This is a genomic window from Pseudarthrobacter sp. MDT3-1, from assembly GCF_054510755.1.
On sequence record NZ_JBTNDX010000004.1, the window covers coordinates 1 to 224,566 of the forward strand.

Here is a 224,566-nt window from a genome sequence, read left to right on the forward strand (position 1 = left end):
AAACTGGACTAGACATAATGATTAGATTCCTGGTTCTCGCCCCACGCGATCAAGCGGACTTGCTATGACCCAGTGGCACCGTTCCAGCCTGACACGTAGGGTGCCGCCGGCCACCGCAATGGCGGCCTTCACGCCAACCGCGCAACCGCTTCCCGCGGCTGCCTGACCAAAAAGAAACTACGCGACTGTCTCACATCCTTGACACACCTCACTGCGCAGCATCGGCCGAAGGTCTAAACCGTGCAGTACCACCTTGAGTATGCGATTGTTACAAATAGCAGCAATCGGGCCCAATCGTTGTTATGTTGTGTAGAACACCAATTTCATAGGGAACCGCTGACGAAGGACGAAATCGCGATGGAGCAGCTCGTAACCGAACGAAACTGGGCAGGCAACTACACTTACCGGGCTCCTGTGATCGTCCATCCGGGCAGCGTGGAGGAGCTGCAGGAGATCGTTGCCGGCGCCACCCGCGTCCGGGCGCTGGGCTCCCGCCATTCGTTCAATGACATTGCCGATTCCTCCGGCACGCTGGCCGTCCTTGACCGATTGGATTCTGGCATCCATGTCGACGCCCGGAGGATGACGGTGACAGTAAGTGGTGGCACGCGCTATGGCGCCCTCGCGGCCGAGCTACAGCGCCAGGGCTTCGCACTGCACAACCTGGCGTCCCTTCCGCACATCTCAGTAGCGGGAGCGGTAGCGACCGCAACCCACGGCTCCGGGGACGGTAACCGCAATCTGGCCGGCGCCGTGGCCAGTCTTGAGGTCGTCACCGCAGACGGAAGCATCCTCTCTGCCCGTCGCGGAGACGCATACTTTGACGGCATGGTGGTGGGTCTCGGCGCCCTGGGCATCGTCAGCCGATTGACCCTGGACATCGAACCCAGCTATCAGGTCCTCCAAATCGTTTACGAGAACCTCGACTGGAACCGTGTACTCGAGAACTTTGACGACGTCACGTCGTCTGCCTACAGCGTCAGCCTCTTCACTGACTGGAGCGGGCAGAGAATTGCCCAAGCCTGGCTCAAACGCAGGACCGGCGACCCCAGACAGGAGGTCCCGGAATCCGGATTCCACGGCGGAAGTCCGGCTGCCGAGAACCGGCACCCGTTACCGGGAATCCCGGGCAGCAGCTGCACCCAGCAGCTCGGCGTGCCCGGGCCCTGGTCCGACAGACTGGCTCACTTCCGCATGGAATTCAACCCAAGCAAGGGCGAGGAGCTCCAAACCGAGTACCTCATCCCCCGCGAGCACGCTGTGGACGCGCTTCGCACCGTGCGCAGGATCTCGGATCTCGTCACACCACTGCTGCTCATCGGCGAGATCCGCACCATCGCGCGAGACAACCTGTGGCTGAGCCCGAACTACGGCCGCGACGGCATCGGCCTGCACTTCACGTGGCGGCAGGACCAGCCGGCCGTCCACGCGATCCTGCCCCTCCTTGAAGCGGAGCTCGCACCGTTTGCCGCAAGGCCGCACTGGGGCAAGCTGTTCCACGGCGGTGTCTCAGCCATCGCGCCTCTTTATCCGCGCTTTGGTGACTTTATCGCCCTTGCCGACCGGCTGGACCCGGCCGGGAAGTTCCGCAACAGCTTCCTCAAGCACACAGTCTTTGGCAACTGATGGGTCACTACGATGCCCTCCCCCACTCCACGGTCCGTGCCGTCCGTCACAGAGCAGCTGCCGCCGTCCGCCGAGACGGATCCGTCTTGCCGGAACGACCTTGGCCTGATTACCCCCTTGTTCATCACCACCGGGTCCTGAGCCGCGCGCAGACCACCAAGAGGACGGCACTGAGCAGTTCAACAGTGGGCACCCTCCTCGGCCAGCTCGTTGCCGGGGACTTGTTTACGAGACAGCCTCTTCAGGCGAAGCGCAGGTGGGCAGGCCAAGCCCCGAGGTTCACCCGAGCCCGTCGACTGCGGCGATGGCCGTGTACCTGAAAATTCCTGCCTTCACAATCGGTCTCCTCGGCCTCGGCGGAAGCCGCCGGAAGGAAACCCGCTTTCCCAACGAACGCATCCCAACCGCAAGGGAATCTGTCAACACCGCAACGGCCGTCACAGAGGGTATGCGCTCGGAGCTGGACGCCTCTTACCGGATCGCGGGAATCGGAATGGCCGTGCCGGGCCTTGGTGAACTACACCGACGGGGGTAGCCCGGCACGCTCCCCACCTCGGTGGACACTGTGACCGCCCTTCGTTAGGGCGGCCCCACGTGTTCCCGCATTTTTCCTGCGGTCCCCATCACGACGAAGGCCCATGTAGAAACCTACGGGGCCCGGGGATCGACTCATCGAGGATCCTTGGGATTCACGGCAGCCGCTGCACCGGCGGGGCGCCTAGTGCGGAGCTGGGTCCCGGTGCACGAGCGTCCGAAGACCTACTACCTAGGACGGCGAATTCCGGGGGAACATGATCGAGCAGAACGGTTCAGCAGCAACCGCCCGGTTTGCGTGCAACACGTGGTAGCGCGCAGGGCGCTGTGGTAGTGGTCCTTTGAACTGCTGGTTTACAAATGTTCTGCATGGAGGGCAATATCTGCATTCAGTTGCAATTCCAGCCTCTCTGCGTGCTCGCTTTTGAGCTTGGACGAGCCTCCCGTACTTCAAAGCCACCAGATGGCGCCAGAGCGGGTCATTTTCAAGCGGCGGCGCTACGACCGAAAATATTTTCGAAGCCGATTATTCTTGATCACCAGTAAGGGCGGCGTTCGCGGCGGCAGCGCGGTACCGCGCGAGTACTTCGGGGGTGGGCGACGCGGTAACTTTCCGCGCAACCCCGGTGGCCCAATTGGGGAACTCTCCGGTTAGGAGCCCGGCGGCTTGCCGCGCGGCGCCATCCGCTACATATTCTCCCGGTTCAGGCACAATGACAGGAAGACCGAAGACTGCGGCAGTTATTGCTTGCAGGGCTTCAGAGCGTGCGCCTCCACCGACGAGGATGAGACGTTCGACGGTCACTCCCTGATCGGTGAGCGCAGCAAGTCCATCGGCAAGGGAGCATACGACCCCTTCGACAGCCGCGCGGGCGAGATGGCCCGGAGTGAAATTTGCCAGTGTCATTCCATGAAGGGAACCCGTTGCATCTGGCAGATTCGGTGTCCGTTCACCTTCGAAGTAAGGAATGAGGACCAGTCCGCCGGCCCCGGCGGGTACCGATAGGGCAAGCCGGGAAAGTTCAGCAACATCAAGGGAGAGCAAACGGGCTGTCGCATCAAGTACACGTGAAGCGTTCAGCGTGCAGACAAGTGGCAGAAAGTTTCCTGTTGCGTCGGCAAATCCTGCCACCTGTCCTGACTTATCGGTGACCGGTGTATCGGAGACAGCGAACACCGTACCGGATGTACCTACGGATACGACAACATCGCCCACGCCGGCGTTTACACCCAGGGCTGCGCCGGCGTTGTCGCCTGCACCGGCTCCAATCAGAGCACCTGAGGGTGTCTTTAGGTCTGATTGCAATGGACCGAGTACGAGAGGCAGCGCCGGTACGTGCCCGAGCGTGCGCTCCAGGACGTCCGTCAGATAACTCCCCATGGCAGGTGACCAGTATCCGGTGCCGGAGGCATCTGACCGGTCGGTTCGCAGTGCGGCCAGCCCCTCCGCGCCGCTTCCCGGCCCGTATCCCGCCAGCCGCCAACTCAGCCAGTCGTGCGGCAGGCAAACGGCAGCGGTACGTGCTGCGTTTTCCGGTTCGTTCTCCGCCAGCCAACGCAGCTTGGTCGCCGTGATCGAGGCCACCGGGACAGTCCCGGTGGCCTCGGCCCAGAATGCCGGCCCGCCTGTCTCCTCGATGAGTGCCTGCGCCGCAGGGGCCGATCGGGTGTCATTCCAGAGCAGTGCCGGTCGGACCACCGCACCATCGGCATCCAGGCAGACCATCCCGTGCTGCTGCCCGCTCACCGAAACGGCGGCCACATCATCCAGACCACCAGCTGCATTGATGGCCGACTGTAGCGCGGTCCACCAGAGCTCCGGGTCAATCTCCGTGCCCTCGGGGTGACGTGCCGAACCTTTACGGAGGAGAACACCGGTTTCGGCGTCCCGAATGACGATTTTGCAGGATTGGGTGGAGCTATCCACTCCGGCGACCAATGGCATGGCTGGGTTCTTTCAAAAGGGTTTGAATCAAAACGAATCGTGTGGTGCGCCGTCGGACCCGGACAAACCGGGTCCGACGGCGGGCATGGAGTGCTTTCGCCCTTAGCGGGCGTTGAGCAGGTGCTCGATGGCGAGCTGGTTGAGCCGGACGAACGCGAAGGAGCGCTTCCCTGCCTTGCTGGCGTCGAAGTCCTCGAACGAGGACTTGTCCGCGAGCAGGTCCGCCGTGGATTCACCCGCAGTGAGCGTGGGTTCGCCGAGTTCGAAGACTCCGGAGGTTTTCAGGGCTTCCTGCACTTCAGGGTCGGCGCGGAAGGCGAGGGCCCGTTCCTTGAGGAGGAGGTACATGGCCATGTTGGACTTCGCGGACTCCCAGACGCCGTCGTAACCGTCGGTGCGGGAGGGCTTGTAGTCGAAGTGGCGCGGGCCGTCGTAGCGAGGGCCGCCGTTGGGGAAGCCGTTCTCCAGAAGGTCCACGGTGAAGAAGGCGCTGGTGAGGTCGCCATGGCCGAAGACGAGGTCCTGGTCGTATTTGATGCCGCGCTGCCCGTTGAGGTCGATGTGGAAAAGCTTGCCCGCCCAGAGGGCCTGGGCGATGCCGTGGGTGAAGTTCAGGCCCGCCATCTGTTCGTGGCCGGTTTCGGGGTTCAGGCCCACGATGTCGCCGTGTTCGAGCTGGGCGATGAACGCCAGGGCGTGGCCGACAGTGGGCAGGAAAATGTCGCCGCGGGGTTCGTTGGGTTTGGGTTCGAGGGCGATGCGCAGGTTGTAGCCCTTGTCCTTGATGTAAGCGGCGGCGGTGTCCACGCCTTCCTTCATCCGGTCCAGCGCCGCAGACAGGTCCTTGGAACCGTCGTATTCGCTACCTTCACGCCCGCCCCACATCACAAAGGTTTCCGCGCCGAACTCGGCAGCGGAGTCGATGTTGCGCAGGACCTTGCTCAGCGCGAAGCGGCGGACGGAACGATCATTGGAGGTAAACCCGCCGTCCTTGAAGACCGGGTGGCTGAACAGGTTGGTGGTCACCATCGGGACCTTCAAGCCAGTCTCGGCAAGAGCTGACTTGAAGTTCTTCAGGATCAGCTCCCGTTCCGACGCCGTGGCATCGAAGGGAACCAGGTCATTGTCATGGAAGGTGACGCCGTAGGCGCCCAGTTCGCTAAGCCGGTGGACGGCCTCGACCGGGTCCAGTGCTGCACGCGTGGCAACGCCGAAGGGGTCGGCGCCGGTCCATCCGACTGTCCAGAGGCCGAACGTGAAACGGTCTTCGGGTGTGGGTTGTACTGTCATTTCTAGCACCTCTTTGGGATGGTGGGATTGATTGGGTTGGCTTGCTGAGCGTGGTCCAGCTATAGGACCGGTTCTCTCGCATGCCTGAGGTCCTGATATCGGAGCCCAGTCGTTTGGGACAGGCTCTTGGTCAGGGGTGCCCCGGAGATTCTTTGTGAATGCGTTCGAGGATTTTGACAACTTCCAGGGCCTCGTGCGGAGCAACGGGTGCGGCGCCTGTTCCACGAATGGCGGCGGCTACGCCCTCATAAAAGGCCGGGTAGCTGCCCCTTTCGGTAGGGACTTTGGAGGGTGGGGGGTAACCGGCGGCTGAGATCCCCAGCGTTCCCCAGGTCTCCTCGGGCATGATGCCGTATCGGTCGTCGTCCGGCAGAAGGCCGGAGGCCAAGGCTGGTTCCTGACCGTCCAGCCCGTATGAAACGTAAGCTCCCCCCGTACCCAGCACACGGAACCGCGGTCCGGGCTGGCCACCCAGTCTGCTCATCCACAATCGTGAGCACACCCCAGATTTGTGATGGAGTTCGATGTAGCTAGCGTCATCGTTGCCGCCACCGGCTCGGACTGTTCGCAGATCTGATCTCACATTCGATACCGGGCCGAAGAGGACAAGGGCCTGGTCAATCAGGTGGCTTCCCAGGTCAAAGGCCACTCCGCCACCAAGTGAGGGGGGTGTAACGTCCTGCCATTTGGTGTCCGCCTCGGGCGCCCAGTGCTCGAAACTGGATTCGAATTGGTAAATCTTTCCCAGCTCGCCGGCAGCGATGATCTTCTTAATGGTGAGAAAATCTCCGTCCCATCGTCTGTTTTGGAAAACGATCAGCGGTTTGTCGGCCTCTTCGGCTTTTTGGATCAGCCGCTCAGCGTCGGCCACGGACGCGGCAAAAGGCTTGTCAACAACGAGACCCACTCCCCTGTCCAAAAAGGCCATGCCTTGGGCGAGGTGCGTGGAGGGCGGGCCAGCTAGAACGACGAGATCAAGCCCAGGGGCGTGGTCCAGGAGTTCGTTGGAGTCGGCAACAATGGTGGCCTTTGGGTGGTCACGCTGTGCCTGCCTCCTGCGGCTCGAGTCATTTGTTGCAATGAAATCCAAGGAGAAAGAGGGGCTGGCTTCGATGAAAGGACAGTGGAATACTTTACCTGCAAGACCGTATCCGACGACTCCGACGCGGATAGGGCGGTCTGCCTCAGTTTCGGGTGTGATGGAAGTCATAATTGAAGAGTACGCTGTTATCCTGCATTTGTTCAAGCAAACTACATATTAAAATTTGATCGACGGACGCGATGGCCACTCAATGGACTCTGCGGTCCTTCACCCCTCACTCTTAGAAGGGACGGTGTCCAATTGAGGCTCTGCAGGAAACACGACGGTTGGAGATGCTGTGTCGACGAGTAGCTTCTCTTCGCCCAGGGATGCCGGACCACGGCCGCAGGCAATGGGAAATAACCTGGACAGTGTCCGTCAGCACAACCTGTCCACGATTCTTACGCTGGTACATCACGCAGGGAGCATCCCAAGGGCACAACTTACCCGGCGGACCGGGCTGAACCGGTCCACCATAGCGGCCCTGGTGGGCGAACTGGTTGATCTCCGCTTGGTCACAGAATCCTCGGGGGAGACAACCAGCCAGGTAGGACGGCCGAGCTCCGTTGTGCAAACCAACCCCGATACGGTCGCGATTGCGGTGAACCCCGAGGTAGACGCTGTAACCGTGGGGGTGGTCGGGCTGGGAGGGGTTGTCCAGAACCGCATCCGTTTTCCCACGGAGAAACCTCCGACGGTTCGCGAAGCTGTGAACATCACCTCGGCGATCATTGCGGGCATTCAGGGCGGCCTTCAGACTGAAACGCGCATTGTTGGAATTGGAATCGCCGTTCCCGGCTTGGTCTGCCAGAGCAACGGACTGGTCCGCCTGGCTCCGCATCTTGGGTGGAAAGACGAGCCGCTGACGGAAATGCTGGCGGACGCTACCGGATACCCCACTTCCGCCGGCAATGATGCAAGCCTTGGCGCCCGTGCAGAACGGACGTTTGGCGCCGGCCGTGGCATTGACGACATGATCTATCTCAACGGCGGAGCCAGCGGCGTCGGCGGAGGAGTCATCTCCAGCGGTGTCGCACTCGGCGGAACCAGTGGGTATGCCGGAGAGTTGGGCCACACTCGTGTACGTAGCGACGGCAGGGCCGACAGCGCCGGTGTCCGCGGCACATTCGAGTCAGAAGTGACAAGGTTGGCGTTGCTTGAGGTTCTGGGCCTGTCCTCCGCCGACACGGATGAACTCGAACAGGCACTGTTCGCCGCCAAGTCACTGGCGGTCCGTTCCGAAGTGAACCGACAGCTGGACTTTCTCGGCATCGCTCTTGGCGGCGCCATCAACATTCTTAATCCGCGACTGATTATTCTGGGAGGCTTCCTCGGATCCCTGTATGCGCTGGACCCCGAACGCCTTCACAAAGTGGTCGCGCATGAGGCCCTTCCAGTGTCATGGAACGACGTCACGATTTCCCGGCCAAAGCTGGGGGCCGACCTTCTCATGGTGGGGGCAGCGGAGCTAGCGTTCTCACCGCTTCTCGCCGATCCCGCTGGCTTATCAGCCCAGAAAGCAGGGAGGGTGCCCGACAAATCCTCCCAAGAGTCAGAGAGGACGGCCCTTAATGGCAGCCGATGAGTTTACTGTCAGCAACGGTCGCGGTCTGGTTATGACCGTCAGCAGCTTCGGTGCACGCCTCGTTGAGCTGCAGGTGCCGGACAGAAACGGCACACCTGACAATGTGGTCCTAGGCTTGGACACACTGGAGTCCTACAAACGCCACACTGATTTGTACCTTGGAGCCACCATCGGCCGGGTGGCTGGACGTATTGCGGGGGGACGTTTCGTTTCGGTCGATCTGGACGTCCAGCTCGACCGAAATGAGGGAAACAACCATCTTCACGGGGGCAGCTCCCGAAGTTTCGACCGTGTTGACTGGTCGGTGACCGAATCGGAACCTGACGGCGGCAAGGGCATCGTCTTCGAATATGTCAGTCCCCATCTGGAGGAGGGCTACCCTGGGAATTTGTACGCACGCGTCGAATACCTGCTCACAGACACGAATGAGATGTGGACGGTCTTCACGGCAGCGTGTGACCAATCCACGCCGGTCAACCTCACTAATCACAGCTACTGGAATCTCGCCGGTGGGAACGTCCCCGTAACAGACCACCACCTGATGATTGCAGCGCAGAACGTACTGCGGACGGGCCCGGACCTCATCCCCACGGGCGCCCTGCAGCCCGTGGCGGGTACGGCACTCGATTATCGCCTACGGCGCCCAATAGCAGACCTGCTCCCCGCCGAGGGCGGTGAGCCGTGGCCGGGACTGGACCATACCTACGTGCTGGATGCCCGCGACGGCAGCCATCAGCTCGCCGCCACCCTCTACGACCCGGCGAGCGGCCGCACCATGGAGCTGTTGACATCCGAGCCGTCACTGCAGGTCTACAGCGCTAACCGGCTGCCCAGAATAGCGGGGCGCAACGGTTCCATCTTTGGTGCGGGACACGCTCTTTGCCTTGAGCCCCAGCACATCCCTGATTCACCTGCCCTCCCAGGGTTTCCCTCGATTGTTCTGTCGGCAGGCCGCCAGTACCGCCACAGCAGCTGTTACCGATTCAGCGCCACATGATTGACCAATTCAAGCCGCTCCCGTAGTAGGCGAGTGCCGTTTGCGGCACCCGGGCACTGCGTTCACTGGCGTTGCGTTGGAGGAGGCGGTCACAGCTGCCACTAAAGGTCAGTGGTTCCTCTCAACTTATTGCCTTGGTTGCCGGTAATCGCCTCACTTATTCCAAAGCCACTCCCGTGATGCACTCCGAGTCGCCCCGGTACGAGAGGTCCTTGACCGGGCCGCCATACCTCTTTGCAGCCCGCCATTGGCTGGAAAGTGTGGGTTTTGAGGGCTACGTTCGCAAGCCGACAGAATCCGACATTAAAACCTGGCCGGCAATCATTGCTTTTGTTGTTAGACCCAACTATATTGGTTGGTAAGTGACTTGGGTCACCCTCGAGGGATCCTTATCCCACGCTATTTTCAACGATGAGAAGGAGCGCACGCGTGACTGAACGCCCAGCCCCTGATGCTGACGGTTTCCTGCTCAATGTCCAAGGAATCAGCAAGCACTATCAGGGTGTTACCGCCTTGGACGCCGTCGGACTCCAGGTCCGTCCCGCCGAGATACACGCATTGCTCGGTGGCAACGGCGCCGGCAAATCGACGCTTATCAACATTCTTTCGGGCCTCACCTCCCCTGACTCCGGAACGATCATGCTGTCGGGCAATCGGCTGGAGCTGCGCCGGCCCACCGATGCGCTGGGCAGCGGTATCAATACCATTCACCAGGAGCTCTCCCTGGTTCCTGCCCTGACGACGTTGGACAACATCTTTCTTGGCAGAGAAGTAAATGCACGGTTCCTTGGTTTAAACGTGAGGCTGGACCGCCGCCACATGGAAGATCGTGTGCGGTCCCTGGCCTCCGAGTTCGGGCTCACGGAGGAAGACCTGAAGCTGCCCGTCGGCGAATTCGGAGCCCTGAAGAAACGGGTCGTCGAAATCGTCAAGGCTCTGGCCTTTGACACCCGCCTCCTGATCCTCGATGAGCCAACATCGGGCCTTGAAGAAGAGGAGCGCCTGAATCTTTTCGAGCACATGCGCCGCCTGCGCGGCAAGGGAGTCTCCCTCATCTGGGTGACGCACCATCTTGAGGAACTCTTTGGGCTCGCTGACACTGCCACCGTCTTCAGGGACGGCCGCCTCGTCGGTACCGTTGAGGTTCCAGACACCTCCGTTGACGATCTGCTGGGCATGATGTTCGGCATAGCCGCAGGGGAATTCGGCTCCACGGCCACCGCAGCGGTCGTCACGGAGGCAGAAGAGTCCCGCGAAGAAGTCCTCCGTCTCACCGATGTCAACCGCAGCTACATCCTCCGTGACATTTCCCTTACCGTCCATAAGGGCGAAGTCCTGGGGATCGCAGGGCTCGCGGGGGCAGGCCGCACAGAACTCGCCCGCGCGATCATGGGCATCGACAAGATCAGCAGTGGGACTGTGCACCTGAAAGGCAAGGCGGTCAAGTTTTCCGATTCGAGCGCCGCCTATCAAAAGGGGCTGGCGATGCTGCCCGAGGACCGGAAGCAGTTGGGCATTCTGCCTGAACTGTCTGTCTCGGAAAACATCTCCATTTCCAGCCTTGATCGGGTCTCGTGGCTGGGTTTCGTTCTGAAAGGCCGCGACGAGGTGTCCCAGGCGGAAAGCTACCGGCAACGTCTTGGCATCAAGACCGCCGATGTGAGGGAAAAAATTCGGAATCTCAGCGGTGGAAACCAGCAAAAGGCCATTGTCGCCCGTTGCCTTAACACCAACCCCGATCTGCTGATTTTCGACGAACCTACCCAGGGCATCGATGTCTCCGCCAAAGTCGAGGTCCACAACCTGATCCGTGAATTCGTGGCGAACGGGGGCGCAGCCATCGTTATCGCTTCGGAGATCGGGGAGCTCGTCGAGCTGAGCCATCGGGTCATCATCATGAAAAAGGGGAGGCTCGTGGGCTCGGTCGACCATGTCCCCCATGCCCTGGTCTCGGGCCAGTTTGAAGCCGTCAAAAACCGTATCCTCGCAATGTCTGCAGGCAGGACCGAATCATGAACTTCCAACGGGCTGCGTCCCGCATCCTTTCTACCAGCGGCGTTCCCATCGTCATCGCGCTGGTCATCGTCATCATCGTCTTTCAGATCATGTCTCCAGTATTTTTGACCTCGGGAAGCGTCCGCGACTACATCAATAACGCTATCCCGATCCTCCTCCTCACCGTCGGAGTGGCAATCGTGATCGTCGGCGGCGGCATCGATCTCTCCGTCGGAACCGTCGCGGGACTCAGCGCCGGTACCACGATGTGGGCACTCGTCTCCGGCGCCCCAACATGGACGGCCGTGGCTGTAGGCGTTGCCACCGGGCTGGTCTTCGGCCTATTCAACGGGCTGATGATCACAGTATTTGGAATCAATGACTTTATCGTTACCCTCGCAACACTGAATATAGCCGGCGGCCTGCTCATTGTCCTGACGGAAAAGGTTCCACTCCAGGGCGTCAGCACCCCAGGCTTCTCGGACCTTGTATACGGAAACTTCCTTGGGGTTCCCACGGGATTCTGGATAGCAGCGATCATTTTTGTCCTCATGCAGTTCCTCCTCATCAGAACTGTCTTCGGACGCCGTATCTTTGCCATAGGCATCGCCCCCGGTGCGGCAAATGTCGCCGGCGTGAACGTGAACCGCGTCAGGCTCGGAACCTTCGTTATCTCGGGGCTGCTCGCCGGCGCAGCCGGTGTCCTGTTGGCATCACGCCTGGGGGCCGTCCAGGCCTTCCTTGGCAACGGCTACGAATTCGTTGCCATCGCCGGGGCAGTTCTGGGTGGCGTGAGCCTCGCCGGAGGCAGAGGCTCAGTCTGGGCGGCGGTCGCCGGCGGGCTCATGCTCGCCACTCTCCAGCAGGGACTGCGGCTTAACGGTGTGGACCCGGTGTACTTCAGCATCGTGACTGGACTCTGCATCGTTGCCGGAGTTGTCTTCGATCGAAGAATCCAGCAGTTGGTACTGGGCGGTATTAGGAAACGCAGCAAAAGTGGCCCTACACCTCCGGCGCCGGCAAAGCTCCAGGAAACACACTTGCTCGGCACAGGGAAGCAGGACTGAGAAATGGAAACGACTTCATTGAAGAAGAACCAGACTGTGGTCGACCGCGTCGTCACCCGTCTGCTTGTCGACCCGACGCTGGGGGTGCTGGCCCTGTTGGTGCTCATCTGTCTGCTGGCAGCGTTCACACTGCCGGTGTTTCTCAACGGCTCAAACCTCTACAACCTCGTCAATAACAGCCTCGTGGTCATGATCCTGGCCATGGGCATGACGGTCGTTCTGGTCTCCGGAGGCATCGATCTGTCGATAGGCACCACGATGGCACTCTGCGCTGGTGTCTCCGCGGCCGCCATGAACTTTGGACTGCCGCTGTTCGCAGCGCTCCTGGCCGCACTGGCCATGGGGGCTCTGGTCGGCCTGGGCAACGGCCTGCTGATCACCCGTCTCGGGCTGCCGGACTTCATCGCGACTCTTGCAATGCTTGGTTTCGCCAGTGGTGTCCTGTACATCTGGACCAAGGGTGTTCCGATCATCGGCTATATGGTTCCCGAGTTTTACATCATCGGCGGTCTAACCCCGTTGGCAGGGCCTCTTACACTGCCGATGGTCATCGCGCTCCTTGTCGCGCTGGTGCTCGGAGGAATCCTGGGTTTCACCCGCATGGGAACTCACTTCTTCGCCGTGGGAAGCAGCAAGACCGGCGCCATGCAGTCAGGCGTGCGCGTGGACAGGGTGCGCATGCAGGCATACATCTTCAGCGGTTTGGCCGCCGCTGTGGCGGGCATCATCATGGCAGGTCGCAACACCAACGTCCCGGCCGATCTCGGCAATGGTTATGAGATTCAGGCCATCGCCGCAGCCGTCATCGGTGGTGCCGCACTCTCAGGAGGACGGGGTCGCATTCTGGGAGCCATCCTCGGAGCAATTACGCTGGCCGCCGCCGTCAACCTGATTAACCTCGTCGGCGTCCCTTCGAGCTACCAAAAAATAGTCATCGGAGGCATCCTCGTCGCGGCAGTCCTCGCCAACCGCATCAGCGCGATCGTCAGTGGCAAGGTACGGCAAAGAAAAGCAATGGTCCTTGAAGGAATCCCCGCCTAGGAAATACCAGCATCACAACTCCTGCCAAGCGACCGTTTGGCATTTGAACGACACGAACACAAGTGAAGGAAGCATCAAAGATGAGCTCAAGCACTTTTCATTCGAAGACAGCGCGCCGCCGACCTGGCAAGGCCCGCCTCGCCTTCATCTCCACCGCCACTGCAGCTGCCCTGCTGCTTACAGGCTGCACCACCGTGAACGCGCCCGCCGGAGGCTCCAACGCCGCGGCTGGCGGCGGAGGAACCGACTACCTCCCCGACGAAGCGATCAAGAAGATTGTCAACGGACGCGAGATCAAAGTCGGTTTTGCACCCCCGATCCTCTCGGAGTTTTACACCCAGGTGGAAAAGGCCGCGCACAACAAGATGAAGGAATACGAGGACCGGTTCGGCGTCAAATGGAAGTGGGAACGCCAAGGAGCGCTTAACGATGCCCACTCCGGCACCGAGACACTCGGAATCGTCCAAGGCTATATTGCCCGGCAGTTCGACGCGGTCTTTGTTTGCTCCGCAGCTAATGCGGCAACGATGCAGACCCTTTACAAGCAGGGGTCCGAAAAAGGCATTGACTTCTACCAGTTCAACTCCACCGAAGAACTGGCCAACCCATCCCAGGCCGAAGACCCGACCGGAGGCCTGTCCACGGTATCAAATATCGGCTACGACGACCGCTGGCAGTCCGGATACCTGGCCGGCAAGTACATCGCCGAGCAACTCAAAGGCGAAGGTTCCATCATCCAAATCATGGGACCGTCCGGTTCGGACTGGACAAAGCTGCGCCAGCAGGGCTTCAAGAAGGCCATCGCCGAACACCCCGGCCTCAAGATCGTTGGTGAAGCCGACGGCGGATATGTTCGGGATAAGGGCCTCACAGCCGCCCAGGACCTGCTGACCAAGTTCCCGGACGTAAAGGCCATCTACGGCGAGAACGAGGATATGGCGCTGGGTGCTTCCCAGGCCATTGACGCCCGAGGCCTGAAGCACTGGGACGGCACCGGCGGCATCATCACCATCGGCGCCGACGGCCTGGTCTCCGGTATGGGCGCCATCAAAGCCGGCAAGCTCACCGCAACGGTGGACGTCAACAGCGCGGAGATGGGCAGCCGGATGATCGAAAGCCTCTTCGCCCATGAATTCCTGAACCAGGAAATCAACCAGTTCATCCGCATCCCCACCGGCGTGGTGGACAAGTCCAACGTGGACTGGCATGAGGGTGTTCTCAAGAACGTGCTCAGCGGCCCCGGCAAATACTGACCAACCAGATTCCCTGTCCGGCCCGCACCTCCGGGCCGGACCCGGAGTCGAAACCTCACCGTTTGCCCAAGGTATAGAAGAAAGGTTCGCGCGATGAAGCGAAAAATGGACCCGGTCGATGTCGTAATCGTAGGGCTGGGAGCCGGCGGTGGTCCGGCAGCGAAAGTACTCAGTGAAGCCGGATACAAAGTTGTCGGATTCGACAAGGGACCCTGGTTGCGGCCTGAAGAGCACTACTCCGGTGACGAACTAAAGTTCCAGAACCGCAGCTACCTGTGGCCGGATGTAAATCTCATGCCACGCACCGTGCGCAGTGACGCGAACTCCGAGGCCCGCATCTTCAACTTCTCCCCGGTCCCCTCGAACGTGGGTGGCGGAACCAGCCATATGGCGGGATGGATGCCCCGCCCGCGTGTGTCTGACTTCATCTTCCACTCCCTCCACGGAGATCTTGAGGGAGCAAGCCTCGCGGACTGGCCGTACCGCTACGAACATCTTGAGCCCTATCTGACGAAAGTCGAGTGGAGCTACGGTATCTCCGGTCTCGCGGGAGCTGACAAAGGTGAAGGCTTCCGCAGCAAGGCCTATCCCAGCGCCCCGCTGCCGCCCACCAGGTTCGGCAAGAAGTTCTATGAAGGCTCCAACAAGCTCGGCATCAACTCTTTCCCGCTGCCGATGTCGCATCTGACTGAAGGCAATGCCCTCGGACGCCCGGCGGTAAACCGAACCAGTTTCTGGAACCAGTACGGGGACCCGACCCAGACCCGCTCCAGTGTGGCCACCACCTACATTCCCGAAGCCTTGGCCACCGGTAACTTCGAAGTCAGGGCAGACAGCTTCGTTAGGGAGGTAAAGGTCGGTAAGGACGGTAAGGCTACCGGAGTCATCTACATTGACCCCAGCGGCGCTGAGATTGAACAGGATGCCCGAGTGGTGATTCTTGCCCTTGGCGCCATCGAATCCGCCCGCCTTATGCTCCTGTCTTCCTCCAACCATTTCCCCGACGGGCTGGCGAACGACTCAGGGCTGGTAGGTAAGAATGCCACCTTCCACGAGTACATCTTCGCCGTTGGACTTTTTGACAGGGACATGGAAGACCCCTTGAACGGGTGGACCGGGAACTACCAAAGCGGCGGATCCACACACTTCTACGAAACGGACGAGAGCCGCGGGCACATCGGTGGCGGGATCATCGCCACTACCCAGATCGGACAGGCCATCAACGCCATCATGCCCGGCCGCCCAGCCTGGGGCCAGGCGATGAAGGATGCTGACCGTGACTACTTCGACTATTCCATGAAAATCGGCTTCATCCTCCAAGACATGCCCCAGGAGACCAACAGGGTCGATCTGGATCCCACCGTCAAAGACGCCTGGGGGATGCCGGTCGCGCGCATCACCAACAAACCTCACGCGAACGACATAGCAATGAGCAAGTGGCAGATCGATCAGAACCAGGAGATCCTCCAGGCGGCCGGCGCGAAGAAGACCGTGCCCGTCTACCTCGGGGACGAATTCACCGGCAACGCCTGCCACCAGCAGGGCACCGTCCGGATGGGAACCGACCCTGCCAAATCGGTGCTGAACGAGTGGGGCCAAGCGCACTCCGTCGAGAACCTCTTCGTCCTCGATGGGGCAGGTTTTCCAACCGCGCTCGGTGTGAACCCGACGCTCACCATCATGGCCCATTCCTGGCGGTGCGCGGACTACATCGCCAACACCTACATGAAGGGCCGCTCCGAACGGCTGACCCTGTCCCCGATCAAGAAATCCTAGAAGGAGGAGAACAAATGGTGTCAAAAGCTGACTGGGAAATCGCTCCCATCCGCATCGATCCTGATACGACCGAAAAGCTATTCTTCACCGATCACGAGTGGGACACGATTGAAGCCGCAGCGGCAAGGATCATGCCCACTGACCAAGATCCAGGAGCACGCGAGGCGCGCGTCATCGTCTTCATCGACAGGTATCTATTTGGCATCGCTTACCTCTACGCTGCAGCGGACGGAAGCGGCTTCCTGCAACTGGCAGACAAAGACGCGCACGCGGCCCGGGCCAGGAATGCCAACATGCAGCGCCTGTACCGGGAAGGCATACACGAACTGGACAAGAAGGCGCGGGAACTTCGTGCCCCCTCCTTCAAGGAGGCATCCGAACAGACTCAGGACGAGGTTCTCGAACAAATCAGCGGGGTGCCAAAACCAATCCCGGTCTCGCTGACATCCCGGGAGGTGTACTACTCACGCCTTCAGGGAAACACTGACGAAGGCAAGAGTTTCTTCGACACCCTCTGCCTCCACGTCCGCCAGGGTTTCTACGGCGACCCCGTGTATGGGGGGAATAAGGACCAGATGGGCTGGAAAACAGTCGGTTTCGTCGGGCCTAAAAGCCTGAAGGACACCATGGACGGCACTTACAGTACCGCCGAGTTCTTCATCCAGGAGTACGACTGGGAAGACCTGGTCCCAGGCTTCAAACACAGCCAGGATCCCACCTCCAAACAGGAGCAGGACGGTCAGTGACCGTCCCGGACAACCAAGCAACCCCCGTCGCCGGCGCTGCACAGCCGACCATGGACCATCTGAAATAAATCGAGAGGAAAGACGACAATGACCGCCTTCGAAGACAAGCTCAACAAGTACGTTGACCGTTCCAACCGCTTCATCCCGGACACCATCGACCTCAGCAAGACCGTCGTGCACGCCCTGGACATCCAGAATCTCTGCCTTGACCCCAAGGGCGCCGACTACGTTGAAAGTGTTGGGGGCGCCCCCTCCGGCCAGGAATCCCTCGGACCTGCAAAGCGGATCGTGGAACTCGCCCGGGAAAAGGGCATTAAGGTGAACTGGTCGCTCTGGGGCATGAACCCTGACGGCGCGGACCTGGGTATCTGGGGGCTTAAGTACCCCTCCTGGAAGGAACCGGATTCCCCCTTCAACCACGGCACCTGGAACGGGGCGCTGGTAGACGGATTCGAACCCCAAAAGGGCGAACCCGTCTTCCAGAAGCACCGCAACAGCAGCTTTTACGGAACCGCCTTCAACGAGTACCTGATGCAGGACCACGCGGAATACCTGGTCATCATCGGGTCCTCAACGGCCAACTGCGTCCCCACCACCGCCCGCGACGGTTTCGACCGCGGCTACAAAGTCATTGTCGTTGCGGACGCCGGAACTGCGATCCCAGTCAACTCGCACGGCCGCAACCCGGAATTCGATCACGAAACACCCGAAGGCTACGGCCAGTACTGGGAATCCCTGCGCAACATCCAGGCACAGTACGCCGACGTGATGTCCAGCGACGAGTTCGCAGCCCTGGTTGAACGCTCCTCCGCCGCCCAGACAAAGTCCAACGAACAGCTCACCAGCGCAGCACGCTAAATCACCACCCCGGGGCCACCCGCGTCCTGACACTGGACGCGGGTGGCTCCATTAAAGCGCCGCCGCCATCCGGCTCAATCATTGTCTAACCAATAAATCCCTGGCTTTACGCCCACCGATAGGAAAACCATTGGGACCATTCCATGTCACAGAACAACGCAAGTTTGGGAGCTCCGGCTGGTCCACCTCCCTGGCCGGTTTCGGATCCGTGGCCCTCGGGAATATGGGAAAGGTGATGACCACGGAAACGGCACGCTCCCTGGTCCGGCACGCCTGGGATTCGGGAGTGCGCCTGTTCGACACCGCACCGATGTACGGTCACGGGCTCGCCGAATACCGGCTTGCCGACGACCTCATGGACCGGGACCGGAATGACTACACGCTGATTACCAAGGTCGGCCGCACCCTTCACCCCGCTCCCAAAGGGACCTTCGACACTGGACCCTGGCTGCAGACACCGTCGATGCGAATGGAATACGACTACTCCTATGACGGTGTCATGAGACAGGTCGAAGACAGCCTGCAGAGAATGGGCACAGACCGCTTCGACGTATTGCTCGTCCACGACACCGACCGGTGGACCCACGGAGACCAATACCTCCAACGGTTCCACGAAGCAGTGAACGGTGCATTCAAAGCACTCGAATCACTGCGCGAGCAGAAAGTCGCCTCCGCCATAGGAATCGGGGTCAACGAGACAGACGTCTGCATTGCAGCAGCCAACGCCGCGGACATCGACTGCATACTCATCGCCGGGACATATAACCTCCTGGATCAGCAGGCCAATACTGAACTCCTCCCCCTGTGCCGGGAACGAGGCATCGCAGTCATCAACGGCCGAATCTTCGGATCCGGCATCCTCGCCACAGGAACCCAACCCAACGCCCGCTTCAACTACGCTCCCGCCAGCGCTGACGTCATCGCCAAGGTACGGCCCATCGAAGACATATGCCACAGCTACAACGTTCCCCTTGGAGCCGTCGCCGCCCAATTCGCAGCAGCCCACCCGGCCATCACCAACATCTGCATGGGAGCAGGCAGCATCGAACAACAGAACCAAAACTATTCCTGGCTCGAGCAGGACATACCCCAAGAGCTCTGGAACCAGCTGGCGGCCGAAGGACTGCTGGACCCGAATGTCCCCACTCCTGCCTACACATAGAAAACCTTCCAGCACAAGGAAATCCACATGATTGAAGAAGCACAAAAAATCGCCGCGGCCGCTGAAACAGCAGCCAAAGAGGCCGGCCTGAGTATCGTCGTCAGCATCGTAGACACCCACGGAAACCAGGTCCTCCTGCACAGAATGGACGGAGCACCCCTGCACTCACTGGATATGGCATTCCGCAAAGCCTACACAGCAGCATCATTCGACGTTGCAACCGAGGAACTCACGGACCAGGTGCAGCCCGGCCAGCCGCTGTATGGACTCGCCGTCAACTCAGGAAGCAAACTCATTGCCTTCGGCGGTGGCGCACCTGTCAGCCTCGTAGAAGGCGAGAAAGTTGGGGTCGGGATTTCCGGCGGCTCCACTCAAGAGGACATCGACATCCTCAGGAAAGCACTCAACGCCACCACCCAGCCTTAGCCCAAAGAAGGGTGAACTTGCCGTGCTGCAGTCGTAAAGGTTCCCTCGAGACGATAGAGTCCCAGCTGCACTAGCCTTGAGAGGTGAACATCAATAGCGCGGCAGCCACGCTTCCTACGCGCGTCCTGGCAGAATCTCTAACGGCCTGGAAGCTCGCTTTTGACCGCCATACGCCTGCAGGCATGGTCGAACTCTTTTCACTCGATGCGCTCTTTCAAGGGCTCAGCCCAACTCTGCTCACCGGACGTAACGAGGTTTTCGACTACTACGATGCCCTGCCCCCCGGAATCACGGCCAGTTTCCAAGTAATCCAAGGCCGCCAACTAACCCCGCATCTCGTCTCCGGATTCGCCGCCGTCCACTTCACCTACCCAGCCGGAAGAACGGTGCCGGTGCAGCTATCCCTCGTGCTCCGCAGGGACGGTCAGACATGGTTCATTGTTCAGTACCACGCCTCAACGCTGTCCTCAGCGAAGCAGAGCGGGACAGTCACGCTAGCCAGCCATGATGAATTTATTTACTGATGGCAAAGACTGAAAGGGGCAGGCTTTTCGGAAACCACCCCCCGTTTTCCCCGACGCTCGACAGCTGGCGGCCCGGCCCAGAGTGAGGCAGGTCCCGGGATCCTGCTGAGCGGTTGCTGATCCATCTTCCAGCCATGGCCGCCAGTGACGCACGCCTTCAGCTTTTGCCCTCGGTCTCAGAGAGGTACACCCCAACCTGACGTCAGGCAGCTATTCAAACGCCGTCAGAATAGGGTCCAAAAAGCGTTCCCGCACGACCCCAGTGGACACTCTTGAATCCCAATCTGACACGGGGCGGCAGAAACGCCTGCCTATCTGGCTGGAACTTGCCCGTCTTAAGTTCGATGATCACGTAGCGAGTTAAGCGCATCTGAAAACGAACAGCAGGCCGACGCAGAAGCGGTCGGGATGCTCAATTGCACGATACCTAAACCTCCGCCACCGGAGCCGCGAACTGCGCCTCGTACAACCGGGCATAGGCCCCACCCGCGGCCAGTAGTGAAGCGTGCGTCCCCTGCTCCACGATTTGGCCGGCTTCCATCACCAGGATGAGGTCGGCGTCGCGGATCGTGGACAGGCGGTGCGCGATCACGAAGCTCGTCCGGTCCGACCGCAGGGCCTTCATCGCCTTTTGCACCAGCACTTCGGTGCGGGTGTCCACCGAGCTCGTCGCCTCATCCAGGATCAGCACCGAGGGCCGGGCCAGGAACGCCCGCGCAATCGTCAGCAACTGCTTCTCCCCCGCGGACACGTTGGAGCCCTCGTCCTCCAGCACGGTGTCGTACCCCTCCGGCAGCGAGTGCACGAACCGGTCCACGTACGTCGCCCGCGCGGCCTCCAGGATCTCGTCCTCCGTGGCAGTAGGCCGACCGTACGCGATATTGTCCCGGATGGTCCCACCGAACAGCCACGTATCCTGCAGCACCATGCCCAGCCGCGAGCGCAGCTCACGCCGCGGCACTGAGGTGACGTCCACGCCGTCGAGCGTTATCCGCCCCGCATCCAGCTCGTAGAACCGCATCATCAGGTTCACCAGCGTGGTCTTCCCCGCCCCGGTGGGTCCCACAATCGCCACCGTCTGCCCCGGCTCCGCCACCAAAGAAAGCGAGGAGATCAGCGGCTTGTCCGGCGAGTAGGAGAAGGACACGTCCTCGAACACCAGCCGCCCCCGCCCAAAAGCAGGAGCACCACCGGGAGGCTCAGCAGACTCCTCGTCCTCATCCAGCAACGAGAACACCCGCTCCGCCGACGCCACCCCGGACTGCAGCAGGTTGGCCATGGACCCCAGCTGCGCCAGCGGCATGGTGAACTGCCGCGAGTACTGGATGAACGCCTGCACGTCGCCCAGCTGCATGGCCCCGGACGCCACCTGCAGGCCGCCCACCACCGCGATCCCCACGTACACCAGGTTCCCGATGAACGTCATGGCCGGCATGATCAGCCCGGAAATGAACTGCGCGCCGAAGCTCGCGTCGTACAGCTCCACGTTCTTCTGCCGGAACCGCTCCTCCACCTCGCGCTGCCGGCCGAACACCTTCACCAGCGCATGCCCGGTGTACGTCTCCTCGATCTGCCCGTTCAGCTCCCCCGTGTGCTTCCACTGCGCCACAAACAGCTTCTGCGAGCGCTTGGCGATCAGCGCCGTGATCCCCAGCGTCAGCGGCACGGTCACCAGCGCGATCAGCGCCAGCGTGGGCGAGAGGATGAACATCATCACCAGCACGCCCACCACCGTCAGCACCGACGTGACCGCCTGGCTGATGGACTGCTGCAGGCTCTGGGAGATGTTGTCGACGTCGTTGGTCACCCGGCTCAGCAGCTCGCCGCGCTGGATCGAATCGAAATACCGCAGCGGCAGCCGGTGGATCTTCGCCTCGATCTCCTCGCGCAGCCCGAACACCGTCCGCTGCACCACCCCGTTCAGCACATACGCCTGCACCCACATAAACGCCGACGCCAGCACGTACAGCACCAGCGCCCACAACAGCACGCCGGACAGCGCCGCGAAGTCGATCCCCTGCCCCGGCGTCAGCGCCATGGGCGTCAGCATGTCCGCCCTCTGGTTCTCCCCCGCGGTCCGCAGCTGCGCAATCAGCTCCGCCTTGCTCACCCCGGCGGGCAGCTCCCGCGACACCACCCCGGCGAAAATCAGGTTGGTGCCCTCCCCCAGCAGCCGCGGCCCGATCACCGAGAGCGTCACGCTGGCCACCCCCATGATCAGCACCAGCAGCAGCCACGCCCGCTCCGGCCGCAGCGTGCCCACCAGCCGCCTGGCCGACGGCCCGAAGTTCATCGCCTTCTCCGCCGGGACGTTCATCCCCGCGAACGGCCCGCCGCGTCCCGGTCCGCCCGCCGGACGGGGAATACGTACGACGTCGGCAGTCCCGGTTTTCGAGGCCGCCGCGGTTCCGCCGGGGGCGGCTGTGTGGGTGGCGCCCGACGTCGGCCGGTTGTGCGTGCTCATACCGTCTCCTCCGCTGCCAGCTGGGAGGAGACAATCTCCCGGTACGTCTCGGACGTCTCCAGCAGCCCGCGGTGCGTTCCGCGCCCCACGATCCTGCCGTCGTCGAGCACTAGTATCTGGTCCGCGTCCACGATGCTGGAGACGCGCTGGGCGATGATCACCAGGGTGGCGCCGGCGGTGCTGCGTTTGAGGGCCTGGCGCAGCCGGGCGTCGGTGCCGGTGTCCAGGGAGGAGAAGGAGTCGTCGAAGATGTACAGCTCGGGCCTTTTCACCAGGGCCCGGGCGATGGCCAGCCGCTGCCGCTGCCCGCCGGAGACGTTGGTGCCGCCCTGGGAGATGGGCGCATCCAGCCCGCCCTCCATCTCCTCCACGAAATCCCGGGCCTGGGCAATCTCCAGGGCGGACCAGAGTTCGTCCTCGGTGGCGTCCGGTTTGCCGTACTGCAGGTTGCTGCGGACGGTGCCGGTGAACAGGTAGGGCCGCTGCGGGACCAGGCCGATGTGCCCCCAGAGCAGGTCCGGGTGCAGCTCGCGGACGTCCACGCCGTCCATCCGGACCGAGCCGGTGGTGGCGTCGAACAGCCGCGGCATGAGGTTCACCAGGGTGGTCTTGCCCGCGCCGGTGCTGCCGATGATCGCCGTCGTCTGCCCCGCTTTGGCGGTGAAGCTGAGCCCGGAGAGGACGGGCTGGTCGGCACCCGGGTAGGCGAATCCGACGTCGCGCATTTCCAGCTCCCCGCGGCGCCGCCCGCCGGACGGAACCGCGCTGCTCACGGGCTTCAGCGGCGGCCGCACACTGGATTCGGTCCCCAGCACCTCGCCGATCCGGTCCGCCGAGACGGCGGCGCGCGGGATCATCACGGCCATGAAGGTGGCCATCATGACGGACATCAGGATCTGCATCAGGTAGCTCAGGAAGGCGATGAGGGTGCCCACCTGCATGGAGCCGTCCTCGATCCGGAACGAGCCGAACCAGATCACGGCCACGCTGGAAACGTTCAGCACCAGCATCACCACGGGGAACGCGAGCGCCACCAGCCGGCCGGCACGTAGCGCGGTGTCCGTGACGTCCTCGTTGGCCTGGGCGAAGCGGGCGCTTTCGATGTCCTCGCGGACGAACGCGCGCACCACGCGGATGCCGGTGAGCTGCTCGCGGAGCACCCGGTTCACCGTGTCGATCCGCTTCTGCATCTTCCGGAACAGCGGCACCATCCGGGTGATGATCAGCCCTACGCCGATCATGAGCACGGGCACGGCGACGGCGATCAGCCAGGACAGCTGCACGTCCTGCCGGACGGCCATAATCACGCCGCCGACGGCGAGCATCGGCGCGGCAACCATCATGGTGGCGGCCATCAGCACCAGCTGCTGCACCTGCTGGACGTCGTTGGTGGACCGGGTGATCAGGCTGGGCGCGCCGAACTTCGTGACTTCCTGCTCGGAGAACTCCCCCACCCTCGTGAAGATGGTCCCGCGCAGATCCCGGCCCGCCCCCATGGCCGCCTTCGCCCCAAAGTACACGGCAATCACGGCGCACACGATCTGCAGCAGCGTGATCCCCAGCATCAGGCCACCCAGGCTCAGGATGACGCCGGTGTCCCCCTTGGCCACCCCCTCATCGATGATGTCCGCGTTCAGGGTGGGCAGGTACAGCGACGCGATGGACTGCGCCAGCTGGAAAACCACGACGGCGATCAGCAGCTGCCGGTGCGGCCGCAGGTATTCAACAAGCAGTTTCCAGAGCATGGGCGGCTCCAAAGGTTCTGTCCCGCTGGTGTTCGAGCTGGAGGTGGTGCGAAGGTCAGTTTACGTCCGGAGGCTGGGAACGATCCCTGCCTGTGGAGGAGAAGTTGGGCGGGTTTTTGTGGTGCTGCCCTGAGTACCTACGGTGCGGGAGAAGGGCAACAGCATCTGCAGAGGGGAGACTGCCAAGGGTTTCGGCCTTGTCTTGGGTCCGAAGATCGCGAGGACAATTGCGCCGTGCACGGCTCGTGGACTCGACGCCGCCAGCCACGTCAGTGTCAGCGGCCCCGGCCTTGATCATGGGTGAGGCCATGATGATGACGCTGAGGACCGGTCTTGCGTGGGTTTGTGGGGTGGTCCTGCCGGGTTTCGCCGGCGCATTACTGGATGCGGGTTCCGGACTGGTCATATCGGTACCAGCCATGCGCGGTTTTCCGGCCGTAATTCCCTTGTTCGTAAAGCTCCTTCAGGGCCGGGTGAGGCAGGTCTGCCGGGTCCTGCGTTTCCTCGAAGGTCGCTTGCCGGATCAGGTAGCTCACGTCCAGGCCCACCAGGTCCATCAGCTCAAACGGCCCCATGGGGTGGCCCAGCGCCGTCTTGGCCGCAGTGTCGATGTCGCTGACACTGGCGATGCCGTCCGCGTAAAGCCGGAGTGCCTCGTCCCGGATGGCGCCCATGAGCCTGTTGGCCACAAAACCCGGGATCTCGCGGTCGATAAGCACGGGCGACTTGCCCAATGAACGCGCCAGCTTCATGGTGGTGTCCACCGTGTCCGGAGATGTTTTGCCGTGGCGGACCACCTCAACACATTTCATGACCAGGGCGGGGTTGAAGAAATGCATATTGCAGACCTGTTCCGGCCGCCCTGTCTCCTCGGCCACTTTTGAGGAGCCCAGCGTGGAGGAATTCGTGGCCAGAATGGCGTGTGCCGGGGCTGCCCGTCCCAACGCCGCGAAGATGCTGCGCTTCACTTCGAGTTTCTCGGTGGCGGCCTCGATCACGAAGTCGACGTCCGCCGCGCCGGCCTCCAGGGACGTGGTGAAGGTGAGCCGCGCCAGGGCGGCCTCGGCGTCCTGTCGGCTCCTGCGCCCCTTGACCACGCTGCTGTCCATCCGGTCGGTGAGCTGGCTCCGGGCGGCGGCCAGCATGTCTGCCGCGACATCCTGAATGGTGACCTGGTATCCGGCCAGGGCGCACACCATGCCGATCTGTGAGCCCATGGCTCCGGCTCCGACCACCAAAATCTTGTTGATCTGCATAATTTCTCTTCTCCTAGTGCGCAAAGGGAATTTCCATGACGTTCCGGCGCTGAGAATTACTGCCCGGAAAACCGTCCCGGACAACGATGTTTCGGTTGGGGGACGGCGGACCGGCCTCAGGCCGGGTCCTGTCTGATGAGGTGACAGTCATGTACCGCCGAGGCCGGCCAACGACTCCGCGGCGGCCGCGCAATCCTCTGCTCAGCGGAAAGCGGGAATGCCGGTGATGTGGTTACCCAGGATGAGGGTGTGGACCTCGTCGGTGCCTTCGTAGGTCCGGACAGACTCCAGGTTGTTGGCGTGGCGCAGGGGCGAATGGTCCAGTGTGATGCCGTTGCCGCCGAGGATGGCGCGGGCGTCGCGGCAAATCTTGATGGCTTCCCGGACGTTGTTGAGTTTGCCGACGGAGATCTGTACGGGCGCAAGGGTGCCAGCATCCTTGAGCCGGCCGGTGTGGATCGCCAGCAGCGTGCCCTTCTGGATTTCCAGCAGCATGTTCACCAACTTTTGCTGCGTGATCTGGTAGGCGGCCAGCGGTTTGTCGAACTGCATCCGCTCCAGTGAGTAGTCCAGGGCCTGCTCGTAGCTGTCCCGGGCAGCACCCATGGCACCCCAGATGATGCCGTAGCGGGCTTCATTCAGGCAGGAGAACGGGCCGCGGAGGCCCTCGGCGCCTGGCAATCTGGCGGTGTCATCCACTGTGACGTTCTCGAGGGTGATGTCGCACTGGATCGATGCGCGCATGGAGAGCTTTGGCTCTATCGGTGTGGCGGTGAAACCGGGAGCGTCGGTGGGAACCAGGAATCCGCGGACGCCGTCCTCCGTGGCGGCCCAGATGACTGCGATCTGCGCGACGGAGGCCAAACCGATCCACCGTTTCGCGCCGCTAATAACCCACTGGTTGCCGTCGCGGCGGGCAAAGGTCTGCATGCTGGAAGGATCCGAGCCTGCCGTGGGCTCGGTGAGGCCAAAGCAGCCGATAATTTCACCCTTCGCCATGCCGGGCAAATACTGGTTCTTCTGATCCTCCGAACCCCATTTGTGGATAGCGCTCATCGCCAAGGAGCCCTGGACCGAGACGAACGTCCGCAGCCCGGAGTCTCCGGCTTCCAGTTCCATCGCCGCTAAACCGTATTCGACTGCGGACCGGCCCGGGCAGCCGTAACCCTTCAGATGCATTCCCAAGAGCCCGAGGGCACCCATCTCTCGCGAAATTTCCACAGGGAAGTGCGCAGCTTCGTACCAGTCCTTGATGTTCGGCTTGATGCGTTCGCGCACGAACCGGCGGACTGTGTCCCGTAGCTGCAGCTCGTCACTGCTGAGCAGCCCCCGCAGGTCCAGCACGTCCGAGCGGATCTCGTCGGCGGGGCCGGCAGCGGTGGAAATAGTCCGCAGTTCCGGTTCGGACAGGGTTTCTGGTGTGACGCTCATCTTTGATCCTCCGACAGTGACGGCCTGAAGGGCGTCGGTTTGCGTTCGCCCCGTTCACTCTGACAGCAATTTATGCTCGGAGCCAATACCAAATGACGGCGCTATTGATCCGTCTGGCGCATTAGTTTCTCATGCGAGTTCGGGCGTTGGCAGCGCTATTTCAGAGAGCCTCAGGACCTCACGGAGGGCGGGGCTGGTGTTGTCCTTGCGCCAAATTATCCGCAGCAAGACGGGGTCCACGGGGTCCTCCAGGGGCAGGAACAACACGCCCGGATAGTGAATATTCTCCGCAACGGAAGATACGGTCATCGCCACCCCGATTTCCGCAGCCACCAGTGAGACCAGCGTCAGTGAATCCGGGGCTACCTGCACAATCGATGGCAGGAATCCGGCATCGCTGGCGAGCTTGAGGAGGTGGTCGCGCAGGACGGCGCCGGGGTCCGCGGGCAGGGTCACGAATGGCTCACCATCCAAGTCAGCCATCCGCACGGACGCTCGCCCCGCCAGCGGGTGGCCGGCGTGCACGGCTATGACGAGTTTTTCATTGGCAATGACCCGCGAGCTGAGGGCGGCCGGTATGAAATTCCACCGTCCCAGACCGATTTCCATGGCACCGTTGGCGACTTTGTCCAGGGCCGGGATGGCGAAATTCGAGCTGTACAGCTCGAAGTCGATGCCCGGGTGTGTCTTGCGGACAAGCTTGGCCAGCTTGCCGACCATGACGTGCGACGACGCTCCGGCGAAAGCGACCCTCACGCGTCCGGTCTCGCCCTTGCCGGCATTGGTCACCATGGTCCTGGCTCGCCGGCAGGCATCGAGAATATCCGTCGCCGGCTGGATCAGGGCCTCGCCTGCCGGGGTCAGCCGCACAGAGCGTGTGCTGCGCTCAAAGAGGGCGGCGCCGAGCTCCCGTTCCAGATTCTGAACGGCACGGCTGACCGGAGGCTGGGCCATATGCATCTGCTGGGCGGCCCGCCCGAAATGCAGTTCCTGGGCAACGGCCAGGAACGCGCGGATCTGTTGAATCTCCATAGGGGCAAATTATGCGTCAGACAGATAGAAGCGTCAAACGCTAAGAGCGTTTCAGCATCAATGTTCTTCGCCGGGCCTGCGAAAGGATGGCTCGACAAGGATGTTTATTGCGCTTTGGGCATCAAACAGGGCCGGAATACGTATTGGACGCGACGTAATGGGTTTGGGACAGTGGGTGATGTGGAGCACAAACCGGAAGGCATGACATGAATCGAACTGACGCTGCATCAAGGCTGAACCAGGCTTTCGGCCGCTCCGGCAGCGGGCCGCTGAGCGGTCTGGTGGTTGCGGACTTCACCCGCGTCCTCGCCGGGCCCTATTGCACCATGTTGCTGGCGGACATGGGGGCTACGGTGATTAAAGTCGAGAGCCCGCACGGCGATGACACCCGCGGCTGGAAGCCGCCCGTCCGTGAAGACGAAGCCACGTTCTATCTGTCGGTCAACCGCAACAAGCATTCGATTGTGCTGGACCTCAAGGACGAGTCAGACCTTGAAGTCGCCCATGAACTGGCCGCCAAGGCAGATGTCCTCGTGGAGAACTTCAAGCCTGGTGGACTGGATCAGTTCAAGCTGGACTACGACTGCGTTTCCGCGGTGAACCCGGATGTCATCTACGCGTCCATTACCGGCTTCGGCACCGCCGGTGGCGCAGGCTTGCCGGGCTATGATCTGTTGGTCCAGGCGGTGTCCGGAATGATGAACCTCACCGGCGGGCAGGACACCGAGCCATACCGCGCCGGACTGGCCATATTCGACGTGATCACCGGCCTGCATGCCAGCATCGGCATCCTGGGGGCACTCCACCACAAGGACAATACCGGCCAAGGGCAGCGTGTTGAGCTGAACCTGCTCTCGTCGGCCCTGTCAGGAATGGTTAATCAGTCCGCGGCGTACGTCACCGGCGGGGTGGTACCCACCCGCATGGGCAACGAGCATCCAAGCCTGTACCCCTATGAGCCGATGCCTACGGGCGACGGAATGCTGATCGTGGTGGCCGGAAACAACGGCCAGTTCACCAAACTCTGCGATGCTCTGGGCATTCCCGAAATTGCCGCCGATCCGCGCTTCGGCAACCCGCAGGAGCGCAACGCCAACCGTGAGCAGTTGCGGCCCATTCTCCAAGACCGCCTGGCCGCGCGTTCCGCGGCGGAGTGGTTTGAACACCTCTCCGCATTAGGCCTGCCATGCGCTCCCATCCAGGACGTCAGGGGTGGCATTGAACTTGCCCGGAAGCTGGGGCTGGAACCGGTCGTCATGGCTGGAAACGGCGAACGCCGGATTCCCTCCGTGCGCCACCCGGTTGCCTTCTCCCAAACCCCGGTCAGTTATGAACTGGCTCCGCCGGAACTCAATGCCAGCTCCGACTTGGTCCGCACCTGGCTGGCCGCCAAGGAGGTGCGGCTCGTTGGCTGAGGAATTCCGCGCACAGGTGTTAGTCCGCTGGTCCGATCAGGACATCAACGGCCATGTGAACAATGCGCGCGTGGCAACGCTGCTGGAAGAGGCCCGGATTCAGTGGCGGCGCCACGCGGCCTCCGCGGCCGCTGCCGCGGAGACAGCCACGCTGGTGGCGTCCCTGACGCTGCACTACCGCCGGCCCATCGAGTTTGGCCAGGATGTCGACGTGCACATCTGGGTGGTCCGCATCGGGGCCAGGTCCTACACCATGGGCTACGCCGGATACCAGGAAGGGAATCTGGTCCTGGACGCCTCAACGGTCATGGTTTCGCTCGACGACGCGACCGGGAGGGCCCGCGCGCTGAACGCCGGGGAAAGAGACTACCTGGAGCGCTATCTACGCACCGAAGTGCCGGTCTGAGCGCCACCCAAACAACAACCGGACGAACACTACCGGCGAGCCCGGCTGTCCAGAAACAAAGGAAAAACTGTGGTTACAGAAGAGATCAACAGCGACTACTTCATGGTCGATGACTTCCTCTCCGAAGACGAACGGATCATCCGGAAGAAGGTCCGTAATTTTGTCGAAACCGACCTTCTGCCGGTCATCAATGACTATTGGGACCGGGCGGAGTTTCCGTTCGTCCTCGTCCCCAAGATCGCGGCACTCGGCATCGTCGGCACCACCATCGAAGGCTACGGCTGCCCCGGCATGAGCCGCCTCGCTGCCGGAATGGTGGCCATGGAGATGGCCCGGGGCGACGGCTCCATCAACACCTTCATCGGGGTCCAGTCCGGCCTGGCGATGGGCACCATCAATACGCTCGGCAGCGACGAGCAGAAGCAGCGGTGGCTTCCCGGGATGGCAAGGCTGGAAAAGATCGGGGCCTTTGGACTCACCGAGCCGGACCACGGCTCGGACTCCGTGAGGCTGGAAACGAGCGCGCGCCGGGACGGTGACCACTACATCCTGAATGGGCGCAAACGCTGGATCGGCAACGCGAGCTTCGCCGACGTCGTCGTGCTCTGGGCCCGGGATGAGGCGGACGGCAAGGTCAAGGCGTTCATTCTGGAAAAAAACAGCGACGGTACCTACCCGGCGGGCTACCAGGCCGAGGTGATCACCGGCAAGATCGGCAAAAGGGCGATCCTGCAGCCCGATATCACTATCGAAAACCTGCGGATTCCGGCGGAGAACAAGCTCGTCGAGGCGAACTCCTTCCGCGATGTCACCCGAGTGCTCACCGCGACCCGCGGCGGTGCTTCCTGGGAATCAGTGGGCCACGGGATCGCCGCTTACGAGGCCGCAGTGAAATACGCGAAGGAACGCGTGCAGTTCGGCAAGCCTATTGCCAGTTATCAGCTGGTGCAGAACAAGCTCGCCAACATGCTGGCCGAGTTGACCGCCATGCAGCTGATCTGCTTTCGGCTGGCCGCGCTCGCCGACCAGGGGAAGATGACCGGCCCGATGGCGTCCCTGGCCAAGATGCACACCGCTCAGAAGGCGCGCTGGATCTGCCAGGAAGCCCGCGACATCCTGGGCGGCAACGGGCTGCTGCTGGAGAACCATGTGGCGCGCCATATGACCGATATGGAAGTCGTCCACACCTACGAGGGAACGGACTCCATCCAGTCGCTGCTGATCGGCCGCGACATCACCGGGATCTCCGCATTCTCCGGATGACGCCGCACCCCTGTTGCAAAGACCAAGCCAATCGAAACGTAAAGCAAACCAAGAGGGAGAGCCAATGAACAGGCTGAAAAACAAGACTGCCATCGTCACCGGCGGCGCGCAGGGCATCGGCGCTGCCACGGCCCTCCGGCTGGCCGCGGAGGGCGCAACAGTTGCCATCCTGGACTTGAATGCCGAGAGGGCAGCGGCCACGGCCGCCGGGATCAGCTCAAACGCCGCCGTCGTGGCGGCCGGAGGTTCGGCAGTCAGCGCCGTCTGCGATGTCACCAGCGAGGAACAGGTTGCCGAGGTCTTTGAGCGGATCTTCACCGATCACGGATGCGTCGACATCCTGGTCAACAACGCAGGCATCACCCGGGACAACATGTTGTTCAAAATGGACCGTCCGGACTGGGATTCCGTCCTGGCCACGAACCTGACCAGCGCCTACCTCTGCGCCAAGGCCGCGCAGAAGTTCATGGTGCCGGCCCGGTACGGAAAGATTGTCAGCCTGAGCAGCCGCTCCGCGCTCGGCAACCGCGGGCAGGCTAACTATGCTGCCGCCAAAGCGGGGATCCAGGGACTCACCGCCACGCTGGCACTGGAACTGGGTCCGTTCAATATCAACGTCAACGCCGTGGCACCTGGTTACATCGCCACGGCCATGACTGCCGCGACTGCTGGACGGGTCGGCAGCACGCCGGAGGAGCACCAGAAATCCGTGGCCGAACGCACTCCGTTGGGTCGGGTCGGGGAGCCGGAGGAAGTGGCCGCCGCCATTGCGTTCTTCGCCAGCGATGATTCCTCATATGTCTCCGGGCAGACGCTCTATATCAATGGAGGAGCACGTTGATGGCTGAAGCATTCCTGGTGGGCGGGGTGCGCACCCCGGTCGGGCGCTACGGTGGCTCACTGTCCGGTGTCCGGCCGGATGACCTGGCGGCGCTCGTTCTCGGCGAAGCTGTCCGGCGGGCAGGAATCGAGGCTGCCGACGTCGATGAGGTCATCCTGGGCAACACCAACCAGGCGGGAGAGGACAACCGCAATGTGGCGCGGATGGCATCCCTGCTCGCAGGGTTCCCTGACAGTGTCCCGGGGATGACCGTGAACCGGCTCTGCGCCTCCGGACTCAGCGCCATCATCATCGCATCGCAGATGATCAAGTCAGGTGCGGCGGATATTGTGGTGGCCGGCGGAGTGGAATCCATGTCCCGGGCCCCCTGGGTGCTGGCGAAGCCCGAAAAGGCATTCGGACGCCCGGGCGAAATAGCCGATACCTCCATCGGTTCACGCTTCTTAAATCCGAAGTTCCATGAACGCCCCAAATCCACCTTTTCAATGCCCGAAACGGCAGAGGAGCTGGCGCGTGTGGATGGTATCTCCCGGGAGGATGCAGATGCTTTCGCGTTCCGTTCGCATCAACGGGCCCTGGCTGCTGTGGACGAAGGCCGCTTCCTGGCGGAGATCGTTCCGGTGGAGACCAAGAGGGGAGCCGTCAAGGAGGACGAGGGCCCCCGACGGGAAACGACCCTCGAAGCGCTGGCGGGTCTGCGCTCGGTGGTGCGCCCCGGCGGCGTCGTGACCGCCGGAAACTCCAGTTCGCTCAACGATGGTGCCTCCGCCGTCGTCGTTGCCAGCGGACGTGCCGTCGAGCGGCTGAACCTTCACGCGCGGGCACGAATCGTCGATGGCGCCTCCGCGGGTGTGCCGCCGGAGATCATGGGCATCGGCCCGGTGCCGGCCACGCTCAAGGTGCTCGGGCGGGCCGGCTGGTCACTCGATGACGTGGGTGCGATCGAGCTCAATGAGGCCTTCGCGGTGCAGGCATTGGCCTGCATGCGCAGGCTGGGAATGAACGAGGAGATCGTGAACCGGGACGGCGGCGCAATCGCGCTCGGCCACCCCCTTGGTTCCTCCGGTGCACGAATCGCCGTTACTCTGCTGGGCAGGATGGAGCGCGAAGGCGCGGCCAGGGGCCTGGCAACCATGTGCGTGGGGCTCGGGCAAGGTACCGCGATGTTGCTCGAAAGAGTTTGACGCGGATTTTTCGCTGAAATCGCGGAATAAAGCCGACGACGGGTGACTTTGCAGCGCCGGTTGTCGCCGCGACAATCCGCCTGGCGATTGATGCTCACAACACATCAATCGGCGTCCCATTTGGTATTGGATTCGAATGGGACACTCTGCGAGAGTGATCTAGCTAACACAGCAGCAACCAAAACAACGTGCAAAACCACCACCAACCCAAACGACGATGAGGTCCGTGTTGAAAAAGCGAAGCGAAATGCATTTGAAGGTCTCTGTGGGCCTCGTGGGGCTCTGCCTGGCTCTTGTGGGCTGCGGAGGCGGCGGGGCAGCCAGTGCCAAGGAGGGCGGAACGGACTACCCAAAAAAGCCCGTACGCTTCCTGGTCCCCTTCGCCGCCGGCGGCCCCTCGTCGTTGACGGCCCTGGCTTACGCGTCCTGCCTCGAAGGCAGCCTCGGCCAGCCTGTCCTGGTTGAGAACAAGCCTGGCGGCAGCGGCGCGGTAGCCATGCAGGAGTTGGCCAGCGCCAAGCCGGACGGCCACACGCTCGGGCTCGGCACCAACGGCCCGCTGGTTATGAACCCGATCGTCAATGAGTTGGGCTACAGCCTTGCTGACTTCACCTCGGTCGGAGTCATGGCCGAGATGCCCACGGTGCTCGTGGTCGGTGCTGATTCGCCGTATGCCAATGCGCAGGAATTTTTCGCGGCGGCCAAGGCCACTCCCGGAAAGTTCAGCGTCGCGGTTCCCGGGGCGACAACCTCCGCGGCGGTCGAGCTGAAGCGGCTGAAGGACGAATACGGCATCGAGGTCACGGCAGTTCCGACCGCCGGCAACGCGGAAATGACCACGAACCTGCTCGGCGGCCATGTCGACGCACTGTTCATTACGGACCATTCCGACGTTGCGGCGCGGATCGAGGACGGTTCCTTTAAGCCGCTTGCAATCAGCAGCCCGGAACGCGCCGCCTGGTACCCCCAGGTTCCGACGCTGGCCGAAGTTGGATTCAAGGAACTGGTCAACGCCGTTTCGGTGTTCGGCGTCATCGGTCCCAAGGGCATGCCGGCGGCCGTTCTCTCCAAGCTCGAGGCGGAGCTTGAAACGTGCGCCGCTGATCCGGCCATTGTCGAGCAGATCGGCGACCGGTTTGTACCCGACGAGTTCGACGGGTCGGAGGAGCTGCAGACTGCGTTCACCGCAATGCAGGACCTCTACAAACCGATCCTAGGGCAGTAGCAAATCAGCAATGGGCATGGATATGACGAAGCTCGCTCTTGGACCTGCGGAACTGGAGTATGACCGCCCGCCGGCAGGAAAGAATGACCGGCCAGGGCATCAGCAGCGCCGCCTTGTTCCGCTTGTCCTGGTCGCGGCCGGCGTCTCGGCCGTGATCGGTTCGTGGCGGCTCTCGCTGGGAGAACTGAACAGCCCCGGCCCCGGCCTGTGGCCGTTTATCGTTTCGATAGCGGTGACTATCACCGCGGCCATCCTCACACTCGTTCCGGACTCGGCGGTTCCCGAAACCTGGACCCGACGGACGGCGGGTATTGCAGGCGGTGTGGGCAGCCTGTGCGTGTTTGTAGTGCTTTTTGAGTCCATCGGCTTCCTGATTCCGGCATTTTTGATGCTAATGCTCTGGCTGCGGGCCTTCGGCCGTGAGCCGTGGCGCTGGACCATACCACTTGCCGTCGGAGGCGCCGTCGTGCTGCACGTTATCTTTGCGGGCCTGCTCGGTGTTCCGTTTCCGGACGACATCGTAGTCACCACCCTGCCCCGGACGATCGGATTCTGATATGGACGCCCTGAACAACCTGGGCCAGGGCTTCTCTGTAGCCTTCGACCCGATGAACCTGCTGTTCGTCTTCATCGGCGTGGTCATCGGAACCGCCATCGGCGTTTTGCCGGGGCTGGGTCCGACCGCCACCATCGCGCTCCTGCTGCCGATCACCTACACGATGGATCCGGCCGGGGCGGTGATCATGCTGGCCGGTATCTACTACGGCTCCATGTACGGCGGCACGATTACCTCGGTACTGCTGCGTCTTCCCGGCGAGGCCGCCTCGGTGGTTACCACCTTTGACGGTTATCAAATGACCAAGCAGGGCAGGGCCGGGACAGCGCTGGGCATTTCCGCGATCGGATCCTTCATCGGCGGTACGGTAGCCATTGTCGGCCTGACCTTCCTGGCCCCGCTGCTTTCCAAGGTAGCCGTCGCGGTCGGCCCGGCCGGCTACGTCGCCATCATGATTCTGGGACTCTTCCTGGTGACCTCCCTCGGCACCGGTTCAACGGTCAAGAGCCTGTTCATGGCAGGAGTCGGCCTCCTGCTCTCGACCGTGGGCCAGGACCCCGTTACCGGAACCGCACGCTTCACATTCGGCCAGACGTCGCTGCTGGGCGGGTTGGATTTCGTCGCTATCGCCATGGGACTTTTCGGCGTAGGAGAACTGCTCCACAGCCTCGAGCGGAGCGAAAAGGGCCAGGCCGTCACCACCAAAATCAAAAATATCTGGCCCTCCCGCAAAGACTTCAAGGATTCCTCCGGCGCCATAGCCCGTGGTTCCGTGCTGGGCTTCTTCATCGGCGTCCTGCCCGGCGGCGGCGGCGTCATCTCATCGCTCGCGTCCTATGCCATGGAGAAACGCCGCGCCAAGGATCCCAGCAGGTTCGGCAAGGGGGCCATCGAGGGTGTCGCCGGTCCCGAGACAGCGAATAACGCATCGTCGACCTCGGCATTCATTCCGCTGCTCGTTTTAGGCATCCCGTCCAACGTGGTGCTGGCCTTGATCTACGGAGCGCTCCTGCTGCACGGCATCACCCCGGGGCCGCAGCTGATCAATGACCATCCAAATGTCTTCTGGGGTGTCGTGGCGTCAATGTACATCGGCAATCTGATGCTGATCATCCTCAACATTCCCCTGGTCGGAGTCTTTATCCAGATGCTCCGTGTACGGGCGGGGATCCTTTCGACCTTCGCGCTGCTGGTGGTCATGGTCGGCGTCTTCTCCATCAACAACAACCCGTTCGACATGTGGGTGGTGTTGGTGTTCGGGGTTCTTGGCTGGGTCATGATCAAGGCACACTTTGACCCCGGCCCGCTGGTGCTGGCGTTCATCCTGGGTCCGATCCTGGAGAAATCCTTCCGCCAGACGATGCTGATCTCCGAAGGCAGCTTCGGCATTTTCGCCTCGGATCCGGTGTCCGCGGCGATCTTTATCCTGATCGGGCTGTTCATTTTGTACGGATTCATCACCCGCAGCCGGCGGCGGCAGGGCACGCGCCGCGCAGCCGCTGCAGGCCCGGAAGAGAGCAATACGCTCGTCCACGCTCCCGCCGCGCTATCAAATTCAATTCGACAGAAAGACAAGGGAGCACCTTGAAGAACGCATTACGCCTCCAAATAACCGCCGGGCTTGCCTTGGCATCCCTGGCCTTGGCATCATGCGGGGCGAACGGTTCCGGCACCGCCCGGAACGCCGGATCCGACTACCCTGCGAAGCCGGTCACCATCCTCATGCCCTATGCCGCCGGCGGACCTTCGGATCTTACCGCCCGTTCGGTTGCAGCCTGTTTGGGGGACAGCCTCGGGGAGGCCTTCGTCGTCGAAAACAAGCCCGGCGGCAGCGGCGCCGTGGCGATGCAGGAGCTGGCGAGCGCTAAACCCGACGGCCAGACCCTGGCGCTCGGTACTACCGGCACGCTCGTCATGGCCCCTCTGGTCAACTCGCTGAGCTACAGTCTTGCGGACGTTGAACCCATCGGTGTGATGGCCGATAATCCGACCCTGATCGTCGTCGGAACGGACTCCCCGTATAAGGACGCAGCAGAGCTCTTCGAAGCGGCCAGGGCGGATCCCGGAGCAATCACGATGGGGGTTCCGGGCGCTACGAGTCCAGCAGCCATCGAACTGCAGCGGCTGAAAAATGACTACGGCGTTGAGGTCACCGCCGTACCAGCCTCGGGCAACGCGGAAATGACCACCAATCTGTTGGGCGGGCATGTGGATGCGCTTTTCATCAATGACCATCCGGACGTCCAGGCACGGATCGCCGACGGGTCCTTCCTTCCGTTTGCCGCCACCACCCCTGAACGGCTTGGCTGGCTCCCCGACATACCGACGTTGGCCGAACTGGGGTTCCCGGACCTGGTGAATGCAACGTCGATTTACGGCTTGTTCGGTCCCAAGGGCCTCCCGGACGCCGTCGTTTCCACACTGGAACGCGAACTCGAAACGTGCCTCGGTGATCCGAAGGTCGTTGCGCAGATCGGAAAGAACTTTGTGCCGAAGAAATTTATTGGTGCCGACGAGCTGGGCGCCAACTTTGCGCAGATCAAGGCGCTTTATGAACCGATCCTTGGCCGGTGAACCGGCGACTGGGCCGCAGTAGCTTTCGGTCACGTTCAGGCCAACAAATCCGCAACAAATCAAATGGGAGATTTTCATGGTGAGGGAACTACATGGCCTATCTGACCTCGAGCCGCTCATCGGCGCAGAACTGGGTGTGAGCGGGTGGCACAGTGTCCAGCAGGACCGGATTCAAGGTTTTGCCGATGTGACCGGTGACCATCAGTGGATCCACGTCGATCCGGAGAGAGCGGCAACCGGGCCGTTTAGGCGTCCTGTCGCCCATGGCTATCTGACCCTGTCGATGATCCCGTTCTTTGCAAAAGAGGTTTACCAGGTAAACGGACTGAAGATGATCGTCAACTACGGGCTGAACAAGGTCCGTTTCCCCAGCCCTGTCCCGGTGGGTTCCCGGGTCCGCAGCCGCCTCACACTCGTCTCCGTGACGCCAGGCGCCCAAGGAAGCCAGGTGGTGATCCGTCACGAGATTGAGCTTGAGCACGGGATCAGACCAGCCTGTGTGGCCGAAACAGTTTCCTTGATGGTCGGCTGAGGGGGGACAGCATGGCGGTGGACAAGAGTGCAACCCTTAGCGAGGCCGTGGCGGAACACGTCCGGGACGGCCAGACCGTGGCAATCGAGGGATTCGGGCACCTGGTTCCGGTGGCGGCGGCCCACGAAATAATCCGGCAGGGGTTCCGTGACCTGACGCTGGCCAGGATGACCGGGGACGTGCTGATCGATCAACTCCTGGCGGCCGACTGCCTGAGGGGGGTCATCAGCTCCTTTGTAGGCAACAGTTCGGCGGGTTCACTCCACGAACTGCGGCGGCGGGTGGAGAACTCGGACCCGGCTCCGCTGGACCTTGAGGAATACAGCCATGGGGGCATGGTTTGCCGGTACCTTGCGGGCGCCTCGAAGCTTCCCTTTTATCCGATCAACTCCTACCGGGGGAGCGATCTGGTGGCGCTGAACGGGCGGATCCGATCCGTCACGGATCCATACGGCGGGGAGGAGATCCACGTGGTCCCGGCACTTAATCCCGACGTGACGATCATTCACGCGCAGCGGGCCGACACGGCGGGCAACATCCAGGCCTGGGGCATTCTCGGGGTGCAGGCCGAAGCTGCGTTCGCCGCCAGGAAGGTCATCGTTACCGTTGAGGAAATAGTCGACGACGCCGTCATCCGCTCGGATCCGAACCGCACCATCGTTCCATCCCACGCAGTCGACGCAGTGGTCCACTGTCCCCGTGGCGCGCATCCTCATTCGGTCCAGGGCTACTATGACCGCGACGACGGGTTCAGCCGCCGCTGGTCCGAGCTCGCCCGCGATCCGCAGCGGTTACGCGACTGGCTGCAGGAAAACATCCACGGCACCCGGGACCACGGGGAGTACATTGCCCGGCTCGGACCGGATTATTGGGATCGCTTGGAGGTCGAAGCGGCACTTTCCGTTCCGGTCAACTACGGAGGCCGTAAATGAACGTCACGAAATTACCGGATCCGCGGGAACAACCACCGGCCCGCTTCCCCGGCCGCCGGACGGAACCCTTGCCGCTGGAGGCGACCAGCAGCGAGCTGCTCACTACCCTGTCCGCCCGTGCCCTGGAAGGAAAGCATGTGGTGTTCGCCGGACACGGACTTCCCACCCTGGCAGTGTCCTTGGCGCAGCGGACCGTTTCTCCCGGCGTCGAAATAATCTATGAGTCAGGCGTTACCGGCGCGCAGCCGGCAGATCTGCCGCGGAGTATTTCGGATTCGGTCCTCGTCACCGGTGCGGCCGGGGTCCTGCCTATGGCGCAGCTGTTCAACTTCGTGCTGCAGGGACAGCGCGTGGACGTCGGATTCCTTGGTGCCGCCCAGGTGGACAAATTCGGCAGCCTGAACTCAAGCCTGATCGGTAAGGACTGGGACGCGCCGGTTACGAAACTACCCGGCTCCGGGGGCGCCATCGAAGCGATGGCCGGCGCCGGCAAGGTCTTCGTGGTGATGCGCCGGCACAATCCCCGATCCCTTGTGGAGGACCTCGACTTCTGCACCACGCCCGGACCTCGCCGGGCTGCGGCGGGACGCGGTGGTGTGATGCCCGCGGGCTTGGGCGTAACCACCGTCATTACGGATCTGGGCATCATGACGCGCCGGGGCATCGACGAAGAGCTTGTCCTTTCCGCTGTACATCCGGGTGTCGAGGTGGACGACGTCAGGGCAGCCACGGAGTGGGACCTGCAAGTCTCGGAGAACCTGGTCACCACCGTCCCGCCGACCGGCTGGGAGCTGGCCCTGCTGCGGGACGTGCTGGATCCGGAACGGGTATACCTGCGCTGAGCCTTGATTCGGTATACGCGACATTCCTGCACTGATATGGGCGGTGTCGCAGTTAACGCGGTGGGCAGGACGACATTGCGGGGCATGCGCCGCCCTGGACCTGCCACTGCCACTGCCACTGCCACTGCCATCACATTGCCGGCGCTGTTTTCCTGCTGCGGTCGATCCGGCCGAAGTTCCCGGTTGATGTGGGGCGTTGCCGGGGCAGGAAGCTTGCCAGTACCGCAGCAGTAAGGGCTGCTGCCGCGGCAATCCAGAAGACGTGTTCGAACGCTCGGAAGGATGGGTGCTCTGTTCCGTCAAGGGTCAGTGTGGTGGAGGCCAGAAGCACGGCTACCGCGGCGCTGCCGACTGTCGTTCCGATGATGCGCAGCACGGCATTGAGCCCGTTCGCAGCGGCGGTAACGGTCATGGGGACGGATCCCATGATCAGGGTCGGCATCGCGGCATAGGCGATCGCGTTGCCGGTGCCGATGACAGCGGCCCCCACCATCACCATCCAGAGCTCCTCGGTCAGGAAGAGACGGCCGGTGTATCCGGCGGCAGAGACTAGGGCGCCGATGATCAGGGCCGTCTTGGCGCCGTAGCGGCGGGTGCCCAGAGCGGACACCGGACTGATGATCATCATGGCCAGCCCGGTGGGAACCATGCAGAGGCCGGCGGCCATCACGCTCAGGCCGAACCCGTACCCGGCCGCCTCGGGCATTTGCAGCTGCTGAGTGGTGGAGAGCAGGTTGGAGTACATCGAGTAACCCACGAGCACCGCCACCATGTTGGTCAGGAGCACAGGCCTCCGGGCGGAGGTTCGCAGGTCGAGCATCGGCTGGCTGATTTTCAGTTCGACCGGGACCCATACTGCCAAGCCGACGACGGCGGTTGCGGCAGCTACCAGCGTTGGTGCACTGGTCCAGCCCCAGGTGCCGCCCTTAGTCAAGGCAAGGAGCGCCGCGGTCAGGGCGATCGAGAGCAGGATGGCGCCTCCGTAGTCGAACCTGCCCGGGGTGCGCACGCCGGATTTCGGCATCACCAACGGCGTCAACGCGATCAGGACGATGCCAGCTGCGGCGGCACTCCAGAAGATGGACTGCCAGCCGAGGAACTCATACAGCACACCGGCCAGCGGAAGGCCCAGAGCGCTCCCGAAACCCAGGGTGGCGCTGATCATCGCGACGGCCGGAGCGAGTCTTGTGCCGGGCAGCTCCTCCCGAAGGATGCTGATGCCCACGGGCACAAGCGCTGCTGCGGATCCCTGGAGCGCCCGGCCTGCGATCATGGCCGGAAAACCCAGATCCAGAGCCGCCAATGCCGAGCCGGCGGTCATCATGATCAGGCAGGCGAGCATGATCCGGCGCTTGCCCACCATGTCTGCCAAACGGCTCAGTACCGGGGTGGCCACCGCGCTGGCCAGCAGGGTGGCCGTGAGGACCCACGAGGCGTCCTCGACGGAGATTCCGAGCAGGCGCGGCAGCTCGGGAAGCAGGGGAACAACCGTGGCCTGCTGGAGGGTCACGGTTGTTCCGCACAGGCAGAGCACCGGCACAAGGAGCCTGCTGACAGCCCTGGGCTTGGATGCTCTGCCTTTCCCGCGAGGAGGCATTCCCGTGGCGATCAGGGTGCGGTGGGGCTGTGTTGCTTGTCGGCATGCTGGGCTGCCGGCGCCCCCTCACCCGTTCCCGGTGGCGCGGCAGGGAACGCTGCCGGCCCACCGCCGTCGGACGTGGCCCGCGGATCTTCCTCCTCCGCCACCGGCGCTTGGGGGGAAGCCTTGGCTCCGGCAAAGCGGTGCCGGAACCCGCTGATGGCTTTGATGACGATGCCGGCGAGGATCAGGCTGAAGATGATCGCCGCGGCCGGATCGGTCACGAAGATGTCCAGGCTGCCGCCGGAAATCAGCATGGACTGGCGGAAGGATTTCTCCAGGATCGGGCCCAGGACGAAGGCCAGCACCAGCGGGCCGGCGTCGAAGCCTGTCTTGGACATGATCCAGCCCAGGACGCCGAAGGCCAGCACAACCCACATGTCAAAGGACGTGTTGTTGATCGAGTAGACGCCGATCAGCACGATCAGCAGGGAAAAGGCGACCAGGATGCCTTGGCGCACGCGCAGCATCTGGATGAAGATGCCCACGAGCGGAATGTTGAGGATGAGCAGCATCAGGTTGCCGATGTACATCGACGCGATGACGCCCCAGAAGAGTCCGGAGTGATCGGTCATCAGCCGCGGTCCCGGCGTGATGCCGTGCATCAGCAGGGCGCCGAAGATCATTGCCAGCACCACGTTGGAGGGAATACCAAGGACCAGCAGGGGAATGAACGCGGTGGTCGAGGAGGCGTTGTTCGCCGTTTCCGGCCCGGCCACTCCTTCGATGGCGCCCTTGCCGAACCGGCTGGGATCCTTCGCCCGCCGCTTCTCCAGCGCGTAGGAGGCCAAGGATGAAATGACACCACCACCACCCGGAAGGATGCCGATGAAGAAACCGAGAACCGAGCCGCGGCCGATGGCACCGGCGGAGTCCTTCATGTCCTTCCGCGTGGGCCAGATGTTCTTGATCTTGGTCTTGATGATCTGGGCTTTTTCGGTCTGTTCCAGGGACCGCAGGAGTTCAGCGACGCCGAACAGGCCCATCGCCACGGCCACGAAGTCCAGGCCGCTCAGCAGCGGCGCCTGACCGAACGTGAAACGCGCCGACCCGTTGACGGGATCCTGCCCGACCGTGGACAGCAGCAGGCCGACGGCGGCCATGCACACGCTCTTGATGGCGGATCCGGTGCCCAGGGACGTGACCAGGAACAGGCCCATGACCATGAGGGCAACAAAGCCGGCCGGACCCATCGACAGGGCGATCTTGCCCAGCGCGGGGGCCAGGAACGTCAGGCCGATGACGGCCACGGTGCCGCCGATGAAAGAACCTATGGCGGAGATGCCGAGGGCGGCACCGGCACGGCCCTGTTTGGTCATCTGGTAGCCATCGAAGGTGGTCACCACCGAGGCTGCCTCGCCCGGCAGGCGCAGCAGTACGGAGGTGATGGTGCCCCCGTACATCGACCCGTAGTAGATGCCCGCCAGCATGATGATCGAAGCGGTCGGATCCATCGTGTAGGTGATGGGCAGCAGCAGGGCAATCGTCGCGGTGGGGCCCAGGCCGGGCAGGACACCGATGGCGGTCCCCACCACCACGCCAATCAGTACGAACAGCAGGTTCACCGGGTCTAAGGCGACCGAGAAGCCTTCACCGAGGTTGCTCAGGATATCCATGTCATTTTCCGTTTCTAGACGAAGGCGTCAAGCGCCAGGTCGGCGGGGAAGGGTACGCCGAGGAGCCGGTCGAAGATGACGTAAAGCACTGCCGGGCCGGCCACAGCGAAAACCGCCGTCCAGCGCCACGACTCCCGGCCGAAAACGCGCAGCCATAGAAGGAGCATCAACACGGCCGGGATGAAGAAGCCGATCAGTTCGAAGAGCACCACGAACGCGGCAAGGCTGGCGATGCCGGCCACTACCGACAGGCTCTTCCGGCCCCAAGCCTCCACCGGCTCATGTCCCGGCCATACGATCAGGGCCGTGGCGCTGAGGACGATGGCCAGCGAGATGACGAACGGCCAGAGGCCCGGTGCCGGATTGTGCAGGGTGCCCAGCTTCAACTGCCATGACCCGGACGCTGCCCCGAGGCCCAGTGCGAGCAGGACGAGCGGAGCGATTCTGCGCTGCCAGCGCAGGGAGCCGGAGTGGGGCCTTTCCGGCTCCCTGATCTCGGCGGCCGCTTCCACGGGAGAAGAAACCATGGGTTCACCCTTCTTCGTGCCGGTCGTCGTTGGCCGGCGGTTGAGTCGTTGTCTTGTTACTTCGCCAGGAGGGGTTCGTAACGGGTGCGCATGTCGGCAAAGACCTGCTGGGTCGCTTCCGCATTTGAGAAGCTGTTAGGCACGAACCGGTCCCCGATCTGCTTGATGACCTCGGCGTCTTTGCTGCAGGTTTCGACGCCGCTTTCGAGCTTGTCGGAAACCTGCTGCGGCAGGCCCTTGGGGGCGAAGAGACCGTAGACCGAAGTCGTCTTGACGTCGTAGCCGGCCTCCTGGGTCGTGGGAGCGTCGGGGAAGGCCTCCGAGCGCGCTTCACCGGCAGCAGCGAGCGGGACGAGGGCGCCGTCCTTCACCTGGGCCTCAACGTCGACGTAGTCGTTGACGAATCCGGCGTCGATGTGGCCGCCCAGCAGGTTGGTGATGAGTTCGGCGCTGCCGGAGGTGGGAACCAGGGCGAACTCGATGCCGCTCTCCTTCTGCACGCGCTTGAGTTCAGTGGCCAGCGAGCTGGTTGCCCCGGGGACACCGATGGAGATCTTCCCCGGGTTCGCCTTGGCGGCGTCAAACAACTCCTGCAGGGTCTTGTACGAAGAGTCCTTTGGCACAGCGAACAAGGTGGGGATCGCTGCCATGGTGCCCAGGGCCTGGAAATCGTCCTGGGAGTAGGCCAGGTCGTTGCTCATTGGGTTCAGGACCATAGGCCCGTTGGTGCTGAGGCCTACGGTGTAACCGTCGGGCTTGGCGCCGGCCAGCTTTTGCATGGCCACCGCACCTGCTCCGCTGTCAAGGTTCTCCACCACGAAAGTGCCGCCCATCAGCCTTCCAAGGCAGGCCCCGTAGGCACGCGCCGTCGTGTCGGATGGACCTCCCGCGGCATAGGGCATAACGAACGTAATGGACTTGGTCGGGTAGCCCTCGGTCGATGCTTTAGAAGCACCGGAGCAGGCTGTAACGGTAAGGGCAAGGCCGGCGACAGTGACGGCAGCGGAGAACACGCGAGTCTTGTTCAAGGTAACCTCTGATGATTTCGGGCTGAAGTTGAGAGTGCACTCCGCAAGGAGTGCCCTCTCAGTAAACAGGATTGTGACCCCGGGCACAACTGCCGCGGGTGATTTTAATCATTCGTTAAGAGATGCGGACTCAAGCAGGGCGACGCTCAGCGCCGCCCGGGGTTTCATGAAGGCGTCCCACAGCGGCCCGGTTGAGAGCCACCGCAGAGGATCCATCAGGGCCAGGCTGCGCGGGACGAATACCTTGCGCTGGCGCGCGGCCATCGCACCGACGAGCAGGCCGGCGCAGGCGTCTGTGCTGGACACCACGCTGAAGGGCCACGGAAGGGAGCGGCTCTCCCCGGCCCGGCTTCCCGCCCCGGAAATCATGCCGGTGCTCACCCATGCCGGATGCGCGACACCCACGTCAACGCCCTTGTGGGCCAGTTCCAGCCGCAGCGCCCCGCCAAAGGCCTCCACGCCCGCCTTGGAGGCGGCATACGCGTTGGCCCGCGGAACATTCTTCAACGCGGCGGCCGAACTCATGAGCAGGTAATAGCCCCGGTTTGCGGTGACCTCCTCCAGGGTAGCCTTGACGGTCCTGATTACCCCGCCAAGATTGACGTCGACGATCCGCAGCAAGTCCTCGGTGCTGGAAGCGGCCACGGTGGAGGCACTGCCGATGCCGGCGCAGGCAAAGACGATGTCCAGCCGGCCGAAGTGCTCCACTGTCCGTCGGGCTGCGCCCTGCAAGGACACGTGGTCCGTCACATCCGCTGCCGTGGCCAGGTGGCCGTCACCCAGCGTGGAGACAAGCTGGTCCAGGGCTGGCTGGTCGCGGTCAACGAGGGATACGTATGCTCCTGCCGCGGCCAGCCGGTGAGCCGTGGCCACCGCGATACCTCCGGCACCGCCGGTGATCAGTACTACCTTGCCCCGCAGCCTGTCCGGCGCCGGCGACCGGCCAACCCCTCTCCCATCCGCCTTCGGGGGATTCATGGATTGGAATCTCATCCCATGTACGACCCTCCGTTGACGTCAACCGTGACACCCGTGACGAAGCCGTTTTCGACGGCGGCCAGGTACTGTACGGCCTGGGCGACATCACTGGCGAGTCCCAGCCGGCCTACCGGGATGCGGCTGAGATAGTTCCGGTTGACTTCATCGGAGACGCCGGCCGCCATGCCGGCGTCGATCCGCCCCGGGGCGATGGCGTTGACGGTGATGCCGAACGGTGCCAGTTCCCGGGCGAAGGAGCGGGTCAAGCCGAGCAGGCCCGTTTTGGTCGCGGCATAGTGGACCCCGCCGAGCCTGCCGCCGTCCCGTCCTGCCAGGGATGACATATTGACGATCCTGCCGAAACCGGTGTTCTTCATGTGCGGCACCAGCGCCTGGATACCCAGGAACGGTCCCGTGAGGTTCACCGACAGAACGCTCGTCCACTCGTCCAGGGGGACTTCATCACCCGGGATTTTCTGCCCGTCCCGTTTCGGGGAGATGCCGGCATTGTTGACCAGTACCGTAGGGGTTTCCGGGGTGGCCTCCACCGCCTCGGCAATCCGCTTCCAGTCGCCGGGCTCGGTGACATCACAGTGCAGCGTCTGCAGGGATCCGCCCTGCGGATGCAGGTCCGCCTGGAGGCCGGCCAGTGCGGAGTTCGAGGCATCCACGGCGATCACCCGGTCCCCGCTGGCCAGGAATGACTCCACGATGCTGCGGCCGATGCCCCCGGCCGCGCCGGTGACGACGGCTGTTCGTTGGTGCTGCGGGTTGTTACTCATGCTTTCTCCGTTCCTCGTTGAACGGGAGGCGTGCCTCCTTTTAGGCACCCCCCCGGTGGGGCCGTTAGCGCACTCCGGCCAGGGCTTCTTCCGTGGCTTCGTCCAGGGATCCGGCCAGATAGGGTTCAGGGTCAAAGGGTGCGTTGACCTGGCGGAAGGTATAGGCCGGTTCCGGCCACAGGGTGGTCAGCCGCCCGTTGCGGTGGTCCACGTACCAGCTGCTGCAGCCGCCGTCGAGCCATACAGTGCCCTGCGCCAGCTGGTCCACACGATCCATGAAGGCATCCTCCGCTTCCCTGCTCACCTCCAGTGCCGGCACCGCGGCTTGGTCGCGGAAGGTCACCGCGGCCATGATGTAGTCGATTTGGGCCTCGGCGATGTAGACGGCGGAGTTGTGGCCCAGCCCCGTGTTGGGCCCGTTGATGATCCACAGGTTCGGGAAACCGTGCACGGCCGTGGTGGCGTAGGCCTGCATGCCGTTCGCCCAGCGTTCACTGAGCGGCTGGCCGTCGCGGCCAAAGATACGGTAGGCGATGGGCAGATCCGTCGCTTCAAAACCCGTGCAGGCGATGATGACGTCCAGTTCGTGGCTGCCCCCGTCTCCGCCGACTACACGGTTGCCCTCCACACGCGTGACGCCGCCGGTTTCCAGGCGGACGTGGTCCTGCGTGAACGTGGGATAGTAATCGCTGGACTTCAGCACCCGCTTGCAGCCGAACGTATAGTCCGGGGTCAGCTTCCGGCGGAGTTCCGGATCCTCAATCTGCCGGTGCAGATGGTCCAGGGCAACCTGGGCTGCGGCGGAGACCAGCGTCGGGGTGCCCCGGCGCTGGGCGTAGCGCTCCTCGTTGGACCAGAACATCTCCTCCCGCAGTTCCTGCATCACCTCGGGCATCTTGCGGAAAAGACCCTTTTCCTCCTCGGTGTAGGAACGGTCCGGACGCGGAGTCACGTACGGGGCGGAACGCTGGAACACGACGACCTCCCCGGCGATCTTTGCCACCTCGGGCAAAACCTGGATGGCCGTGGCTCCCGAGCCGACGATGCCCACCCGCTTGCCCGCCAGGTCAATCCCGTCATTCCACTGCGCCGAGTGGAACACTTCGCCGGAGAAGTCAGCCAGTCCCTCTATGTCTGGCATCTTCGGTTCGGATAAGTGCCCGACGGCGGTCACCAGGGTTTTGGCTGCAAACTCACCCTTGGGGGTGCTGACTTTCCACAGCGCTTCCGCCTCATCCCACCGGGCATCGGCCAGTTCGGCGCCGAAGACGATCCGTTCAAGGAGGTTCTCTTCCCGGGCGACGCTGCGCAGGTAGTTCAGGATTTCCTCCTGGGGGGCGAACATCCGGGACCACTCAGGGTTGGGTCGGAAGGAAAACGAGTACAGGAGCGACGGCACGTCGCAGGCCGCGCCGGGGTAGTGGTTGTCACGCCAGGTGCCTCCCACGTCCTCCGCCCGTTCAAGAATGATGAATGACCGTTCGCCCTCGCGGGCCAGCTTCGCACCCATGCCGAGGCCTCCGAAGCCGGTGCCCACGATGATGACATCGACCGGCGAACCGGGCGCGGGGTATCCCATAGGGGTACTTTCCACTGTTCCTCCAATGTGTGTGTTGTTGTGTGCTGGTCCCGACGGGCTAGACAAAGAGTGCTTCCCGGATCCCGCCCGCAGGAGCAGCGGCGGGGTCCGTCACGAATTCGTAAATGAGCTGGAACAGCTGGGCCGGTCGCTCCTGCGGGACGGCGTGACCACTGTCGATGACCGCGTAGCGGGCATTGGGAAGGCCTCCGAAGAGGAGCTGGGTCTGCCGGGCCGGCACCATCTGGTCGTGGGCGCCGGCGATGACCAGGGACGGAGCGGTAATCGCTGCAAGCCTGCCACTCAGATCGGCGACGGCGTTGAGCCGCATCTGTCCGGCGATCCCGTCCGGGAAGGTCCGGGCATCAACCAGGGCCCGGATATCGGCCTCGCCCCGGCCGGCCAGGAACGGGTGTCCATAGGCTGTCCAGGTGACGAATTCGCGCAGGAGATCCTGGTCCGACTCGAAAAGCTGCTTCCAGATCCGGTTGCGAAGCCGCTGCTGGGTGTCGGCCCTGACCCAGCCGGCCACCAGGGTCAGGCTTGACACGCTCTCGGGGCGGGAAGCGGCGAGGTCGGCCGCGACCAGGGCTCCCAGGGAGTAGCCGACGACATGTACCGGCTGTGCAGGAGCGCGCTGGTCAATGACAGCGGCGACCTGCGCCGACAATCCACCGAGGGTCAGTTCCCCGTCGGGGCTCTGCAGGTCAAGGGCCAGGACACGGTACCTGGCGGCGAGCATGGGAAAGAGGGTACGGAAATGAGTCTTGGCGCTTCCACCCGTTCCGTGGACCAGGACCACAGTGTCCCGCGAGTCCTCCGGCGCAAGCGTGTCGTGGAAAGGAACCGAGAGGCCCCCGACGTGGACGGCACCCTCGTTTGCATCTGGATGAATCTTCAATTCCAATCCCTTCGAATTTGACTGGCCGGTGCTGATAGCGATGAGGGGATCCGACCGGGTGCAGGAAACGCGCATCGCGCGATATTGAAAGTGCACTCCGTGCGGATTACACTCTCATAAAAGCATAAGAGTGATACGAAGCACAATCCCTGGAAGGGAAACAATGAAGATTACCGGCGCGGTCCTTGAGACCATCGGCTCCCCCCGTCCGTACGCCCAGTCCCGCCCGCTTTCCGTTGCGGAGCTTGACCTTGCCGGGCCAGGGCCCGAGGAAGTCCTGATCCGGATGGAGGCTGCGGGCATCTGCCACTCGGACCTCTCCGTCGTCAACGGCGACCGCCCCCGTCCCCTGCCCATGCTGCTCGGCCACGAGGCCGCCGGTACGGTCGTCAGTGTCGGCGCGGGTGTCGATGACCTCGAACCGGGCCAGCGCGTGGTCACGGTTTTCCTGCCGCGCTGCGAGGAGTGCCCCAACTGCCGCACCGGGGGCAAGCTGCCTTGCAGCGTCGGAACAGAATCCAACGGGGCCGGAACACTGCCCGGCGGATCCATCCGGCTCACGCGCGCCGGCCAGCCGGTCCGTCACCACGTCGGAGTCTCCGGCTTTGCAACCCATGCCGTGCTCAACCGTCGCTCGGTGGTTCCGGTCGGAAGCGACGTGCCGCCGGCGGTCGCTGCACTTCTTGGGTGCGCCGTGCTGACCGGCGGCGGGGCCGTCATCAACGCGGGAAACCCCCAGGAGGGGCAGAACATCATGATCGTCGGCCTTGGAGGCGTCGGCATGGCAGCGCTGCTGACCGCCGTCGCAGTCTCCTCAGCGTGGGCTGAACCCGCCCGGATCATCGGCATCGACGCGAACCCGGAGAAACTGATCACAGCGCGGGAACTGGGGGCAACAGAAACGTACTCGCCTGCCGAGGCCGCGGAACTGGGCATCCGGGCCCACCTCGTCATCGAGGCGGCCGGCCACCCCCGGGCCTTCGAAACCGCGGTACAAGCCACGGCGCCCGGCGGCACCACGGTGACGGTCGGACTGCCGGCTCCGGGAGCGCTGTCATCCATTGAACCGCTGGGGATTACGGCCGAGGCCCGCACCATCGTCGGTTCCTACCTGGGCTCCGCAGTGCCCGCCCGGGATATTCCGGTCTACGCGCAGATGTGGCGCGAAGGAAGGCTGCCCGTCGAAAAGCTGGCCTCGTCGGTGATCACCCTGGACAAGATCAATGAGGCGATGGATGAACTCGCCGATGGAAACGCCATCCGCCAGATCGTGATGTTCAATTGAGTGTTATCGGCACCAGAACTGCAACCCGGCGGCTGCGAACGGCCGTCCGGTACCTAACCGCTGATAGGGGCGTTAATAAAGGATGAAGACGATGACTTCGGAGGCCACCGCCTCTGGTGCTCCCGTCGGGCTGCGTGAGAAGGCCCGGATCGAGCGCTACCAGAACATCCGCGCCGCAGCAGAACAGCTCTTCAACGAGCGGGGCTACGAGCACACCACCACCAAGGAAGTGGCCGAGCTTGCCGGGGTCGGAGAGGCCACCCTCTTCCGCTACGTCAGTAACAAGCACGAGCTGCTGCTGCTGGTTATCGGCGAGCGCATGGATATGACGCTCCAGGCCATCGAGGACGCGGACAAGGAACTTGCCGCCAATACTTCCACCGCGCGGGACTATGTGGAGCGGCTCTACGCCATCTTCCGTGCACGCGCCCGGTTCTACGCAACCGACCCGGAGAACGTCACGAGCTACCTGCACCACGGCTTCAAGGCCGGAAGCCAGCTTGGGGCCCAAAGCATTTCTCAGGGCGACCGGGTTATCGTTCTGATCGCCGCCATCCTCGACAACGCGAGGGACGCAGGGTACCTGAGCGCCGACGTCGACTCCCTGGTCGTTGCGCAGAATTGCAACGGAACCTACATCCACGAAGTTCTGCGCACCCCGGCGCGCGGATTCCGCCCAGAGGATCTCTGGGAAAAACTCCGCGAGCGCCTTCGCGTTCAGATCGAGCCGCTTTTCCGGTTTTGAAAGATCCAGTGCTAATCAGCTGCATGCTAAATCAGGAGCCACGTGCACCTGAGCGCACACGCCCAACTGTTCGCAAAGACGAAGCCTCCAAGCCCGTTCCCGTGCGCAGCTGCTCCCACATGGAGCAATAGGCGCAGCAGATGGAACTTGGGGCAAGCCCTACCTCTGAACAGAGTTAGGCCGAAGTTACGCAGGTTGAGACCCGATCGTCGCCGACGAGGCAGGCTACTGGGACATCGGGGCGGGTCTTGTTGACGTGAGAGTCCGATTTCTCTTGTCTTCCACCCTCGGCTTGGGGATGGCTCTTCGACCACTGTCCAGTTGGGTACACCCAAAACTGGACGGCCACGTTTGCCGCCGTCTGCATCACCATCACGCCCCTGCTGCTGGTCTTCCTCGTGCTGAACAAAGCCATGATCCAAGGCCTGGAGAGCGGTGGGAGTAAGGGATGACAGCAGGAACAGCCGGATATACTCCTCAAGGAGGGCTCATGAATTCGCAGGAGAATAGTTCGGTCACACCGCTGGGTGCGGCTGCACCCCTCGGACGTCCCGGGCGGCCTCAACCCGTCACGCTCCGGCAGGTAGCCGAGGCCGCGGGCGTTTCGACTGCCACCGTCTCCCTGGTAGTGAACAAGAAAAAGACTGCCCGGATATCCGACGAAACCCGCCAGCGCGTGCGGGACACCATCCGGGACCTGGGCTATCGGCCGAATGCCATGGCGCAAACCCTGGTCAGCGGGAGTTCGCGGTTCATCGGGCTCGTAGCCGATGCCATTGCCACCACCCCTTTTGCCGGCCAGATCATCCACGGCGCCCAGGATGAAGCCTGGAAGCACGGCTACGCACTTCTCATCGCCAACACCGAAGGCAACCGCGAGCTGGAGACGGACGCGATTGCCATGATGCTCGAATACAAGGTGCGCGGAATCCTCTACTCCACCTGGTTCCACCGGCCCACGGACATCCCGGCCTCCCTGAAGGAGTCGGACTTCGTCCTCGTCAACTGCTTTTCCACGGAACCAGGCTCCCGGGCCGTGGTCCCGGATGAAATACAGGGCGGCCGTTCAGCCACGGAGATCCTGCTGAAACACGGTCACCGCCGGATCGCCTTCATCAACGCCACCATCCCTGCCCCGGCTAAGGACGGACGACTCCAGGGCTACAGGGAAGCGCTGGAAGCGGAAGGCATCCCGTTCGACGCGGGCCTGGTCTTGGAAGCCTACCCAGACCAGGAAGGCGGGTACGGAGCGACCGAGGAACTCCTCAAGCGCGAAGCCACTGCCGTGTTCTGCTACAACGACCGAATGGCGATGGGACTATACGACGGGCTACGCGAGCACGGGCTCTCCATCCCCGAGGACATAGCAGTGGTGGGATTCGATAACCAGGAAGTCATCGCCGCCCACGTCCGGCCCCCACTTTCCACCGTAGCCCTCCCCCACTACGAACTGGGCGCAGCCGGAGTGCGGATGCTCCTGGGCCTTGAAGAAGGACCGGCCGCTGACCCCACAAAAATCCACTGTCCCGCCGTGGAACGAAACTCGGTGCGGGCTCTGGCCCCCGCATAGCCGCACCCAGGAATTGGCCAGTGCCGCCGCCAGCGAGCGATGACGGCGACGAACCGTGCCTTCGCCCGTACAGCCATGTCGAGCCTGCCGGATTCCAGTGGTGGTTTCCGACAGGCTCGATCACCGCTACTGATCAGCGATGCAGGCGGTTGAGTATTACCGTCCGATGACGCCGGAGACCTCAAGAAGATCTCCGAGCGTGCCCATCACTCTGTCGGTGACCTCGCCGACCCCGCCAATCCCGTCAACCCTGGCGAGGATTCCGCGTCCCGCGTACTTGGCCACCACGGCCTCGGTCTGCCCGTGGTAGAGGTCCAGGCGGTGCCGGATGACGGCTTCCGTGTCGTCGCTCCGGCCCGTTTCCTTGGCACGGCCCAGCAGGCGCGTGACCAGCTCCTCGTCGTCAGCGGTCAGCTGCAGGACAACGTCGAGCTTCTGGTCACCGTTGGCCAGGATTGAGTCAAGATAGTCCACCTGTGCCGTGGTCCGGGGGTAGCCGTCCAGGAGGAAGCCGGCGTCCACGTCATCCTCGCTGAGGCGCGACCTGACCATTTCGTTGGTGACGCTGTCAGGAACGAAATCCCCGTTGTCCATGTACTTTTTCGCCTCCACGCCCAGCGGTGTCTCGCCCTTGACGTTGGCGCGGAAGATGTCGCCGGTGGAGATCGCCACAACGCCGAGGCGTTCGGAGATCTGTTCCGCCTGCGTTCCCTTGCCCGAACCGGGCGGGCCAATAATCAGCATTCTGGTCATTCAGATGTCCCTTCGTGGTGCCGCTTTTTTGTCGGTGGTGCCCTCAAGCAGGGTACGACGGCGGGAGGTCCCGCCGTCGTACCGGGCCTTTTGTGCTGCTACCGGTAGTTATGGTGCAGCGGGCGGTCAGGTGCGGGCGTGCCTGACAAGGGTGCTGCTTCTAGAAGAAGCCGAGCTTGTTCTCTGAGTGGCTTACCAGGAGGTTCTTGGTCTGCTGGTAGTGGTCCAGCATCATGGAGTGGTTTTCACGTCCGATGCCCGAGGACTTGTAGCCGCCGAACGCTGCCCCGGCAGGGTAGGCGTGGTAGTTGTTCACCCACACCCGGCCGGCCTGGATCTCGCGGCCGGCACGGTAGGCCACGTTGCCGTTGCGCGACCAGACGCCGGCGCCAAGGCCGTACAGGGTGTCGTTGGCGATGCTGACTGCGTCCTTGTAGTCGCCGAAGCGTGCAACGGAGACCACCGGGCCGAAAATCTCCTCCTGGAAGATCCGCATCCAGTTGTGCCCCTCAAAAATGGTCGGCTGGACATAGAAACCGCCGGCCAGGTCCCCGTCAAGCTCCGACTGCGCACCGCCGGCCAGGATTTTGGCGCCCTCTTCGAGTCCGATGTCGATGTAGGAGAGGATCTTCTCCATCTGGCCCACGGAGGCCTGGGCACCGATCTGGGTGTTGGTGTCCAGCGGGTTGCCCTGGATGATCTGTTCTGTCCTGGCCACGGCATCAGCCATGAAGGAATCGTAGATACCGTCCTGGACGAGGGCACGGGACGGGCTGCTGCAGACCTCGCCCTGGTTGAAGGCGTAAAGGGTGAAGCCCTCCAGTGCCTTGTCGTAGAACGCGTCGTTGGTGTCCGCGACGTCGTTGAAGAAGATGTTCGGGCTCTTGCCGCCGAGCTCCAGGGTGACCGGGATCAGGTTCTGGCTGGCGTACTGGCTGATCAGGCGCCCGGTGGAGGTCTCGCCGGTGAACGCGATCTTGCGGATCCGGGGGCTGGAGGCCAGCGGCTTTCCCACTTCCGCCCCGAAGCCGTTGACAATATTCAGCAGGCCCGCAGGCAGCAGGTCCGCGATGAGTTCCGCCAGGACCAGGATGGAGGCCGGGGTGTTGGACGCGGGCTTGAGCACCACCGCGTTGCCGGCCGCCAGGGCGGGAGCCATCTTCCAGACGGCCATCAGGATGGGGAAGTTCCACGGGATGATCTGGCCCACGACGCCGAGGGGTTCGTGGAAGTGGTACGCCGTGGTGTCGTCGTCGAGCTGGGACAGCCGGCCTTCCTGGGCGCGGATGGCGGAGGCGAAGTAGCGGAAGTGGTCCGCCGCGAGCGGGATGTCCGCATTCAAGGTTTCGCGGATGGGCTTGCCGTTGTCCCACGACTCGGCGACGGCGAGCATCTCAAGGTTCGCGTCGATCCGGTCGGCGATCTTGTTCAGCACGGCGGCGCGCTCGGTGGCCGAAGCCTTGCCCCACGCCGGTGCGGCCTTGTGCGCGGCATCGAGTGCGAGCTCAACGTCCGCGGCGGCGCCGCGGGCCACCTCGGTGAATTGCTTTCCGTTCACCGGGGAAACGTTCTCGATGTATCGGCCGGTCGTTGGAGCCACCCATTCTCCGCCGATCCAGTTCTCATAGCGGTCCTTGAACTGGACCTTGGATCCTGATTGGCCGGGCTGTACATAAACAGTCATGGTCACTCCTCTGGAAAACAGACGTCTTCGTCCTGGCCCCCATGCTAGAACTTCAAAGGTTGCGACCAGGCTGCGAAGGGTACTGCCAGCTACCGACCTCGGACCGGACGCGTCGTCCCCGTCACTTGACTCGGCGGCCGCGACAACCTTGGCCCGTTCCCTACGGAAAGGCCCGCCAGGGACCTCCGGCGCAGGGCGAGATATCAGGCGTTTCTGCGCTTTTCGCCCTTATGTACATTCCTGCGCATATCCGCGCGGACCTTGCACATTTCCTCTTCGAGGGCTGAGCGCCTTCTACTGGCCCGCCCGAAAACGTCCAGCAGGGGCAGCTCAAGGAACATGTCCGGCGTCGGGACGCCCACCAGCACCACGCGGCCGCGAGGTCGCTTGCATAGAGCGTGTTCATCAAACGCCTGATCACCGTCGCCACCTCCGGTGTCAGGGAGCCCCTGGGGATGAAAGCAGCAGTGCGCGGACTGACACCCGCCTTAGACTTCTCAAATATCAGGCCCACGGACAAGCGCGCGTGCGACGCAGGCTGACATGTCGGTCCTGCCACGCGTGCTGATGGCTGTTATGGCGTAACTTGGCGATGTGCAGCGAGGTCCTTACTCGGCGATGTCCTCCGCCCATAGTTCAGGGTGTTCGTCCTGGAAGGTGCGCATCATCTCGACGCATCGGGCATCATTCAACACCACCACTTCGACGCCGCGTGAGCGGAGAAGTTCGAATTCGCCGGGGAACGTCTCGGCCTCGCCCACCACCACGCGCGGAATCTTGAATTGGATGATAGTCCCGGCACACATGGCACACGGCGCCAGGGTGGTGTAGAGGGTTGTGTCCCGGTAGCTCTTCTGGCGTCCGGCAGCCCGCAGAGCAGACATCTCGCCGTGGGCGATTGGATCGCCATGCTGGACACGCTTGTTGTGGCCGCTGGCAATGACCACCCCGCCTCTGGCCAAGGCAGCACCGATCGGGATGCCGCCCTCTCGGAGGCTCTTTTGTGCAGCCTCGTAGGCAGCCTCGAAGACCGGGTCTGTGGTTCGTTCAGTTTCAGACATGGGTGCAGTCTAAATCGCGCGCGTCGAAGAATTGTTGCTGACCGCTGACATAGGCGGTCAGCGGGCAAACGTCCCGCGAAAGCATGCGGAATCGGATGGTTGACCACGTGGAGCGACGTGAGTACCCTGGGTCAACTATCCATCCTTGCCGTGGAGGCAGCCCAGGAAGGCATCGAGGCAACCGCCGACGACGTCACCTCCAAGCTCCGCAGCCTCCGTCCCGTTCGCAGCTAACCCACGGCCCCGAACTCTCCCTACTTCGCGTGCGGGCCGGCGTCGTACGGCTACAGCGTGTTCACCAGAATCGCAGTCAGTGGGGCCCGGATGAAGAAGATCCCGGCCAGGACGGCAAGGGCTGACGGTTAGTCGTTGCCCAGGTTTTCCCTGAGCAGGGCGCGGTGTTCGATGGCGGCTTCCCGGTGGAGCGCGCGGCCGGCGTCGGTGAGTTCCAGGAACAGCGAGCGCCGGTCATCTTCGCAGGACTGGCGGGAAATGAGTCCGGCTTTGTCGAGCCGGTCCACCACCTTGGACATGGCGCTCTGAGTCATGGGCGTGCGCTCACCGAGTTGCTTCATGCGGCATGCCGCATCGGTACTTTCGGCCACAAGGTCCAGGATTTCAAACTCCGTCAGGCCGATGCTGAACTTCGATTCCAGCGCACGGTCGATCGCGGCCGCGGTGCGGAAGTAGGTGCTCTGGATGCCGCGCCATTGATCAACCAGCTGGCGGTCCTGCGGTGTTGCCATGCAGCGATTCTAGTTCAAGACGAATTAAAAGTCCACGTCATAATATTCCTTGTCATTCAATGACGTGTCATATAAGTTGTAGCCATGACTTCAACTTCCACCCTTGAAAAATCAGCCGGAGGCCGGCTTACAGCTGTGCGCTGGACCCGCGCACAATGGATGCTCCTCCTGGTCCTGTGCACCGTCCTGGCACTCGACGCACTGGACGTATCAATGGTCGGCGTGGCCCTGCCCTCGATCGGCACCGAACTTCATCTCGGAACCGAATCCCTCCAGTGGATCGTCTCCGCCTACGTACTCGGCTACGGAAGCCTGCTCCTGCTGGGCGGTCGCATGGCGGACCTGCTCGGCCGGCGGCGCATCTTCCTGATTGCGCTCAGCGTTTTCGCCGCAGCATCCCTGCTCGGCGGGCTGGTGGATGACCCGGCCCTGCTGATCGCGACCCGCTTCGTCAAGGGCCTGGCCGCCGCATTCACGGCTCCCGCCGCCTTCTCGATCATCACCACCAACTTCGCTGAAGGGCGCGAACGCAACCGTGCCCTATCCATCTTCACCACGTTCGGCGCCAGCGGATTCTCCCTCGGCCTGGTGGTAGGCGGCCTCATGACCGCCCTGAGCTGGCGCTGGACCTTCCTGGTCTCCGTTCCGGTGGCAGTCGCCGTTGTGATCCTTGGCCTGAGGTACATCCCCCGGGACGGAGCCGCAGGCAAGGCCGCAGGCAAGGCCGCAGACGGGGAACCAGAGAGCGGGCATGACGTCTGGGGCGCCATCACGCTCGCGGGCGGCATGCTGGGGCTGGTGTACACACTGGTTTCGGCGCCGGGGAACGGCTGGGGATCTGTGGCAACTATCGCCGGATTCGTGGCTTCCACCGCAGTCCTGGCAGCGTTCGCCGTGATCGAAAACCGCGTCAAACACCCCCTGATCCGGTTCAGCATCCTCAAGGAAGGCTGGGTTGCCCGGGCAAACCTCAGCGCGGTGGGGCTGTTCGGTTCCTACCTGAGTTTCCAGTTCATCCTGACGCTCTACCTGCAGTCCGTGCTGGGATGGAGCCCCCTTGGCATGGCCCTGGCGCTGCTCCCGACCGGCCTGCTGGTTGCCTCGAGCGCACCCTTCGCGGACCGGCTCATCGAGAGATTCGGCGCCCCGAGGCTGATCCTGACGGGACTGGCGTCGTTGACGCTTGGCTACGTCCTGTTCCTTCGCGTAGGGACCTCGCCCAATTATGTGACCGACATTCTGCCGTCCGTCCTGCTGCTGGGCGTCGGTTTCGCGCTGGCCTTCCCGTCCATCAACGTCCAGGCCACCACTGGCATCCGGGATGCCGAGCAAGGCCTGGCCGCAGGCCTGATCCAGACGAGCACCCAGGTCGGCGCCGCCCTGGTGCTGGCCGTCACCACGGCAATGGTGAGCGGTCACGGCAATGCGCCCGAGGCAGGTGCCGCCGTCGATGCGGCCGCGATGCTGGAACAGTACCGGCCGGGCCTGATCCTGAGCGCCGCGGTGGCCGTGGCTGCCCTCCTGATCGCCGCGACGCCCAGTCTATCGCGGGGCCCGAGGCAAGAGCCGGGAGCGGAAAGCGACGGGCGTCCATTGGATCCACAATGAGCCTTGAGGAACTGTGAGCAGCTGAGACGGACCCAAACGGAACCCCCTGAATCGGAGCTCAGCTGGCCTCAGCTCACAACTGTCCAGCAGCCCATCGACCAGATTGCCGAAGCAGCGCTCTCTGCCAACCATTCCGACGGCAAGGTCCAACTCCTCCCCGCAGAGCTCATCATTCGCCGGTCCTGCGGCTGCGCCAGTGGATTGATGACCCTGGGCCAGTGACCGGGCCGGCACGGCGGGCCTCGTCAATCCACTGCGGATGCCAACCAGCGAGGGGATGTGGGCGGAGAACCTCTCGCTTCCCTAGTGCTGGATAAGCCAAGATATGGACTGCGCCACGGAAAACACTGGGTGAACGTCTGGCTAACCAGGTCAAAAAGCCGCCCCTTGACCCTTTGAGCGTGCGGATACTGGAAGGCATGACTAACTTTACTCGTCGTCAAGTTCTGCGCTCAGCAGGGGTCGCTGCCGTGGCTGGGGCCATGGTCTCCGGCACCGCAGCAAGTGGCTTTTCCGCCTCCCATGGTGGCGTCTTCTGCCACGGGGTCGCCTCGGGAGACCCGATGGCGGACAGCGTGCTGCTTTGGACCCGCGTGACACCAGCGCCCGCAGCGCTGCCAGGCACCGGGCTGGGCCCGGATGTGTCCGTCGGCTGGGAAATCGCTGCGGACGCTGGCTTCAAGAAGATCGTGGCCAGGGGTACTGCCGCCACCGGCGCGGCCCGGGACCATACGGTCAAGGTCATCGCCGGCCGGCTGGCCGCCGCCACCAACTACTGGTACCGCTTCACGCTGGGACAGTCCGTATCGCCGGCGGGCCGTACCCGCACCGCCCCCGCGGCGGGTGCGGTCGTGGACCGGCTGAAGTTCGGCGTCGTGTCGTGCGCCAACTGGCAGGCGGGCTATTTTTCGTCCTACCGGCATCTCGCCGCCCGCGGCGACCTCGACGCCGTGCTTCACCTCGGCGACTACCTCTACGAATACGGGCCCGGCGAATACCAGGCGCGCGACGTCGTCGTCCGCCCCCACGAACCCGCCCACGAAATGACACAGCTCGCGCACTACCGGCGCCGTCACGCCCAGTACAAAACCGACCCTGACCTGCAAGCCCTGCACGCCGCCGCCCCGTTCATCGTGACCTGGGATGACCATGAATCGGCCAACGACGCCTGGAAGGGCGGCGCCGAAAACCACACCGAGGGCGCCGAAGGCGCGTGGAGCGAGCGCGTCGCCGCCGCGCACCGGGCCTACGCCGAATGGATGCCCGTGCGCTACGAGCCGGAAGGCCAGCTCTACCGCCGACTGGACTTCGGCTCCTTGGCCAGCCTGTCCATGCTGGACCTGCGCTCCTACCGTGACCAGCAGGCCGCCAACGGTGCGGATCCCTCCGTCAGCAGCCCCGCCCGCACTATCACCGGCGCCGCACAGATGGACTGGCTGCTGGGCAACCTCAAGTCCACGGGCCCGCAATGGAAGCTTGTGGGCAATCCCGTCATGATTGCGCCTGTCCGAGTTCCCTCGACCCTGAACACCGCAGAGCTGGCCGGTGTGCAGAAGCTGATGGGCGGCACGAGCATCAGCGGCGTGCCTTATAACGTGGACCAATGGGACGGCTACGAGGCGGACCGCAACCGCGTGGTCCGCCACCTGCGGGATAACGCCGTCAAGGACACCGTGTTCCTCACCGGCGACATCCACTCCGGCTGGGCCTGCGACATCCCCGCGGATCCGGCCAGCTACCCGGCCACCGGCGATTCCGTGGCCGCGGAACTCGTCTGCACTTCCGTCACGAGCGACAACCTCGACGACATCCTGAACGTTCCGCCCCGGACCGGTTCCGTCGGCGTCGAGAACGCCATCAAGGCGGCCAACCCGCACGTGAAGTACCTGGACTTCGACTCGCACGGCTACTCCGTTCTGGACGTGACAGCCGCCGGCGTTCGGATGGACTGGTACGTCCTCGCCGAACGCACCTCCGCCAGCTCAGGAGCCACACTGTCCACATCATTCAACGTCCAAGCCAACTCCGGCAAAGTCACCCCGACGCAGGGAGGACTCCAGTGAGCCGTTCACCGCAGCCGGGCACGCCCGCCAGCAGCAGACTTTCGACGCCGGGACGCCGGCAGTTCCTGCAAATCGCCGCCGCCGGCGGGGCCGCCATCGTCCTTTCAGCGGCACCGGGCACCGCCTGGGCCGCCCCCGCCGCTGGACGGACGCGAAGCTACGTGCTGGTGGTGGACGGCTGCCGGCCGGATGAGATTACGCCCGCGCTGACGCCGAGGCTGGCTGCGCTGCGCGATGCAGGCACCAATTTCCCCGCGGCACGCTCCCTGCCGGTGATGGAGACCATCCCCAACCACGTCATGATGATGACGGGTGTCCGCCCGGACCGCTCGGGCGTGCCGGCCAACTCCATCTTCGACCGGACCGACGGCGTTGTCCGCGACCTCGACCGGTCCACGGACCTGCACTTCCCGACTCTCCTGGAGCGGTTGCAGGAGCTCGGCCTCACGACCGGCTCCGTGCTTAGCAAGAAGTACCTTTACGGCATCTTCGGTGCCCGCGCCAGCTATCGGTGGGAACCCCAGCCGGTGCTTCCTGTAACCGGCCACGCGCCCGACGCCGCCACCATGGACGCCCTGCTGGCGATGGTGAGCGGCCCGGACCCGGACTTTGTGTTTACCAACTTGGGCGACATCGACCGCGTGGGCCACTCTGACGTTTCCGGAACCACGCTGCGGGCGGCGCGTGAGGCTGCCCTGGCGGAAACAGACCTGCAGGTGGGCCGCTTCATCGACCACCTCAAGAACGCCGGCAAATGGGACTCCAGCCTGGTGATGGTGCTTGCCGACCATTCCATGGACTGGTCCATCCCCAGCAACCTCATCTCTGTCAACCTCATCCTCCAGTCCCGTCCGGAGCTGCAGTCGAACATCACGATTGCCCAGAACGGCGGCGCGGACCTGCTCTACTGGACCGGCCCGGAACCGGACCGTATCGCCGGGCTGGCCGCCGTCGAACAGCTGGTCAGAGCGCATGAGGGCGTGCTCTCGGTCAACAAGCCGGCGGACCTGCGGCTGGGCGACGAGGCCGGAGACCTGGTGGCCTACTGCCGGGCGGGCTGGCGCTTCTCCGACCCGTACGTCGCGTCCAACCCGATCCCTGGCAACCACGGTCACCCCGCCACAGAGCCCATTCCCTTCTTCATATCAGGCGGCAGCCCCGCGGTGGTCAAAGGCTCGGTATCCTCCGAACCAGCCCGGACCGTCGACGTCGCGCCCACCGTTGGCAGCATCTACGGACTCAAGGCCCCTGCGGGAGGCTACGACGGCACGGGCCGGGTCTCTGCCCTGACGAAACCGCGCAACTGAGGACGCGCTGTTAGGCTCTGCTGCCTGGTTGGTGGTTCCCATGCGCGGTCTCGCCGTAGCCCATGGGAAATTTCCGGCTCCGCGTCCAGCAGATGCCGGGCTAGTTGAGACTGTGCACAGCCGGGGCGGGTGAGCAGATGCCTGACTTCGGGCAAGGCGTAAGGATCGTACTGAGCAGTCCCGCCGTCGTCCGCTGTTCTGTGAGGATTACTGGGGCTCAGTAGGCCTTAACGCGCTGTTCCACGATGAGATGGATGAGGGCGAAGACACCGTCCTCGTCGATGGCCGCCAAGGCGGCCTCCAGTGCGGCCGGAACGTCACAGTCCTCGGTGACAGTGATCCCGAAACCGCCGAAGGCCCGGGCCATCAGGCCGAAGTCCGGATTCTTCAGCTGGGTTCCGGAGACGCGCGAGGGATAGTGACGCTCCTGGTGGGTGCGGATGGTGCCGTATTCCTGGTTGTCCATAACGATCACCAGCGGCGTGGCCCCGTACTGGGCCGCGGTTGCCAGTTCCTGGCCGTTCATGAGGAACTCGCCGTCCCCGGCGATGGTGACCACTCGGCGTCTGGGTTCGGCCAGCGAAGCGGCGATGGCCGAGGGGACGGAGTAGCCCATGGAGCCGTTGCGGGCGCTGATCATGGAGGCGTAGCGGCGGGTGGGGAAGTAGCGGTGGGCCCAGTTGGTGTGCTCCCCCGCGCCGAACGTCACCAGTGAATCCTCGGGCAGCTTTGGCACCAGGTTCGCCATCAAAGTGTCCATCCTCGCCTGCCCCGCTGCCGGCGCCGCCGGCGGTAGCGCGGCGAACCGCTCCTGCTCGCCCCGCATCTGGTCCGTCCACGCTTTCCACTCTTCCTTCACCGGCAGGTCGATCCCCACAAGGTCGCGGACAAAGGCCTCGGGCTTGGCCAGAATCTGCCGTGAAACGGGCCCCGACCGGCCACGGAGTGAGGGGTCGGCTGTGACCAGGAAGTTCTTTTTGTTCCAGTCCTGCCGGCAGACGAACCCGTCCGTAATCACGTCGCCCGGCACTGTCCCCACAAACACCAGCAGGTCGGTTTCCTCCAGGAGGTCGTAGGTGGGGCGGGGCCGGCCGTAGCCAATGGGGCCCACGTAGGACGGGGAATCGAAGGAGACCGTTCCCTGCGTCCGCCATTCAGCTGCTGCCGGGATATGGTGCCGTTCCAGCCATCCGGTCAGCTGGTCCGCGGCTGCCTGCGTCCAGTCGTTGCCGCCGGTGACAAAGAGCGGCTTGCTGGACTCTGCCAGCGCAGCCTCCAGGGCGGCGGCGTCGGAGCTGCTCATGCCCCCGGCCGCCACCGGAATGGCGGGATGCAGCGCCGGGTCAATCTGCTGCCGGATGATGTCCTCCGGCAGGCCCACCACCACAGGGCCAGACCGCCCGCTCATGGCCGCAAACATCGCCTCGGCCACGATCTCGGACGCCCGCTCCGCGTGGTCAAGGACCATGACGCGCTTCGCGCCCGTACCGAACCAGGCCTTGATGTCGAACTCCTGAAACGCCTCCCGGTCCCGGTGCGCGAACGGGATCAGGCCGACGAACAGCAGCATGGGGGTGGAGTCCTGCCATGCGGTGTGCAGCCCCACATGCGCGTTGGCCGCGCCGGGCCCCCGGGTCACCATCGCTACGCCCGGGCGCTGGTGCATCTTGCCGTCGGCCTCGGCCATGTAGGCGGCGCCGCCCTCGTGCCGGCAGACGATTGTTTCAATATCCGAGTTGTGCAGGCCGTCCAGGACGTCCAGGAAGCTCTCGCCGGGAACCACATAGGTGCGCTCCACGCCATGGGCCACCAGCGAATCAACAATCACGTGCCCGGCTGATTTCAGTGCCTGGCCGGCGCCGGCGTGGGGCTCCTCCGAATGGCGTGCCTGCCGGGAGCCTTGCTCGGAATTCCCGACGGCGGCGGGCAGGGTGTGGGATGCGGTCAGGGTTGCTTCGGTTTCCGTTGTCATGGGCTTTCTTTGGCTGTTTGGACTGGTTTGGCGTTCGTAGTGGATGGTGCGGGGTTTATCTGAAGGTCTCCGCGGGCGGGTTGGCGATGACGGGGGCGGTGCCGGTGAAGCCTTCGCGGGTTTCGGCGATCTCACGGATTCGTTGGCGGCAGGCGTACCAGCCGACGACCATGAGTGCGGAGGCGATGGCGGTGACGAGCATGGTGAGGGGTGAGTCGATGAAGACCATCACCAGGACGCTCGCGAGGAAGAGCAGGGAGAGGTAGCCGGTGTAGGGGGCGCCGAACATCCGGAAGGAGGGGCGTTTGAGCCAGCCTTTGTTCGCCCAGCGTTGGAGCTGGATCTGGCAGAGGACAATGGTTGCCCAGGTCATAACGATGCCCACGGAGGCGACGTTCAGCACGATTTCGAAGGCCTGCGCGGGGACGAGGTAGTTCAGCGGGACGCCGAGGAGGGAGACGCCGGCGGTGATGGCGATGCCGCCGTAGGGGACGCCGGCCTTGTTCATGCGGCCCGCGAATTTGGGGGCGGAACCGTTCACGGACATGGACCGGAGTATGCGGCCGGTGGAGTATAGGCCGGCGTTGAGGGAGGAGAGCGCGGCGGTGAGGACGACGAGGTTCATGATGACGTCTACACCCTGGATGCCGATGGAGCCGAAGAATGTCACGAAGGGGCTGACGCCTTTTTCGTAGGAGGTGTAGGGCAGCAGGAGGGCGAGGAGGATGACGGAGCCGACGTAGAAGACGGCGATGCGGAAGACCACGGAGTTGATGGCTTTGGGCATGATCTTTTCGGGGTTTTCGGTTTCGCCGGCGGCGGTGCCGACGAGTTCGATGGAGGCGTAGGCGAACAGGACGCCCTGCATGAGGATGATCATGGGGAGCAGGCCGTTGGGGAAGACGCCGCCGTTGTCCGAGAGGAGGCTCAGGCCCACGGGCTGGCCGTCGACGGGGGTGCCGAAGATGACGAAGTAGGTGCCGACGACGAGGAAGACCACGAGGGCGGCGACCTTGATGATGGCGAACCAGAATTCGAGTTCGCCGAAGACCTTGACGGAAACGAGGTTCAGGGCGAGGACCACGATCAGGGCGATGAGGGCCCAGGCCCATTGCGGGACGGCGGCCATCCAGGGGATGTAGTGGCCGAAGAAGTTCATGTAGAGCGCGGCGGCGGTGATGTCCACGATGGTGGTGGTGGCCCAGTTGATCCAGTAGAACCAGCCGGACACGAACGCGGCCTTCTCGCCGAAGAACTCACGGGCGTAGGAGACAAACGAACCCGACGACGGGCGGTGCAGCACCAGTTCGCCCAGGGCCCGCAGGATGAGGAACGCGAAGAAACCGCAGACGGCGTAGGCGATGACCAGCGAGGGGCCGGCGGCGTTGAGGCGGCCGCCGGCGCCGAGGAACAGGCCGGTGCCGATCGCCCCGCCGATCGCGATCATCTGGATCTGCCGAGGCTTGAGGTTCTTGTGATAACCCTTGTCCTCCGCATGCAAGGCGGACTCGGAGGCGTGCGCATGACCGCCGTCGGCCTGTTGCAGTACAACCTCGTCATTGGGGTTGATGGGCATGGTTGATCCTTTCGATACGGAGAAGATCCTGCTGGGTTGGGAAGAAGTTGTGGGGCGTGCAACCGGGGGTTTAGAAAACAGACCAGCCAGTGCGGTCGGAAAGGTCGGCGAGAGCCGCGGTGCCGGCCAGGGAGTTTCCTTTGGCGTCCAGCCGAGGGCTCCAGACGCAGATGGCACCAACACCTGGAACGATGACCAGGATCCCGCCGCCCACACCGCTTTTCCCGGGAAGGCCCACCCGGTAGGCGAACTCGCCAGCAGCGTCATACATCCCGCATGTCAGCATGATGGAGCCGATGCGTTTCGCGTCGCTGCGGGACACTACCGTTCCGAGTGCTCCGTTGCCGTCCCGGGCGAGGAAGAGTCCCGCTTTGGCGAGTTCAACGCAGGTCATCATGATGGAGCATTGGCGGACGTAGTTTTCCACCACTGATTCAGCAGGCTGCCTCAGGTTGCCGAAGCCCTTCAGGAAATGCGCCAACGCCAGGTTGCGGCTGCTGCTGGAAAGCTCGCTGGCTGCCGCGGCCTCATCGATGAAGGGCCCTGCGCTGCCCGCCTGGTCGGTGAGGAACCGCAACACCTGGGTGGCGGCGTCGGACGTTTCTTCCATCAGGTGATCGGTGACCACCAGGGCACCGGCGTTGATGAAAGGGTTCCGCGGGATGCCGTGCTCCAGTTCCAGCTGAACCAGGGAGTTAAACGAGGTGCCGGACGGTTCGCGCAGCACGCGGGACCACAGTGTTCCTGAGCTGTCGCCTCGAAGCGCCATTGCCAGTGTGAACACCTTGGAGATGCTCTGGACGGAAAAGGGGACGTCGGCATCGCCGGAACGGAACACCTCACCGGAAGTGGTGGCGACGGCGATCCCGAACCTGTCGAAGGGTACCGCTGCCAGGAGGGGGATGTTGGCCGGGACAGAACCGGTTTCCCGCTGTGGCCTGTGTCCGCGGACGATGTCGTCCAGTATTGCGTCCAACGGCGGTGCTTTGAGTGCTGTGGTCATTTCCTGCCCAGTTGTTCTTTAGGTGTGCCGGCCCATTCCTGGATGTGGAGCAGGGCCACCAGCGAGTCCCGCGGGTCGCCGAAGTTCAGGCCGGTCGCCCGGGATGCCTTGCTGATCCGGTAATAGACGGTGTTCTTGTGCAGCCCCATCCTGCTGGCGCACTCGGCGACATCGAGCGAGGCTTCGAAGTACGCGTGCAGGGTTTCCGCAAGTTCGGCGTCCTGCCGCAGCAGGGCGAAAAGACTGCGGTGGCGGAACGTGGAGGACGTGAAATTCCGAACCGCCTCGCGGAAGAGGATCTCCCCCTCGAAGTCGTCCACCGTGGCAACGCCCCTGTCCGAAGACGTGCCCACACAACTCAACAGGGCCTCGGTGATCCGGGTGGTTGTGTGCAGGGACAGCAGGTCCGGGACTACCGGGCCCACGGCTGCGAACGGGCTGATGCCGAGGTGCTTGCCGGCATCCCGGACGATGGACTCGGCCAGGCTCCGCAGTCCGGGCTCCGCGGAGGTTGACTGCAGGCCAGGGACAATGACGGCAGTGTCGCCCTTGAACTGGCCTACGACGGCGGACGCCTTGTAGGCGGCCGCGTGGATGGACGCCAGATTGGCGAGTTCGCCGTGCTTCAGTGCTGCGTCGTCGGCTTGGGCTTCGGAATCGGGCATTCCTATCAGGATCAGTGCGGCCGGGCGCTCAGCGGAGATCTTCTCGCTGTAAGCACTGGCAGCGGCTTCCGCCGAACCTGAAAGGATCCGCACAATGCGGTCCTCGCGCATGTGCACGGACTGCTGGTTGCGGTGTCGGATCAGCTCGGCGGAGGCCCGTGCAGCAGATCCTTTCAGCACATAGTCAACGTCGGGGCCGAAGCCGTCCCCGGTTTCCTGCAGCCAGATGTAGCCCATGATCCGGTCCCCGGCGAACAGTGTGACGGCCACCCGTTCCCGCAGCCCGTCCTGGGGCCGGGCCGGTACCCGCACCGGCAGCCGGGTCCTGTGCAGTTCACGGTAGGCGCCCAGGTCCTTCAGCAGCAGCTCGTATTTACGCGGACCACGCCGGGCCAGGATGGAGGCCTTGCGCAGCTCGTCGATGTCGTTCGAAACGGTGGAGTATGCCAGGACCTTGTTGGCGGCGTCTTCGATGACCACGTGGCTGGATGTGAGCCTGGCCGTGGTCTGGGCGATGGCAAACAGGTCCTCTTCCAGCAGCGTCAGCACTTCGCTCTGGTAGCTGCGCGGCTGGATGCGGTCCTTGGCAATGGACAGTAGCCGGTCCCAGTCAGCCCCCGGATCCACCAGGAGCAGGCCCGTGCCGGCATCGCGGAGCAGTTCTTCGGCTTCGGCGAGCTCTTCACATCTTCCCTTGACGGCGACCACCGGCGGAGGGTTCTTCAGGAGCCGCCGCAGCGTGGGCAAAGCCGAGCGGCCGCGGACGCCGATCAGCAGGACAAAGGCTGCGCCGCCGTCGTACGTTTCATCATCCGCATCCACGATCAGGAACCGTTCGATCGCAGAGCTGGCCGGGGCAGGCCGGAGGATGAGGCTGGCGAAACCCAGGGGGAGGTCCGAGAGAATATCGTCCACCGTAACCGCTGCCATGGGCTTCCTTCTGCGTCGATCTGGCCGGACGGCTCTGTCCGGTCACTTCATGCTATCGAGGCAGGCTCCCCCAAAATATGGAATGGAACCCAAATGCAGTGGCAGCTTTTCGGTTTGCGGACCAAGTTTCCACGGTTCATGGCCCTGTATGGCCTTCCAAACCCGAAGTGGCTGTCAGCGCGCACAGGCCCCGGCCATGTGGAAGGGTGGTACTGACAGGCCCTCCCGCCGGTCTCGAAGTGCCGTTAGCGTTGTTGGAACGGGCAACTCCACTTCTCAGAAAGTGCGACCCGCCCCTCCCTTCGACCCCAGGAGCATGACATATGGACAAGCGCACCCTCGGCACCAGCGGCCTGGAGGTCTCCGCCATCGGGCTGGGCTGCATGAGCATGAGCGGCGGCTACAGCGACCGGCCCGACCGGCAGGAAATGATCGCGCTGATCCGCGCGGCCGTGGACCGCGGCGTCACCTTCTTTGATACGGCAGAGATCTACGGCCCCCACGCCAACGAGGAACTCGTCGGCCAGGCCCTCGCCCCACACCGGGACGAGGTGGTGATTGCCACCAAGTTCGGCTGGGACATCGACCCTACGCAACGCAAGGCGAGCGGGAGGGTCACCAGCCGTCCCGACGTCATCAAGCACGTGGTGGACGGGTCGCTCCAGCGGCTCGGCGTTGACGCCATCGACCTGTACTACCAGCACCGGGTGGACCCCGATGTCCGTATCGAGGACGTGGCGGGCGCCGTCAAGGAACTGATCGACGCCGGCAAGGTCAAGTATTTCGGCATGTCCGAGGCCGCCGCCGGCACGATCCGCCGGGCCCACGCCATCCAGCCCGTGACCGCCGTCCAGAGCGAATACTCGCTGTGGTGGCGGCGCCCCGAAGAGGACGTCCTGGCCGCCTGCGAGGAACTGGGCATCGGATTTGTGCCTTTCAGCCCGCTGGGCAAGGGCTTCCTCACCGGGACGATCGACACCTCAACCAGCTTCGAGGCCGGCAACGACATCCGCGCCACCATCCCCCGCTTCACCCCCGCGGCCAGGGAGAACAACCGTGCCGTGGTGGACCTGCTGGCCGGGATCGCGGAGCGCAAGGGCGCCACTCCGGCCCAGATTGCGTTGGCCTGGCTGCTGGCGCAGAAACCGTGGATCGTCCCGATCCCCGGCACCCGGAAGCTGCACCGGCTGGACGAGAACCTCGGCGCCGCCAACGTAACCCTGTCCGCGGACGAACTCGCTGACATCGAGGACGCGGCCGCCAAAATCCAGGTTCAGGGTGGCCGTTACAACGAAGCCGGGGAACGGATGACCAACCTCTGACGTGGCAGCCCCAGCTGCAGGCCCCCTGGTTGGAAGCCCCCACGCGAGTTGAACTCAAGCGCGGGGACTTCCAGGGCTTCGGTGGGGGGACCGAAACCGAGATCAATCTACCGAATCCGTGCGGGCGCAAAGGTCGAAATTGGCCTGCCGGCACAAATCTTGTGTGAACCTTGAGCCAGCCCGCAGGCGCCTAATCCGCTGGCCGCAATGAGGTGATCATCCGCTTGATGTCCTGGTACTCCGGGGTCGCCGCGTACTTCTTGGCCTGCTCCAGGTACGGCAGAGACTCGGCCCCCGGCGTCACGTTGTTCTCGGGGTTGTAGAACGCGCCGAACATGGCAGCGGTGGGCGGCCACGTGAAGAAGTGGAAGATGGCGCAGGCCGAGTCGCCCGTGGGCGCCGCCCACGCGATGCCGTAGGCCGCGGCCGGCGTGTTGGCCGGACCCGGCGCAGCATCGTTGCCGCGGGTCTCAAAAACAAACCAGGGCGCCGGGCCGCCCTGCGCCAGCAGCGGCAATTCTTCAGACTCCAGCACCTCGTACGGGAACCGCTCCAGGCACGTGGACCCGGTGGCCATGTTGGTCCGGAGCGTCGCGAGCGGCTTACCGGCCTGGTTGGTCACCTCGGCGAAGGCACCGCCGCCCTCCGGCAGTTCGCCGGCCGGGTCCCGGACGCTCCACGCGGCCGGGTGTTCGAACGTCAGTTGGCCGTCCGCTGTCGTGTAGTTTGACCAAGCGGCCGACGCCGGCGCGGCGCCGGTGGCGCTCGGCGAGACTGTCGCCGTCGGCACGGCAGTGGTGGTTCCGGTGGCCGCGGACGTGACGGTGGGGCTGGGACTCGCCGTCGGGCCTGGCTGCGGGCCGCACCCCGCCAGCATCAGCGCCATCAGGATAGCTGTGGGAATTACCGCGGCTGACGCGGCGGGACTGCGCATCACACCCTCCTTTGGGTCCGAGTTTGGTCCTTAAATTGTGGTGCTGCCGGGCGCATTAGGATCCAGCAGCGGCCCGATTGGCGCCGAACCGTTGCGGGGATAACGAACGGATCCCGCAACGCCCGGGGCAGGAAGCAAACGCGCGGCTCAGGAATAGAGGGCCGCGAGCAGCTCGACGACGCCCTGCGTCCCCGCAGGCGGGTCGGACTTGGACCAGGCGACGTAAACGGGGACTGGGGCGGCGTCGCGCACGTGCCGGTAGACAACTCCTTTGCGCCGGTACTGGTGCGCCGTTGATTCCGCAGTGATGCCCCGCGCCTTGCCGCTGCCGATCACCGTCAGCCAATCGTCGACGTCGTCCGTGGCGATAGTGCGCTGCGGCTGCTGACCTTCCGGCCACAGGTCCAGCCTGGTACTTCCGGTGCGCCGGTCCAGGGCAATCGGTTTGGCCGCGGCTTCTGCAAGGGTGATGCTTCGCTTGCCGGCAAGGGCGTCATCCGCTGCCATGGCGCAGAAGCGGCTCTCCAGCCCGATGAGCACAAGGCTGGTGGCCGCCGTGTCGGGGACCCGCCGCAGGATGGCGAAGTCGCTGGTTCCTTCCGCCAGTCCCGCCGTCGGGGTGTTGGTCCGGATGAGGCGCAGCTCCGTGTTGGGAAACGCGTCCGCCCACCTGCGCTGGAACTCCGTGGTGTGCCTGCCCAGGGCGGACCAGGCGTAGCCGATCCTTACCGTGCCGCCGCCGTCGGCCGCCTCCTGCTGGATGGCCTCCAGAATCGAGAGAACACGGCGCGCATGCCGGACGGTCCGGTCGCCGGCGGCCGTGAACTCAATGCTCCTGGTGGTGCGGTGCATGAGCTCGACGCATAAGAGAGCCCGTCTATGCATTTTGGAGGAACCTGCTGCGGCCCCACACTCCAAGGATGGACAACACATTAACTGCCGGCCGAGGCCGGGCTGGCGCCATCCTCGTGGCGAGCGCGCTCTCAAACCAGCTGGGTGCGGCCAGCGGTTCACTGGCCTTCCCCGCAATCGGCCCGGTGGGCGTCGTCGCGGCGCGGCAGTTCATTGCCGCGGCGGTGCTGCTCCCCCTTGTCCGGCCACGCGTCTTCTCCTTCACCCGCCACCAGTGGTGGCCCATTCTTCTGCTGGCACTGGTGTTCGGGACGATGAACCTCTCCCTGTACGCGGCCGTGGAGCGCATCGGGCTGGGCCTCGCGGTCACGCTCGAATTCCTGGGTCCGCTGGCCCTCGCCCTGATCGGTTCACGGACCAAGGCGAGCGCCGCCTGTGCCCTCCTTGCCGCGGCCGGGGTTGTGGCCATCACTCAGCCGGAAGCGTCCACGGACTACGCGGGCATCGGCATGGGACTGGTCGCCGCGTGCAGCTGGGCCGCCTACATTCTCCTGAACAGGACGGTGGGCAAGCGGATCCCGGGCATCCAGGGGACGGCTGCCGCAACCGGCGTGTCGGCCGCTCTCTTCCTCCCCGTGGGGCTGGTGACGTTCATCAACCACCAGCCGGACACCTTCACCATCCTCTGCGCAGCAGGCGCCGGCGTACTGGCGTCCGTGGTCCCGTACGTCGCGGACGTGATCACCCTGCGCCGTATCCCCACCAGCCTGTTCGGGGTCCTGATGAGCATCAACCCCGTCTTCGCGGCATTGGTCGGGGCGCTGGCCCTGGGTGAAGCCCTGGGCATGGTGCAGTGGGCCGGCATTTTCCTGATCGCAGCGGCCAACGCTGCCCTGACCGCCGGGGCCGGTCGGCGCCCACCGGTGCCCGGGATGCCGGCGGCAAACGGAACCCCCACGTTGTGACCAGAGCCCCTGCACCATTAGAGGAGAACAGCTAAAAGTCCCTGGTCAGGAGAAGTTCTTCAGGGCTGCCGTCAGCAGGTTCCCCGCCGCTCCCAGGCGGTGATGCACGCCGTCGGACGCCACCAATTCCCCGTTGATGACCACGGACGTGACGTCGGCGGCGGTGGCGCTCAACGGGAGCTGCTGCGGTTTCGATCCCGCGGTCCGTGCCGAGCCGGCGGCCACAGCCACCACATCGCAGACAGCACCAACCCTCAAGGCCTCCGGTGCCACCGGCGTGGCCATGGAGCGGACTGCCCCCTGCGTGGCGGCGTGGAGCAGCTCCTCCGGCGAGAACCGGCCGCGCTCCCCGGAGTCCAGGCGTTCCCCGTACTCCAGGGCCCGCATCTCGATCCATGGGTCGATCACGGCATGCTGGTCAGTCCCCAGCGCGATGGAGGCGCCGGCGTCGGCCAGCACCCGGGCGGGGCCGATGCCGTCGGCCAGGTCCGCCTCGGTGGTGGGACACATGACAGCTGTTGCCCCGGCGTTTCCGAGCAAGTCGATGTCCTCAGCCGTCAAGTGGGTGCAGTGGACTGCCGACAGGCGCGCGCTGAGCAGGCCGTGCCGGGCCAGGAGTCCGGTGGGCGTGAGCCCATGCGCTGCCAGGCACGCCGCGTTCTCGGCGGGCTGCTCGCTCAGGTGGATGTGAAGCGGCAGGTCGTGCGGCAGCTGTTCGGCCACCACGGCCAGGTCCGCCTCCGGTACCCCGCGGACGGAGTGCAGCGCCGCCCCCACACTGACCATGTCCGGCGGGAAGGTCCCTGCGATGTGGGTCCGAAGGGAAGCCAGCCGGTCAAGCCATGCGTGCACGTCCCGGTCCCCGAACCGTGCCTGTTCAGGGCTCAGCGGCATGCCAATGCCGCCGGCCAGGTACAGGGTGTCCAGGAGCGTCAGCCGGATCCCGGCGGCAGCAGCAGCCCTGGCCAAGGCAAGCTCCATGGCATGCGGTTCCGCGTACGGCTTGCCGCCGGGCTGGTGGTGAACGTAATGGAACTCGGCCACGCTGCTGAAGCCGGCCACCACCATCTCCGTGAAGACCGCTGTCGCGAGCTGCTCGTAGGCTTCGGGCGTCAACTCGGCTGCGCTGCGGTACATGTGCTCCCGCCAGACCCAGAAGTCGCCGCGGTTGTGGTGCGTGCGGCCGCGCAGGATCCGGTGGAACGCGTGCGAGTGGGCGTTGGCCGCGGCGGGGAAAACTACGCCGGGCAGGAGATGCGCGCCGGGCGAGGCGTCAACGGAGGGGGTGATGCGGGTGACCCGGCCGTCCTCGGCCTCGATCTCCACCCGTTCAGCAACTGTGGGACCGGCACCGACGTCGACCATTGCCTGCTCGCACCAGTACCGCTTCACAGCAGGCCTGCCAGGACGTCGGCTAGGGCGGCAGCCCCCGCGCCGGCGTCCTCGTCCGTGACGTGCTCCTCCGGCGAGTGCGAAATTCCGCTGGGGTTCCGGACGAACAGCATGGCGGACGGCACAAACCCGGCCAGCACACCGGCGTCGTGACCTGCCCCGGTGGCTAGCAGGGGCGCGTCCGGCAGCATCCCGCTGATGCTTCGGGTCAGGTCCGGATCAAAATGCACCGTCCCGCTGTAGGACTCCTCGGTCAGGGTCACGGTGCAGCCTTCCTCCGCTGACACCCGCTGGGCCCTCCCATGGATGGCTTCGATCAGCCGGGCCGTGACGGCGTCCTCCGGGTGGCGCGCATCCAGCCACATATCCACCCGGGAGGCGATGACGTTGGTGCCGCCCGGCACCGGGATCAGGCGCCCCACCGTGGCGCGCGCATCGGGTTGGCGGGCGGCGGCCTGCCGGATGGCCACGATGATCTGGGCGGCCGCCACCATCGGATCCGCCCGGTCCGCCATCGGGGTGGTCCCGGCGTGGTTGCCCTGGCCGCTGATGCTCAGCTTCCAGCGCCCGTGGCCCAGTATGGAACTGCCGACGGCGATGGCCGGGCCGCCCGCGCCGAGGCCCTTGCCCTGTTCCACATGCAGTTCAACGAAGTCGCCGATCCGTGCCAGCGCCTGCGGATCCGGCCCGATGTGGCGCGGGTCCAGGCCATTGGCGCGGGCGACGTCGGCGAACGTGTTGCCGTCGCCGTCGCGCAGGTTCCGCGCTTTGTCGACGTCGATGGCTCCGGTCAGGAGGCGGGATCCGAGGCAGGCAACTCCAAAGCGGGAACCCTCCTCTTCCGGGAAGGCGGTAATGGCCAGGGAGCGGCGCGGCTGGACGCCCCGGGCCTTGAGGAGATCGACGGCGGCCAGCGCGGACGCGACCCCCAGGGGACCGTCGAAGGCCCCGCCGCCGGGGACGGAGTCGAGGTGGCTGCCGGTAATCAGGGCACCATCCTGGGGCTTGCCCCACCACGCCCAGATGATGCCGTTCCGGTCGGTCTCGACGTCCAGGCCACGCTGCGCTGCCTGCTCGATGAACCAGGACCTCAGGTCGAGTTCCGCCGTCGAGTAGACAGCCCGGGAATAGCCTCCGCGGACCGCATCGCGCCCCACGTCCTTGATGGAATCGAGGAGTTGGTTGACGGTTTCCACATGAACCTCCGATTGGTACGAACTGCCACCAAGTAAAATCTACTTTCCACTCCATGGCAAGGCCTGGGGACAGATCACGTCCCCCTTTTGCATGTTCAGGCGTTCCAGCCCGGGAGGCGCTGTTCCGTCAGCAGCCGTGGATGGACTCCATCAAGCAGTCGTAGACGGCGGGCCTGCGCTGACCCGTTCCCCTTCTTGTGTCGCAGGTAGCGGCGCCGATTCGCTAATTCCCACCATCAGCCGGAATGGATTAGCATCTGTAGCGGAAAATCCCGTTCAGACTCCTGGCAGTCGGCAACAGGCCGCGGATGCCGGGTGAAGTGGACTGCGAGTAGGGCTAAGAAGCTTGCGGTGAGGCCAGGACGGCTGCCCCGCTGCGGGGTGTCGCAAAGAGCCTTGTGGCCTCGCCGGCGATCAGGGCGCCCAGCTTCTGAGCGGCCTCCGCAGTGGTCCGATAGCTGGGCGCCACAATGCTGAGGGCTGCAGCGACTTTTGAGCCCACCATGACCGGTGCTGCAACGGCAGTCACATCCGCCTCCACGCCGTCGGCAACCACGGTAAACGTTCCGGGCTCCACTTGCCCCAGTAAGACCGCACCAGCTGCGCTTCCTTGAAGTGGGAACGTCCTGCCAACCCAGTTGATATGGCGCACGGTGTGAGTTCCCTCCTCGATCGCCAGATACAACCCGTGCACGTTGTTTCCTACCGGGACGCTTAAGTATGCGGATTCGCCTGTCTGCTCGACGAGGACCTGCAGCGCAGAGCGGCTCGTGGCTACGAGGGATTCATGGCTCAGTGCCTGGACCCCGAGCTGGACCATCCGGAATCCGGGGCGGTAAAGGCCGTCCTCAGTTTTCGCCGCGAAACCGTTGGCTTCAAGGGTGCGAAGGAGGCGCAGTGCTGTGCTGGCGGACAGGTCGACAGCCTTGGCGGCGTCGACGAGCTTTACGCCATCGTTTTCACACACGGCGCGCAACAACCCCAGCGCTCGGTCCGCGGCCCGGGTCGTAGGGTCCTGGGTCGGGCGAACTGTCATGGTTCCTCATTCGTGCAGTAAGGGCGGGACGGCGCAACTCTGAAACTCACATTTCACTCTACGGCAGTTTAGTGCGCAAGAACCATTGACTCCATCCCGCAGCACGGGGTAGTTTCATGTGATGGCAGTTACATTTTACTGTTCGAAATTATCTGAGTCCGGAACCTCCTGGAGAATCCCCATGTCAGCAAAATCCCTTCCCGTATCCGCTCCCAGCCGGCGGGCTGTTGTCACAGCGGCATCGGCAGTACTTGCCGGAATGCTTACCTTGACCGGGTGCGGTGCGGGCAGCCCGTCCTCGTCCGGAACAGCCGCAACGCCCCAGGGTGACAAGGCAGGCGGCAACCTGGAAAAGGTAAGTGTTGGTTTGATTCCAATCACCGACGTCGCCCCCGTTTACCTGGGCGTGCAGGAGGGATACTTCGAAGAGGAGGGCTTGGAGCTTGACGTCCAGCTGGCGCAGGGCGGCGCGGCCATCGTCCCTGCAGTGATGACCGCGGACTACCAGTTCGGATACTCAAACGTCGTCTCGCTGCTGGTTGCCCAGGACAAGGGTCTCCCTATAACAGTGGTGTCCAACGGCTCCACGTCAACAAACGAGCCCGGGAGCGACACGACAGAGGTGGCAGCCATGCCGGACAGCGGCATCGGGAACGCAGCCGACCTGGTGGGCAAAACCGTTGCAGTCAATGCCCTGAACAACTTCGCCGACATCACCATCCGCAACTCCATCGAACAGGCAGGCGGGGACCCCAAGGGCGTGAAATTCGTGGAGATGCCGTACCCGAACATGCCGGCCGCCCTCGAACGCGGAGATGTGGATGCAGCGTGGACAACCGAGCCCTTCCGCACCCAGATCCTTCAAGCAGGCGGAAAAATAGTTGCCAGCCCCATGACGGACATGGCCGAAAACTTTGACTCGGCCTTCTATTTCACGTCTAAGCAGACCCTGGAAAAGAACCCCGAACTCGTGGAGCGCTTCCGCCGGGCCCTGGAGAAGTCGCTTGATTTCGCCATGAAGAACGAGGACAAAGTCCGCACCATCATCCAGGACTACGCCAAAGTCACACCGGAACTCGCCGAAAGTATCGTGATGTCCAAGTGGTACAAGGATGTCAACATGGACGCCCTCACGAAGCTGGGCACTGCCGCTAGGAAGTATGACGTCCTGAAGAAGGACCCGGACTACGACGCACTGATCGCCAAGTAGCCCGACAAAAACCTCATGTCAGTTCCTGCACCCGATCCTTCAGGAAGAAGAATGGACAACACAAAGACGGCCCGACGACGGCCGACCAAGGAGTTGCTGGGCATCGCCGGGATCATAGGGTTTCTGCTGGTCTGGGAAGTGATTCCCAGAGTCGGCATCGTGGACGCCCGGTTCCTGCCGCCGGCGTCGGAGGTGATCCTGGCCTTGGTCCGTGACTTCGGCTTGGCCGCGTTCTGGCTAGCCGTCGGTGAAACAATGCTCGCGTGGCTCATCGGCTTGGTCATTGCGGTCCTTGCCGCGACCCTGTTGGGCTTCATCATTGGTTCCTCCGCCTTCCTGCGCAGCTTCACCAACTCCACAGTGGAGTTCCTCCGGCCCATCCCTTCGGTGGCGCTGATCCCCCTGGCTGTTCTGCTGTTCGGCGTCAAGATGGAGTCATCACTGATGCTCATCATCTACGCCTCGTTCTGGCAGATCTTCATCCAGGTTTTATACGGAGTGGCCGATGTGGATAACGTCGCCATGAATACAGCCAAAAGCTACGGGCTGGGTCAGTTTGCGAGGATCCGCCATGTGGTCTTTCCAACAGCGCTGCCCTACCTGATGACTGGGGTCCGTCTGGCAGCGTCGGTCGCGTTGATTCTGGCGATCACTGCCGAACTGGTGATCGGCTCCCCAGGGCTGGGCCGTGAAATTGCCCTAGCCCAATCCGGCGGCGCCATCGCAGGCATGTACGCCCTGGTGCTGGCCACCGGCCTCATCGGGGTTCTGATCAACCTCGTCATGCGCTTCGTGGAGCGCAAGACCCTGTCCTGGCACTCCTCGGTCCGCGCGGAAGTGATCGTATGAAAATTCTGAAAGGTATCGGCTACGCCGTCGGCCTGCCTACAATCCTGGTCCTGTTTTGGGCGGTGGCCACGGCCGGGGAGGCGAACTTCTTCGTCCCCACCCCAGCCACTCTCCTGGCCACCTTTGCAGAGACCTGGTTCGGAGACAGGATCCTCTCCGATGTGCTGCCCAGCATCGGTAGACTCATCGTCGGCGTGACCGCCGCCATCATCATCGGCATCGTGGCGGGGTTGCTGATCGGCTCAGTGAAATGGCTGAGGGACCTGACGGAACCGGTCCTCGAGTTCTTCCGGGCCATCCCACCGCCGGTCCTGGTGCCCGTGCTCATGCTGCTCATGGGCATCACGGACTCCATGAAAGTGGTGGTCATCATCTCCGGCTGCATCTGGCCGGTGTTGCTGAACACCATCGAAGGCGTACGGGCCATCGACGGGGTACTGTCCGATTCCGCACACACCTACGGGATCACCGGGCGCGCCCGAATCCGCCACCTCGTGTTGCCCAGCGCAGGCCCGCAGATCATGGCTGGAGTTCGCCAGTGCCTGTCCATCGGACTGATCCTGATGGTCATCTCCGAAATGTTCGCCTCCTCCTCCGGGCTGGGCTTCACCATCGTTCAGTTCCAGCGCTCCTTCGCCATCCCCGAAATGTGGTCCGGCATCGTGATCCTGGGTCTGATCGGAGTGGCCATGTCATTCATCTTCCAATTCACCGAGCGCCGCATCCTGCGCTGGTACCACGGCCTGCGAGAGGTAGAAAATGCCGTCTGAAACCACCGACAAAAACAACGTGACCAAACCTGCGCCGGCCGGCAGAACACTGCAGAACAATGACGCCATGCTCTCGGTCCGCGGCCTGAAGAAGGTCTACCAAACCGACGGGGGACCCATTGAAGCCGTCCGGAACCTGACCTTCGATCTCCGCGCAGGAGAGCTTGCACGCCTGGTGGGCCCCTCCGGGTCCGGCAAGACAACGCTCCTCAAATGCATCTCGGGGTTGATGGCTCCGACCGAGGGGCAGGTGCTGCTGGACGGGGTTCAGGTTTCCGGTCCGCCCAAGAAAATGGCCGTGGTCTTCCAGGAGTACGGCCGCTCCCTGTTCCCTTGGATGCGGGTGCGTGAGAACGTCGAACTGCCCCTGAAAAACCAGCGTATACCGAAGGCTGAACGCGACAGGCTCGTGGATGAAGCGCTCGAGGCTGTGGGCCTTTCCCACGTTCCGATGTCCTATCCCTGGCAGCTCTCCGGCGGCATGCAACAACGCGTAGCCATCGCCCGCGCCGTTGCCTACCAGCCGGAAGTCCTACTCATGGACGAGCCGTTCGCCGCCGTCGACGCCCAGACCCGCGCAGACCTGGAAGATCTGATTCGGACGGTATGGAAAAAGCTCGGGGTCACCATCCTGTTCGTCACCCACGACATCGACGAATCCGTCTACCTCGGGGAACGGGTAATCATCCTCTCGTCCTCACCAACGGTCATCCAGGAGGACCTGGTCATCGACCTCCCTGCCGAACGCGACCAGCTCAACACTCGGTCCCTGCCCCGCTTCACAGAACTGCGCCACCACGTATACGAGCAAATCCAGCTGGCGAAGGCAGGCCACCGCCCCGCCGCCGCCGCAAGGTAAACACCAAGGTTAGTACTGCACCACACCTGAAGGAGTCCCTTATTTCACCCGCCGATTTCACTACCGGTGCCCGCCCGGTCAAAGCTGCCCGCGGCACTGAGCTCACCGCCAAGAGCTGGCAGACCGAAGCCCCGCTGCGGATGCTGATGAACAACCTGGACCCCGAGGTCGCCGAGCGCCCCGATGATCTGGTGGTCTACGGCGGGACCGGCCGCGCCGTCCGGTCCTGGGCGGCGTTCGATGCGATCACCCGCACCCTGGAAACGATGGAGAAGGACGAGACGCTGCTGGTCCAGTCCGGCAAGCCGGTGGGTGTGTTCCGGACCAATGAGTGGGCGCCGCGGGTGCTGCTGGCGAACTCCAACCTCGTGGGCGACTGGGCGAACTGGCCCGAGTTCCGCCGGCTCGAGGCCGAGGGCCTCATGATGTACGGCCAGATGACCGCAGGGTCCTGGATCTACATCGGCACGCAGGGGATCCTGCAGGGCACCTTCGAGACCTTCGCAGCGATCGCCCGCAAGCTCACCGGCGACGAGGACGGCACCCTCGCCGGGACCCTGACCCTCACCGGCGGGTGCGGGGGCATGGGCGGTGCCCAGCCGCTCGCGGTGACCCTGAACGAGGGCGCCTGCCTGATCGTCGACGTCGACGAAAGCCACCTGCGCCGCCGCGCCGGCAAACGCTACCTCGACGAGGTCGAAACCGACCTCGACACCGCCATCGCCAAGGTCCTGGCGGCCAAGGAAGAGCGCCGCGGCTGGTCCGTCGGGTACGTCGGGAACGCCGCGGAGGTCTTCCCGGAGATCCTGCGCCGCCACCGTGCGGGCGAGCTCACGGTCGATATCGTCACGGACCAGACCTCCGCCCACGACCCGCTGTCCTACCTGCCCGAAGGCATCACCGTCCAGGAATGGCACACCGAGGCCGCCGCCGATCCCGAAGGCTTCACCAAGAAGGCCCAGGCCTCGATGGCCCGGCACGTCCAGGCCATGGTGGAGTTCCAGGACGCCGGTGCCGAGGTCTTCGACTACGGCAACTCCATCCGCGACGAGGCCCGCAAGGGCGGCTACACCCGCGCCTTCGAATTCCCCGGCTTCGTCCCGGCCTACATCCGCCCGCTCTTCTGCGAGGGTCTGGGCCCGTTCCGCTGGGTCGCGCTCTCCGGTGACCCCGAGGACATCGCGGTCACCGATGCGGCCATCAAGGAACTCTTCCCCGAGAACAAGCACCTGCACCGCTGGATCGACGCGGCCCAGGAACGGGTCGAGTTCGAAGGCCTGCCGGCCCGGATCTGCTGGCTCGGCTACGGCGACCGCGCCAAGGCCGGCCTGCTGTTCAACCAGCTCGTCAAGGACGGCAAGGTCAAAGCGCCCATCGTGATCGGCCGCGACCACCTGGACTCCGGCTCCGTCGCCTCCCCGTACCGGGAGACCGAGGCCATGGCCGACGGCTCCGACGCGATCGCGGACTGGCCGCTGCTCAACGCCCTGCTCAACACCGCCTCCGGCGCCACCTGGGTCTCGATCCACCACGGCGGCGGCGTCGGCATCGGCCGCTCCATCCACGCCGGCCAGGTCTCCGTCGCCGACGGCACCGACCTCGCCGCGCAGAAACTCGAACGCCTCCTCACCAACGACCCCGGCATGGGCGTCATCCGCCACGCCGACGCCGGCTACGANAACGAAACCCGGTAACCGACCCCTTCGGTGGTCGAGCTGGGGAGGTGCGGGAATTCGGCGGGATCGGGACGGCCGACCTGGCGGCTTTGGCCGGGACCGCACTGACACTCCTGGGCGAGCGGCCAACGATGGGCGGCGGCATCATCCCCGAGGCGCTCGACGGCTGGGCCACGGAGGACGCCCTGCCATTTATCAGTTCCAGCGCGCTCACCGTTGCCCAGGCTGTGCTGGGCCATCAGAAACTTGCCGTCCTGATGGACAACCTCACGCTGGTGAGTGCTCTGTCCTTCACCGCAATGTCAGGCAATCCGGAAGCGTTCAGCCCTGAGGTGGCCCGGGCGATGGTCTTCGGCTCTGAGACCGACGGGACCAACGGGGTGGCCCATCACGGCCTCTTCCAGATGACAACCCTTGCCAGACGGATAGACGCACTGCACGTGGCCCTGGGGACGGCCTGCGCCACCAACCTCCGCCGGATAGACCTGCTCTGCGACCCCGCGTTCACGGGTCTCAACCGGTTCCTGGCAGCCGACGATTCCGGCCAATCCGGCGTCATGATGCTCGAATACGTCGCTGCAGCCGCCGCGGGGCTTGTACACGCCAACGCCCAGCCCGCGAGCCTGCAGACAGTGGTCCTGTCCCTCGACGCCGAGGAGGACGCCAGCTTCGCCAGCCTGGCGGCATCCCGGCTGGACTCCACCGTCCAGGCGCTGGCGACCATGACGGCCGTTGAATTGGTGTGTTCAGCGCGGGCCCGCGGATGCAGGGACGGAAAACGTCGGAGTTCGGCAATCTACTGCTCAGGAGAGCCCTCGAAACCGGATTCACGTTGCCGGCTGCCGGCCTTGCGACGACACCGGTAAAACAACACGGAATCTTCCCCGAAGAATTGATCCAATCTTGAGCTAACCCTTGGCAACCCATGCAGTTGGCGGTCCACGCTGGATCCATCACCACAAAACGGCGGGGAAGCAGGAAGATTCATGGGGAAGGAATCAGCTCTGGACGAGGTCGTCGCGGTGGGAGGACTGATCACTGATCACCACCCCCTCGACTTCCACACCTTGGGGCTGGCCGGTTGCATTGACCGGCTGACCGGACCCCTCCGTCAGCAAGGAACAGCAGTCCGCTGGGATACTCCGCACTGGGGCATCGAGATCCCGGCGGACTGCGCGCTCCTCCTCTACCAATCGGCCCGCGAAGCGCTGAGCAACGCCTTCAAGTACTCCGACGCCGCCGAGCTCACCGTCCAGTTGTCCGCCGTTGACCACGGCATCCGTCTTGTAGTGTCCGACGACGGCACGGGCTTTGACAGCCAGCTCGCCTTGCGCGGCCGGCACCACGGGTACGGGCTGCGGCTGATGTCGGTGGCCGTGCACGAGGCCGGCGGCACCATTGACGTCCGTTCGAAGCCGGGGCAGGGCACTACCGTGACGGTAACCCTGCCCCTGGACTGACACGCTTAGTTACCGGGACAGCTTCTCCGGGTCCGGTTCGAGGTCGCCGATGTGGCCCGGGGCGTTCGCTGCCAGCACGCGCTGGACGAACGCGCCGTATTCCTCCATGTAGTTCCGCAGGAACTTGGCGGTGCCCTCATTCCGGACGTCGCCGTCGTCGCCAAAGAGGGCGCGTCCAGCACAGAACACGTGCCGCGGCCAAAGCTCTGGAAGGGTTCTTGACACCCCGCTTCGGGAGGCGCTGAATGATGGTTGAGGCACATTTCACACACCATAGGAGCGGTTGAGATGAAGGAAAAACCAGTCGTGGCGCAGCGCATCCACAGCGAGGCTCCGGCCGAAGGGGACGAGTTGGCGGACCCCACCGACATCCGAGTGCACTCCCAGGAACCCGCCGAAGGCGTCGACACGGACGACGACTAACCGCCGTCTCCCTCCCCTCCGGCTCGCCCCGCCCCTGAAGCCTTGCCTCTGACGCCTTGCCCACAACGGCGATAGGTAAGCATACTGACTGTATTCAGTTTGTCATCAGACCGTTCCAGTCAAAGGAGACGTTCGTGAGCAGCAAAGTCGAGAAGCGGATTGTGGTTGACGTGCCGGTCAGCACCGCCTACAACCAGTGGACCCAGTTCGAGGATTTTCCGCAGTTCATGGGTGGCGTGGAGAGCGTGACCCAGCTCAGTGCGGACCGCCTGAAGTGGGTGGCCCATATCGCCGGGGTCCGCCGTCAGTGGGAAGCCACCATCGTGGAGCAGATCCCGGACCGCAGGATCGAGTGGGCGTCCACCGAAGGGGCCACGAACTCCGGCGTTGTGGAATTCTCCGACGCCGGCGGCAACAAGACCGAGCTCTCCCTCACCCTGGAGTACCAGCCGGAGGGCATGGTGGAGAAGGTGGGCGACCTCCTCCACGTCGTGGCCCGCCAGGCGGAGCACGACCTGAAGAAGTTCAAGGAATTCATCGAACACGAGGGCCATGCCACGGGCGCCTGGCGGGAATCCGTCCCCAAGGGCGAGCCGTCGGCGCACAACCGGTACACGCACCCGTTCGACCAGACCGGCGGGATGGTCGATCTTGAGGGCGAGTCGGACGGCTCGGCAGAGGGCGAGATCCGCAGCGCGGCCCAACGCAAGGTCAAGAAACCGGACGACGACGGCACCATCCCACCGCTCGGCGGTACCTTGGGCGACCGCTGACGGGCGGAGTCGCTGACTGGCGGAGTCGCAGACTGGCTGAGTCGAACCTACGGTGCCGCCCGCCGTCGTACTTTGCAACAACAGTACGCGGCATCAGCTGCCCTGCCCCATACAAGCTGCCCGGCCCCGCACGAGCGGTGCTGCCCCGCACCGCTCAAGCGGGGCAGCACCGTCCCTACGTAAGCGGCCTAATCGCGGGCCGGCACCAGCACTACTTCGTGGGGGCTGGCCGGCCGCATGAACTGTGCATTCACAGCAGCCAGGGTGTTCCCGAACCGCGCAACCGTGGTGGGAACATCGAAGTGGGGACTGGTGATGGTATCCTCGATCTCGCCGGAGGAGAGATCATTGGAGAGGTCAATCCGGACGATCTGGTTCAGGAAGTTCTGCACCGCCCAGACGGTATGGCCCCGGACCAGGATGCCGTCAACATTCGGCACATCCACACCCTCGATCAAGGCACTATCGCCGGTCTCCGGGTCGACGGTGTAGAGGGCCCTGTTGTTCGAATGAGCCACGATCAGGACCCGGCCGCCCTTGGCGGCGGCAATGCCGTTGAGGTCGAAGCCCGGAGTCAGCTCGGCAGCCGGCCCGCACAGCGGCAGGATCTCAACAGTGCCCAGCTCGCCGTGCCTGCCCACCGGGAGGAAGTAGAGCTCGCCGGCGGCGGAGTTCGTGAACCAGGCGCCGTCCCGCGTCAGGGCGACGTCGTTGATGAAACCAGGAGCGAGCGTGAAATCCTCAACAGGCTCGCCTGATTCGGTGTCGTACACGAAGGCCTTGCCGGTGCCGCCGCCCGCTACGAACAGCAGGTTATTACGGGTATCGGCCTTCATCCCGACGGCGGCCCTGGGCTGCGAATCAAAGTCCGATACGTCTATGAATAACCGCGCTTTGCCTTCACGGATGTCGCCGCGGTAAATGTCCCCAAGTGCCAGGTCTCCGGCGTAGAAGGTTCTTCCCTTGCCGGCGGCGATCCCCTCGGCGGAGGTGGCGCCCTTGAGCACAATGACTGAGTCTTCCGGCGGCGATCCCCTCGGCGGAGGTGGCGCCCTTGAGCACAATGACTGAGTCTTCCGGCGGCGACGCCGAGGCCGGGAGGACAGGCGCCAACAGCCCCATGAGTGCAATGAACCCAATGGCGGTACGGCGCTGTACTTTTCCTGAATTCTGGGTTGTGCGGGCCATGATTCTTCCTTGAATTTAGGTGATCCGCACGGGCCAACCTGCGGCAGGCCCGCACGATTGTCCTGCCAGTCTATGCACCCTGAGAACCGGCCCGCCAGAGTCCGGAGCCCCCTCCTTGTGCGGTCACACTCCGCCCTCCTGAGCCCCCGGATCCGCAAGCTGCCGCGGTCTCTGCTTACAATCGAAACCTCAATCAACTACTGAGGGACCCATGAAGAAACTCGCCACCGCCCTGATCGCTGCCGGCCTCGTGCTTTCCGCTTCTGCGTGCACCACGCCCACCAAACTTTCCACCCCCGAAACCTGCGACCGCGTCAAGGCTGTCCTGGCGAACCCCGCGAACAACGTGGGCAAGACCGGCCTGGTGCGTCTCGCCAACCAGATCCGGCCCATCGAAGTTGTGGCATCGGATGACCTCAAGCCTGCGCTCGGATCCATCATCGAGTTCACGGACGAGTCCGCCAAGGAAGCCCCGGACGAGGCCAAGCTCACCGAGCTGGAGGCCAAGTACCAGGAAGCCGGCGCCGCCTTCACGAAGCACTGCAGCTAAGACGCCTCCCGCGTTAACGTTCGACGGCGGCCGGTTGGCCGCCGTCGTCGGCTTATCCTTGGCTCGTGGATCTCTATCCGTCACTGCTCTCGTTCGGCCTTGTGGCCGGACTCCTGACGCTGGTTCCGGGCATCGATACGGCACTGGTGCTCCGTTCATCCCTCGCCAGGACCCGCGGTTTCGCCTTCGCCACGGCCCTGGGCATCTCCACCGGACTGATGGTGTGGGGAATCGCGGCAGCTGTGGGCGTCTCAGCGCTGCTGGCAGCATCTGAGCTGGCGTACCGGGCGCTCACCATCGCCGGTGCCGCCTACATGGTCTGGCTTGGCGCTTCCCTGCTGTGGAAGAGCCGGGCCAAGGACGCGTCGTCCGCCTCGCCTGCCGCCGAGGTTGGAGCGCCGGCCGCCTCCCGCCATCAACTGTTCCAGGGCTGGCTGACCGGGACAGGCACTAATCTGCTCAATCCGAAGGTCGGCGTTTTCTACATCGCCACGAATCCCCAGTTCATCCCGCCGGGGGCGCCTCCGCTGCTGATGGGAATTTTGCTGGCCGGCGTCCACTGCGTCCTGGGCCTTGCGTGGCTGACCTTCCTGATTTTCGGAGCAGGTTTCGCCTCCAAATGGCTGAAAAGCGCCCGCAGCCTCCGGACCATCGACCGCATCACCGGCACCATCCTGATCGGTTTCGGGCTGCGGCTCGCCCTCGAACCACAGCACTGATACGGGTCCCTGGAACGGGTCCCCTGTGGCCGGCCCTCGTGCCGGCCTTTAGTTCAGGGACAGGGCCAGGTAAAGGACTGTCAGGATCACCACTGTGGGTGTCATGACCAGGCGCTCCGGTTTGCTGCGGGAGATTCCGTTCAGCACGATGCCCACCGCGAAATAGGCCGTCAGCACCCAACAGAAGACGTCCGTGATGCCTTGGTTCACCAGCGGGGCCGCCATGCCAGCCTTGGCCAGGGCAACATAGGCGAAGAGCACGTAAAGGATGATCGAGGTGGCGCTGCCCATCCGCAGCTTGGTGGGCAGGACGTTGTGCTGGCCTCCCCACGCGAACCGTCCCAGTGGCGCTCCCGCGATCAGGGCGGCCTGAAAAACCGCGAGCGCGGCCAAAAGTACACACGCAACAATCGCGGCTAGCTGGGCTAACTGCATCGAAGATCCCCATTCTGCGGGTGCCTGTTGCAGGCGCCGTCCGGACGTAAGCTTAATGTGACCTCCGCCTCATGATGGGACGATCACGCTGTCCCTTCCGTTAAACCATTGGCGAAAGGAGGCCAAGTGCTTATTGTCTTAACCGGAATCGACGGCTCGGGAAAATCCACGGCCGCCCGCGCCTTGGTAGATGCGGCCCAGGCTGACGGCGAAAACGCCCTGCTGCTCAGCAACCATGCCGGCAGGCGGAGCATGTCCGTGCTGGCTGAACGGCTGGCCATCCGCTGGCCCCGCCGCCTGGCCGACGCCGTGGAAACCACCCTCCGCGTGGCCAACGTGCTGGTGTCCCATGCCCGAGCCGGCCGTGTCGACGGACTGGTGGTGATGGACCGGCACCTCCACTGCCAGCTGGCCCTGCGCGCGGCCAAAGGACTGCGGCGTGGCCGCCTGCTCCCCTGGCTGATTTCGTCCCTGCCGGAGCCTGACGCCGTGGTGCACCTGGACGTTGAGCCCGCGCTGGCACACCAGCGCATCGTGGCCCGCGGCACCGATTCTGAGACGCTGGCTGACCTGGTGGACCTGCGGGACGCCTACCGCTCCATGCCCGAATACCCCGGTTTCGTACAGCTCGACGCCGACTGCCCGCCGGCCGAGGTTGTGGCCAGGCTCAAGCGGATCGTGCACAAGCGGCTCGTGCGCGCGGAAATTGCCGTGGCTGTATAGCCCCCACCCTAGCCCCGGCAGGCCAGCTCCGACTCAAATCAGCGCGCTCAAATCAGCGCGTGGGATCCCCTGCTCCGCGGCCGACCGAAGGACGCCGTACCCAGGAATTCAATGGCGACGAACGGCTCGGAGCCAACCACCCACTCATCGTGCCCGGGAGGCAACGCATAGGTGTCATGGGCGCGGATGGTGGACCTCACGCCGTCGGACGTTTGAATCTCCAGGCTTCCGGACACACAGTAACCGAGGTGGTTGTGCTCGCAGAAGTCCGTCAGTTCAGTAGGCTTGGCGGACTCGGACCAGCGCCAGCCTGGAGCGAGGATGAGGCGGGCCACCGAGTAGTCGTCAACCGTGACGAGATCGAACTCGGCCTTGTCCGGACACCGCTTCTTGTCCGGGATGTCAAGGGATTTAACAGCCAGTGCTCTGATGAAATTTGCGGTCATGGGGAAACAGCCTTGGGATCATTTGCGGCGGGCGCTTAGGGCTGGGACCAAGCGGTTGTGCGTGGATGCCGGCTAGCGGCTACGTAGTGCGGATCACGTACTGCGGAGACCAGAAGTGCGTACCTCTAACCGTATCCATACGGCGCCTCAAGTCAATGGACCGCCGGACATTCGCAGAACGGGTAACTGACCCCCGCACACGTCCCTGCCCCGGACCAGCCGGAATACTTCAAATGACGCCGGAGTTGTTGTTCAAAGTGGAAAGCCGATTCACTGGTTTCCTGTCTTTTGCCATCAGAGTCTCCCGAAGGAACGCCATGAGCCCCCAACTGACCATCAAACTTCAGCCAGGTACCCAGGCCCCCGAGTTCACGCTGCAGGACGCCGAGGGCAAGGAAACCTCCCTGGCCAACTACCGCGGCAAGAACGTCATCGTGTACTTCTACCCGGAGGCGGCAACCCCCGGGTGCACCACCGAGGCCTGCGATTTCCGCGACAGCCTCTTATCCCTGCAGTCCTCCGGTTATGAAGTCCTGGGCATCTCCCCCGACGCCCCGGAGAAGCTGGCTAACTTCACCGGCGACTTCAACCTGACCTTCCCGCTGCTCTCCGACGAGGACCACGAAGTAGCCCTGGCCTACGGCGCGTGGGGAGAAAAGCTGGTCGACGGCGAGATCGTCGAAGGCCTCGTCCGCTCCACCGTGGTGGTGGATCCGGCGGGCAACGTGGCGCTGGCGCAGTACCAGGTCAAGGCGCAGGGTCACGTCGCTGCCCTGCGGGAGTCCCTGGGGGTCTAGTCTGACGGGGCACAGGTACCCACCAACCGGGAGTCAGGCATGGCGATCGAAGTCCGTCCCGGAACGCTGTTCGAAGACGTCAAAACGCTGGTTGGACCCAAGCGGCCCGATGCCAACGTGTGCTGGTGCCTGAGCTACCGCATCCCGTCCAAGCAGAACCTTGCGCTGCGCGGAACAGCCCGCGGCGACCTGATGAAGGAGCTGGTGGCGCAGGATCCGCCGCCAGGGGTTCTGGCGTACGACGGCGACGAAGTAGTCGGGTGGGCAGCTGTCCATCCGCGCGCCGACACCAGCTTTGCCCGCAACCGCAGGATTCCGCACGTGGACGACCTCGATGTTTGGTCTGTGTGGTGCATCCGGGTCCGGCCCGGTTACCGCGGCAAAGGGATCTCCCATCACCTGCTCAAAGGTGCCGTGGAGCTGGCCCGCGGATACGGCGCGCCCGCCATTGAGGGGTACCCGGTGGACAACGGCGGCAGCAAGGTGGACCTCACCATGGCGTACGTGGGCACGCGCAAGCTCTTCGAGAAGGCCGGGTTCGTCAAGGCCGCTGATACGGATTCGGTACTCAACGGATTCCCGCGCGTCCTGATGCGCCGGGACCTGCGCCGATTCCGCGCGTACTGACGCGGGACCAGCTGACGCAAACTGCGCTACATCAGGGTTTCTTCCACCAGCTGCTCGGCCAGTCGTTGTCTATGAACCACAAGGCCAGCAGCACCGCGTCCATGGTCAGAAGCCCAGCTAAAAGATAAGCCCACCCGGTGTACCAATGCACGGCAATCTCCTGACCTGGTATCCCCCAGCCACTCGATTGTCACCAAGTGTGGCACGGAAAGGGTCAGGAGGGAACGGCTACTTTGCGAGCGCCGCCAGGCGGCCGTGAACTTCGGTTTCGCGGTTGAGGAGGCGGGTGAGCTGTTCGACTTTTTCCGAGAGCTCCACGCCGACGGCCAGCCGGTCCCCCGGCCAGCTCGAGGCCTCCCAGGACTCCCCCAGGGCCTGGGCCAGCGAGCGGGATAGCGAGCGGAGTTTCCAGGAATGGCTCAGGTAGTGAACGGTGCTGCGCGGGCGGCGTCCCTGCTTCAAGAGCCGCCGCCACGAGCGCCCCAGCCTGCCGGGCAGTCTGACGGGCAGTCTGACGGATTCCGTTGGTTCCATAAGTCCTGCACCGTCCTCCGGCAATCCGCGCAATTCCTTCAAAGCTGGTCCTTCGAGTGTGGCCAAGGAGCCTCAAGGTCCCATCAAGGGCGGGCAAGTATTCCGGCAAGTCTGGGCCACGCCAGGCCGGTCAATGGCCGACCGCCCCGGAATGTCGAGTGCTGCACCCGACTTTCAACCCTCGTTGTCAGGTCTATGACATGCTTCACGGGCCCTAATACTGTAGAAGTAGAGGCATGCCTTCCATGCCCGAACCGCGCCGTGCCGTTGTGATTGAGGACGATCCGGACATCCGAGGCCTCCTTGTCCGGATCCTGACCAAGCAGGGTTTCGAGGTCACCCACGCTGAAGCCGGCCTGCCCGGCGTGGAGGAGGTCCGCCGCGCCAAGCCGGATCTCATCACACTGGACCTGAACCTCCCGGACGTGGACGGGCTGGAAGTCTGCAAACTCCTCCGTGAATTCTCTGATGCCTTCATCGTGATGCTCACCGCCCGTGCCGACGAACTGGACAAGCTCACGGGCTTGGACAACGGCGCCGATGACTACATCAGCAAGCCATTCAGCCCGCGCGAACTCCAATCCAGGATCAACGCCCTGTTCCGCCGCCGGCAGCCGTCCGCCGCGGACACAGCCGTGGCGAGCGAGCTGGAACGCGCCACGGAGGTCCAGCAGAGCCTGCTACCCCAGGAGGACGTCCGGGTGGACGGGTACGACGTCGCCGGCGTCTTCCGCCCCTCCCGCAGCGTCGGCGGTGACTTCTACGATTGGTACCGCACGCGGGAGGGCCTGCACCTGACGTTCGCCGATGCCATGGGCAAGGGCATGGGCGCCGCCCTCATCGCGGCCACCGTCCGGGCCGTCATGCGGTCCACGGGACAGCGCCAGGACCTGGACGCCGCCTTCGCCTCCGCCAGCACCACCATCGCGGCGGACCTGGATTCCTCCAACTCATTTGTCACCCTCTTCCACGCCCGCCTGGACGCCGCTTCCGGCGTCGTCAGCTATGTCGACGCCGGCCACGGACTGGCGCTGCATGTCACCGCAGAGGGGTCGGCGCACCGTCTTCCCAGCGGCGGTCCGCCCGTGGGCGCCTGGGCCGGATCCGCCTGGCCGCAGTCCGCCGTCGGCCTGGCCCCGGGAGACTCCCTGGTGGTGGCCAGCGACGGCGTGCTGGACGTTTTTGACTCGGTGGAGCAATTCACTGAGGCGGTGCTCGCCGCAGCCCATGGCCAGGTTTCTGCGCAGTCCGCCAGCGACGCCATCATGGCACTGGCCCCTGCCGAAACCGCCGAGGATGACGTCACCGTAGTGGTGGTCCGCCGCCTGCCTGAGCCAGCCCCGGCATGACGCGCTTCTGGACCCGCCTGGTGGTGGTCCTGACGGTCATATTCGGCCTGAACTATGTGGGCTGGCGCTGGGCGTCCTCGCTGAACTGGGACGCCTGGTGGATCGCCGTGCCCTTGGTGCTGGCTGAGACCTACAGCCTGATCGACGTGATGCTGTTCGGGATGACCGTGTGGCAGCTCAAGATCCGCAAGGGAGCCCCCGCGCCGCCCCACGATGCCACCGTGGACGTCTTCATCACCACATACAACGAAGACCTGGACATGGTGATGACCACTGCCCTGGCGGCCCAGAAGATCCGGCACCCGCACAGCACCTGGATTCTCGACGACGGCGCCCGCCCCGAGCTGAAGGCCCTCGCCGAAGAGCACGGGCTGGGTTATGTGACGCGGAGCGAGGACTGGACCAGCAACGTGCCGCGCCACGCCAAGGCCGGCAACCTGAACAACGCCCTGATGGTCACGCACGGCGAATTCCTGCTGATCCTGGACGCGGACCAGGTCCCCGAACCGGACATCCTGGAAAAGACCCTCGGCTATTTCAACAACCGCCGGGTAGCCCTGGTCCAGACCCCGCAATACTTCAGCAACGTGCCCGCCCACGATCCACTCGGCAGCCAGGCACCCCTGTTCTACGGCCCCATCCAGCAGGGCAAGGACGGCTGGAACGCGGCGTTCTTCTGCGGCTCCAACGCCATCCTGCGCCGCGACGCACTGATGCAGCTGGGCCTGGTGGGCTACGTCAAGGAGACTGAAAAGAGCATCCGCCGTGCCCTCACGGCTTCCCGGTCCGCCATCCGCCAGGCGCGGAAATCCGCTGACATGGACACCCCGCTCGTAGCTGAAGTGCTGGACGCGGTGGAGGCCGCCACCCGCGAAGCCCAGGAGCAGCTGGCCGCCGGACAGCCGTTGAGCGAGATCACCTACCGGGTCCGCCGGCGCGTGGACGCGGCCGTGCAGACGCTGGTCCAGGCTGACATGTCCGCGCTGCAGGCCGACCTCGAAGAGATCGCCGCCATGGAACTCGCCCAGGTGGGTGACGCCGGCGTCCCAGTCGTGGCCGACGACGCCGTCCAGCGCATGTCGGCCCGTGACTGGTCGCCGCTCGGCGCGCTGGAATCCGTGCAGGCCGTCCTGGATGCCCTGAGCGTTGAGCGCAACGACGAAGCCCAGCCGGTCATGCCGCTGGCCACCATCTCCGTCACCGAGGACATGGCCACGGCAATGCGCATGCACGCCATGGGCTGGGAAAGCGTCTACCACCACGAGATCCTGGCCTATGGACTGGCGCCCGAGGACCTCAAGACCATGCTGACCCAGCGCCTCCGCTGGGCGCAGGGGACCATGCAGGTGCTGCTGCGCGAGAACCCGCTGGTGCAGAAAGGCCTGAAGATCGGCCAGCGGCTCATGTACTTCGCCACCATGTGGACCTACCTGAGCGGCTACGCGGCGGTCATCTACTTCGCCGCCCCCATCATCTACCTGCTGCTGGGCGTCCTGCCCGTGGCCAGCCTCAGCTGGGACTTCTTCCTGCGGTTCATCCCGTTTATGGTCGCCAACCAGGTGCTGTTCGCGGTGGCCGGCCGGGGAATCCCCACCTGGCGCGGGCAGCAGTACAGCCTGGCGCTGTTCCCCACCTGGATCAAGGCGTGTTCGACGGCGGCCCGGAACGTCTGGTTCGGCCGCCCCCTCGGGTTCGCCGTCACCCCCAAAGCCCGCCAGACCGGCGGCCCCAGCTGGAGCCTCATCCGGCCCCAGATTGTGGTGAGTGTGCTGCTGGCGGTGGCCGCCGTCGTCGGGATTATCCGCCTGGCCACGGGACTGGCGGAGCCGCTTGGCACGCTGGTGAACGTGGGCTGGGTTATTTTTGACCTGATGGTCATGAGCATCCTGGTCCGGGCTGTTTTGTACAAGGGCTACGAACCCGCTGTGGACGTTGATGCTGGAGAGAGGAAAGCCGATGGAGTTTAGTTACGTGGTCAAGGATTCGTACGCGGAGGTCAAGGCGGACGGGCGGCTGAACATGGTGTCCGCGCCCAAGCTGCGCGAATTCGTCACCGATGTGATCGCCGGCGGTTCCTCGCGGATCGTGGTGAACCTGGAGAACACGGCGTTTATGGATTCCTCCGGCCTCGGCGCGCTGATCGGCTGCCTCAAGGCCGCCCGTCAGGCCGGCGGGGACCTGCGCATCGCCGCCGTCCAGCCGCAGGTCAAAATGGTTCTTGAGCTGACCAGCATGGACCGGGTGTTGACTGCCTACGCCTCCGCCGACGATGCGTTCAGCAATGACTGAGGTCCTGGCCCGGCGGACGTTCCGGGGACTGTCCGCTGCTGAGTCCATCGACTCCGTCCACAACGAACTGGACAAACTCTGGGAGGACGCCCCGTTCGTCCAGGCCATGGACCAGATGACCTTCACCACGGCGGTGATCGAGGCCGCGTCCAACATCGTCCAGCACGCGCGGCCGGCCAAGGCGCAGAAACCCGTGGAGCTGGGAGTGGACATCAGCGTCCAGCCCACCCTCCTGCAGGCCCGGGTCAGTGCGTTCTTCGCCAAGCCGCCGTTCGGCCCCCTGGAACCGGGAACCCCGGACGACGATTCCGAGTCCGGCCGCGGCCTGGCGCTCATCGAGGCGCTGGTCACCACCGTGACCTTCGAACGGCAGGACGGCACCAACACCTGGATCCTGTCCCGGACGTCACAGCCCTGACGCCAATGATGAGTAGGCTAGAGGGCATGGCTTTTGAAGAAACCCCCGCTGAACGCCGCGAGGTCACCGTCCGCCGGGCACCGAAATATGTGCCGTTCCTCATCCTCGGCGCCCTGGTGGGCGCAGCGGTGGCTGCCGCCGTCGCATACGGTCTCCCCGGTGACGAATCCTTCGAGCGCGGCTCGGTGTTCGGTTTCTTCCTGGTGATGTTCGGCGCCGGCGGCGCGGTGCTGGGCGCCGTGGTGGCCCTGCTGCTGGACCGGCGGAGCGTCAAGCGCCAGAAACGCGCCATCGTGGAAGCCGTCCCGGATTCAGAGCCCGACGACGGCGCGCAGCCCTAGGTTCCAACACCGTCGTCCGGCCTCCGGGCACAGTCACAATGCCGGCGGCGGAAAAGTCGTACCGCATCTCGTGAGATAATCGACCAGTGGCACGCGGCGATGGAAAACTTTCTCATGATCTTCTCCCTGGCGAAAAGGGACCTCAGGACGCTTGTGGCGTTTTCGGGGTCTGGGCGCCAGGTGAAGAAGTAGCAAAACTAACCTATTACGGGCTGTATGCATTGCAGCACCGCGGTCAGGAGTCGGCTGGTATAGCTACCAGTGACGGCAAGCGGATCAACGTCTACAAGGACATGGGCCTCGTATCCCAGGTCTTCGACGAGACCACGCTGAACACCCTGACCGGGCACCTGGCGGTGGGACACTGCCGCTACTCCACCACCGGAGCCAGCCACTGGGCCAACGCCCAGCCCACCCTCGGCGCCACCAGCACCGGCACGGTTGCCCTGGCGCACAACGGCAACCTGACCAACACGGCCGAGCTCAACGCCATGATCATGGAACGCAACGGCGGCCAGCTCAGCGGCGAAATGAAGCAGGGCAACACCTCGGACACCGCCCTGGTCACGGCGCTGCTCGAAGGCGAGGAGGGCAAGACCCTCGAACAGACCGCCATGGAGCTGCTGCCGAAGATCAAGGGCGGCTTCTGCTTCGTGTTTATGGACGAAGGCACCCTCTACGCGGCCCGCGATACCTACGGCATCCGCCCGCTGGTCCTGGGCCGGCTGGAGCGCGGCTGGGTGGTTGCCTCCGAGCAGTCCGCCCTGGCCACCGTCGGCGCCAGCTTCATCCGTGAAATCGAGCCGGGTGAATTCATCGCCATCGACGAGGACGGCGTGCGTTCCAAGCGCTTCGCGGAGGCGACGCCGGCCGGCTGCGTTTTCGAATACGTTTACCTCGCCCGTCCGGATGCCGCCATCGCGGGACGCTCCGTGTACGAGTCCCGTGTGGAGATGGGCCGCCAGCTGGCCCGCGAAAACACCCAGGACGCGGACATCGTCATCCCGGTCCCGGAGTCCGGCACCCCCGCGGCCGTGGGCTACGCCGAGGAATCCGGCATCCCGTTCGCGCATGGCTTCGTCAAGAACTCCTACGTGGGCCGCACGTTCATCCAGCCCTCGCAGACCCTGCGCCAGCTGGGCATCCGGCTCAAGCTGAACGCCCTCGAGTCCGTGATCCGCGGCAAGCGCGTCGTGGTGGTGGATGACTCGATCGTCCGCGGCAACACCCAGCGCGCCATTGTCCGGATGCTCCGCGAGGCCGGCGCCGCGTCCGTCCACATCAAGATCTCCTCCCCGCCGGTCAAATGGCCGTGCTTCTACGGGATCGACTTCGCTTCCCGCGCGGAACTGATTGCCAACGGCGCCACCATCGAGGAAATCTCCCAGGCCATCGGCGCCGATTCCCTGGCGTACATTTCCGAAGACGGCATGATCAACGCCACCAGGCAGCCGCGCGAGCGCCTCTGCACGGCCTGCTTCACCGGCACGTACCCCATCGAGCTCCCGGGCGCGGACAAACTGGGCAAGAACCTGCTGGAGCGTACCGACCTCGGCGGCCTCACCCCGTCGCCCTCTGCCCTCCCCGGCGCAACGGCGGCCCTTGCGATCGACGCCGAGGAGGACCCGGCGGAGAAGGCCGGCGCCACCGGCTGCGATCCGGGACCGGACGCCGAGTTCGAGAACCTGCTCACCGAAGAAGACCACGTGCCTGCGATCCGCCACGAAGCCACCATCCCCGGCGCTGAAAAGAAAGAGTCCGTATGACTTCCGCAACCCCCGCCGCCGGTAACAGCCCACTGATCCCCGCAGGCATCACGTACGCCTCCGCCGGTGTTGACGTTGAAGCCGGCGACCGCGCCGTGGAGCTGATGAAGGGTGCCGTGAAGGCCACCCACAATTCCTCCGTCATCGGCGGAGTGGGCGGCTTCGCCGGCCTGTACGACGTCTCGCGCCTGCTGACCTTCAAGCGCCCGCTGCTGGCCACGTCCACCGATGGCGTGGGCACCAAGGTTGCCATTGCGCAGGCCATGGACATCCACGACACCATTGGCTTTGACCTGGTGGGCATGGTGGTTGACGACATCGTCGTAGTAGGCGCCGAGCCGCTCTTTATGACCGATTACATCGCCTGCGGCAAGGTTGTCCCCGAGCGTATCGCGGACATCGTCCGAGGCATCGCCGCGGCCTGCTCCGTGGCCGGCACCGCCCTGGTGGGCGGCGAAACCGCCGAGCACCCCGGACTGCTGGGCGAGCACGAATACGATGTTGCCGGTGCCGCCACCGGTGTTGTCGAGGCCTCCGACCTGCTGGGCCCGGACCGCGTCCGCGCCGGCGACGTTGTAATTGGTATGGCCTCCTCCGGCCTGCACTCCAACGGCTACTCCCTGGTCCGCCGCGTCATCAACCACGCCGGCTGGGCACTGGACCGCCAGGTCTCCGAACTCGGCCGCACGCTGGGCGAGGAACTGCTGGAACCCACCCGCGTCTACGCTGCAGACTGCCTGGACCTTGCCCGCGCCTTCCCGGTGAACAGCGCCAACGCCGTGCACGGCTTCAGCCACGTCACCGGCGGCGGCCTGGCCGCCAACCTGGCCCGCGTCCTGCCGCAGGGCCTCGTGGCCACCGTGGACCGCGCCACCTGGGAGCTTCCGGCCATCTTCAAGCTGGTCTCCGAGCTGGGCAACGTCCCGCTGGCCGACCTCGAGCGCACCCTGAACCTCGGCGTGGGCATGGTGGCCATCGTGTCCGCCGAAGCCGCCGACGCCGCCGTGGCCCGCCTCAACGACCGCGGCGTCCCGTCCTGGATCATGGGCACCGTCACCGCGGACTCGGATTCCATCCTCAAGACCGGTCCGGACTACGTCCAGGGCGCCAAGGGTGTGGACGGCGGCGCCGTCCGCTTGGTCAACGCCTACGCCTAAACCCTCATCGAGTGCTCCGCAACCGCCCTTTTGAACCTTGAAAACGGCGGTTGCGGAGCACTCGATGCGTTAAGCGTCAGGCGCTAAACCTCCAGCAGGCTGAACACACCGCCCTGCGGGTCCTTGAGGGTGGCCGTGGCGCCGGGAGTATCGTCGTCATCCGGCTCCGGCGCGATCAGCACTTCCGCGCCCGCCGCCACGGCTTTCCGCACGGCATCGGCCACGTCGGTGACGCCGAAGTATATCTGCCACCTGGCAGGCGCCTCGGCCGCGACGATCCCGGCCACCTCCGCGCCGTTCACCATCAGCGTGCTGTACGTCCCGCCGTCGTCCTGGGGATACTCGGTCACCTCGTGGCCGAACAGCTGCTGGAAGAACCCGACGGCGGCCCGCGGCTCGGGCGTCAGCAGCTCCGTCCAGGACAGCGCACCGGCCTCGTTGTACCGGCCGGAGCCCGTGTGCGTTCCGGGCTGCCACACGCCGGTGGTCCCGCCGCCGGGAGGATCCACAAACACCATCACGCCGGTGTCCGCCACTTCCTCGGGGCCGAACTGCACTGCGCCGCCGGCTTGGGGAACTTCCTCGGCCAGCGCACCGGCGTCCTCGGCCGCGAAGTAGATGTTCCATTGGGCGTGCGTGCCGAGAGATTCCTGGTGCGGGTTCTGCGGCGCCACCACGGCCACCAGGTCCTCCCCCACGAACGCCTGGGCATAGCTGCGGCCATCGGGCGTGGGCAGGTCCTTGAAGGTCCACCCGAACACCGCTGCGTAGAAGGCCTGGGCTGCCTCCACGTCCCGGGTCTGGACGTCAGCCCAGCACGGTTCACCGTGGCGGTAGCTGGTGGATGAGGAGTTTCCTGGCATGGGAGGTCCTTTCGCGGGCGGCACACGCATCAACGCCTCCAGTCAACACCAAAAAGCCCGCCACCGGCACCGGGTTCCGGCGCAGGCAACGGGCCTGATAACTGAGGCCAGCACCGAGGGTCCGCTGGGATCCGGGGTGCTGAAAAGAAGCGCTGTACTAACGAACGGCGTCCGAACGTACTGCAGCGTCGCGGGGCCGGGCGCCTTGCGGCGGGGCCGGCGTGCAACAACTAGCCGATCCGACGGGTGTGTACCTCGTCGCCGTCTTCTTCCAAATCGTCCGCGTACTTATCCACATAAGCCGAATAATCCGGTTCAACCGGGTCATTCGCGAAATGGCTCGTGGCACGACCTTCAGGACCTTTGAGCTCTCGCTGAAGGGCCGAATAGTCAGTGTTCGGGGAATAGTACTTAATATCCCGAGCCTGCTTGGTAGCTTTTGCCTTTTGACGGCCGCGCCCCATGGCGTGACCCCCTTTTGTACTCGGACCGGAGGTGGTCACCTTGGCTATCGGTGAGGCCCCGGAATGTTTGGTCAATTTGTCGTAACACCTAGATTACATGCTTTCCGCGCCCGGTGCGCCCCGGCCCGTGCGCGCGGACGCCATGTCGGGTACCCTATCCGCGGCGACGCGCGGGGTTCCCGGCTTTTTTGTTGGATAGAGTCTCTTCATCAGCTGCCGATCCGGGTGCATGGGGCGTGCAGCATCACGAGGCGACACCCAGGAGGGGTATCCGGATGGAGAACCAGGAATCGCGCCCCGTCCCGCCCAAACCCAGCGCTCCGCCCACCGCAGGGTTGCCGCAGGTGGCGGTCACGGCGCCTGCCATGGAGGGCCCGGTCCGGAAGCCCCGGCAGGTCGCGTCTACTTTCCTGAAGGCCGTCTTTGTGGTGGTTCTGCTCGGCGTGGTGGGAGGCCTGGTGTGGCTCGCCGTGTGGCTGGATTCCGAGGCGCCCCAGACGTCCGACGACGGCGGCTCGGGGATCGTGGAAATCTCACCCACTCCCCTGGTCACGCCACTCCCGCTCCCCCGTGAGGGTGTGGAGCCGCCGGACTACCGGCTGGGCGACTGCTTCAAGGATTTTGACCCCGAGGCTTTGCGGTCAACCGTGGTGGCCTGCGATACAGGCCACTCAGCCCAGCTTGTGGCCGTTTTCCGCTACCCCGCCGTCGGCTCCTATCCGGGCCGGGAGGCCCTTGCCGCCAAGGCCCTGGAGGCCTGCCAGGCGGCCAAGCTGGGACCGGCAGCGAACGAGTACACGCTGAACTTCCAGCGGGCCTACCCCAGCAGCACCAGTTGGGAATCAGGCGACCGGCGCGTGGACTGCTACGTCACAGCCGACGGCGGGAACGTCATCAACGCCAGCGCACTGCCCTAACAGGCCGCATTACACGCGAACGGATACAGAGCCTACGGCTTCATTGCATTCGGCGGTTCGCTGGTTTGACCTTTGGGCTGGGGGTTTAGACTCGGGGCATGTCAGCTCTTTGGGGGACGCGGACTCAGCGCACACGGGTCCTGTTCGTTTCGGCCGCACTTGTGGTATCGCTGACGGGCTGTGAGCACGGTGGCCCGGCTGAGGGTGCGGCTGGCTCCTCGTCCCAAGGCGCAACGGCGCAGCCCGGCAAATACAAACTGCACTTCCTGTGCGAAGGACCCGCCGACGTCGAGTTGTCATTGGCGAGCTGGGCAGGCGCCGCCGTTCTGGAACCAGTCCGTGTCGCGTGCGACGGCGGGGTGTTCGCGGCGCAAGTGAAGCTGGACACCGACGGTGCAGACTTCACCATGAATCCCGGCAGCGGCCCAGACGGACGCTATGCCTTCAGGCTCGTTCCCGCTTCGTAGCGGCTTGGAGGAAATTGAGCGCGATGGCTGGCGCAGTTTCTGTTGCCAAACCTGCTGGCGGCGCCCGACCCGATCATCGTCAACGTGACCTCGCGCCTGGGCTCCCTGTCGGCCAGGCCAGCGGTACGTTCGCAGACCTGTCAACAGGTTATGCCTACAAGATGTCCAAGGCGGCGCCGAACATGCTGACCATCGCGTTGGCTCAGGACCTTCAGGGGCGGGTGTGGCCGACAAGACACAGTTCAACATCTACCTGCCAACAGACCTAGTCAAGCAGGTCAAACACGCAGCAATCGAACGCGGACTATCACTGTCGTCGTTCGTCGAAGAAACGCTGACCCAGGCCCTCAACAAGGAAGGTTCAACCAAATGAGAGTTACTCCGATCCGCTTCGTGCGGAACATCGAGCTCGCCAACAAGTTTTATTCCACCCTTGGGTTGAACGAGAACGCTGCAGCAACAAGCGGAACCTGGGCGGACCTGCACGGCAACGGCGGGCAACTTCGGCTCCACATTGCCCAAGCGGGAACCACACACTCAGATGCCGGAGCAGTAGCGCTGCACTTCTCCACGGACGAAAAGCTGGAGCTCACCGCAGAGCGACTAAGAGCTGCCGCATATGCCCCGTCGGACATCATGGACGAAACGTTCGGCCGTTTCATCACTGTCAATGACCCCGACGGATACCGCATCCAAGTCAACGAAATGGATGCGGACCACCAAAACCTCAGCTATGAAATACGGGAATCTGCTGCCCTGAAATAGGTTCGCCCGAGCCCCGCAGGACCCCTACTCCTTCCGCCGCACCACCAGGCCCATGCCGGCGGAAGCACCGCCGTCGCGCCCTGCCAGAGCTTCGAGTCCTTCGATGGTGAGTTCGTCGACGTCGGCAGCGGTGTCCACGCGCACCGTGTCGCCGTCCGCGATGTCGCCGGACAGGATGGCTTTGGCCAGGCGGTCGCCGATCTCGCGCTGGACCAGGCGGCGCAGCGGCCGGGCACCGTACGCGGGATCGTAGCCTGACATGGACAGCCAGGCGCGGGCCCCTTCTGAAACCTCCAAGGTGAGCCTGCGGTCGTGCAGCCGCTTTCCAAGCTCGGCCACCTGCAGCTCAACGATGTGCGCCAGTTCATCCACGGTCAGGGCGTCGAACAGCACCACTTCGTCCAAGCGGTTCAGGAACTCCGGCTTGAAGGAGGCATTCACGGTGGCCATCACGGCGCTCCGCTTGGCCCGTGCGTCCAGCGACTGGTCCACCAGGAACTGGCTGCCCAGGTTGGAGGTGAGGACCAGGATGGCGTTGCGGAAGTCCACGGTGCGGCCCTGCCCATCGGTGAGGCGGCCGTCGTCGAGCACCTGCAGGAGGATGTCGAAAACCTCCGGGTGGGCTTTTTCCACCTCGTCCAGCAGGATGACCGAGTAGGGCCGACGGCGAACGGCCTCAGTCAGCTGGCCGCCCTCCTCGTAACCGACATACCCCGGAGGCGCACCCACCAGCCTCGCCACAGAATGCTTCTCGCCGTACTCTGACATGTCGATCCGCACCATGGCGCGTTCGTCGTCGAACAGGAAATCAGCGAGCGCCTTGGCCAGCTCCGTCTTGCCCACGCCCGTAGGCCCCAGGAACAGAAACGAACCAGTGGGCCGGTTGGGGTCGCTGATGCCGGCACGCGCACGGCGGACGGCGTCGGACACCGCGGCCACAGCTTTCGACTGGCCGATCAGGCGCTTGCCCAGGTCCTCTTCCATATGGAGCAGCTTCTGGCTTTCGCCCTGCAGCATGCGGCCGGCAGGAATACCGGTCCACGCGGAAATGACCTCGGCAATGTCGTCTGCTGTGACCTGTTCGGCCACCATTTGGCCCGACTTGTCAGTGTTGGCTTCCTCAGCGGCCGCTGCGGCACTCAGTTCGCGTTCCAGGGCTGGAATCTCGCCATATTGGATCCTGGACGTCGTCTCGAGATCGCCTTCGCGGTACGCCTTGTCCGCCGCGGACCGGAGTTCATCCAGCTTTGCCTTCAGGTCGCCCACCCGGTTGAGACCCGCCTTCTCGGCTTCCCAGCGGGCCTTCAGGCCATTGAGCTCTTCCGACTTGTCGGCCTTGTCGGCGCGCAAGGCGGCCAGTCGCTCAACCGATGCCGCATCCTTCTCATCGACTAATGCCAGCTCTTCCATCGTGAGCCGGTCAACCACACGCTGGAGCTGGTCGATCTCCTCCGGTGCTGAATCGATCTCCATGCGCAGCCGGGAAGCTGCCTCGTCCACCAGGTCGATGGCCTTGTCCGGCAGCTGCCGGCCCGAGATGTAGCGGTTGGACAACGTGGCGGCAGCCACGAGGGCGGAGTCTGCGATAGTGACCTTGTGGTGGGCTTCGTAGCGTTCCTTCAGGCCACGGAGGATGCCAATAGTGTCCTCAACACTGGGTTCACCTACATAGACCTGTTGGAAGCGGCGCTCCAAGGCGGCGTCCTTCTCGATGTTCTCGCGGTACTCATCAAGCGTAGTGGCACCGATCAGCCGCAGTTCGCCGCGGGCAAGCATGGGCTTGAGCATGTTGCCTGCATCCATGGAGGACTCGCCGGAGGCGCCGGCCCCCACCACCTGGTGGATCTCGTCGATGAACGTGACGATCTGGCCTTCGGAGTTTTTGATCTCCTCCAGGACTGCCTTGAGCCGCTCTTCGAACTCGCCGCGGTATTTCGCCCCGGCCACCATGGAGGCGAGGTCCAAGGCGATCAGCGTCTTGCCCCGCAGGCTTTCCGGGACATCGCCCGCCACAATGCGCTGCGCGAGACCTTCGACGACGGCAGTCTTGCCCACGCCCGGTTCGCCGATTATCACGGGGTTGTTTTTGGTGCGGCGGCTCAGTACCTGGATGATGCGCCGGATCTCGGTGTCGCGGCCGATCACCGGGTCCAGCTTGCCCGCACGCGCCATCGCGGTGAGGTCAGTGCCAAACCTCTCCAGCGACTGGAACGTGTTTTCCGGGTCCGGCGTGGTGACCTTGCGGTCGCCGCGAACACCCGGCAGGGCGGCGAGCAGCGCTTCATGGGAGGCACCGGCGTCGCGCATTAACCGCCCGACGGCGTCGCTCCCGGCAGAGAGCCCCAACAGCAGCACTTCGGTGGAGACATACGTGTCACCCAGCCGGTCCGCTTCATTCTTGGCGTTCTGGATGGCCTGCAGGGCGGGCCGGGACAGCTGCGCCTGCTGTGTGGAGCCGCCCGACGTTGCCGGCAGCGCCTTGATGGCGCCACTCGCCTGCACGCTGACGGCATCCGGGTCGGCGCCCGTGGCGCGAAGAAGCGCGACGGCGACGCCCTCCCGCTGATCCATCAAGGCCTTGAGCAGGTGGGCGGGTTCCACCTGGGGGTTCCCTGCCGTGGAGGCGTTCATGGCTGCTGCCGAAAGAGCCTCCTGGCTCTTGGTGGTGAATTTGACGTCCAAAGAGAGCTCCTTCCGGGATGTGCATGATTGCTAAGTTGAGTCTACAACGCTCAACTTTGAGGAAATGCCCTCCATGCCCCATGTTTGCCGACGGCGAACTGCCTGTCCAGAGCCGAGCGCTGCCCATGGAAGAATCCGATCCCGGCACCCCTCCGCCGCGGCCCGCAAAGCCCTGGCCGAAGCGAGCCCCGAAGCGGCCGAGCCGGCATGAAAATGTGGATGGACTGGGCGGCCAAGGCCGGCGACGGCATTGTTGACCTCGGCACACCGCTGGGCGCCACCAAAGTCATGGACGGCTCGTCCGTCGCTGATACGGCAGCCACAGTGGGCGGCTACAGCATCATCCAGGCCGAGGATCTGGACGCCGCCGTTGCCCTGATGGACGGCCACCCGCACTTCATGTCCGGCGCAGGCGCCACTATCGAGATCCACGAAACCCTCGATATCCCGGGGATGTAGGGCAGGCGGCTCCCCCAATGAGCCACCCGCCCGGTGGTCTGTTAGGCCAGTCAGATCAGGAGCAGGACATCGCCAGCGCAGGACGGATAGCGGGCGGCCACCGTTTTCACCGTTCCGCCGGTTTCCAGGTACGTGGTGCCCAGGCGGACGGACTTCAGCGATGTTGAGTTGCAGTGCTTGGCCGTGATGACCCAGCTTGCGACGCTGACCAGCCTACCCGCGTATTCCGCCTCTTCAGCCGGGGTAGATGGCGACGGCGCCGGCCTTGATCACGAAGTACACCTGCATGCCCGGCGCCAGCCCGAGATCAACAGAGGCAGCCGGCGTGATGTCCGCACTCAGCTGCCCGCCCTCCCCGGCGCGGACCCGGATCCCGTCCCCGTGCGGCTCCAGGTCGGTAATGGTCACGGCGAAGGAGTTCCGCGGGCTGCCATGCGCTTCGGTGAGGAAAACGGAAACGGCCGACGGCGGAAAGACAGCCACGCCCGGCTGCCCGGTAGGGAGCGGGGCGGCTGCGTCGCGGTGGCCATAGAGGTTGAGGGCACCGGCCCGCAGACCGTGTTCGGTCAGGTGGCCGGCCACAAAGTTGAGCCCGGCGAGTCCGGCCGCGAACCGGCTGCGCGGGCGCTGGAGGATGTCGCGGGTGGGGCCTTCCTCGCTGATCCGCCCGTTTTCGAGGATGACCACCCGGTCGGCCAGCATCAGGGCATCCAGGACGTCGTGGGTGATGATGACGGCGCGGCGGCCGGCCAGCACGCGCTTGAGCAGGCGCCGGAGCAGCGGCGCCGCATGGATATCCAGAGCGGCCATCGGTTCGTCCAGGAGGAGGAGCCCGGGGTCGGCGGCGAGCGCCCGCGCCACCGCAACGCGCTGCGCCTGGCCGCCGGAGAGCTCGGCCGGTCGGCGGGACTGCAGCTCCGTCGCCTCCACTTCCGTGAGCCACCGCAGGGCGGACTCCCGCGCGGCCTGCTTCGAGGCCCCCGCACTCCGGGGTCCGAAGGCCACGTTCTCCAGCACGCTCAGGTGCGGGAACAGCAGCGGTTCCTGGGCCAGGAGCGCCGTGCCGCGCCGGTGCGGAGCCGTCCATTCGCCGCGTCCGGCGGTGAGGTCGAACAGCGTCTTGCCGTCCAGTTCGGCCGTGCCCGAGTCCGGGTGCAGCAGGCCCGCGATGACGTTCAGCAGGGTGGATTTGCCCGCGCCATTGGCTCCCATAACGGCCACCGTTTCGGCCGGGCCCAGCGCGAGGGAGACGTCGAACTCGCGGCTGGCCACGGCGGCCTGAACCGAGAACGTCACCGGACCGCACCGCCCTGGCCGGGCGCCGGCGTCGTGCGTTCCCCGCTTAGTGCTGGGGCCCGTTCGGCGGCGCGGGGACTGCGGTACGCGAGCGCCACCACGGCAACCGCCACCGCCACGAGGACCAGGGAAAGCGCGACGGCGGCATCGGCGTCCGTTTCCCGCTGCAGGTAGATTTCCAGCGGCAGGGTCCGGGTCACCCCCTGCAGGCTGCCCGCGAACGTGAGGGTGGCGCCGAATTCGCCCAGGCTGCGGGCGAAGGACAGCACTGCGCCGGAGGCCAGCCCCGGCAGCACGAGCGGGAGAGTGACACGGCGGAGCACCGTGGTGGGCCCGGCGCCGAGCGTCGCGGCCACCGCTTCGTACCGGTTCCCGGCGGTCCGCAGTGCACCCTCGAGGCTGACCACCAGGAACGGAAGGGCCACAAACGTCTGGGCCAGGATGACCGCCGTCGTTGAAAAGGCGATCTGCAGGCCAGCCACTTCCAGCGTCCGGCCCAGCAGCCCCTGCCGCCCGAACGTGTACAGGAGTGCGATGCCGCCCACCACGGGCGGAAGAACCAGCGGGAGCAGGACCAGTGAGCGGAGGAAGCGCTGGCCGGGGAAGCTGCCGCGGGCCAGGACCAGGGCCAGCGGCACACCCAGCACGATACACAGGACGGTGCTGGCCGCGGACGTGCGCAGGCTCAACCCAAGGGCCTGCAGCGACGCTTCCGACGTGATCAGCGGGATGAACTGGGCCCAGTTGACCTTCGCCACCATGGCCGCGAGCGGCAGCACCACGAACAGGCCACCCGCAGCCGCCAGGACGTAAATCCAGCGTGGGACGCCGCCATACCCGCCGTTCCTGGCCTGTCTCATGCTCTCCTTGGGTGCGGCTTACTTACGGGGCGCCGAAGCCGGCCGCGTTGAGGGTTTTCTGCCCGTCGGCGCCGGTCACCATGGCGATGAAGGCTGCCGCCAGTTCCTTGTTCCGGCTCGAGCCTACTGTGACGATGGGATAGGTGTTGACCGCTTTGCCGGATTCGTCGAACGGGATTCCCTCGACCTTGTCACCGGCGCCTTTGACGTCGGTGACGTAGACCAGCCCGGCGTCGGCCTCGCCCGAGGTGACCTTGCCCAGGACGTCCGTCACCGATGACTCCTCGCTGACCGGCGAAAGGGTCACGCCTGCGGCCTTTTCCACAGTGTCCGCGGCGGCCCCGCACGGAACCTGGCTGGCACAGACAACCACCTTGACGCCTGGTTTGGCCAGGTCGGCGAAGGACGCGATCGACGCCGGATTGGACGGCGGGACGGCGATCTCCAGGACGTTGGTGGCGAAGTTCTTCGCGGTGCCGTCCAGGAGCTTGGCGTCGGCAAGCTTGGTCATGTTCTTGGTGTCGGCGGAGGCAAAAACATCGGCCGGTGCGCCCTGGGTGATCTGGGTGACCAGGTCCGAGGAGCCGGCGAAGCTCAACACGATCTTGGTGCCGGGGTTCTTCGCCTCGAAGTCGCTGGCCAGCTGGGTGAACGTGGCCTTGAGCGACGCGGCTGCGAAGACCGTGATCGTCCCGGACACCTGGCCGGCGGCGTCCGGGGAATGCGACGCGGCGGGCTGTGTGGCCGTGGGCGTCGTAGCCGGTGCGCACGCGGCGAGGCCCAGCATGAGGGCAGCCGTGATGATGGCGGCTCTGGCGCGTTTGCGGGTGCTCAAATGATGCTCTTTCCGTGCGGGGTTTCGATTATGACTGTGGTTGCTTTGACCACCGCGGTGGCCACGGAGCCCAGTTCCAGGCCCAGATCGCGGACGGCTTCGCTGCTCATCAGCGACACCACCCGGAACGGCCCGCACTGGAGTTCCACCTGGGCCATGACTTTGTCCGCAGTGATCCCCGTGACCAGGCCGACGAACCTGTTGCGCGCCGAACTTCCTGAACGGTGCGGGTCCTCGGGAAGCTGCGCGAGCTTCTGGGCGTGCCTTGCCAGTTCCAGGCCGTCGACTGCCAGCCGGCCGGCGTCGTCCTTCACGGGGGTGAGGCTGCCGTTCTCTGTCCAGCGCCGGACCGTGTCGTCACTGACGCCGAGGAACCGTGCTGCTTCGGATACGCGAATAGTGGGCATTTCATGATTCTAGTCCGCATTTGCGTGTTTTCTTATGAGTTTTCTCCGCGTATCCGAAGATGACGTTCACGCTGTTTTCGTTCCCGCTCGAGGGTTCACTTGGGCCGCCTATGGAACGTCACGGGCCCAAGTCCTACGCTATGTGGAGGGGAGGGGCCGCAGTCGCTGAGGAGCGTTTGTGATGAAGTGGATCAGGCCTGACAGCCCCGACTATGACCCGGCCCGGAAGGTCTTCAACGCCATGATTGACCGGCGTCCGGCGGTGATTGCCCAGTGTTCGAATGACGCGGACGTGGCCGAAGCCCTCCGCTATGGACGGGAAAATTCCCTCGCCATCGCTGTCCGTGCCGGCGGCCACTCAGTGGCCGGAATGTCCATGAACAACGACGGCCTGGTAATCGATGTCCGGCCCATGAAGTCGATCGACGTGGACCCCGAATCCGGCATCGTCACCGCCGGGGCAGGCGTCACCTGGGGCGAGTTCGACCGCGCCACCCAGGAGCATGCCCTGGCGGTCACCGGCGGGCGTGCCTCCACCACCGGCGTCGCCGGCTTCACCCTGGGCGGCGGATCCGGGTGGCTGGAGCGGTCCTTCGGGTTCGCGTGCGACAGTCTCGTCTCGGTGGACCTGGTGACGGCCGACGGCGAGCGCGTCACCGCGAGCGCCCGGGAAAACCCGGAACTCTTCTGGGCCCTCCACGGCGGCGGCGGCAATTTCGGCGTGGCCACGTCCTTCACGTTCCAGGCGCACAGGCTCGGCCCCGTGGTCCACGCCGGGATGTGGCTGTGGCCCGGGGAGGCGGCCACCGACGTTTCCCGGGCGTTCCGGGACCTGGCCTTGGCAGCCCCTGACGGTGTTGGCCTGGCGCTCCTCTATTTCACGGCACCACCGGAGCCGTTTGTACCCGAGCACCTCGTGGGAAAGATGGCCACTCTCATTGCCTACCTCTACGCGGGTGAGCCCGAGGAAGGCTCCGAGCACGCGCGGCCGTTCCGCGAGCTCGGGCCTGCAGTGGACCTCGTGGCCGACACCCCGTACGCCGATTTCCAGTCCTCCCTGGACGATCCGCCGGACCACTACAACTACTGGAGCGCGGACTACCACAACGAACTTCCCGACGCGGCCCTGGACTTGTTCGTGGAATCCGCCCGGAACCTTCCCGATGCCACGTCCCAGCAGCTCATCGCCCGGTGGGGCGGCGCCGTCGGCGGGAACGCTGGCGCGGCCACGCCCCTGATCAACCGGAACGCGGCCTGGGTGAGCCATCCCTACGGCATCTCGCCAACACCCGAGGAAGGCCAGCTGGCCAAGGCCTGGGTGAAGGACTTCCGCGGCAAGATTGCGCCCTATGCCACAGGCGGGGTGTGGCTCAATTTCATCGGCAACGAGGGCCAGGAGCGCATCCGCGCCGCGTTCGGAAACGGGAATTACGCGCGGCTGGCCAGGGTCAAGCATGACTTCGATCCGCGGAACGTCTTCCAGGGAAACCAGAACATCCTGCCGGCCGGCTCCTGACCGGCCCCGCGGAGAGCCGCCGCACTAGACTTCCCCCATGGCGATTTACCTTGATCCGCCGCTGTGGCCCGCCCACGGCACGCACTTTTCGCACCTCATCTCGGACACGTCGCTGGCGGAACTGCACGCCTTCGCCGCCGCGGCCGGCATCCCGGACCGGGCGTTCGACGGCGACCACTACGACGTTGCCGAGCGCCGGTTCGACGACCTCGTCGCCGCGGGCGCCATCGCCGTGGAAGCCCGGATCCTGGTCCGCAAGCTCATCGCCAGCGGGCTGCGCATCCCGGCCCGGCGGCGCAACAAGTCACTCAAGGTCCCGCTGCTGAACCGCTGGGAAGCCATCATGCCCGGCCACGACGCCCTCTTCCTTGACCTGCTGGACCGCTGGAGCGAGGACCACCGCCGGTATCACGGCTGCACGCACCTGCTGGCAGTTCTGGAGGCTTTGGACCTGCTCGCCGATCCCGCCGATCCGCCGCGGACAGTGCTGCTCGCAGCCTGGTTCCACGATGCCGTGTACCGCGGGGTCGCCGGCCAGGACGAGGAGGAATCGGCCCGGCTCGCAGAGGAGCGCCTCACGGACGCGGGGCTCCCGGCCGCCGATGTTGACGAGGTGGCTCGGCTGGTGCGGCTGACATCGGACCACCGCCCCGAGCCAGGGGACGACGACGGCGCCCTCCTCTGCGACGCGGACCTGTCAGTCCTTGGCGGCGAACCTGAGCCGTACGCCCGGTATGTGGCCGCCGTCCGGGAAGACTACGCGCACATCGGCGACGCCGACTTCGCGGCCGGCCGCGCCGCCGTCGTCCGTCATCTGCTGGAACTGGACCCCCTTTTCCACGGCGACCGCGCACGGGAACTGTGGCTCGATGCCGCCCGCCGGAACCTGCAGGGCGAGCTGGCCTGACTCTTCCGCGCAACCGCCATCAGCCTTTACGGACACGGCGGCCGGTGCAAGACTGCTCGGATGAACCTGCGCATCCAAGCCGTCAGCATCGATTCAACCGATCCCAGAGTGCCCGCCGATTTCTGGGAGAAGGCCCTGGGGTGGCGCCGCACCTACGAGGTGGACGACGAAATCGTACTGGAACCGCCCGCAGGCAGCCCGGCCGACGGCGTCAGCCCGGACCTGCTGTTCCTAAAGGTGCCCGAGCGGAAGGAGCTCAAGAACAGGCTGCACCTGGACCTGCGTCCGGATGACCAGGCCGAGGAGGTGCAGCGGCTCGAAGCCCTTGGCGCGTCGCGCATTTCCGTCGGGCAGGGGCCGGAGGTGACCTGGGTGGTCATGGCCGACCCGGACGGCAACGAATTCTGCGTGCTGCGGGCGCTCCGGTCAGAGGAGCTCGAAGCCCAGGGACTGGTCCCCGGGTTTAGCGAAGCCCCGGGGAATGCCGCCGGCTAACGGTACGCGGTAACGAACGGGCTGTTGGTGGGCACAATCTGCTTGCCCAGCGGCATCAGGCTGACCGGTATGAGTTTGAGGTTGGCGATGGCCAGCGGGATGCCGATGATGGTGACCGCCATGGCAATGGCCGTGACCACGTGGCCGATCGCGATCCAGATGCCGGCCACCACCAGCCAGATGACATTCCCCAGGAGCGAGAACACGCCCGTTCCGCCCGGCTTGTCCACCACCATGCGCCCGAACGGCCAGAGCGTGTACGCCGCAATGCGGAACGACGCGATGCCCCACGGAATGGTGACGATCAGCAGGCAGCAGATAATACCGGCCAGGAAATAGCCCAGGGCAAGCCAGAGTCCACCGAATACCAGCCAGATGATGTTGAGCAGAGTCTTCATCTGTCCATTGTGCCCCGCGGGGTCTGACAAAAACGTAGGGGTCTGCCCTGATTGGCCCCTGCTCTTCGGCCCTGGAACTTGGACCCAGAAACCTGGACCGGGCCTCAGCCCTTGGCGGCCTTCACGAAGGCCCGGATCTTGTCCAGGTCCTTCACACCACGGGAAACCTCGACGCCGGAGGAGACGTCCACGCCCCACGCGCCTGAGGCGGCAGTGGCGTGCGCCACGGTGTCTTGATCCAGCCCGCCGGCCAGCAGCCACTTGCGGTCCTGGAGCGCCGTCACGTCCACCATCGAGGCGTAGTCCCAAGCCTCTCCGGACCCGGGCACGGCGGCATCAATCAACAGGAGTTCCTCCCCCCAGTTGGCGAACGCGTCTGCCGTGGCTGCCATGGTGACCGCCCTGATCAGCTTCATGCCGGCGTCGTGCATTGTTGTGACGTCTTCGGGGGTGAGGTCCGCATGGAGTTGGACCCATTCGAGTCCGGCGGAACGGGCGATGGCAATGGCATCGGCGACCGGTTCATGCCGGAAAACGCCAACGGCAACCACCCCTTCCGGCACGTCCGCCAGCAGCGCGGAAACCTGCGACGGCGAGACCACCCGCGGGCTGGCCGTCAGGACAAAGCCGACGGCGTCCGCCCCAGCCTCCACGGCTGCACGGATTGATTCGGGCGTACTGAGACCACACACTTTGACGAACATTTCCGGCTCCTTCAGGCTGTCTTCGCATAGTCCCCCCGGAGGAGACTAACAGGCAAGTACCCCGTGCGCCGATGTTGGCCTGCTCCATTTCAGCCGCCGGACAGCACACGCTCCACCATGGTGCGGCCCGTCTGCTCAAACGCGGTGTCCCGCACCTGGTTGGCCCACACCACCGTGCCGATGGCCTGGTTCAGGTTCTCCAGCCGCCACAGGTCAGCCTCCGCGGGTGCCACCGTTTTGTCCAGGCCGGAATGGAACGCGTCCGCCAGGTCGGGCCTGCCAACGAACCGCTGGTGGCTGAGCCGCACCAGATCGTGCACCCACGGACGCGGTTCGGCACGGCCGAAGTCGATGACCTTGATCTGACCGTTGTCCTGCAGCCAGTTCCTCGGCTGGTAATCGCCGTGCGTTGCCACCAGCCGCGCCACGCCCGGCCGCAGTGCATCGAGCGCCTGTTCAAAGCTTTCGAGCTGCGATTCGGGCAGCAGCCCGTGGGCGCGGTCCATCCATGCCCGGGTCTTTGCCGTGAGGGCTTTTGCGTAGGTGGACGAGACCCCGGCGGGCCGGTGAATCCTCGCCAACAGCGCCCCCGCCTGGCGGTACGTTTCCGGATCATCCTCGGCCGGGGTCCCCTCGACCAGGACCCCCGGCAGGAACTCCGTCACCAGGATCCCGGCCTCCGCCGAGGCATGCCGTAACGCCGGAACCCGGCCGCGAAGCCCGTCGAACCCGCCGGCATGGGCGGCGATCTCGCGGCGGATATGGTGGCTTGTGGTGCTCGCCTTGACGATGAATCCTTCGCCCGACGGCGTTACAACGTGGAGGACGTTCGTGTCCTGCAGGGGCCACGAGTAGTCCTGCACCACGCTGAATTCCCCGAGCCAGGATGTCAGCAGGCGGCTCTGTCCGTCGGTGATCCCCTGGCGCGTTTGCCCAGCATGCCACGCGTGGCGGGGACCCCCAAACAAACTAGGCTGGTCCGATGGAGATCATCCGCTTCGCAGAACTCAGGTCCGAACCGTGGCGTAACGGCGGCGGGGTGACCCGTGAGCTTGCCAGCCACCCGAAAGCCGCCTCGGCGCAGGACGGCGCCTGGGACTGGCGGGTCAGCATCGCCGACGTCAGCAAGGCCGGGGATTTCTCGGCGTTCCCGGGCATGGAACGCGTGCTGACCGTGATCGACGGCGAGCTGCTCCTTCTCACCGTGGACGGCGCCGAGCATCCGCTGGAAAAGTACCGGCCGTTCAGGTTCTCCGGCGAAGCTGCTGCGCACAGCGCCCTGCCCACCGGGGACATCCGCGACCTGAATGTCATCACGCGGACGGGCTCGTTTAAGGGCTTCACGTCCATCATCGAGCTCTCCAAAAAGCGCGCGCACCCGGTTTTTGAGGGCCAGCTCGCGGTGCTGCTGCAGGGCCAGGCCGCTGTCAGTGCGGGCAGCCTCAGCGTCAGCGCGGAAGCCGTGGACGCAGTGGAAGCCGCTGCCGCCCCGGAAGCCGACGCCGACGAAGCTGCCCCCGTACCCGGGGAGCCCGAGGCACTCAACCGGTATGACGCCGTCGTCGGTTCCGATACCGGGACCCCCGAAATCCTGGGCCGCGGCTTCCTGGCCGTGGTTTCGATCGACCGCGTGACTGCCTGATCCAGCGCTGCAGGCTAGCCTCGCCTTCGTTATCTGAGCCTTTCCACACTGGTCAGCGGCGTACGGCGCTCCTAGACTCGGCCTATGACCTCCACACCCTTTAATGCGCTCCTGTCCACCCAGATCGGCAACGAATTCGCGGCCTCGCAGCAGTACATTGCCGTGGCCACCTGGTTCGCCAACCAGGACCTCCCGCAGCTGGCCCGCTACTTCTACCGGCAGTCGGTGGAAGAGCGGAACCATGCCATGATGATGGTGCAGTACATGCTGGACCGCGACATTGAATTCACCATCCCGGGCGTCCCCACCGTGCGCAACGACTTCTCCTCCGTGACCGAGCCGCTGGCCCTGGCGCTGGAGCAGGAGAAGGAAGTGACGTCCGCGATCGAGGCCCTGTTCCGCGCCGCCCGTTCCGAGGACGACGCCCTGGGCGAGCAGTTCATGCTCTGGTTCCTCAAGGAGCAGGTGGAGGAGGTCGCCGCCATGACCACCCTCTTTAACATCGCCGAGCGCGCGGACAACCTGTTCGACATCGAGAACTTCATCGCCCGCGAAACCGTGGGCAACGGGGGCCGCGACTCCTCCGCCCCGGAGACAGCCGGCGGCGCCCTGTAAGCACCCTGCCCTCCCCCAACCAGGTAGCGCTAAGTGTCGTTTTGAGCCCTCAAAACGACACTTAGCGCTACTCAGTTGGGCGGGGACCGCTGCGGTGAGGTTGGCCACCAACCCGGCCACCCTCCGTCGGGCGTTGCTAAGCTGGAAACAAGGCTCCGCGAAGGACCCTCCGGACGACGGTTCAGTACCCGGCACGCGACAAGACTGGCCAAAGGATCTGTCATGTCGTGGTTAATCCTCATTCTTTCCGGGGCGCTGGAGGCCGTCTGGGCCGCCGCCCTGCACCGGACATTCCAAGCTACCGGCCGGCGCCGCCTCTCGCCCGCCCTCCTCTTCCTGGTCTCCGTCCTCGCCAGCATGGCCGGCCTCGCCATCGCCATGCAGTCCATCCCAACCGGCACCGCGTACGCCGTGTGGGTGGGCGTGGGCGTGGTGCTGACGTCCGCCTACGCGATCATCACCAGGGCGGAACGTCCGACGACGGCGCGCCTGCTGCTGCTCACCGGCATCGCCGCTTGCGTGGTTGGCCTGAAGGTGGTGGCGTAATGAACCAGCGTTCGACTGCCTGGCTGATGCTGCTGGCCTCCGCCGTACTGGAAGCCGTCTGGGCCACCGCCTTGGGCCAGTCCGACGGTTTCACCCGGCCCCTGCCCACTCTTGTTTTCGCCGTGACGGCCACCCTGAGCATGGTCGGTCTCGGCCTGGCCATCCGCAGCATTCCGCTGGGAACGGCTTACGCCGTCTGGGTGGGGGTCGGGGCTGCCCTGACGGTTGGCTGGGCGATGGCCACCGGCGTCGAACCCTTCAGCTTGTTGAAGGTGCTCTTCATTGGGGGGATTGTGGGCTGCGCGGCCGGACTGAAAGCCCTGCCGGCTAAACCTGCTGCGGCCCCCGTCCCTTCCGCCGCTGCCCCCCGCTGAGTCTCCCCACCTCTGAGGCCGTCCGACTGCGTGTCCCGGCGACCCGCCGTCGGAATCCCGTGGGTGCGCGCGAAAGCCGGGGAGAACCAGCGGCCGGTTTAGGCTTTTGCCATGGACTCCCCCGAAGTACAGCAGGCACTCGACGCCCTGCGGCACAGGCTCGATAGCGGCCGGCGCACACTCCTGGGCATCACGGGTGCGCCCGGCTCGGGTAAATCGACTTTTGCGGCCCGGCTGCAGCGGGAGTTCGGTCCTGATACCGCCGTCGTGGTGCCGATGGACGGCTTCCACCTGGGTAACGCGATCATCAACGGCACACCGCTGCGGCAGCGCAAGGGCGCAATGGACACGTTCGACGTCGGCGGCTACCTCTCGCTGTTGCAGCGGCTCGTGCGGCGGGAAGAGGCAGTGGTGTACGCGCCCGAGTTCCGGCGGACTTTGGACGAACCGGTGGCCGCGTCCATCGCAGTCCCCGCGTCCGTGCCGCTGGTGATCACCGAGGGAAACTATCTGCTGGCGGAGACGCCTCAGTGGAAGGACGTCAGGGCGCAGCTGGATGAGGTCTGGTTCATGGACAGCCCTCCCGCGCTGCGGCTGGCCCGGCTGGTGGACCGGCACGTGGAGTTCGGCATGGAGCGGGCCGCAGCGGAGGCATGGGCGGCGGGCCCGGATGAAGCCAACGCGGTGATGATCGAGGCCACGCGCCGGGGCGCCGACCGGATCATCCCGTGGGGCCAGGCCACCGGCTAGGAATCCAGGACACTGCCTAGGAATACTCGGGCAAGGGCCGGGGTTCTTGGCTGGGACGAGAATCCACAAACGAATGGAAAGCGCTCATGACTGCACCATTGGTACACCTCGGCGACGGCCTTAACGTCAGCCCCCTCGGTTTCGGCGGCATGGCCCTCACCCCGGTCTACGGCGAAGTTGACCCGCACGAGGCCCTCAAAACCCTGCACCATGCGGTGGATGCCGGCGTCAGCTTCATTGACACCGCGGACATCTACGGCGGAGGCAGCAACGAGCAACTCATCGCGCAGCTGCTCAAGGACCGGCGGGGTGAATTGCAGCTCGCCACCAAGTTTTCCCTGGTGGGCTCGCCGGCTGATGGCTACACGGATGTCCGGGGAGATGCCGCCTACGTCCGGCAGGCTGTCGACGCCAGCCTGAAGCGGCTTGGCACGGACGTGATCGACCTCTACTACATGCACCGCCGTGACCTCCGCGTTCCGATTGTGGAAACCGTGGAGGCCATGGCGGGGCTGGTGCAGCAGGGCAAGGTCAAACACCTTGGCCTGTCAGAGGTGACCGCGCAGGAGCTGGCCGAAGCCGACTCCGTGCACCCCATCGCCGCGGTCCAAAGCGAATGGTCCATCTGGAGCCGGGACGTGGAACGCAACGTAGTTCCGGCCGCGGCCAGCCTGGGCGTGGGCTTTGTGCCGTATTCGCCACTGGGCCGGGGATTCCTCACCGGCACGGTGGACGCTTCCAGCCTGGGAGCCAACGACTTCCGACGCCGGATCCCGCGGTTCGCCGCGGACGCCTTTGACGCGAACCAGGGAGTCGTGGCCACCGTGCGGACGATAGCCGCCGAGCTTTCCGCAACGCCCGCCCAGGTTGCACTCGCGTGGCTACTGGAGCAGGGCAAACGGTTGGGACTGGCCGTGGTCCCCATCCCCGGCACGCGCAAGACGCACCGGATCGACGAAAACCTGGGCGCCCTGTCCCTGGACCTGACCCCGGCGCAACTGGAGGCGCTGGACCAGGCCGCGGACGCCGTCGTCGGCTCCCGCTCGGCGGACCCCAACTGGGTGTCCCAGGGCCGTGAATAGACTGATGCCCATGGACACGCTCATTCACGACCTACGCGACATCACCATCCGCAGCATCTCCGTCAGCGAGATGAACAACAACGTGTACCTGCTGACCGCGAAGGCCAGCGGCGCACAGCTGCTGATTGATGCCGCAGACGACCTTCCGGCCATCCAGGCGATGCTGCAGGGCGCCGCTGCGGATACCGCGGCCACGCCCAAACTGGCGCAGATTGCAACGACGCACCAGCATTGGGACCATGTTCGGGCACTGCCGGCGTTGGTGGAAGCGACCGGCGCGCCAACCGTTGCCGGAAAGGACGACGCCGAGGCGCTGCCCGTACCGGTGGACCGGATCCTGGAGCATGGGGATACCTGCGCCGTGGAAGGCTTCGAGCTCACCGCCGTGCACCTGCGCGGCCATACTCCGGGATCGATCGCGTTTGTGTACCAGGACCCGGAAGGGCCTGCCCACATTTTCAGCGGGGATTCGTTGTTCCCGGGCGGCGTGGGCAACACCCAGAATGACCCTGAGCGGTTCACGTCGCTGCTGGACGATGTTACCGCGCGGCTGTTCGAGGCCTACCCGGATGACACCGTGGTGCACCCGGGCCATGGCAGCCCCACCACCCTGGGTGCGGAACGCCCGCACCTTGAGGAGTGGCGTGCCCGCGGCTGGTAGTTCCGGTTAACAACCAATCGAGTGCTCCGTAACTGCCGTTATGAACCTTCTAAACGGCGGTTACGGAGCACACGATGGCGGTTAGGGCTGCTTAGCGGCTGCGGCGTTCGTTCGAGGCCGGGGCCGACGCACGGCGGGGACCGCTGCGTGCCGGACGGCCACTGCCGCCACCGTTACCGGCGTACGAGCCACCGGACGTGCCGCCGGTGTTGGAGGACCAAACAGCCTTGTTGCCGGCGTTGCCGGCGTTGCCCGAGTTACCCGTGGAGGCTCCGGCGCGCTGGCCGGATCCACCCGTGCGGGCACCTGCACCGGCGCCTGCGGTGCGGGCACCGGCTGCGCGCTGGCCCGTTGCCGGACGTCCGCCGCGCTGTCCGCCGGTGGTAGCCGGGCGGCCCGTGCCGCCACGGGGAGCATCGCTGCGGGTAACGCGTGAATCAGAACGGCCGTCTGAACCGCGGCCGGCCGCTGCACGGCCACCTGCTGCGGGGACGTCGTTGCGGTGCGTGGAGGCTGTGACGCCGCGGGAATTGCGGCGAGCAGCAGCTGCTGCAATGGCGCGGTCCTCGTTCTGCTCAGCTACACGGTCAAATGCTGCCCGTGCCTCCGTGCGGCCTTCGTAGGCAACAGCGCGGCGCTCGGCCCTCGGAAGATCGGTGCGGGTCGGCTCAGCGGAGACGCGTCCACGTCCACCTCGGCCGCCACGGCCACCGGCTGTGGGGCCTTCCTGGCTGCGACGGGCGCGCTTGCGCTCGGCGTTGGCACCCGTAGAGGTGCCGCCACCCTGCGCGGACTTCTTGGCCAACAGAGCGGCGCGGGTGCGCGGATCGATCTTGTCGGCCATTTCGCCCACGAGCTCAGCAACCAGCGGGGAGTTGGCGGTGACGCGCTCGAAGTTAACCTCGACGCCGGCAGCCTTCATCAGCTTCTTGACGTCGGACTGCTGCTCCGGGAGGGTCAGCGTGACAACGGTGCCGTCCGAACCTGCGCGGGCCGTACGGCCTGAGCGGTGGAGGTATGCCTTGTGCTCTGTGGGCGGATCCACGTGGATCACCAGTTCGACGTCGTCCACGTGGACGCCGCGGGCTGCGACGTCCGTGGCCACCAGGACGCGGACGTCACCGGAGGAAAACTCGGCCAGGTTGCGGTCACGGGCGTTCTGCGAGAGGTTGCCGTGCAGGTCGACGGCGGGGATCCCGGCGTCGGTCAGGGTCTTGGCCAGCTTGCGAGCGTGGTGCTTGGTCCGCATAAAGAGGACGCGGCGGCCGGCACCCGAGGCGAGCTCAACGATCAGCTGCTTCTTGACGGTCTGGTCGTTGACCACCAGGACGTGGTGCTCCATGGTGGTCACGGCGGCCTGTGATTCGTCCACAGCGTGGGTCAGCGGGTTGGACAGGTAACGCTGGACGATCTTGTCCACGCCGTTGTCCAGGGTTGCGGAGAACAGCAGGCGCTGGCCCTGGCTCGGGGTCATGTCCATGAGCTTCTTGACCACCGGGAGGAAGCCGAGGTCGGCCATGTGGTCGGCCTCGTCCAGCACGGTGATCTCGACGCCTTCGAGGGTCAGGATGCGCTGGCGGATCAGATCCTCCAGGCGGCCCGGGCAGGCGATGACAATGTCGACGCCGGCGCGCAGTGCCTTTTCCTGGCGAGCCTGGGAAATGCCGCCGTAGATCACGGTGGTGGTCAGGCCCATGGCCTTGGCCATGGGCTCGATGGTGGCGTTGATCTGGGTGGCCAGTTCACGGGTCGGGGCGAGGACCAGGCCCATGGGGCGGCCGGGCTTGCGGAAGTGCTTGGCTTCCCGCTCAGCGAGTCGTGCTACAAGCGGGATGGCGAAAGCGATGGTCTTGCCGGAACCGGTGCGGCCGCGGCCCAGGACGTCGCGTCCGGCCAGGGTGTCCGGGAGGGTCTTGACCTGAATGGGGAACGGCTCAACAATTCCCTGTGCGGTGAGGGTGTCGGCGAGTGCTTTGGGCGTGCCGAGGGCAGCAAAAGTAGTCATATATTTCATGGTCTTTCAGGCGGTATCCGTGCGGATATCGGCCCCCGATGCCGGTTGGCTCAAGGGTTTCGCCGAAGAAAAGTCAGGTGATCAACCGTGCTGCTGCCCAATTCAGAGCGGCGGCTGGGACCAAATGGAACGCGTTCATCGACGCAGGATGTGCCTCTCACATGAAAAAACCCGCTTCCCAAATCAAGGGACGAGCGGGCATCACTGCACATCAAGTCCCATAAGCGTACCATCCCCGCGCCTTGGCCTCTCTCATGCAGGTGGGGCAGGGGTGCTGGCGTTGCCTTTGGGTGCCCGGCAGGCGCAGGCTTGAGGCATGACTGAACAGGGTGCGGACCACCACCACACAACGGACGACGGCGACACCCGGCTGGGGGATGCACCGCAGCGCAGTGCCGCCGAGGCGTGGGACGAAAGGTACCGGAGCAAGCCGAAATTCTGGAGCGGGAAACCCAACCCGCAACTGGTCCGCGAAGGCGCGGGACTGAAGCCGGGCAAGGCCCTGGACCTGGGCTGCGGCGAAGGGGCCGACGCCATCTGGCTCGCCCAGCAGGGCTGGACCGTCACCGGCGTCGACGTTTCCGCTGTCGCGCTGGATCGGGCGCTCGGCCACGAAAAGGCGGCCCTGGACCGCGAGAGTGTGCACGCGCAGGGAGCCGGTGAAATTCCCAGCCGCATCCACTGGGAACAGTGTGACCTGGAGGAGTGGCAGCCCGCGGCCACCTTTGATCTGGTGACTTCGCAGTTCCTGCATTCGCCGCACCTGGCGTGGCAGGGTCCGCTGCGGATGGCGGCTGCGGCGGTCAAGCCGGGCGGCACGCTGCTGATCGTGGGCCACCATCCGGACCACCTGCCGCCATGGGGAAACCACACCAGACCGGAGATGTTCTACACCCCGGCGCAGCTCGTGGCGGAACTCGGCCTGGACTCGCCGGACTGGCAGCTGGAGGTCAACACCACGCGGGAGCGGACGGCAACAGGCCCGGACGGCGAGGAAGCCATCATCGGCGACACCATACTCCGCGCCACCCGGCTGGCCTGACTTTTTGTCCAGATAACGCGCCTTCCCGGGCGCGCAACTCGGATTATCTGGACAAAAACTCCGGGCGTTAGCGGGAAACCCGCGGCGCCACCGCAACCGCGGCGACGGCCACCACCGCCGTCAGTGCGAAGACCCCCGCGAACGATCCCGCCGTCGTCGTAAACGCCGCGAACACGATGCCCGTGGCGGCGAGCGCCAGCGCCCCGCCCAGCGAGTCCGAGATGGACATCGCCGAGCTGTTGAAGCCCTCGTTTTCCTTGGTGGACATGGCGAGCGTCATCACGCTGAGCCGCGGATACAGCAGCCCCATGCCGCCGCCGGCGAAGAGCCAGCCGGCAATCGCGACGGCGGCGGGCCAGTGGAGCGCCGACGTCGCCAACGTGAGGAGAATGGCTCCCAGCACCAGCGCTGAGCCGATGCGCACCGCTGCCCGGTGCTGCAGCCGGGTGCCGAGGCGGCCCTGAATGGCGGCGGCGGCTGCCCACGACAACGCGCCTCCGGTGAGTGCCAGGCCGGCGAACGTCGGTGGGAACTGGTACTCCTCGATCAGCAGGTACGGCAGGTAGACCTCGGCACCGAAGAATGCGGCAGACGCCAGGCCGCGGGTCAGGATCACGCTGGGGAGGCCGCGGCGGGCGAGCAGCGTTCCGCGCGGTACCAGCGGCCGCACGGCCACGAGGGCAGTCACGACGGCGGCCGCGGCCAGGAGTGCCGGGGCTGCGGGAACGCCCGCGATAGTGACTCCGGCGGAGAGGTTCAGCCCCAGCACAGCGAGCGCGGCGAGCGCCGCCCAGGCCAGGCGGCCCAGCGCCCAGGGCGGGACCGTGGCCTGCACAGAAGGCCGGTCGATGCCGCGGAGCACTGGAACAATCATCACGAGGGCGGGCACCACCAGGCCCACCACACCCAGGAACACCCAGTGCCAGCTCAGGACCTCCGCCACGATGCCGGCCGCGAACGGGCCCACCAGGGACGGGATCACCCACGCGGCCGAGAAGGCGGCAAAAATCCCGGGGTGCAGGACGGCCGGGTAGACGCGGGCCACCACCACGTAGAGCGCAACCGTCAGCGCCCCGCCGCCAAGCCCCTGCACCAGGCGGCCGGCAACCAACATGGGCATGGACACGGCCGTGCCCGCGATGATCAGGCCCAGCACGAACAACGCCACGGAGGCGTGCAGCGGGACTGTTGGGCCGCGGCGGTCCGACCAGTTTCCGGCCGCCACCATCCCGATCACACCGGTGGCCAGCGGCCCGGCGAAGGCCAGCGCATACAGGCTGGCGCCGTCGAGCTCGCGGCTGACGACAGGCATGATGGTGGTCACGGCGAGCGATTCGAAGGCCGCGAGGAACACCAGGGCACACGCGCCGATGGTCACCCACAGGTACGGTCGCTGCAGGATCCCGGCTGTGGTGGCGGAATGCGTGGCCGGCAGGGCGGAATCGGGCACGCTAATGGCCCGATCGGCTGGAGCCGCCGACGTAGCGGTTCCGGCCCGCGCGGTAACCGAACACCGCGGCCAGCGAACCGACCACCAGGAACAGCACCCCGGCGGCCGTGAACGATCCCGTGGCCTGGTGCAGCTGGCCCACCATCAGCGTGCCGGTGGAACCCAGCCCGTAGCCCACGCCCTGCATCATCCCGGACAAGTGCGCGGCGGTGTGGCCGTCGCGCGTCCGCAGCATGATCATGGTCAGGGCCACCGCGGTGAGGCTTCCCTGCCCCAATCCCAGCAGCGAGGTCCACCCCCAGATGAGTTCCAGGGGTCCGAAGATGCTCAGCGCAAATCCGCCGCCGGTCATCAGCGCCACCACCACCGCGATGGCCCGCTGGTCACGGAACCTCGCCGCCAGTGCAGGGGCAAACAGCGAACCCGTCATCTGGAGCACGATCGAAACGGACACCATCAGGCCTGCCGTTGCGCCGTCCACGCCGCGTTCGCGCAGGATCGGCGCCAGCCAGGCAAAAACGCTGAAGGACATCATGGCCTGCAGCACCATGAAGATGGTCACCTGCCATGCCACCGCCGAACGCCACACGTTGACGCCGAGGTTGCCGGCCTGGTGCCGGACAGGGTGCTGGCGAAGTGCCACCGGAAGGAACAGCAAAAGTACGACGGCGGCAGGAACCGCCCAGAACCACAGCGCCGAGGTCCACTCCCCCGTCGCCGAGAAGACGGGGTAGGTAAAGCCGGCTCCGAGGGCGGCAGAGGCGCAGATGGCCGTGGTGTATAGCCCGCCCATGAGTCCCAGCCGGTGCGGGAAATCGCGCTTCACCAGCCCTGGCAGCAGCACGTTGCACAGGGCGATGGCGGCACCGCAGGCAGCAGTTCCCGCCAGCAAGGTAGGCAGATGGCCGGCACCGGGAACCAGGCCGCCGATGTCCGCGGGCCGCAGCAGCAGCCCCGCCGTGAGTACTGCCATGGCGCCTAGCAGGACACGTTCGGCGCCAAACCGGCGGGCAAGGACAGGGGCCAGCGGTGCGAAAACACCCAGGAGCGTGACTGGCACGGTGGTGAGCACCACAACGGCCCAGCCCGGGAGGCCGGCGTCGGACGTGATCTCCGGAAGAACCGCGGCGAAACTGGAGAAAACCGTGCGGAGGTTCAGCCCGATAAGCACCAGGCAGAGGCCCAGATAGGCCAGGGCCCGGCGGCTGCTCTGCGGGCTCTCCGGTCCGCTGCCCGATTGGCCCGGAAGGCGCGTCGGGGCTGCTGGGGGGATGTCGTCGATTTCGGCGTCGATCAGCAGTCCAGGCACGTCAACGTTGTCAGCACGGGTCACGGGACCCATTCTGTCAGGCTTCGTTGCCACGCGGAGTTATCCACATAGACCAGAAAAGGGCTGGTTGCCCGCCTGGAGCGAAACTACCGTGGGATCAGCATGCGGTACCCAGCCATAACATTCGGGAGAAGCCATGAGCCTCGCACCATTGCACGATCCGTCCGTTGCGTCCGCCCCGGCCTCGCCGAAGGCGCATGGCAGTGGCGAGGGGACAGCCAGCCTCGCCTTCAGCCTCATTGCCCCGGCGAGCATGTTTCTGACTGTGCCCTTCAGCCTATTGGCGGCCTTCTTTACGAGGCCTTCGGAGGGCCCTGGGCGGCTGGACTGGGTCGCACCGTTGGTGCTGTGGAGCTATCCGGCGCTGTTTGGCCTGCTTGCAGTGACGCTCGGCATTGTTTCGCTCCGCGTATTTGTGCGTCGGTCAAACGGTTGGCGGGCTGGTGTGGCCGCGTTGTGGATATCGGCGGCCGAGGTTGCCGTGGGCCTGGTGCTCGTGCTCAGGGACGGGGACTTTATGATCCTCTTCTGAGATTTCATTTCCTTTCCGACCTCGCAGGGCGACCATTTTCGCGTTCCATCGCGTCCCGTTCGTGGCTCAGGTGAGTGCCCAAGCCGTGGGCGTGGGCCCCGGGTATTCTGGAAGGGATGAGCGAATCCCCAGAATCCCCCCAGCCTCCGCATGTCCCGCGCCCGGTGACGCCCGGTACCCAGGCGTCTTTCGGCACGTACGGGGGCAGGCCGGTGAGCTTTGTGCGCCGCGGCACCCGCCTCCAGGGGCGCCGTCAGACGGCGTGGGAAGAACACTCGGACCGGTGGGCGCTGGACGTGCCCCGGCACATCGCGAACACGTCGGTCCACCCGGACTACACCTTCGACGCTGAGGCCGAGTTCGGCCGCAAGGCACCGCTGATTGTGGAAATCGGTTCGGGGCTGGGCGATGCCATCTGCCACGCGGCCGAGGAGAACCCGGACACGGACTTCCTGGCGGTCGAGGTCTATACACCGGGGCTGGCCAACACCATCATCAAAATCAACAGCCGCGGGCTGAACAACGTCCGGGTGGTGGAAGCCAACGCGCCCGAGGTCCTCGCCACCATGCTGCCGGCAGGATCCGTCAGCGAGCTGTGGGTGTTCTTCCCCGATCCCTGGCACAAGTCACGGCACCACAAACGCCGCCTCATCCAGCCGGAGTTCGCCGAGCTGGCAGCACGGGCACTCACCAAGGGCGGACTGTGGCGGGTCGCCACGGACTGGTCCAACTACGCTGTCCACGTCCGCGACGTCCTCGCGGACTCTCCGGACTTCGAAAACCTCCACACCGGCGAGCGCCACGGGCCGGAAAGTCCGCTCACCCAGGTGTGGCAATCCGGCGTCGAAACTCTCGTGGGCGGCGCGCCCGTCCGCGAAGGCCGGGCGCCGGTGAGTACCGCGCATACAGGCCCCAACGAGGGTGTTGATGAAACGGGCGGCTGGGCGCCGCGCTTTGAAGGCCGGATCCGCACGAGTTTCGAGGCGAAGGCCCACGAGGCCGGCCGGCTGATCTTCGACCTCTGCTACCGCCGGCGCTGAGCCTTGAAATGTAAGTAGCGCTAACTGCCGTTTTGAAGGCTCAAAACGGCAGTTAGCGCTACTTAGTTGGGGTCAGTTCACGCTGATGGAGGCGACGATCTCCTTGAGCATCCCCAGCCGCGGCTCGATCTCCGGGTTCACGTACGGCCAGATCACCACAACACCGATGAAGCGGCTGTTCTCCCAAACACCCACAGTGGCCGCGACCCTCGCCTCGCCTGCCGGATCCGTGTATCCAACCACGACGGCGTACGAGGACTTACCGGGTACGTTCAGTTCGCCTTCGGTGAGGATGGTCCCGGCCCGGTCTTCAAGGTAGAAGCCTGACATCAGGTGTGCCCAGCCGTTAGCCTGCGCGGCGCCGGTCACGGAGGTGTCGTCCTTGATGACCGTCACCAGGACACCGCCCAGCAGGCCATACTGCTCGGTGTTTGGCCCGGCGGCGGAGTCCTCCAGAACCTGGGTGTGCTCGGGGAAGTCTGCCGTGAATCCCAGCGGGGACTCGATATGAACTGACATGGTTGCTCCTTAGCGGTAAGACTTGGCTGGGCTGGCTGGCAGGTGCGGATCCGGCACGGGACGTCAGAGCTTCTCGAGCTTGGTGTCGTTTGAACGGGCCGTTCCCGTCTTCGCCTTCGATCAGGTATTTCCGGTCCGCCTCGGACAGGCTGGCCCACCACTTGGCTTGCTCTTCCGGGCTGGCCTTGAGCATGCCATCCATGTCCTCCTTCAGCTCCTGGCGGTAGGCCTCAGCCGCTGCCGCCTTCGCTACCCGTTCCTCCAGCCAGTTCTGGGCGCGGCTGCCCAGGTCCTTGATTTTGTCCAGGACGCTGGTCCCGCCACCCGCCACTGCTGCCGCCGCCGGTCGCGGCAGAGGACTGTTCCTGTTCGTTTGCGTGCTGCAGGAGCAGCTTGGAGTTGTGGCGGAGGCTGGATGCCACCCGCTCCAGGCTGGGGCGGTGGTTGCCGGACCAGTCCTGCCGGAACAGCTCGCCGTCGGCACCCTTCCATGGCGCGGACTGGATCTGGCCCTGCAGGGAGCTGGCCCGGCTGCTGAGCAGCGCGGCCGCCTTGTCAACGGCCCTCGCCAGCTCCCGCAACTGGCTGACGTCCGCGCCGTAAAAAGTCATGGTGTCTCCCCCGGAGAGTATTAAGAGTTAGTTCTATCGCTGGACATATCGTCGCATGGTGGCAATTCTCCCGCGATGGGGAACCCTCCCCATCGCCGGGCACACCAACGCACACGCAGTTACTGTCGGTCCGCGGTGCGCAAAAGTTGGTACTGTTCGGGGCCGGCTTCGCGTGGCACGATGGGGTTGTGCGGGGGGCACGCAAATCTGCGCCCCTCGGGCGCTGGCCCGAAGGAAGCGCCATCAAAAGAGAACTCAAAGACGCCGCAGGTGCGGCGGAGGACGTCACCAACTCACGCGCACTGGAGTTGCTGGCGAGGGTGGGTTTCGCGGTAAGCGGCCTATTGCACTTCCTGGTGGGCGCCATCGCAATCCGCCTCGCCATGGGTGGTTCGGGGAATGCTGACTTCAGCGGGGCTGTTTCCGAACTGGCCAGCCAGCCCGCCGGGCCGTTCCTCCTGTGGGCAAGCTTTGCCGCCTGCGCGGCCCTTGCCGTCTGGCAGGCCAGCGACGCCGTCTTCGACTACAACCGACTGCCCACCAAGGACAAAGTCGGTAAAAAGGCCAAAGCGGCAGCGCAGGCCGTGGTGTTTGCCGGGCTCGCCGTGACACTGGCCAGCTTCGCCATGGGCACAGGGTCCGGGGGCGACAACCAGCAATCGGCGAGCGACCTCACCGTCGCCGTCATGAAGGCCCCCGGCGGCGTAGCACTGCTGGTCCTCGTGGGTCTGGGCATGGCCATCACCGGGATCATCTACGGCATCCGCGGAATCAAGAAGACGTTCGAGAAGCACCTCACGATGCCCGTTTCCCGCTCTGCCCGGACGGCCGTCTCCGCCTTGGGCGTGACCGGCTACGTCGCCAAAGGCATAGTCCTGCTGCTGACCGGGATGCTCATCTCCATCGCCACCCTGCAGGCCCATCCGGATGAATCCACGGGCCTGGACGGTGGACTCAGGGCCCTGCGCGACCAGCCCTTCGGCGTGTATTTACTGGCCGCCGTGGGCGCCGGCCTCATCTGCTACGGACTCTATATGGTGGTCCGGGCTCGTCTGGCCAAAATGTAGGGATGGGCGCATTCTCCGGGACCGGCCCGGAATGCCCACCAACCCGGAACACCCGGCCTCCGGTTAGGGTGGGTCCATGCCCCAGGTACGCGCCGAACGACTCATCCGCCTCGATCCGGAGACAGTCTTTGCCCTCTCCCAGACCACCGGCGCGTTCCGGCTCAAATGGGACCCGTTCATCTCGGCCCAAGGTTTCCTGAACAGCGCAACGTCCGCCGGAAAGGGCGTCCGGACACGGACCGTGTCCCGCCTGGGCCTGGTGATGGTGAGCGAATACGTTTCCTATTCGCCACCCAGGAACGTGGGTATGACCATGGTGTCCGGACCGTGGTTTTTCGGGAAGTTCGGTGGCGGCTGGCGTTTCACCGCGGACGACGGCGGCACCCGCGCGGTCTGGAAGTACACCTTTTCGTGCCGCCCGGCCTGGTTGCGGCCGGTGGCTGAACGAATGGGCGCCTGGCTTTTGGGCCGTGAGATCACTAAGAGGATCGACGCGTTTGCCCGGGCCTGCGAGGATCCGGCCCTGGTGGCCGAGTTCCGCGCCCGCCAAGCACCGTGAACACCGGACCGTGATCGCCGGCAAAGGGATCACGGCACCGTAATCACAGCCACGGCGTGCTGGGTTTCGTCCCGCAGTTCCAGGCTGGCGATGCTGGCCAGCTGAAGTGGCGTGGCGCCCATGACCTTCACCCTCCCGCTCGGCGTCGCGGTCCAGGCAAATGCCCGGTCCTCGCCGCCGTCGCGGTCCCGGATCCAGAGCGAGAGGGTTCCGTCCAGCGGCAGTTTGCTGCCGTTCACGGCCAGCTCGGTGCCCCATGTTTTCCGGGCAAGGTCGATGCTGAACTGAAGGCCATTGCCGGACTGGACCGAGTAGCTGGCGTCCGGCTCCGGCGGCCGGCTGAGCAGCGGGGCCGCGGCCACCCCCAAGGCGAGGCACGCCGCGGCGACGGCGCCCACCACGGCCGCCCACCGCAGTCGTAATTTACGACGCCGGGTGGCCAGTTCATCGAGGACCCTGCGCGGCACGGAGCTGGCTGGCTCAGGGGCCACCCCGGGGCGGGCGCTCCCGGTGAGCGCCACCGCATCCGGGATGGGAAGCGCATCGAGCAGGGCCGGCAGGCTTTCGAGCTCGGCGAGTTCGGTCCGGCAGTCCGCGCAGTCTTCGAGGTGGGCTTCGAAACGTTGCGAATCCGCGGGGTCAAGCCCGCCGAGCACGTAGGCGCCCAGCAGCTGGTGCAGCTCAGAGGCGTTCACCGCTCCACCCCCATCTCATCGAGGATGGCCCGCAGCGCCCTAACGGCGTAATGGGCCCGGGACTTCACGGTTCCGCTGGGGATGTTCAGCTGCACGGCGGCCTCGTTGACGGTGAAACGGCGGTAGTGGAGGGCCACGAGGACATCGCGGTGTTCGGTACTGAGCCGCAGCAGCGCCTCTTCCATCAGCACACGGTTCAGGAGTTCATCCACGCGTTCCACGGCCTCGGCGGGATCGGCGAGTTCGCGTTCCATCACTTCGGCCGGGCGCCTTTGGGCTTTGCGGTAGTTGTCGATCATGATGTTCCGCGCTGTACGGAACAGGTAGCTGCGGAGGCTTCCGGTGATGTCCGGGGCCTGCTGCCAGACGCGCAGCACGGTCTCCTGGACCACGTCCTCGGCCAGCTGCGGGTCGCGGGACGCGCTGAGGACAAAACGGCGCAGGGCGGAGCCGTGTTCGCGGTAGATCGCTGCCACCACGTCCTCGTCCAGCGGCATGCCGCCCTCCTGTCCCTGATCCCCATCCCGGCGGTCCCTGTACCTTCCGGCTGATACGACGTCCCGCGCACGCAAAAAGTTCACTGGCGGTGGTCCATCGGAACTGGCGCCGAAAACAGGGGGACCGGTTCTTGAACCATTCTTCACCCTGGTGCGTCGTACCGGTTAGTGCCCGGTATCCTACGCCGGGCCCCAGCCGAGGAGCATCCCCATGAAACAGCATTTGAGCACAGGTCTTGCCGCAGCGGCTCTCATAGCCGCACTTGCAGGCTGCGGCGGCAGCCCCGGAACCACCACCACCACTCCGGCGGCCACCAGCCCAGCGGCAACCTCCGCCGCCCCGACCGCTGGCTCCCCCACCGCAGCGGCCGCCGTCGACCTCAAGACAGCATCCTCCAGCGCCGGCAACATCGTGGTGGATTCCGCGGGCATAAGCGTCTATTTCTTCACCAAGGACGTGAAGGATTCCGGCACCAGCGCCTGCACGGGAGCGTGCCTGACCGCGTGGCCACCGCTCCTCACCACCGCGGCCAAGCCTGCCGCAGAAGGCGTCACCGGCACGCTCGGGACAATCACGACGCCGGACGGGGCCAAGCAGGTGACCCTGAATGGACTGCCGCTGTACTACTTCGCGAAGGACAAGAATCCCGGCGACGTCCTGGGGCAGGGCGTCAACGACGTCTGGTACCTGGCCACGCCGGCCGGGGAACTGATCCGGACAGCGGCGTCAAGCTACTGACAGTTCAGGCTACTGGCAGTTCAGGCGCTTACGGATCGACCGCCCACGGACGAACCGCTTACGGATTGACCGCTTAAGGATGGAGGCCGGGCAGCGGGACTGGAGGCGTGGCCGGCAGGGGCAGAGCCGGGGGCTGTCCCTCGCCGTTCAGCGGCCCACCCGGCATACCCGATGTGACGTTTCCGGGGAGGGGAAGGTCCGGCAGGGGCACTGCCGGCGCTGAACCTGAAGGGGCCGGAGCGGGCTGCGTGGCCTGGCTGGAACCGGATCCCGGTACGGCCGGAACCGGCACAGTGTCAGCCGTCCCGGTGGGTCCTACGGCAGGGACGGCGGGCTGGCCCGGTCCCGGAGCCGGGGTCTCCACCGGCGCGGGGGCAGGCCCGCCGCCAACGGTGGACACGAAGGATGTTACTGCGTGGTTCACCTGGCCGATGGAATCCCGGATCCCCTGGTCGGAGGCCACGGCAACGGCGCCGCCGGCCGCCAGCGAAACGGCCACGGACAGCGTGGTGAGGGTGATCCTCCGCTTGGCCCGACGGCGGGCGGCGAGCTCGTCGGTGGCGGTCGTGAGCTGGCCGGTTGCCTCGGCGGGGGCTACGGTGGGCTCTGATTGAGGGGATGCCGCCACCGCCAGGTGACGGGTGGCTGCCGCGCGGCTCGGCGCAGGCGTCGGGACAGCAGTGTGTGTCACGGCAGGAGTCTGTGTCACGGCAGGCCTCATAAGCGCGGCAACCGCATCGGAAGGTACCGGCTGCTCGGCTGCGAGCGCCCGGAGCTCCAGCAGGACGGGGCGGAGGCCGCCGTCGTCGTGCAGCCCCGCCTCCAGCAGCAACCGGTCAACAGACGCGTCCTCGCGGGAACCGTTGCGTGAGCCTGCTGTGTCACTCATGATCTGCCTGGTTTCTTCTAAGAGTCTGGTCCTTGAGGTTTTGCAGGGCCCTGCGTTGGAGCTGCTTGATGGCACCCTGGGACTTGCCCATGATGCCGGCCACCTGTTCGATGGAAAGGTCCGCCACCACCCGCAGCGCCAGCACCTCGCGGTGTTCATCGGCGAGGCCTTCAAGCAAGGCAGCCGCGCCGCCGCTGTGGCCCAGGGCGTGGTCCTCCGCGGACGCCGTGCTGCGCCCGTCCTGCAGGGGGTCGTACGGAGTGAAGTCCGGCCTGCGTTCAACCCGCCGGTAGTAATCCACCATCCGGGCGTGGGCGATGGAAAACACCAACGACTTGGCGCCCTGGAGGCCGCCGGTCAGCTCACCAATCTTGGGGAAAAACGCCAGGAACACATCCTGGGTGACAGCTTCGGGATCATCCACGCCACGGGCCTTGAGGTAACCCAGGACCGCTCCGGACAAGGTTCGATAGACAGCGCCGAAGAGCACAGCCTGATCAGCACCGGCTGTGTCTGCAAATGTATCTATGTCTTCTTCGGCCAAAGTGTCTAGCACCAGTGGCTCCTCCATCCCGGGCAGCGTAGTCGCTCATCCCGGTATTCGGCGCGGCGTGCTCCGCTGCTGTGGGTCAGCTGCGGTCGGTCAGCTATCTGGCTGCCACGTGGACTGCCTGCCATGTGGACTGCGGGAATCCGGTCCGTCCGGAGCCGGTTCCCGCAGTCCACACTAGCTGCGCAGGTCCTAGTGGCCCGAAACGGCGGGAACGTCTACAACGTCGCCCGGTACGGCGGGAACAGCAGGAACGGCGGGAACGGACGGCTCGCCGTCGACACCCGGAACTGCCGGCACGGCAGGAACAGCGGGCAGCTCGGGGCGCTCAGCCTTGGCGGAGGCAGAGCCCTCGCCAGCAGCGTCGGCGTCGGCCGAGGCGGCGCCCTGTGCGACGACGTCCGTGCAGAAGGCGTCAACGTTGCCTTCGCCCTCGGCGGCGATGATCAGCGACGAGAAGCCCTCGGAGGCTTCGTTCAGTCCACCGTTGGCGAAGGCGGTGCAGAGGCCAAAGGCTGCGGCGCCAGCTGCGTCCACGGCGGTGCCGGCAGCGGCGGATGCGTTGGCCTCGGCTGCGACCTCATCTTCGGAGACGGCTGCTTCGCCGGTTACTGCTGCATTACCGGAAGCGTTTGCGGAAGCCGACTCGGTGGCGTCAGCGGCCAGCTTGGGGGCCGGGGCGCCGAGCAGTTCGTGGGCGGTCTGCTGTGCATCGGCCGGGAGGGCGCCGGAAGCAGCTGCGACGCCGGTTCCACCGACGGCCAGGGTGCCCGCGGCGAGTACTCCGGCGGCGATTTTGCTGGTGGCGAGAACAGTGAACAACGACATGTGACACTCCAAAACCTAGAGAACAATTCAGATCCGGCTCCGTGAGGAACCCTTCACCCCCTTCATCGCTGGCCGGACCGGGAAAGTTACGGCGCCTCCCAATTTTCTTTTCCAGGGCCCGGCTCCGGCCCATGGACCGCACTAGCATCGAGGCATGGCGATCACTCCGGAACAGCAGAAAACGGCCAAGACCTGGCAGACCATGGTGGACAGCAACAAAGCCCTGCTCCTTCGAAAGACGGGGCACGACGTCGGGTACTGGGCCGAGCAGGCACGCTCCGCGGGCCTAAGGAACGACGCCGAGCTCCGCCACTGGATGCGCGACGAGCACGGCGTCACGGGCTATGCGCAGTACGCCGTCTCGTGGGAGCTGTTCGGCTATCCCGAATTTATGCTGCGCGACGCCGACGAGCTCATCGATGGCCAGTACATCAACCACCCGGAGCTGCGGCCCATCGCCGACGCGCTCCTGGCGTGGGCGGCGGCCACCGAGGGCGTGGAGATCCAGATGCGGAAGGGCTACGTCTCGCTCCACAGCCCGCGCCGGAAGTTCGCCCAGGTCACCCGGACCACCAACACCGCCGTGGACGTCGCGCTGCGCCTGGACACACTCCACATCCTGGCCAGGGCGCTGGACCAGAACACCTAATAGCTGAAACGACGGCGGGCCGGGTCGCCGGAAGCTTCCGACGAACCCGGCCCGGGACCGTGGTGAGGTCCCTACGCGTCGATCATCTCGTCGTCGTCCGCTTCCTCGAACTCAACAGCGGCGACGATTTCCTGGGTCTCCGGGTTGATCATGAACGCCTCTTCGTCGTCCTCGACCATGATGAAGTCGCCGTGGTCCGTGGTGAAGTGCCAGGCCAGCGTCTTCTCGCCGTCGTGCATGTAGTTGGGGTCGCCCATGGTGATCTTCTGCAGCGCATAGCCGGCGATGTCGCAGAGTTCGCGGATGATGACCTCGAAGTCCGGCGCGTCCTCCAGCGCTTCCTCGTCGGCCGCGGCCTGGCGTTCTTCCAGGTTGGGGATGAGCGCAACCTGACGCTCGATGTAGGCGTCGAGCTCCTCGTCGTCGAGCACCAGCAGGCCCTCCTGGGACAGGAGCCAGGCGGCGTTGAGCGCCGTGATGTTTTCGGTTTCGAACAGTTCCTCGAACTCGCCGTCGAGCTCTTCGATGGTGCGCACGGCGTCGTTGGACTCTTCCTCGGTGTCCAGGTCGCCGTCGAGGTAGCGCTCTTCGTCTTCGTCGGACAAGGCATCAAACGCCGCAACGGTCCGGTTGAAGAGCTCCAGGTGGGCGGTTGCGCCCATCCCGGCGAGGCCCTCGCGGATGAGCGGGTCCACTTCGTCGCGGTCCGCAGTGAACACGTACTGGGCGAAGCCGCCCTCCAAGGACTGCGTGACGTAGAAGTCAACGTAGTAGCTGCCGAGCGCCGCGGGCGCGATCTCGCCGGCGTCGAGCAGTTTCCCGTACATGGCGTTCACCACATAAACGTTGGCATCTACGACCTCCTCGCTGCCTGCTTCGATGCTGGCCTGGGTCAGGACGACAGGGTTCTGGCTCTTGGTCATGGGATTCCTCACTGCTGAATGCCGGGTGCTGCTAGGGACACTTTCACGCTACGTCGGCGGGGGCGGCGCCGTGTTGAGGCGGAAGTGAACGTCAGGCGAAGTTTCAGGCTCCCGCCGGGCGAACTAAGATGAAGCAGATAACCTCCGATCGGACACGGCACCCCCGTGGCCAGCTGAAAGTAGCGCGCACCATGCCATCCCAACCGGACGAGAGTGCGGCACTGGCAATACAGACCCCCGCCATTAACGACCGCTCCCTCGCGGCCGGGTTGGCGTATGCCATGGGCAGCCGGGTTTCCGGGATGTCGTTCGACGCCGCCACCGGGCTGATGCTGGGCAAGGTCCGGGGAGGTGCCGACGTCCCTTACTCCACCACGGCCAAGCTGGTGCGGAAATCTGGCGGCTGGAGCTGCACCGTGGGTGTCTGCAGCTGCCCCGTCCGCAAGGACTGCAAGCACGTGGCCGCGCTGCTGTTCGCCGCCGAGGACAACCCGGCCATCCGCGTCCAGCTCCTGGCCCCGGCTGAAGTGTCCCGGCTTTCCCGCCAGCCCGCCAGCCTGGACCTGGCCGACTGGGAGCAGGCACTCAGCCCGCTCATTTCGCAGCCCGGCATCACGCAGTCCATCAGCGGCATCCCGCTGGCACTCCAGTTCGACATCGAGGAACCGGCGCCGCACTTCTCCTACACAGGCCGCCGCGACCCGCTCCGCAGCGTCCGCCAGCTCAAAGCCCGGCCCGTGATCATGGGCGCCAAGGGCAAGTGGATCCGCGGCGACGTCTCCTGGAACACCCTGAGCTACCTGAACTTCCGCCGCGAATGCAACGAGGCGCACATCGAGTGGATGCAGGCATTCCTGGCCGCACACACCGCCGCCGCCAACCGGGTTCATAACTCCTCCGCGCTGTGGCTGGGCCTGAACACGTTCGCCGGGAAGAACATGTGGAGCCTGCTCACCGACGCCAAAAAGATCGGCCTCGCCCTGGTGCACAGCCGCGGCACCGAGCCGGTGCGGCTCGCCGAGTCTCCCGCCGCCGTCGGGCTTAATTTGAGCCGTTACGGCGCGTCCGTGGGTGGGGACGCTGCGGCTCCGGGCGCAACGCACGACGACGGCGGGCTGGAGCTCGCGCCCACCATCACCGTTGTGGGGGAAGACGTTGATCCGGCGTCGGTGGGGACCATTGGCCGCCCCGCGCACGGCATTTTCCTGACCACTGGCGGGGAGGCTTTGCCCGGGGTTTCCGCGGAGAATGTGATCACGCTGGCGCCGCTGGAGAGCGGGCTGAGCGAGGAGCTGCTGACCTTCGTCACGGCCGGCAGCAGGCTGCACATTCCGGCGAAGGACGAGACGCGCTTCCTCACCGGCTTCTACCCGAAGCTGAAGCAGGCAGCCCGGGTCACGGCGACGGACGAGTCGGTGGCGCTGCCCGCCCTGGCCCTCCCGACCCTTTCCCTGCTGGCCAACTACGGCGCGGACCACCGGGTCCGGCTGCATTGGGAATGGCACTACAAGTCCGGAAACCTGGTCACGGCCCAACCGCTGTGGCGGCACCCCGGCGACCACGGCTACCGCGACGACACCGCCGAGGCCCGCATCCTGGAGGGCATCGGCCAGCCGTGGAACGTTGTTCCGGCCCTGGGCGAATCGGCCACCGGCGGCTGGGGCACGCCACGCCTGTCCGCGTCCGCCGAACTGAACGGCCTGGACACACTCGCTTTTACCGAAGACGTCCTGCCCGAGCTCCGGAACGCCCCGGACGTTTCAGTGGACACTGCCGGGGACATCGCCGACTACCGCGAGGCCGAGGAAGCGCCGGTCGTTTCCATCTCCACCAAGGCCACCGAACAGCGCGACTGGTTCGACCTTGGCATCCAGATCTCTTTGGAGGGGCAGCCGGTTTCCTTCGCCGCCGTATTCTCCGCGCTGGCCGCGGGCCAGACCAAGATGCTCCTGCCCAGCGGCGCGTACTTCTCGCTGGATTTGCCGGAACTGCACCAGCTGCGCGCCCTGATCGAGGAAGCCCGCTCGCTGCAGGACAACAAGGACGCCCCGCTGCAGATCAGCCGTTTCCAGGCCGGGCTCTGGGACGAGCTCGCGCAGCTTGGCATTGTCGATGAACAGGCCGCCGCCTGGCGTGAGGCCGTGGGCGGGCTGCTCGAAGGCGGGATCAACGGGCTGCCGCTGCCTCCCTCGCTCAATGCCGAGCTGCGGCCGTACCAGCTCGAGGGCTACAACTGGCTCAGCTTCCTGTACCGGCACAGCCTCGGCGGGATCCTCGCCGACGACATGGGCCTGGGTAAGACCGTGCAGGCACTCGCCCTGATGTGCGCGGCGAAGGAGCAGGCTGCGTCTGTGTCTGAGGGTGCTGAAACACCAGCGCCCGACGTTCCAGCGCCCGACGGCGTGACTCCCTTTTTGGTGGTTGCCCCCACCAGCGTCGTGGGCAACTGGGCGGCGGAAGCCGCACGCTTCGCTCCCGGGCTCACGGTTCGCATCGTGAGCGAAACCTTTGCCAAGAACAGCCAGGACGCGGCGGTTGAACTCGCCGGCGCGGACATCGTGATCACGTCCTACGCGCTGTTCCGGATCGACTACGATTCCTATGCTTCCAAGACCTGGGCGGGTCTGGTGCTCGATGAGGCCCAGTTTGTGAAGAACCACCAGTCCAAGGCCTACCAGTGTGCCCGGAAGCTGCCCTCGGCGTTCAAGCTGGCCATCACCGGCACCCCGCTGGAGAACAACCTTATGGAGTTCTGGGCGCTGACGTCCATCGTGGCGCCGGGCCTGTTCTCCAGCCCCAAACGGTTTGCCGAGTACTACCAGAAGCCGGTGGAAAAGAACGGCGACAAGGGGCAGCTGGACAAGCTCCGCCGTCGCGTCCGTCCGCTGATGATGCGCCGCACCAAGGACCAGGTCATCCAGGACCTGCCGCCCAAGCAGGAGCAGATCCTCGAAGTGGTGCTGAACCCGCGCCACCAGAAGGTCTACCAGACGCACCTGCAGCGCGAGCGGCAGAAGATCCTGGGCCTGATCGAGGACGTGAACAAGAACCGGTTCACCATCTTCCAGTCACTGACCCTGCTGCGTCAGCTCAGCCTGGACGCGTCGCTGGTCGATCCGTCGCTGTCCGGGGTCCGCTCTTCGAAGTTGGACGTGCTGTTCGAGCAGCTGGAGGATCTGGTGGCGGAGGGCCACCGGGCGCTGATCTTCAGCCAGTTCACCGGTTTCCTGGGCAAGGTCCGGGAGCGGCTTGTGGAGGAGAAGATCGAGTTCTGCTATCTCGACGGCGGCACCCGGAACCGAACCGACGTCGTCAACGAATTCAAGAACGGCAGTGCGCCGGTGTTCCTGATTTCGCTGAAGGCCGGCGGCTTTGGCCTTAACCTGACCGAGGCCGACTACGTTTTCCTGCTCGATCCCTGGTGGAATCCCGCGTCGGAGGCGCAGGCCGTGGACCGGACGCACCGGATCGGGCAAGCTCGGAATGTCATGGTCTACCGGCTGGTGGCCAAGGACACGATCGAGGAAAAGGTCATGGCGCTGAAGGCCCGGAAGTCGCAGCTGTTCGCGGATGTGATGGAGGGCGACGCCCTGTCCAGCGGGTCGATCACGGCCGAGGACCTCGCGGGGCTGTTCAAGGACTGAGCGCGGTCAAAGCCTAACTGCAGGCTGCCAGGATACCTTCGATCGCGTCCCGCTCGGCCGGGGTGACCCACAAGCTGTAGTTGGCCTTCACGGCGGTCTGGCGGGCTACGTATTCGCACCGGAACGCCTTGTTTGGCGGGAGCCAGGTGGCCGCATCCTTGTCGCCCTTGGCGCTGTTGGTGGGCCCGTCGGCAGCCATGAGGTTCAGGGCATCGTTGGCCAGCTGCCTGCGCTGTTCGGCGCTGAGCTCCTGGGCGCCCTTCTGCCAGGCGTCGCTGAGGGCAACCAGGTGGTCGATCTGGACGGCGGAGCTGGTGGTGTTGCCACGGACAAAGTCGATGGTTGTGCCTGTGTATTTGTCGGCCAGCGTACCGGTCGTAACGACGCAGTTCTGCGTGCCGGGCTTGAACGTCTCGCCGTCGAGGTCCCTGGCGAGGATGTCGTTTCGGGTATCGCAGCCGTTTCGGTCGACGTCCGCCCACGCGGGGCCGAATTCCTCGCGGGTGTAGCCGGTCTTGGGTGCGCGCCCCTTCACCGGGATAGTCTCCAGCTGGGCGAGCGCCGTTGCCACCTCGGCTGGGCTCACAGATGATTCGCCGGAGTTGCCCGACGGCTGTGCTTCCCTGGCCGCTTCGGCCACCTTGTTTGCGGCCTGCGTTGCGGCCTGGGCTGCGGCGTGGGCGGCGGCGTCACAACCGGTGAGGGCGCTGGCGAGAAGCAGAGTGGTGAACAGCGTCAGTGCTTTGGTGGCGGCGGAGCGGTTGATGGTTATGTCCTTCAGGAGTGCGGCGGAGGTGAACAGGCTACTGGCGCGGGGCGTTCTGACCTGTCATGCCGGGATGTGGAGTCTGTCACCCTAAAATGTCGTACCCCCTCGACATGATGGAAGTATGGACAACACGGCACCGGCAGAGATTCTGGAGACCATCGCGGCCTCTGCCCTGCGGATGGCCGGTGTGCTTCGTGGGAAGGCCGTGGATCCAGCAGCCAGCCCGGCTGCAACTGGCCCGGCTGATGCCCCTTTAGCACCTGATCCGTCCGCGACGTGTGGGGACCTGTCTCGCTGGCAGGCTGAGCTGTGCCTGACCGTCCTGTCGGGGACCGTGGGGATGGAAGCCATGTTCGCTGCCGTGAAGGTCCATGCCGCCAGCGGTTACGACGAGGCGGCCCAGACCATCGCGGGCCCCATCACTTCCCCTCAGGAGCAGACCGCCCAGGACATGGGCATCGTGGCCGAGGTCGCCTGCGCCCTGACCGTCAGCGAACGCACGGGTGACGCGCTGCTAGGCGAGGCACATCGCCTGACCACCACTCTGCCATTGACCCTCGCCGCCCTGGAAGCAGGGACCATTTCGTGGCAGCACGCCCGGATCATGGTTGACGAAACCCTCAACCTGAATCCTGCTGCCGCGCACGCGTTGGAGGCGCATTTCTTGGACCCGGACGAACCCAACCCGGCACGGGGTGGGCCGGCCGGAGAAATGGTCCCGTCCCGGTTCCGTCACAAGGCCCGGACCTGGCGCGAACGCCACCACCCGGACAGCATCGAAAAACGCCACACCCGCAGCGCGGCGGACCGGCGGCTTGAATGCTCCCCGGACCGGGACGGCATGGCCTGGCTCTCCGCCTACCTCCCCGCCAATCAGGCCTCCGGGATCTGGGACCGCGCCACCACCGCCCCCCGCGCTCTGCAGGGCCCCACCGAGTCCAGGACCCTCACCCAACTCCGCGCCGACAGCGCCGCGGCTTGGCTTCTGGGCGGGGCGGCCGATCTGATCCCGTCACCCAAGGCCCAAGTCCTCGTGACCGTGCCGGTGTTTGCGCTGATGGGCCTGACCGATGAACCCGCGATGCTCGACGGGTACGGGCCCATCCCGCCGTCCATGGCGCGGACCCTCGTCGCCGACGGCGCCGATTCGTTCCACCGTGTCCTGACCGACCCGCGCGACGGAGCACCGCTGGAAATCGGCCGTGACAGCTACCGGATCCCCAAAGCGATGCGCCAATGGCTTAGATTGCGGGACGGGAAGTGCCCGTTCCCCGGCTGCAACAACCAGTCCTTGGACAACGAAGCCGACCACCTCCTCGCCTGGCACCAGGGCGGAACCACCGGGATCAGCAATCTCGGTCAGCCTTGCCCCAAGCACCACCGGCTCAAACACACCACACCCTGGAAACCCACCACGGCGAGTTCCACCGAACCACCCGGCTGGATTTCACCCATAGGCCGCCGCTACGCCAGCGAACACCCCGACTGGGAACCACCCATCTGGCCAAACCAGCTACTGAACCAACTCCCCCATCAGGCGCCTGGCCCTCTCCTGCCCGAAAGCCATCTACCGGCAGACCGAGAGCCGGAGCGGAAATGGCTGCGCCGCCCCCAAGAACCAGACCCGCCACCGTACCCATCCGTACCCGACTTCCTCTGGCTGACACAACAGCCTGGGGCCGGTGCGGCACCTCCAGTCCCCTGCGCTAGCACCGGCTGAGCCCTGTCACGCAGCCAGGAAGCAGCTGCGGGAAAGCACTTTCCCGCATATGCTGAAGGGATTCCGACTTCGCATCCACCTGGAGATTCCCGTGCGCACCGTCCGATGGCGGACTCAACTGGCAGTATCAGGGCACGCTGGACGGACTGGTCCCGCCGGGAACTGAACGGCCCGCCACACTCTGGGCGCCCGACGTCGTCCGAATCGGCGATCAATGGATCATGTACCTTACAGTCCTCGGCGGAGTGCGGACTGACCGGACCGGCAACGCCTCGATCGTCCAATTGACCAGCCCGGACCTGGTCACGTGGGAGTTCCTCGGTTCCATCGACCTGAAGTCTCCGCGGGTCATCGACGCGGCAGTGGCCCCCTGCGGTGATGGCCGGCACCGTCTCTGGTACAAGGACGAGGCCCGCGGATCCAACACGTATAGTGCGGTAACCAGCACGCCTGCCGATCCGACGTCGTGGGTTCTTGAAGGACTGGCGATTCCGGGGCGCCCGCACGAAGGACCCAAAGTCTTCAAGCTCGGCGGGCAGTTCTGGATTATCGTGGACGAGTGGCGCGGGCAGGCGATCTACCGGTCCGAGGATGCCTCTGGTGGCTGGACCCGACAGGAGTACCTTGACGGCCTCATCCTGACCGCTCCTGAAACGGCCGACGGCGGTCCGGTCGCGGGACGGCACGCGGACGTGGTGCCGCTGGACGCAGCGGCGGACGGCAAGGAACGAGCCCTGATCATTTACTTCACCCATCCGCACTGGAACGGCGAGGATATTGACGCCATGGCAGCAGACCCGAAGACCCACCTCAGCCACGTCCGGGCGGCCGTCCTGGAAGTTCACAACGGCGACCTGGTATGTATTGACGCCTGACGGCACGACAAAAGGCCGAACTGCGGAACTATAAGCCAGCGGCTGCTGGCACCGGTCCGATGTTCGGCCCTTAGCCGGGCTCGCGCCGGGCGGCGCCAATGGGCGCCGCCCGGGCATATCTATTTGAGTTCAGGTCCCACTGGTTATCAGGCCCGCTGCGGCGAACCCAGCTCCACCGGGTCTTCATCAGTGAGGTAAGCAAGTTCCGAGTGCGCGGCGATGTCGATACCGCGCATTTCGTCTTCAGGCTTGATCCGCAGGCCGACAACGCGGTCGAGGATCTTGGCCAGGATCCACGTGATGCCGAACGAGTACGCCAGGACCGTGACTGTGGCCAGCGCCTGGACACCCAGCAATTCAACGCCGCCGCCATAGAACAGGCCGTTGACGGCGTTCGGAGCAGCGTCGGTGGCAAACAGGCCGATCAACAGGGTGCCGATGATGCCGCCCACGAGGTGAACGCCCACGACGTCGAGCGAATCGTCGTAGCCCAGGCGGAACTTCAGTTCGATGGCGAGGGAGCAGACGGCACCGGCGATGGCGCCGATGGCCAGTGCACCCACCGGGCTGACCGCGCCGCAAGCAGGCGTAATGGCAACCAGGGCCGAGATCAGGCCGGATGCCGCTCCCATGCTGGTGGCTGCGCCGTGGCGGAGGCGCTCAACCAGTGCCCAAGCGAGGAGGCCGGCCGACGCTGCCACCGCGGTGTTCAGGAATACGATGGAGGCGGACTGCCCGGCCGAGAGTGCGGAGCCTGCGTTGAAGCCGAACCAGCCCACCCAGAGCAGTCCCGCTCCTACGAGCACAAGCGGCCGGCTGTGCGGCTTGGTGTGCTCCATCTTGGGCCAGCCGGAGCTCTTGCCGAGCACGAGTGCCAGTGCAAGCGCCGCTGCGCCGGCGTTCATGTGCACGGCGGTTCCACCGGCGAAGTCGATTGCCTTGATGCCGCTCGCGATCCAGCCGCCCATGACGCTGCCGTCAGCAGAGGAGAAAGCGAACACCCAGTGTGCGATGGGGAAGTAGACGATGGTTGCCCAGATTCCGGCAAACAGCATCCAGGCGCCGAACTTCATACGTCCGGCTGCCGCTCCCGCAACCAGGGCCGTAGTGACACATGCGAAGAACAGTTGGAAGGCGGCGAACAGGACCACCGGAATGGAGGCTGCCTCGTCTGCGGCGAGCAACTGTCCCATGCCCGGGAATTCCGTGATGTCCCCGATGAGTCCGAGGCCGCCCACGGAGTTTCCGAAGGCCATGGAATAACCGAAGAGCGCCCAGAGTACTGCCACTAGGCTCGCGCCGCCAAAGCACATCATCATCATGTTGAGAATACGACGAGACCCCACCATGCCCCCGTAAAACAGGGCCAGGGCAGGGATCATCATACAGACCAGCGCTGAGCTGGCCAGAATCCAAGCGACATTTCCCGAATCCATGGGAAACCCCTTTCGTGATGCGAAGAGAGAACGGAAATTGCCCGTCAGAGCCGCTCCGGAGGTGGGACGCGGAGTAAGTACCACGTTCGTCGGAGGGCAGCTATTGCCGTCTGGTTCCGACTGTATGGCTGCAGTTCCGCGATGGGTTTCTGGCTGGTTAAATCAACGTTTCACTCACGGGCACGCGAGTTTCACAGGTCACTCAAACGAACTTTGGATTCAGGGAATTCCGGGATCGCAGCCGCCGGTTTTCCCGCGCAGTGCTACTTGGCGGAGACGGCCATGAACCTGATGGGCAAGTCGAGCAGCTCCAGCCGCCCATGGGGCCCTCGCCGTCAAGCAGGAGTGAGTCGCTCGATTCCATGGTGTATTCGTAGGCGCCGTGTCCGTAAACCATCTTTCCGGCAAGCATGTAAATAGACTCCGTGCCCGGATGCTGGAACAACGCAAGCGGCCACCGACCCTTAGCTTGTGTCGGTGGCCGATATGAGCGTCAGTGTGAGTGTGCGCTAGATAAGCCCCTGCGCGAGCATGGAATCAGCCACCTTGACGAAGCCGCCGATGTTGGCGCCCAGCACGTAGTTGCCGGGGTCGCCGTACTCGTCCGCGGTTGAAGCGCAGCGGTGGTGGATGCCCACCATGATCTCGGTGAGCCGCTGTTCTGTGTGCTCGAAGGACCAGGAATCGCGGCTGGCGTTCTGCTGCATCTCAAGCGCCGACGTCGCCACGCCGCCTGCGTTCGCGGCCTTGCCCGGCCCGAACAGCACACCGGCATCCTGGAACACCGAGACAGCGTCACGGGTGGAGGGCATGTTGGCGCCTTCGCCGATCGCGACCAGGCCGTTGCGGACCAACCGCGCGGCAGCATCGCCGTCGAGCTCGTTCTGCGTGGCGCAGGGCAGCGCCACCGTTGCGTCGACATCCCACACCGATCCGGCTTCCACATAGGAAACGCCGGGGCGGCGCACTGCATAATCCTTGAGGCGTCCGCGTTCAACTTCCTTGACCTCGCGGAGGAGCGCGACGTCGATTCCCGCCTCATCCACGATGTAGCCGGAGGAGTCGGAGAAGGCCACCACGCTGGCACCGAGCGTCTGCGCCTTGGCAATGGCGTTGATGGCCACGTTGCCGGAACCCGACACCACCACGCGCTGCCCGTCGAAGAAGGACCCCCGGGTTTTCAGCATCTCCTGGGTGAAGATGACGGTGCCAAAGCCGGTGGCTTCCGGCCGCACCAGGGAGCCGCCCCAGGACATGCCTTTCCCGGTGAGGACGCCGGATTCGGGAAGCCACGGTTGATCTGCACGCGGCCGGAATCGTCGGTCCACGGGACGCGGAAGATGATCTGGCGTTCGGGCTCGCAGAGCCGCTCCAGGATGGCGGCTTCGAGCAGCTCGGGGTGCCGGTCGTGGACGGGACCAAGGCTCTCAAAGACCTCGGTCACTGCCTGGTGGAATTCAGCTTCACCTGGGTGCCGCGCCAGTACCGTATTCCGGATGGCCTCAAGCCGAGCGTCCACGCCGCCTCCTCTAGTTCAACAGTTATTCCATGCAGTGGTAGCAAAATTTCATTTGGCGGAATCCAATGCGACGAATGTCACCTTCTTCAACGGCTGACCGGCTGCCGGAGCCAGGGCCTCGTGGGCGTTTGGCCCAGCCTGTCGTTGAAGTCCTGGGCTTCCCGGTAGTAATCCAGCAGGCTTAGCTGGGAAGCGGCTCCCGGGTCCAGGATGACAACTGCCCGGCGGTGCAGCTGGAGCACCGACGCGGGGCAGTGGGCACTGACCGGACCTTCCACCATGGCCTGCACAGCGGCGGCCTTGTTCTCCCCCATCGCCACCAGCACTGCCAGTTTGGCTTCGCTGATGGTCCCGAGGCCCTGCGTCAGGCACAGCCGCGGAACATCGCCGTCGGAAAAGAACCGCGCGTTGTCAGCCCGCGTGGCCCCGGCGAGGGTCTTCACCCTCGTGCGGGAAGCCAGTGACGACGTCGGCTCGTTGAAGCCTATGTGGCCGTTGGCGCCGATGCCCAGGATCTGGATGTCCACACCCCCGCCGGCGGCGATGGCTGCGTCATAACGGTCAGCCTCGGCCACCAGGTCCGGCGCGTCCCCCTGCGGGGTAAAGAGCCGTTCCAGGGGCAGGTCCACATGGTCGACGAACTCCCGCCGGATGGTGGAGTAGTACGACTGCCCGTGCTCCGGCGGCAAACCCGCGTATTCGTCCAGCGTGAAGCCGGCGACCTTGCCGAAGCTGAGCTGCTCCTCGCGGTGCCGCCGGATGAGCTCCTGGTACGTGGATCGCGGGGAGCCGCCGGTCGCCAGCCCCAGCACGGCCGGTCCCTGCCGGACCCGGGCTTCAATGATGTCCGCCGCCCGGGCTCCTACGTGATCGGCGGACTCACACAGAACTATCTGCACGGTCATTCCTTTCCTGCGTTTGTGGTGTGCCGGCGCGGTATGCCTGCACGAGTTCAAGTTCTTCGGTGGTCACCAGCACGTCCGCCCGGCAACCCGCGGCAATGGCTCCCACCCGGTTGGGGTTAGGCCGATCCAGGCCCATCAGCCGCGCCGGAGTGGAGGATGCCGCGACGACGGCATCGGCCAGGGGAACGCCCCACTCAACGCAGCGGCGGACGTTCTCCAGCAGGTGGCTCGTCGCGCCGGCGATCGCCCCGGGACCGGCGTCGGGAGCGGCGGCGGGACCGGCGTCGGCGGTTCCGGCCAGGCGCGCCACGCGGTCCTGGACCAGCACGTCCAGGCTGCCGAGAGTGTAATGGCCGTCGGACATGCCCGCCGCCGCCATCGCATCCGTAATGAGCGCAATGGAGCGGGGTCCCACCAGCCCGAAGACCATGCGGACGATCTCCGGGTCCAGGTGCACGCCGTCGGCAATCAGTTCCAGCACCACCTGCCCGGGTGACTGTTCGGCCGCCTGCAACAGGACCGCAATGGGCCCGGGCGTGCGGTGGCCCAGCGGGGGCATCCGGTTGAACAGGTGCGTGGCCGACCACAGGCCGCCAACCCCACCGTCTACGCCGCCCAGGGCTTCCCGGGTGCGGGAAGCCGTGGCGGCGGTATGGCCAAGGGAAGGCACGACGCCGTGTTCCCGGCAGAGCTGCACGAGCTCGGCAAAGTGCGGGGTTTCGGGGGCAAGAGTCAGTGACCGCACGGTCCCTCGTCCCGCCTCAAGCCATTGCTGCAGGAGCGCCGGGTCGCCGTCGATGATGGCTGCCGGGTCCTGGGCCCCGCACATGCTTGTGGTGATGAACGGCCCTTCCAGGTGCAGGCCGGCCAGGGTGCCGTCCTGCACCAGGTCCCGCAGCACCTCGATCTGTTCCAGCAGTACCTGCGACGGCGCCGAGACCAGCGAGGCGAGTACCGACGTCGTGCCCTGCGCTGCATGGTGGCCGGCAGCCAGGCGCGCGCCGTCCGCATCCGCGGAGAAAGTGTGCCCCACGGCACCGTGGCAGTGGACGTCCACGAGTCCGGGCAGGATGAGCGGCACTTGCCGGAGATCGGCGTCGAAACCTACCGGCAGGTCCGACGTCGGGCCGCACCACACGATGTTCCCTCCGGCCATCACCACGGTGCCGTCGTCGATCACCGCAGCACCGGGGAGTCCGGTGACGAGGCGGCCCCGCAGCCCCACCCCGTCGCCGGCCCCGCTGCCCCGGGCCGACGAAGGCTCAGCTGGCATCGGCTTTGGCCATTGAGCCGTTCTCGTCGTTTTCATCTTCGCGGCCCATGGTGCGCAGGTTCCAGCGACGGATCACAAAGCGGAACACCACGTAGTACACGGCGGCGTAGCCCAGCCCGATGGGGATCAGCCACAGCGGATTCTGTGCGATGCCGAAGTTCAGGACGTAGTCGATCGCTCCTGCTGAGAATCCGAACCCGTGATGGATGCCGAGGAAGTTGACCAGCATCATGGACGTCCCGGTCAGGAAGGCATGGACGACGTACAGCGGCCAGGCCACGAACATAAACGAGAACTCCAGCGGTTCGGTGATCCCGGTGAGGAAGGCCGTGAGGCCGGTGGAGAGCATGATGCCGCCCACGATCTTCTTCTGCGACGGCTTGGCTTCCTGCCAGATGGCGAGGGCGGCTGCGGGCAGGGCGAACATCATGATGGGGAAGAAGCCGGTCATAAAGACGCCGGCGGTGGGGTCCCCGGCGAAGAACCGGTTCAGGTCGCCGTGGGCGCCGTCGTAGTCGCCGATGATGAACCAGACGATGGAGTTCAGGATGTGGTGCAGGCCCAGCGGAATGAGCAGCCGGTTGAGGACGCCATAGACCCCGCTGCCCACCACGGTGTTGTCCGCCACCGTGTTGCCCACGGCAGTCAGCCCGTTGTTGAACAGCGGATACAGCAGCGCCATGGCAACGCCGATCACGATGGCGGCGAAGGATGTCAGGATGGGCACCAGGCGGCGGCCCGCGAAGAAGCCCAGCCAGTCCGGCAGGGTGGTGCGGTGGAAACGCTGCCACAGCAACGCCGTCGTCAGGCCCATCACAATGCCTGCCAGCACGCCGTAATTGATGACGGGATCCTTGCCGCCCTCGGGGGCGGCTCCCAGCACCAGCGGGGCCATGACCTTGAAGACGTTGGTGAGGACCAGGTATCCGACGACGGCGGCAAGGGCCGTGGAACCGTCACCCTTTTTGGCGAAACCGAAGGAGATGCCGACGGCGAAGAGCAGCGGCAGGTTCTCGAACAGGGCGCCGCCGGCGGCGCCGATGACCTGGGCGACGGTGGTCAGGGATTCGAACCTGCCCAGCAGGTCGTCTTGGCCCAGGCGCAAAAGCAGCGCCGCCGCGGGGAGGGCGGCGATGGGGAGCATAAGGCTGCGGCCGAAGCGCTGCATGTTCTGCAGCGCTTTTCCGCTGCCCTTGCCCTTGCCTGGTGCCGGGGCGGCCAGTGGGCCGGCCTCGGCGGAAGCTGATGGGTTTTCAGTCGTCATAATGTTCCTCGTCTCGAAGAGGGTGGTGCTTGTGCGGGGATGCTTGATTCAGTAGAGTCTAGCTAACTGGTTATAACCAGTGACAACCATCACTGTGAAGGGCGCCGACCTCAGTTGTCAACCTCAAGCCGTAAAAAAGCTTCCGGACCCGGCGTCATTCACCGCGAAACGAACTCAGGAGTGGACATGTCCAAAGCAGAAATCATCCTCGCCGCCCTTGGCGGCGCCGAGAACGTCGAAGAAATCGAAGGGTGCATCACCCGCCTTCGCACCGAGGTGGTGGACTCCTCCCGGGTTGACGAGGCCGCCCTCAAGGCCGCGGGTGCCCACGGCGTCATGATGTCCGGCACGGTGGTCCAGGTGGTTGTGGGCCCGGAAGCCGAAAGCCTCGCCGAAGACATCCAGGACCTGATGTGAGCAGTCCTGAGGTGAGCACGCCGGACGTGAGCACGGAAGCACCTGCCCAGGTCATCAGCGTTGTCGCCCCGCTGCCGGGCCGGCTCATTCCCCTGGACGAGGTGCCGGACCCCGTGTTCGCCAAGGGGCTTGTAGGCGGCGGCGCCGCCGTAATTCCCGACGACGACGCCGGCGTCCTCACCGCCGTCGCACCGCTGGACGGCCGGGTCATCAAGGTCATGCCGCACGCCTACATCGTCCAGCACGCGTCTGGGCCCGCAGTGCTGGTCCACGTCGGCATCGACACCGTCGGGCTGAAGGGCGAGGGCTTCGCCGTGCTCGCGCAAAAGGGGGACCAGGTCCGCGCCGGCGACCCCATGATCACCGTGGACGTCACATTGGTCCGCTCAAAGGACCTGAGCATGTGCAGTCCCGTGGTGATCCTGGACAGCGCGGCGGACGCCATCGAACCTCCGGCCTCCGGTGGCCGCGTGGAAGCAGGCGGCCACCTGTTCAAAATTCCCGGAAAATAGGAGACATGGATACGGCAGGGGAACTAAAACACGTCTGGGTCCGCAGGCAACTCCAGGACCTGGTGTCCAGCACGCTGCGGCCCGGCGACGCCCTGCTGGGTGAGCGGCAACTGGAGGAGCAGTTCGGCGTCTCCCGCATCACGGTGCGCCGTGCCATTTCGGACCTGGTCCAGGACGGCGCATTGGTGCGGATCAAGGGGAAGGGCACGTTCGTCTCCCACGGGCTGGTGCGTTCCACCCTGCACCTGGCCTCGTTCAACGAGGACATGCGGGCCGCCGGATTCGAACCCAGCACACGGGTCATCAACGCCTCCACGGCATTGCCGCCGGCGGCGGCCGCCGATCACCTCGGGCTGGCGCCCGGGGAAACTGCCTTTCGCGTCCGCAGGCTGCGGCTCGCGAACGGCGCTCCCGTCAGTGTGGACGAATCGTGGCTGCCGCCCGCGCTGGTCCCCGGGCTGCTCTCGGAAGACCTGACGGGGTCCCTTTACCGGGCCCTCGGCGCCGCGGGGCACCCGGTGCAGCACGCCGAACAGACCGTCGAGGCCGCCGCCGCCCCTGACGAGACCGCCGCGCTGCTGGACATCGAACCCGGGTCACCGGTCCTGCTCTTCCGGCGCCGTTCGTTCACCGGCCAGGAGGACCCCGGCACACCCATCGAATACGCCGTCTCAACGTACCGCTCGGACCGGTACCAGGTGTCCATGCGGCTGGGCGCGGGCTAAGCCATGCTTACGCCGCACCAATACGTCTGGCTCCGCGTCACCCACCTCTGATGCCCCAACTGAGTAGCGCTATCTGCCGTTCTGGACCCTCAAAACGGCACTTGACGCTACTCAGTTGGGTGGGCAGGCACCTGACGTGAAACCATACGGACCATGGCCCAGAAGATTGCGTACCAGGGTGAGCCCGGCGCCAACTCCAATATCGCGTGCATGCAGATGTTCCCCCAGCTGGAAAGCGTTCCCTGCGCCAGCTTCGAGGACGCCTTCGAGCTGGTCTCCAGCGGCGAGGCGGAGCTGGCGATGATTCCGATTGAGAACTCGATCGCCGGCAGGGTGGCAGACATCCATATCCTCCTCCCCCAGTCGCACCTGCAGATCGTGGGCGAGTTCTTCCTGCCCATCCACTTTGACCTGCTGGGCATTCCGGGCAGCACTATCGAGGCGGCCACGGAGGTCCACAGCCACATCCACGCCCTGGGCCAGTGCCGCCGCCTGATCCGGGAGGCCGGGCTGCGTCCTGTCATTGCCGGGGACACCGCCGGATCCGCCCGGGAGGTCCGCGAGTGGAACGACCCCACCAAGCTGTCCCTCGCTCCCCCGCTCGCGGCCGAGATCTACGGCCTTGACGTGCTGGCGTCGCGGGTCGAGGACGACCCGTCCAACACCACCCGTTTTGTGGTCCTGGCGCGGGAAAAGGAACTGCCCACCCGGGAAGAGCTGCCCGGACCGGCGGTGGCCAGCTTTGTGTTCCGCGTCAGGAACGTCCCGTCGGCGCTGTTCAAGGCGCTGGGCGGGTTCGCCACGAACGGCGTGAACATGACCCGGCTGGAGAGCTACATGGTGGGGGACGAATTCGCCGCCACAATGTTCATGGTGGACGTCGAAGGCCACCCCGAGGACCTGCCGTTGCGCCTGGCCCTTGAGGAACTGGATTTCTTCACCACCGAAGTCCGCATCCTGGGCGTCTATCCCGCCGCCGGTTTCCGGACCGCGCAGACAGTCACTGTCTGATCGCTGGCCGCTGGAGCGGAGCGAAAAACGCGGCGAGTTCGGCCGTCGCGTCCAGGGGCAGGACGTTGGCCACGTACTGGTCCGGCCGCACCACCACCACCACGCCGCCGCGGTCCAGGCCCCGGAGCTCGAAGATGTCAGCGGCGGGATCGGTGGCGTAGACCTTTTCGTAGTCCGTCAACTGGAACGGCCCCACTGACGGCTTGAACGCCGCCGGAACCGCACCGATATCAACGTTTGTGTGGTCCTGCTGGTAGATGACCTTCACATCGAACCACGCGTCCCGGTCAGCGCCCGACGGCGTAGCGGCCAGCGGTGATTCCGGCGAGTTCGCGATCCACTCGGCGAAGCCGGAGACGGACGACGGCGGCGCGTGCTGTCCCGCCGTCGGCTGTCCGGCATCCTGTTGTCCCGCCGTCGGCTGTTCTGCGGACGACGTCGCCGCATCGGATGCTGCCGCGTCGGCGAAGACGTAGATGCGCCACCGGCCGTCCGCTGTGGCGTGGTGGCCGAGATGCATCGGGTTGCCGTCGCACACCCGCACCACGGGCGCGGACTTGAACCGCTTGCCGATGGGGAAGCCGGCGGCAAGGTGCTGGTGCACCGGTTCTGCGGTAATCATGGACGGCGTGTACTGGGTCATGAAGCCCGCGGGGAACTCGGCGGTGCTGACGTAGAAGTCCTCAAGCTCGGAGGGGTTCGCAAACTCCTCCGGCTTCTTCGCCATCATGGTGGACCACTCTTTGTCGAAGTCGATCAGGTTCTTCGCCACCACCTGCCGCTCGGCCGAGTACGTGGCCAGCAGGCTGGCGGGGCTGCGGCCCTCGAGCACATGCCCGAGCTTCCAGCCGAGGTTGAAGCCGTCCTGCAGCGAGACGTTCATGCCCTGGCCGGCCTTGGCGCTGTGCGTGTGGCAGGCATCGCCGGTGATGAACACGCGGGGTGTGCGCGTCCCGCGCTGGTCCGGAAGGACGTCGTCGAACCTGTCCGTGAGGCGGTGGGCGACCTCATACACGCTGTGCCAGGCGACATTGCGGACGTCCAAGGTGTAGGGGTGCAGGATGGTGTTCGCGTGGTCGATGATTTGCTCGATGGTGGTGCTGCGCACGGCCCCGTGGTCCTCCGGCGCGACGTCGCCGAGGTCAACGTACATGCGGAAGAGGTGCCCGCCTTCGCGCGGGATCAGCAGGATGCTGCCGCCCGCACCGGACTGGATGGCGCATTTTGTGCGGATGTCGGGGAAGTCGGTGACGGCGAGAACGTCCATGACTCCCCACGCGTGATGGGCCTGGTCACCGGCCATGGTGCAGCCGATCGAGTCGCGCACCTTGCTGCGTGCGCCGTCCGCGCCGACGACGTACCTGGCTCGGACAACACGCGTCTTGCCCTCGTCAGGTCCTGAAGTGTGGACGAGCCTCACGGCGACTGGGTAGTCGCCGTCGCCGATTTCGAGGCTGCGGAACTCATAGCCGAAGTCGGGCGACATCCGCGCTGGCGCGTTGGCCATGTACTCGGCGAAGTAGTCCAGCACGCGGGCCTGGTTGACGATCAGGTGCGGGAACTCGCTGATGCCCGTGGGGTCGTCCGTCGTGCGGGCGGCGCGGGCGATCCGGGAGTGGTCGGCGGGGTCCGGTTTCCAGAACGCCATTTCGGTGATGCGGTAAGCCTCGGCGATGATGCGCTCCGCGAACCCGAACGCCTGGAAGGTTTCGACGCTGCGGGCCTGGATACCATCCGCCTGGCCGATGACGAGCCGCCCGGGGCGGCGCTCCACGATGCGCGTGGTGACGCCAGGGAACCGGGAGAGCTGGGCCGCGGTGAGCATGCCCGCAGGACCGGTGCCCACGATGAGCACGTCCACTTCGTCGGGAAGCTCGGCAGGCCGGTCCAGACCGACGCCGGATGCTGGCTGGACCCGCGGGTCACCGGATACGTAACCGTGGTGGTGGAACTGCACGGGCTTTCCTCACTTCGTTGTGCGGCTGGCAGGCATCGAGTTCGATAATAGAACTCAATGTTCCATATATGAATCCTGCCCTGAAGTGGAAGTCTACGCGGCAGTGATGCAGGCCACAACCGGCACCGGCGACCGTGTGCCCGGGTCGCCGGAGTCCTACCCCATCGCCGGCGCTACCGACGTTCCGGAGCTGAACTGGCTGCGGGCCCAGCGGGCGAGTTTTTTGCCCTTGCCCTTCCACCAGTTGTCCTCGTCCTTGTCGTGGTGCAGACGGAAGATGATGGCCACCATCACGAACATCGACATGCCAACGTCCATCCAGGACCAGGCCAGCGCGTCGATCAGCACGCTCATGCCGGCGGCGATGATGGACGGAACGGCCAGCGTCCGGAAGACCGTGCTGGCCACATAGCGCCGGTGCGACCTCGGCACGGACAGCGCCCGCACCATGTCAAAGCACATGCAAACCACAACGACGGTCTGACCGATGGCAAGCAGGATCAGCCCGGCACTGGACCCTGCGAACATAACGACTGAAGAACCAAACACGCGAAAACCCCCAAAGGCTCGAACCTGCACTGTTAGACCTAGCTGAAGTTCCATTCAAGCCAGTGGGGGGTGGTCCGGTCACGAGTAGTGAGTACTCGCTTTTCGGCATCAGACAAGCATTGTTCTCGCCTCAGATGAGCATCGCCTGCCGCACATTGCCCGCTGATCCAGCGCCGCCGGCTCCCGAGGAGGAAACCCTTCCGGCCGAAAGGACGTAGTAGCTGTCCGCGGCATGGAGGGCAAAACCGATGTGCTGCTCCACCAGGAGGATGCTCATGCCGTTGCGCTGGGACAGCTTGAGGATGGTCGCTTCGATCTCCGCCACAACGTTGGGCTGGATGCCTTCGGTTGGTTCGTCCAGGATCAGAAGGCGCGGCTCGGTGATCAACGCCCGGGCAATGGCAAGCTGCTGCCGCTGGCCGCCCGACAACAGCCCGGCCCGCCGTGCCAGCAGCGGACGGAGCGCGGGAAACATATCGAGGGCCTCTGCCACGCGTTCATTGCCGTCCCTGCGCCCGTCCGCGATGAGCTGCAGATTCTCCATAACGGACAGCTGCCCGAATGACTGCTGGCCCTGTGGTACATAGGCCATGCCCCGCGCCATCCGCTGGTGTGGGCGGAGGGCCGAGATGTCCTCCCCGTCCAGGGTGATGCGTCCGGCCATGGGTTTGAGGAGCCCGACGACGGCGCGCAGCAGCGTCGTTTTGCCGGCGCCGTTGTGCCCCAGAACCGAGACGACGGCTCCCTCCCGGACGGTCACGCTCACCCCGGAGATCACCTGAGTACGGCCGTAACCGGTCTGCAGATTTTCGATTTCGAGCATCATTGGCCTTCCGTTGCCGCGGTCCCCAGGTACACGTCCTGCACCTTCTTGTCGGCCTGCACCTGCGCTACGCTTCCCTCACTGAGGACCTTGCCCGCGGCAAGGACAGAGACCGATGTCGCGAACTCCCGGACGAAGTCCATATCGTGCTCAATTACGAGGGTGATCCGGCTGGCTGCGATGCGGCGCAGCAGCTCGCCGGTTTCCCCGCGCTCGTCCTGGCTCATCCCCGCGATTGGCTCGTCCAGGAGGAGCACGTCCGAGTTCTGCACCAGGAGCATGCCGATTTCCAGCCACTGCTTCTGTCCGTGGGCGAGGATGCCTGCCTTCTTGTCCGCCGCGCCTGCCAGGCCGATGATTTCCAGGGCCTCTTCCACGGCTGGTTCCACGGACTTCCGGCGGCGGAGCATCTGCAGCGGGCTGCGGCTGGAGCCGGCAGCGATGTCGAGGTTCTGGAGTACGGAGAGGTTCTCAAACACGCTTGCGGTCTGGAACGTGCGCCCCACACCCAGCCGGGCGATCTTGTGCACTTTGCGGCCGAGGATCTCTGTGCCGGTGTGGTTCACCGATCCCGTAGCCGGCACCAGCCCGGTGATGGCATCAATTACCGTCGTTTTCCCGGCACCATTGGGTCCGATCAAGAACCGCAGGTCGCCCTGGATCACATCAAGGTTGACGTTGTCCACGGCGAGGAATCCGTCAAAGGAAACCGAGAGGTTACGGACTTCGAGGTATTTTGGCCGGCCGCGGCGCCAACCCCCGGCCTGGGGCTCCCCGTCAGGGAGCAGCGTGGGCGTCGTCATCTGCTGACCTCCTCAGGCTTGGTGGCTCGCTCTTCAACGTCGGGATCTGGCGCGTCGGGCGGCGCTACGGGATCTGACGCTTCGGGCGGCGTTCTGCGCCGCCTGCCCAGCAGGGCCGGCAATGAGGCAAGCCCGCCCGGCATAAACCCGATGACCAGGACAAACAGCAGGCCCTGGAAGTACACCCAGAAGGACGGGAAAGTGGATGACAGGCTGGACTGGGCCGCGGCGACGCAGACGGCGCCGAGGACCGGCCCCAGAAGGGTGCCGCGGCCGCCGATTGCGACGCCGATAAGGAATGCGATGGACGGGATCACGCCCACGTCCGCAGGCGAGATGATCCCGACGATCGGGACGAACAACGCCCCCGCGACGCCTGCCAGGACGGCGGCAGCCACGTAGATGACGGTTTTGACGGTCGCCGGATCGTAGCCCAGGAAACGGACGCGCTCCTCCTGGTCCCGGACCGCCACCAGCAGCTCGCCGAAACGGCTGTGCATCAGCTGCCGGGCAATGGCGACCGACAGCAGCAGGACCACCGCCGCGATCATGTACAGCATGAGCTTGTTGTTCGGGTCCTTCAGGTCAAAACCGAAGAATGACCGGAATCCGTTCAGTCCGTTGGACCCTCCGGTTGTAGCCTGCTGGCCAATCAGGAACACTGCGGAGGCCGCCGCCAGCGCTTGGCTGAGAATCGCGAAATAGGCACCTTTGACGCGGCGCTTGAAGATCGCGAAGCCCAGGACGAGTGCCACCAGCCCCGGAACCAGGACCACGGCGAGGAGCGTCACTGCGGGGCTCCGGAACGGTTCCCACCAGCCTGGAACCTCGCCGCTGCCGTAGAGGGACATAAAGTCCGGCACCCCGGAGCCGCCGAAGAGCGATGCGTCGGCCAGCTTCATGTGCATGGCCATGATGTAGGCCCCGAGTCCGAAGAACACCCCCTGGCCCAGGGTCAGCATGCCGCCGCGTCCCCACGCCAGGCCGATACCGACTGCCACGATGGCAAAGCAGAGGAACTTCCCTAGCAGGCCGAGGTTGAACGCCGGAAGCAGCGCGGGTGCAACGCCCAGGAGCAGGACCGCACCAAGGGTGAATCCGGCCACGGTTCCCAACCGCCCGCGCAACAGGCTTTTCATGCCAGGCTCCTTGTTTTGAGGCTGAAGATGCCCTGCGGCCGAAGCTGGAGGAACACCACAATCACGATCAGGATCAGGACCTTGCCGATGCTGGCCGTCGTCGAGTACTCGAAGACGGACTGCAGCACTCCCAGGGCAAAGGCAGCGATGACGGCCCCCTTGATCTGGCCGATACCTCCGGCCACCACCACCAGGAAGGCATCCACTATGTAGTTGGTGCCGAGGTACGGGCTTGTTGAACCTATGAGTGTGACCGCGACGCCGGCGATGCCGGCCAGGCCCGAACCGATGAAGAACGTCAGTTGGTCGCTGCGCCGGGTTGACACCCCACTCGTTTCCGCGAGGTCCCGGTTCAGCACAACGGCCCGGATACGGCGCCCGAGCGGCGTGGCCTTCAGGAGGAGGACCAGGCCGGCGAGGCACAGCAGCGAGAGCCCCAGGATAAAGAGCCGGGTCAGCGGGATGGGAGCGCCCAGCAACTCGATGTTCCCCTGCAGCCATCCCGGTGCGCGGACATCGACGCTGGGTGCCCCGAAGATGTCACGTGCGGCCTGCTGCAGGATCAGGGCCACCCCGAAAGTGACCAGAAGGGTGTCCAGGGGCCGGTGGTACATGCGGCGCAACAGCACCGCTTCGAGCACCAGCCCCAGGACACCTCCCACCAGGAAGCCTGCGGGAATGGACACCAGCAGCGATACGCCGGCGTCGGAGATGGCCTGCTGGACCACAAAGGCCGTGTAGGCCCCGGCCATCATGAACTCGCCGTGGGCCATGTTGATGACCCCCATCTGGCCGAAGGTCAACGACAGTCCCAGTGCCGCCAGGAGCAGCACGGAGCCGAGGCTGAGTCCGGCGAACATCTGCCCTATCAGGAGTTCCATTCCAGCAGGCCTTTCCTCGATGTTTCCGCGGCCGTTACTTGGTCAGGTCCTTGGCCCAGTCGTAAGTGGCCAGGAACGGATCCGGTTCAACCGCCGCGGGCGATGACCACACCGTGTCGATCAGGCCCTCCGCGTTTATCTTGCCGATGCGGGGGGTCTTGGTGATGTGGTTGTTCTCCCCGTTGACCGTGACCAGGCCCTCAGGCGCCTCGAAGGTCACCCCGTCCGCGGCGGCCTGCACCTTGTCCACCTCAAAGGATCCCGCCTTCTCCACGATTGCCTTCCAGAGGTACAGGGAGGTGTAGGCGGCTTCCATGGGGTCGCTCGTTACGCGCTCGGTGCCGAACTTCGACTTGAACGCCGCCACGAACTTCTTGTTGGCTGGCGTGTCCAGGGTCTGGTAGTAGTCCCAGGCAGTCAGTTGGCCTTCGACGTTGTCCAGGCCGACGCCGGGGACTTCCTCCTCGGCGATGGACACGGAGACCACGGGAATGGTGTCGGCGGTCAGGCCAACGCTCTTGTACTGGCGGAAGAAGGCCACATTGCTGTCGCCGTTGAGGGTGTTGAAGACCGCGTCGGCCTTGGAGTCCCGGACTTTGTTGACGATGGTGGAGAATTCCGTGGAGCCCAGCGGGGCGTACTCCTCGCCGAGGACTTCGATGCCCTTGGCCGCGGCGTAGGCCTGGATGATTTTGTTGGCTGTTCGCGGGAAGACGTAGTCACTGCCGACCAGGAACAGGGACTTGGTTCCCTGCTCGGCCAGATAGTCCAACGCCGGGATGATCTGCTGGTTGGTGGTGGCGCCGGTGTAGAAGATGTTCTTCGACGACTCCAGGCCCTCGTACTGCACCGGGTAGAACAGCAGCGCGTCGTTGGCCTCAAACACAGGGAGCATCGCCTTGCGGCTCGCGGAGGTCCAGCCGCCGAATACCGCGGCCGCGCAGTCCTGCTGGATCAGTTTCCCGGCGCGCTCCGCGAACTTGGTCGGTTCGCTGGCGCCGTCCTCGCTGATGACCTCGAGCTGCTTGCCCAGGACACCGCCGGAAGCGTTGATTTCCTCGGCAGCCAGGGACAGGGAGTCGAAGACGGTGCTCTCGCTGATGGCCATGGTGCCGGACAGCGAGTTGATGAACCCGACTTTGATGCTGCTGCCCGAGGTGTCCACACAGGAAGTGCCGCTGCTGGCGGTGGAGCCTGCGGACGCCGGATCCGCGATCTGGCTGCCGCAGCCTGCCAGGACAGTGGCCATGGCGGCTGCCGCCAAGGAATAGAAAGCGCGTTTGGTGACCGAAACCCTCATGTGTACCTGCTTCTCACTCCGCCGTTGCGCTGGGCAGCGGCTCGCCTCCGGGGTCCGTCAGAAGTGACCCCTTGCGATGAACGTAGGAGCGAATTGTTTCAGCGCCTGCCCGGTTGGTTTCGAGACCGTTTCGGGGCGCTCGCCGGGCCGGCCGGGAGTTGAGGCGCACGGCAGGCGTGCGGGAGAAAACCGCGGGAAAACGGGCCCTGGGAGAGTTAACCTGCGGGAAACCTGCCGCGGCGTAACTTTGGCCCGGTAGCCGGACATAATCCGGCCCAGCGCCGTGAAACGGGTCTCACCTGCGGTTATGCGCAACACCCGAGCGGCGGGCAGGGCTATTTATGCGTCGGCCGACTGCCTGAGTGGCGACTATTCGCCCAGCGCCCTGGGCCGCCAGACCACCACGGCTTGGGAGCGCGCACGGGGGCGCTGGCCCCGTGCCAGGCTGACCACATCACCGGCGGCACCGGCCGCGAAGATCCGCGAATCAAGAGGATCACGACGGCGGCCCAGCTCCTCGGTCATCTCGCCCACCCTGCGCTGCAGCGCGGCCACCTGGTTCTCGAGCTCAAGGATCCGTTTGATGCCTTCGAGCGAGACGCCCTCGTGGGACAGCCGCTGGACTTCGCGCAGCATGTTGATGTCCCGCTGCGAATAGCGGCGCGACTTCCCCGGCGCCCGGCTGGGCGAAACAATGCCCAGCCGGTCATACTGCCGGAGCGTCTGCGGGTGCATGTCCGCCAGTTCAGCCGCGACGGAGATCACGAAGATCGGCTGGTCAGCGCTGATGTCCACGGTCTGCTCCGTTGCTTAGAGCCGGGCCTTGGCGGCCAGGCCTTCACGGACATCGGCGTCGGCGGTGGCTTCGGCAAAGGCCTTCACGGCTGCTTCGGCTTCCTTGTTCAGGTTCTTCGGCACCGCGACGTCGATGGTCACCAGGAGATCGCCGGTGACCTTGGAGGTCTTCACGCCGTGGCCTTTGACCCGGAGCGTACGCCCCGAAGGCGTGCCGGCCGGAACACGGACCTTGACGGTCTCGCCGTCGATAGTGGGGACCTGGATGTCGGCGCCCAAAGCAGCTTCCGGGAAGGTGACCGGGACATGGATGCGGAGGTTGTCGCCGTCGCGCGTGTAAAACTCGTGCGGCTTGACGGACACGGCCACCATGAGGTCGCCGTTGCCGGCGGGCCCTGGCTGGCCCTTGCCGCGGACGCGCACTTTCTGGCCGTCCTTGATGCCGGCGGGAACGCGGACGTCAATGACGTCACCGCTGGGTTCGCGCAGGCCGATGGTGGTGCCGCGGATGGACCCGGAGAAGGAAATGCTGGTCGTAGCCGTACGGTCGGCACCCTTCTGCGGCGGGCGCTGGAAGCCCGTCGGGCCGCCGAAGCCGCCGCCGCCAAACAGGTCAGCAAACTCGGGCGGGATGCCGCCTGACGTATTGAACCCGCCGGGCTGGCGCCGCGCGCCGCCGGTGAACAGGCCGCCGAACATGTCCTCGAAGCCGCCGTTCCCGGCACCGGCACCGGCACCGCCGGGGGCAAAGCGCGCGCCGCCACCCATGGCCCGGATGGCGTCATACTGCTGGCGCTCGTCCGGATCAGACAGCACTGAATAGGCCTCGGAGATGTCCTTGAACTTCTTCTCCGACGCAGCGTCCCCCGAGTTGGTGTCCGGGTGGTGCTGGCGGGCAAGTTTCCGGTAGGCCTTCTTGATGTCGGCGTCGGAAGCGTCCTTGGCGATACCAAGGATCGCGTAAAAGTCCTTGTCCACCCAATCCTGGCTAGCCAATGGCGTTTCCTTTCAAATCTCTGTGCCGAGATGGAAGTTCGCGGCAATGTTCCTGCGAATCACTGCCGCGAACTGCCATCTCGATGGGGTAAATGCTACGCAGGAACTGCGACGATAACCTGTGCTGCGCGGAGGACGCGCTCGCCTGACCGGTAGCCGGAGCGGAGGACCTGGCTGACGGTGTCAACCTCGATGTCCTCTCCCGGCTGCTGGATGAGGGCCTCGTGGATCGTGGGATCGAACTCCACTCCGGTCTCATCAATGCGGACCAGGCCGTACGTCTTCAGCGCGTTCTCCAGCTTGGTGGCGATCGCGGCGAACGGGCCGTCGGTCAGGTCACCGTGCTGGCGGGCAGCATCGACGTCGTCCAGTACCGGCAGCAGGGAGTTCAGGACGCCGATAACAGCCATCTCCCCTGCCACGGCCCGGTCGCGCTCGACGCGCTTGCGGTAGTTGACGTATTCAGCCTGGAGGCGGAGGAGATCGTTCTTCAGCTCGGCAGCTTCAGCGTGTCCGGCACCCTGTGCCACCGATTCCTCGGCCGGCACCTCGATGCCGTTCAGGATTTCCTCGGCCTGGGCGAGTGCATCGCCGTCCCTGTCACCAAGCTCGCCGCCAACAGGCTCGCCCACTAGGGGCTCTCCCACCGGCTCGGCAGCGGGCTGCTCGCCCTCCGGGTGCCGGGCCTGCCCGGTCACCGGGTCAACCTTGCGGTTGTCCCGGATGATCGGCTCCTGGTTCGCGGATGAGTTGTGCTCTTCCTCGTTACCGTGGTGCGGCATGGCTACTTCTTCGCTTCGTCTTCGTCGATGATCTCGGCGTCGACGATGTCCTCATCAGCAGCCTTGTCGCCGGCGGGGGCGCCACCAGCGGCGCCTTCGGCACCGTCCGGCGAACCGGCCTGGGCGTAAATGGCTTCGCCGAGCTTCGACTGGGAAGCCTGGAGCTTCTCGAACGCGGTCTTCACGGCTGCGTCATCGGTGCCTTCGAGGGCCTTCTTGAGCTCGTCGACGTCGGCCTTGACCTCGGTCTTGACCTCTTCGGGCAGCTTGTCGGCGTTGTCGGCGATCAGCTTGTCCACGGAGTAAGCGAGCTGCTCCGCGGTGTTGCGGGTGTCGGTCGCCTCGCGGCGGGCCTTGTCCTCGGCTGCGTGCTCCTCGGCGTCCTTGACCATGCGCTCAATGTCTTCCTTGGAGAGCGCGGTGCCACCGGTGATGGTCATGGACTGTTCCTTGCCGGTGCCCTTGTCCTTCGCGGAGACGTGGACGATGCCGTTGGCGTCGATGTCGAAGGTGACCTCGACCTGCGGGACGCCGCGCGGAGCCGGCGCGATGCCGGTCAGCTCGAACGTGCCCAGCGGCTTGTTGTCGCGGGTGAACTCGCGCTCGCCCTGGAAGACCTGGATGGCCACGGACGGCTGGTTGTCATCAGCCGTGGTGAAGGTCTCGGACCGCTTCGTGGGGATGGCGGTGTTGCGCTCGATCAGGTGCGTCATCACACCACCCTTGGTTTCGATGCCCAGGGACAGCGGGGTGACGTCGATCAGCAGGACGTCCTTGCGCTCGCCCTTCAGAACGCCGGCCTGGAGTGCTGCGCCAACGGCTACAACTTCATCCGGGTTGACGCCCTTGTTCGGTTCCTTGCCTCCGGCCAGTTCCTTGACCAGGTCGTAGACAGCGGGCATGCGGGTGGAACCGCCCACGAGGACGATGTGGTCGATCTCGGAGAGCTTGATGCCGGCTTCCTTGATGACGTCCTGGAACGGCTTCTTGGTGCGGTCCAGCAGGTCCTTCGTGAGGTCCTGGAACTTGGCGCGGGTCAGCTGCTCGTCCAGGTGGACCGGGCCATCGGGGGTGACGGAGAGGTACTGGAGCGAAACGTTGGTGCTGCTGGAAGAAGAGAGTTCCTTCTTGGCCTGCTCCGAGGCTTCACGCAGGCGCTGCAGGGCGATCTTGTCCTTGGACAGGTCAATGCCCTTGACCTTGAGCTGGTTCAGCAGGTAATCAACAACGCGCTGGTCCCAGTCGTCGCCGCCAAGGTGGTTGTCGCCGGCGGTGGAGCGGACCTGGATGGTGGAGAAGTTGTCTTCATCCTTGCCGACTTCCAGCAGGGAGACATCGAAGGTTCCGCCGCCGAGGTCGAAGACCAGGATGAGCTCGTCTTCCTTGCCCTTGTCCAGGCCGTACGCCAGAGCGGCCGCGGTGGGCTCGTTGACGATGCGCAGGACGTTGAGGCCTGCGATTTCGCCGGCCTCCTTGGTGGCCTGGCGCTGGGCGTCGTTGAAGTACGCGGGAACGGTGACGACGGCGTCGGTGACCTTTTCGCCGAGGTAGGACTCGGCATCGTTCTTCAGCTTCATCAGGATGCGTGCGGAGATTTCCTGCGCCGTGTACTTTTTGTCATCGATGGCGACGCTCCAGTCAGTGCCCATGTGGCGCTTGACGGAATGAATGGTGCGGTCGATGTTGTTGACGGCCTGGCGCTTGGCGATCTCGCCAACCAGGACTTCGCCGGACTTGGAGAATGCAACGACGGACGGCGTGGTGCGGCCACCCTCGGCGTTGGCAATAACGGTGGGCTCGCCACCTTCGAGAACGGAGACGACGGAGTTGGTGGTTCCGAGGTCGATACCTACTGCACGTGACATGTGTTGCTTCCTTCTTTCCTTGGAAACTTGCTGGCGCTCGTGTTGAGCGTTCTGCACTCAACTTTACTCAAGGCACAAGCGATGTCAATCCAAAGTTGAGCGGAGTACGCTCAACTTTGGATTTTTGGGTCACGGCACCCTCAGGCGAGCCCCCGGAATCCCGGGGATTTCAGGCGGAAAATCCCCGTCCCTGGCAGTAGTTCGCTGTGCGTGAACGGCCGCTACCGGTTCTCGTCCTCGTCCACTTCCACCTCACGGGCGCTGTCAACAGAGCCGGCCTCGCCGTAGTCACCTTCGGGATAGTCGCCCTCCTGGGGCTGGTTCTCCGCCCCGCCCACGACGCCGGCCTCGCCGTAGTCGCCTTCCTCATACTGGCCACCTTCACCCTCCAGCCCGGGCTCGGTGCTGCCTTTGCGGCGATCTTCTTCAGGTGCGGTGTTTTCACTCATGACGTGATCTCTCCTTTGAGTCTCCGCGTCCATCCGGGCGCATTTGGAGTCTACTCAGCCGGAGGCGGGCTAAACAGGGGTGGCCGCAGACTTCGGGTCGTCCCGCGGGTTTCCCTCAGGCACGAGCCCAGCCATCGCCGCGAGGACAGTGAGGTGGTGTTCAAAGAGTTCGCCCCGGGCACGGAACGTATCCGGGCCATATTGGCCAAAAACCTCAAAACTCACGGCCCCGAAGAGCGACGTCCACACGAGGGCACCGTTCGCCTGGAGTTCGTCCGGCATGGCCAGCCCAAGTTCACTGCGGATCGCCTCAAGGTCGGCGGACAGGGCAGAAGGTACGACGGCGGTGCGCGCCGTGGCGGTCAGCGCACCTGCCCGGTAGGCGCCGTCGAGAATGCCGATCAGGCGGTAGATCACGCGCGTTCCCGGGGTTGTGGTCTGGCTCGAGGGGGCCTGGTAGCCGGGGACCGGACTCCCGAATAGCAGGCCGTAGCGCGCAGGCTCCCGCAACGCCCATGCCCTGACAGCCCGGCCGAGCGCCTTGAACCTGCCATCGAAGTCGCGCACCGGCACCGCGTTCACCGCGGCATCCACGGCGTCGCCGAGCTCACTGTAGGCGTCCACCAGAAGCAGCGTGAGCAGCTCGTCGCGGTTGGCCACGTAGCGGTAGACCGCGGAGGAGACCACGCCAAGATCCCTTGCCACGGCGCGGAGGGACAATGCGGCCGCGCCCTGCGTTGCCAGGTGCTCCCTGCCCAGCCTGACGATGTCGGCAATGGTCTGGGCCCGGGCGCGCTCCCGCGGTGTCCGAAGGATGGGTTCCGCGGCCGCGGCAGGGTCATTCATTGCTCCAGCATGGCACAAATCAGAGCAGTGTCAACAATTGAGAGCACTGCTCTTGACAGGCCTCCCGGACAAGGCGCACGCTTGTTGGAGAGCAGCGCTCTCTAGCGGAAATCCCTTGAGGAGAAGTCATGAACGATGTCTACGTTGTTACCGGAGCCGGCCCCGTGGGCTGGACAGTTGCAGAACAGCTCGCTGAGCAGGGGAAAAACGTCAGGATCCTCACCCGTTCGGGCAGCGGCCCCAAGCATCCGCTGGTGGAACGGGTGAAGGCCGACGTCCAGAATGCCGCCCAGCTGCGGGACGCCTTCGCGGGCGCCACCGCCGTCTTCCACTGCATCCACGGCTCCTCCTACACCGTGGACGCGTGGCAAGCAGAACTGCCCCGGGCCGAGCAAACGGTGCTATCCGCAGCAGGCGAGGCAGGCGCCGTCGTCGTTTTTCCCGAGAGCCTTTACTCGTACAGCGAGCCTGAACGCCCCATGGTCGAGGCGGGTCCGCGGACTGCCGAGGGCGGCAAGCGGGGCGTCCGCACCGCGCTGCTCAAGGCGCGGGACGCCTCTCCGACCAACACCGTCAGCGTGGTTGCCGGCGATTTCTTTGGCCCTCGGGTGCGAACCTCACATGCCGGAGAGCGCGTGGTCCCCGCCGTCCTGGCCGGCAAGAAAGTCTGGGTCATCGGGAGCGCCGATCAGCCCCATTCATTCACGTACGTCCCGGACCTGGCCGCCGCGATGATCCACGCCGCGGCGACGCCGTCGCTGTGGAACAGGGTGTGGCACGCGCCCACGGGTCCGGCAGTCACGCAGCGGCAGCTGGCCACAGCGTTCACCGAGACTGGCGGAGTGCAGGCGCCGAAGCTTGGAGCCATTCCGGGCTGGGCGCTCCGGACCATGGGTGTGTTCTCGAAAGACTTCCGCGAAGTTGCCGAAATGCTCTACCAGTTCGAGCGGCCGTTTGTGATGGAATCTGCCGCCAGCGAGACCGCACTTGGGATCCGCCCGACACCTCTGCGCGAGGCCGCCGCTGCCACGGTGGCCTGGTGGCGCGCACAGTGCTAGGTGCCCTAGCGGCGGCTGGCAGTCTCTGACGCGGGATGAAGGCCGGGCTCGGCCGGGCCAACCTCCCGCCGCACCGCGGCATCCAGCTCCGTCCGGCCCAGCTTGCCGGGCCACCAGATGCGCGGGCCGATGTCGTACGCCAGCGCAGGGACCAGCAGCGAGCGCACCAGCACGGTGTCCAGCAGTACGCCGAACGACACAATGAAGGCCAGCTGCACCAGGAACATGATGGGGATGACGCTCAGTGCGGCGAACGTGGCGGCCAGCACCACGCCGGCCGAAGTGATCACTCCGCCAGTCACGCCGAGTCCGCGAAGGATGCCCGGCCGGGTCCCGTGCTTCAGCGACTCTTCCCGCACCCGGCTCATCAGGAAGATGTTGTAGTCCACACCCAGGGCAACCAGGAACACAAACCCGAACAGGGGTACGGTGGCGTCGGCGCCGGGGAATCCGAGCAGGCTGTTGAAGACCACGGTCGAAACGCCCATGGCCGCGCCGTACGACAGCACCACGGAGAGCACCAGCAGGACCGGCGCCAAGACTGATCGCAGCAGCAGCATCAGGATGAGCAGGATGACCGCCAGCACGATCGGGATGATGATCACCAGGTCGCGCTGGGCGGTGGTGTTGGTGTCCAGCGCAGTGGCGGTCACGCCGCCAACCAACGCGCCGGCGTCGACCGTTTTTGCCTCCTCGCGCAGCGCCTTGACCGCATCCTCCGCCTCAATGGAATCCGCGGCGTAGTTGAGCGTGGCGTTGATCAGCACCTTGCCGTCGTGGACGTCAGGCTCGCTGGGAGTCCCGGGGGCGCCGGTGATCGGCAGCCTGCCTTCAGCCAGGAGGTAGGCGTCCCCCACGCCGTCGGCCGCTTTGACCTTTGCCAGCACTTCATCGGCTTTACTTTCGTCCGCGATGACGACGGCGGGGCTGCCGCTGCCGGCGTCGAAATGCCGCGCCAGCGCGTCCTGGCCGTCCACCGCATTCGACGCGGTGAGAATGACCTCGGTCTGCGGCACGCCGTTGGCCTTCAGCTGCAGCACCCCCGCCGAAGCCACCAGCAGGAGGAGGACCGACGCGACCCAGACCGTGCGCGGGCGGCGGGAGACCAGCGAACCGGTGGCCCGCCAGATGCCCTTCTGCCCTTCCAGGCCGGTGACCAGCTCGGGCTCGCGCTCGCCCGCCGGAACCAGCCTGGGGCGGAGCGGCCAGAACGCGGCCCGGCCCAAAAGTGCCATCAGGGCGGGCAGGAGGGTCAGCGCGGCGAAGAGCGAACAGAGGATGCCCGCAGCCGCAACGGGGCCCAGCGCCTTGTTGGAGTTCAGGTCCGAGAACAGCAGGCAGAGCAAGGCAATGATGACAGTGGCGCCGGAAGCCAGGATCGGCTCGAACGACGCCTTCCACGCCGTCAGCACCGCTTCCGTCCGGTTGCGTGTGTGGGTCAGGGCCTCGCGGAACCGCGCCACGTACAGCAGGGCATAGTCCGTGGCCGCGCCGATCACCAAGATGGACAGGATGCCTTGGCTTTGGCCGCTCAGCTGGATCCAGCCGAGCTTTGCCATGCCGAACACCAGCAGGATGGCGGCACAGAGCGCAAAAACCGAGGTAAGCAGCACGGCGATGGGCAGCAGGAGCGAACGGTAGACGATCAATAGGATCAGGAAGACCGCGCCGAGTGCCACCAGCAGCAGGATGCCGTCAATGCCGGCGAAGGCGGCGACCAGATCTGCGGTCAGGCCCGCGGGTCCGGTGACGAAGGTCTGCATGCCTGCGGGGGCGGAATCCGCCAGGAAGTCCCGCAACTCCTGGACGGATTCCTTAAGCTCGCCGGAGGACCCGATCGGGGCAATGAACTGGACCGCTTTCCCGTCCTCGGACGGGATGGGGCCGATCACCGCGCTGCCCAGCTCCAGGCCCTCGAGCCCAGCCTTCAGGGATGCCAGTTCGCCAAGCTCCGAGGGGCTGATGGCGGCGTCGTTTTCGATGACGATGACCGCCGGCACTTCGTCTGAATCGCGGAACTTTGCCTGCCAGTCCTGGACCGCGGTGGCCTCGGCGCTCGCCGGCAGGAACGAGGCCTGGTCGTTCGAGGAGACCTCGTCGAGCCGGCCGAACGTGGGTCCACCCACACCGGCGATGGCCAGCCACGTGAGCACCAGGAACACGGGAAGCAGCCAGCGAAGCCAGAACGGAACCTTCGCGCTGTGCTGGGGACTTGATTTCATGATTCCTGCTTCGCTTGGGTGGCCGGGGTACACTTGGTTCCATCCTAGAGTATCTCCACCATGGAAATAAATTGGTTTTCTGTTTGAACCTACGCAGCTGGCATCGCTGCAGTAATATCCGTCAGGGCACCAGGCAAGATCACAGGACGTGGCAAGCGAGCGGAGGAGGGCGGAACATGACGGACGAAGCGTTCCAGCGCCCACCCGACTCCGCACCCTTTGCCCTGGTCCGCCTGCTCCAGGACTTCACGCTGGAGGCCAACAGGTATGTGGACACTGCCGGCGGCCGCAACGACATGCACCGCACGGACCTCAACGCGCTGGCAGTGATCATGCGGCACACCGCCAAGGGCCTCGTGGTCACGCCGGGCATCCTGCGCAGGGAACTCAACCTCAGCTCGCCCGCCACCACCGCGCTTATCGACCGGCTGGACAGTTCAGGGCATGTGGTGAGGGAGCGCCTCGGCCCGGACCGGAGGCAGGTCCAGTTGCGCATGACACCCAAGGCCTTCCAGGACGGCAGCGCCATTTTTATGCCGCTTTCGCGCCACATGGGTGCCGCCATGGCGGGTTTCTCGCCCGAAGAGCTGGAGCTGGTCAGCCGGTTCATGGCCGCCATGGTGGACGCCACCATCGCGGCCCGTGAGGAAACGTCCGACGGCGGCCCCGCCTCGCCCACTCCGCCCAAGTAGGTCGCAGTAGATGTCGTCATGAGGGCTCATAACGACATTAAGTGCCACCTACTTCGGGGACGGTTCCGCCTGTTTTTCACTGCGGAGGGGTAGCGTTTCATTATGAGTGCGCAGCAGCCTGACGACGATGTGTACACGCACGGCCACCACGAGTCGGTGGTCCGCGCCCACGCTTCCAGGACCGCGGAGAACTCCGCGGCCTTTGTCATTCCGCACCTCACGCCCGGGGTTTCAGTGCTCGACGTCGGCTGCGGCCCTGGAAGCATCACCTGCGATTTCGCCGGGCTGGTGTCGCCCGGAAAGGTCACCGGCCTGGACCGGTCACCGGACATCATCGCCCAGGCCACGGCGCTGGCCGCCGAACGCGGCGTGGCCAATGCGGAGTTCCTGGCCGGCAACATCTACGACCTTGACTTCGAGGACGAAACGTTCGACGTCGTCCACGCCCACCAGGTGCTCCAGCACCTGACCGACCCGGTGGAGGCGCTGCGCGAGATGCGCCGGGTAGCGAAGCCGGGCGGCATAGTGGCAGTGCGCGACGCCGACTTCCACGGCATGAGCTGGTACCCCACGATCCCTGAGCTGGACGAATGGATGGACCTGTACCAGCGGATCGCACGACGCAACGGGGCCGAGCCCGACGCCGGCCGCCGGCTCGTGTCCTGGGCCCAGTCTGCGGGCTTCAGCAACGTGGCGCCCACCAGCAGCAACTGGCTCTATGCCACCGGGCAACAACGGAGATGGCAGGCCCGGGTCTGGGGCGAACGAGTGCTGCATTCGGCCTTCGCGGAGCAGGCCCTTGAATACGGCTTCGCAAATCCAGCGGACCTGGCCCGGATTTCGGCAGGATGGCACCGCTGGGGATCCACAGACGACGGCTGGTTCCTGATCCCGAACGGTGAGATCATCGCCCGGGCGTGATTTTCCACGGGCGTAATTTCCACATAGGCGCACCCGTGCCTATCCACCCTGCGCTGGCGGCAATAGCGTCGGACTATGAACCATTACGGAGAGAACGAATACTGGGCAGAGCCTTACACCGCTGAGGTTGACCAACTAGACTTGGTCAACATGGGACAGTACAACGTCCAAGAGGCAAAAACCCGCCTGTCTGAGCTGTTGAGCCTCGTCGAAAACGGCGAGGATGTGGTCATCGCCAAGGCAGGCCGTCCGGTGGCCCGGCTGGTGAAAATCGAGCGCCCCCACAAACGCGAGCTGGGCTTCCTGGCGCCCCTTCAAATTCCTGACGGGTTCTATGACCCGTGGACCGACGAGGAAATGGGTGAAGCGACAGGCAGGGATCATTGATGCGCCTGCTCCTGGACACCCACGTCTTCCTCTGGGCCCTCGCCGAACCCAGGAAACTGTCCACCAAAGCCAGGAACGCCATCACCAAGCTCGAGAACTCGGTCTACGTGTCGCCCATGACCGCGTACGAACTGTCCTACAAACACCATCAAGGCAAGCTGCCGGCTGGGGCGGCGATAGTGGCAAGCTTTGGACGGCAGGTGGCCCACCTGTACGCCTCTGAGCTGTCCATCTCCGCACCGCACGCATTGGCCGCCGGCCAGTTGGACTGGGAACACAAGGACCCCTTTGACCGGATCCTGGCTGCCCAGGCCATGGTGGAGGGGCTGACGCTGGTAACGGCAGATGAGGAGCTTCACGCATTCGAGCCCGTGACCACGCTGTGGTGAGGCGGCACTCTTGTTGTGCCGACGGCACTAAACTTGGCAGGTGCAATTCTCCCTTTGGCTCGCCCTCGCGGGCGCCGGCGCCCTGATCAGTTTCACGCCGGGTGCCGGTGCCATCAACACCATGAGCAACTCGCTGACGTCAGGGTTCCGCCGCTCCATCTGGGGCATCCTTGGCCAGCAGGCAGCCCTGGTTGTCCACGTGGTGATCGTGGCGTTGGGCGTCGGTGTGCTGGTGGCAAGCTCCCCGGTGGCCTTCAATGTGATCCGTTACGCCGGGGCCGCCTACCTGGTGTACCTGGGCATCCGCCAGTTCCTCAGCAAACCGGAGGTGGACCAGGAACAGGCCGCCGCCCTCCGGAACGAGCCCGCCTGGTCAATGTTCCGGCGTGGCCTCTGGGTCAACCTGCTCAACCCGAAGGCCGTCGTTTTCTTCCTCGCGTTTATGCCACAGTTCATCCGCCCTGAACAGCCGCTCGTGCCGCAGTACCTTGTGCTCACAGCCACCGTGGTGGTGATCGACATCCTGGTGATGTGGTTCTTCTTCGCCTTTGCCGCCAAGTCCTTCCAGCGGTTCACTCACAACGCCCGTGGCCAGAAGATCCTCAGCCGGATCTTCGGGGTGCTCTTTGTGGCGGTAGGAATTCTCCTTGCGCTGATCCACTAGGCCTGTTCTTCCAGGCCCGTCGTCAAGGCCTGGATCCACTGGCAAGCCTTCCGGCCGCAGATGTCTGACATTTTTGCCCTGAGCATGGTCATGAAGTGGTCACCTGCCGGACATCAATGCCACGATCGATAAATGCTTGAGGCAACCAAATCCCCCACATCGACAGAATCCGGCACTGATCACGCCCCGGTACCCACCAACCCGGCGCTGGCCGCCGAGGCGAAAATTGCGCGGCTTGCCGTCACGATCTTCCCGGCGCTGGTGGTCCTGGCGGGCGTCGCCGGCTTCCTTGTGCCAGCCACCTTCCAGCCGCTGGGGCCCAGCGTCCCGTACCTGCTGGGCATCATCATGTTCTGCATGGGCCTGACCCTGACGCCGCCGGATTTTGCCTCTGTGGTGAAGCGCCCGTGGGCAGTGGTCCTGGGCATTGTGGCGCACTACGTGATCATGCCCGGCGCGGGCTGGCTGATTGCCGTGGCGCTCCAGCTTCCGCCGGAGCTTGCCGTAGGCCTGATCCTGGTGGGCTGTGCACCATCCGGCACCGCCTCGAACGTGATGGCATTCCTGGCCAAGGGGACGCTGCCCTGTCCGTCGCCGTCGCTTCGGTATCCACCCTGATCGCACCGGTGGTTACGCCACTGCTGGTCCTATTCCTGGCCGGATCGTTCCTGGAAATCGACGCTGGGAGCATGGTCCTGGACATCGTCAAGACGGTACTCCTGCCCGTCATCGCCGGGCTGCTGGCGCGGCTGTTCTTCAAGAACCTCATCGCCAAGCTGCTACCGGCGCTCCCCTGGGCATCCGCCGTCGTAATTTCCTTCATTGTCGCGATTGTTGTGGCGGGCAGCGCCTCTAAGATCGTGGCCGCGGGCGGCATTGTGTTCCTCGCAGTGGTCCTCCACAACGGCTTCGGCCTGGGCCTGGGCTACCTGGCGGGCAAACTGGGCCGGCTGGACGATAAAGCACGGAGGGCGCTCGCCTTCGAAGTGGGCATGCAGAACTCCGGTTTGGCCGCCACGCTGGCCACCGCGCATTTCACCCCGCTGGCCGCACTGCCATCCGCCGTTTTCTCGCTCTGGCACAACATCTCCGGCGCGATCGTGGCAGCATGGCTGGCGCGGCGCCCGCTGCAGGACGCCTAGCAAGGCCGATCCTGGAAGGCAGACGGACGGACGGAATTTTGACTTTTCGGTCAAATTTCTTACGAATCTGTCACGTCATGTGAATGCCAGCTGGCCAAGAATGCCCACGGTCCCGCATGCTTAGCCCCAGGAACTCATCGTCGAGCCCATACGAATCATCGCCGTCTGCACGGGAAATATTTGCCGGTCACCGATGGCTGAGATGATGTTGGGCGCGGCCTTCCAAGCCGAGGGCATGGGCTCGGATGTGACAGTGGATTCGGCGGGAACTACCGGTTGTGAGGCAGGACAGCCCATCGATCCGCACGCCGCCCGCCGGCTTGCGGAAACGCACTTGAGCTCAGAGCACCATGTTGCCCGCGCCTGGCAGGCCGGGTGGTTCCGCGAGCGCGATCTCATCCTGGCACTGGACGTTGACCACTACGCCTGGCTGCGCGACGCCGCGCCGGACGCGCACACCATGAACAAGGTCCGGATGCTCCGCAGCTTCGACCTCGCCGCTGCCGGCAGCGATCTGCTGGACCAAGGCATCGAGGATCCCTGGTACGGGGGCCATGCCGATTTTAACGCCGTCTGGGAGCAGATCCGCGGCGCCGTGCCCGGCGTCGTCGCGCATGTCCGCATGGTCCTTGGCCAGGCGGCGCCGCGACAGCAGCTGATGCAGCAGCAGGTACGCTCTATTTCATGACCCCCGCACCTGTGATCATCGCCATTGACGGGCGATCCGGCGCAGGGAAAACCACTCTGGCCATCGAACTGGCCGCGCAGCTGCGGAACCATCACAAAGTCGCGCTCTTCCACCTGGAGGACATCTACCCGGGCTGGAACGGCCTCACCGCGGGCATCGAGCGCTACGTTTCCACCGTGCTCACGCCGTTGAGCCGCGCCGAGCCCGCCACCTGGACCAGCTGGGACTGGGAAAGGCATTACGACGGCGACACACGCGTCACGCTGCCCGCCGAGATCGTGATCATTGAGGGAGTGGGGGCGGCGGCGGCGGACGCCCGGCCCCTGCTCAGCGCTGTCATCTGGGCCGACTCGCCGGACGACATCCGCCGAAAGCGTGCCTTGGACCGCGACGGCGGCACGTATGAGCCGTTTTGGGACCAGTGGGCTGAGCAGGAGGAAGCCTGGCTCGCCGCCGACGACGTCCCTCACGAAGCCGATATCCGCGTCCTCAACAATGCCGACGGTTCCGCCACCGCCGACGTTATGCAGGCCCTCGCGTACCTGCCCGCTCTCGGACCTGCCCTTGTTCCCGAGCTTGCCGCCCGCCGCGGCCTCAGGCTGCGCGCAGAACGGCTGGACGCCAGGCCGGACGCCGCCGTGCTCTTCGAGAACCTCTACGGCGGCTCGGCAAATGCCGTCTGGCTGGACTCCTCCAACGCGGACGTCGCCACACCCGCAGGGCCGCTCCCGCAGCCGTCGCCCGCCACCGCGCGCAGCCGCTTCAGCATCCTCGCGGACGACGGCGGGACGTACGGCCAGGCGGTCACGCACCGGTCCGGCGAAAGCGTCATCACGGCAGGCTCCGCCACGGCGCGCGTGCCGGGACCGTTCTTCCGCTGGCTGGACACGGTCTGGGGACGCCGGGCGGTCCGCACGCCGGACGGCTACCCGGGCGACTTCACCCTGGGCTGGCTGGGCTGCCTGGGCTATGAGCTCAAGCGCGAAACCGGCGGGACGGACGTGGCGGCGCCGACCCCTGACGCGGCCCTGATCTTCGCGGGCCGGGCCGTCGTTTTGGACCACGTGGAAGGAGCGGCCTGGCTCCTTGCCCTGGAAGCGCCCGACGCCGACCACTGGCTGACCGACGCCCGCGCGGCCGTCGCTGTCGCCGCCGCTGTCGCCCCCGCCGCGAGCACGCCAGGCCCAGGGGACCAACGCACGCACGCCGGCGGCAGCGACGGCGTCGTCCGTCCCGTTGGGCCCGCGTTCAGCAGCCGCGACACGGAGCCCTCCTACCTGGCCAAAATCGCGGCCGCCCAGCACGAAATCCGTGAAGGGAACTCATACGAGGTCTGCCTGACCACCACGCTCACGGCCCGGCTGCCCGCCGCCGCGGCTGCCCCCTGGCCCACGTACCTCGCGCTGCGGCGGAAGAATCCCGCGCCGTTCGCCAGCTACCTGCGGTTCGGCGGGCTGACGGTGGCCAGTACGTCGCCGGAGCGGTTCCTGCGGATAACGTCCGACGGCGGCATGCGCGCCGAACCGATCAAGGGCACCCGCCGCCGGGGTGCTGATCCGGAGCGTGACAGGCAGCTGCGGGAGGATCTGGCGACCTCGCTGAAGGACCGCGCGGAAAACATCATGATTGTGGACCTGCTGCGGAACGACCTCAGCCACTTCGCGGAGCCCGGATCGGTGACTGTCAGCAGGCTGTGCGAGATCGAAAGCTACGCCACGGTGCACCAGATGGTCAGCACCATCGACGCGCGGCTCCTGCCCGGCTCGCCGCGGGCCGAGGCGGTGGCCGCCTGTTTCCCGGCCGGCTCCATGACCGGCGCCCCGAAAATCAGCACCATGGCAATCCTGGACCGGTTGGAGATGGGCCCGCGCGGCCTGTATTCCGGCGCGATCGGCTACTTTTCCCTCAACGGGGCCACGGACCTGGCGGTGGCGATCCGCACCCTGGTAACCACGGCGGTGGCCGGGGACGGCGGCGAACAAGCATCGACGGCGGAACTCACCCTCGGCGTCGGCGGCGCCATCACCGCCGACTCCGTACCTGACGAGGAGTACGACGAAATCCGCGTGAAGGCGCACGGTGTGCTTTCCGCGCTGGGTGCGGACTTTCCCACCGCCTGACCCCCCGAAGTTTTTGATGCTCCTATCCTTGTCAAGAGTTACTGGAGCGTGGCGGTCAGCCTGGCGACGTTATCGACATAGCGGGCGGCGAGGGGGCGCTGCAGCCAGTCGTCGAGTATGAGCTCGTTGGAAATGTCGCGGTATGTGTCTTCGACCGCGCGCATGCTGTTCACGGTTTCCGCACCGAGCAGCATCACCGAGACCTCCATGTTCAGCGAGAACGAGCGCATGTCCATGTTGCTGGAGCCCAGGACGGCCACTTCGTCGTCGATGGTGAAGTGCTTGGCGTGCAGCACAAAGGGCGCCTTGTAGAGGTAGATCCGGACGCCGGCTTCCAGCAGCGCCTCGTAATAGGAGCGCTGGGCGTGGTGGACCAGGAACTGATCGCCCTTTTCGGAGACGAACAGCTCCACGTCCACGCCCCGCTGGGCTGCGGTGGTGATGGCGTAGAGCAGGGAGTCATCGGGCACGAAATACGGGCTGCAGATGGAGATCCGGTGCTGGGCTGAGTAGATCAGGGTGTTGAAGAGCCGCAGGTTGTTTTCGGTGCTGAACCCGGGTCCGCTGGGCACCACCTGGGCCGTGACGTTGCCCGGTTCCGGGTTGGCCGGGAGCTGCAGCTGGTGTTCCAGGGACTCGTCCGTTTCGCTCAGCCAGTCCGTGGCGAACACCACGTTGAGCGTGGTGACGATCGGTCCGCGCAGGCACGCCATCAGCTCCACCCATTCGCGGCCGGCCTTACGGTGTTTGGGGTTGTTGTAGGAGGGCTCGATCAGGTTCTGCGAGCCCGTGAAGGCGAGTTCGCCGTCGACCACCATGATTTTGCGGTGGTTCCGAAGGTCCGGGCGGCGCCATTGGCCGTGGATGGGCAGCACCGGGAGCATACGCTTCCACTGGATCTTTCCCGCCCGCAGCCGTTGGAGCAGGTCGCGGTAACCCTTGACGCGGAGCGTGCCGATGTGGTCAAACAGCACGCGCACTTCCACGCCCCGCTCGGCGGCCTCCTCCAGGGCGGTCAGCAGGTCATCGGTGATATGGTCCGTGCTCATGATGTAGAACTCGGCGTTGACGAACGTCTTGGCATTGCGCACGGCCTGGGTCATGGCCAGGATCGAGTCCGGATAGCCGGGAATGAGGTCCACTGAATTGCCATCCACCATGGGGAGGGAGCCGAGCCGCCGGTTCAGTTCCCCGGCGGACTTCACCCATTCGGGCCCTGTGTATTCACTGACGACGTCGGCGAGCGCCGAGATGCCGGACCGCACCCGGGTATTGATGGTCTCCTGCTGCTGGCGGCGGCGGCTGGAGAGCTTGAAGTTTCCGAACAGCAGGAAAAGGACCAGGCCCAGGAACGGCACAAAGAAGATGCCCAGCAGCCAGGCCATGGCCGTGGTGGGGCGCCTGTTGCCGGGGATAATACCGATGGCCAGAACCCGGATGACCAGGTCCGCAATGCTGAGCACCACCACCACCCACATCGGCGCGGTACCGACAAGCGAAACTGGCCACAGCACTGGACTACCCCCGGATTGCGCGCACCCGCGGACCGGTTCCGGCGGGGCAATGACCACAGCTTAGCCGCGGCCGGCCCTACTAAGCTGGAGCCATGACTTCTCCTGCGCCCGTGGTGCTCGTTTTCCTTGACCCCGCGTTCCCGGACGGCCGGCTGGCCGACGCTTCGCAGCCCCAGCTGATGGCAACGGACCAGGGCGCCACCCGGGGAGACGGCGTCTTCGAATCGATGCTTGCGGTGGGCGGCGCGGTGCGGAAGCTGCAGGCGCATCTGGACCGGCTCGGCGGGTCCGCGGCCGCCCTGGACCTGGTGATCCCGGCGCAGGATGCGTGGCGGGCGGCGATCGCCACGGGCCTCGCGGCGCACCACACGCAGCACCCCGCGCCGTCGCCCGCCGAGGACGAGCTGGTGGTCAAACTCGTGGTCACCCGCGGCCCGGAAGGGGCAGAGTCCCCCACGTGCTGGGTTCAGGTCTCCCCGGTAGGCGCCCTCGGACGCCGCCAGCGCGAAACCGGTATCGACGTCATCCTCCTGGACCGCGGCTACAACAGCGATGTGGCTGAGCGTGCCCCGTGGCTGCTGCTCGGCGCCAAGACCCTGTCCTATGCCACGAACATGGCCGCCCTGCGGTACGCCCACAAACAGGGCGCCGACGACGTCATCTTCACCTCCTCCGACGGCCGGGTCCTGGAGGGCCCCACGTCCACGGTGCTGCTGGCACATCTGGAAACCTCCGACGACGGCGCCGGCACCTCCCGCACGGTGCGCCGCCTCATCACCCCGCAGCTGGACAGCGGGATCCTCCCCGGGACCTCCCAGGGTGCACTTTTTGCGGCGGCCAAGGCAGCCGGCTGGGAGCTCGGCTACGGGCCGCTGGAGCCTCGGGACCTGCTGGACGCCGACGCCGTGTGGCTGATTTCCAGCATCAGGCTGCTCGCGCCGGTGAACCACATCGACGGCAAAGAAATCGGGACGCCTGCGGTGCAGAAGCAACTGACGGCCGAACTCAACGCATTGTTTGCCGCGATCCAGTAGGTTCCGGGATTCAGCAGTTTCCCGGATCCCGTAGTTTTCCGAAGTTCAGCAGGGAGGCCTCAAGCCATGGTGGTTCTCAGTGCAGGGATCCTGCTGTACCGGCAGGGAGCAGACGGGCTGGAAGTGTGGATAGCGCACATGGGGGGACCGTTCTGGGCCCGCAAACAAACCCAGTCCTGGTCGGTTCCCAAGGGCGAGTACCTTCCCGACGAGGAACCCCTGCTGGCCGCGCTGCGCGAGTTTGCCGAAGAAATCGGCACGCCGCCGCCAGCTGTTGCCTACTTCGAGCTGGGCGCGTTCAGGCAACCGTCGGGAAAGATCATCACGGTGTTCGCCGCGGAGTCTGACTTCCAGCCCGAAAGGATTGTGAGCAACACGTTCCCGCTGGAGTGGCCCAAAGGATCCGGCATCATCCAGGACTTTCCCGAGGTGGACGATGCCCGGTGGGTGACGGAATCCGAGGCCCGCAGCAAGCTGGTCAAGGGCCAGCTTCCGGTCCTGGACGCCCTCAGGGAGCATATTGAGCTGCCCTAAGTTGAACTACCGAGGCCCGGGCCGGGGATTACGGTGGCACTGCCCTGTTGGTCCGTCGCATAGGTCCGTATGGTTTGGTGCATGAACTCTTACGCGCAGCCGATCAACAAATTGACATTTGACGAATGCTGGGAATTACTGGCCGACGACACCCTGGGGCGGCTGGCCCTTGTAGTGGACGGCCATCCGGAGATCTTTCCGGTCAACTACGTCCTGGACCGCAGGAGCATCGTCTTCCGCAGCGCCGGTGGCTCCAAACTGTGGGGCGCCCAGGCGGACCGTCCCGCGGCGCTGGAGATCGATGGATACGATCCCCGCACGGAGGTGGCCTGGAGTGTGGTGGCGCGCGGAGACACCGAAGTGATCGAGGCCCAGGCTGACAAGGACGCCGTCGACGCCCTGCATCTGGAGCCCTGGCAGTCTGGACCCAAGAATTACTACATCCGGCTAACCCCACTTGCACTGACCGGCCGCCGCTTCCAGGTCACCAAACCGGACGTCTGGAACACCCGGTTGTCGGACCGCCGTCGTGCTTCCTTCGAATAGCGCGGGAGAGTTCTTGCTTAGCGATGCCCCGGCCTTTCTCGTCCCGGGGGTCCGGATCCGGCTGCTGCGGCGGAGTGACGCAGCCGGCCTGAGCGAGGCCTACCTACGGAACCGCCAGCACCTCGAGGCTTGGGAACCGGAGCGGGACGAAGCCTTCTTCGCTCCCAGGCATCAACTGGACATCATCCGGGCCAAGCTCGCCCAGCATTCCGTGGGCCAGGAAGTTCCGTGGGTGCTGGTGGACCACAACGATCCCGCTTGCATCGTCGGCGCCGTCACCCTCACCGGCATCGTCCGCGGGCCGTTCCTCAACGCCAACCTCGGGTACTGGGTTGATTCCACCCTCAACCGGCGGGGCATCGGATCTGCGGCGGTCCGCTTCGCCACTGACCATGCCCGGACAGAACTGGGCCTCCACCGGGTCCAGGCGGCAACGCTGCTCGACAATGAGCGCTCACGCAAGATCCTCAAACGCGCCGAGTTTCGGGAAATCGGCGTGGCGCCGCAGTACCTGAAGATCGCCGGCCGCTGGCAGGACCACCTACTCCACCAACTGCTCCTCCACGGCTGACGCGATCGCGGCCGAATCCACAGCGCCTGCGCCACCTCACCGGCCCTCACGGTTCGCCTAAGCTGGCCCCAAGCACTCCTGAATCCGCAACCGAAAGGCAGACCATGAGCAACGACGCTCACATCCCCGTCATCCTGGGCGGCGCACGGACCCCCTTCGGCAAGTTCCGCGGCAGCCTCTCCGGGCTCACCTCCAGCGAACTGGGTGCCCACGCCATCCGGAACGCTCTGGAACGGTCCGGGGTGGCGCCGGAACAGATCCAGGCCGTCATCGTAGGCCAGGTTATCCAGGCGGGCGCTGGCCAGGGACCCGCCCGGCAGGCCAGCCTCGCCGCGGGCATCGGCTGGGACGTGCCCACCGTAACCATCAACAAACTGTGCCTGTCCGGCCTCACCGCGGTGATCGATGCCGCCCGGATGATCCGCGCCGGCGAGGCTGATTTCATCGTGGCGGCGGGCCAGGAATCCATGACCAACGCCCCGCACCTGCTGCCCCGGCTCCGCGGCGGCGTGGCCATCGGCGATGCGCCGCTGCTGGATTCACTGAACTTTGACGGCCTGCAGGACCCCGTCTCAGGCGAACTGATGGGCTCCGCCACGGACGCCGGGAACGCCCGCCTGGGCATCAGCCGCGAGGACCAGGACGCCGTCGCCGCCCTTTCGCACCAGCGGGCGGAGGCCGCCCGGGCGGCCGGCATCCTGGCTGAGGAGATCGCTCCGGTGGAGGTCCCGCAGCGCCGGGGACCCGCCGTCGTGATTGATGCCGACGAAGGCATCCGCGCCGGCACCACCATCGAGACGCTGGCGGCACTGAAGCCCGCCTTCTCCAAGGATCCGGCGGCCACCATCACCGCCGGTTCTGCCTCCCCGCTGTCAGACGGCGCCGCCGCAGTGGTAGTGGCCAGCAAGGCAGCAGCGGAAGCGGCCGGCCTGAGCTGGATCGCGGAAATCGGCAGCCACGGCCAGACCGCCGGACCGGATGGATCCTTGCATTCCCAGCCGTCCCGCGCCATTGAGCGGGCGCTGAAACTCGAAGGGATGACCATTGACGACGTGGACCTCATTGAGATCAACGAAGCCTTCGCCTCAGTGGTGCTGCAGTCCGCCACGGACCTGGGGATCGACGCGGACAGGATCAACACCGACGGCGGCGCCATCGCCCTGGGCCACCCGGTGGGCGCCTCGGGGGCCCGCCTGGTCCTGCATCAGGCACTCGCGCTGAACCGGCGCGGCGGCGGGACAGGCGTGGTTGCGTTGTGCGGCGGCGGCGGCCAGGGCGACGCCCTGATCCTCAAAGCCTGACGCCAGGGTCAGGCTCCGGGTCCAAGGATCACCAGCGGCACCAGGCGTTCCGCGCACGAAACCCGGACAAGTTCCGCCGGCCCCTGAGCCGCCCGGTTGTTCACCCCTGTGTCGTCGCACCAGTCCAGGTTGTACGGGTAAGCGGTGACCCCGGCCTTCCCGGGAGCCACGCCAGCCGGGACGGTGAACACGAAAGTGAAGCCGCCGTCGTCGGACATGGGAGCGAGCTCTTCCAGCACCGCGGTGCCGGTCGCATCCTTGACCGTCACCTGGACCTGCGCGTCGGTGCCGTAGCGGGCATCGCAAGTGGTATCCGGGGCGCTGACGGTGATCTGGTCGCCGGGTTTGGCGGCGGCAGGCGAGACGGAAAACTCCGGCGGCATGCAGGGCGCCGGCGCGAAAATGCTCCGGCAGCTTGTCACCCCCACCAGCACCGGCACGGCGCACAGCGTCACGGCCAAAACGCGCGCCCAGGCGCCCGTCAAAGAACGCCCTCGAATGTTCCCCATGACCCGATTGTCCCGTCGGCGCCGGCGTTACGGAAGCACGGCGGGGTCACGGAAGCACGCGATGGTTACGGAACATGACGTCGGCGGCGGTGCGGCCGGGCGGGCCGGATGTTACGTTTTTGGGGAGTAATGAGAACCGGCGCCAAGCCCTGACTGGCCGGTCGGCAACCCTCCCTTTCGCGGCGGGGTGCCTCAGGTGAATACTCGGCATATCGACCCATTCGAGCTGCAAGCGTGAAAGAAGGAGTTCCGTCGTGTCTGACGCACCCGCCCCTGCCCCCGCCCCCGCCCCCGCCCCCGAAGAGAAACTGTCGTACCGGCTTGTCACCGGGCCGGATGACAGGTCTTTCTGTGAACGGATTTCCACTGCCCTGGCCGAAGGGTATGTCCTGCACGGCAGCCCGGCCGCGACGTCCAACGGCGGCGTTGTGATTGTTGCGCAGGCACTCATCCTCCCGTCGGCCATCGCCACCGCTGATGCCGCCGTCGCCTCCGCCGTGGATGACCTCGATTTCGACGGCGAGGGCCACGCATGAGCTACGCCGGAGACCTCACCCCGCAGCAGGCCTGGGCCAAACTCGAACAGGGCGCCATTCTGGTGGATGTCCGGACCGAAGGTGAATGGGCCCACATCGGCATCCCGGACACGAAGGCCACGGACAACGATCCCCTGTTCATCCCGTGGACGTTCCCGGGTGGCATCCCGAACCGGGATTTCATCACCGACCTGACGCAGCAGGCCCCGGTGGACGACGGCACTGAACTGGTGTTCCTCTGCCGCTCGGGCCAGCGCTCCATCGCCGCCGCCATCGCCGCGACGCAGGCCGGTTTCACCTCCTACAACGTCCTGGAGGGTTTCGAGGGCGAGCCGGACCGCTACGGCGAGCGCACCGTCAACGGCTGGAAGAACCGCGGCCTGCCCACCAATCTGGGAATAGCCAAGTGACCTTCAACCCAGACGCCGCCAGCTGGAGCGCCGAGACGCAGGCGGTGCGCGGCGGGCTGGACCGCACCAACTTCCAGGAGACCACCGAGCCGGTCTTCCTGAACTCGGGCTTCGTCTACGAGTCCGCTGCCGCCGCCGAGCGCGCCTTCACCGGCGAGGACGAACGCTTCGTCTACTCCCGGTACGGCAACCCGTCCGTAGCCACATTCCAGGAACGCCTCCGCCTGCTCGAAGGCACCGAAGCGTGCTTTGCGACGGCGTCGGGCATGTCAGCGGTGTTCACAGCCCTGGGCGCCCTGTTGGCGGCCGGGGACCGCGTGGTTGCCGCGCGCTCCCTGTTCGGGTCCTGCTTTGTGATCCTGAACGAGATCCTGCCGCGCTGGGGCGTGGAAACCGTGTTTGTTGACGGCCCGGATCTTGAGCAATGGCGCGTCGCGCTGTCGGAGCCCACCACGGCCGTGTTCTTCGAGTCGCCCTCCAACCCGATGCAGGAAATCGTGGACATCGCCGCGGTCAGCGAGCTGGCACACGCCGCCGGGGCCACCGTCGTCGTCGACAATGTCTTTGCCACTCCCCTGCTGCAGCGCTGCGGCCAGCTGGGTGCGGACGTGATTGTGTACTCCGGCACAAAGCACATCGACGGCCAGGGACGTGTCCTGGGCGGCGCCATCCTGGGCACCAAGGAGTTCATCGACGGCCCGGTCAAGCAGCTCATGCGGCACACCGGCCCGGCCCTCTCCGCGTTCAACGCCTGGGTGCTCACCAAGGGCCTCGAAACGATGGCGCTGCGCGTGAACCACTCCTCCGCGTCCGCGCTGCGGCTGGCCGAATGGCTCGAACAGCAGCCGGCCGTCAGCTGGGTCAAGTACCCGCTGCTGAAATCTCACCCGCAGTACGAGCTCGCCGCCAAGCAGATGAAGGCCGGCGGCACCGTCCTCACGTTGGAACTTGCGACGACGGGTGGCCGCTCCGGCAAGGAAGCCGCCTTTGCGCTGCTGGACGCCTTGCGGATCATCGACATCTCCAACAACCTGGGCGACGCGAAGTCCCTCATCACCCATCCGGCCACCACGACGCACCGCGCCATGGGCCCCGAGGGCCGCGCCGCGATCGGGCTCAGCGATGGCGTGGTGCGGCTGTCCGTGGGCCTGGAGGACGTGGACGACCTCATCGGCGACCTGGAGCAGGCCCTGAAGCACATCTAGGTCTGGTTGGCCTGGTTCTGATTGGCGCGAAGGAACAGTTGAGGCCCTGTTTCTTGCGTCTTTCGGGGCCTCAACTGTCCCTTCGCGCCGGGAGGCCGTGACGTATGAACGCACACCGGGACTGGGGCCGGCTGCTTTCCAACATCCCGCTGCCCGAGCAGAACCTGGCGGGAATCGCCGTCGGCGTGGTCCTTCAGCGTTTGATGCCGCTCCGGCTCGGCGGGCCACACTTTCTGGTACGGACCATCGGCGCTGCATCGTTGGCGGCGGGTGGCGCAATCGTCAGCTGGGCGTTGCTGGCTGCCCGGAACACCCGGTTGTCCCGGCCCGATGCGTTGCTAACCGCCGGGCCGTATGCGCACTCGCGGAACCCGATGTACGTGGGCTGGGCCCTGGCGCACCTGGGAATTGGGCTGCTGCGCGATGATCTCTGGATGGTGGCGGCCCTCCCGGTGGCTTCCGTCGCAGTGCACCGCGGGGTGCTTGGAGAAGAGGCGATCCTGGCGGCGTCGTTTCCGGTGGAGTTCAGCCAGTACCGCTTGTCTGTTCCCCGGTACGTGCCTCGTCTTCGCCGTGGATGGCGAGCCGGACGGCCACTTCATCCCCGTCGCTGATGCCCGCCGCGTCCCGGACAGCCTTCTTGACGGGCAACAGGTAGGAGCGGCTTTTGCTGTCCGGAAAGACCGAGGTCTGCCAGGTGCAGCCGGAGATTTCCGCCGTGACTCTGACCGAGCCGAAGCCCTTCCGGAACACCGCTGCCTCCTCCCGGAGGTCGTCGGCGACCTCCACCGGGAGGGTCAGAAAGTGCCAGCCGGATTCGTCGGGATAGCGCCACAGTTCGGCCCGGAATGAGTACAACGACGTCACGGCCTGAGTATGGCATGCCGCGTTGCCGGACGCATCCCCTGTGGGGGCCCGGCCACGCGAACGGCGGGTGAGGCGAACGCCCGCTCAGGCGCCTGGCTGGCCGCCTGGCTGGCGCAGCTGCCGGGAGGCCGTCTCCCGGACGGCGGCGGTCAGCTGGTTGAGCACCGGGGAGTCGATTTTCCAGCGCTGCCAGTACAAGGACACGTCAACGGGGCTCGCGGAGGCCAGCTCCACGAGGGCGCCGCTGCGGAGGTCTGCCAGGCACTGTTGCTCCGGCAGCAGCCCCCATCCCAGTCCCAGCCGGATGGCCTGGGCGAACTCGGCCGACGACGGCACATAGTGCCGCGGCGCGGTCAGTTCCGCGCCGGTCATCGTGCGGAAGAACCCGTCCTGCAGGTCATCCTTTCGGTCAAAGTCCACCACCGGGGCCTGGCTCCCTGCAACAAGTTCAGGCCCGTCGGGCCACCAGCGCCGGAGGTAGCCGGGACTTGCCACCGCACGGTACCGCAGGGAACCCAGCGGTTCCACACTGCAGCCCTGGACCGGTTCCGGCGTTGCGGTAACCGCGGCCATCACCGATCCGGTCCGCAGGAGCTGGGTGGAATGCTGCTCGTCCTCCCTGCGCAGTTCGAAGCAAGCGCCGAGGTCCGGCGGAAGATTTGCCAGCGCAGGCATGAACCAGGTGGAGAGTGAGTCCGCGTTCACCACCAAGGGAATGGGCGCCGTCGGGCGGTCCCTGCTCTCGCCGAGCTCCTGCTGGGCGTCCCATTCGAGCTGCCGGACCTGCCGGGCGAACCGCAGGATGGCTTCTCCGGCTGTTGTGGGGCGGACGGGGTTGGTGCGCTGCAACAGGATCTGGCCGGCCGCGTCCTCCATCGCCTTGAGACGCTGGGAAATGGCCGACGGCGTGACGTACAGGCTGCGGGCCGCCGCCTCGAGCGTCCCCTCGTCCACGACGGCCGCGAAGGTCCGGAGCTGCTCGAACTGGAACATCTTCATTAGCTTTCCTTAATAGAGCTTAGAATATTTAGCTGGAGTAATCCTATGTCCGCCCGTACGTTGGAGGATATGGATCTGACTGCATTTCTAGGCCCCGCCGCGCTGGGCTTCGGCACGGGCCTCGCCCTCATCGTGGCCATCGGCAGCCAGAACGCTTTTGTCCTCCGGCAGGGCATCCGCGGCGAGCATGTGGCCGCCGTCGTCCTGGTCTGCAGCGTCTCCGATGCGCTGCTCATCGCTGCGGGCATCGCCGGAGTGGGGGCGCTGCTCCAGTCGAGTCCCGTGATCGTAGACGTGGTCAGATTTGCCGGCGCCGCCTTCCTGGTGGGCTACGGCGCTATGGCGGCGCGCCGGGCGGTTCGTCCTGGAGCACTAACGGCGTCGGGGCGGCAGCCCGCCGTCGGCCTCGGCGCCGCCATCAGCACGGTACTGGCCCTGACGTGGCTCAACCCGCATGTCTACCTGGACACTGTGCTGCTGCTCGGATCGGTGGCCAACCAGCAGGCACAGGATTTGCGTTGGTGGTTCGGGGGCGGAGCCATCGCCGCCAGCATCGCCTGGTTCAGTGCGCTCGGGTTCGGTGCCAGGGTCCTCCGGCCGTTCTTCGCGCGGCCCTCCTCGTGGCGCATCCTGGACGGACTCGTCGCTGCGGTCATGCTCACGCTGGGTGTGCGCCTGGCTGTCGGTGCATGACGTCGTCGTTTCTTGGCGCGAACGGACACTGTGGGCCCGTCACAGCGCAAGAGCAGGGCTATATCTGCCCGTTCGCGCAAAGCTTCAGGGAGAACTCAGGACAGGCGCACGCGCAGCAGCTCCGGGACCTCGTCCGCCTCACGCAACCCGGAAGTGCCGCGCATCGTGACACGCACGGCGTGGGCAACCACGGCCCCCAGCCCGCCGTCGTCGGGCGCCGATTCTTGCATCACCGCGTCCCGCACCCTGCGCTGTTCCGTGGAGCCGGTGCCGCGGGCAATGATGTCCTCGATGCCCTGCCGGGCCAGGGAAAGTTCGTCCTGCTCGGCGAGGACCGGAGCCAAATAGTCCACCAAGGATCGCACCACGTCGACGGCCGGCGCCGGCCTGAACGTGCCAAAATCCAGCAACTCACCGTTCAGGCCACTGCTGCTCGCCTGCCATGCCGCCATCCGCAGCAGCACCGTGGGCACCGGCGCCGGCTCCACGCCGTCGCGCCATTCACGGCTGGCCGATTCGACCAAGGCCCGCACCAGCACCGCGATCAGGGCAGCGTCCTCGGCGCGGAGGCAAACGTCGGCCACCCGGACCTCAACCGTGGGGTGGTTCCGGGACAGTCGGGCGTCAAAGTAGATCATGCCTTCATCCAGCAGCACGCCACTGTCCAGCAGACGCGTGACCACCCTCCGATATGCGGAGTACGTGCTGAAAATGGCCGAAGGGCCGGACATAGGCCAGCGGTTCCAGGCCTGGGTTCGGTAGCTCTCGAACCCTGTGGGCATCCCGTTCCAGAACGGCGAATTTGCGCTCACTGCCGTGAGCACTGCCAGCTTGTCCCGGATCCTGTCCAGCACTGCCACGCCCTCGTCCTTGGATTCGATGAACGTGTGGACGTGGAAGCCGCAGGTCAGCTGCTCCTGCGCGGTCAGGCCGAAGCGTTCCAGCATCCGGGCATAGCGGGCGTCCGGAGTGGTGTGGCTCGCAAGGCCAAACGGAGAAGTGGCCAGCGCAGCGACCCTGGCACCGTTCTTGATGGCCGCCTGGTCCGCCAGCAGCCGGCCGGCCCGGATCTGCTGCAGCAGTTCTGCGTACTCGAGGCAGGGACGGGTCTGGGTCTCGATCTGCTCAAGCTTCAGCTCGGCAGTCAGGCCAGTCCAGTCGTCGTGAGCGGTTTTTTCCTTGGCTGCCAGCGCATAGGGACGTTCCGGGGCGTCGTCGGCTGCCATCCGGCGGCCAGCCAACATCGCATCCGCGAGGGCAAGCGGCTCCCCCGTGTCCGGATCAACGATCAGGAGCTCTTCCTCGACGCCGAATGTACGCATTCTTATATTGTGCTGCAACGCCCGCCAGGTTGACCCGGTTACTGCCGATCATGACGAAGCGCGAACCGGCAGATAAAGCGCTCAAATCCGCCTCTGGGGGTCGTTATCTGCCAGTTCGCGCCAGGCGGAGGGCCGCAAGTGTACGTTCGCGTTAGTCCTGGAAGTACTCCACCTTGGCGCCGATGGTGTTGAGCCGTTCCGCCAGGTCTTCGTAGCCGCGCTCGATCACGTAGATATTCCGCAGCTCCGAAACACCCCGCGCCGCGAGCATGGCCAGCAAAAGGCAGGCGGCGGGGCGGAGCGCCGGCGGGCAGCCCACCTCGGCGGCCCGCCACTTCGTGGGGCCGTTGACGTAGATCCGGTGCGGGTCCAGCAGTTGCACCTGGGCGCCGAGCCGGTTGAGTTCGGTGAGGTAGATGGCCCGGTTCTCGTAGACCCAGTCGTGGATCATGGTCTGGCCGTCGGCGTTGGCGGCGATGACCGCGAAAAACGGCAGGTTGTCGATGTTCAGGCCCGGGAACGGCATCGGGTGGATCTTGTCCTCCGGCGCCCGCAGCTCGGACGGCTTGGTGGTCACGTCCACCAGCCGGGTGCGGCCGTTGCGCGCCACGTACTCGCCGGAAATCTCCAGCTGCTGGCCCATCTGCTCCAGCGTGGCCAGTTCGATCTCCATGAACTCGATGGGCACGCGGCGGATGGTCACCTCTGAGTTGGTGACGATCCCGGCGGTGATAAGGCTCATGGCCTCAATGGGGTCCTCGGACGGGAAATACTCAATGTCGACGTCGATGAGCGGCTGCCCGGTGATCTTCAGTGTGGTGGTGCCCACGCCGTCGATCTTCACGCCCAGCATCTCGAGGTAGAAGCAGAGGTCCTGGACCATGTAGTTGGGGCTGGCGTTGCGGATGACGGTGGTGCCACGGCGGTGCGCCGCTGCCATGATCGCGTTCTCGGTGACAGTGTCCCCGCGCTCGGTCAACACAAAGGACCGGTCGTGAGTGTCCGGCGGCGGAGCCTGCACGGCGTAGAAACCGGCAGTGGCTTCCACGGAGAGCCCGAACTGGCGCAACGCCTGCATGTGGGGCTCCACGGTGCGGGTACCTAGATCGCAACCGCCGGCATAAGGCAAGCGGTATTCCGCGGATTCGTCCAGGAGCGGGCCCAGGAGCATGATCACGCTGCGCGTGCGGCGCGCCGCGTCCACATCCATGGCTTCAAGGTCCAGGACGGCGGGGCGGCGGAGCTGGAGGTCGGTGTCGTTGAGCCACGTGCATTCGACGCCGATGCTGGTCAGGACCTCCACGATCCGGTTGACCTCTTCGATCCGGGCGAGCCGGCGCAGGACCGTGGTGCCGCGGTTGATCAGGCTGGCGCACAGCAGCGCCACACCGGCGTTCTTACTGCTGTTGACATCCACCGCACCGGACAAGGTGCGGCCGCCTTCGATCCGCAGGTGCGTCATCTGCGGTTTGCCTACTTTGACGATGCTGCGGTCGAAGATCGTTTCGAGCCGCTGGATCATCTTGAGGCTGAGGTTCTGCTTGCCCTGTTCCATCCGGGCGACGGCGCTTTGGCTGGTTCCCAGCGCGGCGGCGAGCTGGCCTTGGGTCCAGCCCTTCTCGGTCCGGGCATCCTTGAGCGTGGCGGCGATGTGCTCGGCAGTTTCCTGAGTCATAACAAAAAAATATCACAAATGAGCTATTTTATGGGATGCGAATCGGAGTGGCGCCTGAAATCCCAGCAAATACCCGATTCATGAGATAGCAGCTCCTTGATGATTGTCCTTGACCAGCCACTCGCTCGGCGGGAGACTGAAACATCGGGTTCACCCGATAACGGAAGAATGCCCTGCAGGAGGCCTGCCATGTATGGGAATGCGGCTACAGCATCCCGTGCTTTAGCGTGTGCCATCTTGTGCCTGCTCATGGCCCTTTGCGGGCTTATCGTGGCGCCGGCGTCCGTGGCCGCCCCTTCACCGGGCGAGGGCGCCGAGCAAGCACTGGGTAACGATGTCTCGTGGCCTCAGTGCAACAAGGCGCTTCCCGCCGCTTCAGCTTTCGGGATCGTGGGCGTCAACAATGGCCTGGCCAGCACCACTAACCCCTGCCTCGCCGAACTGCTCCGCTGGGCCAAAGCCATCACGGTGAACCCGACCGACCAGCCGTCCGTGGCCCTTTACGTCAACACCGCCAACCCGGGGCACGCTGGCTCCTGGTGGCCCACCAGTAACAACTACCCCGCAGCCCAAGCTGTATCCAACCCCTACGGCACCTGCAAGGACAAGGACGTTGCCCCGGCGTGCGCATACATGTACGGCTACGCCAAGGCCTACGACGACGCCTACATCCGCGGCATCAGCAGCCCCTCGGACTACCTGTGGTGGCTCGATGTTGAAACAGGCAACAGCTGGTCCCTCGACAAGAGTGCCAACCGTGCCGTCCTGGAAGGTATGACCGACTTATTTCACAGCATCGGCGCCGACGTCGGCATCTACTCCTCGGCCTATCAATGGGGACAGATCGTGGGCACCGTCAGCAACTCCAGCAACCTTTATGCCCTGCCCAGCTGGCTGGCAGGCGCCCGCACGGCCTTCGGAGCCACGGCCAACTGCTCGAATGCGCCGCTAACCCCCGGCGGCACAGTCACCCTGACCCAGTTCGTCTCCAGGGGCTTCGACTACGACCACTCGTGCATTTAGCAAGCACAGCGCGGCGTAGCCAGAATCCAGAAGCATGGCCCGCCCGGACTAACGCCAGACGAAGTTCCAGGTCCCCATTACAGCCGCGGAAACCACCGCAGCCGCTGCGATCAGCACGCCGCCCGCCAGCACCCAGGCATCCAGCCGCGAATACGTGGATTCCCGCGCCCACGTCCTATGCCCCGCGCCAAAACCGCGCGCTTCCATGGTGATGGCCAGCCGGGACGCCCGGCGGATGGCCTGGACCAGGAGCCCGAAGCTCTGCCCGAGGGTGGCCCGCAGCCGTTGCAGCGGGCTGCCCTGCGAGCCGACTCCGCGGGCCCGCCGCGCCATGCCGATGGTCTGCCACTCCTCGGCCATAAGTCCCACGAGCCGCATCGCTGCCAGCGTGCCAAGGACAAAACGGTGCGGCAGCCGGGCCTTCTGGGCCAGCGCATCGGCGAGGTCGGTGGGATCTGTGCAGGTCATGAGCAGGATCGCCGGCAGGGCAATCGCGAGCCCGCGCAGCATAAAACCGATTCCCAGCTGCAGGGAACCCTCGCTGATGGACCAGATCCCGACGTCGAGCAGCACAGCGCCGCTGTCCGCCGCGACGATCGCCGTGCTCCAGCCGCCCAGGGCTGCCGCGAGGATGAGCGGCCAGCCGCGCTGCCACAAGAGGCGCAGCGTGAGGCCAGCCAACGGAAAGAGCGCCAGTTCCGCCGCAAGCGCCACCGAGGCAGACACCCAGTCGATGGAGAGCGCCAGCACCAGGGTGATGAGGAAGACGACGGCGAACTTGGCCAGCGGGTTGGCGCGCGTCAGCAGCCCGTGGTTGTTGCGGAGGGTCAGGGCATCCCTCATGCCGCACCTGCTTCCTGGCGGGCGCCGCCGCGCGAGGCCGGGCCCAGCCGCAGTTCGGCCCCGCCCAGGACGGCGCTGAATTCCTGGTCGTGGGTCACGGAAACCACTGAGGTCCCGGCGTCGAGCAGTTCCGAGAGGAACGATGCGAGCTCGGCCCAGGTGTTGGCATCCTGGCCGAACGTCGGCTCGTCGAGCACCAGCACACGAGGGTGGGCCGCGAGGACGGTGGCCACCGACAGGCGCCGCTTTTCGCCACCGGACAGCGTGTACGGATTGGCGTCCACCAGGTGCGTCAGGCGCAGCCGTTCCAGCAGCTCATCAACCCGTTCCTCGCCATGTCCCAGATGCCGCGGACCGAACATCAGCTCGTCCAGCACACGGCCGGTGACAAACTGGTGCTCAGGCTCCTGGAAGACGGTTCCGATGCGGGAAATCAGCTGGTTGGCTTTCCATTTGAAGGGATCGATCCCGGCCCCCTCGGAGAGCTCGACGGCGGCCGACACCTTTCCCGCCACCGGCGCAAGAAGTCCGGCGAGCGTCAGCGCAAACGTTGACTTTCCGGCGCCGTTGGGCCCCGTGACGGTGAGTGCCTGGCCGGAACGGACCAGGGCCGTGATGCCCTGCTGCACCGGTACGGGCGGGATCGTCCGGAAGCCGCGGCGCCGCGGACGCTCGCGGGAGACGGCAAGGTCCTCGGCCGCCAGCAGCAGGTCACCTGAGCCTGCGGACACGCGGCGGCGGGTTGCCGGAACATAGCCCGGCACCCAGACACCCGCGCCGATCAGCATGTCCCGCGCCTCCACAAGCACCTGGTCCGGCGGCCCGTCCAGCAGGACTGCGGACGTAGCGGGGGAAGCAGCGGAACCCGCTGCCGAGCCCGGCTGCAGCACCACAATCCGGTCCACCAGGTCCTTCCAGACGGACACACGGTGTTCCACCACAACGAGGGTGGCTCCGGTTTTGTCCAGGCAGCGGCCCACGGCGTCGCGGACTTCCAGCACGCCGGCGGGATCCAGGTTCGCGGTGGGCTCATCCAGCAGGATCAGCCCGGGCCGCATCGCGAGGATCCCGGCCAGCGCCAGGCGCTGCTTCTGCCCGCCGGACAGGGCCGACGTCGGGTGGTCCAGCGGGAGCCCGCCGGCGTTCAAACCGCCGCCCCCGGCACTTCGCAGCCCGACGTCGTCGAGCGCTTCATGGACGCGGCGCCAGATCTCGTCCCGCGGAACGGCGAGGTTCTCGGCGCCGAAGGCGACGTCGTCGCCCAGGCGCGAAAGAACCACCTGCGTTTCCGGATCCTGCTGCATCAGTCCCGAGCGGCCGCGCTGCCCGCGCGGCACCACACCGTCGATCAGCAGCGAACCGGTTTCGTCGGCGTCGTCCCCTTCATCCCCCAGCACTCCTGCGAGCGCATGCAGCAGCGTTGACTTGCCCGCGCCCGATGGGCCCAGCAGCAGCACCCGCTCGCCGGGAGCGATGTCGAGGTCGAGCCCCCGGACGGCGGGGGCGGAACGTCCGGCATGCCACCAGCCCCAGCCACGGGCGGACACCGCGGCGGGGCGTACTCCGGAAGCGCCGGCGTCGGAAGCGGTCATCAGTTGAAGACGGGCTCCGAAGCTGCCTTCCGGGATGCGAACGAGCTCAGCACGCCGGTCCTGGCCAGGCCGCGGGTGGCGATCCAGGACAGCGCGCCCGCAATCACCGCGCCGGAGATGGTGCAGAACGCGATGTACGCGAGCTTGTCGGCGGGCTCGTAGGCGATGTTCCAGCCCCACGGCAGGAACGAGTCATTGAGGCCGCAGAACAGGCCCGCGCCGGCACCGGCCAGCAGCGCGGCGATGAGGTTGTACTTCTGGTGCAGGAAGGACTTGAACCGGAAGTTGCCGTACACCAGCAGGAAGAACACCAGTTCGGCGCCCAGGCCCTGGAGGAGTCCGGAGATCAGCACGGTGGCGCCGTACTGCGAGCCCATGATGAGTTCGCCGGTGGCGGCCACCGCTTCGCAGAAGAGCGCCGCGCCGGGTTTGCGGATGATGAGCATGCCCAGCACTGCCGGGATCATCCAGCCACCGGCGATCAGGCCGGTCAGCGGGGGGTAAACGGCGTTCATGGGGGCGGAGACGATGCCGGCGCCCTGGGACCAGGCCCAGAAGATCACGCCGCCGGTGATGGCGATGAGCGCCGCCACCACGATGTCCACAACACGCCAGGTATTGCCGGTCTTTTTGATTGCTGCAGTTGTCATTTTGGTCCTCCTGAGGAACAGGAGGGGAAAGTGCCCCGGCGTGCGGCGCTGCCGCCGTTTCCGGACACTTCGAGAACTCGACTCCCTTGCGCCGGTACTAACCGGATCAGGTTCGAGGGTCTGCGGCTGTCCGCACTCTCAGCGCCCACCTGCGGTTCCCTGGCAATGCCAGTGATGTCCGACGGCGGCGCTCCCCTGTCGTAATAAATCTGCCCTGATGGGCGTGCTCCAGTTTACACCGCGGGCGGGGTAGATTGTGGGCCATGACTGCCAACAACCCGACTGTGACTGCGTTCAATCCCGATTCGACAGTGCCCCAGCCGGCGGGGCTGCTTGAGGCCCTGATTGCCCGGGTCGAAGCCGAGATCAACGAGCTGCAGTTTCCGCATTTCAGCAAGGACGACTCCCTCAACCTCGGGCTGCTCCTGGTGGAGCTGGGCAAGAGCCGGAAGCTGCCCATCGCGATCGACATCACCAAGGGTGACCAGGTCCTGTTCCACGTGGCCTTGGACGGCGCCACCCCGGACAACGAGCACTGGGTCCGGGCCAAGCAGCGCACCGCCGCCAGGTATGAGATCCCGTCGCTGCTGGCGGGCCTCCGCGGCAGGCTGCACGGCGGCCGGATCGAGGACCACGGCTGGTTCGACGAGTCCACCTATGCCCCGCACGGCGGCTGCTTCCCGGTCTACGTCACCGGTGTGGGTGCAGTGGCCACGGTAACGGTCTCGGGCCTGCCCCAGCAACAGGACCATGATCTCGTGGTGGAGGCCCTGCGGGAGATTCTGGAGTCCATGCATGCGGGTTAGGCTAAAGACAATCCCGGATCCGCTCAAAAGGAGTTCAACGAATGAACCTGTTCATCAAGCTGCTCGGCACTGCAATCAGCCTCGGCGCCGGATTCGTCGGCACCAAGATGGTCAATACCGTATGGGAAAAGTCCACCGGCCGGAAGCCCCCGACCGGCAGGGATGAAGACACCCCCACGAGCCTTCGCTCGGCGCTGACGTTCGCGCTCATCTCGGCCTCGGTCAGCACTATCATCCAGGTGCTCGCCAACCGCGGCACGCAGCGGGCCATCACCCGCTTCGCCAAGTCCCAGGACATCGTCTGACCGCATCACCATCCCCTGAGTTTCACCGTCCAGCTAATCGGTTCAAACCGGCCGAGATGCCCGCAGTATCTGGAAGGTGAACTCACAAGGGACGCTGGGGGCTGCGCGTGACGCTCAGTCCCGCCGGCCGCCGTCAGACGCTTCATCCCTGGACGACTCATCCCGGGCCGACTGGGCCGCCTTCTGAACCACGGCCTCGAGTTCATCGGAGCTGAGCAGCTCGCGGTGCAGGTGTTTGGTGCGGTACCCGGCGCGGCCCACCATATGGGCGGAAATCGGCACCGTCAGCAGCTGGAAAATCCAGGCCACCAGCAGCACCGGCCACACCCACCAGCTGCGCAGCTGCAGGCCGATCGCCGCCAGGAGCAGGAACAGACCCAGCACCTGGGGCTTGGTGGCCGCGTGCATGCGGCTCAGCAGATCCGGGAAGCGGAGCAGGCCCACAGCGGCGGCGAGCGACATAAGGGCACCCACCACCAGGAACACCGCCGAGACGGTGTCGATGACATTGTCAACCACGCTGGCCTCAGGATTCATTGGCTTGCTCCCGCCGGTCGGCCACGAAGCGCGCAACGGTCACCGAACCGATGAAGCCAACCACGGACAGCGCCACCAGCAGCATCAGGTTGTTCAGGTGCCGGTTAACGGCCATGTCGATGCACAGGGCAGCGCCGAGGATTGCGAGCAGGACGTCGGAGGCCAGCACCCGGTCCAGCAGCGACGGGCCGCGGGAGATCCTGATGATGGCTCCTGCCGCCGCCAGCGAAAGAATGACTGCCGTGACAGCCAGGACGGTCTGCATCATGCTGCGGCCTCCTGCCGGATTGCTTCGAGTTCTTCGCGGGTGCCCATGATCCTGATCAGGCCCGCTTCGATGGAGCGGACTTCCTTGCGCAGGCTTTCCACTTCTTCCGGGCTGCTGACGTTGAGCGCGTGGAGGTAGAGGGTGGACGTTGACCGGTCCACTTCCACCACCAGGGAGCCCGGGATCAGCGAGATCACGTGCCCGGTGGCGGTGACCATCAGGTCCTGGTGGCTCCGCAACGGAACAGCGACGACGGCGTTGATGACCCGCGGGCCGCGGACCGCCGCCAGGTACATGACCTCGACGCTGGCTGCCGCCACCCTGCCCAGGAAACGCAGGGCAAATGGCACTGCATAAAGAATGTTGAACCGGCCGCTGAGTTCCACCGGCGGCAGATAGAATATCCGGGCCACGAGCACCGCCAGCAACGCGCCGAAGAGCAGGTTGCCGGGGCTGAAGTCCTGCCACAGGGCGCCCCAGACAAGCACCAGCCATACCAGCAGGGGCAGTTCCTGGCGGAGGGAAATCCGGCGGCGGCTCATTTGCCCCCACCGTTTTTCAGGGCCAGCGGGGGAACGTCCGTGTCCTCGCCCAGCACGGCCTGGATGTAGGCGGACCGGTCCAGCATTTCGTGGGCGGCCTGGTCCGAGACTGTGAACAGCGGGCCCGCGAAAACAGTGAGCGAGACGCCCAGGACCACCAGGCCCAGGGTTGAGCCCACCATGGTGCGGGGCAGCAGCGTGACGTTCTTGCGGCCGGCCCGGCTGCCGGTGTCCGAATCCTCCGGCTCGGCCAGCAGGACGGGGTCCGGGTGCTCGGCGTCCGAGGGCTTGCGCCAGAAGGCGCGGTTCCAGACGCGCGCGACGGCCAGCAGGGTCAGGAGGCTGGTGACCACACCGCCGATCACCAGGGCGTAGGCCAGGGGTGTGCCCAGTTCGATGCCCGCCTGGATGAGCCCCACTTTCCCCAGGAAACCGGAGAACGGCGGGATCCCGGCAAGGTTCATGGCGGGGATAAAGAACAGCAGGGCCAGGATGGGTGACAGCTTGGCGAGGCCCGCCAGCCGGTCCACGGATGAACTGCCGCCACGGCGTTCAATCAGCCCGGTGACCAGGAACAAGCTTGTTTGGATGGTGATGTGGTGGGCCACGTAGAACACGGCGGCACCCAGTCCGGCCACCGAAGACATGGCCAGGCCGAACACCATGTATCCGATGTGGCTGACCAAGGTGAAGGACAGCAGACGCTTGATGTCGCTCTGGGCCAGGGCGCCCAGGATTCCCACCACCATGGTCAGCAGCGCCGCCACCATCAGCGGCGTGTCCAGGCTGTCACCGGGAAACAGCAGGGTTTCGGTACGCACCATCGCATAGACGCCCACCTTGGTCAGCAGGCCCGCGAACACGGCCGTGACCGGCGCAGGGGCGGTGGGATAGGAGTCCGGCAGCCAGAAGGACAACGGAAAAACGGCCGCCTTGATGCCGAAGGCCACCAGGAGCATGACATGGAGCAGGGTGCGGGTTCCTTCGTCCAGGTCCGCGAGCTTGACGGCGAGATCGGCCATGTTCACGGTGCCGGTGGCCCCGTAAACCATGGCGATGGAGATCAGGAACAGCACCGAGGACACCACGGACACCACCACGTAGGTGACGCCGGCGCGGATGCGGGGGCCGGTCCCACCCAGGGTCATCAGGACATAGCTTGCCGTCAGCAGGATTTCGAAGCCGACATAGAGGTTGAAAAGATCCCCGGACAGGAACGCGTTGGACACTCCGGCCACAAGGATGAGGTAGGTGGGGTGGAAGATCGACACCGGGGCGTCCCGGTCGCCGTCGGCCATTCCCTGCCCGGTGGCGTAGACCAACACAGCGAGGCTAATGGCCGACGACACCACGAGCATGAGGGACGAGAACTGGTCCACCACCATCGTGATGCCCCACGGCGGCAGCCAGCCACCGATGTTCACGGCAGCCGTTCCGCCGTCCCACACCGACGCCAGCAGCAGGCACTCCAGCAGGAGCGTCAGGGACAGCACGCCGATGCTCACCGCGCGCTGCGCGCGGGAGTGCCGGATCAGCAGGAAGGCCAGGGCGGCACCGAGGATGGGAAGTACGACGGCGAGCGGGGCAAAGCTTGCCATGTTCACTTCACACCTCCTTCGGGACCAGGGGTTACGTTCTGCGAGCCGGGTTGCTCTTCGGCGGCGGCGTCCCAGGCAGAAATCTCCTTGGCACCGGCGGTGACGGAACCGGCCTCATCCGGGCCGTCCGCCGCCGTGGGGTGATCTGAGACCGTGCTCCCGTCGCCGCCCAGCATGGTTAGGGGAAACTCGGAAGTTTCGGCCGGGATCGGGGTGTCGTCCTCGGCGTCGAAGCGGGGCGTCTCGGCGACGCGGAGGTCCTCGATGTCGTCCTGGATCTCGTCCTGGCGGGCCAGGACCCACGTGCGGTAGATGATGCCGAGCATAAAGGCCGTCACGGCGAAGGAGATCACGATCGACGTGAGGATCAGGGCCTGCGGCAGCGGGTCCGCGTACTCATGCGCGCCGGTGGCCTTGTTGTACAGGGGCGCCAGGCCGGCATAGCCGCCGGTGGCCAGGATCAGCAGGTTGGTGGCGTTGGCCAGCAGCATCAGCCCGAGCAGCACCCGGGTGAGGCTGCGTTCCAGGATCAGGTAGATGCCGCACGCATACAGGGCACCCATCACGGTCAGCAGGGTCAGGTTGACGCTCATCCTTGGCCCCTCGCGGTGGTTTCGGCGGGGACACCCACGGGTTCCTCGGCGTGCACGTCGGCCTGCACCTCGGTAGCGGCAGGAGCGTCGTCCGCTGGCGCGTCCTCGGCAGGCGCAGTTCTTTGCTCTTCAAAGTGTTCGTCGATCTCGGAGCCCAGGCTGCGCAGGACGTCCAGCACCAGGCCGATCACCACGATGTAGACGCCGATGTCGAAGATGGTGGATGTGACGAACTTGATGTCCCCGAACACCGGAAGCCAGAGTTCGATGATGGCGGTCTGGAATACCTGGCCGCCCAGCAGCAGCGGCACCACACCGGACGCCGCCGCAGTGGCGAGCCCGATCCCAAGCAGCGTTCCGGCGCCGACGGGCGTGGCCTCGCGCAGTTCGAACCGGCCGCCGGCCAGGTAGCGGATGGCCAGGGCAAGTCCGGCAGTCAGGCCGCCGGCGAAGCCGCCGCCGGGCAGGTTATGGCCGGCCAGGAGGAGGTAGAGCGAGAAGATGATCAGGGAGTGGAAGATCAGCCGCGTGACCACTTCAAAGATGATGGAACGCCGTTCCGGTGCCAGCGTGCGCCCCGCCACGATCCAGGCGTCCCGGGCGGAGGCGGCGAATTTGCGGCTGATGGCCAGGGCCGCGGCTTCCCGCGACCCGGGATCCACAGCGACCTGGCGGCCGACGCTGCCCTCGGCAATAGTTTCAGAGACCCTGGTCCGGTCGCCGCGGCCGCGGACGAAGATGAGGCTGGCAACACCTGTGGCGGCCAGGGCAAGGACGGATATTTCACCGAAAGTGTCCCAGGCGCGGATGTCCACCAGGGTCACGTTGACGATGTTCAGCCCGCCGCCGCCTTCATAGGCAAGACGCGGGAATTCCAGGGACACTGGGACGGCCACCCGGGCGCCCATGGCGTGGATGGCGGCGAAGACCATGGTGACGCCGAACGCCGCCCCGATGATCACGCGGATCACCCGGTACTTGCCGCCGGTCCGGTCGCGGAGTTCCGCGGGCAGGCTGCGCATGGCCAGGACAAAGGCCACCAGGATGATGGTTTCCACAAGCATCTGCGTGAGGGCCAGGTCCGGCGCGCCCTGGAGCGCGAACATCAGGGCGATCCCGTATCCGGTGACGGACACCATCAGCACAGCGAGGAACCGTTTGTTGGCCTTGACCGCGGCCAGCGCGCCGATCACAATTCCCGCCCCGACCACGGGCTGCAGCGGCGAGTAGGGATCGATGAAGTACAGGTTGTCCGGAAGCGGCTTGCCCGCCAGCACCATGGCGGTCAGCGGCAGCGCAAACGCCATCGTGAGGATCACGGCGAGGTAGAAGTACAGGGAACCACGCTGCGTGCGGCCCGTAATCCAGACCGCAGTGTCGTCCAGGGCGCCGATGGTGAGCTGGTACATGCGGTCGCCGTCGATCCAGCCGGGAACGCGGGACTGCGCGCGGGCCACCAGGTTCCGTCCGAAGTACATCGCCAGGCCCAGGGCAAACGTGAGGGCGGTCAGTCCCAGGGCGGGGGTGAAACCGTGCCACAGCGCAAGGTGGCCGGCCTGCTCGGCCGGTGTGCCGGCGCCGGACGCGGTGGAGGCGAACAGCGCGGCGTAGGGCTGGACCCAGGCGTCCACCGACGCCGGCCAGAGGCCGTAGACGATGCTGAGGACGCTGAGGACGGCCGGGGCCGCCAGGAAGGAAGGCTTGACCGCCTTGAACATTGTCCGCTCAATCCCGGGCTTCACCGCGAACGCTCCCCACATAAAGCGTGCGCTGTAGGCGAACGTGAGAACGGACCCGAGGACGATGCCCACGAGCACCACCATGCTCCAGGCCTCGCCGCCGGAAGCGTGGTGGACAAAGGCTTCAAGGACTGATTCCTTGGCCACAAATCCGGCGAGCAGCGGGACGCCGGCCATCGAGGCGGCACCGATGCCAGCCACAATTCCGAGCGCCCGGGACTGCCGGAACACGCCGGAAAGCTGGCGCACATCGCGGGTACCGGCCTGGTGGTCGATGATGCCCACCACCAGGAACAGGGTGGCCTTGAACAATCCGTGGGCGAGGAGCATCGCGAGGCCGGCGAGGGCCGCGTCCGGCGTGCCCAGCCCCACAACCATGGTCAGGAAACCCAGCTGGCTGACCGTGCCGTAGGCCAGGATGAGCTTGATGTCGGTCTGCCGGAGCGCCCGGTAGCCGCCAACCAGCATGGTGGCCAGGCCCAGGCCCAGCACAATGGACTGCCAGTAGGCGGTGTCGGAAAATCCCGGGGCCAGCCGCGCCACCAGGTAGATCCCGGCCTTCACCATCGCCGCGGCGTGGAGGTACGCGCTCACCGGGGTGGGGGCCGCCATGGCTCCCGGAAGCCAGAAGTGGAAGGGAACCAGCGCGGACTTGCTGATGGCGCCCGCCAGGATAAGTACGACGGCGGCGGCCACGATTCCTCCGGAAGGTCCGCTGATCAGGGTGGGAGCCTGCGCCAGGATCGCCGAAATCCGGTACGTGCCGGCACTGTGGCCCAGCATAATCAGGCCCACCAGCATGGCCAGCCCGCCCGCTGTGGTGACCATCAAAGCTTGCAGCGCAGAACGGCGGGCCGCCAGCCTGGTGCGGGCGAAGCCGATCAGCAGGTAGGACAGGATGGTGGTGAGTTCCCAGAAAATGAACATCAGAAGAAGATCGTCAGCGATCACCAAGCCGAACATCACTCCCGCGAAGGCGAGGAACTGGGCGCCGAAGCCTCCGAGGTCCTGGTCCTTGAGGCTGAAGTACCGCGCGCAATAGACGAGCACCAAGGCGCCTATGCCCAGGATAAGGAGCGACATCACCCAGGCAAGGGGATCGAGCCGGAAGGCGAATTCAAGATCCAGCCCGGGGATCCACGGGAAGACTTCCGAGACCGCGCCGACGTCCGAGTACACGGCGCCGTGCTGGAACAGCAGCCAGCCAAACGAAACGGCAGGAACAGCGGCCAGCGCATAAAAAGCGTTGCGGCCCCATGCCCTGAAGAGAAACGGCGCCACGGCAGCCACCGCAAAGTGCACGGCAAGGACTGTGATCACTGGTAGCTCCGCAACGTCAGGGATTCGATTGTCAAAAGTCAGGGCAGGCGGTCATTCGTCAGGTTCGGTGGCCACAGTTTATCAAGGCACCACTGACACTTTTCCCGCACCGGACCGTGGGTCCCTGGAATTTCGCCGGTGTCCGGCGTACCATCTCCGCGATGTTCGCCAGGGGCGGATACGATTCAGCCTATGAACACCGCAAGCGCTCCTGAGGCCATGCAGCCGTCATCGGAACTCGCGTCCGGAACCCAGGCCACCGGCAAGGGCCGAGTCCTCGCCTGGGCCGCCTGGGACTGGGGATCTGCGGCCTTCAACGCGATCATGACCACCTTCGTTTTCACCGTCTACCTCACCTCCAATGCCTTCGGCGGCAAAGATCAGGCTTCGGCCGTTCTTGGCGGTGCGCTGGCCGTTGCGGGGATCGCCATCGCGCTGCTCGCTCCGGTGACCGGGCAGCGCTCGGACAACGGCGGGCGCCGCAAGCTGTGGCTGGGGGTCAACACGGCCGCCGTCGCCATCCTGACGGGCCTGTGCTTCTTTGTGTTCCCGCGGCCGGAGTTCCTGCTGCTGGGCGTTTCCCTGATCGCGCTGGGGAATGTGTTCTTTGAGTTCGCCGGGGTCAACTACAACGCCATGCTGGCCCAGATCTCCACCCCGAAAAACATCGGCAAGGTCAGCGGATTCGGCTGGGGCATGGGCTACCTGGGCGGCATTGTGGCCCTGCTGATTGTGCTGCAGCTGTTTGTGCAGCCGAGCTTCGACTGGTTCGGCGCCTCCACCGAAGACAGCCTGAACATCCGGCTGGTGGCCTTGTTCTCCGCCCTGTGGTTCTTCATCTTTGCCCTGCCGGTACTGTTCGCCGTCCCGGAACTGCCGCGGCCGGAGCGGGCCCAACCCCTGGGTTTCCTGGCCTCCTACGGCCTCCTCATCCGCCGGATCAAGGCAATCTACGCCACCAGCCCGCACACCATTTACTTCCTCCTGGCCAGCGCAGTGTTCCGGGACGGCCTCGCGGCCGTGTTCACCTTCGGCGGGATCATCGCGGCCGGCACGTTTGGCTTCGAATTGTCCCAGGTCATCTTCTTTGCCATCTTCGGCAATGTGGTGGCGGCCGTGGGCGCCATCATCGGCGGGTTCCTGGACGATCGTGTAGGGCCCAAGGCCGTGATCATGGGTTCCCTGGTGGGGCTGCTGGTCGCCGGGACCATGATCCTGGTCCTCGGCAACGAAAACTACATCTTCTTTGGCACGGCGTGGGCCGGCAGCACCACCTTCTGGGTCTTCGGGCTGTTCCTGTGCCTGTTTGTGGGGCCTGCCCAGTCCTCGTCGCGGGCATACCTGGCCCGGCTGGCACCCCACGGCGAATCCGGCGAGCTGTTCGGCCTTTACGCCACCACCGGGCGTGCCGTCAGCTTCCTCGCTCCGGCGCTGTTCACCCTGTTCATCACGCTGGCCACTCCCCTGGTTGCGCCCGGCGAGGCCCAGCGCTGGGGAATCCTGGGCATCATGGTGGTGCTGCTCGCCGGCCTGCTGGTCCTGCTCCCGGTAAAGTCGCCGGACAAGACCGCCATCGCCGTCGTTCCAGCCTCCTAGCGCGAACGGACACTTAAGCCCCACCCCCTTGAAGCGCGAACGGGCAGCAGATGACCTCAAATCCGGGGTCTGACGTCATCTGCTGCCCGCTCGCGCCGCCTTCGGCACCCCCGCCCGAAACCGGCCTGCAAAGACTAGGCTGGTGGTATGAACGTGGACGAGACTGACCTCCCCGGCCTGGGCCGGCGGAAGGACTTCATGACGACTTCCGGCCGCCGCATCGGCGTCGTGGAGCTGCGCGAGGGCACGATGGAACTCATCGTTTCCACTTGGGACGATCCCGACACCTGCCAGGCGTCGATTCCCCTGACCGGCGATGAGGCCGCCACCCTGGGTAACCTCCTGGGCGGGCAGCACCTTGCCATGAAGCTGACTGAAGAGCACCGGGAGATCCCGGGCATCGTGACCCGGCAGTTCTCCATCGCCCCGGAATCCCCGTTCCAGAACCAGCCCATGGGGAAGGCCTGCATCCGCACCCGCTGCGGAGTCTCGATCGTGGCGATCATGCGTGAAGGCGAAGTGCTCCCGTCGCCGGGACCCGACGTCGTACTTCACTCCGGTGACCTCCTCGTTGCAGTTGGAACGCAAGAAGGCCTCGATTCGGCGGCCGATATCCTGCGCAACGGCTGAGCGTCATGGACCCGCTGGCCCTGACCCTCATTGAACTGGGGGCCGTTGTGTTCTGCCTCGGCCTCCTGGCCAGGCTGGCCGGACGGATCGGAATGTCACCCATACCGCTCTACCTCGTTGGCGGACTCGCCTTCGGCGCAGGCGGCGTGGTCAAGCTCGAAGGTATGCAGGAATTCGCACATCTCTCCGGCGAAATTGGCGTGATCCTGCTGCTGCTTATGCTCGGATTGGAATATACGGCTGCCGAGCTTTTCACCGGTCTGCGCAGGTCCTGGCAGGCCGGTGTTCTTGACCTGGTCTTGAATTTCCTGCCGGGTGCGGCGCTGGCTTTCCTGCTGGGCTGGGGAACGGTGGGCGCCATGGTTATGGGCGGTGTCACGTACATATCGTCCTCAGGGATCGCCGCCAAGGTCATCACGGACCTGGGCCGGATCGGTAACCGCGAGACCCCCGTGGTGCTGTCCATCCTGGTGTTCGAGGACCTGGCCATGGCAGTGTACCTGCCCATCCTCACCGCCACCCTCGCGGGCGTGAGCTTCCTGGGCGGGCTCACTACGGTGGCAATCTCCCTGGCGGTGGTCACCGTCGTCTTAATGGTGGCACTGCGGCACGGCCACCGTGTATCAAAAGCGGTGCACAGCGAAAACTCCGAAGTATTCCTGCTCAACCTGCTCGGTGCCGCACTGCTGGTGGCTGGCCTCGCGTCCGCCATGCAGGTTTCGGCCGCAGTGGGCGCGTTTATGCTGGGCATCGCGATCTCGGGGGCTACCGCCCACAGCGCCACCCGGATCCTGGAACCGCTGCGGGATCTTTTTGCCGCCATCTTCTTTGTGGCATTCGGGCTCAACACAGACCCGTCGACCATCCCGCCGGTACTCGGCTGGGCTCTGATCCTGGCGGCCATCACTGCCACTACCAAGATGCTCACGGGCATCTGGGCTGCCAAGCGGGCCGGAATTGCACGCCCGGGCCGCTTCCGTGCAGGCGCCGCCCTGATAGCCCGCGGCGAGTTCTCCATCGTTATCGCCGGCCTGGCCGTGGCGTCGGGCGTGGTCCCGGACGATCTCGCCGCCCTGGCAACCGCCTACGTGCTGATCATGGCCGTCCTCGGGCCGCTGGCCGCGCGCTATGTGGAACCGGTGCTCAAGGCGTTCGGCGGGCCTGTCCGGTTGGCCGCGAAGGCGTAGGCCACCACACTCCCCGCACCGAGACGTGAGATCCCGGCGCTATAACGGACCGTTGGCGCCGAGACCTCACCCCTCGATCCGCCATCCCGCCCGAGCAAGGGAGTCCAGTACCCGGTGGGCGCACCCATCGAAGCCCCACTGGCGTACATGCCCGGCTGTGACAGTCACCGATGCCCAGCCGATGGCCGCGATGGACTCGTCCCGCCGAGCAAGTTCCCACCCAGTAGCGTCCTGCACCACGTACCTCAGCGCGGGTTCCGGCAGTCCGAGCCTTCCGATGGCCAGCCGCAGCCGGGTCTCCGGCGCGGAATCGGCCCCGACCCGGCACAGTTCCAGAGCCCGCCTGGCTTTCCGGATACCGCGGGCGCCCGGGGTGGAGTGGACCTGCTCAAGAAGGTCCCCGAGTGAACACAGCGCGTCCTTCTTAGGCCCGAAGCTCCTCGATTGGCTGCAGATGAAGTAGTCCGCCACCGCCACCAAATCCTCCAAGTCCAGGACCGCGGCCAAGTCCAGCCACGTCCGCGCAGGGCAGGTGACCGGGACGCCGTCGAGTTCCCCCACATACTGGCTGCGAAGGCCCAGCCGGTGACCGGATACCCCCTTGCGCACCGGCCGGGCGCCTCCGCCGATCTTCGCCAAGTGGATTTTCAGCTCGTTCTGAAGTGCCAAATGGCAGCGGGCAGCCCCACAGCAGCGCCGCGGTGGCCAGACAGCAGACGAGACCGGGAGGAAAGTGTGGCCAGCAATGCGCAGGTGCGGTGAAGAGGCTGCGACGCACCCCAGGGAACCCGTACTCCGCGGCTTGCCACGCGGAGATCGCTCCGCCATGCACGCGCAGCGGGGACGTCGGCGTGGACCTGCTCATGAAGGGTAAAGGAACGTCCAGCGAAGTGGTCCGGAAGAGGTGAGGGCTGCCGCATGACCCATTGTTGGCACAGCCGGGCTGCCCCAACCCGGTTATCCACAGAGTGGAGGAGTAGTGGTTCCCAAGCTGCCGCACCGAGAGGTTAGATCTCGGCGCCAAGACGGACGGTTAGAGCCGAGACCTCACCCCTCGATGGAAAAGGCTCAGACCTCGGTGCGGTGGAAGTTCAGGTGGCTGCGGCTGGCTGTCGGCCCGCGCTGGCCCTGGTAGCGGTTGCCGTATTCGCCGGAACCGTACGGGAACTCAGCAGCAGAGGTCAGCCGGAAAAAGCACAGCTGGCCGATCTTCATGCCGGGCCAGAGCTTGATGGGCAGCGTGGCCATGTTGGACAGCTCCAGCGTGACGTGGCCGGAAAACCCCGGATCAATGAACCCGGCCGTGGAGTGCGTCAGCAGGCCCAGACGGCCCAGGGACGACTTACCTTCCAACCGCGCAGCAATGTCGTCCGGCAACGTGACGGCCTCGTAGGTGGAACCAAGGACAAACTCGCCTGGGTGCAGGATGAACGGCTCACCGCTCTCCACCTCCACAAGCCGCGTCAGCTCGGGCTGCTCTTCGGCGGGGTCGATGTGCGCGTACTTATGGTTGTCGAAAAGTCGGAACAACCGGTCGATCCGCACGTCCACCGAGGATGGCTGGACCATCGCGGGATCGTACGGTTCGAGGACGATCCGTTGGGTGTCTAGTTCGGCACGAATGTCGCGGTCAGAGATCAGCACCGTCCCAAATTACTATGCGTTGTCCACAGCGCACACTTTTTCGTTGTTGCTGTCGCCTAGTGGGGCTAATGTTGCCTCAGCATGTCAGCCGCCGGATGGTCTCCCGGTTGGTACAACTGAACTGATCTGGGGTTGGTTTTGAATAAATTTGCGGCGCCCGCCGTTGTGGCCATGTTGTGCGCGCTCGCCCTCGTGTCCCCGGCCGCCGGCATGTATTCCGGCCCGCCGGAGAATGCGCCGTCCGTCCAGGCTGGTGCCTTTGGACCGCGCACGGTCACGTTGGGACCGTCGGGAACAGCGGACGACGGCGGCGCGCCCGACGTTGAGACCGGCACCGGTTCCCCGCTCGCCCCGGCCGTGGAACCGGTGATCACACCGGCATCACCCGCCGGAGAAGGCACGTCAGGGACCGCAGCGGCGCCGCCGACGGCGACGGTGGCTGCCCCCGAGACCGCCACGTCCGAACCAGTCGCGCCCGGGCCGCCCTCCCTGCCACCCCTCTGGGCCCCCGACGCCGAACTTGCCCAGAACAAATCTGCGGCTCCCGCCCCGCAGGCCCTCGCCACGGAATCCTTGGCCACCGAATCACTGGGCACCGAGGCCCTGGTGCCGGACAGCAACACGGCCGCCATCCTCACGGTTTTCAACGAAATCAACAACTACCGGGTGTCCAAGGGCCTGGCCCCGCTCAAGTACCACCCCACGGTGGCCGGCATGGCGCAGGAATGGTCCAACAGCATCGCGTCCCGGGACGTCATTGAGCACCGTGCCAGCTTCTGGACCGACCCCCGCGCCCTGAACCCCAACAACGGCGCCGGCGAGGTCATTGCCATCCGCACGGACCGCAACGCGGCGCAGTTGGTGGAGTGGTGGAAAGCCTCCGAGGGCCACAACGCCATGCTGCTAGACCCGCGCTTCAACGTCATGGGCGCCGGGATCTCCTACACGGACAATCTGTTCACCATCTGGGGCGTGGTGAACTTCTTCGGCTACACCACTCTCCCTGCCGGCACCGTCACGTCGCCCGGGGGCAGCTCCTCCGGCGGGGGCGCCTTCCCCCCTCCGCCGCCGACCATGTGCGACCCGGCCGTCAAACACATGCCGCCCACCCTGAATTTGAGCAGCGCGGCGATCAACAGTGCCGCTGACCTGGTGACCATCAACGCCTCAGGCCAGCTCATCAACCGCCCCTCCACCGGGAACAGGACCTTTGGTGCTGCCAAGGTCATCAGCTCCGGTTTCGGAACGGCCAAGGAAGTTTTCACCACGGACTGGGACCGCGACGGCGCCTATGACCTCCTGACGCAGTGGAACGACGGCCGGCTGACGCTCCACCCTGGACTTGCCAGTGGAGGGTTTGGGACGCTCGTCACGCTCGGTCAGTCCGGCTGGGCGACGTTGACGCTGGCCGTCGGCGGCTGGTGCGCCAACAACCGGCTCCCCCAACTGGTCGCCCTGGAGGGCACCAGCCTCTACCTCTACCCGAACGTGGGCCTGGCCGACATGTCCTCACGCACCCTTATGGCGACCGACGTGACGGCCAGGAAGCTGAGCATGGTGGATTATGACGCCGACGGTTTCCAGGATCTCCTGGCCATTAGGTCCGACGGCGGTGTGCAGCTTTACCGCGGAGCTGGCACTCCGGCGCCACGCGTCGAAGCCCGGCTCACCGTCACCACCGGCTGGCAAGACGTCACCGGGATCCGTCCGCTGCGCGACGTGACAGCCCTGAATTCCACGGGGGTCGCGCTCCGCCGGGCCAACGATGTGGTGCAGTACTGGGACCTGAGCAGCGGAAGCCTTGCGTCGCCGTCGAACATTACCGGCAGCTGGGCGGGCCAGCGGCTGGCGCAGTAGCCCTCAGGCGGCCGTCCGCACTTCCAGGACATCTTTGAGCCGTGCGAGCTGGGACACTTCGGCCCTGATGGTGCGCTGGATGCCGGTGTTCATCAGGCCCAGGAGGCCTTTGGGCTGGTACTCGAGGGCGAACCTGACGCGGGTGCCGGCCGGTTCGGTGCTGAGGTAGTAACCGCCGGTGGGCTGCGACGGTCCCGAGATCACACGGAACTGGATCTCGGCGCCCGGCCTGGCCTGCGTTATTTCGAAGTCGGCGGGGATTGTCCGTCCTGACCGGCCCGTGGTCGTCTGCCGGTAAACGGCGCCCTTGGTTCCGGCAGCACCGGACATCAAGCCGATGCTGCGGATGCCCTTGCGCCATAGGGGAAGGTTCATTCCGTCCACCAGGAACGCGTACACGGTCATTGCGTCGCACCGGATAAGCACCTCGTGCTCTGCAAATACCATGGGAGTCCTTAGTTAGCGGCTGGTCAGGTGGTAGCCCGCCCCACCCCCATGACACCGCAGCTAACGGGTTCAGAGTAGCCACTCGGCCCGCCCCGGACCTAGCCACCGACGGCGCCGTTATTGAAGAGTTACTGGATGACGCGGCCGGTAGCGGCCATCCCGGCGGACACGGGTCCAGTGCGTGGTCACGGTTGCTGGCGCGTGATCGCATCTGCGCTAAGCTAAGTTCTGCCCCGCTCAAAACGGGGCGATGCGGCTGTAGCTCAATGGTAGAGCGCTAGCTTCCCAAGCTTGATACGCGGGTCCGATTCCCGTCAGCCGCTCCAATGTTTCTCACTACCGTTTTCGCACCACAGCAGCGCGCGCGCCGGCGCGGCGAATCCCACTCCAAACGGCCATCACCCGGGGGCCGTTAGGCCCAGCCGTGTATCGTCAGAAGTCAGGAACCTCTTCGGTTCCGCTACAGGAGCAATCATGGCTGACAAGTCCCCGCGTCAAGCAGCATCCAAAAAAGCCGGCAAGTCCATCAAGGAAAAGCGCGCCGACAAGCGGGCCGCCGGAGCGCCGGCCACCTCCCTGGACATCACGTCCAAGGCCGCAAAAAAGAAGTGAGTGGCCAACAGAGCCACCTGACCCTCGGCGTCCTGGCATCCACCCGGAAACCGGACGAACGCCGCCTCCCCATCCACCCCCTGCATTTCGAGCGGATCGCTCCGGAACTGCGCCAGCGCATCATCCTGGAGCAGGGCTACGGTGAGCGCTTCGGCGTCTCGGATGACCAGCTCTCAACCCTCGTGGGCAAAATGGCCACCAAGGAAGCACTGCTGGCGGAGGCCGACGTCGTACTCCTGCCCAAGCCACAGCCTGAGGACCTCGCGGAACTGCGCGACGGCCAGATCCTCTGGGGCTGGCCGCACTGTGTCCAGGACCGCGCCATCACCCAGCTGGCCATCGACAAGAAGCTCACGCTCATCGCCTTCGAAGCGATGAACCACTGGGCGAGCGACGGCGGATTCGGGCTACACGTGTTCCACAAAAACAACGAGCTGGCCGGCTACTGCTCGGTGCTTCATGCGCTCTCGCTCACCGGCTCTACGGGTGATTACGGCCGCCGGCTCAGTGCCGTGGTGATCGGCTTCGGCGCGACCGCCCGCGGCGCCGTGACCGCGCTGAACGCGCATGGCATCCACGACGTTCAGGTGCTGACCAACCGCGGAGTTGCGGCGGTTGGTGCCCCGATCCACTCGGTCAACATCGTCCAGTTTGATCACGACGACAAGGCCCCCTTCCTGAGCCAGGTCATCACCGAGCGGGGCCGGGTACCGCTGGCGCCGTTCCTGGCCGAGAGCGACATCGTGGTCAACTGCACGCTGCAGGATCCGAACAATCCGCTGACTTATTTGCGGACTGAGGACCTCGCGGCGTTCAGCCCGGGCAGCCTGATCGTGGACGTTTCGTGCGACGAGGGAATGGGCTTCAGCTGGGCGCGCTCCACCACGTTCGCAGAACCGATGTTTACCATGGGCGACCACATCAACTATTACGCGGTGGACCACAGCCCGTCCTACCTCTGGAATTCCTCCAGCTGGGAGATCAGCCAGGCCCTGCTGCCGTTCCTTGAGACAGTCATCGGCGGCCCCGCCGAGTGGGACGGTAACGAAACCATTTCCCGCGCCATCGAAATCCGCGAAGGCGTGGTCCTCAACAAGGACGTGCTGGAGTTCCAGCGGCGCGAGGCCGAGTACCCGCACCTGCCGGCGTAGGCTCTGCCGCCTTGGGCCGCGGCGTAGGTGCCGCGGCCCAAGGTCTGCAGCCCTTTACGCCGTGGCCCCCTACGCCGTGGCCACCCGGCGGACGATCCGCAGCGGGTGGCGGCGGTCCTTGAGGTCCACCCTGAGCGCCAGCGCGCCTTTTCGGGCCAGGACGACGGCGACAGTCACCGCGGCGAGCGCCGGCACCCCGCCGGACACCATGAGTGCCACATGCGGGTCCACGTGCTCGGCGATCCACCCGAGCATGGGCCCGCCGATGGCCTGGCCGCCGATCAGCACCATGATGTACAGGCTCATGACCCGGCCCCGGATGCCCATGTTGGAGCTGATCTGGACGAGCTGGTTGGAGCCGGTGAGGAACATCAGGCACCAGAATCCGGACAGGACCATCACCACGCTAAACCAGAGCATGGACGGCGCCAGGGCGGCCAGGCACAGCATCAGGCCATACATTCCGGCACAGAACACCACGGAGCGGAGCCGCAACTGGCGGCGCCGTGTGGACGCGACAGCACCGGCCAACGCCCCCAGTGCCACCAGGGCGTTCAGAAGGCCATAGCCGCCGGCGCCGACGTCGAACACGTGGTCCGCGAACGCGGCGAGCAGCACGGGCAGGCTCATGGCGAAGACGGAGATGAAGCCGGCCATCAGCCACGGCCAGTAGATGGTGGGCTTGCTGAGCGCATACTGCAGTCCTTCCCGCAGCATGCCCTTCTTCTTGGGCGCAGGGGCACTAACGAACAGCTGGTTCTTGCGCAGGAGCAGCAGCATAGCCACGGTGGAGCAGCACGCCAGCGCATTCACGGCGAAGGCCCAGCCTGCGCCGACCGCGGTGAGCAGCAGTCCCGCCAGTGCCGGACCGATCAGGCCGCCCAGCTGGAACGTCGTGGAGTTGACGCTGATGGCGTTCCGGAGGTATTTGGGGCCCACCAGTTCGTTGACGAACACCTGGCGCGCGGGCTGGTCCAGCACGGTGACCAGGCCCAGCAGCAGCGCGATGACGTACACGTGCCACACTTCGATGGCACCAGTCAGGGCAAGCACCGCGAGCGCTGCCGCGAGGACCGCGGCGACGCTCTGGCACAGGATGAGGATCCGGCGCTTGGCGAACCGGTCCGCCATCATGCCGCCCCACGGCCCCAAGAGCAGCGACGGCAGGAACTGCAGTGCCACGGTGATGCCCACGGCGGTGACGGAACCGGACAGTTCCAGCACCAGCCAGTCCTGGGCGATCCGCTGCATCCAGAGGGCGACGACGGCGACAAAGTGCCCGATCGCGAAGATGCGGAAATTGGGGACTTTCAGGGAGATAAACGTGTGCCGCCAGGGGAGGTGTTCACTAACGACGGCGATGGGTTGGGTCTGGGCGGAGGCGGCGGTAGCGGACGCGGAGGCGGAGGCGGAGTCGGAGTCGATGACGGGCTGGCTGACGGTTGCCGACGTTGGCGGTGGGGGTGCCACAGGGATGTCCTCAGGGAAGCGGGCGGACTGGGATGCTTCCCACGCTAGGCTGGTTCAAGGTGATTATGTAGCCCTATCTCGCCTATAACTAGCATTACAAAGCGTAATATTGCCCACTCTGACGTGGGTGGACAGTCAGCCGCAGCCAAAGGAGTCCACTGTGTACGAACCCACCCAGCTCCGTTCCTTCCTGGCCGTAGCCGAGACGCTCAGCTTCACCAAGGCGGCGGAGCGCCTGGGCTTGGCACAGCCGACCGTCAGCCAGCATGTCCGCAAGCTGGAGACGGCGGCGAAGCGCATCCTCATCAGCAGGGACACCCGCGATGTCCGGCTCACGGACAACGGTGACGCGATGGCCGGCTTCGCCCGCACCATCCTTTCGGCCCACGATGCCGCCACCCGATACTTCTCCGGCTCGGCCATGCGCGGCCGGCTGCGGTTCGGCACGGCGGACGACCTCGCCATCACCGGCCTCCCCCGGATCCTTCGCGAGTTCCGCCAGGTCTATCCACAGATCAACCTTGAGCTCACCGTTGGCCAGAGCGACCAGCTGTACAAGAAACTCAATGCCGGCCAGCTGGACCTGGTGTTTGTGAAGTGGGTGGCTGGCGTCAAGGACGGCACGGTGGTCCAGCACGACACCTTTTCCTGGGTGGGGCTGGAACAGACGTCGCTGGAGCCCGGGCCTCCCGTACCGCTGATCTCCTACCCCTCCCCCAGCCTCAGCCGGAAGCTGGCCATCGATGCACTGGAATCAAGCGGCCGGACCTGGCGGATCACGTGCACTACCCGGCAGATCAGTGGTGTCCTGGCGGCACTCCGGGCAGGCATCGGCGTGGCTGTGATGCCGACGTCGCTGGTTCCCGAAGACCTCAAGATCATCACCCGCCGGTTCGACCTGCCTCCAGTGGGCGATGTGGATTTCACCCTGATCCGCAACCCCCTGGCGAACGCCGAAGTGATCGATGCATTGACCCAGACCATCGTCGGGCGGACGCTCAAGAAGTCGGTTTGACCGAATTTGCCGCAGGAATCAGGGCTGGAAACGAACCATTGAAGTAAAAGCCCGCCTCCTCTATGCTGGAATATCCATGGGTCAAGCAGAGGCCGGTTCAATACTACGAGTGCGCCCTGCAGCCCATGATGCGGCCGCACTCGGGATAGGCAGCCAATGACGACAGCCGAGAACACCCATTTACACACTGTTTATACCCAGCGACATAGCACTGCACGGCCGCTGGTCACCCATCATTCGAGCCACACCACCGGCATTTCGCGGGCCGCCGAGTACATCGGCAAACCCACTTGCGACAAGTGCGGCACGGATGAATTCATTTACCTAGAGTCCTACATTCCACCGGTTTACCGGCGTGACGGGGCGGTCAGGACACTGGGCGAAGTCGCCTACACCTGCACCCGTTGCGAAGATTTCTCGGCCCACAATGTTCCTGCATCGTGGACTCCCCCAGGCTGGTATCTGGGCTAATTACCAACTGTCTCCAGGCTCGCCCCCCGCGCAGCCACCTGATCACTACGCAACCATTCGACAGCGAAGGCCCGGCAACCGCCCCGAAGGCGGCCACCGGGCCTTTCGTGTTTTTGTTGGGTTTTCGACCCGCCTAGATCAGCTCATCCGAGAGGTGGTTCGGGGTGCCGAAGCGGTGGGCCGTGATGCTGATGGCCTGCTCGTGCAGGAACGGCAGCAGCTCCACCCGTCCGGCCTCGGTGACCACGTGGGCGTAGATCGCCAGGTCCGGCCGCCCGTCCGTGGCTTCGGCGAGTGCGGTGGCGTCGCCGCCGATCAGGCGGATCCGCGCACCGGACAGTTTGCCCGCCGCGGCGAGGCGTACCGCCGAAGCCAGCCAGCCGGCGTCGGACTCAACCGTGACGTTGACGTCCAGCCCGGTGAGCACGGCGCGCAGCTGGGCGGGAAGTTCGACGGCGGTGGACACGGTCAATACCGAACCGGCCAGGACGCCGGCCGCCACAGTCCGCACCAGGTGCGCCAGCGCGCCCCCTTCGGAGAGCCGCACGGTGACCGGCAGCGCACGGTAGCGGAAGATGTTCCGCTCCGCGCTCAGTCCGGAAACGTCCTTGGCGGTGCCGAACTCGTCGACCCAGGCCTGGGCGTCGGAGGCCAGGGCACGCTGCAGGGATTCCAGCTGGGCTGGTTCCAGGGCGCCCGCGGCGGCGTTCAGGATGCGGCCGACGCCCGCGTTGGTGACGCTTTCCGCGGCTGAGGCTTCCGCACTGACCCAGTACCCGAGGCCGGTGAGGTAGTTGGGTCCGCCGGCTTTGGTGCCTGCGCCGACGGCGGACTTCTTCCAGCCGCCGAACGGCTGGCGCTGCACGATGGCGCCGGTGATGCCGCGGTTCACGTAGAGGTTTCCGGCCTGGATGGAGTCCAGCCAGGTGCCGAGCTCGTCCGGGTCCAGGGCGTGCAGGCCGGCGGTGAGGCCGTACTCGACCTCGTTCTGGATGGCGATGGCCTCCTCCAACGTGTCAGCGGTCATCACGCCCAGGACCGGTCCGAAGAATTCGGTGAGGTGGAAGTAGGACCCGCGGCGGACGCCGTAGCGCACTCCCGGGCTCCAGAGGCGGCCGGTCCCGTCGAGCTTGCGGGGTTCCACGGCCCAGGTTTCGCCGTCGCCGAGGGTGGTGAGGGCGTTGAGGAGCTTGCCGTTTGCGGGCTCGATGATCGGGCCCATCTGGCTGGTGGGGTCCTGCGGGTAGCCCACCTTCAGCGAGGTCACGGCGTCAACCAGCTGGTTGTGGAACCGTCTGGACTTAGCAACGGAGCCCACCAGGATCACCAGGGACGCGGCGGAGCACTTCTGGCCGGCGTGGCCGAACGCTGAGTACGCCACGTCCTTGGCGGCCAGGTCCAGGTCGGCGCTGGGGGTGACGATGATGGCGTTCTTGCCGCTGGTCTCGGCCAGCAGGGGCAGGTCCTTGCGGAAGGAACGGAAGAGTTCGGCGGTTTCGTAGCCGCCGGTCAGGATCACGCGGTCCACGGCGGGGTGGGAGATCAGCTGCTGGCCGAGTTCACGCTCGCCGAGCTGGACCATGCTCAGCACGTCCTTCGGGACGCCGGCTTCCCAGAGTGCCTCGATCATCACGGCACCGCTGCGGCGGGCCTGCTTGGCGGGTTTGATCACGACGGCGGAGCCGGCGGCGAGTGCCGCGAGGGTGGACCCTGCCGGGATGGCCACCGGGAAGTTCCACGGCGGGGTCACCACGGTGAGCTTGGCCGGGACGAACGTGGCGCCGTCGACCATTTCCAGCTTCCGGGCAGACTCGGCGTAGTAGTGGGCAAAGTCCACGGCTTCGCTGACCTCGGGATCGCCCTGGTCGATGGTTTTACCGGTCTCGCTGGCCATGACCTCCAGGAGGTCGGCGCGGCGGGCTTCGAGGACATCGCCGGCGCGGTGGAGGATCTCGGCGCGCTGGTCGCCGGTCAGGGCGCCCCAGGCTTTGCCCTTCTCTACAGCGGTGGCGATGACGGTGTTGAGGGTGTCCGCGTCCGTGATGGTGGCGGCTTCGACGGCGGCGTTGCCCAGCCTGGAGGACGGGACACGATCCAGGATGGCCCGGCCCCAGATGCGGTTGGCGGGCAAGGACGGGTCAGTATCCGGCGTATTCGCGAACGCGTCACGCGGCAGGGGCTGCGGCGGGAGGCTGCGGTTCTGCTGCCGGTTGGCCGGGGGGACCTCGCCGTCGAGCTTGTCTAGGGAGGCGAGGAAGCGCTGCTTCTCGCGCTCGAACAGCACTTCGTTTTCACTGAGTTCAAACACGGCGGACATAAAGTTGTCCTGGCTGGCCCCCTCTTCGAGGCGGCGGATCAGGTAGGCGATGGCGACGTCGAACTCGGCCGGGTGCACCACCGGGGTGTACAGCAGGAGCGAGCCGACGTCTTTCTTGACGGCTTCAGCCTGGCCCTGCGCCATGCCCAGCAGCATCTCGAATTCGATGCCGGACTCCACGCCGCGCTGCTTGGCGAGCAGCCAGGCGAAGGCGATGTCGAAGAGGTTGTGGCCGGCCACGCCGATCCGGACGTTGTTGATCCGGTCCGGGTGCAGCGAGTAGTTGATGACGCGCTTGTAGTTGGTATCCGAATCCTGCTTGGTGTGCCAGGTGGCCAGCGGCCAGTCGTGCAGCGAGGCCTCCACCTGTTCCATGGGCAGGTTGGCGCCCTTGACCACGCGGACCTTGATGGCGGCGCCGCCGTTGGTGCGGCGCTCTGCGGCCCAATCCTGGAGGCGGGTCATGGCGGCGAGTGCATCCGGGAGGTAGGCCTGCAGCACAATGCCGGCCTCGAGGTTCTTGAACTCGGGCTTGTCCAGGATCCTGGTGAAGACCGCGATGGTCATGTCCAGGTCCTTGTATTCCTCCATGTCCAGGTTGATGAACTTGGCCTTCTGTCCCGCGCCGGCGAAGGACGCGGCTTTGGTGAACAGCGGCGTGAGCTTCTCGACGACGTGCTCCACGGCCTCGTCGAACGCCCACGCGGAGTGCGGGGCCACGGTGGAGGACACCTTGATGGAGACGTAGTCCACGTCCGGGCGGGCCAGGAGCGTGTGGGTGCCCGCGAGCCGGCGGGAAGCCTCATGCTCGCCCAGGACGGCCTCGCCCAGGAGGTTCACGTTGAGCTTGATGCCGTCCTTGCGGATCTTGGCGATGGCCGGGCCCAGCTTGGCGTCGGTGGCGTCAACAATCAGGTGGCCCACCATTTCGCGGAGCACACGGCGGGCGATCGGGATGACCACCTGCGGAACGACCGGCGCCATGGTTCCGCCGAGGCGGACGGCGCTGCGCATGTACCACGGCAGGAACGCCGGGACCTTGGGCGCCAGGGCGGCGAGGTTTCGGGCGGCGACGTGGAGGTCTTCGGGGCGGACCACGCCGTCCACGAAGCCCACCGTGAAGTCCAGGCCGTTCGGGTCCTTCAGCACACCGGCCAGCTGCTCAGCCGAGGCATCAACAGGAACTTTCGAAGCCTCGGTCAGCCAGCGGCGCACCAGCGTGATGGTGTCCGCCGCGAGGGCACGGGCCTGCGGGACGTCTGTCTGTCCGGTGGCTTCCGTTGCAGTGTGAGTCATGGTTTGCTCGTTCTTTCCTTGGTCTGGAAGGGGTCTTATTCATCAGTATGAACTTGCAATCACATAAGATAAAGCGATGTTTTCTAAGCAATACAGGTTAGGAAACCCAATGCTTTGATTTGCCGTCCAAACGGTCAGGAAATCCCCACTTTTGGGCAACGCTCTCTCACTTAAAGCGGGTTTTTGGGCGACCCTCCCTCACTTCCTGCAGGTTTTGGGGCAACGCTCTCGCACTCAATGAAAAACGGACGAACCCTCCCCACAGGATGTGAGAGAGGGTTCGTCGTTCGCGCCCCGAAAGTGAAAGAGCGTTTGGTGAAAACGTGCAGGAAGTGAGTGAGCGTCCGGGGGTGGGTGGGCCGGAACGGGTGGGCGGGTGGACGCCCGGGAACCCGGGGGTCAGCCGATGGGGCGGTGCATCTCCACAATCTCCTCGTGGCGTGGGCTGTCCGGGTTCATCAGGGAGTGCTTGCGGCCGTAGAAGAAGTAAATGGCCAGGCCGATAACCAGCCAAACACCGAACCGCGCCCAGGTCTCCCAGTGCAGCTGGAACATGAGGAAGGCGGACGCCAGCACACCGAAGGCCGGAATAACGGGCATCAGCGGCAGGCGGAACGTGCGCGGGGCGTCCGGCTTCTTGTAGCGGAACACGATCACGGCGAAGCAGACGACGACGAACGCGGCCAGGATGCCAATGTTCGTGAGGTCCGCGACGGCCTTGATGGGGAACACGCCGGCCAGCAGGGCGGAGGCGACGCCGGCAATCCAGGTAACGCGCTGCGGGGTTCCGTGCCGGTCCGTCTTGGCGAACCAGCCTGGCAGCAGGCCATCGCGGCTCATGGAGAACCAGACACGCGTGACGCCCAGGAGGAAGGTCAGCATCACCGTGAGGATGGACAGGACGGCGAAGACCGAAATGATGGTGGCGATGACGGGCAGACCCACGCCGGTGAAGGCGGAAGCGAAGCCGGCCGTGGGGTCGATGTCCTTGTAGTTCTGCATGCCGGTCAGGACTAGGGTGGCAGCGACGTAGAGCAGCATGGCGATGATCAGCGAAAGGATGATGGCCTTCGGCATGTGCTTCTTGCCGTCCGTGGCTTCTTCCGCCGCGGTACTCATGGCGTCGTACCCGAACACCGCGAAGAAGACGGTCGCGGCACCGGCCAGGACGGGCCCAAAGCCGCTGGGCATAAACGGGTTGTAGTTGTTGGTGTCGATATAGAAAACGCCGAGGCCGATAATGAACAGGATCAGGATGACCTTGATGGCCACGGCTACGAGTTCAAAACGGCCGAATGCCTTGGTGCCGCGGGACAGGATCCAGGTCACCAGGAGGCAGACGACGATGGCGGGAATGTTGACGATGCCGCCCTTACCCTCATCCGGCGTGGACGTCATCCAGACAGGCATGTTAACGCCGATTCCCGACAGGAAGGCGTCGAAGTACCCCGAAATGCCAATGGCCACCACGGCCACAATGGCAATGTATTCGAGCAGCAGGTCCCAGCCGATGAACCATCCAATCACCTCACCCAGAGCAACGTAGCCGTAGGTGTAGGCGGACCCTGCGCGCGGAATCATGCCTGCAAACTCGGCGTAGGACAGGGCAGCCGCGGCGGATGCGAGACCAGCAACAAGGAACGAGATCAGCACAGCGGGCCCCACTCCGGGAGTATCTTCGCTTCCGGCCGCGACCAACCCGGCGAGGGAGAAAATTCCAACGCCGATGATGCCGCCGACACCAATGGCGGTGAGCTGCCAGAGCCCGAGGGACTTGAACAGCCCGCTGTGCTTGTTTTCTTCTTCGATATCGTCGATGGGCTTGCGCCGCATAATCGACTGGGACATATCTCTTGTGCTCATCAGGAACTCCTGCGTGGGGTGCGGCCCCAACACGGCGCCCCGGCGAGGGGCTATGACGGGGGTAACTCAGGTACACCAGTATGCAAGCGCAGTTGCGTTAGATAAAGTGACTACTTCTAACCTATATTCATTAGATTCATCAAGGAATGTGGCCATGCTCGATGTCCGGCGCCTGCGGCTTCTCCGCGAACTGAAGATCCGGGGCACCCTGGCGGAGGTGGCGGAGGCACTGCAGTACAGCCCGTCGTCGGTCTCCCAGCAGCTTGCCCTGCTGGAAAAGGAAGTGGGCGTGGAGCTGCTCCGGAAGACGGGGCGGCGCGTGCAGCTGACGCCCCAGGCCGAAGTCCTGGTGGCCCACACCGCCCAGCTGCTCGAAACCATGGAGCAGGCTGAAGCAGACCTCGCGGCGTCGCTGACGACTGTCACGGGAACCGTCCGGATTGCGGTGTTCCAGTCCGCGGCCTTGGCGCTGATGCCGGACACGCTCACGCGGATGACGGCGGAGTACCCGGAGGTCCGGATCGAAATGATCCAGCGCGAACCCGAAACGGCACTTCATGAGACGTGGGCGCGCGATTTTGACCTGGTCATCGCCGAACAGTATCCGGGCCACGCCGCCCCGCGGTACCCGGAGCTGGACCGCATCAAGCTGACCACTGACGTGATCCGGCTGGCCGTTCCGCCGGCCGCTCCCGGCCGGCCGCCCATCACGTCGCTGGAAGATACTGCCGCGCTGCCCTGGGTGATGGAGCCCCGCGGCGCGGCATCCCGGCACTGGGCGGAGCAGGCCTGCCGGAGTGCCGGGTTCGAGCCCGATGTGCGCTTCGAAACAGCCGATCTCCAGGCGCAGATCAGGCTGATCGAGTCCGGAAATGCCGTGGCGCTGATGCCGGACCTCGTCTGGACCGGCCGCGGCACCACCGCCCAGCTGCTGGACCTGCCCGGCAACCCGCACCGCACCGTGTTCACATCGGTGCGCCGCTCCAGCGCGCAGCGGCCGGCCATCCTCGCCGCCCGCGAGACGCTGGCCGCCACCGCCACCTCAGTAGCAAGGACGGACGACGGCGGCGCATCGAGTTAGGTGCCGGATCGCCCGGTCACGTGCGGGTAGGCGGGGAAACAGCTTCCGCCGGCATGTTCAGTGCGTCACAGCGCGATCCGGGTGCCGACGCTAGACTGGGCGGGTTATGAATCGCACAATGTTCAAGTCCAAAATCCACCGGGCCACCGTCACGCATGCCGACCTGCACTACGTAGGATCGGTCACCGTTGACCTGGACCTGCTGGATGCTGCCGATATCCTTCCCGGCGAGCTCGTGGCCATCGTGGACGTGACCAACGGTGCGCGCCTGGAGACCTACACCATCGCCGGCGAGCGCGGCTCCGGTGTCATTGGCATCAACGGGGCAGCAGCCCACCTGATGCACGAGAACGACATCGTCATCCTCATCACCTATGCCCAGATGACCACGGAAGAGGCCCATGCCTACACCCCGAAGGTCATCCATGTGGATGAGGACAACAAGATTGTCCAGATCGGAAACGACCCCGCCGAGTGCCACACGCCCGGCCTGATGCGTCCGCCGTTCGCCCTGAACAACGCCGCCCTGTAGCCGGAGCGTGAGTCCGGGCAGCCACCGCCGCCGCAGCCTCGGAGGCTTTTCTTGGTAGGCGTGCTGCAGGGCTTCTTTGTTGTCTGGTTCATCATCATGGTGGGCTGGTTCGTCGGCCGCCAACGGATCCTGGGCGACAACGCCCGCCAGGTCCTCAGTGGCCTGACCTTCTTTGTGGCCAGCCCTGCACTCCTCTTCGAGACGCTCAGCAAAGCGCAGCTGCGGGAAGTCTTCGCGGAACCGCTGCTGGTCACGGCTGTGTCCGCCGTCTGCACCGCCCTTATCTTCTTCAGCATCGTCAAGTTCGTCCTTAAGCGCGCGTTGCCGGAAGCACTGATGTCCTCGATGGCCGCTTCCCTGGCCAACTCCGCGAACCTCGGTATTCCCATCGCGGTATATGTTCTGGGCGACGCCAGCTACGTGGCACCGCTGCTGATCTTCCAACTGGCGTTCTTCACACCGATTTTCCTGATGATCCTGGACGCCAGCACCAGCTCACACCGCACCACGCCCTGGGGATTCATTCTGATGATCCTGCGGAACCCGATGATTGTTGGCTCGGGCCTTGGCCTGCTGGTGGCGGGGACCGGTTGGAAGGTTCCGCCGCTGCTCCTGGAGCCGATCCACCTCATTGGCGGCGCTGCGATTCCGGCCATGCTGATCGCCTTCGGCATGAGCCTGAACGGCAGCCGGCCATTGCAGGCCGCCGCCGGCAGACGCGTGGACACTCTCCTGGCCAGTGCCTTCAAACTGGTGGTCCAGCCGGCCATCGCCTACGTTTTTGCCCGCTTTGCCGTAGGGCTCGACGGCCCGGCCCTGTTCGCGGCCGTCGTGGTGGCGTCCCTCCCCACCGCGCAGAACGTTTTTGTTGCCGCCAGCCGCTACCAGACCGGCCTCACCGTGGCCAAGGACACCGTCCTGATCACCACGGTGGTGGCGGTACCTGCCATGATCGGCGTCGCGCTGCTGCTGAACTGATTGGCTGCTGAACTGACCAGCGGTTTGTGCTCCCGCTAGGTTCCCTCGTCACGCCAGGCACGCTTTTAGCGCCCGACGGCGGCGCCCACCGCGCAGTTCCGCGGCAGGCCGCCGTCGTGCTTCCCAAAAAGGCGCTGTGCGTGATAAACCGGCGGAAAAAACCAGCGCGCACGAGCAGTTGGGGCCCTCCCGACAGGGCCTCAAGTGTACGTTCGCGCCGGGTTATGTCCTTTTGGCCTCTGGCTTGTGCCGGTCCAGGATCCGGGCGCAGCGGATGAACCCCAGGTGCGAGTACGCCTGCGGGTGGTTCCCCAGGTGCGTCTCCGTACTGGGATCGTATTCTTCGGGCAGCAGGCCGGTGGGGCCGAAGAGGTTCACCAGCTGGTCGAACAGGTCCCAGGCCTCCTCGATCCTGCCCACCGCAACGTACGCCTCAATCAGCCAGGTAGTACAGATGTGGAAGCCGCCCTCCAAACCCGGCAGGCCGTCGTCGTACCTGTACCGGAACACGGTGGGGCCCACCCGCAGTTCCCTTTCCACGGCGGTGACGGTGTCCAGGAACCGCTGGTCAGTGACATCCAGCAGGCCGGAGAGCCCGATGTGGAGGACGGCTGCATCCAGGTCGGGGCTGTCGTAGGCCACGGTGTAGGACGCGGCCGAGTCATCCCAGCCTTCGCGCAGGACTTCCTCCCGGATGGTTTGCGCCGTCGGTTCCCACGACGGATCCGGCGTCCTGCCGTGCCGGTCGGCGGTCCGCAGTGCGCGGTCCAGCGTCACCCAGCACATCACCTTGGTGTAGACGTGGTGCCGCGGCGCCCGCCGGGCTTCCCAAATGCCGTGGTCAGGCTCGTGCCACCGGGCCAGGACGGCGGCCGCCATCTGCACCAACAGGTCCCAGTGGCCGTCCTCGAGGCCACCATTCCGTGAGCTGACGCCGTGGATCAGTTCAGCCACCGGCCCGAAGACATCGAGCTGGACCTGGTGGTCTGCGGCGTTGCCGATCCGGACCGGCCGGGACCCCGCATACCCGGGCAGGCTGTCGATGACGGCCTCCGTGGACAGCGGCGCCCCCGTCACCGAGTACAGCGGATGCAGCCATTCCGGGCCCGGTGCATGTTCGAGGATCCGGCCCAGCCAACTGAGGAACCCGGCCGCCTCCGCCGTGGAGCCCAGGTCCACCAGCGCGTTCACCGTCATGGAGCCGTCCCGCAGCCAGCAGTAGCGGTAATCCCAGTTCCGTGTGCCGCCGATTCCTTCTGGCAGCGACGTGGTGGGCGCGGCCAGCACGGCACCCGTGGGCTCGTGCACGAGGGCGCGGAGGACCAGCGCTGAGCGGCGGACCAGCGATGGCTTCACCGAGGGCAGTTCCAGTTCCTGCACCCAGCGGCGGGAGTGGAGCGCCACGCCCGCCCGCCGGTCCGTCTCCCCGCGGGGGTCCGCCAACGCAGGCTCGGTGTCGCCGCAGCGCAGGTTGAGGACCACCGGCCCGTCCTGGAGGTTGACCGAAGCGGTGGCGGTGGCATGGAGGCCGTCCGAGGTGATGGTGAAACTGACGCCCGGGGCAAAAAGGAAAATGGGATCGGAGGTTCCCACCACATGGAGTTCATCGCCGCGGGCCTCCATGCTGAACGGCGCGTTGGCGTAATCCGGCCGGGGCGCGAAGACGATCTTGGCGCCGCCGGTTCCGGAGAGCACCCGGACCAGGCTGGTGATCCCTTCCGGTGCCGGCTCCAGGTAGTCCGTGACGGTTACGTCCGCCCAGCGCGTCTCCACGATCATGGTGCTGTCCACGTAGCGCTGGCCCAGAACCTGCGAGGCCTTGAGCGGCTCTACGGAGAAGTGCCCGGCGGCGTCCCCGCCCAGGATGTGGGCGAACAGCGACCCTGAATCCGGGAGCGGGTGGCTCATCCAGCAGACCTTGGCATCCGGAGTGACCAAAGCGGTGGATGATCCGTTGCCGATCATCGTGTGGCGCTCGAGCCCCACTGCGTCCTCGCCGAAAAGCCAAGCCCGCCGCAGCTCGAACAGGAGGGCCAGGACGCGGGCGAAGGATTCCGGGTCCCGCAGCCGGTGGGACGCGCGGGTCTCCCCCGGCCCCACTCGTAACCCCAGGTCCGGGCCGCGGAGCGTGGCGATGGCCATTTCGTCGCTGTGGGCGTCCCCTGCGTACAGCGCAGCACTCGCGCCCAGCCGGGACCGGAGGTTTTCCAGGGCGTCCGCCTTGGCCGGTTCCATCACCGAGAGGTCCAGGACCGAACCGTCCACGATGAAGAACAGCCCATGGGCCCTGGCGATCTCCCGCGCCGTTTCCGTCACGGCCTGCACCACCGTCGGGGAGGCCGGCCGGGTGTGCACCGACACGGCCACCGGCTTCCGCTCGATCCAGATTCCCTCCTGGAAACCCACGGCCTCAGTCAGCGCGGTGCCTACCTTGTGGAGCGTGGCTTCGGTGGCGAGGTCCTGGACGTGGGCGAAGGCCATGTCCGACTCCGCGCCATGCGAGCCGATGAGGTGCACCTCCGCGGGCAGCCGTGACACAGCGGCGAGGTCACGCAGCGAGCGCCCCGAGATGACGGCGGCATGGGTGTTGGGTAGGGCGGCCAGGGCGCGGAGCGCGATCGCGGCGCTCCCCAGGGGAAGGGTCTCGGTGGAGATTCCCTCCGCGTCGCACAGTGTTCCGCCGTAGTTGCAGGCCACCAGCAGCCCGGGGACACGGGCGAGGACCTTCAGTTCGGCCAGGAGGGTGGGGGTGAAACCTTCGTCCGCCAGGTCCGACTGGATGAACGTCCGGAGCAGGCCCAGCGGCAGCGATCTGGTCAGCAGGGCGGAATCCGCCACGCTCTGGTTCAACGGCGTAGCCATGCGTGCACTCCTTCAGCAGAGCCTGGCCCGGAAAGGCCGGAGGGGCCGTATCCCATGTTTCCGCCGGGTGGTTTCGCCTGAATGTCCCGGCTATTGCCACCGTGTAAAGTCCGACGGCGGGACCCACCCTCCGCCGCCGGCCTCGCGTCACGTCGTGTCACGCAGCCTCCCGTCGCGTCGTGTCACGCAGGGCAGGCCTTAACGCCCGACGACGGTCAGCGTCGCCAGGGTGAAGCCGCCAGGGGCCACCGTGACGCGTCCGGACGTGGCGCCGGCGCTGCCGTTGGAGCCCTTGACCGGCTGGCCGGCGGAGTCGTACTGGCGCTGGACCAGCACAAACCCTTCCGGCACGCCCACCTGCCGTACGGTAGCGGACTTGGCCGCGCTGACGTACAGCGTGGAGTCGCCGCCCGAACCGGAGACGGACACCGTGGAGATCAGCGGCTGGACCAGGAGTGCGTCCAGTGCCGCCTGGCCGTCGGTGCTGGCGGTGACCGAGGTCAGGCCGGCAGCGAGGGCGCGCCGCAAGGTGAACGGGATGAGGATGCCGGGGGCATCGGTGATGCCCTGCGCCCCTGCCCTGCCGTTGGCCGTGGTGCCGAGCAGGCCCTTGGCCGAGGTCCAAGTGGTCGTGCCCGAGGGCGCAATCACCTGATTCACGATGGGGAAGATGTTGCTGGGCTGGTCCGCTGCCGGCAGCGGGATGGAAAGGCTGCCACCCGCGCTGAGGTCCACGTAGGCGCCGCCGGAGATGTTGGCTTCGCCCGTCCAAGACGACGGCCGCACCACTGTGCCGTTGCCTGTGATGGTGCCGGCTTCGGCTTCCACCACGTTGAGCCCGTTGGTCCCGTCGGTCACGCTGATTCCTAAGGCCTTGGCCCGGAGGTCCGGGTCGGCGTCGAGGGCCAGCATGGTGAGCAGCGCGTGGATGGTGGATTCGGCGCCGGAGTTGGGGTTGATCCGGCCGTCCGTTTCGATCCCGTCGATGGCCGTGCCGGTGGCCGGGTTGTAGGCAGGGGCGCCGTTGGGGTTGGCGCCGAAGAACCAGCCCGCGGCGATGGCGGCCACGTCCAGGAGGCCCGGGGCATCAGCGGCTTCCGCCGTCGCCACCAGGCTTTGGACGCGGGAGTCCACGCCGTATGCGATCTGCGCCTCGCCGGGAGCGGGGCTCCAGGCGTTGTCCGGACCGCCCGCTGCGAGCAGCTGCGGCGTGAACTGCGCGGTGTCCTTCACGGCTGCCGTCAGCAGGTCAGGCCGGTCCAGGACAGTGGAGGCGGTGGCAACAGCGGCCGGAGCCATGCCGCCCCACGCGTGCCAGAGGCTCTGGGACTTGTTCCACGGCATGATCGCGCCGAACGGCCATTGCGTGGCCGAGCCGGAAGACATAGCGGCCACACCCTCGCTCAGCCGGGACAGCGCCGTGGTGGCCACGGCATCGGACGGAACGGTCTCCACGTACGCGGCCAAGCCCAGCACGGCCTCGGCGGAGGCATCCGCGCCGCCAGCAATGAGCCAGGCCGGGACCTGGACGCCGTCGGCGGTGTCGAACGTTCCGTACTTGGCGAGAGACTGGCGGTTCAGGGCACCCAGGGACAGGTGCAGCCGGTCCTGCAGGAACGCGGCGAACTCCGGATCCGACCCCGCAAACCCTGCGAAGCCTTCGCCCAGGGCCCACACCGTGCGGGCCAGCCAGTAGGACTCCGCGGAGTCGGACGGATCCGGCAGTTCCACGGGAATGGCGCTGGGGTTCAGGCTGCCGTCCGCCTGCTGCCAGAGGATGACGTTGCCGGCGTTCGGGCCGTCCACCGTCTGCAGGTAGGTGAGGGTACGAAGGTTCTGGAAGGCGTGCTCCTTGCTCGCCAGGTCCCCGGTCTGCTTCCAGTGCCGCAGGTACACCACGGCGGTGCGGGCGATATCGTCCGCGTTGTAGGCACCCTGGGTCCAGTCACCCGTGGCCGGATCCAGGTCCCCGCCGCCCACGCGGTCATAACTGCCGTCGTCGTTCTTATCGGCGTAGGTCCACGGCGCTTCGGCCTCGGGGTCCTGCTCGAGCTGGTAGGTGGTGTGCCCGGCCACCGGAGCCAGCGGCACCGTGTCCAGCAGGAAGTCGAGGTGGTCCAGGTTGGTCAGACTCCCGCCGTCGGCCAATGCGGGTTCCAGGACGGGTGCCGCCGTTGCAGTGTGCGCACTGGCGGACGACGGCGGCGCGGCAGGGGCCGCCGTGACGGCACCTGCCTGCAGCGAAACAGCCAGCATGGAAACGGCCACCGCCGTCACCACCGGCCGTGTGGCCTTCGGTGAAGGCAGCACCGTCAGATCCGGTCCAGTTTGGCGACACCGATTTTGGAGTCGGCCATCCCGTAGAACACAAACAGCTGGTCGCCGATTTTTTCGATCGCGGTGGGGAACACCACGTTCGGCACGATCCCGGAGATCTCGTCCTCGGTTTCCGGCGCCAACAGCGGCTTGTCGCTGCGGGCGATCACCGTGGAGGGATCGTCCGCGGACAGGATCATGGCCGCGGCGGTGTAGTTAACGTTCTGCTGCTGCTCGAAGGCGGAGGCGGCCATCTTTCCGGCCACGCCGTGGTGGATCAGGAGCCAGCCTTCGTCCACGCGGATGGGGGGCGGGCCGCCGCCGATCTTCAGTTCCTCAAAGGGGAACTCGCTGAGGGCCACCAGCCGGTGCTTGCCCATGTGCACCAGGTTGCGCAGGTCGCGTTCGACGTCGGCCACGGCCACGTAGGAGATCCAGATGCCGGGGCGGTTGTCCGTGACGCCGGCGGGCAGGTGCTCGCCTTCGCCGGGACGGATCCAGCCCAGGTCCCACATGGGGCGGTGCAGCATGGCGTAGGAGGGCACGCCGTCGGGGTCGTTCACCGGCTCCGGGAAAAACACTGCATCCTTGTTGGGAAACAGGTTCAGGTCCATGGAGAGATCGGCCTGGTACTCGAAGAAGCACGGGCCAAGGCGGTCCCAGTTCCGGAGGTCCTCGGAGTGGGCGAAGGCGAGGCGGGGGCCCAGCGGGCCGTAGGCCACGTAGGTCATGAGGTGCTTGCCAAGGGCGGGCACCCAGGTGGTGCGCGGATCCTCGGTGCCGGCATTGTTCATGCCGCGTTCCCAGCCCTCGTCCGGGGCCAGGACCACGCCCTCGCGTTCCACGCCGCTGGGCACGCCGTCGTCGTTGATGACCACCTTGGCGAGCCCCACACGGGACACGTTGCCCGTGGCCACAAGCCGCGGCAGCAGGTACAGCTCGCCGTCCGGGCCGCGGCCGCTGGCGGGGTTGAGGACGCCTTCGGCTTCGAAGTAGTTGCCGGGCTCGGGGGTCATGATGACGCCGGCGCGGGTGAGGGTGAAGGGGACAGTGGGGAGTGCTGAAGTGTGGGGGGAAGTCATGGATTAGCCCTTTACGCTGGAACCGATATTGGTGGAAATGAACTGGCGCTGGAAGAAAATGAAGAGTGCGACGGCGGGGGCCGCCAGCACGCAGGCACCGGCAAGGATGGCACCGAACGGGTTTCCGGCCTGGCCGGCGATGTTGGAGATGAAGTTGGCCAGTGACACGGCCAACGGCTGCAGGGACTGCTCCTTCGTGACCAGGAACGGCCACAGGAACTCGTTCCACGGGCCGATAAAGGTCAGCAGCACGGCGGTGACGATGGCAGGACGGACCAGCGGGATGGCGATCTGCCACAGGATCCGCAGCTCCGAGGCGCCGTCGATCCGGGCGGCCTCAAACAGGGTTGAGGGCAGCTGGAGGAAGTACTGGCGGAACACAAACACCGCCGTGGAGTTGATGGCGAACGGCATGATCATGCCCAGGTAGCTGTCCGCGAGGCCGTAATCGCGCACGATCATGACGTAGAGCGGGATGAGCAGCAGCTGGAACGGGATCATCTGCACCAGCAGCATCATCCCGAACACCACGCCGCGGCCACGGAACTTCATCTGCGCCAGGGCATAGCCCACCAGCAGCCCGAAAATCACCGTGAAGAGGATGACGCCGCCGGTGAAGATGCCGGAGTTGAGCAGGCCGCGGAACAGGTTGATGGACTCGTTGATCTGCACATAGTTCGCGCCGGTGATGTTGGCCGGGTTGGGAAACGCGCCGAAAATCGACGTGTCCGGGGCAGTCTGCAGTGAACCGATGAGCATGTAATAGAACGGG

The 224,566-nt window shown here is 65.3% G+C and carries 212 protein-coding genes, 1 tRNA gene, 4 pseudogenes and 3 riboswitches (1 of these 220 cut by a window edge); of the genes and pseudogenes, 117 read left to right on the plus strand and 100 right to left on the minus strand.

What is annotated here, in order from left to right:
• Window positions 1–357: 357 nt before the first annotated feature.
• Window positions 358–1,626, plus strand: a complete 1,269-nt coding sequence (locus ACX80X_RS03915) for an FAD-binding protein (RefSeq protein WP_252608286.1) — start codon at window positions 358–360, stop codon at window positions 1,624–1,626.
• Window positions 1,627–2,686: 1,060 nt separating this feature from the next.
• Here the strand turns inward: ACX80X_RS03915 and xylB are convergent.
• The 3 genes from xylB to ACX80X_RS03930 form a co-directional block, all read right to left on the minus strand.
• Window positions 2,687–4,105: a xylulokinase gene (gene xylB, locus ACX80X_RS03920; protein WP_252608279.1), complete on the minus strand. Its 1,419-nt coding sequence runs from the start codon at window positions 4,103–4,105 to the stop codon at window positions 2,687–2,689.
• A gap of 102 nt (window positions 4,106–4,207) precedes the next feature.
• Window positions 4,208–5,395 carry a xylose isomerase gene (gene xylA, locus ACX80X_RS03925; RefSeq protein WP_459311263.1) on the minus strand — a complete coding sequence of 396 codons (1,188 nt, stop codon included), beginning with the start codon at window positions 5,393–5,395 and terminating at the stop codon, window positions 4,208–4,210.
• 130 nt (window positions 5,396–5,525) lie between these two features.
• Window positions 5,526–6,605 carry a Gfo/Idh/MocA family protein gene (locus tag ACX80X_RS03930; RefSeq protein ID WP_252608274.1) on the minus strand — a complete coding sequence of 360 codons (1,080 nt, stop codon included), beginning with the start codon at window positions 6,603–6,605 and terminating at the stop codon, window positions 5,526–5,528.
• Window positions 6,606–7,044: 439 nt separating this feature from the next.
• Between ACX80X_RS03930 and ACX80X_RS03935 the strand changes: the two genes are divergently transcribed.
• The 12 genes from ACX80X_RS03935 to ACX80X_RS03990 all read left to right on the plus strand — a co-directional run bounded on the left by ACX80X_RS03935 (window position 7,045) and on the right by ACX80X_RS03990 (window position 19,906).
• The gene (locus tag ACX80X_RS03935; protein ID WP_252608273.1) at window positions 7,045–8,061 is read left to right on the plus strand and encodes an ROK family protein; all 1,017 of its coding nucleotides are present in this window, start codon (window positions 7,045–7,047) and stop codon (window positions 8,059–8,061) included.
• Complete coding sequence (locus tag ACX80X_RS03940) at window positions 8,048–9,058, plus strand: aldose epimerase family protein (protein WP_252608272.1); 1,011 nt, start codon at window positions 8,048–8,050, stop codon at window positions 9,056–9,058. Before ACX80X_RS03935 ends, ACX80X_RS03940 begins: the two co-directional genes overlap by 14 nt.
• 429 nt (window positions 9,059–9,487) lie before the next feature.
• On the plus strand, window positions 9,488–11,074 hold the full coding sequence (locus ACX80X_RS03945; RefSeq protein ID WP_252608271.1) for a sugar ABC transporter ATP-binding protein: 1,587 nt from the start codon (window positions 9,488–9,490) through the stop codon (window positions 11,072–11,074).
• Window positions 11,071–12,120: an ABC transporter permease gene (locus ACX80X_RS03950; protein WP_252608270.1), complete on the plus strand. Its 1,050-nt coding sequence runs from the start codon at window positions 11,071–11,073 to the stop codon at window positions 12,118–12,120. Before ACX80X_RS03945 ends, ACX80X_RS03950 begins: the two co-directional genes overlap by 4 nt.
• A gap of 3 nt (window positions 12,121–12,123) precedes the next feature.
• The gene (locus tag ACX80X_RS03955) at window positions 12,124–13,161 is read left to right on the plus strand and encodes an ABC transporter permease (protein WP_252608269.1); all 1,038 of its coding nucleotides are present in this window, start codon (window positions 12,124–12,126) and stop codon (window positions 13,159–13,161) included.
• An 80-nt stretch (window positions 13,162–13,241) separates the two neighbouring features.
• Window positions 13,242–14,414 carry a sugar ABC transporter substrate-binding protein gene (locus ACX80X_RS03960; RefSeq protein WP_252608268.1) on the plus strand — a complete coding sequence of 391 codons (1,173 nt, stop codon included), beginning with the start codon at window positions 13,242–13,244 and terminating at the stop codon, window positions 14,412–14,414.
• 93 nt (window positions 14,415–14,507) lie between these two features.
• Window positions 14,508–16,190, plus strand: coding sequence for a GMC oxidoreductase (locus tag ACX80X_RS03965; protein WP_252608267.1), 1,683 nt, complete (start codon window positions 14,508–14,510; stop codon window positions 16,188–16,190).
• A gap of 14 nt (window positions 16,191–16,204) precedes the next feature.
• Entirely contained in the window at window positions 16,205–16,936 is a 732-nt protein-coding gene (locus tag ACX80X_RS03970; RefSeq protein ID WP_252608265.1) for a gluconate 2-dehydrogenase subunit 3 family protein, read from the plus strand.
• An 87-nt stretch (window positions 16,937–17,023) separates the two neighbouring features.
• The gene (locus ACX80X_RS03975) at window positions 17,024–17,794 is read left to right on the plus strand and encodes a cysteine hydrolase family protein (protein WP_252608264.1); all 771 of its coding nucleotides are present in this window, start codon (window positions 17,024–17,026) and stop codon (window positions 17,792–17,794) included.
• 208 nt (window positions 17,795–18,002) lie between these two features.
• Window positions 18,003–18,956, plus strand: coding sequence for an aldo/keto reductase (locus ACX80X_RS03980; protein WP_308293016.1), 954 nt, complete (start codon window positions 18,003–18,005; stop codon window positions 18,954–18,956).
• Window positions 18,957–18,983: 27 nt separating this feature from the next.
• Complete coding sequence (locus ACX80X_RS03985; protein ID WP_252608260.1) at window positions 18,984–19,382, plus strand: GlcG/HbpS family heme-binding protein; 399 nt, start codon at window positions 18,984–18,986, stop codon at window positions 19,380–19,382.
• A gap of 83 nt (window positions 19,383–19,465) precedes the next feature.
• Entirely contained in the window at window positions 19,466–19,906 is a 441-nt protein-coding gene (locus tag ACX80X_RS03990) for a nuclear transport factor 2 family protein (protein ID WP_252608259.1), read from the plus strand.
• 427 nt (window positions 19,907–20,333) lie between these two features.
• Here ACX80X_RS03990 and ACX80X_RS03995 read toward each other — a convergent pair whose 3' ends face one another.
• The 5 genes from ACX80X_RS03995 to ACX80X_RS04015 form a co-directional block, all read right to left on the minus strand.
• Window positions 20,334–22,370 carry an ABC transporter ATP-binding protein gene (locus tag ACX80X_RS03995; protein ID WP_305884357.1) on the minus strand — a complete coding sequence of 679 codons (2,037 nt, stop codon included), beginning with the start codon at window positions 22,368–22,370 and terminating at the stop codon, window positions 20,334–20,336.
• Entirely contained in the window at window positions 22,367–24,115 is a 1,749-nt protein-coding gene (locus tag ACX80X_RS04000; protein ID WP_459311270.1) for an ABC transporter ATP-binding protein, read from the minus strand. Before ACX80X_RS04000 ends, ACX80X_RS03995 begins: the two co-directional genes overlap by 4 nt.
• 377 nt (window positions 24,116–24,492) lie before the next feature.
• Window positions 24,493–25,371, minus strand: coding sequence for a 3-hydroxyacyl-CoA dehydrogenase family protein (locus ACX80X_RS04005; RefSeq protein WP_252614858.1), 879 nt, complete (start codon window positions 25,369–25,371; stop codon window positions 24,493–24,495).
• Between the two features lie 201 nt (window positions 25,372–25,572).
• The gene (locus ACX80X_RS04010) at window positions 25,573–26,802 is read right to left on the minus strand and encodes an acyl-CoA dehydrogenase family protein (protein ID WP_252614857.1); all 1,230 of its coding nucleotides are present in this window, start codon (window positions 26,800–26,802) and stop codon (window positions 25,573–25,575) included.
• Window positions 26,803–26,931: 129 nt separating this feature from the next.
• Complete coding sequence (locus ACX80X_RS04015) at window positions 26,932–27,834, minus strand: LysR substrate-binding domain-containing protein (protein ID WP_252614855.1); 903 nt, start codon at window positions 27,832–27,834, stop codon at window positions 26,932–26,934.
• A gap of 206 nt (window positions 27,835–28,040) precedes the next feature.
• Between ACX80X_RS04015 and ACX80X_RS04020 the strand changes: the two genes are divergently transcribed.
• The 12 genes from ACX80X_RS04020 to ACX80X_RS04075 all read left to right on the plus strand — a co-directional run bounded on the left by ACX80X_RS04020 (window position 28,041) and on the right by ACX80X_RS04075 (window position 39,604).
• A complete protein-coding gene (locus ACX80X_RS04020) occupies window positions 28,041–29,249 on the plus strand; it encodes a CaiB/BaiF CoA transferase family protein (protein WP_252608251.1) in 1,209 nt (402 codons plus the stop codon).
• Window positions 29,242–29,655 (plus strand): acyl-CoA thioesterase, encoded by a 414-nt coding sequence (locus ACX80X_RS04025; RefSeq protein WP_252608250.1) that lies wholly within the window; start codon window positions 29,242–29,244, stop codon window positions 29,653–29,655. The genes ACX80X_RS04020 and ACX80X_RS04025 overlap by 8 nt, the downstream gene beginning before the upstream one ends.
• A gap of 69 nt (window positions 29,656–29,724) precedes the next feature.
• Window positions 29,725–30,918: an acyl-CoA dehydrogenase family protein gene (locus ACX80X_RS04030; RefSeq protein WP_308293015.1), complete on the plus strand. Its 1,194-nt coding sequence runs from the start codon at window positions 29,725–29,727 to the stop codon at window positions 30,916–30,918.
• 64 nt (window positions 30,919–30,982) lie between these two features.
• Window positions 30,983–31,759, plus strand: coding sequence for a 3-oxoacyl-ACP reductase FabG (fabG, locus tag ACX80X_RS04035; protein WP_252608249.1), 777 nt, complete (start codon window positions 30,983–30,985; stop codon window positions 31,757–31,759).
• Window positions 31,759–32,943: a thiolase family protein gene (locus ACX80X_RS04040; RefSeq protein WP_252608248.1), complete on the plus strand. Its 1,185-nt coding sequence runs from the start codon at window positions 31,759–31,761 to the stop codon at window positions 32,941–32,943. The genes fabG and ACX80X_RS04040 overlap by 1 nt, the downstream gene beginning before the upstream one ends.
• 247 nt (window positions 32,944–33,190) lie before the next feature.
• A complete protein-coding gene (locus tag ACX80X_RS04045; RefSeq protein ID WP_459311273.1) occupies window positions 33,191–34,168 on the plus strand; it encodes a tripartite tricarboxylate transporter substrate binding protein in 978 nt (325 codons plus the stop codon).
• 22 nt (window positions 34,169–34,190) lie between these two features.
• Entirely contained in the window at window positions 34,191–34,724 is a 534-nt protein-coding gene (locus ACX80X_RS04050; protein WP_252608245.1) for a tripartite tricarboxylate transporter TctB family protein, read from the plus strand.
• 1 nt (window position 34,725) lies between these two features.
• The gene (locus ACX80X_RS04055) at window positions 34,726–36,312 is read left to right on the plus strand and encodes a tripartite tricarboxylate transporter permease (RefSeq protein ID WP_459311275.1); all 1,587 of its coding nucleotides are present in this window, start codon (window positions 34,726–34,728) and stop codon (window positions 36,310–36,312) included.
• Window positions 36,309–37,298 carry a tripartite tricarboxylate transporter substrate binding protein gene (locus ACX80X_RS04060; protein WP_252614849.1) on the plus strand — a complete coding sequence of 330 codons (990 nt, stop codon included), beginning with the start codon at window positions 36,309–36,311 and terminating at the stop codon, window positions 37,296–37,298. The genes ACX80X_RS04055 and ACX80X_RS04060 overlap by 4 nt, the downstream gene beginning before the upstream one ends.
• A 76-nt stretch (window positions 37,299–37,374) precedes the next feature.
• The gene (locus ACX80X_RS04065) at window positions 37,375–37,830 is read left to right on the plus strand and encodes a MaoC family dehydratase (protein ID WP_252614847.1); all 456 of its coding nucleotides are present in this window, start codon (window positions 37,375–37,377) and stop codon (window positions 37,828–37,830) included.
• Window positions 37,831–37,841: 11 nt separating this feature from the next.
• Window positions 37,842–38,762, plus strand: coding sequence for a CoA transferase subunit A (locus tag ACX80X_RS04070; RefSeq protein ID WP_252614846.1), 921 nt, complete (start codon window positions 37,842–37,844; stop codon window positions 38,760–38,762).
• Complete coding sequence (locus ACX80X_RS04075) at window positions 38,759–39,604, plus strand: CoA-transferase subunit beta (protein WP_459311278.1); 846 nt, start codon at window positions 38,759–38,761, stop codon at window positions 39,602–39,604. The genes ACX80X_RS04070 and ACX80X_RS04075 overlap by 4 nt, the downstream gene beginning before the upstream one ends.
• Window positions 39,605–39,734: 130 nt before the next feature.
• Here ACX80X_RS04075 and ACX80X_RS04080 read toward each other — a convergent pair whose 3' ends face one another.
• The 8 genes from ACX80X_RS04080 to ACX80X_RS04115 form a co-directional block, all read right to left on the minus strand.
• Window positions 39,735–41,201: an MFS transporter gene (locus ACX80X_RS04080; RefSeq protein ID WP_256473068.1), complete on the minus strand. Its 1,467-nt coding sequence runs from the start codon at window positions 41,199–41,201 to the stop codon at window positions 39,735–39,737.
• An 11-nt stretch (window positions 41,202–41,212) separates the two neighbouring features.
• Complete coding sequence (locus ACX80X_RS04085) at window positions 41,213–42,859, minus strand: tripartite tricarboxylate transporter permease (RefSeq protein ID WP_252614843.1); 1,647 nt, start codon at window positions 42,857–42,859, stop codon at window positions 41,213–41,215.
• A gap of 14 nt (window positions 42,860–42,873) precedes the next feature.
• A complete protein-coding gene (locus ACX80X_RS04090) occupies window positions 42,874–43,386 on the minus strand; it encodes a tripartite tricarboxylate transporter TctB family protein (protein WP_252608229.1) in 513 nt (170 codons plus the stop codon).
• Window positions 43,387–43,442: 56 nt separating this feature from the next.
• Window positions 43,443–44,414 carry a tripartite tricarboxylate transporter substrate binding protein gene (locus ACX80X_RS04095; protein WP_459311281.1) on the minus strand — a complete coding sequence of 324 codons (972 nt, stop codon included), beginning with the start codon at window positions 44,412–44,414 and terminating at the stop codon, window positions 43,443–43,445.
• A gap of 108 nt (window positions 44,415–44,522) precedes the next feature.
• Entirely contained in the window at window positions 44,523–45,392 is an 870-nt protein-coding gene (locus ACX80X_RS04100; RefSeq protein ID WP_459311283.1) for an SDR family NAD(P)-dependent oxidoreductase, read from the minus strand.
• A gap of 11 nt (window positions 45,393–45,403) precedes the next feature.
• On the minus strand, window positions 45,404–46,174 hold the full coding sequence (locus ACX80X_RS04105; protein WP_252608223.1) for an SDR family NAD(P)-dependent oxidoreductase: 771 nt from the start codon (window positions 46,172–46,174) through the stop codon (window positions 45,404–45,406).
• A 64-nt stretch (window positions 46,175–46,238) separates the two neighbouring features.
• Window positions 46,239–47,753, minus strand: coding sequence for a flavin-containing monooxygenase (locus ACX80X_RS04110; RefSeq protein ID WP_459311285.1), 1,515 nt, complete (start codon window positions 47,751–47,753; stop codon window positions 46,239–46,241).
• Between the two features lie 58 nt (window positions 47,754–47,811).
• Window positions 47,812–48,654 (minus strand): alpha/beta fold hydrolase, encoded by an 843-nt coding sequence (locus ACX80X_RS04115; protein ID WP_459311287.1) that lies wholly within the window; start codon window positions 48,652–48,654, stop codon window positions 47,812–47,814.
• A gap of 163 nt (window positions 48,655–48,817) precedes the next feature.
• On the opposite strand from ACX80X_RS04115, the gene ACX80X_RS04120 reads away from it, so the two are divergent.
• The 4 genes and pseudogenes from ACX80X_RS04120 to ACX80X_RS04135 all read left to right on the plus strand — a co-directional run bounded on the left by ACX80X_RS04120 (window position 48,818) and on the right by ACX80X_RS04135 (window position 52,254).
• The gene (locus tag ACX80X_RS04120; RefSeq protein WP_252614836.1) at window positions 48,818–49,939 is read left to right on the plus strand and encodes an alcohol dehydrogenase catalytic domain-containing protein; all 1,122 of its coding nucleotides are present in this window, start codon (window positions 48,818–48,820) and stop codon (window positions 49,937–49,939) included.
• Window positions 49,940–50,030: 91 nt separating this feature from the next.
• Window positions 50,031–50,684 carry a TetR/AcrR family transcriptional regulator gene (locus ACX80X_RS04125; protein WP_252608215.1) on the plus strand — a complete coding sequence of 218 codons (654 nt, stop codon included), beginning with the start codon at window positions 50,031–50,033 and terminating at the stop codon, window positions 50,682–50,684.
• Window positions 50,685–51,019: 335 nt separating this feature from the next.
• Window positions 51,020–51,136, plus strand: a pseudogene (locus tag ACX80X_RS04130) (carbohydrate ABC transporter permease); the annotation flags it as partial.
• Between the two features lie 38 nt (window positions 51,137–51,174).
• Entirely contained in the window at window positions 51,175–52,254 is a 1,080-nt protein-coding gene (locus ACX80X_RS04135; RefSeq protein WP_459309666.1) for a LacI family DNA-binding transcriptional regulator, read from the plus strand.
• Window positions 52,255–52,410: 156 nt separating this feature from the next.
• On the opposite strand, the gene ACX80X_RS04140 is transcribed toward ACX80X_RS04135, so the two are convergent.
• The 4 genes from ACX80X_RS04140 to ACX80X_RS04155 form a co-directional block, all read right to left on the minus strand.
• On the minus strand, window positions 52,411–52,998 hold the full coding sequence (locus ACX80X_RS04140; RefSeq protein WP_252599208.1) for an adenylate kinase: 588 nt from the start codon (window positions 52,996–52,998) through the stop codon (window positions 52,411–52,413).
• 169 nt (window positions 52,999–53,167) lie between these two features.
• Window positions 53,168–54,691 carry an acetaldehyde dehydrogenase ExaC gene (exaC, locus tag ACX80X_RS04145; RefSeq protein WP_459311289.1) on the minus strand — a complete coding sequence of 508 codons (1,524 nt, stop codon included), beginning with the start codon at window positions 54,689–54,691 and terminating at the stop codon, window positions 53,168–53,170.
• A gap of 608 nt (window positions 54,692–55,299) precedes the next feature.
• On the minus strand, window positions 55,300–55,752 hold the full coding sequence (locus ACX80X_RS04150; RefSeq protein ID WP_252598946.1) for a nucleoside deaminase: 453 nt from the start codon (window positions 55,750–55,752) through the stop codon (window positions 55,300–55,302).
• A gap of 362 nt (window positions 55,753–56,114) precedes the next feature.
• A complete protein-coding gene (locus ACX80X_RS04155) occupies window positions 56,115–56,498 on the minus strand; it encodes a MarR family winged helix-turn-helix transcriptional regulator (protein WP_252598947.1) in 384 nt (127 codons plus the stop codon).
• An 84-nt stretch (window positions 56,499–56,582) separates the two neighbouring features.
• Here ACX80X_RS04155 and ACX80X_RS04160 point away from each other — a divergent pair, with 84 nt between their 5' ends.
• The 3 genes from ACX80X_RS04160 to ACX80X_RS04170 all read left to right on the plus strand — a co-directional run bounded on the left by ACX80X_RS04160 (window position 56,583) and on the right by ACX80X_RS04170 (window position 61,476).
• Window positions 56,583–58,106 (plus strand): MFS transporter, encoded by a 1,524-nt coding sequence (locus ACX80X_RS04160; protein WP_459311291.1) that lies wholly within the window; start codon window positions 56,583–56,585, stop codon window positions 58,104–58,106.
• 419 nt (window positions 58,107–58,525) lie between these two features.
• A complete protein-coding gene (locus tag ACX80X_RS04165) occupies window positions 58,526–60,169 on the plus strand; it encodes an alkaline phosphatase D family protein (RefSeq protein ID WP_252598949.1) in 1,644 nt (547 codons plus the stop codon).
• Complete coding sequence (locus ACX80X_RS04170) at window positions 60,166–61,476, plus strand: alkaline phosphatase family protein (protein ID WP_252598951.1); 1,311 nt, start codon at window positions 60,166–60,168, stop codon at window positions 61,474–61,476. Before ACX80X_RS04165 ends, ACX80X_RS04170 begins: the two co-directional genes overlap by 4 nt.
• Window positions 61,477–61,693: 217 nt before the next feature.
• Here the strand turns inward: ACX80X_RS04170 and ACX80X_RS04175 are convergent, their stop codons facing one another.
• The 4 genes from ACX80X_RS04175 to ACX80X_RS04190 all read right to left on the minus strand — a co-directional run bounded on the left by ACX80X_RS04175 (window position 61,694) and on the right by ACX80X_RS04190 (window position 67,622).
• The gene (locus ACX80X_RS04175; RefSeq protein ID WP_252598952.1) at window positions 61,694–63,448 is read right to left on the minus strand and encodes a thiamine pyrophosphate-dependent enzyme; all 1,755 of its coding nucleotides are present in this window, start codon (window positions 63,446–63,448) and stop codon (window positions 61,694–61,696) included.
• 55 nt (window positions 63,449–63,503) lie between these two features.
• The gene (locus tag ACX80X_RS04180; RefSeq protein WP_459311294.1) at window positions 63,504–65,024 is read right to left on the minus strand and encodes an amino acid permease; all 1,521 of its coding nucleotides are present in this window, start codon (window positions 65,022–65,024) and stop codon (window positions 63,504–63,506) included.
• Window positions 65,025–65,094: 70 nt separating this feature from the next.
• The gene (locus tag ACX80X_RS04185) at window positions 65,095–66,027 is read right to left on the minus strand and encodes a glutaminase (RefSeq protein WP_459311296.1); all 933 of its coding nucleotides are present in this window, start codon (window positions 66,025–66,027) and stop codon (window positions 65,095–65,097) included.
• Window positions 66,024–67,622, minus strand: coding sequence for a PucR family transcriptional regulator (locus tag ACX80X_RS04190; protein WP_459311298.1), 1,599 nt, complete (start codon window positions 67,620–67,622; stop codon window positions 66,024–66,026). Before ACX80X_RS04190 ends, ACX80X_RS04185 begins: the two co-directional genes overlap by 4 nt.
• Before the next feature lie 323 nt (window positions 67,623–67,945).
• Between ACX80X_RS04190 and ACX80X_RS04195 the strand changes: the two genes are divergently transcribed.
• The gene (locus ACX80X_RS04195; RefSeq protein WP_252608196.1) at window positions 67,946–68,944 is read left to right on the plus strand and encodes an aldo/keto reductase; all 999 of its coding nucleotides are present in this window, start codon (window positions 67,946–67,948) and stop codon (window positions 68,942–68,944) included.
• Window positions 68,945–69,134: 190 nt separating this feature from the next.
• On the opposite strand, the gene ACX80X_RS04200 is transcribed toward ACX80X_RS04195, so the two are convergent.
• Window positions 69,135–69,878: a hypothetical protein gene (locus ACX80X_RS04200; RefSeq protein ID WP_252608195.1), complete on the minus strand. Its 744-nt coding sequence runs from the start codon at window positions 69,876–69,878 to the stop codon at window positions 69,135–69,137.
• Between the two features lie 147 nt (window positions 69,879–70,025).
• Window positions 70,026–70,763 carry a LysR substrate-binding domain-containing protein gene (locus ACX80X_RS04205; RefSeq protein WP_252608193.1) on the minus strand — a complete coding sequence of 246 codons (738 nt, stop codon included), beginning with the start codon at window positions 70,761–70,763 and terminating at the stop codon, window positions 70,026–70,028.
• A gap of 35 nt (window positions 70,764–70,798) precedes the next feature.
• Between ACX80X_RS04205 and ACX80X_RS04210 the strand changes: the two genes are divergently transcribed.
• On the plus strand, window positions 70,799–71,695 hold the full coding sequence (locus tag ACX80X_RS04210; RefSeq protein WP_459311301.1) for an EamA family transporter: 897 nt from the start codon (window positions 70,799–70,801) through the stop codon (window positions 71,693–71,695).
• Window positions 71,696–71,740: 45 nt separating this feature from the next.
• Here ACX80X_RS04210 and ACX80X_RS04215 read toward each other — a convergent pair whose 3' ends face one another.
• The 3 genes from ACX80X_RS04215 to ACX80X_RS04225 form a co-directional block, all read right to left on the minus strand.
• Window positions 71,741–73,087 (minus strand): formimidoylglutamate deiminase, encoded by a 1,347-nt coding sequence (locus ACX80X_RS04215; RefSeq protein ID WP_459311302.1) that lies wholly within the window; start codon window positions 73,085–73,087, stop codon window positions 71,741–71,743.
• Window positions 73,084–74,283 carry an allantoate amidohydrolase gene (locus tag ACX80X_RS04220; RefSeq protein ID WP_252608187.1) on the minus strand — a complete coding sequence of 400 codons (1,200 nt, stop codon included), beginning with the start codon at window positions 74,281–74,283 and terminating at the stop codon, window positions 73,084–73,086. Before ACX80X_RS04220 ends, ACX80X_RS04215 begins: the two co-directional genes overlap by 4 nt.
• 337 nt (window positions 74,284–74,620) lie before the next feature.
• Window positions 74,621–75,319 (minus strand): IclR family transcriptional regulator, encoded by a 699-nt coding sequence (locus ACX80X_RS04225; protein WP_252608185.1) that lies wholly within the window; start codon window positions 75,317–75,319, stop codon window positions 74,621–74,623.
• Between the two features lie 181 nt (window positions 75,320–75,500).
• Between ACX80X_RS04225 and ACX80X_RS04230 the strand changes: the two genes are divergently transcribed.
• The 7 genes from ACX80X_RS04230 to ACX80X_RS04260 all read left to right on the plus strand — a co-directional run bounded on the left by ACX80X_RS04230 (window position 75,501) and on the right by ACX80X_RS04260 (window position 82,143).
• Window positions 75,501–76,529 (plus strand): ABC transporter substrate-binding protein, encoded by a 1,029-nt coding sequence (locus tag ACX80X_RS04230; protein WP_459311304.1) that lies wholly within the window; start codon window positions 75,501–75,503, stop codon window positions 76,527–76,529.
• 51 nt (window positions 76,530–76,580) lie between these two features.
• Complete coding sequence (locus ACX80X_RS04235) at window positions 76,581–77,378, plus strand: ABC transporter permease (RefSeq protein WP_252608181.1); 798 nt, start codon at window positions 76,581–76,583, stop codon at window positions 77,376–77,378.
• Window positions 77,375–78,148: an ABC transporter permease gene (locus ACX80X_RS04240; protein ID WP_252608178.1), complete on the plus strand. Its 774-nt coding sequence runs from the start codon at window positions 77,375–77,377 to the stop codon at window positions 78,146–78,148. Before ACX80X_RS04235 ends, ACX80X_RS04240 begins: the two co-directional genes overlap by 4 nt.
• Window positions 78,138–79,007: an ABC transporter ATP-binding protein gene (locus ACX80X_RS04245; protein WP_459311307.1), complete on the plus strand. Its 870-nt coding sequence runs from the start codon at window positions 78,138–78,140 to the stop codon at window positions 79,005–79,007. Before ACX80X_RS04240 ends, ACX80X_RS04245 begins: the two co-directional genes overlap by 11 nt.
• Window positions 79,008–79,048: 41 nt before the next feature.
• A complete protein-coding gene (locus ACX80X_RS04250; protein ID WP_459311422.1) occupies window positions 79,049–80,701 on the plus strand; it encodes a urocanate hydratase in 1,653 nt (550 codons plus the stop codon).
• 29 nt (window positions 80,702–80,730) lie between these two features.
• On the plus strand, window positions 80,731–81,549 hold the full coding sequence (locus tag ACX80X_RS04255; protein WP_459311309.1) for an aromatic amino acid lyase: 819 nt from the start codon (window positions 80,731–80,733) through the stop codon (window positions 81,547–81,549).
• Between the two features lie 120 nt (window positions 81,550–81,669).
• Window positions 81,670–82,143, plus strand: a complete 474-nt coding sequence (locus tag ACX80X_RS04260) for a sensor histidine kinase (RefSeq protein WP_252598961.1) — start codon at window positions 81,670–81,672, stop codon at window positions 82,141–82,143.
• 9 nt (window positions 82,144–82,152) lie between these two features.
• Here the strand turns inward: ACX80X_RS04260 and ACX80X_RS04265 are convergent.
• Window positions 82,153–82,308: pseudogene (locus ACX80X_RS04265) on the minus strand (ACP phosphodiesterase); the annotation flags it as partial.
• Window positions 82,309–82,431: 123 nt separating this feature from the next.
• On the opposite strand from ACX80X_RS04265, the gene ACX80X_RS04270 reads away from it, so the two are divergent.
• Both ACX80X_RS04270 and ACX80X_RS04275 read left to right on the plus strand, forming a co-directional pair.
• Window positions 82,432–82,566: a hypothetical protein gene (locus ACX80X_RS04270; protein ID WP_256470778.1), complete on the plus strand. Its 135-nt coding sequence runs from the start codon at window positions 82,432–82,434 to the stop codon at window positions 82,564–82,566.
• A gap of 134 nt (window positions 82,567–82,700) precedes the next feature.
• A complete protein-coding gene (locus ACX80X_RS04275; RefSeq protein WP_252608175.1) occupies window positions 82,701–83,339 on the plus strand; it encodes an SRPBCC family protein in 639 nt (212 codons plus the stop codon).
• A 188-nt stretch (window positions 83,340–83,527) separates the two neighbouring features.
• Here ACX80X_RS04275 and ACX80X_RS04280 read toward each other — a convergent pair whose 3' ends face one another.
• The gene (locus ACX80X_RS04280; RefSeq protein WP_459311311.1) at window positions 83,528–84,346 is read right to left on the minus strand and encodes an SMP-30/gluconolactonase/LRE family protein; all 819 of its coding nucleotides are present in this window, start codon (window positions 84,344–84,346) and stop codon (window positions 83,528–83,530) included.
• Window positions 84,347–84,738: 392 nt separating this feature from the next.
• Here ACX80X_RS04280 and ACX80X_RS04285 point away from each other — a divergent pair, with 392 nt between their 5' ends.
• Both ACX80X_RS04285 and ACX80X_RS04290 read left to right on the plus strand, forming a co-directional pair.
• Window positions 84,739–85,077 (plus strand): hypothetical protein, encoded by a 339-nt coding sequence (locus ACX80X_RS04285; protein WP_252598967.1) that lies wholly within the window; start codon window positions 84,739–84,741, stop codon window positions 85,075–85,077.
• Window positions 85,078–85,142: 65 nt separating this feature from the next.
• Window positions 85,143–85,796: a LysE family translocator gene (locus tag ACX80X_RS04290; protein WP_459311313.1), complete on the plus strand. Its 654-nt coding sequence runs from the start codon at window positions 85,143–85,145 to the stop codon at window positions 85,794–85,796.
• 48 nt (window positions 85,797–85,844) lie between these two features.
• Here the strand turns inward: ACX80X_RS04290 and ACX80X_RS04295 are convergent, their stop codons facing one another.
• On the minus strand, window positions 85,845–86,231 hold the full coding sequence (locus ACX80X_RS04295; protein ID WP_252598972.1) for a hypothetical protein: 387 nt from the start codon (window positions 86,229–86,231) through the stop codon (window positions 85,845–85,847).
• A 126-nt stretch (window positions 86,232–86,357) separates the two neighbouring features.
• Here ACX80X_RS04295 and ACX80X_RS04300 point away from each other — a divergent pair, with 126 nt between their 5' ends.
• Window positions 86,358–86,954: a dTMP kinase gene (locus ACX80X_RS04300; protein ID WP_252598973.1), complete on the plus strand. Its 597-nt coding sequence runs from the start codon at window positions 86,358–86,360 to the stop codon at window positions 86,952–86,954.
• 47 nt (window positions 86,955–87,001) lie between these two features.
• Here ACX80X_RS04300 and ACX80X_RS04305 read toward each other — a convergent pair whose 3' ends face one another.
• Window positions 87,002–87,400, minus strand: coding sequence for a cupin domain-containing protein (locus ACX80X_RS04305; protein ID WP_056341140.1), 399 nt, complete (start codon window positions 87,398–87,400; stop codon window positions 87,002–87,004).
• Window positions 87,401–87,717: 317 nt separating this feature from the next.
• Here ACX80X_RS04305 and bcp point away from each other — a divergent pair, with 317 nt between their 5' ends.
• Window positions 87,718–88,197, plus strand: a complete 480-nt coding sequence (gene bcp, locus ACX80X_RS04310) for a thioredoxin-dependent thiol peroxidase (protein WP_252598974.1) — start codon at window positions 87,718–87,720, stop codon at window positions 88,195–88,197.
• A gap of 39 nt (window positions 88,198–88,236) precedes the next feature.
• A complete protein-coding gene (locus ACX80X_RS04315) occupies window positions 88,237–88,824 on the plus strand; it encodes a GNAT family N-acetyltransferase (protein ID WP_252598976.1) in 588 nt (195 codons plus the stop codon).
• A gap of 228 nt (window positions 88,825–89,052) precedes the next feature.
• On the opposite strand, the gene ACX80X_RS04320 is transcribed toward ACX80X_RS04315, so the two are convergent.
• Window positions 89,053–89,400, minus strand: coding sequence for a hypothetical protein (locus ACX80X_RS04320; protein ID WP_252598977.1), 348 nt, complete (start codon window positions 89,398–89,400; stop codon window positions 89,053–89,055).
• Window positions 89,401–89,594: 194 nt separating this feature from the next.
• On the opposite strand from ACX80X_RS04320, the gene ACX80X_RS04325 reads away from it, so the two are divergent.
• The 7 genes from ACX80X_RS04325 to purM all read left to right on the plus strand — a co-directional run bounded on the left by ACX80X_RS04325 (window position 89,595) and on the right by purM (window position 96,678).
• Window positions 89,595–90,707, plus strand: a complete 1,113-nt coding sequence (locus tag ACX80X_RS04325) for a PP2C family protein-serine/threonine phosphatase (RefSeq protein WP_252608169.1) — start codon at window positions 89,595–89,597, stop codon at window positions 90,705–90,707.
• On the plus strand, window positions 90,704–92,674 hold the full coding sequence (locus ACX80X_RS04330; protein WP_459311316.1) for a glycosyltransferase family 2 protein: 1,971 nt from the start codon (window positions 90,704–90,706) through the stop codon (window positions 92,672–92,674). The genes ACX80X_RS04325 and ACX80X_RS04330 overlap by 4 nt, the downstream gene beginning before the upstream one ends.
• Window positions 92,664–92,996, plus strand: coding sequence for an STAS domain-containing protein (locus tag ACX80X_RS04335; RefSeq protein ID WP_252598980.1), 333 nt, complete (start codon window positions 92,664–92,666; stop codon window positions 92,994–92,996). The genes ACX80X_RS04330 and ACX80X_RS04335 overlap by 11 nt, the downstream gene beginning before the upstream one ends.
• Complete coding sequence (locus tag ACX80X_RS04340; protein ID WP_252598981.1) at window positions 92,989–93,414, plus strand: ATP-binding protein; 426 nt, start codon at window positions 92,989–92,991, stop codon at window positions 93,412–93,414. Before ACX80X_RS04335 ends, ACX80X_RS04340 begins: the two co-directional genes overlap by 8 nt.
• Window positions 93,415–93,440: 26 nt before the next feature.
• A complete protein-coding gene (locus tag ACX80X_RS04345) occupies window positions 93,441–93,755 on the plus strand; it encodes a hypothetical protein (protein ID WP_058930964.1) in 315 nt (104 codons plus the stop codon).
• An 86-nt stretch (window positions 93,756–93,841) separates the two neighbouring features.
• The gene (gene purF / locus ACX80X_RS04350) at window positions 93,842–95,521 is read left to right on the plus strand and encodes an amidophosphoribosyltransferase (protein WP_252598982.1); all 1,680 of its coding nucleotides are present in this window, start codon (window positions 93,842–93,844) and stop codon (window positions 95,519–95,521) included.
• On the plus strand, window positions 95,518–96,678 hold the full coding sequence (gene purM, locus ACX80X_RS04355) for a phosphoribosylformylglycinamidine cyclo-ligase (RefSeq protein ID WP_459309982.1): 1,161 nt from the start codon (window positions 95,518–95,520) through the stop codon (window positions 96,676–96,678). The genes purF and purM overlap by 4 nt, the downstream gene beginning before the upstream one ends.
• Window positions 96,679–96,761: 83 nt before the next feature.
• On the opposite strand, the gene ACX80X_RS04360 is transcribed toward purM, so the two are convergent.
• Window positions 96,762–97,541, minus strand: a complete 780-nt coding sequence (locus ACX80X_RS04360) for a VOC family protein (protein WP_459311318.1) — start codon at window positions 97,539–97,541, stop codon at window positions 96,762–96,764.
• Between the two features lie 230 nt (window positions 97,542–97,771).
• Window positions 97,772–98,005 (minus strand): DUF3073 domain-containing protein, encoded by a 234-nt coding sequence (locus ACX80X_RS04365; protein WP_459311424.1) that lies wholly within the window; start codon window positions 98,003–98,005, stop codon window positions 97,772–97,774.
• Between the two features lie 275 nt (window positions 98,006–98,280).
• Here ACX80X_RS04365 and ACX80X_RS04370 point away from each other — a divergent pair, with 275 nt between their 5' ends.
• From ACX80X_RS04370 to ACX80X_RS04385, 4 genes are all read left to right on the plus strand, one after another.
• Window positions 98,281–98,922 (plus strand): septum formation family protein, encoded by a 642-nt coding sequence (locus ACX80X_RS04370; protein WP_459311320.1) that lies wholly within the window; start codon window positions 98,281–98,283, stop codon window positions 98,920–98,922.
• Window positions 98,923–99,020: 98 nt separating this feature from the next.
• On the plus strand, window positions 99,021–99,389 hold the full coding sequence (locus ACX80X_RS04375; protein ID WP_459311322.1) for a hypothetical protein: 369 nt from the start codon (window positions 99,021–99,023) through the stop codon (window positions 99,387–99,389).
• A gap of 223 nt (window positions 99,390–99,612) precedes the next feature.
• On the plus strand, window positions 99,613–99,762 hold the full coding sequence (locus ACX80X_RS04380) for a ribbon-helix-helix domain-containing protein (protein ID WP_058930948.1): 150 nt from the start codon (window positions 99,613–99,615) through the stop codon (window positions 99,760–99,762).
• Window positions 99,759–100,154, plus strand: coding sequence for a VOC family protein (locus ACX80X_RS04385; protein ID WP_459311324.1), 396 nt, complete (start codon window positions 99,759–99,761; stop codon window positions 100,152–100,154). The genes ACX80X_RS04380 and ACX80X_RS04385 overlap by 4 nt, the downstream gene beginning before the upstream one ends.
• Before the next feature lie 24 nt (window positions 100,155–100,178).
• Here ACX80X_RS04385 and clpB read toward each other — a convergent pair whose 3' ends face one another.
• Window positions 100,179–102,836 (minus strand): ATP-dependent chaperone ClpB, encoded by a 2,658-nt coding sequence (gene clpB, locus ACX80X_RS04390; RefSeq protein ID WP_459311326.1) that lies wholly within the window; start codon window positions 102,834–102,836, stop codon window positions 100,179–100,181.
• Between the two features lie 207 nt (window positions 102,837–103,043).
• On the opposite strand from clpB, the gene ACX80X_RS04395 reads away from it, so the two are divergent.
• Window positions 103,044–103,295, plus strand: coding sequence for a YciI family protein (locus ACX80X_RS04395; RefSeq protein WP_252598997.1), 252 nt, complete (start codon window positions 103,044–103,046; stop codon window positions 103,293–103,295).
• Window positions 103,296–103,529: 234 nt separating this feature from the next.
• Here ACX80X_RS04395 and ACX80X_RS04400 read toward each other — a convergent pair whose 3' ends face one another.
• Genes ACX80X_RS04400 through ACX80X_RS04415 form a run of 4 tightly spaced genes read right to left on the minus strand, consistent with a single transcriptional unit; the run spans window position 103,530 to window position 106,693 of the window.
• Window positions 103,530–104,591, minus strand: a complete 1,062-nt coding sequence (locus tag ACX80X_RS04400) for a sulfate/molybdate ABC transporter ATP-binding protein (protein ID WP_252598998.1) — start codon at window positions 104,589–104,591, stop codon at window positions 103,530–103,532.
• Window positions 104,588–105,451, minus strand: coding sequence for an ABC transporter permease (locus ACX80X_RS04405; protein WP_252608160.1), 864 nt, complete (start codon window positions 105,449–105,451; stop codon window positions 104,588–104,590). The genes ACX80X_RS04400 and ACX80X_RS04405 overlap by 4 nt, the downstream gene beginning before the upstream one ends.
• 22 nt (window positions 105,452–105,473) lie before the next feature.
• Window positions 105,474–106,238, minus strand: a complete 765-nt coding sequence (modA, locus tag ACX80X_RS04410) for a molybdate ABC transporter substrate-binding protein (protein WP_459311426.1) — start codon at window positions 106,236–106,238, stop codon at window positions 105,474–105,476.
• Window positions 106,239–106,282: 44 nt separating this feature from the next.
• Window positions 106,283–106,693, minus strand: coding sequence for a TOBE domain-containing protein (locus ACX80X_RS04415; protein ID WP_056341185.1), 411 nt, complete (start codon window positions 106,691–106,693; stop codon window positions 106,283–106,285).
• A gap of 181 nt (window positions 106,694–106,874) precedes the next feature.
• On the opposite strand from ACX80X_RS04415, the gene ACX80X_RS04420 reads away from it, so the two are divergent.
• From ACX80X_RS04420 to ACX80X_RS04430, 3 genes are read left to right on the plus strand one after another with little or no spacing between them, the layout of a single operon-like run.
• Window positions 106,875–108,209, plus strand: a complete 1,335-nt coding sequence (locus ACX80X_RS04420) for an FAD-binding oxidoreductase (protein ID WP_252599003.1) — start codon at window positions 106,875–106,877, stop codon at window positions 108,207–108,209.
• A gap of 37 nt (window positions 108,210–108,246) precedes the next feature.
• Entirely contained in the window at window positions 108,247–109,116 is an 870-nt protein-coding gene (locus tag ACX80X_RS04425) for a DUF4031 domain-containing protein (protein WP_459311329.1), read from the plus strand.
• Between the two features lie 60 nt (window positions 109,117–109,176).
• Window positions 109,177–109,611 (plus strand): VOC family protein, encoded by a 435-nt coding sequence (locus ACX80X_RS04430; protein WP_252599007.1) that lies wholly within the window; start codon window positions 109,177–109,179, stop codon window positions 109,609–109,611.
• Here ACX80X_RS04430 and ACX80X_RS04435 read toward each other — a convergent pair.
• The 3 genes from ACX80X_RS04435 to ACX80X_RS04445 all read right to left on the minus strand — a co-directional run bounded on the left by ACX80X_RS04435 (window position 109,608) and on the right by ACX80X_RS04445 (window position 111,579).
• On the minus strand, window positions 109,608–110,009 hold the full coding sequence (locus ACX80X_RS04435; RefSeq protein WP_058930936.1) for a YccF domain-containing protein: 402 nt from the start codon (window positions 110,007–110,009) through the stop codon (window positions 109,608–109,610). The genes ACX80X_RS04430 and ACX80X_RS04435 overlap by 4 nt on opposite strands.
• A gap of 104 nt (window positions 110,010–110,113) precedes the next feature.
• Window positions 110,114–110,713, minus strand: coding sequence for a phosphoribosylanthranilate isomerase (locus tag ACX80X_RS04440; protein WP_459311331.1), 600 nt, complete (start codon window positions 110,711–110,713; stop codon window positions 110,114–110,116).
• Between the two features lie 89 nt (window positions 110,714–110,802).
• The gene (locus ACX80X_RS04445; protein WP_459311333.1) at window positions 110,803–111,579 is read right to left on the minus strand and encodes an aminoglycoside phosphotransferase family protein; all 777 of its coding nucleotides are present in this window, start codon (window positions 111,577–111,579) and stop codon (window positions 110,803–110,805) included.
• Between the two features lie 116 nt (window positions 111,580–111,695).
• Here ACX80X_RS04445 and ACX80X_RS04450 point away from each other — a divergent pair, with 116 nt between their 5' ends.
• From ACX80X_RS04450 to ACX80X_RS04480, 7 genes are all read left to right on the plus strand, one after another.
• Window positions 111,696–112,355 (plus strand): HutD/Ves family protein, encoded by a 660-nt coding sequence (locus ACX80X_RS04450; protein WP_459311335.1) that lies wholly within the window; start codon window positions 111,696–111,698, stop codon window positions 112,353–112,355.
• Window positions 112,356–112,439: 84 nt separating this feature from the next.
• Complete coding sequence (locus tag ACX80X_RS04455) at window positions 112,440–112,970, plus strand: ferritin (protein WP_252599062.1); 531 nt, start codon at window positions 112,440–112,442, stop codon at window positions 112,968–112,970.
• 147 nt (window positions 112,971–113,117) lie between these two features.
• Window positions 113,118–113,183: riboswitch (guanidine-III (ykkC-III) riboswitch) on the plus strand.
• A 9-nt stretch (window positions 113,184–113,192) separates the two neighbouring features.
• Window positions 113,193–113,516, plus strand: a complete 324-nt coding sequence (locus ACX80X_RS04460) for a DMT family transporter (protein ID WP_252599064.1) — start codon at window positions 113,193–113,195, stop codon at window positions 113,514–113,516.
• Window positions 113,516–113,890 (plus strand): DMT family transporter, encoded by a 375-nt coding sequence (locus ACX80X_RS04465; RefSeq protein WP_252599066.1) that lies wholly within the window; start codon window positions 113,516–113,518, stop codon window positions 113,888–113,890. The genes ACX80X_RS04460 and ACX80X_RS04465 overlap by 1 nt, the downstream gene beginning before the upstream one ends.
• 111 nt (window positions 113,891–114,001) lie before the next feature.
• Window positions 114,002–114,640: a nucleoside/nucleotide kinase family protein gene (locus ACX80X_RS04470; protein WP_252599068.1), complete on the plus strand. Its 639-nt coding sequence runs from the start codon at window positions 114,002–114,004 to the stop codon at window positions 114,638–114,640.
• Window positions 114,641–114,726: 86 nt separating this feature from the next.
• Window positions 114,727–115,722: an aldo/keto reductase gene (locus ACX80X_RS04475; protein ID WP_459311338.1), complete on the plus strand. Its 996-nt coding sequence runs from the start codon at window positions 114,727–114,729 to the stop codon at window positions 115,720–115,722.
• A gap of 10 nt (window positions 115,723–115,732) precedes the next feature.
• Complete coding sequence (locus tag ACX80X_RS04480; RefSeq protein ID WP_459311340.1) at window positions 115,733–116,383, plus strand: MBL fold metallo-hydrolase; 651 nt, start codon at window positions 115,733–115,735, stop codon at window positions 116,381–116,383.
• Between the two features lie 91 nt (window positions 116,384–116,474).
• Here ACX80X_RS04480 and ACX80X_RS04485 read toward each other — a convergent pair whose 3' ends face one another.
• Complete coding sequence (locus ACX80X_RS04485) at window positions 116,475–118,388, minus strand: DEAD/DEAH box helicase (protein ID WP_459311342.1); 1,914 nt, start codon at window positions 118,386–118,388, stop codon at window positions 116,475–116,477.
• A 325-nt stretch (window positions 118,389–118,713) separates the two neighbouring features.
• On the opposite strand from ACX80X_RS04485, the gene ACX80X_RS04490 reads away from it, so the two are divergent.
• Entirely contained in the window at window positions 118,714–119,439 is a 726-nt protein-coding gene (locus tag ACX80X_RS04490) for an SAM-dependent methyltransferase (protein ID WP_252599074.1), read from the plus strand.
• Between the two features lie 67 nt (window positions 119,440–119,506).
• Here ACX80X_RS04490 and ACX80X_RS04495 read toward each other — a convergent pair whose 3' ends face one another.
• Together ACX80X_RS04495 and ACX80X_RS04500 are read right to left on the minus strand one after the other, a co-directional pair.
• Entirely contained in the window at window positions 119,507–120,889 is a 1,383-nt protein-coding gene (locus tag ACX80X_RS04495) for an MFS transporter (protein WP_252599075.1), read from the minus strand.
• 1 nt (window position 120,890) lies between these two features.
• On the minus strand, window positions 120,891–122,231 hold the full coding sequence (locus tag ACX80X_RS04500; RefSeq protein ID WP_374209919.1) for a CynX/NimT family MFS transporter: 1,341 nt from the start codon (window positions 122,229–122,231) through the stop codon (window positions 120,891–120,893).
• Window positions 122,232–122,355: 124 nt separating this feature from the next.
• Here ACX80X_RS04500 and ACX80X_RS04505 point away from each other — a divergent pair, with 124 nt between their 5' ends.
• Both ACX80X_RS04505 and trmB read left to right on the plus strand, forming a co-directional pair.
• Window positions 122,356–122,751, plus strand: a complete 396-nt coding sequence (locus tag ACX80X_RS04505; RefSeq protein ID WP_252599077.1) for a hypothetical protein — start codon at window positions 122,356–122,358, stop codon at window positions 122,749–122,751.
• Between the two features lie 116 nt (window positions 122,752–122,867).
• Window positions 122,868–123,791: a tRNA (guanosine(46)-N7)-methyltransferase TrmB gene (trmB, locus tag ACX80X_RS04510; protein ID WP_104063208.1), complete on the plus strand. Its 924-nt coding sequence runs from the start codon at window positions 122,868–122,870 to the stop codon at window positions 123,789–123,791.
• Window positions 123,792–123,863: 72 nt separating this feature from the next.
• Here the strand turns inward: trmB and ACX80X_RS04515 are convergent, their stop codons facing one another.
• On the minus strand, window positions 123,864–124,310 hold the full coding sequence (locus ACX80X_RS04515; RefSeq protein WP_104063209.1) for a hypothetical protein: 447 nt from the start codon (window positions 124,308–124,310) through the stop codon (window positions 123,864–123,866).
• Window positions 124,311–124,540: 230 nt separating this feature from the next.
• A complete protein-coding gene (locus ACX80X_RS04520; protein ID WP_252599079.1) occupies window positions 124,541–124,921 on the minus strand; it encodes a hypothetical protein in 381 nt (126 codons plus the stop codon).
• Between the two features lie 188 nt (window positions 124,922–125,109).
• On the opposite strand from ACX80X_RS04520, the gene ACX80X_RS04525 reads away from it, so the two are divergent.
• Together ACX80X_RS04525 and ACX80X_RS04530 are read left to right on the plus strand one after the other, a co-directional pair.
• Entirely contained in the window at window positions 125,110–125,988 is an 879-nt protein-coding gene (locus ACX80X_RS04525) for a DUF1206 domain-containing protein (protein ID WP_252599080.1), read from the plus strand.
• Window positions 125,989–126,064: 76 nt separating this feature from the next.
• The gene (locus ACX80X_RS04530) at window positions 126,065–126,547 is read left to right on the plus strand and encodes a type II toxin-antitoxin system RatA family toxin (RefSeq protein ID WP_252599081.1); all 483 of its coding nucleotides are present in this window, start codon (window positions 126,065–126,067) and stop codon (window positions 126,545–126,547) included.
• Between the two features lie 29 nt (window positions 126,548–126,576).
• Here the strand turns inward: ACX80X_RS04530 and ACX80X_RS04535 are convergent, their stop codons facing one another.
• A complete protein-coding gene (locus ACX80X_RS04535; RefSeq protein ID WP_252599082.1) occupies window positions 126,577–127,242 on the minus strand; it encodes an anti-sigma factor family protein in 666 nt (221 codons plus the stop codon).
• Window positions 127,239–127,739, minus strand: a complete 501-nt coding sequence (locus ACX80X_RS04540; protein ID WP_252599083.1) for a sigma-70 family RNA polymerase sigma factor — start codon at window positions 127,737–127,739, stop codon at window positions 127,239–127,241. Before ACX80X_RS04540 ends, ACX80X_RS04535 begins: the two co-directional genes overlap by 4 nt.
• A gap of 211 nt (window positions 127,740–127,950) precedes the next feature.
• Between ACX80X_RS04540 and ACX80X_RS04545 the strand changes: the two genes are divergently transcribed.
• On the plus strand, window positions 127,951–128,478 hold the full coding sequence (locus ACX80X_RS04545) for a COG4315 family predicted lipoprotein (protein ID WP_459311346.1): 528 nt from the start codon (window positions 127,951–127,953) through the stop codon (window positions 128,476–128,478).
• A 73-nt stretch (window positions 128,479–128,551) separates the two neighbouring features.
• Here the strand turns inward: ACX80X_RS04545 and ACX80X_RS04550 are convergent, their stop codons facing one another.
• The 3 genes from ACX80X_RS04550 to ACX80X_RS04560 all read right to left on the minus strand — a co-directional run bounded on the left by ACX80X_RS04550 (window position 128,552) and on the right by ACX80X_RS04560 (window position 130,745).
• The gene (locus ACX80X_RS04550; RefSeq protein ID WP_459311348.1) at window positions 128,552–129,367 is read right to left on the minus strand and encodes a hypothetical protein; all 816 of its coding nucleotides are present in this window, start codon (window positions 129,365–129,367) and stop codon (window positions 128,552–128,554) included.
• Window positions 129,360–129,923 (minus strand): RNA polymerase sigma factor, encoded by a 564-nt coding sequence (locus tag ACX80X_RS04555; RefSeq protein WP_374209992.1) that lies wholly within the window; start codon window positions 129,921–129,923, stop codon window positions 129,360–129,362. The genes ACX80X_RS04550 and ACX80X_RS04555 overlap by 8 nt, the downstream gene beginning before the upstream one ends.
• Before the next feature lie 186 nt (window positions 129,924–130,109).
• Entirely contained in the window at window positions 130,110–130,745 is a 636-nt protein-coding gene (locus tag ACX80X_RS04560) for a protein tyrosine phosphatase (protein WP_252599089.1), read from the minus strand.
• Between the two features lie 154 nt (window positions 130,746–130,899).
• Between ACX80X_RS04560 and ACX80X_RS04565 the strand changes: the two genes are divergently transcribed.
• A complete protein-coding gene (locus ACX80X_RS04565; protein WP_459311350.1) occupies window positions 130,900–131,394 on the plus strand; it encodes a DUF5655 domain-containing protein in 495 nt (164 codons plus the stop codon).
• A 71-nt stretch (window positions 131,395–131,465) separates the two neighbouring features.
• Here the strand turns inward: ACX80X_RS04565 and ACX80X_RS04570 are convergent, their stop codons facing one another.
• Window positions 131,466–132,317: a DMP19 family protein gene (locus ACX80X_RS04570; RefSeq protein ID WP_459311352.1), complete on the minus strand. Its 852-nt coding sequence runs from the start codon at window positions 132,315–132,317 to the stop codon at window positions 131,466–131,468.
• 191 nt (window positions 132,318–132,508) lie between these two features.
• Here ACX80X_RS04570 and ACX80X_RS04575 point away from each other — a divergent pair, with 191 nt between their 5' ends.
• Window positions 132,509–135,961, plus strand: coding sequence for a DEAD/DEAH box helicase (locus ACX80X_RS04575; RefSeq protein ID WP_459311354.1), 3,453 nt, complete (start codon window positions 132,509–132,511; stop codon window positions 135,959–135,961).
• Window positions 135,962–135,974: 13 nt separating this feature from the next.
• On the opposite strand, the gene ACX80X_RS04580 is transcribed toward ACX80X_RS04575, so the two are convergent.
• Window positions 135,975–136,547, minus strand: a complete 573-nt coding sequence (locus ACX80X_RS04580) for an HNH endonuclease family protein (protein WP_459311356.1) — start codon at window positions 136,545–136,547, stop codon at window positions 135,975–135,977.
• Between the two features lie 304 nt (window positions 136,548–136,851).
• Between ACX80X_RS04580 and ACX80X_RS04585 the strand changes: the two genes are divergently transcribed.
• Together ACX80X_RS04585 and ACX80X_RS04590 are read left to right on the plus strand one after the other, a co-directional pair.
• The gene (locus ACX80X_RS04585) at window positions 136,852–138,450 is read left to right on the plus strand and encodes an HNH endonuclease signature motif containing protein (protein WP_459311358.1); all 1,599 of its coding nucleotides are present in this window, start codon (window positions 136,852–136,854) and stop codon (window positions 138,448–138,450) included.
• Window positions 138,451–138,671: 221 nt separating this feature from the next.
• Window positions 138,672–139,325, plus strand: coding sequence for a glycoside hydrolase family protein (locus ACX80X_RS04590; protein WP_252599095.1), 654 nt, complete (start codon window positions 138,672–138,674; stop codon window positions 139,323–139,325).
• A gap of 146 nt (window positions 139,326–139,471) precedes the next feature.
• On the opposite strand, the gene ACX80X_RS04595 is transcribed toward ACX80X_RS04590, so the two are convergent.
• The 5 genes and pseudogenes from ACX80X_RS04595 to ACX80X_RS04615 form a co-directional block, all read right to left on the minus strand.
• Window positions 139,472–140,761 carry an ammonium transporter gene (locus tag ACX80X_RS04595; protein WP_459311361.1) on the minus strand — a complete coding sequence of 430 codons (1,290 nt, stop codon included), beginning with the start codon at window positions 140,759–140,761 and terminating at the stop codon, window positions 139,472–139,474.
• A 509-nt stretch (window positions 140,762–141,270) separates the two neighbouring features.
• Window positions 141,271–142,280: pseudogene (locus ACX80X_RS04600) on the minus strand (dehydrogenase family protein).
• Between the two features lie 86 nt (window positions 142,281–142,366).
• Window positions 142,367–143,179, minus strand: coding sequence for a glucosamine-6-phosphate deaminase (nagB, locus tag ACX80X_RS04605; RefSeq protein ID WP_252608118.1), 813 nt, complete (start codon window positions 143,177–143,179; stop codon window positions 142,367–142,369).
• Window positions 143,160–144,458: an N-acetylglucosamine-6-phosphate deacetylase gene (locus ACX80X_RS04610; RefSeq protein WP_459311363.1), complete on the minus strand. Its 1,299-nt coding sequence runs from the start codon at window positions 144,456–144,458 to the stop codon at window positions 143,160–143,162. The genes nagB and ACX80X_RS04610 overlap by 20 nt, the downstream gene beginning before the upstream one ends.
• Window positions 144,448–145,722 carry a PTS transporter subunit EIIC gene (locus ACX80X_RS04615; RefSeq protein ID WP_252599100.1) on the minus strand — a complete coding sequence of 425 codons (1,275 nt, stop codon included), beginning with the start codon at window positions 145,720–145,722 and terminating at the stop codon, window positions 144,448–144,450. The genes ACX80X_RS04610 and ACX80X_RS04615 overlap by 11 nt, the downstream gene beginning before the upstream one ends.
• Window positions 145,723–145,908: 186 nt before the next feature.
• On the opposite strand from ACX80X_RS04615, the gene ACX80X_RS04620 reads away from it, so the two are divergent.
• The 4 genes from ACX80X_RS04620 to ACX80X_RS04635 all read left to right on the plus strand — a co-directional run bounded on the left by ACX80X_RS04620 (window position 145,909) and on the right by ACX80X_RS04635 (window position 148,387).
• Window positions 145,909–146,139, plus strand: coding sequence for a glucose PTS transporter subunit EIIB (locus ACX80X_RS04620; RefSeq protein ID WP_056341275.1), 231 nt, complete (start codon window positions 145,909–145,911; stop codon window positions 146,137–146,139).
• On the plus strand, window positions 146,136–146,651 hold the full coding sequence (locus ACX80X_RS04625; RefSeq protein ID WP_252614265.1) for a PTS sugar transporter subunit IIA: 516 nt from the start codon (window positions 146,136–146,138) through the stop codon (window positions 146,649–146,651). Before ACX80X_RS04620 ends, ACX80X_RS04625 begins: the two co-directional genes overlap by 4 nt.
• A 5-nt stretch (window positions 146,652–146,656) precedes the next feature.
• Window positions 146,657–147,376, plus strand: coding sequence for a GntR family transcriptional regulator (locus ACX80X_RS04630; protein ID WP_252599103.1), 720 nt, complete (start codon window positions 146,657–146,659; stop codon window positions 147,374–147,376).
• Between the two features lie 153 nt (window positions 147,377–147,529).
• A complete protein-coding gene (locus ACX80X_RS04635; protein ID WP_252599105.1) occupies window positions 147,530–148,387 on the plus strand; it encodes a prephenate dehydratase in 858 nt (285 codons plus the stop codon).
• Here the strand turns inward: ACX80X_RS04635 and ACX80X_RS04640 are convergent.
• From ACX80X_RS04640 to ACX80X_RS04700, 13 genes are all read right to left on the minus strand, one after another.
• On the minus strand, window positions 148,377–150,344 hold the full coding sequence (locus ACX80X_RS04640) for an FAD-binding monooxygenase (RefSeq protein WP_459311366.1): 1,968 nt from the start codon (window positions 150,342–150,344) through the stop codon (window positions 148,377–148,379). The two genes, ACX80X_RS04635 and ACX80X_RS04640, sit on opposite strands and share 11 nt — an antisense overlap.
• A gap of 156 nt (window positions 150,345–150,500) precedes the next feature.
• Window positions 150,501–150,872 carry a hypothetical protein gene (locus ACX80X_RS04645; RefSeq protein WP_252599215.1) on the minus strand — a complete coding sequence of 124 codons (372 nt, stop codon included), beginning with the start codon at window positions 150,870–150,872 and terminating at the stop codon, window positions 150,501–150,503.
• Window positions 150,873–151,023: 151 nt separating this feature from the next.
• Window positions 151,024–151,719: an urea ABC transporter ATP-binding subunit UrtE gene (gene urtE, locus ACX80X_RS04650; RefSeq protein ID WP_252599108.1), complete on the minus strand. Its 696-nt coding sequence runs from the start codon at window positions 151,717–151,719 to the stop codon at window positions 151,024–151,026.
• Window positions 151,716–152,519: an urea ABC transporter ATP-binding protein UrtD gene (gene urtD / locus ACX80X_RS04655; protein WP_252599110.1), complete on the minus strand. Its 804-nt coding sequence runs from the start codon at window positions 152,517–152,519 to the stop codon at window positions 151,716–151,718. Before urtD ends, urtE begins: the two co-directional genes overlap by 4 nt.
• Window positions 152,516–153,658, minus strand: coding sequence for an urea ABC transporter permease subunit UrtC (gene urtC, locus ACX80X_RS04660; protein ID WP_252599111.1), 1,143 nt, complete (start codon window positions 153,656–153,658; stop codon window positions 152,516–152,518). Before urtC ends, urtD begins: the two co-directional genes overlap by 4 nt.
• The gene (urtB, locus tag ACX80X_RS04665; protein WP_056341284.1) at window positions 153,655–154,539 is read right to left on the minus strand and encodes an urea ABC transporter permease subunit UrtB; all 885 of its coding nucleotides are present in this window, start codon (window positions 154,537–154,539) and stop codon (window positions 153,655–153,657) included. Before urtB ends, urtC begins: the two co-directional genes overlap by 4 nt.
• A gap of 34 nt (window positions 154,540–154,573) precedes the next feature.
• A complete protein-coding gene (urtA, locus tag ACX80X_RS04670; protein ID WP_459311369.1) occupies window positions 154,574–155,839 on the minus strand; it encodes an urea ABC transporter substrate-binding protein in 1,266 nt (421 codons plus the stop codon).
• A 369-nt stretch (window positions 155,840–156,208) separates the two neighbouring features.
• Window positions 156,209–156,634: a heat shock protein transcriptional repressor HspR gene (locus tag ACX80X_RS04675; protein WP_308216161.1), complete on the minus strand. Its 426-nt coding sequence runs from the start codon at window positions 156,632–156,634 to the stop codon at window positions 156,209–156,211.
• 15 nt (window positions 156,635–156,649) lie between these two features.
• Complete coding sequence (locus tag ACX80X_RS04680) at window positions 156,650–157,630, minus strand: DnaJ C-terminal domain-containing protein (protein WP_252599113.1); 981 nt, start codon at window positions 157,628–157,630, stop codon at window positions 156,650–156,652.
• 95 nt (window positions 157,631–157,725) lie between these two features.
• A complete protein-coding gene (locus tag ACX80X_RS04685; protein WP_252599114.1) occupies window positions 157,726–158,412 on the minus strand; it encodes a nucleotide exchange factor GrpE in 687 nt (228 codons plus the stop codon).
• A 2-nt stretch (window positions 158,413–158,414) separates the two neighbouring features.
• Window positions 158,415–160,277 carry a molecular chaperone DnaK gene (dnaK, locus tag ACX80X_RS04690; protein ID WP_459311371.1) on the minus strand — a complete coding sequence of 621 codons (1,863 nt, stop codon included), beginning with the start codon at window positions 160,275–160,277 and terminating at the stop codon, window positions 158,415–158,417.
• 221 nt (window positions 160,278–160,498) lie between these two features.
• On the minus strand, window positions 160,499–160,726 hold the full coding sequence (locus ACX80X_RS04695; RefSeq protein ID WP_252599116.1) for a hypothetical protein: 228 nt from the start codon (window positions 160,724–160,726) through the stop codon (window positions 160,499–160,501).
• A 69-nt stretch (window positions 160,727–160,795) separates the two neighbouring features.
• Complete coding sequence (locus ACX80X_RS04700; protein WP_252599118.1) at window positions 160,796–161,572, minus strand: TetR/AcrR family transcriptional regulator; 777 nt, start codon at window positions 161,570–161,572, stop codon at window positions 160,796–160,798.
• Between the two features lie 128 nt (window positions 161,573–161,700).
• On the opposite strand from ACX80X_RS04700, the gene ACX80X_RS04705 reads away from it, so the two are divergent.
• Entirely contained in the window at window positions 161,701–162,630 is a 930-nt protein-coding gene (locus tag ACX80X_RS04705; RefSeq protein WP_252599119.1) for an NAD-dependent epimerase/dehydratase family protein, read from the plus strand.
• Between the two features lie 5 nt (window positions 162,631–162,635).
• On the opposite strand, the gene ACX80X_RS04710 is transcribed toward ACX80X_RS04705, so the two are convergent.
• Complete coding sequence (locus tag ACX80X_RS04710) at window positions 162,636–164,852, minus strand: MMPL family transporter (RefSeq protein WP_252599120.1); 2,217 nt, start codon at window positions 164,850–164,852, stop codon at window positions 162,636–162,638.
• A gap of 176 nt (window positions 164,853–165,028) precedes the next feature.
• Here ACX80X_RS04710 and ACX80X_RS04715 point away from each other — a divergent pair, with 176 nt between their 5' ends.
• The 8 genes and pseudogenes from ACX80X_RS04715 (at window position 165,029) to ACX80X_RS04750 (ending at window position 171,855) form a co-directional block, all read left to right on the plus strand.
• The gene (locus ACX80X_RS04715; protein ID WP_252599121.1) at window positions 165,029–165,544 is read left to right on the plus strand and encodes a MarR family winged helix-turn-helix transcriptional regulator; all 516 of its coding nucleotides are present in this window, start codon (window positions 165,029–165,031) and stop codon (window positions 165,542–165,544) included.
• A gap of 102 nt (window positions 165,545–165,646) precedes the next feature.
• Window positions 165,647–166,465, plus strand: coding sequence for a methyltransferase domain-containing protein (locus ACX80X_RS04720; RefSeq protein ID WP_252599122.1), 819 nt, complete (start codon window positions 165,647–165,649; stop codon window positions 166,463–166,465).
• Between the two features lie 75 nt (window positions 166,466–166,540).
• Window positions 166,541–166,852, plus strand: a complete 312-nt coding sequence (locus tag ACX80X_RS04725) for a type II toxin-antitoxin system Phd/YefM family antitoxin (RefSeq protein ID WP_252599123.1) — start codon at window positions 166,541–166,543, stop codon at window positions 166,850–166,852.
• A complete protein-coding gene (locus tag ACX80X_RS04730) occupies window positions 166,852–167,241 on the plus strand; it encodes a type II toxin-antitoxin system VapC family toxin (protein WP_252599124.1) in 390 nt (129 codons plus the stop codon). The genes ACX80X_RS04725 and ACX80X_RS04730 overlap by 1 nt, the downstream gene beginning before the upstream one ends.
• Before the next feature lie 40 nt (window positions 167,242–167,281).
• Window positions 167,282–167,905 carry a LysE family transporter gene (locus ACX80X_RS04735; RefSeq protein ID WP_252599126.1) on the plus strand — a complete coding sequence of 208 codons (624 nt, stop codon included), beginning with the start codon at window positions 167,282–167,284 and terminating at the stop codon, window positions 167,903–167,905.
• 132 nt (window positions 167,906–168,037) lie between these two features.
• Window positions 168,038–169,047: pseudogene (locus ACX80X_RS04740) on the plus strand (bile acid:sodium symporter family protein).
• A gap of 193 nt (window positions 169,048–169,240) precedes the next feature.
• Complete coding sequence (locus ACX80X_RS04745; RefSeq protein WP_252599127.1) at window positions 169,241–169,735, plus strand: arsenate reductase/protein-tyrosine-phosphatase family protein; 495 nt, start codon at window positions 169,241–169,243, stop codon at window positions 169,733–169,735.
• A complete protein-coding gene (locus tag ACX80X_RS04750) occupies window positions 169,732–171,855 on the plus strand; it encodes a chorismate-binding protein (protein ID WP_252599129.1) in 2,124 nt (707 codons plus the stop codon). Before ACX80X_RS04745 ends, ACX80X_RS04750 begins: the two co-directional genes overlap by 4 nt.
• 38 nt (window positions 171,856–171,893) lie before the next feature.
• Here ACX80X_RS04750 and cls read toward each other — a convergent pair whose 3' ends face one another.
• On the minus strand, window positions 171,894–173,333 hold the full coding sequence (cls, locus tag ACX80X_RS04755; RefSeq protein WP_252599219.1) for a cardiolipin synthase: 1,440 nt from the start codon (window positions 173,331–173,333) through the stop codon (window positions 171,894–171,896).
• Between the two features lie 128 nt (window positions 173,334–173,461).
• Here cls and ACX80X_RS04760 point away from each other — a divergent pair, with 128 nt between their 5' ends.
• From ACX80X_RS04760 to ACX80X_RS04780, 5 genes are all read left to right on the plus strand, one after another.
• Complete coding sequence (locus tag ACX80X_RS04760; protein WP_252599130.1) at window positions 173,462–174,403, plus strand: aminodeoxychorismate lyase; 942 nt, start codon at window positions 173,462–173,464, stop codon at window positions 174,401–174,403.
• Window positions 174,404–174,469: 66 nt separating this feature from the next.
• The gene (locus ACX80X_RS04765; protein ID WP_252599131.1) at window positions 174,470–174,937 is read left to right on the plus strand and encodes an NUDIX domain-containing protein; all 468 of its coding nucleotides are present in this window, start codon (window positions 174,470–174,472) and stop codon (window positions 174,935–174,937) included.
• An 81-nt stretch (window positions 174,938–175,018) separates the two neighbouring features.
• Window positions 175,019–175,483, plus strand: a complete 465-nt coding sequence (locus ACX80X_RS04770) for a pyridoxamine 5'-phosphate oxidase family protein (protein ID WP_141138681.1) — start codon at window positions 175,019–175,021, stop codon at window positions 175,481–175,483.
• Window positions 175,484–175,496: 13 nt separating this feature from the next.
• Complete coding sequence (locus ACX80X_RS04775) at window positions 175,497–176,054, plus strand: GNAT family N-acetyltransferase (protein ID WP_252599133.1); 558 nt, start codon at window positions 175,497–175,499, stop codon at window positions 176,052–176,054.
• Between the two features lie 104 nt (window positions 176,055–176,158).
• Window positions 176,159–177,355, plus strand: coding sequence for an acetyl-CoA C-acetyltransferase (locus ACX80X_RS04780; RefSeq protein WP_252599134.1), 1,197 nt, complete (start codon window positions 176,159–176,161; stop codon window positions 177,353–177,355).
• Window positions 177,356–177,363: 8 nt separating this feature from the next.
• Here the strand turns inward: ACX80X_RS04780 and ACX80X_RS04785 are convergent, their stop codons facing one another.
• Window positions 177,364–177,864 carry a hypothetical protein gene (locus ACX80X_RS04785; protein ID WP_252599135.1) on the minus strand — a complete coding sequence of 167 codons (501 nt, stop codon included), beginning with the start codon at window positions 177,862–177,864 and terminating at the stop codon, window positions 177,364–177,366.
• Between the two features lie 125 nt (window positions 177,865–177,989).
• Window positions 177,990–178,105: riboswitch (SAM riboswitch) on the plus strand.
• A 13-nt stretch (window positions 178,106–178,118) separates the two neighbouring features.
• Between ACX80X_RS04785 and ACX80X_RS04790 the strand changes: the two genes are divergently transcribed.
• The 4 genes from ACX80X_RS04790 (at window position 178,119) to ACX80X_RS04805 (ending at window position 180,629) form a co-directional block, all read left to right on the plus strand.
• On the plus strand, window positions 178,119–178,400 hold the full coding sequence (locus ACX80X_RS04790; RefSeq protein ID WP_459311378.1) for a DUF1737 domain-containing protein: 282 nt from the start codon (window positions 178,119–178,121) through the stop codon (window positions 178,398–178,400).
• Complete coding sequence (locus tag ACX80X_RS04795) at window positions 178,397–178,810, plus strand: rhodanese-like domain-containing protein (RefSeq protein ID WP_252599138.1); 414 nt, start codon at window positions 178,397–178,399, stop codon at window positions 178,808–178,810. Before ACX80X_RS04790 ends, ACX80X_RS04795 begins: the two co-directional genes overlap by 4 nt.
• Window positions 178,807–180,015 carry an O-succinylhomoserine sulfhydrylase gene (locus ACX80X_RS04800; RefSeq protein WP_252599141.1) on the plus strand — a complete coding sequence of 403 codons (1,209 nt, stop codon included), beginning with the start codon at window positions 178,807–178,809 and terminating at the stop codon, window positions 180,013–180,015. The genes ACX80X_RS04795 and ACX80X_RS04800 overlap by 4 nt, the downstream gene beginning before the upstream one ends.
• A 203-nt stretch (window positions 180,016–180,218) precedes the next feature.
• Entirely contained in the window at window positions 180,219–180,629 is a 411-nt protein-coding gene (locus ACX80X_RS04805; protein WP_459311428.1) for a methyltransferase family protein, read from the plus strand.
• On the opposite strand, the gene ACX80X_RS04810 is transcribed toward ACX80X_RS04805, so the two are convergent.
• Together ACX80X_RS04810 and ACX80X_RS04815 are read right to left on the minus strand one after the other, a co-directional pair.
• Window positions 180,541–180,882, minus strand: a complete 342-nt coding sequence (locus tag ACX80X_RS04810; protein ID WP_252599143.1) for a DUF1905 domain-containing protein — start codon at window positions 180,880–180,882, stop codon at window positions 180,541–180,543. The genes ACX80X_RS04805 and ACX80X_RS04810 overlap by 89 nt on opposite strands.
• 84 nt (window positions 180,883–180,966) lie before the next feature.
• Window positions 180,967–181,881 (minus strand): LysR family transcriptional regulator ArgP, encoded by a 915-nt coding sequence (locus tag ACX80X_RS04815; protein ID WP_459311381.1) that lies wholly within the window; start codon window positions 181,879–181,881, stop codon window positions 180,967–180,969.
• Between the two features lie 69 nt (window positions 181,882–181,950).
• Between ACX80X_RS04815 and ACX80X_RS04820 the strand changes: the two genes are divergently transcribed.
• Window positions 181,951–182,574, plus strand: a complete 624-nt coding sequence (locus tag ACX80X_RS04820) for a LysE/ArgO family amino acid transporter (RefSeq protein WP_459311383.1) — start codon at window positions 181,951–181,953, stop codon at window positions 182,572–182,574.
• A 95-nt stretch (window positions 182,575–182,669) separates the two neighbouring features.
• On the opposite strand, the gene ACX80X_RS04825 is transcribed toward ACX80X_RS04820, so the two are convergent.
• Window positions 182,670–183,896 carry a glutamate--cysteine ligase 2 gene (locus tag ACX80X_RS04825; RefSeq protein WP_252608068.1) on the minus strand — a complete coding sequence of 409 codons (1,227 nt, stop codon included), beginning with the start codon at window positions 183,894–183,896 and terminating at the stop codon, window positions 182,670–182,672.
• 151 nt (window positions 183,897–184,047) lie between these two features.
• A complete protein-coding gene (locus ACX80X_RS04830; RefSeq protein WP_252599149.1) occupies window positions 184,048–185,571 on the minus strand; it encodes a UDP-N-acetylglucosamine 1-carboxyvinyltransferase in 1,524 nt (507 codons plus the stop codon).
• Window positions 185,572–185,820: 249 nt separating this feature from the next.
• Between ACX80X_RS04830 and ACX80X_RS04835 the strand changes: the two genes are divergently transcribed.
• A complete protein-coding gene (locus ACX80X_RS04835; protein ID WP_252599220.1) occupies window positions 185,821–186,594 on the plus strand; it encodes a glycoside hydrolase family 25 domain-containing protein in 774 nt (257 codons plus the stop codon).
• A 48-nt stretch (window positions 186,595–186,642) separates the two neighbouring features.
• Here the strand turns inward: ACX80X_RS04835 and ACX80X_RS04840 are convergent, their stop codons facing one another.
• The 3 genes from ACX80X_RS04840 to ACX80X_RS04850 are packed head-to-tail and all read right to left on the minus strand — an operon-like array spanning window position 186,643 to window position 189,679.
• Window positions 186,643–187,437 carry an energy-coupling factor transporter transmembrane component T family protein gene (locus ACX80X_RS04840; protein WP_252599150.1) on the minus strand — a complete coding sequence of 265 codons (795 nt, stop codon included), beginning with the start codon at window positions 187,435–187,437 and terminating at the stop codon, window positions 186,643–186,645.
• The gene (locus ACX80X_RS04845; RefSeq protein ID WP_459311385.1) at window positions 187,434–189,029 is read right to left on the minus strand and encodes an ABC transporter ATP-binding protein; all 1,596 of its coding nucleotides are present in this window, start codon (window positions 189,027–189,029) and stop codon (window positions 187,434–187,436) included. Before ACX80X_RS04845 ends, ACX80X_RS04840 begins: the two co-directional genes overlap by 4 nt.
• Complete coding sequence (locus ACX80X_RS04850; protein ID WP_252599153.1) at window positions 189,029–189,679, minus strand: ECF transporter S component; 651 nt, start codon at window positions 189,677–189,679, stop codon at window positions 189,029–189,031. Before ACX80X_RS04850 ends, ACX80X_RS04845 begins: the two co-directional genes overlap by 1 nt.
• Before the next feature lie 65 nt (window positions 189,680–189,744).
• Window positions 189,745–189,886: riboswitch (TPP riboswitch) on the minus strand.
• A 56-nt stretch (window positions 189,887–189,942) separates the two neighbouring features.
• Between ACX80X_RS04850 and ACX80X_RS04855 the strand changes: the two genes are divergently transcribed.
• Both ACX80X_RS04855 and ACX80X_RS04860 read left to right on the plus strand, forming a co-directional pair.
• Window positions 189,943–190,485 carry a heme-degrading domain-containing protein gene (locus ACX80X_RS04855; RefSeq protein WP_459311387.1) on the plus strand — a complete coding sequence of 181 codons (543 nt, stop codon included), beginning with the start codon at window positions 189,943–189,945 and terminating at the stop codon, window positions 190,483–190,485.
• 41 nt (window positions 190,486–190,526) lie between these two features.
• On the plus strand, window positions 190,527–190,790 hold the full coding sequence (locus ACX80X_RS04860) for a DUF4235 domain-containing protein (protein WP_056341347.1): 264 nt from the start codon (window positions 190,527–190,529) through the stop codon (window positions 190,788–190,790).
• Window positions 190,791–190,904: 114 nt separating this feature from the next.
• On the opposite strand, the gene mnhG is transcribed toward ACX80X_RS04860, so the two are convergent.
• Genes mnhG through ACX80X_RS04890 form a run of 6 tightly spaced genes read right to left on the minus strand, consistent with a single transcriptional unit; the run spans window position 190,905 to window position 197,387 of the window.
• Window positions 190,905–191,327, minus strand: coding sequence for a monovalent cation/H(+) antiporter subunit G (mnhG, locus tag ACX80X_RS04865; RefSeq protein ID WP_252608056.1), 423 nt, complete (start codon window positions 191,325–191,327; stop codon window positions 190,905–190,907).
• Window positions 191,317–191,595 carry a monovalent cation/H+ antiporter complex subunit F gene (locus ACX80X_RS04870; protein WP_056341351.1) on the minus strand — a complete coding sequence of 93 codons (279 nt, stop codon included), beginning with the start codon at window positions 191,593–191,595 and terminating at the stop codon, window positions 191,317–191,319. The genes mnhG and ACX80X_RS04870 overlap by 11 nt, the downstream gene beginning before the upstream one ends.
• Window positions 191,592–192,137, minus strand: coding sequence for a Na+/H+ antiporter subunit E (locus tag ACX80X_RS04875; RefSeq protein ID WP_252599156.1), 546 nt, complete (start codon window positions 192,135–192,137; stop codon window positions 191,592–191,594). Before ACX80X_RS04875 ends, ACX80X_RS04870 begins: the two co-directional genes overlap by 4 nt.
• Entirely contained in the window at window positions 192,134–193,741 is a 1,608-nt protein-coding gene (locus tag ACX80X_RS04880; RefSeq protein WP_252614287.1) for a Na+/H+ antiporter subunit D, read from the minus strand. The genes ACX80X_RS04875 and ACX80X_RS04880 overlap by 4 nt, the downstream gene beginning before the upstream one ends.
• Window positions 193,738–194,328: a Na(+)/H(+) antiporter subunit C gene (locus tag ACX80X_RS04885; RefSeq protein WP_459311390.1), complete on the minus strand. Its 591-nt coding sequence runs from the start codon at window positions 194,326–194,328 to the stop codon at window positions 193,738–193,740. The genes ACX80X_RS04880 and ACX80X_RS04885 overlap by 4 nt, the downstream gene beginning before the upstream one ends.
• Complete coding sequence (locus tag ACX80X_RS04890) at window positions 194,325–197,387, minus strand: Na+/H+ antiporter subunit A (RefSeq protein ID WP_252614288.1); 3,063 nt, start codon at window positions 197,385–197,387, stop codon at window positions 194,325–194,327. Before ACX80X_RS04890 ends, ACX80X_RS04885 begins: the two co-directional genes overlap by 4 nt.
• A 192-nt stretch (window positions 197,388–197,579) precedes the next feature.
• Here ACX80X_RS04890 and ACX80X_RS04895 point away from each other — a divergent pair, with 192 nt between their 5' ends.
• From ACX80X_RS04895 to ACX80X_RS04905, 3 genes are all read left to right on the plus strand, one after another.
• Window positions 197,580–198,983 (plus strand): MFS transporter, encoded by a 1,404-nt coding sequence (locus tag ACX80X_RS04895; RefSeq protein ID WP_459311392.1) that lies wholly within the window; start codon window positions 197,580–197,582, stop codon window positions 198,981–198,983.
• A gap of 147 nt (window positions 198,984–199,130) precedes the next feature.
• Window positions 199,131–199,613 (plus strand): cation:proton antiporter regulatory subunit, encoded by a 483-nt coding sequence (locus tag ACX80X_RS04900; protein WP_056341364.1) that lies wholly within the window; start codon window positions 199,131–199,133, stop codon window positions 199,611–199,613.
• Window positions 199,614–199,618: 5 nt separating this feature from the next.
• Window positions 199,619–200,800 (plus strand): cation:proton antiporter, encoded by a 1,182-nt coding sequence (locus tag ACX80X_RS04905; RefSeq protein ID WP_459311394.1) that lies wholly within the window; start codon window positions 199,619–199,621, stop codon window positions 200,798–200,800.
• A gap of 66 nt (window positions 200,801–200,866) precedes the next feature.
• Here the strand turns inward: ACX80X_RS04905 and ACX80X_RS04910 are convergent, their stop codons facing one another.
• Together ACX80X_RS04910 and dcd are read right to left on the minus strand one after the other, a co-directional pair.
• Window positions 200,867–201,469, minus strand: coding sequence for a hypothetical protein (locus ACX80X_RS04910; protein ID WP_459311396.1), 603 nt, complete (start codon window positions 201,467–201,469; stop codon window positions 200,867–200,869).
• A gap of 399 nt (window positions 201,470–201,868) precedes the next feature.
• On the minus strand, window positions 201,869–202,444 hold the full coding sequence (gene dcd, locus ACX80X_RS04915; protein WP_459311398.1) for a dCTP deaminase: 576 nt from the start codon (window positions 202,442–202,444) through the stop codon (window positions 201,869–201,871).
• A gap of 138 nt (window positions 202,445–202,582) precedes the next feature.
• On the opposite strand from dcd, the gene ACX80X_RS04920 reads away from it, so the two are divergent.
• Window positions 202,583–204,301 carry a CAP domain-containing protein gene (locus ACX80X_RS04920; RefSeq protein WP_459311400.1) on the plus strand — a complete coding sequence of 573 codons (1,719 nt, stop codon included), beginning with the start codon at window positions 202,583–202,585 and terminating at the stop codon, window positions 204,299–204,301.
• A 3-nt stretch (window positions 204,302–204,304) separates the two neighbouring features.
• Here ACX80X_RS04920 and ACX80X_RS04925 read toward each other — a convergent pair whose 3' ends face one another.
• Complete coding sequence (locus ACX80X_RS04925; RefSeq protein WP_058930847.1) at window positions 204,305–204,748, minus strand: SRPBCC family protein; 444 nt, start codon at window positions 204,746–204,748, stop codon at window positions 204,305–204,307.
• Window positions 204,749–205,000: 252 nt separating this feature from the next.
• On the opposite strand from ACX80X_RS04925, the gene ACX80X_RS04930 reads away from it, so the two are divergent.
• The 3 genes from ACX80X_RS04930 to ACX80X_RS04940 all read left to right on the plus strand — a co-directional run bounded on the left by ACX80X_RS04930 (window position 205,001) and on the right by ACX80X_RS04940 (window position 206,511).
• Window positions 205,001–205,074, plus strand: a tRNA-Gly gene (locus tag ACX80X_RS04930).
• A 148-nt stretch (window positions 205,075–205,222) separates the two neighbouring features.
• Window positions 205,223–205,360 carry a hypothetical protein gene (locus ACX80X_RS04935; RefSeq protein ID WP_167349828.1) on the plus strand — a complete coding sequence of 46 codons (138 nt, stop codon included), beginning with the start codon at window positions 205,223–205,225 and terminating at the stop codon, window positions 205,358–205,360.
• Window positions 205,357–206,511: a N(5)-(carboxyethyl)ornithine synthase gene (locus ACX80X_RS04940; protein ID WP_252599168.1), complete on the plus strand. Its 1,155-nt coding sequence runs from the start codon at window positions 205,357–205,359 to the stop codon at window positions 206,509–206,511. Before ACX80X_RS04935 ends, ACX80X_RS04940 begins: the two co-directional genes overlap by 4 nt.
• 69 nt (window positions 206,512–206,580) lie before the next feature.
• Here ACX80X_RS04940 and ACX80X_RS04945 read toward each other — a convergent pair whose 3' ends face one another.
• Complete coding sequence (locus ACX80X_RS04945) at window positions 206,581–207,981, minus strand: MFS transporter (RefSeq protein ID WP_459311402.1); 1,401 nt, start codon at window positions 207,979–207,981, stop codon at window positions 206,581–206,583.
• A 160-nt stretch (window positions 207,982–208,141) separates the two neighbouring features.
• On the opposite strand from ACX80X_RS04945, the gene ACX80X_RS04950 reads away from it, so the two are divergent.
• Window positions 208,142–208,996 carry a LysR family transcriptional regulator gene (locus ACX80X_RS04950; RefSeq protein WP_459311404.1) on the plus strand — a complete coding sequence of 285 codons (855 nt, stop codon included), beginning with the start codon at window positions 208,142–208,144 and terminating at the stop codon, window positions 208,994–208,996.
• A gap of 604 nt (window positions 208,997–209,600) precedes the next feature.
• On the opposite strand, the gene ACX80X_RS04955 is transcribed toward ACX80X_RS04950, so the two are convergent.
• The gene (locus ACX80X_RS04955; RefSeq protein WP_459311406.1) at window positions 209,601–213,080 is read right to left on the minus strand and encodes a proline dehydrogenase family protein; all 3,480 of its coding nucleotides are present in this window, start codon (window positions 213,078–213,080) and stop codon (window positions 209,601–209,603) included.
• 399 nt (window positions 213,081–213,479) lie between these two features.
• Window positions 213,480–214,943 (minus strand): amino acid permease, encoded by a 1,464-nt coding sequence (locus ACX80X_RS04960; protein WP_058930841.1) that lies wholly within the window; start codon window positions 214,941–214,943, stop codon window positions 213,480–213,482.
• Window positions 214,944–215,097: 154 nt separating this feature from the next.
• On the opposite strand from ACX80X_RS04960, the gene ACX80X_RS04965 reads away from it, so the two are divergent.
• The 3 genes from ACX80X_RS04965 (at window position 215,098) to ACX80X_RS04975 (ending at window position 217,534) form a co-directional block, all read left to right on the plus strand.
• Entirely contained in the window at window positions 215,098–216,024 is a 927-nt protein-coding gene (locus tag ACX80X_RS04965) for a LysR substrate-binding domain-containing protein (RefSeq protein ID WP_252599172.1), read from the plus strand.
• Between the two features lie 106 nt (window positions 216,025–216,130).
• Window positions 216,131–216,556, plus strand: a complete 426-nt coding sequence (panD, locus tag ACX80X_RS04970) for an aspartate 1-decarboxylase (protein ID WP_248763631.1) — start codon at window positions 216,131–216,133, stop codon at window positions 216,554–216,556.
• A gap of 51 nt (window positions 216,557–216,607) precedes the next feature.
• Window positions 216,608–217,534, plus strand: coding sequence for an AEC family transporter (locus ACX80X_RS04975; RefSeq protein ID WP_252599173.1), 927 nt, complete (start codon window positions 216,608–216,610; stop codon window positions 217,532–217,534).
• 222 nt (window positions 217,535–217,756) lie between these two features.
• Here the strand turns inward: ACX80X_RS04975 and ACX80X_RS04980 are convergent, their stop codons facing one another.
• The 4 genes from ACX80X_RS04980 to ACX80X_RS04995 form a co-directional block, all read right to left on the minus strand.
• Window positions 217,757–220,396: a trehalase-like domain-containing protein gene (locus ACX80X_RS04980; RefSeq protein ID WP_252599174.1), complete on the minus strand. Its 2,640-nt coding sequence runs from the start codon at window positions 220,394–220,396 to the stop codon at window positions 217,757–217,759.
• A gap of 198 nt (window positions 220,397–220,594) precedes the next feature.
• Window positions 220,595–222,706 carry a hypothetical protein gene (locus ACX80X_RS04985; protein WP_252599177.1) on the minus strand — a complete coding sequence of 704 codons (2,112 nt, stop codon included), beginning with the start codon at window positions 222,704–222,706 and terminating at the stop codon, window positions 220,595–220,597.
• A gap of 2 nt (window positions 222,707–222,708) precedes the next feature.
• Window positions 222,709–223,794, minus strand: coding sequence for a glycoside hydrolase family 130 protein (locus ACX80X_RS04990; protein WP_252599179.1), 1,086 nt, complete (start codon window positions 223,792–223,794; stop codon window positions 222,709–222,711).
• 3 nt (window positions 223,795–223,797) lie between these two features.
• On the minus strand, window positions 223,798–224,566 hold the 3' portion of the coding sequence (locus ACX80X_RS04995) for a carbohydrate ABC transporter permease (protein ID WP_374209993.1). The gene runs 164 nt beyond the window's last position; only the last 769 of its 933 coding nucleotides appear in the window; its start codon lies off the right edge, out of view; the stop codon is at window positions 223,798–223,800.

Excerpts from the sequence above, each read along its gene's own strand:
- ACX80X_RS04100 (WP_459311283.1), bottom strand. The coding sequence starts at position 45,392 with ATGAATCCCCCGAAGGCGGATGGGAGAGGGGTTGGCCGGTCGCCGGCG.
- ACX80X_RS04990 (WP_252599179.1), bottom strand. The coding sequence starts at position 223,794 with ATGACTTCCCCCCACACTTCAGCACTCCCCACTGTCCCCTTCACCCTC.
- ACX80X_RS04470 (WP_252599068.1), top strand. The coding sequence starts at position 114,002 with ATGGACTCCCCCGAAGTACAGCAGGCACTCGACGCCCTGCGGCACAGG.
- ACX80X_RS04260 (WP_252598961.1), top strand. The coding sequence starts at position 81,670 with ATGGGGAAGGAATCAGCTCTGGACGAGGTCGTCGCGGTGGGAGGACTG.
- urtA (WP_459311369.1), bottom strand. The coding sequence starts at position 155,839 with ATGAGGGTTTCGGTCACCAAACGCGCTTTCTATTCCTTGGCGGCAGCC.
- ACX80X_RS04685 (WP_252599114.1), bottom strand. The coding sequence starts at position 158,412 with ATGCCGCACCACGGTAACGAGGAAGAGCACAACTCATCCGCGAACCAG.
- ACX80X_RS04185 (WP_459311296.1), bottom strand. The coding sequence starts at position 66,027 with ATGACCACAGCACTCAAAGCACCGCCGTTGGACGCAATACTGGACGAC.
- ACX80X_RS04165 (WP_252598949.1), top strand. The coding sequence starts at position 58,526 with ATGACTAACTTTACTCGTCGTCAAGTTCTGCGCTCAGCAGGGGTCGCT.
- ACX80X_RS04550 (WP_459311348.1), bottom strand. The coding sequence starts at position 129,367 with ATGAGTGACACAGCAGGCTCACGCAACGGTTCCCGCGAGGACGCGTCT.
- ACX80X_RS04835 (WP_252599220.1), top strand. The coding sequence starts at position 185,821 with ATGGCCCTTTGCGGGCTTATCGTGGCGCCGGCGTCCGTGGCCGCCCCT.
- ACX80X_RS04560 (WP_252599089.1), bottom strand. The coding sequence starts at position 130,745 with ATGTCGTTGTTCACTGTTCTCGCCACCAGCAAAATCGCCGCCGGAGTA.
- ACX80X_RS04870 (WP_056341351.1), bottom strand. The coding sequence starts at position 191,595 with ATGATGCAGACCGTCCTGGCTGTCACGGCAGTCATTCTTTCGCTGGCG.
- ACX80X_RS04830 (WP_252599149.1), bottom strand. The coding sequence starts at position 185,571 with ATGACTCAGGAAACTGCCGAGCACATCGCCGCCACGCTCAAGGATGCC.
- ACX80X_RS04860 (WP_056341347.1), top strand. The coding sequence starts at position 190,527 with ATGAACCTGTTCATCAAGCTGCTCGGCACTGCAATCAGCCTCGGCGCC.
- ACX80X_RS04315 (WP_252598976.1), top strand. The coding sequence starts at position 88,237 with ATGGCGATCGAAGTCCGTCCCGGAACGCTGTTCGAAGACGTCAAAACG.
- ACX80X_RS04415 (WP_056341185.1), bottom strand. The coding sequence starts at position 106,693 with ATGCCCACTATTCGCGTATCCGAAGCAGCACGGTTCCTCGGCGTCAGT.
- ACX80X_RS04905 (WP_459311394.1), top strand. The coding sequence starts at position 199,619 with ATGGACCCGCTGGCCCTGACCCTCATTGAACTGGGGGCCGTTGTGTTC.
- ACX80X_RS03960 (WP_252608268.1), top strand. The coding sequence starts at position 13,242 with ATGAGCTCAAGCACTTTTCATTCGAAGACAGCGCGCCGCCGACCTGGC.
- ACX80X_RS04180 (WP_459311294.1), bottom strand. The coding sequence starts at position 65,024 with ATGCCCATCAACCCCAATGACGAGGTTGTACTGCAACAGGCCGACGGC.
- ACX80X_RS04360 (WP_459311318.1), bottom strand. The coding sequence starts at position 97,541 with ATGCCAGGAAACTCCTCATCCACCAGCTACCGCCACGGTGAACCGTGC.
- ACX80X_RS03975 (WP_252608264.1), top strand. The coding sequence starts at position 17,024 with ATGACCGCCTTCGAAGACAAGCTCAACAAGTACGTTGACCGTTCCAAC.
- ACX80X_RS04705 (WP_252599119.1), top strand. The coding sequence starts at position 161,701 with ATGAACGATGTCTACGTTGTTACCGGAGCCGGCCCCGTGGGCTGGACA.
- ACX80X_RS04895 (WP_459311392.1), top strand. The coding sequence starts at position 197,580 with ATGAACACCGCAAGCGCTCCTGAGGCCATGCAGCCGTCATCGGAACTC.
- ACX80X_RS04135 (WP_459309666.1), top strand. The coding sequence starts at position 51,175 with ATGAATTCGCAGGAGAATAGTTCGGTCACACCGCTGGGTGCGGCTGCA.
- ACX80X_RS03985 (WP_252608260.1), top strand. The coding sequence starts at position 18,984 with ATGATTGAAGAAGCACAAAAAATCGCCGCGGCCGCTGAAACAGCAGCC.
- ACX80X_RS04500 (WP_374209919.1), bottom strand. The coding sequence starts at position 122,231 with ATGGGTCCCGTGACCCGTGCTGACAACGTTGACGTGCCTGGACTGCTG.
- ACX80X_RS04760 (WP_252599130.1), top strand. The coding sequence starts at position 173,462 with ATGACTTCTCCTGCGCCCGTGGTGCTCGTTTTCCTTGACCCCGCGTTC.
- cls (WP_252599219.1), bottom strand. The coding sequence starts at position 173,333 with ATGTGGGTGGTGGTGGTGCTCAGCATTGCGGACCTGGTCATCCGGGTT.
- ACX80X_RS04420 (WP_252599003.1), top strand. The coding sequence starts at position 106,875 with ATGAAGTGGATCAGGCCTGACAGCCCCGACTATGACCCGGCCCGGAAG.
- trmB (WP_104063208.1), top strand. The coding sequence starts at position 122,868 with ATGAGCGAATCCCCAGAATCCCCCCAGCCTCCGCATGTCCCGCGCCCG.
- ACX80X_RS04450 (WP_459311335.1), top strand. The coding sequence starts at position 111,696 with ATGGAGATCATCCGCTTCGCAGAACTCAGGTCCGAACCGTGGCGTAAC.
- exaC (WP_459311289.1), bottom strand. The coding sequence starts at position 54,691 with ATGACTGTTTATGTACAGCCCGGCCAATCAGGATCCAAGGTCCAGTTC.
- ACX80X_RS04520 (WP_252599079.1), bottom strand. The coding sequence starts at position 124,921 with ATGACTTTTTACGGCGCGGACGTCAGCCAGTTGCGGGAGCTGGCGAGG.
- ACX80X_RS04195 (WP_252608196.1), top strand. The coding sequence starts at position 67,946 with ATGGACAAGCGCACCCTCGGCACCAGCGGCCTGGAGGTCTCCGCCATC.
- ACX80X_RS04110 (WP_459311285.1), bottom strand. The coding sequence starts at position 47,753 with ATGGGATACCCCGCGCCCGGTTCGCCGGTCGATGTCATCATCGTGGGC.
- ACX80X_RS04875 (WP_252599156.1), bottom strand. The coding sequence starts at position 192,137 with ATGAGCCGCCGCCGGATTTCCCTCCGCCAGGAACTGCCCCTGCTGGTA.
- ACX80X_RS04205 (WP_252608193.1), bottom strand. The coding sequence starts at position 70,763 with ATGCATAGACGGGCTCTCTTATGCGTCGAGCTCATGCACCGCACCACC.
- ACX80X_RS03965 (WP_252608267.1), top strand. The coding sequence starts at position 14,508 with ATGAAGCGAAAAATGGACCCGGTCGATGTCGTAATCGTAGGGCTGGGA.
- ACX80X_RS04150 (WP_252598946.1), bottom strand. The coding sequence starts at position 55,752 with ATGTCTGAAACTGAACGAACCACAGACCCGGTCTTCGAGGCTGCCTAC.
- ACX80X_RS04305 (WP_056341140.1), bottom strand. The coding sequence starts at position 87,400 with ATGACCGCAAATTTCATCAGAGCACTGGCTGTTAAATCCCTTGACATC.
- ACX80X_RS04325 (WP_252608169.1), top strand. The coding sequence starts at position 89,595 with ATGCCTTCCATGCCCGAACCGCGCCGTGCCGTTGTGATTGAGGACGAT.
- ACX80X_RS04820 (WP_459311383.1), top strand. The coding sequence starts at position 181,951 with ATGGATCTGACTGCATTTCTAGGCCCCGCCGCGCTGGGCTTCGGCACG.
- fabG (WP_252608249.1), top strand. The coding sequence starts at position 30,983 with ATGAACAGGCTGAAAAACAAGACTGCCATCGTCACCGGCGGCGCGCAG.
- ACX80X_RS04160 (WP_459311291.1), top strand. The coding sequence starts at position 56,583 with ATGACTTCAACTTCCACCCTTGAAAAATCAGCCGGAGGCCGGCTTACA.
- ACX80X_RS04375 (WP_459311322.1), top strand. The coding sequence starts at position 99,021 with ATGTCAGCTCTTTGGGGGACGCGGACTCAGCGCACACGGGTCCTGTTC.
- ACX80X_RS04245 (WP_459311307.1), top strand. The coding sequence starts at position 78,138 with ATGCCGTCTGAAACCACCGACAAAAACAACGTGACCAAACCTGCGCCG.
- ACX80X_RS04405 (WP_252608160.1), bottom strand. The coding sequence starts at position 105,451 with ATGAGACAGGCCAGGAACGGCGGGTATGGCGGCGTCCCACGCTGGATT.
- ACX80X_RS04715 (WP_252599121.1), top strand. The coding sequence starts at position 165,029 with ATGACGGACGAAGCGTTCCAGCGCCCACCCGACTCCGCACCCTTTGCC.
- ACX80X_RS04080 (WP_256473068.1), bottom strand. The coding sequence starts at position 41,201 with ATGCCTCCTCGCGGGAAAGGCAGAGCATCCAAGCCCAGGGCTGTCAGC.
- ACX80X_RS04845 (WP_459311385.1), bottom strand. The coding sequence starts at position 189,029 with ATGACCGCTTCCGACGCCGGCGCTTCCGGAGTACGCCCCGCCGCGGTG.
- ACX80X_RS04855 (WP_459311387.1), top strand. The coding sequence starts at position 189,943 with ATGACTGCCAACAACCCGACTGTGACTGCGTTCAATCCCGATTCGACA.
- ACX80X_RS03950 (WP_252608270.1), top strand. The coding sequence starts at position 11,071 with ATGAACTTCCAACGGGCTGCGTCCCGCATCCTTTCTACCAGCGGCGTT.
- ACX80X_RS04720 (WP_252599122.1), top strand. The coding sequence starts at position 165,647 with ATGAGTGCGCAGCAGCCTGACGACGATGTGTACACGCACGGCCACCAC.
- ACX80X_RS04540 (WP_252599083.1), bottom strand. The coding sequence starts at position 127,739 with ATGCCGCTGGACGAGGACGTGGTGGCAGCGATCTACCGCGAACACGGC.
- ACX80X_RS04000 (WP_459311270.1), bottom strand. The coding sequence starts at position 24,115 with ATGCTCTGGAAACTGCTTGTTGAATACCTGCGGCCGCACCGGCAGCTG.
- ACX80X_RS04885 (WP_459311390.1), bottom strand. The coding sequence starts at position 194,328 with ATGAGCGTCAACCTGACCCTGCTGACCGTGATGGGTGCCCTGTATGCG.
- ACX80X_RS04900 (WP_056341364.1), top strand. The coding sequence starts at position 199,131 with ATGAACGTGGACGAGACTGACCTCCCCGGCCTGGGCCGGCGGAAGGAC.
- ACX80X_RS04610 (WP_459311363.1), bottom strand. The coding sequence starts at position 144,458 with ATGCCAGCTGAGCCTTCGTCGGCCCGGGGCAGCGGGGCCGGCGACGGG.
- ACX80X_RS04570 (WP_459311352.1), bottom strand. The coding sequence starts at position 132,317 with ATGACCAAGAGCCAGAACCCTGTCGTCCTGACCCAGGCCAGCATCGAA.
- ACX80X_RS04815 (WP_459311381.1), bottom strand. The coding sequence starts at position 181,881 with ATGAAGATGTTCCAGTTCGAGCAGCTCCGGACCTTCGCGGCCGTCGTG.
- ACX80X_RS04075 (WP_459311278.1), top strand. The coding sequence starts at position 38,759 with ATGAACGTCACGAAATTACCGGATCCGCGGGAACAACCACCGGCCCGC.
- ACX80X_RS04965 (WP_252599172.1), top strand. The coding sequence starts at position 215,098 with ATGCTCGATGTCCGGCGCCTGCGGCTTCTCCGCGAACTGAAGATCCGG.
- ACX80X_RS04515 (WP_104063209.1), bottom strand. The coding sequence starts at position 124,310 with ATGTCAGTTCATATCGAGTCCCCGCTGGGATTCACGGCAGACTTCCCC.
- ACX80X_RS04620 (WP_056341275.1), top strand. The coding sequence starts at position 145,909 with ATGTCCAAAGCAGAAATCATCCTCGCCGCCCTTGGCGGCGCCGAGAAC.
- ACX80X_RS04490 (WP_252599074.1), top strand. The coding sequence starts at position 118,714 with ATGACTGAACAGGGTGCGGACCACCACCACACAACGGACGACGGCGAC.
- ACX80X_RS04745 (WP_252599127.1), top strand. The coding sequence starts at position 169,241 with ATGGCTGAGATGATGTTGGGCGCGGCCTTCCAAGCCGAGGGCATGGGC.
- ACX80X_RS04105 (WP_252608223.1), bottom strand. The coding sequence starts at position 46,174 with ATGAGTAACAACCCGCAGCACCAACGAACAGCCGTCGTCACCGGCGCG.
- ACX80X_RS04330 (WP_459311316.1), top strand. The coding sequence starts at position 90,704 with ATGACGCGCTTCTGGACCCGCCTGGTGGTGGTCCTGACGGTCATATTC.
- purM (WP_459309982.1), top strand. The coding sequence starts at position 95,518 with ATGACTTCCGCAACCCCCGCCGCCGGTAACAGCCCACTGATCCCCGCA.
- ACX80X_RS04005 (WP_252614858.1), bottom strand. The coding sequence starts at position 25,371 with ATGCAGATCAACAAGATTTTGGTGGTCGGAGCCGGAGCCATGGGCTCA.
- ACX80X_RS04615 (WP_252599100.1), bottom strand. The coding sequence starts at position 145,722 with ATGACGACTGAAAACCCATCAGCTTCCGCCGAGGCCGGCCCACTGGCC.
- ACX80X_RS04055 (WP_459311275.1), top strand. The coding sequence starts at position 34,726 with ATGGACGCCCTGAACAACCTGGGCCAGGGCTTCTCTGTAGCCTTCGAC.
- ACX80X_RS04485 (WP_459311342.1), bottom strand. The coding sequence starts at position 118,388 with ATGACTACTTTTGCTGCCCTCGGCACGCCCAAAGCACTCGCCGACACC.
- ACX80X_RS04475 (WP_459311338.1), top strand. The coding sequence starts at position 114,727 with ATGACTGCACCATTGGTACACCTCGGCGACGGCCTTAACGTCAGCCCC.
- ACX80X_RS04190 (WP_459311298.1), bottom strand. The coding sequence starts at position 67,622 with ATGGCAGCGGTTACGGTGGACGATATTCTCTCGGACCTCCCCCTGGGT.
- ACX80X_RS04225 (WP_252608185.1), bottom strand. The coding sequence starts at position 75,319 with ATGACAGTTCGCCCGACCCAGGACCCTACGACCCGGGCCGCGGACCGA.
- ACX80X_RS04385 (WP_459311324.1), top strand. The coding sequence starts at position 99,759 with ATGAGAGTTACTCCGATCCGCTTCGTGCGGAACATCGAGCTCGCCAAC.
- ACX80X_RS04825 (WP_252608068.1), bottom strand. The coding sequence starts at position 183,896 with ATGCGTACATTCGGCGTCGAGGAAGAGCTCCTGATCGTTGATCCGGAC.
- ACX80X_RS04125 (WP_252608215.1), top strand. The coding sequence starts at position 50,031 with ATGACTTCGGAGGCCACCGCCTCTGGTGCTCCCGTCGGGCTGCGTGAG.
- ACX80X_RS04010 (WP_252614857.1), bottom strand. The coding sequence starts at position 26,802 with ATGAGCGTCACACCAGAAACCCTGTCCGAACCGGAACTGCGGACTATT.
- ACX80X_RS04590 (WP_252599095.1), top strand. The coding sequence starts at position 138,672 with ATGTACCTTACAGTCCTCGGCGGAGTGCGGACTGACCGGACCGGCAAC.
- ACX80X_RS04630 (WP_252599103.1), top strand. The coding sequence starts at position 146,657 with ATGGATACGGCAGGGGAACTAAAACACGTCTGGGTCCGCAGGCAACTC.
- ACX80X_RS04700 (WP_252599118.1), bottom strand. The coding sequence starts at position 161,572 with ATGAATGACCCTGCCGCGGCCGCGGAACCCATCCTTCGGACACCGCGG.
- ACX80X_RS04240 (WP_252608178.1), top strand. The coding sequence starts at position 77,375 with ATGAAAATTCTGAAAGGTATCGGCTACGCCGTCGGCCTGCCTACAATC.
- ACX80X_RS04635 (WP_252599105.1), top strand. The coding sequence starts at position 147,530 with ATGGCCCAGAAGATTGCGTACCAGGGTGAGCCCGGCGCCAACTCCAAT.
- ACX80X_RS04015 (WP_252614855.1), bottom strand. The coding sequence starts at position 27,834 with ATGGAGATTCAACAGATCCGCGCGTTCCTGGCCGTTGCCCAGGAACTG.
- ACX80X_RS04285 (WP_252598967.1), top strand. The coding sequence starts at position 84,739 with ATGAAGAAACTCGCCACCGCCCTGATCGCTGCCGGCCTCGTGCTTTCC.
- xylB (WP_252608279.1), bottom strand. The coding sequence starts at position 4,105 with ATGCCATTGGTCGCCGGAGTGGATAGCTCCACCCAATCCTGCAAAATC.
- ACX80X_RS04345 (WP_058930964.1), top strand. The coding sequence starts at position 93,441 with ATGGCTTTTGAAGAAACCCCCGCTGAACGCCGCGAGGTCACCGTCCGC.
- urtB (WP_056341284.1), bottom strand. The coding sequence starts at position 154,539 with ATGGAACTCCTGATAGGGCAGATGTTCGCCGGACTCAGCCTCGGCTCC.
- bcp (WP_252598974.1), top strand. The coding sequence starts at position 87,718 with ATGAGCCCCCAACTGACCATCAAACTTCAGCCAGGTACCCAGGCCCCC.
- mnhG (WP_252608056.1), bottom strand. The coding sequence starts at position 191,327 with ATGAATCCTGAGGCCAGCGTGGTTGACAATGTCATCGACACCGTCTCG.
- ACX80X_RS04210 (WP_459311301.1), top strand. The coding sequence starts at position 70,799 with ATGGACAACACATTAACTGCCGGCCGAGGCCGGGCTGGCGCCATCCTC.
- ACX80X_RS04770 (WP_141138681.1), top strand. The coding sequence starts at position 175,019 with ATGAACTCTTACGCGCAGCCGATCAACAAATTGACATTTGACGAATGC.
- ACX80X_RS03955 (WP_252608269.1), top strand. The coding sequence starts at position 12,124 with ATGGAAACGACTTCATTGAAGAAGAACCAGACTGTGGTCGACCGCGTC.
- ACX80X_RS04765 (WP_252599131.1), top strand. The coding sequence starts at position 174,470 with ATGGTGGTTCTCAGTGCAGGGATCCTGCTGTACCGGCAGGGAGCAGAC.
- ACX80X_RS04020 (WP_252608251.1), top strand. The coding sequence starts at position 28,041 with ATGAATCGAACTGACGCTGCATCAAGGCTGAACCAGGCTTTCGGCCGC.
- ACX80X_RS04750 (WP_252599129.1), top strand. The coding sequence starts at position 169,732 with ATGACCCCCGCACCTGTGATCATCGCCATTGACGGGCGATCCGGCGCA.
- ACX80X_RS04695 (WP_252599116.1), bottom strand. The coding sequence starts at position 160,726 with ATGAGTGAAAACACCGCACCTGAAGAAGATCGCCGCAAAGGCAGCACC.
- ACX80X_RS04710 (WP_252599120.1), bottom strand. The coding sequence starts at position 164,852 with ATGAAATCAAGTCCCCAGCACAGCGCGAAGGTTCCGTTCTGGCTTCGC.
- ACX80X_RS04575 (WP_459311354.1), top strand. The coding sequence starts at position 132,509 with ATGCCATCCCAACCGGACGAGAGTGCGGCACTGGCAATACAGACCCCC.
- ACX80X_RS04795 (WP_252599138.1), top strand. The coding sequence starts at position 178,397 with ATGAGCTACGCCGGAGACCTCACCCCGCAGCAGGCCTGGGCCAAACTC.
- ACX80X_RS04530 (WP_252599081.1), top strand. The coding sequence starts at position 126,065 with ATGCCCCAGGTACGCGCCGAACGACTCATCCGCCTCGATCCGGAGACA.
- ACX80X_RS04230 (WP_459311304.1), top strand. The coding sequence starts at position 75,501 with ATGTCAGCAAAATCCCTTCCCGTATCCGCTCCCAGCCGGCGGGCTGTT.
- ACX80X_RS03915 (WP_252608286.1), top strand. The coding sequence starts at position 358 with ATGGAGCAGCTCGTAACCGAACGAAACTGGGCAGGCAACTACACTTAC.
- ACX80X_RS03970 (WP_252608265.1), top strand. The coding sequence starts at position 16,205 with ATGGTGTCAAAAGCTGACTGGGAAATCGCTCCCATCCGCATCGATCCT.
- ACX80X_RS04840 (WP_252599150.1), bottom strand. The coding sequence starts at position 187,437 with ATGAGGGATGCCCTGACCCTCCGCAACAACCACGGGCTGCTGACGCGC.
- ACX80X_RS04340 (WP_252598981.1), top strand. The coding sequence starts at position 92,989 with ATGACTGAGGTCCTGGCCCGGCGGACGTTCCGGGGACTGTCCGCTGCT.
- ACX80X_RS04140 (WP_252599208.1), bottom strand. The coding sequence starts at position 52,998 with ATGCTGATTATTGGCCCGCCCGGTTCGGGCAAGGGAACGCAGGCGGAA.
- ACX80X_RS03995 (WP_305884357.1), bottom strand. The coding sequence starts at position 22,370 with ATGAGCACGCACAACCGGCCGACGTCGGGCGCCACCCACACAGCCGCC.
- ACX80X_RS04370 (WP_459311320.1), top strand. The coding sequence starts at position 98,281 with ATGGAGAACCAGGAATCGCGCCCCGTCCCGCCCAAACCCAGCGCTCCG.
- ACX80X_RS04725 (WP_252599123.1), top strand. The coding sequence starts at position 166,541 with ATGAACCATTACGGAGAGAACGAATACTGGGCAGAGCCTTACACCGCT.
- ACX80X_RS04805 (WP_459311428.1), top strand. The coding sequence starts at position 180,219 with ATGCCGCTCCGGCTCGGCGGGCCACACTTTCTGGTACGGACCATCGGC.
- ACX80X_RS04090 (WP_252608229.1), bottom strand. The coding sequence starts at position 43,386 with ATGGTTTCTTCTCCCGTGGAAGCGGCCGCCGAGATCAGGGAGCCGGAA.
- ACX80X_RS04440 (WP_459311331.1), bottom strand. The coding sequence starts at position 110,713 with ATGTTCGTCAAAGTGTGTGGTCTCAGTACGCCCGAATCAATCCGTGCA.
- ACX80X_RS04935 (WP_167349828.1), top strand. The coding sequence starts at position 205,223 with ATGGCTGACAAGTCCCCGCGTCAAGCAGCATCCAAAAAAGCCGGCAAG.
- ACX80X_RS04065 (WP_252614847.1), top strand. The coding sequence starts at position 37,375 with ATGGTGAGGGAACTACATGGCCTATCTGACCTCGAGCCGCTCATCGGC.
- ACX80X_RS04850 (WP_252599153.1), bottom strand. The coding sequence starts at position 189,679 with ATGACAACTGCAGCAATCAAAAAGACCGGCAATACCTGGCGTGTTGTG.
- ACX80X_RS04480 (WP_459311340.1), top strand. The coding sequence starts at position 115,733 with ATGGACACGCTCATTCACGACCTACGCGACATCACCATCCGCAGCATC.
- ACX80X_RS04980 (WP_252599174.1), bottom strand. The coding sequence starts at position 220,396 with ATGGCTACGCCGTTGAACCAGAGCGTGGCGGATTCCGCCCTGCTGACC.
- urtC (WP_252599111.1), bottom strand. The coding sequence starts at position 153,658 with ATGAAAAGCCTGTTGCGCGGGCGGTTGGGAACCGTGGCCGGATTCACC.
- ACX80X_RS04085 (WP_252614843.1), bottom strand. The coding sequence starts at position 42,859 with ATGGATATCCTGAGCAACCTCGGTGAAGGCTTCTCGGTCGCCTTAGAC.
- ACX80X_RS04505 (WP_252599077.1), top strand. The coding sequence starts at position 122,356 with ATGAGCCTCGCACCATTGCACGATCCGTCCGTTGCGTCCGCCCCGGCC.
- ACX80X_RS04395 (WP_252598997.1), top strand. The coding sequence starts at position 103,044 with ATGAAAATGTGGATGGACTGGGCGGCCAAGGCCGGCGACGGCATTGTT.
- ACX80X_RS04365 (WP_459311424.1), bottom strand. The coding sequence starts at position 98,005 with ATGGGGCGCGGCCGTCAAAAGGCAAAAGCTACCAAGCAGGCTCGGGAT.
- urtE (WP_252599108.1), bottom strand. The coding sequence starts at position 151,719 with ATGATGCTCGAAATCGAAAATCTGCAGACCGGTTACGGCCGTACTCAG.
- ACX80X_RS04430 (WP_252599007.1), top strand. The coding sequence starts at position 109,177 with ATGAACCTGCGCATCCAAGCCGTCAGCATCGATTCAACCGATCCCAGA.
- ACX80X_RS04425 (WP_459311329.1), top strand. The coding sequence starts at position 108,247 with ATGGCGATTTACCTTGATCCGCCGCTGTGGCCCGCCCACGGCACGCAC.
- ACX80X_RS04565 (WP_459311350.1), top strand. The coding sequence starts at position 130,900 with ATGGCGATCACTCCGGAACAGCAGAAAACGGCCAAGACCTGGCAGACC.
- ACX80X_RS04045 (WP_459311273.1), top strand. The coding sequence starts at position 33,191 with ATGCATTTGAAGGTCTCTGTGGGCCTCGTGGGGCTCTGCCTGGCTCTT.
- ACX80X_RS04175 (WP_252598952.1), bottom strand. The coding sequence starts at position 63,448 with ATGACAACGGAAACCGAAGCAACCCTGACCGCATCCCACACCCTGCCC.
- ACX80X_RS04780 (WP_252599134.1), top strand. The coding sequence starts at position 176,159 with ATGAGCAACGACGCTCACATCCCCGTCATCCTGGGCGGCGCACGGACC.
- xylA (WP_459311263.1), bottom strand. The coding sequence starts at position 5,395 with ATGACAGTACAACCCACACCCGAAGACCGTTTCACGTTCGGCCTCTGG.
- ACX80X_RS04070 (WP_252614846.1), top strand. The coding sequence starts at position 37,842 with ATGGCGGTGGACAAGAGTGCAACCCTTAGCGAGGCCGTGGCGGAACAC.
- ACX80X_RS04585 (WP_459311358.1), top strand. The coding sequence starts at position 136,852 with ATGGACAACACGGCACCGGCAGAGATTCTGGAGACCATCGCGGCCTCT.
- ACX80X_RS04050 (WP_252608245.1), top strand. The coding sequence starts at position 34,191 with ATGACGAAGCTCGCTCTTGGACCTGCGGAACTGGAGTATGACCGCCCG.
- ACX80X_RS04645 (WP_252599215.1), bottom strand. The coding sequence starts at position 150,872 with ATGTTCGCAGGGTCCAGTGCCGGGCTGATCCTGCTTGCCATCGGTCAG.
- ACX80X_RS04595 (WP_459311361.1), bottom strand. The coding sequence starts at position 140,761 with ATGGATTCGGGAAATGTCGCTTGGATTCTGGCCAGCTCAGCGCTGGTC.
- ACX80X_RS04545 (WP_459311346.1), top strand. The coding sequence starts at position 127,951 with ATGAAACAGCATTTGAGCACAGGTCTTGCCGCAGCGGCTCTCATAGCC.
- ACX80X_RS04435 (WP_058930936.1), bottom strand. The coding sequence starts at position 110,009 with ATGAAGACTCTGCTCAACATCATCTGGCTGGTATTCGGTGGACTCTGG.
- ACX80X_RS04785 (WP_252599135.1), bottom strand. The coding sequence starts at position 177,864 with ATGGGGAACATTCGAGGGCGTTCTTTGACGGGCGCCTGGGCGCGCGTT.
- dnaK (WP_459311371.1), bottom strand. The coding sequence starts at position 160,277 with ATGTCACGTGCAGTAGGTATCGACCTCGGAACCACCAACTCCGTCGTC.
- ACX80X_RS04335 (WP_252598980.1), top strand. The coding sequence starts at position 92,664 with ATGGAGTTTAGTTACGTGGTCAAGGATTCGTACGCGGAGGTCAAGGCG.
- ACX80X_RS04270 (WP_256470778.1), top strand. The coding sequence starts at position 82,432 with ATGAAGGAAAAACCAGTCGTGGCGCAGCGCATCCACAGCGAGGCTCCG.
- ACX80X_RS04465 (WP_252599066.1), top strand. The coding sequence starts at position 113,516 with ATGAACCAGCGTTCGACTGCCTGGCTGATGCTGCTGGCCTCCGCCGTA.
- ACX80X_RS04460 (WP_252599064.1), top strand. The coding sequence starts at position 113,193 with ATGTCGTGGTTAATCCTCATTCTTTCCGGGGCGCTGGAGGCCGTCTGG.
- ACX80X_RS04155 (WP_252598947.1), bottom strand. The coding sequence starts at position 56,498 with ATGGCAACACCGCAGGACCGCCAGCTGGTTGATCAATGGCGCGGCATC.
- ACX80X_RS04730 (WP_252599124.1), top strand. The coding sequence starts at position 166,852 with ATGCGCCTGCTCCTGGACACCCACGTCTTCCTCTGGGCCCTCGCCGAA.
- ACX80X_RS04040 (WP_252608248.1), top strand. The coding sequence starts at position 31,759 with ATGGCTGAAGCATTCCTGGTGGGCGGGGTGCGCACCCCGGTCGGGCGC.
- ACX80X_RS04120 (WP_252614836.1), top strand. The coding sequence starts at position 48,818 with ATGAAGATTACCGGCGCGGTCCTTGAGACCATCGGCTCCCCCCGTCCG.
- ACX80X_RS04925 (WP_058930847.1), bottom strand. The coding sequence starts at position 204,748 with ATGGTATTTGCAGAGCACGAGGTGCTTATCCGGTGCGACGCAATGACC.
- ACX80X_RS04455 (WP_252599062.1), top strand. The coding sequence starts at position 112,440 with ATGACCTCCACACCCTTTAATGCGCTCCTGTCCACCCAGATCGGCAAC.
- ACX80X_RS04235 (WP_252608181.1), top strand. The coding sequence starts at position 76,581 with ATGGACAACACAAAGACGGCCCGACGACGGCCGACCAAGGAGTTGCTG.
- ACX80X_RS03930 (WP_252608274.1), bottom strand. The coding sequence starts at position 6,605 with ATGACTTCCATCACACCCGAAACTGAGGCAGACCGCCCTATCCGCGTC.
- ACX80X_RS04960 (WP_058930841.1), bottom strand. The coding sequence starts at position 214,943 with ATGAGCACAAGAGATATGTCCCAGTCGATTATGCGGCGCAAGCCCATC.
- urtD (WP_252599110.1), bottom strand. The coding sequence starts at position 152,519 with ATGACGACGCCCACGCTGCTCCCTGACGGGGAGCCCCAGGCCGGGGGT.
- ACX80X_RS04955 (WP_459311406.1), bottom strand. The coding sequence starts at position 213,080 with ATGACTCACACTGCAACGGAAGCCACCGGACAGACAGACGTCCCGCAG.
- panD (WP_248763631.1), top strand. The coding sequence starts at position 216,131 with ATGAATCGCACAATGTTCAAGTCCAAAATCCACCGGGCCACCGTCACG.
- modA (WP_459311426.1), bottom strand. The coding sequence starts at position 106,238 with ATGCTGGGCCTCGCCGCGTGCGCACCGGCTACGACGCCCACGGCCACA.
- ACX80X_RS04295 (WP_252598972.1), bottom strand. The coding sequence starts at position 86,231 with ATGCAGTTAGCCCAGCTAGCCGCGATTGTTGCGTGTGTACTTTTGGCC.
- ACX80X_RS03940 (WP_252608272.1), top strand. The coding sequence starts at position 8,048 with ATGGCAGCCGATGAGTTTACTGTCAGCAACGGTCGCGGTCTGGTTATG.
- ACX80X_RS04200 (WP_252608195.1), bottom strand. The coding sequence starts at position 69,878 with ATGCGCAGTCCCGCCGCGTCAGCCGCGGTAATTCCCACAGCTATCCTG.